This is a genomic window from Paenibacillus senegalensis JC66, assembly GCF_000285515.1.
Classification (GTDB): domain Bacteria; phylum Bacillota; class Bacilli; order Paenibacillales; family NBRC-103111; genus Paenibacillus_L; species Paenibacillus_L senegalensis.
This window is the reverse complement of the sequence record NZ_HE610957.1, coordinates 1,073,155-1,303,840: the sequence shown is the minus strand read 5'-3', so window position 1 is coordinate 1,303,840 and position 230,686 is coordinate 1,073,155. Positions and strand designations below refer to the sequence as shown.

The 230,686-nt window shown below is 48.9% G+C and carries 190 protein-coding genes, 3 pseudogenes and 2 other annotated features (1 of these 195 cut by a window edge); of the genes and pseudogenes, 161 read left to right on the top strand and 32 right to left on the bottom strand.

Annotated elements, in window-relative coordinates:
* From PSHG_RS06110 to rpmA, 17 genes are all read left to right on the top strand, one after another.
* Positions 1–59, top strand: partial view of a bifunctional folylpolyglutamate synthase/dihydrofolate synthase gene (locus PSHG_RS06110; RefSeq protein WP_010270866.1) — the 3' portion only. It extends 1,315 nt beyond the left edge of the window; the window shows 59 of its 1,374 coding nt (coding positions 1,316–1,374); its start codon lies beyond the left edge, outside the window; the stop codon is at positions 57–59.
* A 184-nt stretch (positions 60–243) separates the two neighbouring features.
* A complete protein-coding gene (locus tag PSHG_RS06105) occupies positions 244–1,623 on the top strand; it encodes a hypothetical protein (RefSeq protein WP_010270865.1) in 1,380 nt (459 codons plus the stop codon).
* A gap of 536 nt (positions 1,624–2,159) precedes the next feature.
* Positions 2,160–2,339 carry a DUF4321 domain-containing protein gene (locus PSHG_RS06100; protein WP_081505090.1) on the top strand — a complete coding sequence of 60 codons (180 nt, stop codon included), beginning with the start codon at positions 2,160–2,162 and terminating at the stop codon, positions 2,337–2,339.
* A gap of 36 nt (positions 2,340–2,375) precedes the next feature.
* Positions 2,376–2,969, top strand: a complete 594-nt coding sequence (locus PSHG_RS06095; protein ID WP_010270862.1) for a Maf family protein — start codon at positions 2,376–2,378, stop codon at positions 2,967–2,969.
* 24 nt (positions 2,970–2,993) lie between these two features.
* The gene (gene radC, locus PSHG_RS06090; RefSeq protein ID WP_010270861.1) at positions 2,994–3,680 is read left to right on the top strand and encodes a RadC family protein; all 687 of its coding nucleotides are present in this window, start codon (positions 2,994–2,996) and stop codon (positions 3,678–3,680) included.
* 45 nt (positions 3,681–3,725) lie between these two features.
* Positions 3,726–4,760: a rod shape-determining protein gene (locus PSHG_RS06085; RefSeq protein ID WP_010270859.1), complete on the top strand. Its 1,035-nt coding sequence runs from the start codon at positions 3,726–3,728 to the stop codon at positions 4,758–4,760.
* A gap of 27 nt (positions 4,761–4,787) precedes the next feature.
* Positions 4,788–5,660, top strand: a complete 873-nt coding sequence (mreC, locus tag PSHG_RS06080) for a rod shape-determining protein MreC (RefSeq protein ID WP_010270858.1) — start codon at positions 4,788–4,790, stop codon at positions 5,658–5,660.
* Complete coding sequence (gene mreD / locus PSHG_RS06075) at positions 5,660–6,190, top strand: rod shape-determining protein MreD (RefSeq protein WP_010270855.1); 531 nt, start codon at positions 5,660–5,662, stop codon at positions 6,188–6,190. Before mreC ends, mreD begins: the two co-directional genes overlap by 1 nt.
* Positions 6,191–6,256: 66 nt before the next feature.
* On the top strand, positions 6,257–6,919 hold the full coding sequence (minC, locus tag PSHG_RS06070; protein ID WP_010270851.1) for a septum site-determining protein MinC: 663 nt from the start codon (positions 6,257–6,259) through the stop codon (positions 6,917–6,919).
* Between the two features lie 23 nt (positions 6,920–6,942).
* Positions 6,943–7,740: a septum site-determining protein MinD gene (gene minD / locus PSHG_RS06065; RefSeq protein ID WP_010270848.1), complete on the top strand. Its 798-nt coding sequence runs from the start codon at positions 6,943–6,945 to the stop codon at positions 7,738–7,740.
* 6 nt (positions 7,741–7,746) lie between these two features.
* Positions 7,747–8,913, top strand: coding sequence for an FtsW/RodA/SpoVE family cell cycle protein (locus tag PSHG_RS06060; RefSeq protein WP_010270846.1), 1,167 nt, complete (start codon positions 7,747–7,749; stop codon positions 8,911–8,913).
* A 183-nt stretch (positions 8,914–9,096) separates the two neighbouring features.
* On the top strand, positions 9,097–10,032 hold the full coding sequence (locus PSHG_RS06055; protein WP_010270844.1) for a M23 family metallopeptidase: 936 nt from the start codon (positions 9,097–9,099) through the stop codon (positions 10,030–10,032).
* A complete protein-coding gene (locus PSHG_RS06050; protein WP_010270842.1) occupies positions 10,025–10,906 on the top strand; it encodes a M50 family metallopeptidase in 882 nt (293 codons plus the stop codon). The genes PSHG_RS06055 and PSHG_RS06050 overlap by 8 nt, the downstream gene beginning before the upstream one ends.
* A 123-nt stretch (positions 10,907–11,029) precedes the next feature.
* Positions 11,030–12,253, top strand: coding sequence for an Rne/Rng family ribonuclease (locus tag PSHG_RS06045; RefSeq protein ID WP_235782029.1), 1,224 nt, complete (start codon positions 11,030–11,032; stop codon positions 12,251–12,253).
* A 72-nt stretch (positions 12,254–12,325) separates the two neighbouring features.
* Positions 12,326–12,417, top strand: a sequence feature (ribosomal protein L21 leader region).
* A gap of 13 nt (positions 12,418–12,430) precedes the next feature.
* Positions 12,431–12,742, top strand: a complete 312-nt coding sequence (gene rplU / locus PSHG_RS06040) for a 50S ribosomal protein L21 (protein ID WP_010270837.1) — start codon at positions 12,431–12,433, stop codon at positions 12,740–12,742.
* A gap of 12 nt (positions 12,743–12,754) precedes the next feature.
* Positions 12,755–13,102 carry a ribosomal-processing cysteine protease Prp gene (locus PSHG_RS06035; RefSeq protein ID WP_010270834.1) on the top strand — a complete coding sequence of 116 codons (348 nt, stop codon included), beginning with the start codon at positions 12,755–12,757 and terminating at the stop codon, positions 13,100–13,102.
* Between the two features lies 1 nt (position 13,103).
* Positions 13,104–13,415, top strand: a complete 312-nt coding sequence (gene rpmA / locus PSHG_RS06030) for a 50S ribosomal protein L27 (protein WP_010270830.1) — start codon at positions 13,104–13,106, stop codon at positions 13,413–13,415.
* A 177-nt stretch (positions 13,416–13,592) separates the two neighbouring features.
* On the opposite strand, the gene PSHG_RS06025 is transcribed toward rpmA, so the two are convergent.
* Positions 13,593–14,474, bottom strand: a complete 882-nt coding sequence (locus tag PSHG_RS06025; protein ID WP_235782013.1) for a D-psicose 3-epimerase — start codon at positions 14,472–14,474, stop codon at positions 13,593–13,595.
* Between the two features lie 288 nt (positions 14,475–14,762).
* Here PSHG_RS06025 and PSHG_RS06020 point away from each other — a divergent pair, with 288 nt between their 5' ends.
* From PSHG_RS06020 to PSHG_RS05975, 10 genes are all read left to right on the top strand, one after another.
* Entirely contained in the window at positions 14,763–15,521 is a 759-nt protein-coding gene (locus PSHG_RS06020; RefSeq protein ID WP_187373795.1) for a GntR family transcriptional regulator, read from the top strand.
* Between the two features lie 66 nt (positions 15,522–15,587).
* The gene (gene xylB / locus PSHG_RS06015; RefSeq protein ID WP_010270821.1) at positions 15,588–17,108 is read left to right on the top strand and encodes a xylulokinase; all 1,521 of its coding nucleotides are present in this window, start codon (positions 15,588–15,590) and stop codon (positions 17,106–17,108) included.
* A 112-nt stretch (positions 17,109–17,220) separates the two neighbouring features.
* The gene (locus PSHG_RS06010; protein ID WP_010270819.1) at positions 17,221–18,708 is read left to right on the top strand and encodes a xylulokinase; all 1,488 of its coding nucleotides are present in this window, start codon (positions 17,221–17,223) and stop codon (positions 18,706–18,708) included.
* Between the two features lie 28 nt (positions 18,709–18,736).
* Entirely contained in the window at positions 18,737–19,786 is a 1,050-nt protein-coding gene (locus tag PSHG_RS06005) for a galactitol-1-phosphate 5-dehydrogenase (protein ID WP_010270818.1), read from the top strand.
* 109 nt (positions 19,787–19,895) lie between these two features.
* A complete protein-coding gene (locus tag PSHG_RS06000; RefSeq protein ID WP_010270816.1) occupies positions 19,896–20,672 on the top strand; it encodes a glucose 1-dehydrogenase in 777 nt (258 codons plus the stop codon).
* Positions 20,673–20,948: 276 nt separating this feature from the next.
* Positions 20,949–22,019, top strand: a complete 1,071-nt coding sequence (locus tag PSHG_RS05995; RefSeq protein WP_010270813.1) for a substrate-binding domain-containing protein — start codon at positions 20,949–20,951, stop codon at positions 22,017–22,019.
* A gap of 159 nt (positions 22,020–22,178) precedes the next feature.
* On the top strand, positions 22,179–23,669 hold the full coding sequence (locus PSHG_RS05990) for a sugar ABC transporter ATP-binding protein (RefSeq protein WP_010270809.1): 1,491 nt from the start codon (positions 22,179–22,181) through the stop codon (positions 23,667–23,669).
* 6 nt (positions 23,670–23,675) lie between these two features.
* Positions 23,676–24,635 carry an ABC transporter permease gene (locus PSHG_RS05985; RefSeq protein WP_010270805.1) on the top strand — a complete coding sequence of 320 codons (960 nt, stop codon included), beginning with the start codon at positions 23,676–23,678 and terminating at the stop codon, positions 24,633–24,635.
* 40 nt (positions 24,636–24,675) lie between these two features.
* Entirely contained in the window at positions 24,676–25,707 is a 1,032-nt protein-coding gene (locus PSHG_RS05980; protein WP_010270801.1) for a zinc-dependent alcohol dehydrogenase, read from the top strand.
* A gap of 110 nt (positions 25,708–25,817) precedes the next feature.
* Positions 25,818–26,837, top strand: coding sequence for a zinc-dependent alcohol dehydrogenase (locus PSHG_RS05975; protein ID WP_010270799.1), 1,020 nt, complete (start codon positions 25,818–25,820; stop codon positions 26,835–26,837).
* A 164-nt stretch (positions 26,838–27,001) separates the two neighbouring features.
* On the opposite strand, the gene PSHG_RS05970 is transcribed toward PSHG_RS05975, so the two are convergent.
* The 5 genes from PSHG_RS05970 to PSHG_RS05950 all read right to left on the bottom strand — a co-directional run bounded on the left by PSHG_RS05970 (position 27,002) and on the right by PSHG_RS05950 (position 31,360).
* Positions 27,002–27,580, bottom strand: coding sequence for a glucose-6-phosphate isomerase (locus PSHG_RS05970; protein ID WP_010270797.1), 579 nt, complete (start codon positions 27,578–27,580; stop codon positions 27,002–27,004).
* Between the two features lie 13 nt (positions 27,581–27,593).
* Positions 27,594–28,535 (bottom strand): shikimate dehydrogenase family protein, encoded by a 942-nt coding sequence (locus tag PSHG_RS05965; RefSeq protein WP_010270795.1) that lies wholly within the window; start codon positions 28,533–28,535, stop codon positions 27,594–27,596.
* A 49-nt stretch (positions 28,536–28,584) separates the two neighbouring features.
* A complete protein-coding gene (locus PSHG_RS05960) occupies positions 28,585–29,571 on the bottom strand; it encodes a phosphotriesterase family protein (RefSeq protein ID WP_010270793.1) in 987 nt (328 codons plus the stop codon).
* Positions 29,568–30,524 carry a phosphoglycerate dehydrogenase gene (locus tag PSHG_RS05955; RefSeq protein WP_010270790.1) on the bottom strand — a complete coding sequence of 319 codons (957 nt, stop codon included), beginning with the start codon at positions 30,522–30,524 and terminating at the stop codon, positions 29,568–29,570. The genes PSHG_RS05960 and PSHG_RS05955 overlap by 4 nt, the downstream gene beginning before the upstream one ends.
* An 86-nt stretch (positions 30,525–30,610) precedes the next feature.
* Entirely contained in the window at positions 30,611–31,360 is a 750-nt protein-coding gene (locus tag PSHG_RS05950; RefSeq protein WP_010270787.1) for a GntR family transcriptional regulator, read from the bottom strand.
* 315 nt (positions 31,361–31,675) lie between these two features.
* On the opposite strand from PSHG_RS05950, the gene PSHG_RS29180 reads away from it, so the two are divergent.
* The 19 genes from PSHG_RS29180 (at position 31,676) to PSHG_RS05860 (ending at position 51,224) form a co-directional block, all read left to right on the top strand.
* The gene (locus PSHG_RS29180; RefSeq protein WP_010270784.1) at positions 31,676–32,401 is read left to right on the top strand and encodes a Spo0B domain-containing protein; all 726 of its coding nucleotides are present in this window, start codon (positions 31,676–31,678) and stop codon (positions 32,399–32,401) included.
* A 14-nt stretch (positions 32,402–32,415) separates the two neighbouring features.
* Positions 32,416–33,720 (top strand): GTPase ObgE, encoded by a 1,305-nt coding sequence (gene obgE / locus PSHG_RS05940; RefSeq protein WP_010270783.1) that lies wholly within the window; start codon positions 32,416–32,418, stop codon positions 33,718–33,720.
* 209 nt (positions 33,721–33,929) lie between these two features.
* Positions 33,930–34,376 carry an ACT domain-containing protein gene (locus tag PSHG_RS05935; RefSeq protein ID WP_042121475.1) on the top strand — a complete coding sequence of 149 codons (447 nt, stop codon included), beginning with the start codon at positions 33,930–33,932 and terminating at the stop codon, positions 34,374–34,376.
* Between the two features lie 32 nt (positions 34,377–34,408).
* Positions 34,409–35,695: a homoserine dehydrogenase gene (locus PSHG_RS05930; protein ID WP_010270779.1), complete on the top strand. Its 1,287-nt coding sequence runs from the start codon at positions 34,409–34,411 to the stop codon at positions 35,693–35,695.
* A 60-nt stretch (positions 35,696–35,755) separates the two neighbouring features.
* Entirely contained in the window at positions 35,756–36,817 is a 1,062-nt protein-coding gene (thrC, locus tag PSHG_RS05925; protein WP_010270778.1) for a threonine synthase, read from the top strand.
* Between the two features lie 20 nt (positions 36,818–36,837).
* A complete protein-coding gene (thrB, locus tag PSHG_RS05920) occupies positions 36,838–37,803 on the top strand; it encodes a homoserine kinase (protein ID WP_042121473.1) in 966 nt (321 codons plus the stop codon).
* A 162-nt stretch (positions 37,804–37,965) separates the two neighbouring features.
* On the top strand, positions 37,966–38,841 hold the full coding sequence (pheA, locus tag PSHG_RS05915) for a prephenate dehydratase (RefSeq protein ID WP_010270773.1): 876 nt from the start codon (positions 37,966–37,968) through the stop codon (positions 38,839–38,841).
* A gap of 6 nt (positions 38,842–38,847) precedes the next feature.
* Positions 38,848–39,726 (top strand): branched-chain-amino-acid transaminase, encoded by an 879-nt coding sequence (gene ilvE / locus PSHG_RS05910; RefSeq protein WP_010270771.1) that lies wholly within the window; start codon positions 38,848–38,850, stop codon positions 39,724–39,726.
* 258 nt (positions 39,727–39,984) lie between these two features.
* Positions 39,985–42,180, top strand: a complete 2,196-nt coding sequence (locus PSHG_RS31390) for a LysM peptidoglycan-binding domain-containing protein (RefSeq protein ID WP_010270769.1) — start codon at positions 39,985–39,987, stop codon at positions 42,178–42,180.
* Positions 42,181–42,267: 87 nt separating this feature from the next.
* A complete protein-coding gene (locus PSHG_RS05900; protein ID WP_010270766.1) occupies positions 42,268–42,963 on the top strand; it encodes a BofC C-terminal domain-containing protein in 696 nt (231 codons plus the stop codon).
* Between the two features lie 174 nt (positions 42,964–43,137).
* Complete coding sequence (ruvC, locus tag PSHG_RS05895; protein ID WP_010270764.1) at positions 43,138–43,641, top strand: crossover junction endodeoxyribonuclease RuvC; 504 nt, start codon at positions 43,138–43,140, stop codon at positions 43,639–43,641.
* Positions 43,638–44,258, top strand: coding sequence for a Holliday junction branch migration protein RuvA (gene ruvA / locus PSHG_RS05890; protein WP_010270761.1), 621 nt, complete (start codon positions 43,638–43,640; stop codon positions 44,256–44,258). The genes ruvC and ruvA overlap by 4 nt, the downstream gene beginning before the upstream one ends.
* Before the next feature lie 30 nt (positions 44,259–44,288).
* Positions 44,289–45,296 (top strand): Holliday junction branch migration DNA helicase RuvB, encoded by a 1,008-nt coding sequence (ruvB, locus tag PSHG_RS05885; RefSeq protein ID WP_010270758.1) that lies wholly within the window; start codon positions 44,289–44,291, stop codon positions 45,294–45,296.
* 282 nt (positions 45,297–45,578) lie between these two features.
* Complete coding sequence (locus tag PSHG_RS26680; protein ID WP_010270756.1) at positions 45,579–47,666, top strand: SpoIID/LytB domain-containing protein; 2,088 nt, start codon at positions 45,579–45,581, stop codon at positions 47,664–47,666.
* Positions 47,667–47,672: 6 nt separating this feature from the next.
* A complete protein-coding gene (gene queA / locus PSHG_RS05875) occupies positions 47,673–48,815 on the top strand; it encodes a tRNA preQ1(34) S-adenosylmethionine ribosyltransferase-isomerase QueA (protein WP_010270752.1) in 1,143 nt (380 codons plus the stop codon).
* Positions 48,796–49,932 carry a tRNA guanosine(34) transglycosylase Tgt gene (gene tgt / locus PSHG_RS05870; protein ID WP_010270749.1) on the top strand — a complete coding sequence of 379 codons (1,137 nt, stop codon included), beginning with the start codon at positions 48,796–48,798 and terminating at the stop codon, positions 49,930–49,932. The genes queA and tgt overlap by 20 nt, the downstream gene beginning before the upstream one ends.
* Positions 49,933–50,004: 72 nt before the next feature.
* Complete coding sequence (yajC, locus tag PSHG_RS05865) at positions 50,005–50,316, top strand: preprotein translocase subunit YajC (protein WP_010270746.1); 312 nt, start codon at positions 50,005–50,007, stop codon at positions 50,314–50,316.
* Between the two features lie 321 nt (positions 50,317–50,637).
* On the top strand, positions 50,638–50,811 hold the full coding sequence (locus PSHG_RS31955; RefSeq protein WP_081505061.1) for a matrixin family metalloprotease: 174 nt from the start codon (positions 50,638–50,640) through the stop codon (positions 50,809–50,811).
* A 65-nt stretch (positions 50,812–50,876) separates the two neighbouring features.
* Positions 50,877–51,224, top strand: coding sequence for a hypothetical protein (locus PSHG_RS05860; protein ID WP_010270742.1), 348 nt, complete (start codon positions 50,877–50,879; stop codon positions 51,222–51,224).
* 96 nt (positions 51,225–51,320) lie between these two features.
* On the opposite strand, the gene PSHG_RS05855 is transcribed toward PSHG_RS05860, so the two are convergent.
* On the bottom strand, positions 51,321–51,710 hold the full coding sequence (locus PSHG_RS05855; RefSeq protein ID WP_010270738.1) for a TIGR04086 family membrane protein: 390 nt from the start codon (positions 51,708–51,710) through the stop codon (positions 51,321–51,323).
* A gap of 187 nt (positions 51,711–51,897) precedes the next feature.
* On the opposite strand from PSHG_RS05855, the gene PSHG_RS05850 reads away from it, so the two are divergent.
* On the top strand, positions 51,898–52,803 hold the full coding sequence (locus tag PSHG_RS05850) for a DUF421 domain-containing protein (RefSeq protein ID WP_010270733.1): 906 nt from the start codon (positions 51,898–51,900) through the stop codon (positions 52,801–52,803).
* Positions 52,804–52,882: 79 nt separating this feature from the next.
* Here the strand turns inward: PSHG_RS05850 and spoVB are convergent, their stop codons facing one another.
* Positions 52,883–54,445 carry a stage V sporulation protein B gene (gene spoVB, locus PSHG_RS05845; RefSeq protein WP_010270730.1) on the bottom strand — a complete coding sequence of 521 codons (1,563 nt, stop codon included), beginning with the start codon at positions 54,443–54,445 and terminating at the stop codon, positions 52,883–52,885.
* 222 nt (positions 54,446–54,667) lie between these two features.
* Here spoVB and PSHG_RS31825 point away from each other — a divergent pair, with 222 nt between their 5' ends.
* The 7 genes and pseudogenes from PSHG_RS31825 to PSHG_RS31950 all read left to right on the top strand — a co-directional run.
* Positions 54,668–55,162 (top strand): post-transcriptional regulator, encoded by a 495-nt coding sequence (locus PSHG_RS31825; RefSeq protein ID WP_010270726.1) that lies wholly within the window; start codon positions 54,668–54,670, stop codon positions 55,160–55,162.
* A gap of 137 nt (positions 55,163–55,299) precedes the next feature.
* Entirely contained in the window at positions 55,300–56,529 is a 1,230-nt protein-coding gene (gene secD, locus PSHG_RS29855; RefSeq protein ID WP_010270724.1) for a protein translocase subunit SecD, read from the top strand.
* Positions 56,519–57,433, top strand: a complete 915-nt coding sequence (gene secF, locus PSHG_RS29850; RefSeq protein WP_010270721.1) for a protein translocase subunit SecF — start codon at positions 56,519–56,521, stop codon at positions 57,431–57,433. Before secD ends, secF begins: the two co-directional genes overlap by 11 nt.
* Before the next feature lie 90 nt (positions 57,434–57,523).
* A complete protein-coding gene (locus PSHG_RS05830) occupies positions 57,524–58,471 on the top strand; it encodes a cation diffusion facilitator family transporter (RefSeq protein ID WP_010270718.1) in 948 nt (315 codons plus the stop codon).
* 81 nt (positions 58,472–58,552) lie between these two features.
* Positions 58,553–60,988 (top strand): single-stranded-DNA-specific exonuclease RecJ, encoded by a 2,436-nt coding sequence (gene recJ, locus PSHG_RS05825; protein ID WP_010270714.1) that lies wholly within the window; start codon positions 58,553–58,555, stop codon positions 60,986–60,988.
* Between the two features lie 19 nt (positions 60,989–61,007).
* Positions 61,008–61,520 carry an adenine phosphoribosyltransferase gene (locus tag PSHG_RS05820; protein ID WP_010270710.1) on the top strand — a complete coding sequence of 171 codons (513 nt, stop codon included), beginning with the start codon at positions 61,008–61,010 and terminating at the stop codon, positions 61,518–61,520.
* 1,012 nt (positions 61,521–62,532) lie between these two features.
* Positions 62,533–62,601: pseudogene (locus tag PSHG_RS31950) on the top strand (hypothetical protein); the annotation flags it as partial.
* A gap of 296 nt (positions 62,602–62,897) precedes the next feature.
* On the opposite strand, the gene uraA reads toward PSHG_RS31950, so the two are convergent.
* Positions 62,898–64,169, bottom strand: coding sequence for a uracil permease (gene uraA, locus PSHG_RS05810; RefSeq protein ID WP_010270704.1), 1,272 nt, complete (start codon positions 64,167–64,169; stop codon positions 62,898–62,900).
* A gap of 180 nt (positions 64,170–64,349) precedes the next feature.
* Between uraA and PSHG_RS05805 the strand changes: the two genes are divergently transcribed.
* The 5 genes from PSHG_RS05805 to PSHG_RS05780 all read left to right on the top strand — a co-directional run bounded on the left by PSHG_RS05805 (position 64,350) and on the right by PSHG_RS05780 (position 73,544).
* The gene (locus tag PSHG_RS05805; protein WP_010270702.1) at positions 64,350–66,527 is read left to right on the top strand and encodes a RelA/SpoT family protein; all 2,178 of its coding nucleotides are present in this window, start codon (positions 64,350–64,352) and stop codon (positions 66,525–66,527) included.
* A 75-nt stretch (positions 66,528–66,602) separates the two neighbouring features.
* Entirely contained in the window at positions 66,603–67,049 is a 447-nt protein-coding gene (dtd, locus tag PSHG_RS05800) for a D-aminoacyl-tRNA deacylase (protein ID WP_010270700.1), read from the top strand.
* Positions 67,050–67,435: 386 nt separating this feature from the next.
* The gene (locus PSHG_RS05790; RefSeq protein ID WP_010270699.1) at positions 67,436–68,983 is read left to right on the top strand and encodes a coproporphyrinogen III oxidase; all 1,548 of its coding nucleotides are present in this window, start codon (positions 67,436–67,438) and stop codon (positions 68,981–68,983) included.
* Positions 68,984–69,219: 236 nt separating this feature from the next.
* A complete protein-coding gene (locus PSHG_RS05785; protein WP_010270697.1) occupies positions 69,220–71,160 on the top strand; it encodes an FAD-dependent oxidoreductase in 1,941 nt (646 codons plus the stop codon).
* A 422-nt stretch (positions 71,161–71,582) separates the two neighbouring features.
* A complete protein-coding gene (locus tag PSHG_RS05780) occupies positions 71,583–73,544 on the top strand; it encodes an FAD-dependent oxidoreductase (RefSeq protein ID WP_010270694.1) in 1,962 nt (653 codons plus the stop codon).
* Positions 73,545–73,878: 334 nt separating this feature from the next.
* Here PSHG_RS05780 and PSHG_RS30405 read toward each other — a convergent pair whose 3' ends face one another.
* The gene (locus tag PSHG_RS30405) at positions 73,879–74,133 is read right to left on the bottom strand and encodes a hypothetical protein (protein WP_148497650.1); all 255 of its coding nucleotides are present in this window, start codon (positions 74,131–74,133) and stop codon (positions 73,879–73,881) included.
* Between the two features lie 307 nt (positions 74,134–74,440).
* Here PSHG_RS30405 and PSHG_RS30400 point away from each other — a divergent pair, with 307 nt between their 5' ends.
* From PSHG_RS30400 to PSHG_RS05760, 5 genes are all read left to right on the top strand, one after another.
* The gene (locus PSHG_RS30400; RefSeq protein WP_148497648.1) at positions 74,441–74,713 is read left to right on the top strand and encodes a hypothetical protein; all 273 of its coding nucleotides are present in this window, start codon (positions 74,441–74,443) and stop codon (positions 74,711–74,713) included.
* 16 nt (positions 74,714–74,729) lie between these two features.
* The gene (hisS, locus tag PSHG_RS05775; protein WP_010270693.1) at positions 74,730–75,977 is read left to right on the top strand and encodes a histidine--tRNA ligase; all 1,248 of its coding nucleotides are present in this window, start codon (positions 74,730–74,732) and stop codon (positions 75,975–75,977) included.
* Between the two features lie 174 nt (positions 75,978–76,151).
* Positions 76,152–77,927, top strand: a complete 1,776-nt coding sequence (aspS, locus tag PSHG_RS05770) for an aspartate--tRNA ligase (RefSeq protein ID WP_010270687.1) — start codon at positions 76,152–76,154, stop codon at positions 77,925–77,927.
* 33 nt (positions 77,928–77,960) lie between these two features.
* Entirely contained in the window at positions 77,961–78,713 is a 753-nt protein-coding gene (locus tag PSHG_RS05765) for a tRNA threonylcarbamoyladenosine dehydratase (RefSeq protein ID WP_010270685.1), read from the top strand.
* A 240-nt stretch (positions 78,714–78,953) separates the two neighbouring features.
* Positions 78,954–80,267 (top strand): replication-associated recombination protein A, encoded by a 1,314-nt coding sequence (locus tag PSHG_RS05760; RefSeq protein WP_010270683.1) that lies wholly within the window; start codon positions 78,954–78,956, stop codon positions 80,265–80,267.
* A gap of 69 nt (positions 80,268–80,336) precedes the next feature.
* On the opposite strand, the gene mnmA is transcribed toward PSHG_RS05760, so the two are convergent.
* A complete protein-coding gene (gene mnmA / locus PSHG_RS05755) occupies positions 80,337–81,470 on the bottom strand; it encodes a tRNA 2-thiouridine(34) synthase MnmA (protein ID WP_010270682.1) in 1,134 nt (377 codons plus the stop codon).
* 358 nt (positions 81,471–81,828) lie between these two features.
* On the opposite strand from mnmA, the gene cymR reads away from it, so the two are divergent.
* The 16 genes from cymR (at position 81,829) to PSHG_RS05665 (ending at position 99,183) form a co-directional block, all read left to right on the top strand.
* Positions 81,829–82,248, top strand: a complete 420-nt coding sequence (cymR, locus tag PSHG_RS05750; protein WP_010270679.1) for a cysteine metabolism transcriptional regulator CymR — start codon at positions 81,829–81,831, stop codon at positions 82,246–82,248.
* A gap of 152 nt (positions 82,249–82,400) precedes the next feature.
* Entirely contained in the window at positions 82,401–83,555 is a 1,155-nt protein-coding gene (locus PSHG_RS05745; protein ID WP_010270677.1) for a cysteine desulfurase family protein, read from the top strand.
* Between the two features lie 450 nt (positions 83,556–84,005).
* The gene (locus PSHG_RS05740) at positions 84,006–84,206 is read left to right on the top strand and encodes a hypothetical protein (RefSeq protein WP_010270673.1); all 201 of its coding nucleotides are present in this window, start codon (positions 84,006–84,008) and stop codon (positions 84,204–84,206) included.
* Between the two features lie 201 nt (positions 84,207–84,407).
* Positions 84,408–85,487, top strand: a complete 1,080-nt coding sequence (locus PSHG_RS05735; RefSeq protein ID WP_010270670.1) for an AI-2E family transporter — start codon at positions 84,408–84,410, stop codon at positions 85,485–85,487.
* Between the two features lie 444 nt (positions 85,488–85,931).
* Positions 85,932–88,559, top strand: a complete 2,628-nt coding sequence (gene alaS, locus PSHG_RS05730) for an alanine--tRNA ligase (RefSeq protein ID WP_010270667.1) — start codon at positions 85,932–85,934, stop codon at positions 88,557–88,559.
* Positions 88,560–88,742: 183 nt separating this feature from the next.
* Positions 88,743–89,009 carry an IreB family regulatory phosphoprotein gene (locus PSHG_RS05725; protein WP_010270663.1) on the top strand — a complete coding sequence of 89 codons (267 nt, stop codon included), beginning with the start codon at positions 88,743–88,745 and terminating at the stop codon, positions 89,007–89,009.
* Positions 89,010–89,084: 75 nt separating this feature from the next.
* Positions 89,085–89,501 (top strand): Holliday junction resolvase RuvX, encoded by a 417-nt coding sequence (gene ruvX, locus PSHG_RS05720; RefSeq protein WP_010270660.1) that lies wholly within the window; start codon positions 89,085–89,087, stop codon positions 89,499–89,501.
* Between the two features lie 10 nt (positions 89,502–89,511).
* Complete coding sequence (locus PSHG_RS05715; protein ID WP_010270657.1) at positions 89,512–89,823, top strand: DUF1292 domain-containing protein; 312 nt, start codon at positions 89,512–89,514, stop codon at positions 89,821–89,823.
* Positions 89,824–90,129: a DUF1292 domain-containing protein gene (locus tag PSHG_RS05710; RefSeq protein ID WP_010270655.1), complete on the top strand. Its 306-nt coding sequence runs from the start codon at positions 89,824–89,826 to the stop codon at positions 90,127–90,129.
* Between the two features lie 151 nt (positions 90,130–90,280).
* Positions 90,281–91,378 (top strand): endolytic transglycosylase MltG, encoded by a 1,098-nt coding sequence (mltG, locus tag PSHG_RS05705; protein ID WP_010270651.1) that lies wholly within the window; start codon positions 90,281–90,283, stop codon positions 91,376–91,378.
* Between the two features lie 62 nt (positions 91,379–91,440).
* A complete protein-coding gene (locus PSHG_RS05700; RefSeq protein ID WP_010270649.1) occupies positions 91,441–92,385 on the top strand; it encodes a peptidase U32 family protein in 945 nt (314 codons plus the stop codon).
* Between the two features lie 91 nt (positions 92,386–92,476).
* Entirely contained in the window at positions 92,477–93,730 is a 1,254-nt protein-coding gene (locus tag PSHG_RS05695) for a peptidase U32 family protein (RefSeq protein WP_010270647.1), read from the top strand.
* A gap of 278 nt (positions 93,731–94,008) precedes the next feature.
* On the top strand, positions 94,009–96,111 hold the full coding sequence (locus PSHG_RS05685; protein ID WP_010270640.1) for a methyl-accepting chemotaxis protein: 2,103 nt from the start codon (positions 94,009–94,011) through the stop codon (positions 96,109–96,111).
* 879 nt (positions 96,112–96,990) lie between these two features.
* A complete protein-coding gene (locus tag PSHG_RS05675) occupies positions 96,991–97,797 on the top strand; it encodes a sensor histidine kinase (protein ID WP_010270638.1) in 807 nt (268 codons plus the stop codon).
* On the top strand, positions 97,794–98,462 hold the full coding sequence (locus PSHG_RS05670) for a response regulator (RefSeq protein ID WP_010270637.1): 669 nt from the start codon (positions 97,794–97,796) through the stop codon (positions 98,460–98,462). Before PSHG_RS05675 ends, PSHG_RS05670 begins: the two co-directional genes overlap by 4 nt.
* 73 nt (positions 98,463–98,535) lie before the next feature.
* Positions 98,536–99,183: a YcnI family copper-binding membrane protein gene (locus PSHG_RS05665; RefSeq protein ID WP_010270636.1), complete on the top strand. Its 648-nt coding sequence runs from the start codon at positions 98,536–98,538 to the stop codon at positions 99,181–99,183.
* A 141-nt stretch (positions 99,184–99,324) separates the two neighbouring features.
* Here the strand turns inward: PSHG_RS05665 and PSHG_RS05660 are convergent, their stop codons facing one another.
* Entirely contained in the window at positions 99,325–100,023 is a 699-nt protein-coding gene (locus PSHG_RS05660) for a polysaccharide deacetylase family protein (RefSeq protein ID WP_042121461.1), read from the bottom strand.
* Positions 100,024–100,338: 315 nt separating this feature from the next.
* Between PSHG_RS05660 and PSHG_RS26670 the strand changes: the two genes are divergently transcribed.
* The 7 genes from PSHG_RS26670 (at position 100,339) to ant(6) (ending at position 107,165) form a co-directional block, all read left to right on the top strand.
* Positions 100,339–101,538: a hypothetical protein gene (locus PSHG_RS26670; protein WP_010270633.1), complete on the top strand. Its 1,200-nt coding sequence runs from the start codon at positions 100,339–100,341 to the stop codon at positions 101,536–101,538.
* A gap of 3 nt (positions 101,539–101,541) precedes the next feature.
* Positions 101,542–102,384 carry a divergent polysaccharide deacetylase family protein gene (locus tag PSHG_RS05650; RefSeq protein WP_010270632.1) on the top strand — a complete coding sequence of 281 codons (843 nt, stop codon included), beginning with the start codon at positions 101,542–101,544 and terminating at the stop codon, positions 102,382–102,384.
* Between the two features lie 134 nt (positions 102,385–102,518).
* Positions 102,519–102,947: a universal stress protein gene (locus PSHG_RS05645; RefSeq protein WP_010270630.1), complete on the top strand. Its 429-nt coding sequence runs from the start codon at positions 102,519–102,521 to the stop codon at positions 102,945–102,947.
* 135 nt (positions 102,948–103,082) lie between these two features.
* A complete protein-coding gene (locus tag PSHG_RS30395) occupies positions 103,083–103,223 on the top strand; it encodes a hypothetical protein (protein WP_157213427.1) in 141 nt (46 codons plus the stop codon).
* Between the two features lie 179 nt (positions 103,224–103,402).
* Positions 103,403–104,821: an NAD-dependent malic enzyme gene (locus PSHG_RS05635; RefSeq protein WP_010270628.1), complete on the top strand. Its 1,419-nt coding sequence runs from the start codon at positions 103,403–103,405 to the stop codon at positions 104,819–104,821.
* Positions 104,822–105,010: 189 nt separating this feature from the next.
* Positions 105,011–106,255 carry a CapA family protein gene (locus PSHG_RS05630; RefSeq protein ID WP_010270627.1) on the top strand — a complete coding sequence of 415 codons (1,245 nt, stop codon included), beginning with the start codon at positions 105,011–105,013 and terminating at the stop codon, positions 106,253–106,255.
* Positions 106,256–106,274: 19 nt separating this feature from the next.
* Complete coding sequence (gene ant(6), locus PSHG_RS05625; protein ID WP_010270625.1) at positions 106,275–107,165, top strand: aminoglycoside 6-adenylyltransferase; 891 nt, start codon at positions 106,275–106,277, stop codon at positions 107,163–107,165.
* A gap of 127 nt (positions 107,166–107,292) precedes the next feature.
* Here ant(6) and PSHG_RS05620 read toward each other — a convergent pair whose 3' ends face one another.
* From PSHG_RS05620 to PSHG_RS05610, 3 genes are all read right to left on the bottom strand, one after another.
* Positions 107,293–108,234 carry a metal ABC transporter substrate-binding protein gene (locus PSHG_RS05620; protein WP_010270623.1) on the bottom strand — a complete coding sequence of 314 codons (942 nt, stop codon included), beginning with the start codon at positions 108,232–108,234 and terminating at the stop codon, positions 107,293–107,295.
* A 90-nt stretch (positions 108,235–108,324) separates the two neighbouring features.
* Positions 108,325–109,200, bottom strand: a complete 876-nt coding sequence (locus tag PSHG_RS05615; RefSeq protein WP_010270622.1) for a metal ABC transporter permease — start codon at positions 109,198–109,200, stop codon at positions 108,325–108,327.
* On the bottom strand, positions 109,200–109,943 hold the full coding sequence (locus PSHG_RS05610; RefSeq protein ID WP_010270621.1) for a metal ABC transporter ATP-binding protein: 744 nt from the start codon (positions 109,941–109,943) through the stop codon (positions 109,200–109,202). The genes PSHG_RS05615 and PSHG_RS05610 overlap by 1 nt, the downstream gene beginning before the upstream one ends.
* Positions 109,944–110,398: 455 nt before the next feature.
* Here PSHG_RS05610 and PSHG_RS05605 point away from each other — a divergent pair, with 455 nt between their 5' ends.
* Positions 110,399–110,914 (top strand): hypothetical protein, encoded by a 516-nt coding sequence (locus PSHG_RS05605; RefSeq protein ID WP_010270619.1) that lies wholly within the window; start codon positions 110,399–110,401, stop codon positions 110,912–110,914.
* Positions 110,915–110,978: 64 nt separating this feature from the next.
* Here PSHG_RS05605 and PSHG_RS26665 read toward each other — a convergent pair whose 3' ends face one another.
* Positions 110,979–112,349, bottom strand: a complete 1,371-nt coding sequence (locus tag PSHG_RS26665) for a hemolysin family protein (RefSeq protein WP_010270617.1) — start codon at positions 112,347–112,349, stop codon at positions 110,979–110,981.
* A 257-nt stretch (positions 112,350–112,606) separates the two neighbouring features.
* Between PSHG_RS26665 and PSHG_RS05595 the strand changes: the two genes are divergently transcribed.
* The 3 genes from PSHG_RS05595 (at position 112,607) to PSHG_RS05585 (ending at position 117,244) form a co-directional block, all read left to right on the top strand.
* Positions 112,607–113,380 (top strand): DUF1836 domain-containing protein, encoded by a 774-nt coding sequence (locus PSHG_RS05595; RefSeq protein WP_010270614.1) that lies wholly within the window; start codon positions 112,607–112,609, stop codon positions 113,378–113,380.
* 88 nt (positions 113,381–113,468) lie between these two features.
* Complete coding sequence (locus PSHG_RS05590) at positions 113,469–116,291, top strand: ATP-binding protein (protein ID WP_010270606.1); 2,823 nt, start codon at positions 113,469–113,471, stop codon at positions 116,289–116,291.
* A gap of 89 nt (positions 116,292–116,380) precedes the next feature.
* Positions 116,381–117,244, top strand: coding sequence for a sugar phosphate isomerase/epimerase family protein (locus tag PSHG_RS05585; protein WP_010270603.1), 864 nt, complete (start codon positions 116,381–116,383; stop codon positions 117,242–117,244).
* Between the two features lie 351 nt (positions 117,245–117,595).
* Here PSHG_RS05585 and PSHG_RS05580 read toward each other — a convergent pair whose 3' ends face one another.
* Both PSHG_RS05580 and PSHG_RS05575 read right to left on the bottom strand, forming a co-directional pair.
* Entirely contained in the window at positions 117,596–117,892 is a 297-nt protein-coding gene (locus PSHG_RS05580) for a hypothetical protein (RefSeq protein ID WP_010270601.1), read from the bottom strand.
* 169 nt (positions 117,893–118,061) lie between these two features.
* Positions 118,062–118,367 carry a hypothetical protein gene (locus PSHG_RS05575; protein ID WP_010270599.1) on the bottom strand — a complete coding sequence of 102 codons (306 nt, stop codon included), beginning with the start codon at positions 118,365–118,367 and terminating at the stop codon, positions 118,062–118,064.
* A 228-nt stretch (positions 118,368–118,595) separates the two neighbouring features.
* On the opposite strand from PSHG_RS05575, the gene PSHG_RS05570 reads away from it, so the two are divergent.
* From PSHG_RS05570 to PSHG_RS05560, 3 genes are all read left to right on the top strand, one after another.
* The gene (locus PSHG_RS05570) at positions 118,596–119,570 is read left to right on the top strand and encodes a YpdA family putative bacillithiol disulfide reductase (RefSeq protein ID WP_010270597.1); all 975 of its coding nucleotides are present in this window, start codon (positions 118,596–118,598) and stop codon (positions 119,568–119,570) included.
* 280 nt (positions 119,571–119,850) lie between these two features.
* Positions 119,851–122,988, top strand: a complete 3,138-nt coding sequence (locus PSHG_RS26660) for an FIMAH domain-containing protein (RefSeq protein WP_010270595.1) — start codon at positions 119,851–119,853, stop codon at positions 122,986–122,988.
* Positions 122,989–123,213: 225 nt separating this feature from the next.
* Positions 123,214–124,824, top strand: coding sequence for a response regulator (locus PSHG_RS05560; protein WP_010270593.1), 1,611 nt, complete (start codon positions 123,214–123,216; stop codon positions 124,822–124,824).
* A gap of 30 nt (positions 124,825–124,854) precedes the next feature.
* On the opposite strand, the gene PSHG_RS05555 is transcribed toward PSHG_RS05560, so the two are convergent.
* From PSHG_RS05555 to PSHG_RS05545, 3 genes are all read right to left on the bottom strand, one after another.
* Positions 124,855–125,847: a lipoate--protein ligase gene (locus PSHG_RS05555; protein WP_010270591.1), complete on the bottom strand. Its 993-nt coding sequence runs from the start codon at positions 125,845–125,847 to the stop codon at positions 124,855–124,857.
* An 81-nt stretch (positions 125,848–125,928) separates the two neighbouring features.
* On the bottom strand, positions 125,929–127,068 hold the full coding sequence (locus PSHG_RS05550; RefSeq protein WP_010270590.1) for a GNAT family N-acetyltransferase: 1,140 nt from the start codon (positions 127,066–127,068) through the stop codon (positions 125,929–125,931).
* Between the two features lie 42 nt (positions 127,069–127,110).
* Positions 127,111–128,679, bottom strand: a complete 1,569-nt coding sequence (locus PSHG_RS05545) for an FAD-dependent oxidoreductase (protein ID WP_010270587.1) — start codon at positions 128,677–128,679, stop codon at positions 127,111–127,113.
* A gap of 524 nt (positions 128,680–129,203) precedes the next feature.
* Here PSHG_RS05545 and PSHG_RS05540 point away from each other — a divergent pair.
* Together PSHG_RS05540 and PSHG_RS05535 are read left to right on the top strand one after the other, a co-directional pair.
* Positions 129,204–130,730, top strand: coding sequence for an extracellular solute-binding protein (locus tag PSHG_RS05540; RefSeq protein ID WP_010270585.1), 1,527 nt, complete (start codon positions 129,204–129,206; stop codon positions 130,728–130,730).
* A gap of 6 nt (positions 130,731–130,736) precedes the next feature.
* Positions 130,737–132,578, top strand: coding sequence for a cache domain-containing sensor histidine kinase (locus PSHG_RS05535; RefSeq protein ID WP_010270582.1), 1,842 nt, complete (start codon positions 130,737–130,739; stop codon positions 132,576–132,578).
* Positions 132,579–132,597: 19 nt separating this feature from the next.
* Here the strand turns inward: PSHG_RS05535 and PSHG_RS26655 are convergent, their stop codons facing one another.
* A complete protein-coding gene (locus PSHG_RS26655; RefSeq protein ID WP_010270580.1) occupies positions 132,598–133,626 on the bottom strand; it encodes a CapA family protein in 1,029 nt (342 codons plus the stop codon).
* Positions 133,627–133,791: 165 nt separating this feature from the next.
* Between PSHG_RS26655 and PSHG_RS05525 the strand changes: the two genes are divergently transcribed.
* The 16 genes and pseudogenes from PSHG_RS05525 to PSHG_RS05445 all read left to right on the top strand — a co-directional run bounded on the left by PSHG_RS05525 (position 133,792) and on the right by PSHG_RS05445 (position 154,237).
* Positions 133,792–134,055: a YciI family protein gene (locus PSHG_RS05525; RefSeq protein ID WP_010270576.1), complete on the top strand. Its 264-nt coding sequence runs from the start codon at positions 133,792–133,794 to the stop codon at positions 134,053–134,055.
* Positions 134,052–135,008, top strand: a complete 957-nt coding sequence (locus PSHG_RS05520; RefSeq protein WP_010270574.1) for a D-2-hydroxyacid dehydrogenase — start codon at positions 134,052–134,054, stop codon at positions 135,006–135,008. Before PSHG_RS05525 ends, PSHG_RS05520 begins: the two co-directional genes overlap by 4 nt.
* Positions 135,009–135,435: 427 nt before the next feature.
* Positions 135,436–137,259: a cache domain-containing sensor histidine kinase gene (locus PSHG_RS05515; protein ID WP_235782011.1), complete on the top strand. Its 1,824-nt coding sequence runs from the start codon at positions 135,436–135,438 to the stop codon at positions 137,257–137,259.
* Entirely contained in the window at positions 137,237–138,070 is an 834-nt protein-coding gene (locus tag PSHG_RS05510) for a response regulator transcription factor (protein WP_010270568.1), read from the top strand. Before PSHG_RS05515 ends, PSHG_RS05510 begins: the two co-directional genes overlap by 23 nt.
* Before the next feature lie 308 nt (positions 138,071–138,378).
* Positions 138,379–139,503 carry an ABC transporter substrate-binding protein gene (locus PSHG_RS05505; protein ID WP_010270565.1) on the top strand — a complete coding sequence of 375 codons (1,125 nt, stop codon included), beginning with the start codon at positions 138,379–138,381 and terminating at the stop codon, positions 139,501–139,503.
* A 313-nt stretch (positions 139,504–139,816) separates the two neighbouring features.
* Positions 139,817–140,944 (top strand): ABC transporter ATP-binding protein, encoded by a 1,128-nt coding sequence (locus tag PSHG_RS05500; protein WP_010270561.1) that lies wholly within the window; start codon positions 139,817–139,819, stop codon positions 140,942–140,944.
* A complete protein-coding gene (locus PSHG_RS05495; protein ID WP_010270558.1) occupies positions 140,904–142,592 on the top strand; it encodes an ABC transporter permease in 1,689 nt (562 codons plus the stop codon). The genes PSHG_RS05500 and PSHG_RS05495 overlap by 41 nt, the downstream gene beginning before the upstream one ends.
* A 184-nt stretch (positions 142,593–142,776) precedes the next feature.
* On the top strand, positions 142,777–144,030 hold the full coding sequence (locus tag PSHG_RS05490) for an ABC transporter substrate-binding protein (RefSeq protein WP_026021197.1): 1,254 nt from the start codon (positions 142,777–142,779) through the stop codon (positions 144,028–144,030).
* Positions 144,031–144,822: 792 nt separating this feature from the next.
* Positions 144,823–145,041 (top strand): annotated as a pseudogene (locus tag PSHG_RS31945) (transposase); the annotation flags it as partial.
* Between the two features lie 280 nt (positions 145,042–145,321).
* Positions 145,322–146,650, top strand: coding sequence for an ABC transporter substrate-binding protein (locus tag PSHG_RS05475; RefSeq protein WP_010270547.1), 1,329 nt, complete (start codon positions 145,322–145,324; stop codon positions 146,648–146,650).
* A gap of 103 nt (positions 146,651–146,753) precedes the next feature.
* Positions 146,754–147,635: a carbohydrate ABC transporter permease gene (locus PSHG_RS05470; RefSeq protein ID WP_010270544.1), complete on the top strand. Its 882-nt coding sequence runs from the start codon at positions 146,754–146,756 to the stop codon at positions 147,633–147,635.
* Positions 147,632–148,450 carry a carbohydrate ABC transporter permease gene (locus PSHG_RS05465; protein ID WP_010270542.1) on the top strand — a complete coding sequence of 273 codons (819 nt, stop codon included), beginning with the start codon at positions 147,632–147,634 and terminating at the stop codon, positions 148,448–148,450. Before PSHG_RS05470 ends, PSHG_RS05465 begins: the two co-directional genes overlap by 4 nt.
* A 49-nt stretch (positions 148,451–148,499) precedes the next feature.
* The gene (locus PSHG_RS05460; protein ID WP_010270538.1) at positions 148,500–150,254 is read left to right on the top strand and encodes a sensor histidine kinase; all 1,755 of its coding nucleotides are present in this window, start codon (positions 148,500–148,502) and stop codon (positions 150,252–150,254) included.
* Complete coding sequence (locus PSHG_RS05455) at positions 150,232–151,845, top strand: response regulator transcription factor (RefSeq protein WP_010270532.1); 1,614 nt, start codon at positions 150,232–150,234, stop codon at positions 151,843–151,845. Before PSHG_RS05460 ends, PSHG_RS05455 begins: the two co-directional genes overlap by 23 nt.
* Before the next feature lie 18 nt (positions 151,846–151,863).
* On the top strand, positions 151,864–152,991 hold the full coding sequence (locus PSHG_RS05450; RefSeq protein WP_235782010.1) for an alanine racemase: 1,128 nt from the start codon (positions 151,864–151,866) through the stop codon (positions 152,989–152,991).
* Positions 152,992–153,064: 73 nt separating this feature from the next.
* A complete protein-coding gene (locus PSHG_RS05445; RefSeq protein WP_010270527.1) occupies positions 153,065–154,237 on the top strand; it encodes a M20 family metallopeptidase in 1,173 nt (390 codons plus the stop codon).
* A gap of 30 nt (positions 154,238–154,267) precedes the next feature.
* Here the strand turns inward: PSHG_RS05445 and sigK are convergent, their stop codons facing one another.
* The 3 genes from sigK to PSHG_RS05430 all read right to left on the bottom strand — a co-directional run bounded on the left by sigK (position 154,268) and on the right by PSHG_RS05430 (position 157,111).
* The gene (gene sigK, locus PSHG_RS05440; protein ID WP_010270524.1) at positions 154,268–154,969 is read right to left on the bottom strand and encodes an RNA polymerase sporulation sigma factor SigK; all 702 of its coding nucleotides are present in this window, start codon (positions 154,967–154,969) and stop codon (positions 154,268–154,270) included.
* Between the two features lie 328 nt (positions 154,970–155,297).
* Positions 155,298–156,557 carry a glucuronate isomerase gene (locus tag PSHG_RS05435; protein ID WP_010270522.1) on the bottom strand — a complete coding sequence of 420 codons (1,260 nt, stop codon included), beginning with the start codon at positions 156,555–156,557 and terminating at the stop codon, positions 155,298–155,300.
* 347 nt (positions 156,558–156,904) lie between these two features.
* On the bottom strand, positions 156,905–157,111 hold the full coding sequence (locus PSHG_RS05430) for a DUF1657 domain-containing protein (protein WP_010270519.1): 207 nt from the start codon (positions 157,109–157,111) through the stop codon (positions 156,905–156,907).
* Between the two features lie 194 nt (positions 157,112–157,305).
* On the opposite strand from PSHG_RS05430, the gene PSHG_RS05425 reads away from it, so the two are divergent.
* The 17 genes from PSHG_RS05425 (at position 157,306) to leuS (ending at position 174,946) form a co-directional block, all read left to right on the top strand.
* On the top strand, positions 157,306–158,118 hold the full coding sequence (locus PSHG_RS05425; protein WP_042121447.1) for a DUF421 domain-containing protein: 813 nt from the start codon (positions 157,306–157,308) through the stop codon (positions 158,116–158,118).
* Positions 158,119–158,139: 21 nt separating this feature from the next.
* A complete protein-coding gene (gene spoVAC, locus PSHG_RS05420; protein WP_010270512.1) occupies positions 158,140–158,622 on the top strand; it encodes a stage V sporulation protein AC in 483 nt (160 codons plus the stop codon).
* 1 nt (position 158,623) lies between these two features.
* Entirely contained in the window at positions 158,624–159,640 is a 1,017-nt protein-coding gene (gene spoVAD / locus PSHG_RS05415) for a stage V sporulation protein AD (RefSeq protein WP_010270507.1), read from the top strand.
* Between the two features lie 3 nt (positions 159,641–159,643).
* Entirely contained in the window at positions 159,644–160,000 is a 357-nt protein-coding gene (gene spoVAE / locus PSHG_RS05410; RefSeq protein WP_010270505.1) for a stage V sporulation protein AE, read from the top strand.
* A 1,223-nt stretch (positions 160,001–161,223) separates the two neighbouring features.
* Positions 161,224–162,183: an AAA family ATPase gene (locus tag PSHG_RS05405; RefSeq protein ID WP_010270501.1), complete on the top strand. Its 960-nt coding sequence runs from the start codon at positions 161,224–161,226 to the stop codon at positions 162,181–162,183.
* 7 nt (positions 162,184–162,190) lie between these two features.
* Positions 162,191–163,426 (top strand): DUF58 domain-containing protein, encoded by a 1,236-nt coding sequence (locus PSHG_RS05400; protein WP_010270499.1) that lies wholly within the window; start codon positions 162,191–162,193, stop codon positions 163,424–163,426.
* Positions 163,423–165,684, top strand: coding sequence for a transglutaminase TgpA family protein (locus PSHG_RS26650; protein WP_010270496.1), 2,262 nt, complete (start codon positions 163,423–163,425; stop codon positions 165,682–165,684). The genes PSHG_RS05400 and PSHG_RS26650 overlap by 4 nt, the downstream gene beginning before the upstream one ends.
* A 105-nt stretch (positions 165,685–165,789) precedes the next feature.
* Positions 165,790–166,284 (top strand): YqeG family HAD IIIA-type phosphatase, encoded by a 495-nt coding sequence (locus tag PSHG_RS05390; RefSeq protein ID WP_010270492.1) that lies wholly within the window; start codon positions 165,790–165,792, stop codon positions 166,282–166,284.
* 26 nt (positions 166,285–166,310) lie between these two features.
* Positions 166,311–167,420, top strand: a complete 1,110-nt coding sequence (gene yqeH, locus PSHG_RS05385) for a ribosome biogenesis GTPase YqeH (protein WP_010270490.1) — start codon at positions 166,311–166,313, stop codon at positions 167,418–167,420.
* A 40-nt stretch (positions 167,421–167,460) separates the two neighbouring features.
* Positions 167,461–168,339 carry a shikimate dehydrogenase gene (locus PSHG_RS05380; RefSeq protein WP_010270487.1) on the top strand — a complete coding sequence of 293 codons (879 nt, stop codon included), beginning with the start codon at positions 167,461–167,463 and terminating at the stop codon, positions 168,337–168,339.
* A 72-nt stretch (positions 168,340–168,411) separates the two neighbouring features.
* A complete protein-coding gene (yhbY, locus tag PSHG_RS05375; protein WP_010270484.1) occupies positions 168,412–168,702 on the top strand; it encodes a ribosome assembly RNA-binding protein YhbY in 291 nt (96 codons plus the stop codon).
* 72 nt (positions 168,703–168,774) lie between these two features.
* Positions 168,775–169,362: a nicotinate-nucleotide adenylyltransferase gene (locus tag PSHG_RS05370; RefSeq protein WP_010270481.1), complete on the top strand. Its 588-nt coding sequence runs from the start codon at positions 168,775–168,777 to the stop codon at positions 169,360–169,362.
* Positions 169,352–169,927, top strand: coding sequence for a bis(5'-nucleosyl)-tetraphosphatase (symmetrical) YqeK (gene yqeK, locus PSHG_RS05365; protein WP_010270479.1), 576 nt, complete (start codon positions 169,352–169,354; stop codon positions 169,925–169,927). The genes PSHG_RS05370 and yqeK overlap by 11 nt, the downstream gene beginning before the upstream one ends.
* A 31-nt stretch (positions 169,928–169,958) precedes the next feature.
* Entirely contained in the window at positions 169,959–170,297 is a 339-nt protein-coding gene (rsfS, locus tag PSHG_RS05360; RefSeq protein WP_010270475.1) for a ribosome silencing factor, read from the top strand.
* Positions 170,294–171,199, top strand: a complete 906-nt coding sequence (locus tag PSHG_RS05355; protein ID WP_010270471.1) for a CvfB family protein — start codon at positions 170,294–170,296, stop codon at positions 171,197–171,199. The genes rsfS and PSHG_RS05355 overlap by 4 nt, the downstream gene beginning before the upstream one ends.
* 26 nt (positions 171,200–171,225) lie before the next feature.
* Positions 171,226–172,020: a class I SAM-dependent DNA methyltransferase gene (locus PSHG_RS05350; RefSeq protein ID WP_010270469.1), complete on the top strand. Its 795-nt coding sequence runs from the start codon at positions 171,226–171,228 to the stop codon at positions 172,018–172,020.
* 104 nt (positions 172,021–172,124) lie between these two features.
* Positions 172,125–172,406 (top strand) — a binding site (T-box leader).
* Between the two features lie 89 nt (positions 172,407–172,495).
* On the top strand, positions 172,496–174,946 hold the full coding sequence (leuS, locus tag PSHG_RS05340) for a leucine--tRNA ligase (protein WP_010270467.1): 2,451 nt from the start codon (positions 172,496–172,498) through the stop codon (positions 174,944–174,946).
* A 5-nt stretch (positions 174,947–174,951) separates the two neighbouring features.
* On the opposite strand, the gene comER is transcribed toward leuS, so the two are convergent.
* Positions 174,952–175,773 carry a late competence protein ComER gene (gene comER / locus PSHG_RS05335; RefSeq protein WP_010270466.1) on the bottom strand — a complete coding sequence of 274 codons (822 nt, stop codon included), beginning with the start codon at positions 175,771–175,773 and terminating at the stop codon, positions 174,952–174,954.
* A 319-nt stretch (positions 175,774–176,092) separates the two neighbouring features.
* On the opposite strand from comER, the gene PSHG_RS29170 reads away from it, so the two are divergent.
* From PSHG_RS29170 to PSHG_RS05315, 4 genes are all read left to right on the top strand, one after another.
* Positions 176,093–176,626 carry a helix-hairpin-helix domain-containing protein gene (locus tag PSHG_RS29170; protein WP_010270464.1) on the top strand — a complete coding sequence of 178 codons (534 nt, stop codon included), beginning with the start codon at positions 176,093–176,095 and terminating at the stop codon, positions 176,624–176,626.
* Between the two features lie 112 nt (positions 176,627–176,738).
* Positions 176,739–178,031, top strand: a complete 1,293-nt coding sequence (locus PSHG_RS05325; RefSeq protein ID WP_010270463.1) for a homocysteine synthase — start codon at positions 176,739–176,741, stop codon at positions 178,029–178,031.
* A 12-nt stretch (positions 178,032–178,043) separates the two neighbouring features.
* Entirely contained in the window at positions 178,044–178,556 is a 513-nt protein-coding gene (locus PSHG_RS05320) for a deoxycytidylate deaminase (RefSeq protein WP_010270460.1), read from the top strand.
* Between the two features lie 109 nt (positions 178,557–178,665).
* Positions 178,666–181,209, top strand: coding sequence for a ComEC/Rec2 family competence protein (locus PSHG_RS05315; RefSeq protein ID WP_010270457.1), 2,544 nt, complete (start codon positions 178,666–178,668; stop codon positions 181,207–181,209).
* Between the two features lie 17 nt (positions 181,210–181,226).
* Here PSHG_RS05315 and PSHG_RS26640 read toward each other — a convergent pair whose 3' ends face one another.
* Positions 181,227–183,500 carry a helix-turn-helix domain-containing protein gene (locus PSHG_RS26640; RefSeq protein ID WP_010270454.1) on the bottom strand — a complete coding sequence of 758 codons (2,274 nt, stop codon included), beginning with the start codon at positions 183,498–183,500 and terminating at the stop codon, positions 181,227–181,229.
* A 528-nt stretch (positions 183,501–184,028) separates the two neighbouring features.
* Between PSHG_RS26640 and PSHG_RS05305 the strand changes: the two genes are divergently transcribed.
* On the top strand, positions 184,029–185,681 hold the full coding sequence (locus PSHG_RS05305) for an extracellular solute-binding protein (RefSeq protein WP_010270451.1): 1,653 nt from the start codon (positions 184,029–184,031) through the stop codon (positions 185,679–185,681).
* A gap of 201 nt (positions 185,682–185,882) precedes the next feature.
* Here the strand turns inward: PSHG_RS05305 and PSHG_RS05300 are convergent, their stop codons facing one another.
* On the bottom strand, positions 185,883–186,791 hold the full coding sequence (locus PSHG_RS05300; RefSeq protein WP_010270449.1) for a fumarylacetoacetate hydrolase family protein: 909 nt from the start codon (positions 186,789–186,791) through the stop codon (positions 185,883–185,885).
* 389 nt (positions 186,792–187,180) lie between these two features.
* On the opposite strand from PSHG_RS05300, the gene PSHG_RS05295 reads away from it, so the two are divergent.
* The 3 genes from PSHG_RS05295 to holA all read left to right on the top strand — a co-directional run bounded on the left by PSHG_RS05295 (position 187,181) and on the right by holA (position 190,212).
* On the top strand, positions 187,181–187,729 hold the full coding sequence (locus tag PSHG_RS05295) for an RNA polymerase sigma factor (protein ID WP_010270444.1): 549 nt from the start codon (positions 187,181–187,183) through the stop codon (positions 187,727–187,729).
* A gap of 23 nt (positions 187,730–187,752) precedes the next feature.
* Entirely contained in the window at positions 187,753–188,955 is a 1,203-nt protein-coding gene (locus PSHG_RS05290; protein ID WP_148497643.1) for an ICP22 family protein, read from the top strand.
* Positions 188,956–189,192: 237 nt separating this feature from the next.
* The gene (gene holA / locus PSHG_RS05280) at positions 189,193–190,212 is read left to right on the top strand and encodes a DNA polymerase III subunit delta (RefSeq protein ID WP_010270439.1); all 1,020 of its coding nucleotides are present in this window, start codon (positions 189,193–189,195) and stop codon (positions 190,210–190,212) included.
* Positions 190,213–190,319: 107 nt separating this feature from the next.
* On the opposite strand, the gene rpsT is transcribed toward holA, so the two are convergent.
* Entirely contained in the window at positions 190,320–190,592 is a 273-nt protein-coding gene (gene rpsT / locus PSHG_RS05275) for a 30S ribosomal protein S20 (protein WP_010270437.1), read from the bottom strand.
* A 185-nt stretch (positions 190,593–190,777) separates the two neighbouring features.
* Between rpsT and gpr the strand changes: the two genes are divergently transcribed.
* The 18 genes and pseudogenes from gpr (at position 190,778) to deoC (ending at position 210,464) form a co-directional block, all read left to right on the top strand.
* Entirely contained in the window at positions 190,778–191,764 is a 987-nt protein-coding gene (gene gpr / locus PSHG_RS05270; RefSeq protein ID WP_010270435.1) for a GPR endopeptidase, read from the top strand.
* A gap of 223 nt (positions 191,765–191,987) precedes the next feature.
* The gene (locus tag PSHG_RS05265) at positions 191,988–192,761 is read left to right on the top strand and encodes an HAD family hydrolase (RefSeq protein ID WP_010270432.1); all 774 of its coding nucleotides are present in this window, start codon (positions 191,988–191,990) and stop codon (positions 192,759–192,761) included.
* A gap of 108 nt (positions 192,762–192,869) precedes the next feature.
* On the top strand, positions 192,870–194,069 hold the full coding sequence (gene spoIIP, locus PSHG_RS05260; RefSeq protein WP_010270429.1) for a stage II sporulation protein P: 1,200 nt from the start codon (positions 192,870–192,872) through the stop codon (positions 194,067–194,069).
* Between the two features lie 2 nt (positions 194,070–194,071).
* Positions 194,072–194,509, top strand: a complete 438-nt coding sequence (locus PSHG_RS05255) for a hypothetical protein (RefSeq protein ID WP_010270425.1) — start codon at positions 194,072–194,074, stop codon at positions 194,507–194,509.
* A gap of 48 nt (positions 194,510–194,557) precedes the next feature.
* Positions 194,558–196,372 carry a translation elongation factor 4 gene (lepA, locus tag PSHG_RS05250; RefSeq protein ID WP_010270421.1) on the top strand — a complete coding sequence of 605 codons (1,815 nt, stop codon included), beginning with the start codon at positions 194,558–194,560 and terminating at the stop codon, positions 196,370–196,372.
* 125 nt (positions 196,373–196,497) lie between these two features.
* Entirely contained in the window at positions 196,498–197,670 is a 1,173-nt protein-coding gene (hemW, locus tag PSHG_RS05245; RefSeq protein WP_010270418.1) for a radical SAM family heme chaperone HemW, read from the top strand.
* 125 nt (positions 197,671–197,795) lie between these two features.
* Positions 197,796–198,263, top strand: coding sequence for an N-acetyltransferase (locus PSHG_RS05240; protein WP_010270415.1), 468 nt, complete (start codon positions 197,796–197,798; stop codon positions 198,261–198,263).
* A 139-nt stretch (positions 198,264–198,402) separates the two neighbouring features.
* Complete coding sequence (hrcA, locus tag PSHG_RS05235; protein WP_010270414.1) at positions 198,403–199,428, top strand: heat-inducible transcriptional repressor HrcA; 1,026 nt, start codon at positions 198,403–198,405, stop codon at positions 199,426–199,428.
* A gap of 50 nt (positions 199,429–199,478) precedes the next feature.
* Positions 199,479–201,023, top strand: a complete 1,545-nt coding sequence (locus PSHG_RS05230; protein WP_010270410.1) for a TCP-1/cpn60 chaperonin family protein — start codon at positions 199,479–199,481, stop codon at positions 201,021–201,023.
* Positions 201,024–201,090: 67 nt separating this feature from the next.
* A complete protein-coding gene (gene grpE / locus PSHG_RS05225) occupies positions 201,091–201,720 on the top strand; it encodes a nucleotide exchange factor GrpE (RefSeq protein WP_010270409.1) in 630 nt (209 codons plus the stop codon).
* 91 nt (positions 201,721–201,811) lie between these two features.
* A complete protein-coding gene (dnaK, locus tag PSHG_RS05220; protein WP_010270406.1) occupies positions 201,812–203,656 on the top strand; it encodes a molecular chaperone DnaK in 1,845 nt (614 codons plus the stop codon).
* Positions 203,657–203,743: 87 nt separating this feature from the next.
* Positions 203,744–204,862 (top strand): molecular chaperone DnaJ, encoded by a 1,119-nt coding sequence (dnaJ, locus tag PSHG_RS05215; protein WP_010270403.1) that lies wholly within the window; start codon positions 203,744–203,746, stop codon positions 204,860–204,862.
* Positions 204,863–205,123: 261 nt separating this feature from the next.
* Positions 205,124–206,092: a 50S ribosomal protein L11 methyltransferase gene (prmA, locus tag PSHG_RS05210; RefSeq protein WP_010270399.1), complete on the top strand. Its 969-nt coding sequence runs from the start codon at positions 205,124–205,126 to the stop codon at positions 206,090–206,092.
* Positions 206,093–206,107: 15 nt separating this feature from the next.
* Positions 206,108–206,779 carry a site-2 protease family protein gene (locus tag PSHG_RS05205; protein ID WP_010270397.1) on the top strand — a complete coding sequence of 224 codons (672 nt, stop codon included), beginning with the start codon at positions 206,108–206,110 and terminating at the stop codon, positions 206,777–206,779.
* Between the two features lie 154 nt (positions 206,780–206,933).
* Positions 206,934–207,701, top strand: a complete 768-nt coding sequence (locus tag PSHG_RS05200; RefSeq protein ID WP_010270394.1) for a 16S rRNA (uracil(1498)-N(3))-methyltransferase — start codon at positions 206,934–206,936, stop codon at positions 207,699–207,701.
* Position 207,702: 1 nt separating this feature from the next.
* Positions 207,703–209,042: pseudogene (gene mtaB, locus PSHG_RS26635) on the top strand (tRNA (N(6)-L-threonylcarbamoyladenosine(37)-C(2))-methylthiotransferase MtaB).
* 311 nt (positions 209,043–209,353) lie between these two features.
* Positions 209,354–209,782: an NUDIX hydrolase gene (locus PSHG_RS05190; protein ID WP_010270392.1), complete on the top strand. Its 429-nt coding sequence runs from the start codon at positions 209,354–209,356 to the stop codon at positions 209,780–209,782.
* A 1-nt stretch (position 209,783) separates the two neighbouring features.
* Positions 209,784–210,464, top strand: a complete 681-nt coding sequence (gene deoC / locus PSHG_RS05185; protein WP_010270389.1) for a deoxyribose-phosphate aldolase — start codon at positions 209,784–209,786, stop codon at positions 210,462–210,464.
* A gap of 85 nt (positions 210,465–210,549) precedes the next feature.
* On the opposite strand, the gene PSHG_RS26630 is transcribed toward deoC, so the two are convergent.
* Positions 210,550–211,440: a Na/Pi cotransporter family protein gene (locus PSHG_RS26630; protein ID WP_010270386.1), complete on the bottom strand. Its 891-nt coding sequence runs from the start codon at positions 211,438–211,440 to the stop codon at positions 210,550–210,552.
* Positions 211,441–211,597: 157 nt separating this feature from the next.
* Between PSHG_RS26630 and PSHG_RS05175 the strand changes: the two genes are divergently transcribed.
* The 5 genes from PSHG_RS05175 to PSHG_RS05155 all read left to right on the top strand — a co-directional run bounded on the left by PSHG_RS05175 (position 211,598) and on the right by PSHG_RS05155 (position 225,687).
* Positions 211,598–212,968, top strand: a complete 1,371-nt coding sequence (locus PSHG_RS05175; protein WP_010270385.1) for a class I SAM-dependent rRNA methyltransferase — start codon at positions 211,598–211,600, stop codon at positions 212,966–212,968.
* Between the two features lie 397 nt (positions 212,969–213,365).
* Entirely contained in the window at positions 213,366–216,983 is a 3,618-nt protein-coding gene (locus PSHG_RS05170; RefSeq protein ID WP_042121436.1) for a PD-(D/E)XK nuclease family protein, read from the top strand.
* Positions 216,984–217,037: 54 nt separating this feature from the next.
* A complete protein-coding gene (gene addA, locus PSHG_RS05165; RefSeq protein ID WP_010270380.1) occupies positions 217,038–221,042 on the top strand; it encodes a helicase-exonuclease AddAB subunit AddA in 4,005 nt (1,334 codons plus the stop codon).
* Positions 221,039–222,229, top strand: a complete 1,191-nt coding sequence (locus PSHG_RS05160) for an exonuclease SbcCD subunit D (protein ID WP_010270378.1) — start codon at positions 221,039–221,041, stop codon at positions 222,227–222,229. The genes addA and PSHG_RS05160 overlap by 4 nt, the downstream gene beginning before the upstream one ends.
* On the top strand, positions 222,226–225,687 hold the full coding sequence (locus PSHG_RS05155) for an AAA family ATPase (RefSeq protein WP_010270376.1): 3,462 nt from the start codon (positions 222,226–222,228) through the stop codon (positions 225,685–225,687). Before PSHG_RS05160 ends, PSHG_RS05155 begins: the two co-directional genes overlap by 4 nt.
* Here PSHG_RS05155 and PSHG_RS26625 read toward each other — a convergent pair.
* Both PSHG_RS26625 and PSHG_RS05145 read right to left on the bottom strand, forming a co-directional pair.
* Positions 225,669–227,453: a putative bifunctional diguanylate cyclase/phosphodiesterase gene (locus tag PSHG_RS26625; protein WP_010270374.1), complete on the bottom strand. Its 1,785-nt coding sequence runs from the start codon at positions 227,451–227,453 to the stop codon at positions 225,669–225,671. The two genes, PSHG_RS05155 and PSHG_RS26625, sit on opposite strands and share 19 nt — an antisense overlap.
* 220 nt (positions 227,454–227,673) lie before the next feature.
* Positions 227,674–229,587 carry an FAD-dependent oxidoreductase gene (locus tag PSHG_RS05145; RefSeq protein ID WP_042121431.1) on the bottom strand — a complete coding sequence of 638 codons (1,914 nt, stop codon included), beginning with the start codon at positions 229,585–229,587 and terminating at the stop codon, positions 227,674–227,676.
* A 289-nt stretch (positions 229,588–229,876) separates the two neighbouring features.
* On the opposite strand from PSHG_RS05145, the gene PSHG_RS05140 reads away from it, so the two are divergent.
* Positions 229,877–230,224: a histidine triad nucleotide-binding protein gene (locus PSHG_RS05140; RefSeq protein WP_010270371.1), complete on the top strand. Its 348-nt coding sequence runs from the start codon at positions 229,877–229,879 to the stop codon at positions 230,222–230,224.
* The last annotated feature ends 462 nt before the right edge of the window (positions 230,225–230,686 follow it).

Genomic DNA, 230,686 nt, shown 5'->3' with positions numbered 1-230,686 from the left:
TGATCTCCGATGTGCGGGCAAGGCTGGGAGGCCAAGCACAAAACGAGAAGGGCTGGTAATCAAGCCTTACTGCTGATTAAAAAGCAGAATCTACAATTCAATCATTTCGAGAGCCAACAAGCTGCAGGTAGAATGACCTTCTTGACCTGCAGCTTGTTTGATGTTTTTCTCATGGAACTCTCTCATATTTGCCCGAGGCTTGTCATAGACTAGCAGTATTAACGGGACAAGGGGAGAAATCCAATGAGCAAAGCGAGACTGACGTACCGTTTTGACAACGGCCGCGATCCTGCGAATAAACCTTCGGGCCAGCAGCCTGAAATCATCCCTCTTCAAAAGGAAGAGTATAAAGTTATGGACTCTGGACCGGAGCTGAATCAGTTTACGACTCATTACGGGGAATGGAAAAGCCCGTTCGATGAGGAGACGGAAAAAATTGAGAAGCTGATTAGAGAGAGTGCCGGGACCCGCTCCCATAAGCAGCAGCATCAACAGCCCCACCAACAGCCTCCGGCCAAAGCGACTGCCGCTTCGTTTGCTTCCTCCAATCTGGAAGCTGAGCAGGAGCGTTTGAATGCGGCTAGCTACGAGATGGATGAGCGGGATTATGAATATGACTATTCTCCTGGTTACTCTCATGATCCCCCTCCTCCTCCGAGAATGGAAAGGGCAGCGGCGGAGGATTATAACGGTTATAAGGCGGCCTCCTACTCGAGCGGGAACCGCCAGCCAGTAGTCGATGGTTCAGCCCGCTATGTCAGATACTCCAAGACACCATGGCTAAAAGTAGGAGCCGCTGTGGCGGGTGCGGTTGCAACCGGCGTGCTGCTGGGCTTGCTGGTGCTTTCCCTGTTCAACAGTGACCAGCTGCCACCGGCCTCTGACCAGCGGGTAACGGAAGGCAGCATGCCAGTAGGCACACCTGTTGAAGGCGGCTCTGATCAGGGAGACACGGCGAATCCGGGAGCCGCACCGGCAGCTGCCGGAGACGGGGTGCAGGTGCAAATTCCGGCCAAAACCTATACGATTCTGCAGAATGGCGGGTTTTCTCAGGCTGAAGGAGCGGAAACTGCTGTAAAGGAACTGCTGGACAAGGGGCTTGCCGGCGTTCGGGAGGACCTTGATAAACATTATGTTTATGCAGGAATTGCCGCAGACCGGACTGCAGCTGCCAGCCTCAGCTTGCCGCTGCAAAACCAGCAGGTGGAAATTTATGTGAAAACTTATACCCTGCCGGCCGTTCCCTCCATTCGCTGGGAAGGGAATACGGAAACGCTGCTGACCTATCTGGCACAGTCGGATCAGCTGGTGCAAATCATTAGCGGGATGACGGCCGTGCATCTGGAAGGAACCGCATTAACGCCAATGGAAGAAGCGAGCCTGCAAACCTTGAAGGAAAAGCATGAGGCCTGGACTGCCAGCGCGGCAGCAGTCAATAGCGAAGCGCCGGATGAAATCAAGCCGATTTTGCAAAAGCTCGACACGGCGATGAATACAGCAAAGCAATCCATTGACGAATACCGGCGCAATCCTTCGGCAGCGATGCTGTGGCAGGCGCAAACGAGCCTGCTGCAATTCGTGCTTGCAGAGAAGGAGCTGCTGCAAATGATCGAGGCGAGTTGAGTATTGGGATGAACGAATCTATTTCATAAATTGGATTTCCTTCTTATGAAATGGAGTCGGATTAAGAAAAAATAAGAAACAAACGGATTTAAGCGAAGGAAGCCGCGGCAGGCTTCCTTTTTTGCTTGAAAATAGAGGGGTTGCCGAAACGTTAGCGAGTAGAAACAGCCGCTTTCCATGTTGGAGAAGAGAACAGGTAAATCTGGTTATTTTCTATTAAAGATGTTACAGTAATAGGTAGGCAAAATCCCCTCAACTGCGCAGCTGCCATACCCACAAAGCTGCCGGCTGTTCCTCATAATTTTATAGTGAGGAATCGGTTTTGCAATTGACAACAGAGCAAGCATTTTGCATAATTCGAATTCATTTGCACGCAGTAACAAGATAAGGAAAGTGCAGAGCCGCTTTGGCTTATATCTTGTTTGTATAAATAGCTCAACTGGGATTTATGCAAAATGCAGAGGTAACCAACGGATGAAAAAAATACCGTTACATTAATTTTATTTGTGCTCATAGGCATTATTTTTGGCGCAATTATGACTCAACTGTTGGCTCAAGTGCAAGCACTCCACTTTTTAACCCGGTCAGCGGACATCATCTGGCAGCCGAAAGCCGATCTTCAGGTTGTTAAATATGATTTCTCAATCGAGATCAAACTAAATCTGATTAGCTTAGTGGCCATCATCGCAGCCATCTGGATACACCGCAAATTGTAATCAATACTACGGATAACGTCACGGAGGATGAATGCCTTGAACTCATTAGAATCTCCGCGGATTGTATTAGCGTCTTCATCCCCCCGCAGACAGGAACTGCTGAAGCTTCTGCAGGTTCCGTTTGAAATAAAGGTTAGCGGGGCTGATGAAACCTATGACCCCGGCTGGGAACCTGGCACAATAGTGGAGGCACTTGCAGCAAGAAAAGCACGGTCCGTCTCGGACAAGCTGGGAAAGGTGGACCAGGTGATTATCGGGTCCGACACTTTGGTGGTCTGTGAGGGACAAGTGCTCGGCAAGCCCTTGGACCGCGAAGATGCGTTCCATATGCTGAAGCTGCTTGCCGGCAATCGTCACGAAGTGTATACCGGCGTTGCCTGCCTGCAGCAAATTACAGGCAGTCTATCGGTCCGTCATCGGGTTACGTCTGTTAACATGAAGCCTTTGGACGATGCCCGCATAGAGCGTTACATAGAAACCGGCGAGCCGGACGATAAGGCGGGCGCCTATGCCATTCAAGGATTGGGAGCGGCCTTTATTGACTCGATTGAAGGCTGTTATTTTAATGTGGTCGGTTTGCCGCTGAGCCTGCTGGCAGATATGCTGGCATCCTACGGAATTGAAGTATAGCTATAGCAGTAAAAAGGAGGACACATGGAATCTTATCTTTCATTGCATGAGATTCCCCAAGAGGACAGACCAAGAGAGCGTATGCAGCGATTTGGGGCGCAGGTGTTAAGCAATTCGGAACTGTTGGCGATCCTGCTCAGGACGGGTTCATATCAAGAGTCGGCCGTTACGCTGGCTCAACGATTACTCAGTGAAGCAGGCTCCTTACACGGACTTGTAGGCATGAGTGTGGAACAGTTAACACAACTGAAAGGAATTGGCTTAGCAAAAGCGTTGCAGGTCAAAGCAGGTATTGAGCTTGGAAGACGATTGGCCGCCTCATCGCAAGAAGCGAAGGTGCAGATTCGTAGTCCCCGGGATGTGTTTTCCCTTTTAAGCGAAGAAATGAGATATTTGCAGAAAGAGCACTTCGTCTGTTTGTTTCTGAATACGAAGAATCATGTGCTGGCCAGAGAAACTCTATCCATCGGAAGCTTGAACGCCTCGATTGTCCATCCGCGGGAAGTGTTTCATGCAGCAATTCGGCGCAGCAGCGCATCGATTATCTGTGTTCATAATCACCCGAGCGGAGATCCCTCGCCAAGCCCGGAAGACATTGAGGTTACAGCCCGATTGGCTGATGCGGGAAGGATTGTCGGCATAGAAGTGCTTGATCATATCATAATTGGAGACAATAAGTATTGCAGTTTGAAGGAAAAAGGCCATATGTAATATAATGAATAAATGCAGTTGAATCGCTAGAAGGGAGTACTAACTATGTTTGGTGGATTTTCAAAAGACTTGGGTATCGATCTGGGCACTGCCAATACCCTTGTGTATGTCAAAGGCAAAGGAATTGTCGTCAGAGAGCCCTCGGTGGTAGCTCTGCGTGTGGATACAAAAACAATTGAAGCAGTCGGTGAAAATGCGAAAAAAATGATCGGACGCACACCAGGAAATATTCGAGCCGTACGTCCTATGAAAGACGGCGTCATTGCCGACTTTGAAACTACAGCTACGATGATTAAATATTTTATCCGCCAAGCACAAAAACAAAAAAGCTTGTTTCAGCGTCATCCAAGCGTAATGGTTTGCGTTCCCTCGGGAATTACCGCAGTGGAGAAAAGAGCAGTGGAGGACGCAACCAAGCAGGCCGGAGCGCGGGAAGCATTTACGATTGAGGAGCCTTTCGCCGCGGCTATCGGGGCCGATCTTCCGGTATGGGAGCCCACCGGCAGTATGGTAGTTGATATTGGCGGCGGGACGACGGAAGTTGCGGTCATTTCTTTGGGCGGGATTGTAACCAGCCGCTCGATCCGGATTGCCGGAGATGAAATGGATGAAGCGATTACCCAATATATTAAGAAAATGTACAATCTAATGATTGGTGAACGAACTTCTGAAACGATGAAAATTGAAGTCGGATCAGCTATGCCTATGGAAAAAGTGGAGACTATCGAGATCCGCGGACGCGATCTGGTCAGCGGGCTGCCTAAGACGATGACCGTCACCTCCGATGAAATTGCGGAAGCACTCTCGGATACGGTGACCAGCATCGTGGATGCAGTTAAAATTACACTTGAAAAATGTCCTCCCGAGCTGGCAGCCGATATTATGGATAGAGGCATTGTACTAACCGGCGGCGGCGGATTGCTGCGCAATCTGGACAAGCTTTTGTCAAGAGAAACGGGAATGCCTGTTATGGTTGCTGAGAATCCGCTGGATTGTGTAGCTATCGGTACGGGCAGAGCGCTCGATAATATTCATCTGTTCAAGTCCAAGGCAACGGCCGGGGGAAGAGCTAGGAGGTAAAACGATAAAGCAGAAGGTGGAACCGTTTTGTTTAAATTGCTGGGAAACAAGAAAATTGTCGTGCTTTTGATTTCCTTAATTGTTTTCGTAGCTTTGATGGGGCTTACCATGATGAGAACGGGAATGACCACGCCGGAGAAAATGATTAAGGACACCGTCGCCTGGACCCAGGGGCTTTTCTACAGACCCGCTCAATCGATAGCGGGTTTCTTTAAGGATATTCGGGATTTGAGAGACTTATATGAGGAAAACAGGGTGTTGAAGGCGACTCTTTCTAATTACGCCAAGGACACAATGAAATTAAACAAGCTTGAATCCGAGAATAAAAATTTGAAGGAGCTGCTCGAATTTACGGAAAGACAGAAAAGCCTGGATAATTACAAGTATCATGTCGCCCAGGTGCTTTCTATCAGCCCGGATCCTTATAACGGGCGGATCAACATTAACCTTGGCTCCCGTGACGGAATTAAAGAGAACATGGCGGTGATTTCAGTAGAAGGCCTCGTTGGCCGCGTAGATACCGTGTCTGAGCTGTCCGCCAGTGTTCAGCTGTTAACCGAATTGGATGCGACGAATAACGAATCAAAGGCGATCTCAGCTACAGTTAAAGGGAAAGAAAGGTCGTTCGGCATTATTCAAAGCTACGATCCGGCTACGCAAAACCTGATTATGACGAATATCGAACAAACGGATGAGCTTGAAGTCGGGGATACGATTATAACCTCAGGCATGGGGTTGGTATTTCCCAAGGGCATTGAAATCGGCACGGTTGTGGCCAAGGAGGATGGCGATTTTGGCATTAACTACGTTGCTCAGGTAAAGCCTGTGGCCACATTCCGCCATCTTAGTGAACTGCTCGTAGTGGAAGTGCCTGACGCCCAGGATACGGAGATAAATTAATGCTGGGAAGAAACGGATTAACACTGCTCTTGTTGCTGTTGTTTGTGCTGGAAGGCTCTGTGATTAAATGGCTGCTGCCGCTGTCCTGGCAGGAGCAGGTCATGATCAGCCCGCATCTAACCCTAGTGGCTATTATGCTTATAAGTATATATGACAGCAGAAGAATCGGACTCCTATATGGTCTCTGCTTTGGCCTGCTTCATGATATTGTGTACTACGGTCCAATGATCGGACCTTACTGTCTAGGTATGGGGATAGTCAGCTATTTATGCGGTGTCCCGAAATTTCGCTACGGAATCGGTTTGTTTATCTCCTTGTTTCTGATTGCCGCAGGGAACCTGCTGTTCGAATGGATCCTCTACGGTATTTATCAAGTCACCCAGGTCCGGCCGCTCGATATGCATTGGGCTTTTCTTCATTTAATGCTTCCCAGCCTGTTCATGAATGCTTTGTTTGCCCTCATTCTATATGTTCCTATGCGGAGGCTGCTGGATAAGCTTCGCAAAATGGAGAAGTCGTCCAAGGAATAATTTGCCTTAAGGGCAGGAAAAACGGACGAACAAGCCGAAATGTATGAGCAGGAGGGATATAGGGACATGTCCGTTGTTAAGCATCATGTGACGATAAAAGGAGTAAAGGACGGCCTGGTGTTCATCCTGGATGATACATGCCGACTTACGGATGTATTGCAGGAATTGCAGCACAAGTTGGAAAAAACCCACCAGCGGATTTTGTCCGGTCCTGTTGTTGGAGTCACAATTAAGCTGGGGACCCGTAGGCTGAATCAGGCCGAGAAGGACCAGATCTCTGAACTGATTATGAAGCGCGGCAATTTAAAGATTCATGCATTTGAATCTGAAGCGGCAGAGCCCATGCTGCCCTTGCCAGCTTTGCCAGATGGTATTAAAATTTTAACCGGAATGGTGCGTTCCGGACAGACTGTCAGGCATGAGGGCGACCTGCTGCTGCTGGGAGATATTAATCCCGGCGGATCGGTTCTCTGCACAGGCGATATTTATATTATGGGGTCTTTGCGCGGGATGGCTCATGCTGGCAGTGACGGCAATGAACAATCGGTCATTGCCGCCTCTCATATGAGACCGACCCAGCTAAGAATTGCCGGTGTATACAGCCGTCCTCCAGATGAGTGGGGAATTGATGAAGCCTTTATGGAATTTGCTTACATAAAAAACGGAATGATGGAAATTGACAAAATTCATCAGATCCAGCGCATTCGCCCTGATCTGGGCAAAGATTAAGGTGGAGGAAATGGAGTGAGATCATGGGAGAAGCAATCGTTATCACTTCGGGTAAAGGTGGAGTGGGCAAAACGACGACTTCCGCTAATTTGGGAACAGCCCTTGCCCTGCAGGGCAAAAAGGTTTGCATGGTCGATACCGACATAGGACTCCGCAACCTCGATGTTGTTATGGGGCTGGAGAACCGTATTGTATATGATTTGGTTGACGTCGCACACGGCCGCTGCCGGCTTAATCAAGCCTTGATCAAAGATAAAAGGTTTGAAGACCTGCATTTGCTGCCAGCCGCGCAAACCAAAGATAAGGATGCGGTTACGCCGGATACTATCCGGAACATTGTTCTGGAATTGAAGAAAGAATTCGAGTTTGTCATAATTGACTGCCCCGCAGGGATCGAGCAGGGCTTCAAAAACGCCGTAGCCGGTGCGGATAAAGCGATCGTTGTAACGACCCCTGAGAATGCAGCCGTGAGAGATGCTGATCGTATTATAGGACTCCTGGAGAAGGAGCAGCAGATTGAATCACCTAAGCTGGTCATTAACCGGATCAAAGCCAGTATGATCAAAAAAGGCGAGATGCTCGATATTGATGAGATTTGCTCGGTTCTTGCCATCGATCTGCTAGGCGTCGTGCCGGATGATGAGCTGGTTATTAAGGCGGCGAACAGCGGAGAGCCTACGGTTATGAATCCCGCTTCCCGGGCAGCATTGGCCTATCGGAATATCGCTCGTCGTATAATGGGGGATACTGTGCCTTTAATGGCTCTAGAGGAAAAGCCGAGCTTTTTCAAAAAAATGAAGCAATTTTTCGGAGTGGGATAATCGGCCGTGCTGAACAAACTAAAAAGATTCGATTGGTCGATCGTCCTGCTTCTTCTGATTTTCATGGGCATCAGCACCCTCTTAATTTACAGTGCCACGGTAAGTGTCCCCAAATACACAAATCTTAATTTGCATATCCGCAATATCCAATTTTATATTCTGGGACTCGCTCTCTTTTTTCTGATCTCATTCGTTGACTACCGTAAAGTCATGAAGCTGTCCTGGTATATATATGGAGTGGGAATACTCCTTTTGCTGGGCTTGTTCAAGTGGGGGGTAAAACTGGAGGGCGCTGTTGGCTGGTATCAGCTTCCCTTTTTCAACTTCCAACCGGCGGAAGTGATGAAGTTCGCCCTCATTCTAATTATTGCCTGGTATTTGAAGCAGCGGAATGGGGAGCCTCTCAGGCTGGTGCAGGACGTTTTTCCGATAAGCATTCTGGTATTCGTTCCATTTGTTCTAGTGCTGATGCAGCCGGACTTGGGAAATGCAGTGATTTATCTGGTTATCATGCTGGGAATGCTATGGATCGGCAATATCCGCCTCTCCCACGTGCTGATTGGACTAACTATCGTCACAGTGGTTGCCAGTGTTTCCTTGTTCTTTTACAAGCAATATCATGAAGAGATTGAGGATTATTTGAAAGCTCAGAATAAAGGTCACTGGGTACAGCGGATTGATACGTTCTTGTATCCGGAGGAAGTTGATGATGACAAGAGCTTTCACCTCAATCGCGCCAAAATAGCGATCGGCTCAGGCCGATTGCTGGGAGACGGATATTTGCAGGGGGACTCGATTCATAACAACCTGGTGCCTGTTGCCTACACCGACACCATTTTTGCGGTCGTGGCCGAGGAATTTGGTTTTGTCGGCGGAGCGACACTGCTCATGCTGCTGTTTACCTTCCTGTACCGCATGATCTTGATCGCTCTGCAATCGGAGGATTTAAGGGGAGCCTATATCGTCATAGGGATTGTTTCCATGTACGTGTTCCAAATCTTCCAGAACATCGGCATGTGGTTCGGGCTGCTGCCTGTAACAGGCATTACCCTGCCGTTCATCAGTTATGGCGGAACATCGCTGCTCATTAATATGATATCTATTGCTATTGTTATGAGTGTCCGCCTTCATCAGGAGGAGGAAGAAGAGGAGGAGCTGCCTGCGCTTGGGTAAATACCGGGTAAACATTTCTTCCACATAGGTCTCAAGTCTAAGCCAATCCACGGCAAGCGGATTGGCTTTTTTCTTGTGGGATAGCAGGTTGTCTTGGGTTAGCGAACAAGTTCATAAACCCGTCCACCCCGACATAGGATTGAAGTATAAGTTTATTTATACAAGCCTTACCGGGAGGGATCGATGTTGAACGTAAAAGCCAATATTCGCCAGCGAAGACAGGAGCGAATCCGCACTCTTCAACGGTACAGCACGGGGACGGTCATTTCAGCTGAACATCGGAATCCCGGGCCCGAAATCCATAGACTTGCGGCTAATCAAGATCAAGAAATGGAACAGCTGGACAATCAGTCAGGGAAATGGGAGGAGAAGATGCAGGATCCTGAATTTGTCTGGAGGCTCAAAGAAAAGCAGTTGTTTGCAGCAAGCAGCGGGCCCGGGAGCTCCTATCCCCCTTTAGCCTCCGCTTCTCTGGACCCATTTGAGAATGAGCGTCCCCCGTCCCCCATCCTCAGACGGTTTATTCTCCGCTGCTTGTTGAGTGGGGCAGCTTTTCTTATGCTGCTGGGCGTATTTCAGCTTAACCACCCTGCCGCCGATCCGGTGCGTCTATGGGTGGAGCGAGCTTTAACCGAGGAGATCAATTTCGCACCGGTAGCTGCTTGGTATGAATCGAAGTTCGGCGGGTCGCCAGCTTTTCTTCCTGCGTTCCGTGGCAAAAAAGGACAGGAAACCGAGAAGGTGCATTCCGCAGGGATCGGCCATTTTGCCGTTCCGGTTAGAGGGGATGTTGTTAAGGCCTTCAGTGTGAACAGCCCTTGGCTGGAGGTGAAGACCAGTGAAGATGCTCCCGTACTCAGTATGGCATCGGGGAGAGTGACGTTCTCGGGATATTTGGAGGAGACAGGATATACTCTCGTGATCGAGCATGCCGGGGGCTTGTCTTCGGTGTATGGGTATTTAAAGGAAAACCGGTGGCAGGCTAACGATTGGATTGAGAGCGGTGAAATTATAGGCCATACCCAGCCTATGTCAGCTAAATGGGCGAATACGCTGTACTTTGCTGTGAAAACCGAGGATGATGTGCTAGACCCGGCGGAAGTGGTCGCCTTTGATTAAACTGTCCGGCACGGTCTATCGCTTTCACCCTTTGTTCGTCATTCTTATGGTGCTTTCCCTTCTGACCGGATATCTGCTTGAATTAATTACGCTTTTTGGAATCGTGCTGATTCATGAAATGGGGCATGTCTATGCTGCGAAAACCTTTGGTTGGAGGGTGACGGAGGTTCGCTTGCTGCCAATTGGCGGAGTGGCCGTCGTAGAAGAAGCGGGGAACGTACCCGTTTATCAGGAAATCTGGGTGACGCTGGCCGGCCCGCTGCAAAACGCTTGGATGGTCCTGCTTTCTTTGCTCATGCTTGCGGTGGGCTGGGGGGAAGAGGAGTGGTGGAATTATTTTTTGCAAGCTAATCTATTGGTCGGGGCCTTTAATTTGCTGCCGATTCTTCCTTTGGATGGAGGCAAGCTGCTGCAGTCGTTTTTGAGCTGCGGAGTCAGCTATCATCGTACGTTGGCCGTAACGACTCAGGTTAGCTTGTGGATGAGCGCACTATTGATAGCCGCCGCGTTGTTCCCATGGTACGGGACAGGCATTCAGCTTAATCTGCTGCTGATCGGGGCGTTCCTGCTTTACTCCAATTGGTATCATTACCGTCACCTGCCCTTTTACTATTTGCGCTTCCTCATGAGCAGGCGTGCCCGCTTTGCAGCTGCTCAGGGTGAACAACAGTTAGACAAGGGAGAGCCGCTGCTCGTTTCTCGACGCCACAGAATAGCGGAGGTGCTGAAGATGTTTCACAGGGAAAAATACCATTGGATTTATGTCGTAAGCGATCAGGGGAAGGTCCAGTACATTCTTCCGGAGCAAAGGTTGATTGATTATTTTTTCAACGGCCATAAAACGAACGGTGCGGTATCTGATCTCATTGTGTAAAATAAGGACAGAGCTTGTTTAATAGAACACTGTTGGATTGGCTCAAACACGACAATGGGGGATGAATGGACATTGTATGATAGGATGTCGGACGCGGCTCAAGAAGGTGTCCGTTTGAAACAAGTGTTTATGCAGTGCCGCAGCGGCAGACATGAGGTTGCTATTGTGGAGGCCGGCCATCTTGTGGAATGGTTTACGGAAATACCCGATGAATCACAAAAAGCCGGCAATCTGTATAAAGGCCGAGTTGTGAATGTGGTGCCTGGACTGCAGGCTGCCTTCGTTGATATAGGGCTTGAGAAAAATGCGTATTTGTATTTGGACGATGTGTTGCCTGCTCATCTGGATAAGCAGCAAATGGCTAAGCCTCCTATCCAAAGCCTGCTGCGGGAAGGACAAACGGTCATTGTACAAATGAAAAAGGAGGCAACAGGAACAAAGGGAGCCAAGGTCACCACCCATATTACGCTTCCTGGACGCTGGACCGTGTTTTTGCCCAATGCCGGGTATGTGGCCGTATCGCGGAAGATTGAGGATGAAGAGGAACGAAACCGCCTGACGGCTATCGGTGAAGCGGTCCGGCAAGAAGAAGACGGGCTGATCATGCGAACGGTTGCCGCCGGAATGGCAGAAGACGTGCTGAAAAACGATTTTATTTGGCTCAAAAGAGTGTGGGATGACCTCCTTGGCCGGGCGGCGGAAATGAAAGCCCCCAGTCTTTTGTACCATGATCTTGATTTTTTATCCCGAGTCATTCGCGATCAGTTTACAGATGAAGTGACGGAGTGGATGGTGGAGGATCATTCTTTGTTAGATCGGATTCGGACAGAGCTTTCCGTTGTGGCTCCTGGTCTTATTGACCGTGTTAAGGCGTACCAAGGGGAAGAGCCGCTGTTTCAGCGCTATGGCCTTCATGCGCAGCGGGAGACGATGTACAGGAGAAAGCAATGGCTGCCGAGCGGCGGTTATTTAATCATAGATCCGACGGAGGCTTTAACGGTCATTGATGTTAATTCAGGCAAGTATACCGTTGAGGACGATTTGGAAACGACCGCTTTTTTAACGAATATGGAGGCGGCCCAGCATATTGCCCGGCTGATTCGGCTGAGAGATCTGGGAGGAATTATTCTTACCGATTTTATCGATATGAAGGAAGAGAGTCATATTCAGCAGGTGGAAAATGAGCTCGCTAAAGGCATCTATCCGGATCGAACCCATACTCACTTGGTAGGTTGGACCCGGCTTCAGCTCTATGAAATGACGCGGCAAAAAACACGCCCATCCAATTACGGGGCTAGTACCGAGCTTTGTTCCTGCTGCGGGAGAAAAATGGGTTTTTCCGGGTAAAGCTAACCGTAAGACGGTATAGTTGCTTTCAGTATCGATCTGTGCTAGAATAGTTCAGGTATGTTGCTTCATGACATGCTGTAACCGCGCATACCGGGTTGGAAGAGCAGAGGAGCCTCCGGCTTAATCTGCCACCTGGCATAATGGCGAGTCTGAGACATGGGAGGTGCATCCAGGATGTATGCAATTATTGAAACAGGCGGCAAGCAGTACAAGGTTCAGGAAGGCGATGTTGTTTTCGTTGAGAAGCTGAATCTTAACGAAGGCGATGAGGTGACTTTTGACCGCGTTCTTCTAGTTTCCGGAGATAAAGGAACTTCTATCGGTTCTCCGGTTGTTGAAGGGGCTACGGTAACAGCCAAGGTTGAAAAACAAGGCAAGTCCCGCAAGATCATCGTTTACAAATACAAAGCCAAGAAGAACTATCGCCGTAAGCAAGGACATCGTCAGCCTTACACTAAAGTTGTCATTGGCAAAATCAATGCCTAATGAGTGGATCGTATGATTCGCGTCAACATATATCGCAGTACAGGGGATAATACTATTCGTTCCTTCTCAGTGGAAGGACACGCCGATTTTGACGAGCATGGCAAAGACATTGTATGTGCCGGTGTCTCAGCGGTAACAATCGGTACGATGAACGCCATTGAGAAGCTTATCGGGATTATTCCGCAAGCAGAAGTAAAGAACGGCCTGCTGCGGGCCCGGTTTACCGACCGTTTGCCAGCGGAAACCGAAGAGAAGATCCAGCTGCTGCTGGAGGCGATGGTTGTCACTCTGCAATCTATTGAACAATCGTACAGCACCTATATACAAATTCACTTTCATAAGCAAAGGAGGGAAAACTAACATGTTGAACATGAACCTTCAGTTATTCGCATCGAAGAAAGGGGTCGGTTCCACAAAGAACGGTCGTGACAGTATTGCTAAGCGCCTTGGCGTTAAGCGTGCGGACGGTCAAACGGTAACCGCTGGAAGCATTCTGGTGCGCCAACGTGGAACGAAGATCCACCCTGGGAACAACGTAGGTATTGGTTCGGATGATACACTGTTTGCTAAAGTCGAAGGCGTTGTGAAGTTCGAGCGCTGGGGACGCGACCGGAAGAAAGTAAGTGTTTATCCGGCCACGGACGCTCCTGTAGCGGCAGCTGTTCAGAAATAACTTGAATACCATTATTTTATGAAGCAGTCCAATACGCTTCAGACCAATCGCTTTAACCTGCTCGAGGTTAGCGGTGTGGTTTGAGGCGTATTTTTATATTAAAAAACTGAAGAATCGGGAACTATGAAGAGGGGACTTCTCCGGCTAAGGTTCCGGTCAGTCCCCATTCTCCCGCCATTACGGCGTTGATTTCAAAAAGGTTTGTTTAACAAATTCAAGCGATTCTTTAATATCGGCATCTAATTTTGCCTCATCCGCATTGTCGGATAAATCTCTCCAGACTTTAATGTCTGAGCCTACAATTCCCCCTGGACGAACAAAAGGCTCCATCACAACACAGCCATCGTATTGGATGTCACGCAGGGCTTGGCCTATTTCAGACCAAGGCATATGGCCTTTGCCGGGAACCTTGCGATTGCACTCTCCGATATGAAAATGCCCCAAATAGTCACCAGTATAGCGAATGGCGTCACCAAGATAATCTTCTTCAATATTCATATGGAAGCTGTCTAACATGACTTTGACGTTCGGTTTGTTGACAGCCTTGACATAGTCCACCGCTTCCTTCGCATCATTAACTAAAAATTGCTCAAACCGGTTTAAGGACTCCACCAGCAAGGTAATATCATATTGGGCGGCATAATCAGCCAGCTCCTGCATACTTTTGATGCTTTGCTTCCGCACGGCCGGCTTATTGATGGGGGCGGAATAATCAACTGGCCAGTAGGAATAGATCGTACCGCCAATCGCCTTGATTCCGGCCTTATGAAGGGCGTCCAATATTTTTTTCATAAAGGCAATGCCATCTTGACGCACACTCTCGTTCTCGGAAGAAACATCAAATTGTTTAGGCAGACCGATACCGGCGGTTAGAGTGATCGCATAGTTCTCCGCTTCAGATTTTAGGGCAGACAAAGCATCGTCAGACATATTAACGATCCCCGCAGCACCTACTTCCAGCACATCAAAGCCGAGGTCCGCCACTTTTTTTACATATTTCAAGTAATCGGTATCCCAGCTTTGCTCCCAATAGGCAAAATATGTTCCAAATTTCATCATTAACTCCTCCAAACTATAGTAGAGACTAGGGTGAAACGGCTTTCAAAATTAATAGGGACATAATTGTATTGCTAGATTTTCTATGTTACTATATAGTGACAATATAATATTGAGATGTCTCATTAAATAATAAGAAGTTATGAAGTCATCTGTCAAGGCAGGAAGATCATTATTTTCGAAAATAGCAGGGCAAGTTACAATAAGAATGGGGGCCAAAGTCTAAGGATAAGGTATAATTACCGGTGTGGCTTTATATAAAGCCCTACTATTACTGGAAACGAAGGAATGATGATATTGAAGAATTTGCAACTGGATAAGTCTGTGCCCATACCTTTATATTTTCAGCTAAAGGAACTCATTCTATCAGAAATTAAAGAGGGACGTTATAAGATTGGAAGCATGATCCCAACGGAAAATGAGCTGAGCCTCATGTTCCAGATTAGCCGTACGACAGTTAGGCAAGCGATTACAGAGCTGGTCCAGGAAGGCTGGCTGTATCGTGTGAAGAGCAAGGGCACCTTTGTAGCAAAGCCGAAAATTGAACAAAGTTTTATTCAGGCTCTAGGTTCTTTTAATGATCAAATCGCCCAGTTAGGCAGAACACCGCATACGGAGCTGCTCGATTTTGATGTGCTGGAAGCCCCCGACTATGTGGCTAATGAACTTAATCTGCAGCCGAAGGATAAAGTCATTTACATTCATCGGCAACGGTTTGCGGATGAAGAGCCCATTGTCATGGTCAAGACGTATCTTCCATACGAGAAATGCCGATTTGTTTTGGAGCATGATCTGTCCAAGGAATCCTTGTATCCGGTCTTGGCTTCACATGACGACACTCAAATCTATAAGATCCGTCGTTTTATCGAAGCGGTAGATGCACAAGATTATGATATAAAGCATCTGAATATTAGCAGGGGACAGGCAATCCAGCAGTTTATTTCTACTGGCTTCAACATGTACGACGTGCCGATAGAATACTCTTTAGCCAGATATCGAGGGGATCGAAACCGGTTCGAGGTTACCATATCCGCGAATCAAAATGGCTAATCCAAATAATCAATATCATCGAGATTAAAACTTAAGGTATATGAATGGAATTTGGAGTGTGAGAGCATGACTAAATATATATTGGCCCATGATATAGGCACGTCGGGAAATAAGGCAACATTATTTTCTGAAGACGGCAAGCTGATCGGAAGTCATGTCGTATCTTATGATACGGATTATTTCAACGGCACTTGGGCTGAGCAGGATGCGGAGGACTGGTGGAAGGCCGTATGCCTCACAAGCAAGAAATTAATCAGCTCTTTGGGCATTAATCCTCAAGATATTGCTGTTGTCAGTTTCAGCGGGCAAATGATGGGCTGCCTATGTGTGGATAGAAAGGGCAACCCTTTGCGGAAAGCGATTATTTGGGCTGATCAACGGGCTCAAGAGCAGGTCGCCCAAATTGAAAATCATATCAGTCAAAAAGATTTTTATCATATTGTAGGCCATCGCAATACAGCCTCTTACGGCATTCAAAAATTGATGTGGGTTCGGGATCATGAGCCGGACATTTACGAGCAAACTTATAAAACCTTGAATGCCAAAGATTTTATCGTAGCTCGTTTGACTGGGAATTTTTATACGGATTATTCAGATGGCAACAGCAACGGATGTTTCGATTTGGCGAATTTGCAGTGGTCGGAAGAAATTATTACCTATGCCGGGATAGATCCGGATAAGCTGCCTGAGTTAAAGCCTTCCACCTTCGTGGCCGGAGAGGTTACAAGGGAAGCGGCTGAAGCGACTGGATTAGCCGCAGGAACACCGGTTGTACTTGGCGGCGGGGATGGGGTTACGGCAAGTGTTGGAGCAGGATCGATAAGTCCGGGGAAAACCTACTGCTCCATAGGAACATCTGCTTGGGTTACAACTGCCGCAGAAAAACCGATTTTCGATGATGAGATGCGTACGGTTACTTGGGCGCACATCGTTCCTGGCTTGTATGCCCCGAACGGGACGATGCAAACGGCTGGCGGAGCCTACCAATGGCTGAAGAATACGATAGGCCAATATGAAATGCATCAGGCGGAAGAAAGCGGCCGATCAGCTTATGATTATATGAACGCCCAAATTGAACAATCTCCCGTAGGCTCAAATGGACTCATCTTCCTCCCGTATCTTCTTGGAGAAAGGGCTCCCAGGTGGGATGCTGATGCCAAAGGCGCCTTTATCGGACTGAAATCGGAGAATCAACGGGGAGATCTGATCAGGAGTGTCCTGGAAGGCGTAACTATGAATCTCTCCATCATTTTGGAAATACTCCGCAAACAAGTAAGCATTGAGGAAATGATTGTGATCGGCGGTGGTGCAAAAGGCGCCGTGTGGCGGCAAATGATGGCGGATATTTACAACGCCAAGGTTATGGTTCCCAATTTGCTGGAAGAGGCAAGCTCTATGGGAGCAGCTGTTACAGGCGGCGTCGGTGTAGGCTTGTATAAGGATTTTAATGTCATTCATCAGTTTCTGGACATTAATCATACGCATGTGCCGAACCCGGAAGCGGTTTCCGCTTATCAGCCGGTTAAGGAGCTATTCGACGAGTGCTACTTTGCGCTGAAAGATGTTTTTGCAAAAATGGCTAAGTAAAATTGCTTCGAGTGAAGCATGAAAATGTCAGCCTTATTGGAAATAGACAAGATGAAGCTGCTCAGCAAGTGCTGGAAAAGCAAATTAGTCAAGGATGAAAGAGGCCATCGAAATGGAAAACCTGCTGCTAGGAATTGATATAGGAACCTCTGCCTGCAAAATTGCTGTCTTTAATAAAAGAGGAGAGGTAATTTCCCAATCCAGTCAAGAATACAACCTTTACTATCCAAATGCAGGCTGGGTGGAGCAGAATCCGGAGGAATGGTGGGAGGGTGTTTGCCTGGGGATCAAGGATTGCCTGGCAAAAGGCGAAATAAACCCGTCACAAATTACCGGAATCGGAATTGCCGGTCAAGGCTGGTCGGCCATACCTGTAGATAGAGAAGGCAATTGTTTAGCGAATACACCGATTTGGATGGATACGCGTGCAAAGGATATTGCCGCACGTGTCATCAGCGAAGTTGGGGCCGACAACATCTTCGAGGTGGCCGGCAACGCTTTTTTGCCTGCGTACACAACACCCAAGTTGATATGGTTCAAGGAAACGATGCCTGAAATTTATAATAACACGTATACCTTTTTACAGAGCAATAGTTATATAGGGATGAAGCTTACCGGTGTTATGGCATCGGATAAATGTCAAAACTATGGCTTGCATTTTTATAACACCAAAACCTGTACCTATGACGAAGCGCTTGCCAAAGCGATGGGGCTGTCTCTGGATAAGGTGCCGGAAACGATTTACCAATGCCATGACATTATCGGGACCGTCACGAAAGAGGCTGCGGAAATGACCTCCTTGGTGGAAGGAATACCGGTTGTTGCCGGTGGATTGGATGCGGCTTGCGGCACGTTGGGAGCCGGTGTCCATCTTCCCAAGCAAACCCAGATTCAAGGTGGACAGGCAGGGGGGATCAGCATTTGCGAGGATCAGCCGATAGCCCATCCGCAATTGATATTCGGCCCTCATGTCGTGCCGGATTTGTGGCTGCTTCAAGCAGGAACCGTTGGCGGGGGAGGCGTTCTGCGGTGGTTCAAGCAGCAGCTGGGAGAAGGCAAATCCTTCGACGAATTAACCGCTTTAGCAGGAGAAGTTCCGCCTGGAGCGGACGGTGTTCTGTTTCTGCCTTATATGGCAGGGGAACGCTGTCCGATCTGGAATCCGGATGCGAAGGCGGTGTTTTACGGGCTCGGCTTCGATAAGACAAAGGGACACATGATCCGTGCAGCTATGGAAGGCGTTGTGTTTTCCGTTCAGCATAACTTAAAGGTCGCGGAAGAAGCTGGAGTTAACATTCATGAGCTGGATTTCAGGGCGATGGGCGGAGCGGCCAACAGCCGGTTGTGGGTACAAATGTATGCAGATGTAACAGGATGCAAAATTACGGTCCCCGCATCAGATACAGCCACCACATTGGGAGCAGCGCTTTTGGCAGGGGTTGGTGTCGGCATGTACGACAGCTTTGAAGAAGCAGTTGCTGAAACAGTCAGCATAACGAGAGCTCAAGAACCGGACATGGAGAACCATGCAATTTATCAAGCTTCTATGAAACGGTACTTGGAACTATATGAACAGTTAAAACATACTTTCAGCAATTGATTGGGCTGGGTAAGGAGTGGATGCAGCAATGAAAGCAGGAGTACTGCACGCTAGAGAGGATTTGCGCTTTGAAGAAATTCCAACGCCCTCTCCTGAAGCGGGACAAGTATTGATTAAAGTAAAATATACCGGCATATGCGGTTCTGACCTCCCAAGGGTAAATGGAGATGCGTCTCATTATTACCCTAATGTTCTGGGTCACGAATTCTCCGGTGTTGTGTGCGAAATCGGGGAAGGGGTAGAAAGCTTGAAAGTAGGCGATAAGGTGGCGGGTGTTCCGCTCATTCCCTGCTTCAAATGTGAGGACTGCCAGAAGGGCGATTATGCTCTTTGCAAGCATTACAGCTTTATAGGTTCGAGACAATTTGGCAGTTTTGCCGAGTATGTCGTTGTGCCGGAAAAAAATGCTGTCAAGTTTGACGATTCCATCAGCTTTGAGCACGGGGCTTTCTTTGAACCGATAACGGTTGCTCTACACGGGTTGAACCGCCTGGATTATAAGGCTGGAGGAACGGTGGCTATATTAGGTGGGGGAACCATCGGTCTGTTTACCATGCAGTGGGCCAAAATCTTCGGAGCAGCCAAGGTAGTCGTATTTGATATTAGCGATGAACGGCTAGCTCTTGCGAAAAAATTTGGAGCTGATGAATGTGTTAATACTATGAAAGATGGCTTCATTGACCTGGCCAAATCATTTACTGGCGGCAGAGGGTTTGATTATGTTTACGAAACGGCCGGAAGCACGGCGACTATGAAAATGTCGTTTGAATTGGCAGCCAATAAAGGGGGAGTTTGTTTAATTGGTACCCCAACCAAGGAAATCTCCTTCACGGTAGAAGAGTGGGAACATCTCAACCGCAAGGAATTCTGCCTGACCGGCTCATGGATGTCGTACAGTGCGGACTTCCCGGGCAAGGAGTGGGAGCAAACTGCCCATTATATCAAAACCGGAGAGTTTAAGCTTGACGATTCCTTTATTTTCAAAAAAGTTCCTTTGAGTGAAATCGCAGATGCGTTTAACATGTTCAAAACACCTGGACTTGTAAAAGCTAAGATTCTGATCGACAGCGAAAAGTAAGCTAATCTTTGTTAAACAGAAGGAAAACCAGGAAAAAGGCGTTTGCAAACTAAATTTTGACTATGAATGTCATTACAATACAATATTGTGATTAAGGAGAATGGGATTTATGGATACTCTCAAAAAGTTGTTTTCCCTGGAAGGCAAGGTCGTTCTTATTACCGGAGGAGCGCAAGGAATAGGAAAAGCGGTTGCCGAGCATATTGCGGCGGTTGGGGCTGATATTGTTATCCTCGATCAGCAGGCGGAAAAGGCGCAGGCTGCCGCCGAGTCGATAGCCAGTGAGTACAACCGCCGGGCTATTGCGATCGGGGCTGATGTGACCAAGCCGGAGGAGGTTGCCGCTGCTATCGAACAAGCCGATGCGGCGATGGGAAAACTCGATTTATTGTTCAATAATGCAGGGATCGTCATTCAAAAGCCGGTCGTCGATTTAACACCGGACGAATGGCTGAAAGTTATCAATGTTAATTTGAACGGTGTATTCTTTGTGGCGCAGGCATTCGGAAGATATTTGATTGCCCGCAACAAGCAAGGCGCCATCGTTAACACGGCTTCTATGTCCGGAACCATTGTGAATTATCCGCAGCTGCAGGCTTCCTACAACACTTCCAAGGCTGGAGTTGTACAATTGACGAAATCCCTGGCTGTTGAATGGGCGGAAAAAGGAATTAGAGTAAACTGTATAAGTCCGGGTTATATCTTTACAGAGCTAACCTCCTTCGTGAGACAGGATTGGCAGGATTTGTGGAAGGAGCTAACCCCCATTAAACGTATGGGCAAACCGGAAGAACTGGCGGGCGCCGTCATTTATCTGCTTTCAGATTCGGCTTCCTTTGCTACCGGAACCGAATTAATTATAGACGGCGGATTTACCATTGTGTAAGAGGGACTGAGGCGTGGAGCTTATGCGAGGAAGCATTTCAAATAGCAGGCATTGTATTTGATCTGCCCGCAGCACCTGCGACACGCCGGCTTTCTCTCACTTTGGAGGGGGTGAGTCTGGCCATTCTGAGAGAAATTTACCAAAGGTTAATCATAATATAACAATATTTTTAGGTTGAAACCGCTAACAAGATATTGTATACTTACAATGCATGTAACATTGTAATGTCATGACAATACTTTGTATCGAAAAAGTAAAATTAAAGGGGAGTTGGAAATGAAGAAAAAAGGTTTTTTAGCACTCATAATAGGATTGGTTGCAGTCATGATTGTAGCTGGATGCGGCTCTTCTTCACCTTCCGGCGGGAATGAAGCATCGGGGGATAAGAAATTCAAGGTTGGCTTTGCTATCAAGACTCAGGATTCTCCTTACTTTGTTTCGTTGGTCGAAGCGGTTCAGGAGCTCGCTAAAGCAGAAGGCTGGAGCATTACGGTGCTTGATGCCAATGGAAGTACTTCCAAAGAAGCTGAGAATATGGAAACCTTCATTGCTCAAGGAATGGATTTGATCTTCCTCGATAGCGTTGAACCGGATGCAGCGGTGCCAAGCATTAATAAAGCTGCTGAAGCAGGTATCGGTGTAATTAACCTGGACAGTGGTGTAGGCGAAGGAGCTAAGGATATTACAACCGTTTATTCCGATAACAAACAAAACGGAAGATTGGTTGGACTGGCTTATGCCGAGAAAATGGGCGACCAGGAGATTAAAGCGATTGTCCTGAGCGGTGCGAAAGGGAACGTAGCCGGTACGGAAAGAAGAACAGGACTGTTTGCAGGGATTATTGAAGGAAAAACCGGAGTTTCGGAAGAAGAAGCTTGGGAATTGGCAGAAGCTTTTGACAGTGAATTGCTTTCCAGAGGTAAAGCAACGAATGAAGAAGCGAAATTCACCGTTGCCGGACAAGGCTGGGGAGCTTGGACAGAAGAGCAAGGCCTGACAGCGGCAGAGGATTTGGTTACGGCCAATCGCGATTTGACAACAGTATTGGGTGAGAACGATCAAATGCTGTTTGGAGCGATGACAGCACTTGAGAATGCCGGTATTGAAGGTGTCGACATTGTGGCGGCAGCTGATGGAGCCAAAGCTGCGTACGACCTGATCAAAGAAGGGAAGTACTTTGCCACAGGTGAAAACAGTCCATACAAGGTTGCCCAGCTGGGAGTTCAAATTGCGAAAGAAATTTTGGTAGACGGCAAGGATATGTGGAGCTATGAGGATATCACCTTAACCGAGCCGGCAGCTGTAACTATTGACAACGTAGACGAATACTACGAGTTTGGTTTCTAATAACTTAATAGAGAAGCTGAATGGATTAGATAATAGAGCCGTTGAGTCAGCATTAAGAAAGAATCCTCCTTTTGACGAAAGAGGAGGATTTTTTCTTCCGCAATCTCATTGCATTAGGCTGGCGCCTGGATTACGGCTGATAGAAAGGGGAGACAGAATATGCGGGATGATTATATTATCGAAATGAATAATATATCTAAACATTTTGGCGGCGTTAAAGCGCTGACGGATGTTTCCCTTAAAGTGAGGAAGGGAGAAATACATGCTCTGATAGGCGAGAATGGCGCTGGAAAATCTACCTTGATGAAAATCCTCGCCGGAGCTTATCAGAAAGATGATGGCCAGATTTTAATTGATGGTGAAGAAGCGAAAATCACTTCGCCTAAAAGTGTTATTAATCTTGGAGTCTCCGTTATTTATCAGGAATTCATGCTGGCGCCTGATCTGACGGTAGCCGAAAATATTTTTATCGACAGACTGGCTGAATCCGGCTTGTTTATCAACTGGAAGCATCTGAAAAAGAGAGCCAAGGAGCAGTTGGTGAAGCTGGGATTCGAGGATATCGACCCGGAGGCCAAGGTAGGAAGCCTGAGTGTTGCCTATCAGCAAATCGTTGAAATCGCCAAATGTCTGGAGAGGAACTCCAAGGTGCTGGTATTTGACGAGCCGACAGCGGTTCTTACCTTTACGGAGACTCGTAAGCTGCTCTCCATTATTAAGAATTTGAAAGAAAATGGCGTCAGCATTATTTATATTTCTCACCGTCTGGAGGAATTGCTGGAGATTAGCGATCATATCACCGTTTTGAAGGACGGAGGCTATGTAGGCACGGTACCTACAGCATCCATCAATAAAGAAGAATTGGTACAGATGATGGTTGGCCGGGAGATCACTCAATTGTTCCCTGATCGGAATGCTGAAATAGGCGAAGAAATACTAAGGGTTGAAAACTTAAGCGCAGGTGACCTGGTAAAAGATGTTAGCTTTACGGTGAAAAAAGGTGAAGTTGTAGGCTTTAGCGGACTCGTAGGATCAGGCAGAACCGAAGCAATGAGAGCTATTTTTGGCGCGGATAAAAGGAAATCCGGAAAAGTTATTTTTTATGGAAAAGAAGTTAACTTTAAAGATCCTAAAGAAGCCATCCAGCATGGATTTGGCCTTCTTCCCGAAGATAGAAAAAAACAGGGCTTGCTGCTGGAACAATCCATCAGGATGAACACCACGCTAGCATCCATGTTTAAAATAAAAAAAGCCGGCACGATCAATCATCAAAAAGAAAAACAGTATGTGAAGGAATTATTGGCAAGCATTGCAACAAAATACGGCTCCATGGAAGACAACGCCAGCAGCCTCAGCGGCGGAAATCAACAAAAAATTGCGCTGGCCAAATGGTTGTCGGCCGACTGCAAGTGCATTGTGTTTGACGAGCCTACGCGGGGCGTAGACGTAGGGGCGAAAACAGAAATTTACAAGATTATAAACAAGCTTGCGGAACAAGGAGTGGGCGTTATCGTCATCTCCTCCGAAATGGCAGAAATCATCGGTTTGTGCGATCGTGCCCTAGTTATGCGGCAAGGCTCCATAGTTGGAGAGGTGGGCAAAACCGAGCTGACCGAAAACAATCTTATCAAACTGGCAATGGGGGTATGAGGAATCATGACTAGCGCTATAAAAAGATTTAATTGGAAACAATTCATCATAGATAACAATACTTATATCATTTTAGCACTTCTAGTAATTGTCAGTGCTCTTCTTTCTGATACTTTCTTAACATCAATGAATATTCGCAACATCTTGCTTCAGCAGGCAGGGCCGATTTTAGTAGCGATTGGCATGCTGTTCGTCATCCTCACAGGCGGAATTGACTTGTCCGTTGGTTCGGTCATGGCAGTCGGAGCAACGGTATCCGCCATATTAATCAGCGATTTTGGCATGAATTTTGCTCCCGCTATTGTTCTTGCTGTACTGATAGGGATTATTTTCGGAGTCTTCACGGGTATATTAGTAGCTTATGCCGGTATACAGGGGTTTGTCGCCTCATTGGCTACGATGACCATTGCCAGGGGTGCCTCTTTTGTGATTACCGAGGGAAGACCGGTTAAATTGGCGCCGGGAACTTTGGATACACTTGTGAGCAAATCTTATTTTTTCCCTATTATTATTATTGCCGTAGTGTTAATTATTGCTTTTGCTTTAGTGCAAAAATATACCGCATGGGGACGAATTGTTATTGCGATCGGCAGTAACCAAACCGCTGTCCAGCTTGCCGGTATCCGCACCAAAAGATACGTCATGTCGGCTTACGCCGTATCCGCCGCATTGGCCGCTTTAGCAGGCGTGTTTATCGCTGCGAGGTCTTCAACCGGAAGTGCCACCATCGGGATGGGACAAGAGCTGGATGCAATTGCAGCATGCGTTATTGGAGGGGCGAGTCTTGCAGGAGGTAAAGGCTTTGTTGTCAAAGCCGTTGCAGGCGGATTGATTCTAGGAATTATCGGCAACATTATGAACTTGATGGCCATTCCGTCTTACCCGCAGGATATTATTAAAGGCTTCATCATTATAGCGGCTGTATTCCTGCAAATTCTTACTAATAAATCGGAAAAAACGATCTAATCTTTATACCAAGCCAGCATTTTAGGAAAGGTTGGGGCTTATGAGAACATTAGTAGTGGACGCTAATGGCCAGTTACAGGTTAAACAAATCCCGATCCCGAAATACAGCTCCAAGCAAGCCCTAGTCAAAATGATCAGCTGCGGGATATGCGGCACGGATTCTACGATTATCAAATTGGGCTTTAAAGGAATCCCCATGGAAAACTACCCTCTTATGCTCGGGCATGAGGGGGTAGGCCGGGTTGTGGAGGTCGGCTCTGAAGTCACAAGCTTCAAGGTAGGCGATGTCGTCCTGCTTCCGTTCAACGATGCTGATAAAGAGCTTTATGGCTCATTAGGCTCGGCCTGGGGCGCCTTCAGTGAATACGGAGTTATTCATGACAAGGCTGCATACCCGGAAGGCCAGGTGCCGGATGCCGCTTACGCGCAGCAGATCGTTCCGGACGATATTGACCCGGTGGATGCGGCTATGCTTGTAACGCTGCGGGAAGTGTACAGCAGCATTACCTATTTTAATGTGGGCAGGGACGATAGTATTGTCGTCTTTGGCAGCGGTCCTGTCGCCGTTACCTTCATCAAATTGATGAGTCTGATGGGAATCAAATCGATTATCGGTGTGGCCAGAAGCGAAGCGAAGAAAAATCTTCTTTTGCAAAATGGAGCGAAGGCGGCTTTTAACAGCAGGGAATGTGACGTTACCCAGGCGATCCGTACGCTGTATCCGGATGGTGTCAACTATGTTCTAGATGCGGTAGGGTCTACGGAGATTATGAATCATGCGATGGAACTGCTGGCCGATCGCGGTGAAATTCTTTGTTATGGTGTTCCAAGCCATAACCGGATGCAGCTGGATTGGAGCAAGGCTCCTTATAATTGGAAAATTAATTTTCAGCAGATGCCTTACAAGCATGAGGAAGCAGAAGCCTTGGAGCGGATCCTGCAATGGATAAGAGCCGGTGAGATTAACCTGAAGGACTTCATTTCGGATTATTTTAAGTTTGACCATATATTGGAGGCTTTTGACAAGTACAACAATCATCAAATTCCGAAGAAGGCGATTATCACTTATTAAGCTGGCAGAAAGTCAACACCGGTTCTATATAAGGAGAACTAACAGGGGTTAGCTGATCTTACCGGATGTTGCCTTCAGCTTTACAGAATTCATGAGGGGAGAGCAGACAAATGATCCAAGCCATTATGACCGAACCCGGTAAAATCGAATTTAACGATGTGCCCGTTCCAGAGGTGAAAGCCAATCAGATCAAGATTAAAATGAAAAGCATAGGGGTATGCGGATCCGATATTCATGTTAATCACGGGAAGCATCCATATACGAGTTATCCTGTCGTGCAGGGGCATGAGGTTTCCGCCCAGGTAGTCGAGGTTGGCTCTGAAGTAACTAATGTTAAAGTCGGGGACAAAGTTACCATTCAGCCCCAAGTTGTATGCGGGGAGTGTTTCCCTTGCACCCATGGTTTGTACAATGACTGTGAAGAACTGAAAGTCATGGGATTTCAAACGACAGGGATGGCCAGTGAATATTTTGTGGTAGATGCCGATAAAGCTTTGGCGCTTCCTGATGATATGAGCTGGGAGCATGGAGCCTTGATCGAGCCGCTCGCTGTCGCCGTGCATGCGGTAAGACGCGCAGGAGAGATAAAAGGGAAGAAGATTGTAGTACTGGGCGGTGGTCCGATCGGCAATCTGGTTGCACAGACAGCAAAAGCGATGGGAGCGGGCGATGTGCTTATCTCCGAACTAAGCCCTTACCGTCTTGAAGTGGCGCGGAAATGCGGAATTAAGACAGTTGATGCCCGGAATGAGAGCTTGCCGGAAGCAATTATATCCCATTATGGCAAGGATCGGGCGGACTATATCTTTGAGTGTATCGGGATTACCGCTACAATCAACCAAGCGATCGATTATGCGAGAAAAGGCAGCACGATTGTCGTTGTCGGTGTATTTGGCGATATGGCGACCGTCAATATGGGGTACGTACAGGATCACGAACTATCCCTCCTGGGCAGTGCCATGTATAGAGAAGAAGATTTTATCGAAGCTATCCAGCTTGTTAGGGAAGGATTAATCGATTTCGATACGCTGATCACTCATCGGGTAAAATTCAGAGACTATAAAGAAGCTTATGACATTATTGATCAGCAGAAGGACAAAGCGATGAAGGTTATGATTGAAATGGAGTAATAGGAACACCTTAAAAAGTCAACACCCAAGGATGCTGTAAAACATTCTTGGGTGTTTTATTTTGATAACTTTATTTGGAAGAGGGCCTATTAGACGGTATCTTTAGTATCTTTAATTTCAGTGCATTTTACTGCGATAATGGATGATGGAATGCTGTGCCGTTTTTATTCCGTCCACTTCGGATTATCGATGATTTCAGGCTTTCCGTCTTTTTCAACAACAAGCTTGCGGTAGCCTTTCGTTTCAATCGTGCCGTAGTCATGCCCGGCATCCGCCCGGAAGGCATAGAACGTCACAAGAGGCTCATCGCCGAGATTGATGCTGCGATGGGCATAGCGCGGCGGTACATAGACCGCCTGGCCCGGTGCAAAATATTGAATGTCCCAATCGCCTTCGGGATTTTCCATCAGCATGGCGCCATTGCCGCTTAAGCAATAGTAGACTTCGCCGGTCTCCAAAATGGTGTGGAAATGGCCTTTAGTCATATAGTATTCATTTCCTACTTTGCCTGGATAGACAATGCTGGTTCCGAATAGCAGGTTGCCCGGCGTTTCCGGCAGATCCAGCTCATAAAATTCATAAACGAGCGGATCGCCCGCTTGGATCGCGGCTTCAAAAGCTGCGTCATCTGCGTACATTCCCTTCATTTTGGAAAGTGTACGCTTTGTAGATTCCTTCGATTGGGACAAGCCTGTTGCCAGATTAAAATCGAGAGTAAACGGTTTTACGGTGTTTTCAGTCATAGATAGTCTCTCCTTATCTCATGTTATTGGAAATTTGTTCAATGCGGTCAAATACGGCTCCGGTAATGTCAATGTGGAAAACTTCGGCAACGACCTGTGTCCAGCCATGTATGAAGTAAATCCAGCCATCCTCAACATGAAGGCTCTTTGCTTGCTGCTGGCGAAGGGCCTGATGCATGAAATCGAGCTCTCCGCGGTAATTAAGCTCCCAGACAAGACTCTTTTCCGGGAAGCTTCCATTGTCCGTTAAAGGCGATCCGGGGCGGTCTTTTCCTAATCCGGTAGCGTTGATGATCAAGGAATGCGGTTTGATTCCGGCAAGCAGGGCATCGTTTTGGGCAGGCTCCGGTGTCAGATGGTACTCGGCGTTAACATCGGGATTAATTTCCTTCACGATCCGCTCAATCTCATCAAGGCGTGGTTGGCTGCGGTTAGCGACCACTACTTTGGACGGAATGTTCTCACCGTTTTTCGGATTCAGCAGGTAAGAACAAATCGCAATGGCGCTGCCGCCAGCCCCGATAACGAACAGTTCTCCGCCGTGGTCCTTCCAATAATTTTCCGGTATAAAAGCTTCCATAGCGAGGCCGCTGGAAATCGGGTCTTTTGCATAGCCTTCAAGCTTGCCGTCTTTTTTGGAAATAGAAGAAAGCTCGCCAAACATAGTGGCATAAGGGTCAAGGTAATCAAAGAGATCTTTGGCAGCATGATAGAGGTCAATCTTGTGGGTGGTAACCAGAGCCCCTAACGATAATTCATCCTCTTTAATAAAGTTCACGACATCCCGGTACACTTGGGGATCAGCATGAATGTCGATATCGATTCCTTTCAGTACCGCATTTTTCAGTCCTAATGCTTCTGCCCACAGAGGGAACAGCTTCATGATCGAGGATTTCGTGGTCGTGACGCCAATGAAATACATGGTCGGTTGGGTTGCTTTTTCAGGCAATTTCATAGGAATGTCTCCTCTCCATTTCTTTTCATTTTGCTTGGGATAACCTAGTTTACTTTCTTCTGCTGAAGGCTTTGGCCGGGTTGTCGTACATCATCTTGCGAATTATGGCTTGGGTTACGCCTCCTTGTTCAAGCTTTGGCAGGAATGTTCTGGCCATATAGTCGAGCCCGAGCTCCCCGCCGTAGCTTTTTAAACGTTTACGAGTCGTATCGAGAGAAAGCAGAAGTTGATTCTCGTACCCTGCCTCTATCAGCTTGAGAATGAGCTCAATCTCCTCTTCATCGGAATGGTACTTAAACCGGCCGATAGTATCGAGCTCTAGATATACGCCTGTGCTCGCTACATGGAGCATATAGTCGGCATTCTCCATTTCCCGGTCCAGGTGGCAGAGGATCAGCTGGTCAGGCTCAAGGCCAAAATCGGTATACAGCTTGATCTGATCAAGAGCTGCCCGCCCCATTTCCGTGTGACTCATGATCGGTGCTTTGGCGGCGATGGCCGCCTGGGCCGCCGCTTTGAAAAGCCGGTAATAGCGTCCTCCCACCCCTTGGAAATCAGATGCGGTTTTGATGATGCCCGCTTTCGCCGGGATTTGATCCTGAGGCCAGGCCTCCTCACCGTCGGCATACATACCTTGCTGCAGCTCATCGATAAATAATTGGGTTAGCTCATCGACATCCGCCGAATGAATCCAATGGTCTTCAGGATAGAAAACGAGCTTGTGGAAGCCGGTTGAGGCGACAATTTGCACGCCGGTCTCCCGGGAAGCGGCTGCCAGCCACCGGCTGTGGCGTCCGCTTCCCACCGGCTGGGCTTCCACAATCGTGGAGCCGCCGACCTCCTGAAATAACCTCAGCTCTTGAATCGTTTTGTCATAATCATCAATTTGCAGGGCGGGATCGATTTTGGCGGATTGCCCCTTCTTCAAGAACAGATGCTCATGACTGTGGCAGAAGCCCATCTGTTCAGGCGTTATAGGGCCGGTTACCGTGACGATTGCTTGGCTGGAGCGAATATTTGCGTCTGCTTGGGTCATTGTGAATCATCCTTTTGCGATAGCATGCTGAGCAGATTTTCGGTGGAAACGATGGCCATTCGCTCCACGGCTTCATGGGTGTAAGCACCGATGTGAGGCGTTAATATAAAGTTAGGCAGCGCCACTAACGGATCCCCTTGCTGTGGAGGCTCGGATGAGTAGACGTCTTGTGCGGCCGCCGCAATTTTGTTATGGGCGAGGGCGTCATACAGGGCGGCCTCATCCACCAACTCTCCACGCGACGTATTGATGAGCACGGCTGTCGGCTTCATCCAGCTCAGCGTTTGAGCATTGATAAGGCCTTTAGTATCCTCGGTAGCCGGCAGGTGAAGAGAGAGAATATCGGATTGTCTCAGTACTTCCTCTAAGCTTTCTTCTCTTTTCACGTTGTAGGTGTCAAGGAAGGCCTGATCTTTAAAATAAGGGTCGTAGATGGTAACCTTCATTCCAAGCCCAACCGCCCGCTTGGCCACTTCCTTTCCGATTTGTCCTCCGCCGATTACGCCCGCGTTTTTATTCGTCAATTCGAAACCGATTGTGCGCTCCCAGCCGTAGGCTTTAACGCCAGAGGCAACCGCCGGGATATGCCTGGCGCTGGCAAACATAAGGGCAATCGCATGCTCGGCAACTGAAATCGAATTAGTGCCTACCGCATTTTGCACCAGAATCCCCAGCTCTTCCGCTCTCTTGAGGTCGATATTATCCATGCCGACCCCGTATTTGGAAATGGCGCGCAGGGATTTGCATTGCTCAAGTACGTGAGAGGGAAGCGGGTCTACTCCGATAATAATGCCGACCACGTTGTCTTGCGCAGCCGCGATAATTTCCTCCTCGGTCATCGTTCTGCCATAATTGTTTTCAATAATCTCATAGCCATGCTCATGCAGCAGCTTATGCGCTTTCAACTTGTAGTTTTTGAATGATTTGGGCGTAATCAATACTTTTTCTGCCATGGCATCCTCATCTCCATCTTTATCGTTATAGTTTAATCAATCTACATACCAATGTCATTATGTCTTTACATTTAAAAATAAAAAATTTATCGGTTCATTTCAAAGGTAAAGGTATTGCGGTCCCCTCTATATTTGGCCAGGGAATATTCAATCGGTTTTCCGTTTGACAAGAAGGTTGTGCTTTTGATGAATTGAATCGGCGCTCCCTGCGGAACATTCAGCAGCTGAGACTCATAATCACCTGCCAATACCGCCTCCAGGTTTCGGATGGCTCTAGTAATTTTCAACGATAATTCAGCTTCAATTACTTCGTAAAGAGACTCCTGCTCCAAATTTCTCTCCAGAAGAAAGCGGCATTCTGTGTAAGGCAGAAAGGTATCAACAATGACTATGGGATCGTCATTGGCATAGCGCAATCTTTGCAATCTGATCACGGTTGATCCTTCCGTCAAATGCAATGCGTCGCTGATGGATTTATCGCTTTTAACCGCCGCCATGCTTAGAACCCTTGTTGACGGAGTGAGCCCCTTCTTCTTAATTTCATTGTTGAAGCTATCCAGGACTTGCAGAAATTCCTGCTGAATTTTTGGTCGGGAAACGAAGGTGCCTTTAGCTTTAATGCGATAAAGAAAGCCTTCCACAACCAGCTCATTGATAGCCTGCCTAACAGTTGGCCTGCTGATTTTAAAATGAGCGCTGAGCTCCTGTTCTGTTGGAATCGGCACATCCAGGTTATCGTGGGTGTTCATAATATACTCCAGCAGAATTTCCTTCAACTGATAGTAAAGGGGAGTAGGAATCTTTTTATTTAATGCCTTATCAAACAAGGTGGACATGACTCGGCTTATCACTCCTGTCACTCTAAATGTAATGACATAAGAACATTTAGGACAATACCATCATAAATCTTCTACATTTCCTTGTCAATGTCTTTATTGCTTTAGCGCTGGCGGGACAAAACTGTTGCAGATTCATCTAAATTAAGTTGATGCTCGTGACATGAGTTATTCAATCGGTTGCCATGCCTATGCCCGCTGTGTTAAAAGGGTTCTTATCAAAATATACCATTATATGCTTGCATGGGATGGAGTAAAGGGATGGTAACATGTTATACTGGAAAAATCGGAACGAATCTAGAGGTGGGAAAGCGGATGAACCGGATACGAGGTGTTCAGGCTTTAGCGGGGTTTATTTTTATCGCTGCCTTATTGATGCTGGTTGGATTTGATTTTGCGGCCTACATCAAGATATTCCTGGGTGCTCTGCTGTTGGCCGGCGCATACGGCCTTTTGCTCCTGGATCGCAGGCGGCACAGAGAACTTAGCCATTCTTTATTGGTTCAAACGATCAACCACCACCGTCATGACTGGATGAACGACTTTCAAGTGCTGCTCGGCTTACTGAAGTTGAAGAAATACGACAGTATGCAGCCTTATATGGATAAAATAAAAGCAAAGCTTCATCAGGAAAGCTGCCTGTCCAAATTAGGCGTGCCTTCCTTAATTGCTTATTTGATGTCCTTTCGGACAACCGCCCGGCCTTTTGTACTGGAAGTAGCGGTTGAGCAGGAGATGAACTTGCGCCAGCTGCCGATTGATTCAGAGAAGGTGTCCAAGCTGCTGCGCAATACGGTGGAAACGTTTAGCCAATGCGCTGTCCCTCCGGACGGGGAACCTAACATTCTCAGCCTTGAGCTGGATAAGGAAGACGAGACGCTGCTGCTTGATTTTGTATATGAAGGACATTATAAAAAGGACAAGCTGCAACAGGCCCTGGAGAAGATGGAGAAGGACTCCAAACGCTGGGGATCGCTTGAGCAGCATCTGGGAGAAGAGAAAGCGGTTCTAACACTGCGACTTCCTCTGGAGGAAAAATGAGGTGAGGATCTGTCATGTTTGTAGATAAAGCCAAGATTTATGTAAAAGCAGGGGATGGGGGCGACGGGATCGTTGCTTTCCGCCGTGAGAAATATGTACCGGAAGGCGGTCCGGCAGGTGGTGACGGAGGACGCGGCGGCGATGTAATTTTCCGCGTAGATGAAGGCCTGAGGACGCTTATGGATTTCCGTTACAAGCGGCATTTCAAGGCGCAGCCGGGCGTTAAAGGAAGAAACAAGTCCATGCACGGAGCCAATGCGGAGCCGTTGATTGTACGGGTTCCCCCGGGGACGGTGGTCATTGATGATGACACACAAGAGATCATTGCCGATCTAGTTCATCATAATCAGGAAGTGGTAGTTGCTAAGGGAGGACGAGGAGGACGAGGCAACACCCGATTTGTCACTGCCAGCAATACCGCGCCCGAAATCTCCGAGAATGGAGAGGAAGGTCAGGAGCGCTGGGTCGTGCTCGAGCTTAAGGTGATGGCCGATGTAGGTCTGGTCGGGTTCCCCAGTGTAGGAAAGTCTACGCTGTTATCTGTCGTTTCGGCTGCCCGCCCCAAAATCGCCGATTATCATTTCACTACGCTGACTCCTAATCTGGGGGTTGTCGATGCTGGCGAAGGGCGGAGCTTTGTGATGGCTGACCTGCCGGGATTGATTGAAGGCGCCCATACAGGGGTAGGCCTGGGTCACGAATTTCTTCGTCATGTGGAACGAACAAGGGTCATTGTCCACGTTGTCGATATGTCGGCTGGCGAAGGCCGGGATCCCTACGACGACTGGCTTAAAATAAATGAAGAGGTTCGCTTGTACAATGCCAAGCTGGAAAACCGGCCACAGCTGGTAGTCGCCAATAAAATGGATATGCCGCAAGCTGAAGAGAATTTGCAGGAATTCCGGACAAAGCTCAAGGACAATCATGGGATTGAAAAGGTGTATCCGATCTCCGCGGCTGCCCACCAGGGAGTTCAAGAGCTGGTGTACGCCATTGCCGACCAGCTGGACCAGCTTCCGGAAGAGCTTACTGTTGAAGAGGTGGCTGCTGTTGAAGAACGAAAAATTTACCGTTACGAAACGAATAAAGAAGAAAATGATTTTACTATCCACAGAGAGAACGATATTTTTGTCGTGGAAAGCGCCTCAATAGAAAAGCTGATGAAAAGGACGAATTTTGGTTCCCACGATGCTGTGCTGCGCTTCGGCCGGATTTTGCGCAAGATGGGAGTGGACCAGGAGCTTCGCAAGCGCGGAGCAACAGATGGCCAAACGATTCGCATAGGCGATTTCGAATTTGAATTTGTTGAGAGAGAATAAGCTGGTTTGCGGTGTGCTTCCAGCCAAAGCCTCGGCATAATGCGGATAACCATGGTGCATATAGATAGAAGTCCATCTCTTGAGGGGTGGCTTCTTTTGATTCTTAATAAAGGAAAAGCGAATAGCCTATTGTCAGGATAAGCACCTTTCGGTATAATGTCCACTATAAGGAAACAATAGTCTTTTTGGGGAGGACGAAAGGTGTGTCCATGATCGAAAACAAGCAGTCTTTTTACTTGGTCCATGAACAGATTTTGCCCGAAGCCCTTCTCAAAACCATTCAGGCGAAAGAGCTGCTGGCCAAAGGATCGGTAAAAACGATACACGAGGCCGTTGAAGCCGTAGGACTGAGCCGCAGCGCCTTTTACAAGTACAAAGACGGGATATTTCCGCTGAACAAGATGGATAAGGAAAGAATTATTACAATATCCATGAACCTGGATCATCGTTCCGGTATCCTCTCTAAAGTGCTGGCACTAATAGCCGATCTGGAAGGGAACGTGCTTACGATCCATCAAACCATTCCTCTGCAGGGCATGGCGAACGTGGTCGTTTCTGTAGATATTGCACGGATGGCTAAGCCTGTCGATCATCTGACGGAAAGCTTGCGCGAGACCGATGGTGTTCACAAGGCGATCATTATTGGGCAAGGATAGAGTTTACTATTAGGGTTGGGGGTCAGGCATAGATGAAGCCGATAAAAGTAGGATTGCTCGGTTTGGGAACAGTAGGAACCGGCGTGGTGAGAATTATCCAGAATCACCAGGAAGATTTGGTTATGCAAACAGGTTCTCCCATAGAAATCACTAAAATATTAGTAAAAAATGCTGGCAAAAGCCGCAACATCGATGTGTCTTCTGCACAATTAACAGAGGATGCATGGGACATCATTAACGATGGTGAAATTGATGTCATAGTGGAAGTAATGGGGGGAATAGAGCCCACCAAAACTTACATTTTGGAGGCGCTCGCCAGAGGGAAGCACATTGTGACGGCCAATAAAGATTTAATGGCTCTACACGGCCAGGAAATTATGGCGCACGCCGCCCGCAAAAATTGCGATGTTTTTTACGAGGCCAGTGTGGCCGGCGGGATTCCCATCATCCGCACGATTCGGGAAGGCTTCGCTTCTGATCGTATTACGAAAATCATGGGAATTGTGAATGGGACAACAAACTATATTTTAACGAAAATGTGCCAGGAAGGCGCCGATTATCCGGAAGTGCTTAAGGAAGCCCAGGCACTTGGCTACGCGGAAGCAGATCCGACGTCCGATGTGGAAGGCTTGGATGCCGCCCGCAAAATGGCGATACTCGCAACGCTTGGCTTCAATGTCGAGGTCGCTCTAGACGATGTGAGCGTGCAAGGAATCAGCTCCATCTCGAGCGATGACATTACGTACAGCCAGCGGCTCGGTTATGAACTGAAGCTGCTTGGAATCGCCGAACGGGACAATGATTCCATCAGTGTGACGGTTCAGCCTACGCTGATCAAGAAAGGGCATCCTCTGGCTTCAGTTAACGGAGTTTTTAACGCTGTCTATGTATATGGTGAAGCGGTCGGTGAAACGATGTTTTACGGCCCTGGAGCGGGAGAGCTGCCTACTGCGACATCGGTAGTTGCAGATTTGGTCGCAGTAAGCAAAAATACCAATTTGGGAGTAAACGGCCGCAGGGTTACGGCTCCGTACAAGCAGAAGAAATTAAAAACCGATGAAGAAGTGGCATACAAGAACTTTATTTTACTGCATGTCAGTGACGAGCCGGGTGTTTTGGCCAACATTGCCCAGGTGTTTTCCCAGCATCAGGTGAGCCTGCAGTCGGTGCTGCAGCAGCCGAATCCGAATAATCCCGATGCGGAAATTATAATTATTACTCACGAAGCTAACCAGGCGAGCATGAAGAAGGTGCTTAACGAGTTTACAACTTTGGACGATGTCCGTCGGGTGGTTAGTGTTTATCGGGTTGAAGACTAGGGAATGGAACAAACGCCTTTGTTCGCAAACTATTTTTTATAGGTTAGGAGCTATCCAACAATGAGATATTTAGGACTGCTAGACAAGTATAAAGCTTATTTGCCGGTAACGGACGCCACACCGAAGCTTACCCTTCACGAAGGCAACACGCCGCTGATCCATGCAGATCGTCTGTCAGAAGAGCTGGATCTGGACATATACTTCAAATATGAAGGCTTGAATCCTACCGGATCGTTCAAGGACCGGGGAATGGTTATGGCCGTGGCTAAAGCGATGGAGGAAGGCAGCCAGACGATTATGTGCGCCTCCACAGGCAATACGTCAGCGGCTGCCGCAGCCTATGCGGCCAGAGGTCAGTTAAATTGCATTGTATTGATTCCGAACAACAATATCGCTCTCGGAAAATTAGCGCAGGCTATGATCTATGGAGCTAAAGTAATCGCTATTGAAGGCAACTTTGACCGGGCATTGGAAATTGTCCGGGAAATTACCGCCAAACACCCGATTACGCTGGTGAACTCGGTTAATCCATATCGGCTGGAAGGACAAAAAACAGCGGCATTTGAAGTATGTGACCAGCTAGGCAAAGCACCGGATTATTTGGCTATTCCTGTCGGCAATGCGGGTAATATTACCGCCTATTGGAAAGGCTTCAAGGAATATCGCGACAAAGGCGTTACCACTTCGCTTCCGCGTATGATTGGCTTTGAAGCGGAGGGGGCGATGGCAATCGTCAAGGGAGAGCCGATTCCCAACCCGGAAACAGTTGCTACCGCGATTAGAATCGGAAATCCTGCAACGTGGGACGGAGCGGTGAATGCAGCTAATGAATCGGGCGGACAAATCAACTATGTCACAGATGAGCAAATTCTTCACGCTTATCGTACGATCGCCAGTAAAGAAGGCGTATTCGCCGAGCCGGCTTCCGCCGCATCGATTGCCGGTGTGATGAAGCTGAAGCAAGAAGGGGTTTTCAAAGGCGGAGAAACCGTAGTCTGTGTGTTAACCGGGAACGGGCTGAAGGATCCCAACAATGCGATCGACAACGTGCAGGCTAAGCCTCTTGTAGTGAAAGACAGCGAACAGGCCGTGATGGAAGCTATACAGAAATTGGAAGCTTAACGGGGGCGATGGGAGACCAGATGAAAAACGTCAAGATTCGTGTCCAAGTTCCCGCAAGTACGGCGAACCTGGGGCCCGGGTTCGACTGTCTTGGCATGGCTTTGGATTTATATGCGTGGATAGATATGAAGCCTGCAGAGCAAACTGTCATTCAGCTCTACGGAGAGCAGATGAAGCAGGTTGCCGCTGATAAATCAAACTTGATCTACAAGGCGGCCCAGATGGTGTTTCAAGAAGCGGGGGCACATTGCCCGGAGCTGGAAATTGCCGCGTATAGCGATATTCCTTTGACCAGAGGCCTCGGCAGCAGTGCATCGGCGATTATCGGCGCGATGACCGCTGCCAACCAGCTGCTCGAAGCTCCGCTGCCTGAAGACAAGCTGTTTCAGATGGCCAGCGCAATGGAGAAGCACCCGGATAATGTTGGTGCTTCCTTGTTTGGCGGCATCATTGTAGCATTCTGGGATGGCGTTCTGGCCAAGCATATCCGGTTGGAGCCATTAGACCGCCTTGAGGTGCTTGTAGTCATTCCGGAGTTCCATCTCGCCACAGAGAAAGCGAGAAACATACTGCCTGAAGAAGTGTCCATGAAGGATGCTGTCTTCAATGTCGGCCATTCATCTCTTCTTGCTGCTGCTTTGGCTGAGGGGCGCTATGATTTGATTCCCTATGCGATGAAGGATGTGCTTCATCAGCCTTACCGGGCATCGCTCATCCCGGGGATGGCCAAGATTCTGGAGCAGGCCGGTCAGTATGGGGCGCTGGGTACAGCATTAAGCGGTGCCGGCCCGACTCTGCTTACTCTGGTAGATTCGCAAAGCACTCGCAAACCGGAATTGGAGCAGTTCCTGATCTCTACACTTAAAGAAGAGAACCTGAAAGCATCGACATTATGGCTTAAACCGGCCAAGCAAGGAGTTCGGGCATGGGTATGTGAAGCCAACGAGCCTCCATTGTACGAAATCAATCAATCCGCCAATATCTAAAAAGCAGACTGCCGCGGCAAAGGTTTTATGATATAGTACTAGATAATTGCAGATGAATTCGGCCGGTCGTGATCTCGTTAACATTTACTACCTGAGAAAGCTGGTGTCATAGGTGAAAAGAAGTACGAAGAGCAGTTCGGATGCAGGAGGAGGGGTAGCTAAATGGCCAGAGTAGCGTTCCTCGGGCCCGCGGGGACTGTCTCCCAGGAATCCGCTGTCTATTTCTTCAATGGACAGACGCACGACTTTATTCCGTATCCTTTCATAGCCGACGTCTTTAAAGCTACGGCAGCGGGGGAAACGGATTACAGCGTGGTGCCTATAGAGAATACAATAGAAGGCTCTGTAAAAATTCATGTAGACCAGCTGGTTCAGTATTCCGAGCTGCCGATTCAAGCGGAATGGATCTATCCGTCCATGCAGAATTTAATCGGCTACCGGAGTGAGGAGAGCGGCAGCCCGCTCTCGCACGTGAAGACGATTCTTTCCATAGATGTTGCTGTAGCGCAATGTCTGGCCTATCTCGGAGAACACTTACCCGGTGTCAAATTCGAATATGTCAGCAGCACGGCAGAGGGGGTTAGAAGAGTCAAGGAGGAGCAGAACCCGACATTGGCTGCTATCGGCACCAGGTTGGCTGCGCAATTATACGATTTGGATATACTTGCAAGCAATATTACGGATCACCAAAATAACTTTACCCGGTTTATATTGGTGGGGCCCCGCCCTCCGCAGCGGAGCCGAAAGCCGGAGCACTATAAGACGACACTTTTGGTTACCTTGCCGGAGGATTTTCCCGGAGCCCTGCATCAAGTATTGGCTGCCTTCGCATGGCGAAAAATTAACTTGACCAAAATTGAATCCAGACCGACCAAGCTGAAGCTCGGCAGTTATTATTTTTACATTGATGCTGCTGAATCGATAGATTCGGTGCTGCTGCCGGCCGCTTTGAGTGAAATAGAAGCGCTCGGCTGTCAAGTCAAAGTACTGGGTTCTTATCCAAGCTATACATTTGAGAAGACCAATCTGGAGGTGTAGCATTTAATGGAGCAAACGATTTTTTTAAACGGAAAATATGTCAAAAAGGAAGAAGCGCTTGTTTCCGTATACGATCACGGATTTTTGTACGGTGATGGTATATTTGAAGGGATTCGTGTATATAACGGCAATATTTTCAAGTGCAAGGAGCACCTGGATCGGCTGTATGACTCCGCTAAATCCATTATGCTGAATATTCCGCTTACTTATCAGGAGATGGAGGAAGCTCTTGCCGAAACCGTTCGCAAAAACGGACTAAGGGACGGGTACATACGTCTAGTGGTGTCCCGCGGACCAGGGGACCTTGGCCTTGATCCGCAGAGGGCTCCCCGGGCCAATGTCATTATCATTGTGGAACAGCTTTCCATCTACCCGGAAGAAGCCTATTTGAACGGTTTGAAGACGGTATCGGTTTCTACCCGCCGGAATGTGCCGGATGCTCTTAATCCGAAGATCAAGTCACTTAACTATTTGAACAATATTCTTGTAAAAATTCAGGCCAACCTTGCAGGCGTCGGTGAAGCCATCATGCTGAATTCCCAAGGCTATGTGGCTGAAGGCTCCTCGGATAACATCTTTATCGTCAAGCGTGGAGTTGTCTATACACCTCCTTGCTATTGCGGTGCGCTAGAAGGAATTACCCGAGCGGCAATCATGGAGCTGTGTGAAAAGCTAGGCTATCCTTTGAAGGAAGAGCCGTTTACGCTCCATGACGTTTATGTAGCCGATGAAGTATTCTTTACCGGAACAGCGGCTGAAGTCATCGCTGTGCGTGAAGTGGATGCGAGAATTATTGGCGGAGGCAAGGCCGGCCCGATTACAACCCAGTTGCTAAAGGCCTTCCGTGAAATGGTGGAAGTAGATGGTTTGAAGGTTTATGACTAAATAAATAGTTGCTGCCGCAGCCCTGGAGGGATAAGCCCTTCAGGGCTTTCTTTTGTAAAAAAAGGAGATTTTTTAGCCTAAAGGATGTCAAAAGCCTATTTACTGCATAGAATGTATTGTCATTTCTGGGCACGGCTAGTGCCGGGGGCCTCGCCAGAATAAATAATCCTAACTGTGGGAGCTACCGGATTTCTTATTGCAAGCATCCGGCACTGGGCCAACACGGCTTGCTCCGTAATAAACAAGGAGGTTTTAGGCTTGAGAATCCATATCGTCAAGAAAGGTGATACTCTCTATCAGCTGTCCAAGAAATACAATGTACCTTTGGATAAGCTGATTGAGATGAACCCGCAAATCGCAGATCCCGACAAGCTGGATATTGGCATGAAAGTGAAAGTACCTTCAACGAGTGATTTATCGCCGGTTCCTGTTGACGCCATCGCCCATAAGCATGTGGTTAAACAGGGAGACACTCTTTGGAAGCTTTCCAAACAATGGGGGATTCCGCTGCAAACGATGATTGACGCGAATCCACAGCTCAAGAATCCAAGCATTTTAATGACCGGGCAAGTCATCAACATCCCTAAAGTAAACGAACAGGGTCAGATGATGCACACTTCTTCTTTAGCAGCAAACGTACAGCAGCAAAATGTGCCTCCGCACAAAAAAGATACGGCGCCGATGCCAGAAATGATTTCGGCTCAAGAAGTTGAGGAGAATGTGCAGCCGCTGCAAGAGGAAGTAGTGGAAGAAATTAAGGAAGAGCTTAAGGAAATCAAGGAAGAAAAGATGCCGGAAAAGATTGAGCACGAGCTGAAAGATTTCGGTAAATCCCTTCAACAAAATTTAGAAGAGGGGATTGTTGAGAACATCAAGGAAAACATTCAGGAGCAAGCCAAACAATCTGTGGAGAAGAGTGTTGCCATGAATGAGAATTTGCCAGTATTGCCTGAGATGCAGGCCGCTCCCAAAGAATTGAGTCAAAGCGTCAAGCCCCTGGCTGCAGGCAAGGAGCAGCATACCAGCTCAAGCGCGGCCAGCTATACCGAGCATCCTTTTGAGCAGTACAATGTGCCCGCAACTCAAGCTTATTCTGCTTATCCGAATATGCAATGGGCTCCTCAACCGCAAGTATATTCTCAACAGCAAGTATATTCGTCCAATGTGTCTCCAATGACAGCGAACACATCGATGTATGCAATGAATATGCAAGCACCGGCTAAGAAAAAAGACGATTGCGGCTGCGGTGGGGGCAAGGCCGCTCATCATAAGAGTCCGGGAATGGCAGTACCTTATAGCCAGGGGGGTTACCCTGGACTGGGAGCGTGGACGGATGCCAGCGCCAATGCCTATCCTTCCTTGACTCAGCCTTATTCTGGGGGATGGAGCAACACAGCGGCTAATACATGGATGCCGGAATCCTATGCTGCTGGGTGGGAGAGTGCCAATAGTCAGGCTAATGTGAGCAGCTCTGCGCTCGGCAACATCAGCCCGGGCAGCTTTGCACCATATGCGAACCAGGGAGCAGTGCCATATGCGAACCAGGGAGCAGTGCCATACGCGAACCAGGGAGCAGTGCCCTACGCGAACCAAGGAGCAGTGCCCTACGCGAACCAGGGAGCAGTGCCATACGCGAACCAGGGAGCAGTGCCATATGCGAACCAGGGAGCAGTGCCATATGCGAACCAGGGAGCAGTGCCATATGCGAACCAGGGGGCAGTGCCATATGCGAACCAGGGAGCTATGTTTTATGGTATGGAGCCCTGGCCGGGCGCCCTGCAAGCCCCTGTGAATGCAATGAACATGGCAGCAGGCATGAATACATCTTCCCATTCTTCTTATGCGCCATATTCCGTCAACGCAGCGGCAAATACCCATCTCTCGGGGGGAATGGAAGCAGCTAACGTATCCGGTGAAAAAGCAAAGATCCATCTTTCCGGTACTGCTAATACAGCAGCAAACACTCAGGCAAACAGCCAGCTTAGCCCGATGACTCATGTATCCGGCTTCGGTGGAACGGCAGCGTATGCTAACAGCGCCAACTGGGGGGCGCAACCGGTTATTCCTTACAGTACGCCGATTGGTGGGGAATGGGGGCAATGGAGTCAATGGAGTCAGGCGAATACTGCAGCTAGTCAAGCCAATGTGAATGCAGCAGCCGCTAATAGCTGGGCTAATCCTGCCCCTGGTACTGTCTTCCCGAATGTTCACCAGAACTGGAATCAAAGTGAGTCAAAAGGCGGCAAAGGGCGGGAGGAGGAATTCTCCTTTGCCGACTCCGGTGAGGAAACGGAGGAAGCTCCTGCAACAAACAAAAAGGCAGGCACTAGAAGCAGTAAAAAGAAAACGAAAAACACAGGTAAAAAAACGGGGAAGGCCACCCTGCACTCCGCCAATTCCCGGAGCCGCTCTTCCCGCCGTTCTGAGCGGAACAATCCTTGGATTAACTACTAATCCGAATTAGCTACTAATTGGAGAGATTAACGTATATTCCCTTCTGATCTGGATAAACTAAAAAAAATTCAGAAGAAGGGGATCACGGTGAACATTTCTTTTTCAAGTCTGATGAAGCAGCTCAAGAAGCTACTCAAACAGCAAAAGAAACGTTGGATCTCGCTGGCGGTAATTTTGCTAGTGGCCTCAGCCAGTGTTGCGGCAACGGCCATGTATCTTCACAATGGAATAACTACCGCAGAGGAAGATTTGGCAGTATGGCTGTCTGCTGAGCAAGCGGCACTGGTTCAAGGCCGTTCTCCTGAAGGGGACGGAAATCAGAATCAGACGATTATCGAAACGATTCAAGCTAACGCGCAGTCGATGGACGTTTACTACCAAAGGAATTTCGTATGCGGTGAGGAGCTTGAGCACATCGGGATGCTGACGCCTGAGGAGATCAAGCAGCTAAGCGAGAAAAACCCGCTTGCGGTCATCACGGTAAATGAGCTGGAGCAGCTGTATTTTACCGAAACGGTGAATGACCTTTCCCAGCAGTGTAAAGAAAATGCTTATTTTGGCTTGGATAAGGACGGCAACTTATCCTTGTTTGAAGGACTGCCTGCAGAAGAACAAATCATTAGAACCTTTTTTCAGCTCAACGTCCAGCATTTAAAAAGCAGTTTGCCAAGTGAAACGCTCAATCAGCTGTATGAGGGAATACGGATTATGGATGTAGAAGATTATCACAGTGTGCTTTCCACATTTAGCGATTTTGCTGTACTGGGTGGAAGAATGGAATAGCTGATAACGGGCAAGTCTGACGGCTTTACAGGTTAACTTAAAACAAATGTGAGAAAAGGAATGGAAAACGGAAGCCTCTGTTTTTCATTCCTTTTTGCTGTTCGTCAAGCTCGGCAATATCTGTTATAATGCTAAGGAATACATATGTTCGCTTAATGATGGGAGAGAATTGCATTGCGGGTGATGGGTATTGATCCGGGGATAGCGATCGTCGGATTCGGTTTTATTGACAAGCAGGGGAGCAAGCTGGTGCCGGTTCAGTATGGCAGCATTCAGACGGAAGCCCATACCGATCCGGCTGTAAGACTTAAGCAGGTCTATGAGGCAACTAACGAATTAATTGATAAATATAAGCCGCAAGCGGTGGCGATAGAGAAGCTGTTCTTCAATCGGAATGTCACTACAGCCTTTGCAGTCGGGCAGGCCAGAGGAGTCATTATGCTGGCAGCTGTACAGCATGGCCTTTCAATTGCTGAATATACGCCTCTGCAGGTGAAACAAGCGGTTGTCGGCTACGGTAAGGCGGAGAAGAAGCAGGTTCAGCAGATGGTCAAGATGTTCTTGAACCTGTCAGCTGTGCCGAAGCCGGATGACGTTGCAGATGCTCTGGCGGTTGCTATTTGCCATGCTCATTCCTATGTGCTGGCACATAAAGTAGGCGGGGGTCATAATCAATGATAGATTTTTTAAAAGGGCAGGCCGTCCACGTGGAACCTGATTATATAGTGATGGAGGTTGGCGGAATAGGGTATCGGGTATTCTGTGCAAACCCCTATGCTTTTGCAGTAAACTCCGGAGAGATCGTTACGGTTTACATTCATCATCATGTCAGGGAGGATGCCATCTTGCTGTATGGCTTTAAGTCCAGAGAGGAGCAGGCATTGTTCCGGCATTTGCTTAACGTGAACGGCATAGGACCGCGGGTAGCTCTCGGTATTTTATCGGCAGGACATCCCGAGGCGGTAATCAGCGCTATTCAGCGCGATGATCTGGGATTTCTGACAAAGCTGCCGGGTATCGGCAAGAAAACGGCCCAGCGTATTCTGCTCGATCTTAAAGACAAGCTCGGTGATTTGTCCGAGCGGTCCCAATGGGAAGACGGGGCTGTGCCAACGCTGGTTCAGGAGGGCGATTCGCAGACGAACCTGTCCGAAGCCAAGCAGGCATTGCTTGTCCTGGGCTACTCTGAAGGTGAGATTGAACGGGTGTGGCCTGCGGTCAGCAAGCAGTGCTCGCCGTCGGATTCACCCGATACGATTGTAAAAAAAGCGCTGCAGGCTTTGCTTAAGGTGTAGTGCCCATAGGTCCGGAGAAGGAGGTAAGCAATGGAAGACAGAATAATATCGGCGAATTTAATGATGGAGGACGAAAAGGTGGAGTTCAGCTTGCGTCCCCGCTATTTATCCGAGTACATTGGCCAGTCTCAGGTAAAGGAAAACCTGAAAATTTATATAGAAGCGGCCAAGCAGCGTAAGGAAGCGCTGGATCATGTACTGCTGTATGGGCCCCCGGGACTTGGCAAGACGACGCTATCGACCATCATTGCCAACGAACTTGGCGTTAACATCCGGACCACCTCGGGTCCGGCCATAGAGCGTCCAGGTGATTTGGCTGCGATCCTAACCAATCTGCAGGAAGGCGATGTGCTGTTCATCGATGAAATCCACCGTCTCCATCGCACGGTGGAAGAGGTGCTGTATCCAGCGATGGAGGATTTTGCCCTGGACATTATTATTGGCAAAGGGCCGAGCGCCCGTTCCGTAAGGCTGGATCTTCCTTCATTCACTTTAATCGGAGCCACTACGCGGGCCGGCTTGCTGTCGGCTCCTCTCCGCGACCGGTTTGGCGTAGTCAGTCGGCTGGAATTTTACACGATTGATGAGCTGGCTTATATCGTTACCCGTGCAGCTGAGATTCTTGAGGTAGGCATCGTCGGGGATGCCTCTCTGGAAATCGGCATGCGCTCACGGGGAACGCCCAGAATCGCCAATCGGCTGCTAAAAAGGGTAAGAGATTACGCCCAGGTCAAGGGAGACGGAATCATTACTAAGGAGATTGCCGAGGCGGCTCTGCAGCTATTGCAGGTAGACCCTTTAGGTCTCGATGAAATCGACCATAAGATGCTGCATTCGATTATATCCAGCTTCAAGGGCGGTCCTGTCGGGCTGGATACGATTGCAGCTACCATTGGAGAAGAGAGCCAAACAATAGAAGACGTCTACGAGCCTTATTTAATGCAGATCGGTTTTCTGCAAAGAACACCTAGAGGGAGGATGGTGACCGCTTCCGCCTACCGCCACCTTGGGATGGAGCCGCCCGAATCTGCCTCCTGATGCCTGGCCCTGACCGGGGCGGGTATTTTATTCAATAGGAAAAGCGGCCAGCTGTAGAACCGGTCAGCAACTTTTTCCAGCATGCTGAGTCTAACTAATTGATAGTTACAATACCATTCCACTTAAGCGGCGGGGTGGCTTGGACGATGCACAGGCTGCTTATGTGCTAGTCTACCAGCATTGATCTGCGCTAACGCTCATCCTGGTCGCAGAGTGACAGCAAACGGTAGGCAAAGCTTCTAGCTTGAGATTAAGTCACAGAACAATGCAAAGGAGAATTCTATGCGGTGGGCAACTAAACAACAAAGACCGATCGGGATGTATACAGTGATAGCTGTTTTGCTATGGACAAGCTTCATGATGTTCTGTCAGCAGAGCGCTTCCGCCTCTACCAGGCTGGACAAGATTAGAGTAGCTTTATACATAGAATCAGAAAATTACAAGTCTACCGTTCCGACCATAACCCTGTCAGCACAGCAGCCTATAAACGGCTCATTGCGAAAGGCTTCCGGCGACTCCCTCTGGTGGACGAGCTCACAGGGAAATCAGGTGAAGGCAAGTCTGGACGAATATTTCGCTATTCTTTCAGAGAATACCAGCTACAGTACGGTAAAAGGCTGGCATGATCAATTGCTGAATGCCAAGCATCCTGTACAAATCCATGCGGTTGAGCGGGGAGCGGGGCGCACTTATCAGCTCGTAATTGGGCCATACGCTGATCTAGCCGCCGCCCAGACTCAGGCTCAGGCAGCAGTGAAAGCAGTGCCATCCGCGAGTGGAGGAAGTCCGGTTATACAAGGGCCGTTTCGCATTCAAGCGGGGTCTTACTCGACAGCGGAGGAAGCGCGTTCCCAGTTAACGGCTATCCAGCAAAATGGGATCGCAGCTGATTTAGTGTATCATGAGAATACGTCCGGAAGCTTGGTATTCTCCGTATGGGCAGGAGCGTCCGCTTCACAGGAAAATCTGAATCAAGTGATCAGTCAGTTGGGACAAGCCTTCCCTCAGTTAAACCTGACTCCGGTTGATACGTCAAAGCCCTACCTTGTTGAGAGGCTGGATTATTCCGCCGGGGAACAGTCGCCAGTTTCATACTTGCTGCTTAGCGGGAACGGTGACAAGCTGGTATTAGCTGCCGGAGAGAGCAAGCTGACCGTCGAGCAAAAATCTGGCCGCACCTATCGCGGGATGATGGAGCTGGGCCAATACAATGGTAAGCTGGCGCTCATTAACGAAGTGCCTTTTGAGGAGTATCTTTATTCGGTCGTTAGTGCTGAGATGGGAACAGGCTGGCCTATTGAGGCTTTAAAAGCTCAAGCGGTGGCAGCCAGAAGCTATGCCTTGGAGCGCGGCCTCCGTTACGGAATCGCGCATGTAACCGACAGCACACTGGATCAGGCCTATGACGGGGTAGAGTACGATGATGTCATTCAAGCGGTTGAAGCAACCCGTGGCGAAGTATTAACGGATGGAAGCAAGGTCATCAGCCCGCTATACTCCTCGAATGCCGGAGGGCAAACTGCGGAACCGGAGGAGGTATGGGGCAACCCTTCTTCCGTGTACAGCAGTGTCAGCAGCCCGGATGAAGCCGCGGCAAAAGGCAAGCTGGCATGGTACCGGGTATGGTTATCTTCCGGGAAAGCCGGTTATGTACGTTCCGATCTCTTAACAGAGGTATCGCAAAAAAATAGAGCGGGATTGCCCTACTACGAAGCTAAAGAAGCTTCTGTCAATGTGCGAGCCTTCCCGGATGCCAACAGAGCCGAGGCCGTGGCCAAGCTAGACTTGGGAGAACGGGTCGTTGTTTTTGGCGAAGTGATGGAAAACACAGCCTATGAGTGGATCAGAGGGACCTATAAAGCCTCTGAGCTGCAGCAGATGATGAATAGAAGCTCAGGTCAAGCTGTTTCCGGTCCTGTCTACTCGCTGGAGGTTGCCGAACGGGGGCCTTCCGGACGCGTCACCAGCCTCAAAGCAAACGGGAAGGCAGTGGATATACGTTATCCGGATGCTATTCGTACGCTGCTTGGCAGCCTGCCTAGTACTCTGTTTGAAATTGAAGAGACGGGAAGGTATACTATTATAGGGGCCGATGGAGCCACCCGCTCCTATCCCGAATCCGCTCTGCAGCTGCATGCAGTTGACAGCAGCGGCACATCGCAAATCCGTGAGGATCACTTGTTTATTATGGATGGCTCGGGAGAAGTCCGACTGGCTACACAGGAGCCCGCCTTTGTATTTCATGGCAAAGGCTTCGGCCATGGTCTCGGTATGTCCCAGTGGGGGGCGCGCGGCCTTGCGGAACAGGGATATTCCTATGAGGAGATACTGAAGCACTACTTCCAGGGTGCAACTCTTGTTAAGGACTGAAACAGAATGCAGGTTGAACAATTTGATTACCATTTGCCGGAGGAGCTTATAGCCCAGACCCCGCTAGCGAATCGCACGGAGTCGAGGTTAATGACTCTAGATAAGCATACAGGAAAGACAGAGCACCATTCGTTTTCTTACTTAAAAACATTATTGAAAGCCGGGGATTTACTCGTGGTTAATGATACGCGGGTAATTCCAGCCCGGCTTTTTGGCGTAAAAGCCGATACCCGGGCGAAGGCTGAAGTACTGCTCTTGAAATCGCTCGGAGAGGATCGCTGGGAGGCGCTCCTGCGACCGGCGAAGCGGTTTAAAACCGGCTCTGTGATTGTATTTGGTGAAGCAGACGGCAGTCCGCTTTTAACCGCGCAGGTTGAAGAGGAGGGCGAGATGGGCAGCCGCATTCTGCGGTTCTCTTATAAAGGCATATTCAATGAACTGTTGGACCGGCTCGGAGAGATGCCGCTCCCCCCGTATATTAAGGAGCAGCTTCCAGATAAGGAATGGTATCAGACAGTATATGCCAAGAATGAGGGGTCAGCCGCTGCGCCTACGGCGGGGCTTCATTTCACTACACAGTTTCTGGAGGAGCTGCAGCAGCAGGGTATCCGATTGGCTACCGTTACACTGCACGTTGGATTGGGAACGTTTCGCCCGGTATCCGTGGACAATGTTGAAGAGCATCGAATGCATGAAGAATACTATCACGTCCCTGAAGAGACAGCGCAAGCCATTAACGAAACAAGGAAGCGCGGAGGACGTGTAGTTGCTGTAGGCACGACTACAGCACGTACGCTGGAAACGGCGGCGAGACATGCTCTAAAGAACGAAATAAAACCGCAAACAGCGGGTTCCTTGAACCTGAAGGAAGAGAATCCATCCGATTCTCTTACTATTACCGCCTGTGAAGGCTGGACGAGTATTTTTCTGTACCCGGGGGTTCCCTTTCTTCTAGTGGATGCTCTGCTCACCAATTTTCATCTGCCGAAGTCCACGCTGTTAATGCTGATTAGTGCAATGGCAGGCAGGGAAGCCGTGCTTTCAGCCTATGAGGAAGCCGTAAAATTAAAGTATCGCTTTTTCAGCTTCGGGGACGCTATGTTTATATATGGACAAAAGGATGATGGAAATGGCTGCAGTAACCTATGAATTAATCAAAACTTGCAAACAAACCGGAGCGAGGTTAGGACGTGTCCATACACCGCATGGTACGATCGAAACTCCCGCCTTTATGCCTGTTGGGACCCAGGCAACGGTCAAGACGATGAGTCCGGAAGAGCTCAAGCAAATGGACGCCCATATTATTTTAAGCAACACCTATCATCTTTTCCTCCGGCCTGGACACGAAATTGTTAAGCGGGCCGGCGGGCTGCATACTTTTATGAACTGGGACCGGCCGATTCTGACCGACAGCGGAGGGTTCCAGGTATTCAGTCTTAGCGATATCCGCAAAATCAGCGAAGAGGGAGTGGAATTCCGCTCTCATTTGAACGGGGATAAGCTGTTTCTGTCGCCTGAGAAAGCGATGGAAATTCAGAATGCATTAGGTTCGGATATTATGATGGCCTTCGATGAATGCGCTCCTTATCCCGCTGATCACGCCTATGTGAAAAAATCGCTGGAGAGAACCACTCGTTGGGCAGAGCGCTGTCTGAAAAGTCATGCACGGCCTGACGAGCAGGCATTGTTCGGAATTATTCAGGGAGGCATGTACGAAGATTTGCGCAAACAAAGCGCTGCTGAGTTGACTTCACTCGATTTTCCGGGGTATGCTATTGGTGGGCTTAGTGTAGGAGAGCCCAAGCCTTTAATGTATGAAGTATTAGATTATACAGTTCCACTAATGCCAGCAGCCAAGCCCCGTTATTTGATGGGTGTGGGTTCACCGGATGCGCTGGTTGAAGGGGCTATGCGCGGAGTCGATATGTTCGACTGTGTACTGCCTACCCGGATTGCCCGTAATGGAACGGTGATGACCAGCTCCGGCAGACTTGTCGTTCGCAATGCCAAGCATGCCGAAGATTTTTCACCACTAGATCCGGAATGCGGCTGTTACACCTGCAGGAACTATTCCAAAGCCTATATCCGTCATTTGCTGAAAGCGGATGAAACGTTCGGCATTCGGCTAACGACATACCATAACCTTCACTTTTTGCTGGAGCTTATGCGTAAAGTCAGACAAGCTATTGCTGAGGATCGGCTGCGTGATTTCCGCGATGAATTTTTTGAACAGTATGGTTTGGATGAGAATTCCAGAGGGTTTTAGAAGTAAGGTTTCAGGCGGTTGTCCAGGTCGTTTTTCTTTTCCTATATTCATTAGAAAGGGGTGAAAATAAAAATGACTTATTTGGCAGAAGGTGCTGGAGCTTCTCCGAGCGGCTTGGATTTATTAATTTCTTTATGGCCTATCGGATTGATGTTTCTTGTTCTGTATTTCTTGCTTATCCGTCCTCAGCAGAAGAGACAAAAAACCCGCAACGCGATGCTGAATGCTTTGAAGAAGGGCGACAAAGTCGTCACGATTGGCGGTCTGCACGGGACGATTGTAGAAATTACAGATGATATTGTTGTATTGAGGGTAAACGACGCTTCCAAAATGACTTTCGAACGCTCTGCGGTAAACAGCGTGGTTTCTTCACAGGATGCATAAGTAAGCGGTTGACGCTGTTTAATGCGTCCACCGGATACATAGGCTGAAAAATGCGTAACGGATCTCTTGATAGTTCAAGAGATCCGTTTTTTTTGTTTGTGTAAATAACTGTGGACATGACATGAAAATTTGAAAATAGTAGTAAAGCTCTATCACTATAGTTATAAAGTGCTATTTATGTATATTTTTATGAAATTTATGGTTGAATATGGTAGGGAAGATATATGAAAACCGAAAGAAAACAAAGGAGGTGCTTCATTGGTCGACACTGATAAATAGAGTTGTTGTAGAAGTGCACTTGTTAGTGGTAATACGTTTTATATGGATTCCATGTCGTGGACCGATAAGCAAGGTGTGTTTGCACATGAAATTGGGCATGCTCTAGGTCTAGACCATGTTAATGATACTAAACAAGTTATGAGTACAGCTCTAACTGGGCGTGAAGTATATCTTCCTGGAAGCGATGACATTGCTGGAGCAAACTACTTATATTAAGTTAGGAGGAATTAATTTACAATGCTCAAAAAAGGAACTATTTTGTTTGTTAGGATTGGTGTATTATGTATGTTTGTGTTGTTGGAAATAATGATCCCAATCGTTCAACATCCCCTAATCATGAGGGGAGTGCGGATTGGAACGCTGCTTTTATCATTTGGGATGATGAAACGTATGTTATCAATAGAAGTGATACGGAGGTTGAATATGTAGATGAGATAGAGGGGCAAATAGGAGCTGTTGAAACATATTCAGACGAAGAGGGCGCCGTACCCTATCCCTATCCGAATAAGCACTCGAATTATCTTGAAGAAGGAAACAAACTGTACAAGATCAGGAACATAGAGATAACAGAAGCCATCGCCGCAGAATATGGTGACCAATATATCAAAGCCAAGCGACAAGAATTGTAGTGTCTATGAAATTGTTCCCGCACTACATTTATGGTTAGCGAAAGCTTTGTAGTAAAGGAAGACGGGGGTTACAGCTCTTCCGTCTTCCTTTTTTAGTTATTTTTTCATGTTCACTCCGACTACTCCGCCCAGCGCCCCAAGGAAAAAAGCCGCCACTACAAAAGCAAGCATATTCCAGTCCAAGCCTTTGTCAAAGCCGAGAAAACCGATTACAAAAACAATCACGCTGTAAATGAGTCCAAATAATCCACCGTAATACCAGCCTTTTTCTTCAGCCTTTTTTCCGGCGATCCATCCCCCCAGCAAGAGCGAGAGAGAATGAATGAGGTAAGCGTAGGCAGAAAGCGCATCTTCATTTTGGCTGGTCAGCAAAAGGATGAGGGAGGTAATTACAGCCGCTATGCTCATGACTATAAAAGCGTAAAAAAGGCCGGCCAGAATCGGGGACTGGATGCTAACGCTTCTTACCTTATCTTTAAATTCCACTTTTGCATCTTCCTCCTTCCTTGCAATAAATAAAACTTGAGCTATAACCATTGTATGGGCAAGCTGTGGGGAATAGTACAAGATCCGGGAGCGATTGCCAACAATTCTCTGGCGCTAAACTGAATGGACCCAGGGGTAGCAGGCCAGAATACCAATGAGTTCACAGGATGGAGAAGGAGGATGCGTTTTGGAGGCATGGTCTCTTGTTTTTCGAACCGTATTCGTCTATTTGATCGTTTACCTCGTAATAAGGATCATGGGCAAACGGGAAGTGGGGAAGCTTTCGATCTTTGATCTCGTTATTTCCATTATTATTGCGGAGATTGCGGTGTTTGTTATCGAGGATCTTAACAAGCCGTTAGCGGAAGGGGTTATACCGATAGCGACACTGGTTATTATCCAAATTGGCATCGCGTATATCTCTTTGAAAAGTCAGCGAATCCGCCAGCTGTTAGAGGGCTCTCCGAGCTATATTATTCGCCATGGCAAGCTGGACCGGGAAGAGATGAGGAAGCAGCGTTATAACCTGGATGATTTAATGCTGCAATTAAGACAAAGCCGGGTTACCAACATTGCCGATGTGGAGTTTGCGATTTTGGAAACGACAGGCAAGCTGACGGTGATTGAAAAACGTCCGGATCAAGAGAACGGACAGCATATTGATAGGCAGTCCCATGATCCGGCCAGCTCCTTTAACATCGCGAGCGAGCAAGAGCCTGAGCAGCCGACCGCTGGAGATGGGGCAGCGCAGAAACAGGGACTGGCACCCGTGCAAAAGACCGCCAAGAAAGACCAGCATAAGCCGTCATTATTAATACCCGGTCTGCACAAGGGCCGGAAAACGGCTGACAGCACAGAGGAGTTTGCCAGCGAACTGAGCGAACTGACTCTCGCCAAGAATAAAATCCGTTATGAAGGGCTGCCGCTTCCGCTCATCATGGATGGAAAAGTTCAGGATCATAATTTAGATAAACTGGGCAAAACCCGGTTCTGGCTGAAAAATGAAATTCATGCGCGCGGCGCTCAAGATTTTAAAGAAGTGTTCTTCTGCTCCATTGACCACAAGGGAAGAATTTATTTGGATAAACAGTAACAACGAACGGATAAATCCAAACCGGCTTGTACGGCCAATGATTTATCCGTTTTTTGCATGGGCATGCTGCGGGCCCGGTCTACGTTTTTTTTCTGAACCAGGGAATTCTTCTCAGATCATCCCGGTCGACCATACGGAACATGAAGATGCAGACGATGTAGATGGCCATTCCGAGAATTAGAGAATAGGCAAACCGGGCAAAGGATGGAGTGATCCAATCGGCCTGGATAACGGCATAGGTGCCAAAGCCGGTAATGATCATGGCCACGATAACCTTGAAGAAGTCAGCGCTGTTCATGGAAAACTTGATCAATCGCGAAACGCTGGTCCAGTTAAGAAAAGCTACGAGGATGATATGAACGTTGATGGCCATAATCGCTCCCAAAATGCCAAACTCCGGGTTGGAGGCAAGCACATAAATAAGAGCGAGCTTGATAACGGAGCCAATCAGGGTGTTTCGAAGAGCGATACCCGGTCGGTTCAAGGCCTGCAGCGCGGCTTCCAAAGGAGCCTTCATATAAATAAAAAGCGCAATCGGGGCAAGCATTTTCAGCATAGAGCTGATTTCTGGCTGATTGTACAAGTAAAGACAGATCGGGTCAGCAAGCACGTACATTAATACGGCAAAAGGAGCTCCGCTGACCAGCGCCAGACGCAGCGATTGATGAAGCCGCATATGAATGGTCCGCATATCATTGCGGGCAGCAGCTTCTGACAAAGACGGGATTAGAGAAGCCGATAGGGAAGAGGTAAGCACGCTTGGCAAAAATATGATCGGCAGAATCATTCCCTGCAGCGCTCCAAATTGGGATGTCGCTACAGCGGTGGCAACTCCGGCCGCAGCCAGGCTTTGTACAATGAGTATCGATTCCAGAAACGAAGAGGAGGAGCCTACCAGCCGGCTTCCCGTTACCGGGATAGAAATAGTGAGCAGGCTTTTCAGCGCGCTTTTTCTTCCCTCGCTTTCAGAGCCGATTTTTGCTTTCTGATAAATGTTGTAAGTTTTCCGGTTGCGGACATATTGCAGAAGGAGAATGGCCAATCCTGCCAGTTCACCAATGAGCACCCCGACCATGACGCCTGCCGCAGCATATTCAAGGCCATAGGGCAGCAGCAGATAAGCAAAAATCAGCATCGTGATGATCCGGACAACGGTTTCGGCTATTTGGGACACTGCGGTCGGGATCATATTTTGGCGTCCTTGAAAATACCCGCGGAACACTGAGGAGATGCCAACAATCGGTATGATCGGGCTCATACATAGAAAAGTGTAGTATACTCGTGAATCCGTAAATAAATAAGAGGTGATCCAAGGTGCGCCAACAATACACAAGGCCATCAGGAGCAAACTAATGCAAGTTGTTAGCGCAAGGGAAACGCGAAGGATTCTGCGCGCTTTTTTCTCATTCCCTTGAGATTCCGATTCGGCGACGAGCTTGGCAATAGCAAGTGGAATGCCGCCGGTGGAAATGGTGAGAATGACTCCCAAAAAAGGCCATCCCATCTGATAGAGGCCCACTCCTTCGGCGCCTATTGCGCGCGGCAGTGTAATACGCGGCAGGAACCCGAGGAGGCGGTTGATGATTCCGGCAGCCAGAAGAATCATAGTGCCTTGAATAAACGTTTGTTTGTGTTTGTTCACTGATTTTCCCCTCTTCCTGTAACCGGAGGTTGTCTAGTTCAGTCTATGCTGGACCTGTCCAAGCTCATGCTAGTTATTTAGGAAGGGGCACGGGAAGCAGGAAAAGCCGCCCTGTCCGGAGAATAATAGAAAACGATATAAGCTGAACTTAAAAGGGTGCGCTTTATTATTCGATGAAGATTAGATCAATCTATACAGCAATAGAGAGGGCAGGTGAATAGGATGAGCGACAGTTCCAAGAGTAAACGGGAACAACTGCCTATGACTTCGGAAGGCACAGCCATCGATCCTGAGCTTAGCCGGCAATTGCAGGAAGCCAAATCGATTCTCGATGATATCCAGCAGCAAGCAGGGGAAACGGAAGGGGCAGCCGAACAAAAACAAACCTACAGCAGAGAGAAGGATCAAATCTCATGGAAGGAGCAGGCTCCCACCAGGGAACATTCCTTGGAAACCACACCGATAGCGGAGCAGGGCCACGCAAACCTGGAATGGATTGAGGCAGCGGAGCGGCTGTGCATAATGAAGGCGGAGGAATTTGCCATGTTGGGTTATACTCATGTTACAGCGGACGAGATTTGGGAATGTGTGCGCTCTCGTTATAGAAAGACAGGTCCGCCGGCTTTGCACCAATTGGTGAACGATATTTTGACGTTAAAAGTTCCAGATTTTATGAATTGGATGACAATGCAGGCTTATAAGGGGGCTTCTTTGTAAAATTTCCTCCCTCCCAAGCTTTCTGTCTTGCCGCAGCCTGCCAATCGACAACATTTCTCCAGGTTATGAAAATTGACTCGAAAATTGCTGGTTAGTATAATGGGAATATTGCAAGATGGAAGGGAGACTCTCAGTTTATGAATGGCAGAAAAATGGCTGTGTTTGTTTTGCTTGTTGTACTGATGCTTGGCCTCGTCGGTATAACAACCCCCTCATTGCTCAGCCAAGTGCGCCTGGGACTTGATTTGCGGGGCGGGTTTGAAATATTGTATGTAGCCACGCCAATCGGCGATGGAGAGGTGACTCAGGATGCGCTAAGAGAAACCTCGCGGAATTTGCGCGATAGGGTGGATAAAGAAGGGATCGCCGAGCCGGAGATTACCCCAGAGGGGAATGACCGGATCCGGGTTAGGATTGCCGGCGTAACCGATGAAGCTAAGATTCGGGAGATGCTGCAGACGCCAGCTGTTCTCACCTTCCGCGCACCGGATGGAACCGTGATGCTGGACGGTAACGATTTCACGCCAGGAGGCGCCAGTGTCCAATACGAGAACGGAATTAATCCGATTGTGTCCATCTCGTTGAAGGATTCCAACAAATTCGCGGACGTCACTCGGCAGCTTATTGGACAAACCTTAAGCATTTACCTTGATGATGAGATGGTATCGAATCCAGGTGTTGATCAAGTAATAAATAGTGATAAAGCGATTATTAGAGGATCATTTACTTATGAGGAAGCACGCAATTTGGCTGATACGATAAATCTGGGAGCATTGCCGCTAAACTTAACGGAGAAATATACCCAGAGTGTTGGCGCCACACTTGGTCAGCTTTCATTGGAGCAAACTGTTACAGCAGGTCTTGTGGCCTTTGTCCTCATTCTTGCCTTTATGATTGCGTATTACCGGGTTCCTGGTATTATTGCCTCTATTACTATCGTGGTCTTTACCTGGCTGCTCATTCTGGTCTATGTTTGGATGAATGCGACCTTGACTCTGCCCGGCATTGCCGCTTTTGTACTTGGGGTCGGGATGGCTGTCGATGCGAATATCATCACCTATGAAAGAATCAAGGAAGAACTGCGGAACGGTAAGAGTGTACTATCTTCTTTCCGGGCCGGCTCTAAATCTTCGTTACGGACCATTATGGACGCGAACTTAACCACCATTTTGGCTGGCGGTGTTCTCTACTTTCTTGGTACAGGTGCGATTCAAGGGTTTGCCTTAACTCTTGTTTTAAGTATTATCATCAGCATTTTGACGAACGTGTACCTGTCTCGTCTCCTGCTTGGCTTGCTGATCCGTACAAATGCGGTCGGGAAGAAGTCTTACTACGGAGTAAAGGAGGCGGAAGTTCGTGCGCTTTAATCACAACATCAGCTTGGTGAAGCACCGCAACAAAATTTTCATTATCGCCATTATTTTAACATTGATCGGAGTCGCATCACTAAGCTTGTTTGGACTAAACCGCGGGGTTGACTTCAAATCCGGAACCTCGCTCGATATTATGTCTGCTGTACCTGTTGAGCGTGAGCAGGTTGACAAGATTTTCGCGGAGCTTGGTTATGATATAGCTCCGACTGTAGGAGAAACGATGGTTTCCGCACGTTTTGACCGCGTTTTGAACCAGGATGAAGTGGTTGAAATCGTTACGGCCTTCGAAGAAGTCTACGGTCAGGGCAACATCACGCGTGAAGAAAATACGGTAGATATTGAACTGGCGAGAGAATTGGCGATGAAGGGGATTTATACCGTTCTCATTGCCAGCGTCGGGATAGCCCTATATGTCAGTGTTCGCTTCGAGTGGCGCTTTGCTCTAGCTTCTATCGTCGGTTTATTGCATGCTGCTTTCATTGTTATCACCTTGTTCTCCATTTTCCGCTGGGAAGTGAACCTGCCGTTTATTGCTGCGATGTTGACGGTTGTCGGCTATGCGATCAATGATACGATTGTCGTCTTTGACCGAATTCGCGATAACTTACGCTTCGCCAAGATTAAATCGTTGCAGGATTTGGAAAATCTTGTTAACCGCAGTCTGTGGGAATCGATGGCCCGTTCCATTAATACTGGAATCACAGTGTTGTTTGCGGCGGTTGCTCTCTTGATATTTGGAAGTGAAACAATTCGTTATTTCTCTCTAGCTATAACGCTCGGGCTAATATTAGGGATCTACGCCACTTTATTTATAGCAAGTCCGCTATGGCTGGTGCTTAAACATAAATGGCCGGGAAATACCGTTAAGAAGCAGCCTGTGCCCGCTAAAGAGCAATAAAAGGAGATTAAGCCGCGTGATCATTCCGCGGTTTTTATCTTACTTGTGGATGAGGCACGGCATCCATTCGGTATCGCTGGGGGTGACGCTATGTCCATTCATTCTATACAAAAGGCAGAGCGTGCGGCTTTGTTCCATATTACAGGTTATCTGCTGTTAGCAGGCATTAAAATCTTATTTGCGTATCTATCCGGCAGCTTCGCTCTTTGCAGCTACGGAGTGCTCACAGCAGCAATCGGCTTACGGCAATTGTCTATGCTTTTAAGGCTGCGGGAAGAAACCCCGCGATTGAAGCAAATCTCTATCCAGGGAAGCCGGAAGTATTTTTTACTGGCTGTTGGTGTGTCCGCTCTTCTGCTTGTAGCCGGAATTGAGTTCATCATAACCATATTTAAACAGCTGCATTCCATAGGGGCAGAGACAATGCCTGCGGAGGCTTTAGGATGGTTAGCAGCTGCGATTTTGTTGACAGAGGCCTTGCGCTGGTATCAATCCAAGTCCCGAGCTGCTTTGTTTCCGCAGATGAACAAAATGTTGTCCAAAGAGCGCATCTCCAGCCGGATGGCGTCCTTGTCCGTCCTCATCGGAATAGGAGGGGCTTGGCTCGGTGCCCAGCTTGGCTGGAAGGCTATGGCCTATGCGGATGCTGCTGGAGCTGCTCTCATCTCCCTGCTGGTGGTCCGCGCGGGCTACCTCATTCTGCTGGAGTCGAGAGTTCGCGTCATGGGTGAGGTTCTGGAGCCGGAAGATAAAGCTGACTTGATACGCAACGTACAGAGAGTTAAAGGGGTCATTGCCGTGGACGGAATTACCCTCCACGAGCAGGGATATTTCATATTGGTAGATATCAAAATCAGCGTGAACCCGTCCATTTCCGTGCAGGATGGCCAGGAAATTGCCAAGATGGTCAAGCATCATCTGCTGAAGAGGTTCATGCATATTTCGGATGTTCTCGTTTCCGTCCAGCCCTACGACGGGGGCTATCCTTATAGTAGACAAGATAATCGGGATTCGGGACAGCTCCCGATTGTTCATTAAGAATCTATTGGCGGTTTAATAATAGGGTACAGGTAGTACCGATCAAGGTTTCTATTAGAGGAAAGGGGCAGGTGGTCTGCAATGCTTGCACCTAAAGCAAGGTGGATTATTCATGAAACTCGCAAGCAGCATATTGAAGCATTAACGAGTCAGCTGGGCATTTCTCCACTGCTAGCCGGTTTATTGGTTGCCAGAGGCTTGACGGATGCTCAAGATGCCGAACGTTTTTTAAATGCGGGAATCGCGCATCTGGAGAATCCTTTTCTCATGGACGGGATGGAGCTGGCCGTTCAGCGTATTCGTCAAGCCTTGGATCGGGGTCAGAAAATTAGAATTTATGGTGATTACGATGCTGACGGCATCAGCAGCACTTCCCTGATGATTGCCTTGATGAAGCGGCTTGAGGCAAATTTTGACTACTACATACCACACAGGGTCCGCGAGGGGTATGGTCTGAACCGGGACGCCTTGGATCACGCTGTAACTAACGGCGTTGAACTGTTGATCACAGTCGATACCGGCATCAGTGCTTATCCAGAAATCGAATATGCCAACTCGATCGGTTTGGATACCATCATTACTGATCACCATGAGCCGCCGGAGGTTCTGCCCCCGGCGTTAGCTATTCTCAACCCGAAAAAACCGGGCTGTCCGTATCCATGCAAGCATCTGGCTGGGGTGGGCGTTGCCTTCAAGCTAGCCCAGGCACTGCTTGGCGGATGCCCTGAAGAGCTGCTCGAGTTTGTAGCGCTGGGTACGATTGCCGATTTGATGCCGCTTACCGGGGAAAACCGGCCGCTGGTCAAGCTCGGTCTGGAAAGGCTGCGCTCTACAGCGAACCGGGGCTTCCTCGCTTTAATGGATGCTTCGGGGGTAAAGAAGGAGGAAGTCAGCTCAGGGCATGTCGGCTTTTCCCTGGCGCCGAGAATAAACGCAAGCGGGCGCCTGGAAAGTGCTGACTTAGCAGTACGCCTCTTGACTACGGAGGATCCGGATGAGGCCCGCGAGCTTGCCCTGCATCTGGATATTCTCAATAAAGAGCGGCAGGCTATTGTCGAGACGATAACTACGGAAGCCATAACCCAAGTCCAGGCGGATAAAGAAGCCGAGGCTGGACTTGCACGGGTTCTGATCGCTGCCGAGGCGGATTGGAATGTGGGGGTAATCGGCATTGTTGCATCTAAGCTGCTGGAAACCTATTACCGCCCGGCCTTCGTTTTTGGCATAGACCCGCAAACGGGCATAGCCAAAGGCTCAGCCAGGTCGATCCCCGGCTTTGATCTGTATAAGGCGCTTACCGAGTGCTCCGATCTGCTGGATCATTATGGCGGGCATCAGGGGGCTGCCGGCATGTCGCTTCACAGGGAGAAGCTGCCCGAGCTGAAAAGCCGGCTGCTCAGCCTGGCCAATGAGTGGCTGCAGGAACGAGACTTAATCCCCGTTGTAGAAGCCGATATAGTATGCGGCCTGGAAGAGGCAACGCTTGAGAGCATCGCCCAATTGGATCGGCTGGCGCCATTCGGAGCAGGAAATCCGTCACCCAAGGTAATACTGGAGAAGCTTGTGCTCGCTGATAAGAAACTGATGGGCAGAGACAAGCAGCACCTTAAATTAACGTTAGGCGCGGACCCGGCCGCTGCTATGCCAAGAAATATTGAGGCAATTGGCTTCGGTCAAAGCCGGTTGTATGATTGGATGGCTTCCGGGGCGAAGGTGGATGTTCTCGGGGAGCTTTCGATCAATGAATGGAATGGAAGCCGCAAGCCCCAGTTGATTTTGCGCGATGTGCGAATCACCGAGCCTCAATTTTTCGATTGGCGGGGTATGGGACACCGCATGATTAAGGAGCTGCAAACGGTATGCAGCCCGGTTGAAGATGCACCCCCGATACGGGATGCCGCAGCTGGGGTCCTGGTATTCTCCGATCAGGAGGCGGAAGAGCTGCCGGACTATTTAAGGCAATCCAGCTCGATATGGCAGGTGACTTCCGCTGGACAATTGTTGGCTATACATAATCCGGCCAGTGAAGAGTTTGCCCAGGTTACAGATCTGATCATTTGGACGCTTCCTCCGCAGCCGCAAAGATTGGAGCAAGCGTTGAAGCAGGCCCACAGGACGCAGCGAATTTATGCGGTTTGGGACGGGACGAAGAACGATGGGCCGATTTTCTCTACACTGCCCGGCAGGGAAAAGTTTAAGCAGGTGTACGGAGCGATGGTGCAGCAAAATAAGGATGCGCTGGAAAAGGATGCTTTTGTGCATTATGTGGCAAGGAAATCGGGGTTGCCCCCGAGCTCGATTCAGTTTATCATGAAAGTGTTTGAAGAGCTTTCCTTTGTGGAACTGGATGGAACCGGCTATCGATGCGTTCCTTCTCCGCCTAAGCGGGAGCTAAGCGAATCGCCGTCTTACCGGATGCAATTGGAATACAAGCTGGCGGAAGATTTATTTCTATACTCATCCGTCAAGGAGCTGTCTCATTGGATTATATCCAGACTTCCTGTCAGACTAAATTAATAAGTAACGGAGGACCCTAATGAATTTCAAAGAACATATCCGCGTCATTCCGGACTTCCCACAGCCGGGCATTCGATTTAAAGATATCACGACACTGCTTAAGCAGGGCGGGGTTTACCATGAAGCGATCGATGCGTTGAAGGAAAGAGTGAGCCATCTGGAGATTGACTATATTGCCGGTCCGGAGGCCAGGGGCTTTGTCATCGGCGCTCCGTTGGCCTACGCGCTGGGCGTTGGCTTCATCCCAATTCGCAAGAGCGGCAAGCTCCCCGGAGAATGTGTAGAAGCGGATTACGATCTGGAATACGGCAAAGATAAGCTAGCCATGCATAAAGACGCTATCCAGCCCGGCGACCGGGTCCTCATTGCTGATGATTTGCTTGCTACAGGCGGTACGCTGGCTACAACGATTGAGCTGATTCGTAAGCTGGGAGGGGAAGTGGTAGGAGCTGCTTTTTTGATCGAGCTGTCCTATCTTGACGGTCGCAGCAAGCTGGGCAATGTAGAAGCATACTCGCTTATGGAATACTAAGAAGACCCTGAGATTCGCATTGTTCATAAAACGCGGTAAATATAGAAGCAAAGGCTGTCCGAAAAGAAGCTTTCTTGTGCGACACCTTAAAAAGTCAACGGGGCAGTCCAAAAAGTGGCCGTTCAGCCCGATAGCTAGAATAAGCAGCCCCTAAGCAGCGGACCCGTGGCCAGCGGACACGAGGCGAATTGTACGCGAAAAACCGCATATATTCGCTGCAGTAGCGGGTGAGGCGAATTGTATGCGAGTGTATGCGAAAGTGTATGCGAGAGTGTATGCGAAAACAGTCATGCCATTGAATTCTCAGGCACAAGCGCAGCATGAAAATAGCCAAAGCTGGCCGGGGTTGGAGAGCTGCGCGGGCATGTTGCCTGCGTTTTGTACGAAATGTCGTACAAATGCATGGAGTTGAAGGGCGAATACCGGTGATTTGTATGAAACGTCGTACAAATTCAGGGGATTGAAGCACAATTACCCAAGATTTGTATGACAAATCGTACAAATGCGGGGGTTTCAGGAGGTGCAGCCAGTATTTTAGATAAAATTTCGTAGCAAGTTATGGGATTAAGGCCGATACCCGAGATTGCTATCATGCGGGGAGTATACGCGGGGGTTATTTTCACAGCAAAACCCAGCATCCATCAGCGACCTACAGATACGCGCTGCTTCATTCCACATATGGAGTGTTTGGCCGCATCTTCGTTACCCATGCCTAAATCCGTGATTGCCGATGCGGGCTATGGCAGTGAGGAAAACTACTTGTATGCGGCGGGCGAAGAAAAACAGCCGCGATTTGATTTTCTCATCCCCTACGGCAACTATTTGAAGAAGAAAACCCGACGATACCAGAAGGACATCCAGCATGCCTCCAACTTGACGTATGAAGACCAGGATGATCGCTTTGTTTGCCCGAATGGCCGTAACGTTCGCTTCAAGAAATACCAGACGAAAAAGATGGCTTCTGGCCTAGAGCAAAGCTTCAAAATCTATCTGCGATCTATGCTCGGCGTAAGTGGAGGTAGAGAGCGTGTTCGGTCACCTCAAGGGCAGCCGGTCGTTCCGACGGTTCTCTTTACGGGGGCTGAACAAGGTTCACGTCGAGTTTGGGATTGTGGCATTAGCCCACAATCTATTGAAAGTGGCAGGTATCCGCCTGACTACTTTCCGGGAAAATAGACAAACAAAAAAATGGACGGAAAACATTACGGTTTTCCGTCCATTTATTTTGGGGACTTATTGGACAGCCCCTTGCTTTTTTCTTCAGCCTATAGAGCATATAAAGATTTCAGGGCCCCCGCTAACCCCCGCTAAGCACCACCTGAATAAGCTGCGAAGTGAAAGTGCACTTTGTGGGGTTATCTCTAATGGTTTGGTCTCTTACTCATTGTCATTCGTCAGCTTAAATGCGGTTAGCAGACGAAGAAGCAAGCTTAGTACAATAGCAACGACGGTAGCCAAGGCCATGCCTTTTAATTCAAAGCTGCCCCATGAGAATGTGGTTCCGCTGATTCCGATAACCAGAACAACGGTGGTCAAAATAATATTGGTCGGTTTCGCGTAATCCACTTTTGCTTCGACCAGCATCCGTATGCCGGAAGCGGCGATAACACCGAACAAGAGCAGGGAAACGCCGCCCATAACGGGGTCAGGAATCGTCATGATGACAGCAGATATTTTGCCGAAGAAAGAAAGAACGACAGCAATCACTGCGGCTCCGCCAATGACCCATACCGAGTACACCCGGGTTAAGGCAAGGACGCCAATGTTCTCTCCATAGGTCGTATTAGGAGTGGAGCCAACAAATCCGGACAAAATGGTGGAAAGTCCATTTCCGAGCAGCGAGCGGTCCAAGCCGGGTTCCTTGGTCAGATCTTTGCCTACGATATTGCCGGTTACAATCAGATGGCCGACATGCTCGGCAATAACGACAAGGGAAGCGGGAACAATGATCAAAATGCTGGCCAAATCCCATTGAGGCGTATAGAAGGTGGGCATGTCCAGGACATTGGCCTCTATAACCTTAGTGAATTCAACCAGCCCCAGTCTCCACGCTGCAAAGTAGCCGACAAAAATGGATACGAGTATAGGGATGATTTTCAAAAAGCCGCGAAATACTACCGTTCCTAAAACCGCAACGCCCAGCGTGATTAACGAGACGGTTACCGCTTTAGGATCAGGGCTCCACGTCTCGGATTCACCCGCGTCGGGAATGAATCCGGCTAATTTCGCTGCGACCGGTACGAGCTCCAATCCAATTAACGCAACGATTGCGCCCATAGCTGCAGGAGGAAAGACGACGTGGATCCAGCCTGTACCTGCCATTCGGATGATTAAGGCGACCAGGGAAAAAATAACCCCCGTGACGATAAAGCCGCCAAGCGCCATTTCATAATTGCCCCCGCTCAGCACGACAAAAACCGGGGAAAGAAAAGCGAAGCTCGAGCCAAGATATGCTGGAATCTGGCCTTTGCAAAGAATCAGGTAAAGCAAGGTGCCTATCCCATTCATCAGCAGAATGGTAGCCGGATCGACTCCGAACAGGATCGGTACGAGGACAGTGGAGCCGAACATGGCGAATAAATGCTGCAAGCTTAAAGGCAAGCTTTTAAGTAGTGGTGGACGCTCGTCCACGCCGATAGTTTTCTGCAAAGCGTTTCCTCCTTACACGATTTTAAATCCAGGAGATATCTTACTATATAGTTTGTCTTTTTGAAAAGAAAAATGTTGGCGAATCGCTGCTGAAAGGCCGAGTTTGCGGCGATTCTTGACGGGAGCCCGGCAGAAGCGCATAATGAATAAAAATGGACATAAGCGAGAAAGGGTTTGGGAATGGGGATTGAGCACTTACTGGAGAAGGCATCAACCTATCTGAAGGAGAAGGACCTTAACAAAATCAAAGAGGCTTACGAATTTGCGGAGAAGGCCCATCATGGACAAGTGCGGAAGTCCGGGGAGCCGTATATTCTGCATCCGTTAGCCGTTGCTGATATCGTAGTGAACATGCAGATGGATGTGACATCAGTCATCGCTGCTCTGCTTCATGATGTCGTGGAAGACACTACGGTTTCTCTGGATACCTTAAAAGAACATTTTGGCGAAACCTGCGCTATGCTCGTGGATGGATTAACGAAGCTCGAGAAAATCAAATTCAAATCGAAGCAGGAGCAGCAAAACGAAAACTACCGGAAAATGTTTGTTGCTATGGCACAAGATATCCGCGTAATTCTGATAAAGCTTGCCGACCGGCTGCACAATATGCGTACTTTGAAATATCAGTCGGAGGAAAGCCAGCGTCGGATTGCGGATGAAACCCTGGAGATCTTTTGTCCAATTGCCCATCGTCTTGGTATTTCCGCAATAAAATGGGAAATGGAAGATATTGCTCTGCGCTACTTGAATCCGCAGAAGTATTACCGCATTGCGAACTTAATGCAGAAGAAGCGGACCGAGCGCGAGCAGTATATTAAGGACGTCATCATTAAGATTAAGGAAAAAGTATCCGAAATGGGCATCGAGAGCGATATATCGGGTCGTCCCAAACATATATACAGCATTTATAAGAAAATGACGGCACGCGGAAAGCAGTTTAACGAGATCTATGATTTGCTGGCGATCCGGGTCATCGTGGACAATATCAAGGATTGTTACGCTACCCTTGGCATCATTCATACATTGTGGAAGCCTATGCCCGGAAGATTCAAGGACTACATTGCCATGCCCAAAACCAATATGTACCAGTCTTTGCATACGACTGTGATCGGCCCTAAAGGGGAGCCGCTGGAAGTGCAGATTCGCACCTGGGAAATGCACCGGACTTCGGAATACGGAATCGCGGCACACTGGGCGTATAAGGAAGGCAGCGCGGTGCCTTCCGGCTCTTTCATGGAAAAGATGAACTGGTTCCGGGAAATTCTTGAGCTGCAAAACGAAGCCAAAGACGCGTCCGAATTTATGGAATCGTTGAAGATGGACTTTTTTAGCGATCTCGTTTTTGTGTTTACGCCTAAAGGCGAAGTAATCGAGCTGCCAGCTGGCTCGGTGCCGCTTGATTTCGCTTACCGCATTCATACGGAGGTTGGAAACCGGACGATCGGAGCGAAGGTAAACGGGCGGATTGTTCCGCTGGATCATAAGCTCAATAATGGAGACATTGTTGAAATATTGACATCCAAGCATTCCTACGGACCAAGCCAGGACTGGTTGAAAATCGCCCAGTCCTCCCATACCCGCAACAAAATCAAGCAGTGGTTCAAGAAGGAAAAGCGGGAAGAAAACGTGGCCAAGGGAAGAGACGCTGTGGAACGGGAGCTGAAGCGCCTTGGTCTTGACCCGGCGGCTTGGATGAGCGATGACAAGCTGCTCGAGGTAGCCGGCAAGTACAACTTCAACGATATTGAAGACATGCTGTCTGCTATCGGATTTGGTGGCATTACTGCAGCCCAGATCGTCACGCGCCTTACTGAGAAGCTGCGCAAGGAATCAGCGGAGCAGAACTACCAGCTCAGCAGTGAGGTGAAGGAGGTCAAGTCGTCACCGGAGAAGAAAAGCCGCCCCACTCATGGCGTTCGGGTCAAAGGGGTGGACAACCTTCTGGTGCGGTTTGCCCGCTGCTGCAATCCGGTTCCAGGGGATGAGATTATCGGCTATATTACCCGCGGCCGCGGGGTTTCGGTGCACCGTGCGGACTGCACGAATATTCCCGATACAGAGGGAGAAGAGGGCAACCGCGTAATCGAAATCGAGTGGGCTGATTCGGTGGAAGCCAACTACAGTGTCGAGATTGAAATTACCGGACATGATCGTTACGGATTGCTCAATGAAGTGCTGCAAGCCGTATCGGAGAGCAAGACAGTCATCTCTGCCGTTTCCGGGCGCTCTGATAAAAACAAGCTGGCGCAAATTCATATGACCATCCTTATTCGCAACACAGACCATCTGCATTCCGTTGTCGAGAAGATCAAGCGGCTGCAGGATGTCTACTCCGTGCAGCGGATTATGCAGGCATAGGCGGTTTGAGCTGCCCTTTGCGGCTGTTGCGCCTAACCTGGCAGCAGGAATGGAAGGAAAGAGGGGCATGACTTAATGAAAGTAGTATTGCAAAGAAGCAAAGCGGCCAAGGTGGAGGTAGAGAGCAGGATTGTCGGGCAAATTGACCATGGGCTCGTGCTTCTGGTTGGAATTACACATGAGGATACGGAACGGGATGCTCTCTATTTGGCGGACAAGATTAGCGGCCTGCGTATCTTTGAGGATGAAACGGGCAAAATGAATCGCTCTGTACTGGATACAGGCGGACAAATCTTGTCGGTATCCCAGTTTACTCTTTATGGTGATTGCCGTAAGGGGAAAAGGCCCAGCTTTACAGAGGCTGCCAGACCCGAGCCGGCCAAGGCGCTTTACGAGCAATTTAATCAATACCTGGCGGACAAAGGGCTAGCGGTAGAGAGCGGAATATTCGGTGCCATGATGGAGGTCTCCCTGGTCAATGACGGTCCGGTTACTCTAATTCTGGATAGTCGGCAGAGCTGACGGTGATCGGGTGAGTCGTTCATAATCCCGGGGGAAAAGGGGGAAGCTACTCCAAACAAACACAACCGGTAAAACGGGAGGTTATCGCCCTTGCGCCAATCGATCATGGAGCAAGCCGTTCAAGGAGTACTTCAATGCATTCCTCCATCTGGCAGAATAGAATGCCGTCTGTTTCAAGAAATGCAGGAATGGCCGGAAAGGAAGGGCCAAGGACATGAGCCGTCAGCGATAAAGTGGACCTATAAAAGTCCTGGTCGCTCATAACAATTGCTTATAAATGCAATTCGGGAAAGAACCGGAGTAAACGAGCCCCGGTTCTTTCTTCTGTATACATCTTATGTTACACTTTAATCTGAACTAGTCCTGCAGGGCAGGAGCGCACGGAGGTGCCGTGGTTGAAAGCAGCCATTACGCGAATTGGATTTGATGATTTTTCAACAGAGATTGTTAATGTAATCAGACTTTTTTATGAACAACCAACAATTGAGTGGGGCGATGCTGCCGACGCTGATTGGGCTATGACGATGGAAGCCTATGAAGGAGAGCCGGAGCGCGAGGCTTCCTGCAAGGTTCGTTTGGCGATGATGGATGGAAGCGGCAGCTGGAATTACTCGCACAGCCAGCTTCTCGTCGGGGAAGGGGAATCCCGGCGCGGAGCTTTTAAGCGCGTAATCCTCTATGCTCTTCTGCAGGTGCTTAGGGAATCAACAGGAATGGAACAGCCCTGGGGAATCCTAACCGGTGTGCGTCCAACCAAATTAATGCATAATTTGCTTAAAGAGCATGGAATGGAGACCAGTCAGCAAATTTTGCGCGAGCAGTACTTGGTTACCGAGCCCAAAGTCGCCTTGCTGTCCGAGATCGCAGAGCGGCAGCTGAAAGTAATACCTGACTTTTTCGCGCTGGATAAGGAAGTCAGCATTTATATTGGCATTCCTTTTTGCCCGACAAAGTGTGCGTACTGCACCTTTCCCGCTTATGATATTCGCGGTAATAATGGCTCGGTCGACGGATTTTTGCAAGGACTGCATTATGAAATCCGCGAGACAGGCCGTTGGCTGAAGCAGGCCGGACTAGGCGTAACGACCATTTATTGGGGAGGAGGAACACCGACCAGCATAGAGGCCGAAGAGATGGACTCGCTTTTCCAAACCATGCAGGAGGCTTTCCCTGCCTTGGACAAGGTGCGTGAGTTGACTGTAGAGGCTGGAAGGCCGGATACGATTACCCCGGCCAAGCTCGCTGTGATGAGGAAATGGAAGGTTGATCGGATAAGCATCAACCCGCAAAGCTTCACCCAGTCAACCCTGGATACTATCGGGCGCCACCATACTGTGAAAGAAACCGTGGAGAAATTCATGCTCTCCCGGGAAATGGGGCTGGATAATATCAACATGGATTTGATTATTGGCCTGCCAAATGAAGGGGTCGAACAATTCAATCACACGCTGGAGCAAACGGCGAAGCTGCTGCCTGAATCGTTAACCGTACATACGCTGTCATTCAAAAGGGCGTCAAAAATGACCAAAAACCGCGGGGAATATGAGGTTGCGGAGCGGGATGAAATTAGAGAGATGATGATCCTGGCCGAGCAATTCACCGAACGTCACGGCTACAAGCCTTACTATCTCTATAGGCAGAAAAACATCCTGGGCAATCTCGAGAATGTCGGCTATTCACTGGAAAACAGGGAAAGCCTGTACAATATTCTTATGATGGAGGAGCGTCAATCGATTATTGGGCTTGGCTGCGGAGCTGTTAGCAAAATAGTGTTTCACGGAGAAGAACAAGGTGAAGTCAGCAAAATAGAACGTTTCCCGAATCCAAAGGAACCGTCAGCTTACATTGAAAATTACCGTTCTTATGTAGACAAGAAGCTGCAGATGCTGGATCAGGCTTATTGTTCTGCAAAGCTTTCCAGTGTAATGGAATAGAGCGCCTCTCGTGCTAGGCTAGTTTTATCTAATACTGGCTAAGGACGGAGTGCATAATTTATTTTCGGCTCAAGCAAACTGGTTTGCTCAGTATTTTGCATAAATCCAGTGGAGGTATGTCAGGCAGGATATAGATCAATTCGGTTTTCCCTTGACTATATTTTGTTGCCTGCGGATAGTAACCCGAGTTATGCAAGGTATTTGCATTTTTATTTTTGTATATATGGAGGGACTTCATGGCAAGGAACAAATGGCTGGTTTTAATTGTCACCGTCTCTGTTCTGCTGTTTGCAGGCGGAGGCTGGATGCTGTACAAGGCGATTTACGGCGGCGGAGGACCAACGTCAACCCCGGAAGCCCAGGAGCTGCAAAAGGTAGAATATTTGGACCGGGCGGAAGAAGAATATGACGTTATAGTGGTGGGAACCGATCCTGAAGGTATTGCCGCAGCAATATCAGCAGCCAGGAACGGCTTGAAAACTCTTTTGATTGACGGGCATGACCGTGAAATTTTAGGCGGTTTGATGACACTTGGCTGGCTAAACACAATTGATTTGAATTATGATGCAGACAAAAAGGCAACGTTGCCAGGGGGCCGGCACGGAGTTTTGAACGAAGGGATTTTCTCCGAGTGGTACGATATGGTTGAAGGAGATTCCTTTGACGTAACGACGGCGGCCAACGCCTTCAACGAGCTGGTGAGTGCCGAAGACAATATTGATCTTGTGCTGATGGCTCAGGAAATTGAGCCATTAATGGCGGAGGGTACGGAAGAACCGGCGATCGAAGGAATCCGCGTTGTGCATGAGGATGGAACTCCTCAATCGGTAAGAGCTAAGGCAGTAATTGATGCTACCCAGGATGCGGATTTTGCTTATGCAGCTGGCGTACAATTTACGCTTGGGCGGGAAGATCTGGGCGACACGGTATCGCAAATGGCGGTAACATTAGTATTCCGTTTGGTAAATGCCGATGAAGAGTTCTGGCAGGCGATCACCAAACGTCTTGCTGATCTGAATGATCCTAACTATGGAACTACTACGATGTCAGCGTGGGGCTTTAACGAGATGCAGGAATATCCGCCGCAAAATGCGGAGCGGCTGCGGATGAGGGGATTGAACATCGGGCGTCAGAACGATGAGTCGATTCTGATCAATGCGCTGCAAATTTTTGGCGTTGACCCTTATGATCCTGCCTCTAAAGCCGAGGCCAAGGAAATAGCTGAAGCGGAGCTGAAGCATATACTGAAGTATATGAAGGAGCTCTATCCTGAGTTTGCACCACTGGAGCTCGGCGGAACCGCGCCGGAGCTGTATGTACGTGAGAGTCGCCATATGAAGGGAATGTACCGCCTGACGATCCTTGATCTGCTGGAGAACAAAGATCAATGGGATCGCATTGGCTTTGGCTCGTATCCCGTTGATATCCAACGGACGAGTCCAAGTGATTACGGTGCTGTCGTTATGAACCCGGTCAAATATGCGATTCCGTTCCGCAGCATCGTGCCTCTGCACGTAGATAATCTGCTTGTTGTCGGAAAAGCATCCAGCTACGATACACTGCCTCACGGAAGCGCCCGCGTTATTCCAACCGGAATGGCTACTGCGCAATCGGCTGGTGCGGCCGCGAGAGTAGCGATCGAAGAAGGTTTGACCTTCCGGGAAATGGCGGAGTCTCGTGAAGCGATCAAGAAGCTTCAGGATTTGATTAACGATCAGGGGATGGATGTACAGCCTTACACACCGAAGATACAGCCCTATATGGAACATCCGGCGTATCCTGGTCTAAAAGTTGCGGTTTATCTCGGAATGGCAACCGGCGGCTATGACAACAACTTCTATCTGGATGATGAGAGCAATTCGCAGCGGTTTGTCAATCAAGTGAATTTAGCCAAGCGGGTCTATCCGGAAGCGTTCAAATCGGATCCTTCACAAGCCATTGCTAACATGCAGGAACCCGCTTCCCAGCCGCTGACGCTGCAGCAGGCCAGCCTGACGATCGCCTACGCTGTCGGCTTAGAGGCTGCACCTGAAGAGGCGCAGGCTGAATTAATAAATGCGGGTCTGCTGCGTCAAGAAACGGTTGATTTTATTGAAGATCAGAACCAGCTGACCAATGGAGAATCTTATATGATTTTTAAAGACGTGCTGGAAAGATTGGTTGGCGTTAGATTTTAATCTATTACTGTGCTTTTCCCAATATCATCAACACCCTTTGCTTGGCTAGCAGAGGGTGTTTCTTTTTGTTTGCTTCCTGCTCTTACAATAACTCGCCCCCGATTAGCTTTTTCTCTGTGAATCAACTGATTGGCATAAAAAGTTACCGCTAATACCGGGTTATTCGTCTTCGAGTAGACTCCGTTCTAAGCTTTTTTTACCACATCAGAAAGCAAAAGGATTTCAAAAACCCGAAAACCTGCTTTCTGATTGGCATAAAAAGTTACCGCTAATACCGGGTTATTCGACTTAGAGCAGGCTTCGTTCTAAGCTTTTTTTATGGGTTTGTTTAAGTTTTCTTAAGTATTCCTTTATTTAGCTTTTAAGAGCTGCGGGTATAGTTATTGATGTCGACAAACATAGAGATATTGGAGGAAACCGATTTGCGCAGTAAACATACACTATTAATCGTTCTATTAGCTGTCTTCTTGGGATGCGGGGGAGGGTGGCTGTATTTTAAAGCCCAGCAGAATGCGGGGCCTTCTGCACCGGAATCCCCCCCTTCTTCTGCCCGCCAGCCGCAGCAGCTGGAACAAGTGGAATACCTTTCAGAGGCCAAGGAGCAATATGATGTCATTGTAGTCGGAACAGATCCCGAAGGGATTGCTGCCGCACTCTCTGCATCACGCAATGGACTTAACACATTGCTGGTCGATGGTTATGACCGGGAAATTCTCGGCGGTCTGATGACCCTCGGCTGGCTGAACACGATCGATATGAACTATGACGAGGAGAAGAAAGGTTCTGGCGGATCCCGGAAGCCGGTACTTAATGAGGGAATTTTTTCGGAATGGTATGCGATGGTTGAAGGAGACTCGTTTGATGTGACTACGGCGGCCAACGCTTTTTATAAACTGGTCAAGGAAGAGGAGAATTTGGATCTGCTGCTCAAGGCTCAATCTATAGAGCCTATTGTCTCGACAGATGATCAAGACGGGAAAGCTGTGGAAGGTGTTACGCTTAAGCTTGCTGATGGAAGAGAGCAAACCGTCAAGGCGAGCTACGTGATTGACGCAACGCAGGATGGAGATATCGGCTATGCCGCAGGCGTTCCTTTTACCGTAGGAAGAGAGGATTTGGGCGATGTGGAATCGCGTATGGCGGTTACTCTCGTGTTCCGTTTGAAAAATGCGGATGATCAATTTTGGAAAAAGGTCGAAAAAAGACTTGCGGCCGATGGTGATCCCAACACAGGAACGACAGAAATGTCAGCCTGGGGATTTGGAGAAATGCAGAAATATCCCGCGGTTAATAAAGAGCGTGTGAAAATGCGCGGACTGAACATCGGTCGGCAAAATGACGACACGATATTGATTAATGCGCTGCAAATTTTCGGAGTTGACCCATTTGATCCGAAATCGAAAGAAGAAGCTTTTCAAATCGGCAAAGACGAGCTGCCTAACATCCTGAAGCATATGCAGGACCTTTATCCGGAATTTGCTGACCTAGAGCTGGATGCTACAGCACCGGAGCTGTATGTAAGAGAAAGCCGTCATATGGTGGGCATGTATCGCTTGTCCATTGTTGATGTGCTGGAAAATAAAGACCATTGGGACCGGATCGGCTTCGGCTCATATCCGGTAGACATACAGCGAACCAGTCCTGAAGATAATGGGGCGGTAGTGCTGAACCCGGTCAAATATGCGATTCCGTTCCGCAGCATCGTGCCGCTTGAAGTAGACAATCTGCTGGTTGTCGGCAAAGCGGCGAGCTACGATACGCTTCCCCACGGAAGCGCCAGAGTTATTCCTACGGGTATGGGCACTGCTGAATCGGCTGGGGCCGCAGCCAAGGTAGCGATGGAGAAGAACATGACGTTCCGCCAGCTCGCCGAGTCGGAGGAAGCCATTGCCCTGTTGCAGGAGAGGATCAACAACCAAGGTATGGACGTCCAGCCGTATACGCCCAAAACGTTAGCCTATATGAAGCATCCAGCTTATCCGGGACTTAAGGCTGCCGTATACATGGCGTTGACCGTTGGCGGTTATGACAACAACTTTGCGCTGGATGATATTTCGAATCCGCAGCGTCTTGTTAACCAGTTGAATTTGAGCAGCAAAGTGTTTCCCGACACTTTTGTGACGAATCCATCATCCGCTGTATCAGGCATCAACAATCCGGCGGAGCAAGCTCTAACCCTGGAGCAGGCCTGTCTAACGATTGTCAAGGCGCTTGGCCTGCAGATGAATATTAGTGCGGATGAGGCTCAGGCAGAGCTGGTGGAAAGAGACTTGATTGCAGCTGAAGCATTCGAGAGCATTAAAAATAGCAAGAAGCTGACGAACGGTGATGTATTCATGCTGCTTTACAGCATTTTGGACAAGCAGGGGGAAATTGATTTTTAACTCAATAAAACAGACAGCTTCAGCTTACGACGATGAAGTTGTTTATGAAATGATTTTATTTCCCCCATGTAATCAAACTGTAATATAACGATCATCGTTTCGTAATTTTGCTTGGCTATACTTAGAACTGACCCCTTTTGTAATAGATAATATTTAACGGCCTACAAACTTTGTGTTGTAGGTTTTTTTCTGCATTCAGCTGATAATCGAGCAAAAACCTTGACATCTGCCGGGGGCCGCGTTACAATCTATTTTATTCCACAGCATGTTTGCATTCCTTATTCGTGTTCGTGCTGTAATTTATTAGGTTTAGTTTTAAACAAGCTGGTACATACTAGCGTACAATAAGCAAATCCTGCAGATGGGAAAGAGTAATCCGACCCCACCTCGTCAGAGAAAGGAAGCCTTGGGCTGGAAGCTTCCTAGAGGATGATTGGACGAAAGACCTCCCGGAGGACAGCTGGTGAACATCGTGATTCCATTCGGAATGGACGTCATTAGCCAGCATGCGTATGTCGGGCGTTAACCGAGTCAAGTGCGGAAGCAGAAGCAGCAGCTGTTCATGCAAACGATGGACGCGTAACTGCAAGGTAGGTAACTGCTCCGAATGTGGGTGGTACCACGGGAGATTGTAAACAATCCCTCGTCCCAGGCTTAAGGCCGGGACGGGGGTTTTTTTATATTTTACCTCATGTTCTCAGTACCCTTGCGAACTGTAACGCTCGCAGTGGTCCTTATTTGGACAAAATCAGGGGGATATACATTCTAACGCTTGCTATCGTCCATATTTTGCTAAAATCGCGATTTTTCTGCCTTGTTGTCACAAATAAGAGCGAGGAGGCGAGGAGAAGAGTTAGAAATAAAACCCTCGCCTTTATTGCCAAATAAGAGCGAGGGTGAGCGTTAGCGTAAGTCATCCTGGAAAACACCCTAGTGAACATCTCAGGCCTGTCTCACAGGACCGCCCGCAGGACACCAGAGCCTGCCTCGTAGAGCACTCAGAGAACGGCCCGGAGAACAACTCGGATCATCCGGAGAACAACTCGGATCATCCGGAGAACAACTCGGAGAACATCATCCCGATTCACAAAGTAATGAGCGGTATGGTGCTGCATCTCCGGCAGTGTCTCGTCACAAATCTAGATCAAAAGGAAACAGGGGTTAATTAATAAGGAGGGAACGGACATGGCGTTTCAAAAGCCGAAAGGCACACAGGATTTACTGCCTGGAACGATAGAGAAATGGCAGTATCTCGAACAAGTGGCAAGAGATCTATGCCGCAGGTACAATTTCAAGGAGATTCGCACGCCTATCTTTGAGTATACGGAGCTTTTCCAACGCGGAGTCGGCGAAACGACCGATATTGTAGAGAAGGAAATGTATACGTTCGAGGATAAAGGGAAAAGAAGTATCACCCTGAGGCCGGAAGGTACGGCGGGCATAGCCCGGGCTTATGTGGAAAATAAGCTGTACAGCGATCCTGACGTCACCAAGCTATACTATATTGGTCCCATGTTCCGGTATGAGCAGCCGCAAGCGGGACGGTACCGGCAGCTTCACCAATTCGGGGTGGAGGCTTTTGGCTCGGAGGACCCGGCCTTGGATGCAGAGATTATTGCGCTGGGCTACAGCTTCTACCAGGAAGTAGGCATCCGCGGGGTGACGGTGGAGATCAATTCCGTGGCCACACCGCAAATTCGCGCTCAATTCCGCGAGCAGCTCATTGCCTACCTTCAGCCGATGAAGGAAGAGCTGTGCAAGGATTGCCAGAGCCGGCTGGAGCGAAACCCGCTCCGTGTGCTCGATTGCAAAATTGATTCCCATCGCTTTGGCGATGCTCCCAGTCTGCTTGATCATTTGGATGATTATGCAGCGAAGCATTTTGAGGCGGTTAAAGCCGCTTTGCACGAGATGGAGATTCCGTTTGTCGTTAACCCGAGGATGGTGCGAGGCCTTGACTACTACACTTACACGGCTTTCGAATACAAGGCTGCCGGAATCGGAGCGATCGATACGATTGGCGGCGGAGGCCGCTATAGCGGGCTGGTCCGGGATATTGGCGGTGGTGATCAATCGGGGGTTGGCCTTGGACTGGGGCTGGAGCGGACTCTGCTGCTGCTTGAAACGCAGGAGGTTGAGCTTTCACTTTCTGCACCGCTTGATGTTTATCTGATCCCGATGGGCGAAGAGGCGGAGAAGAAAGCTGTCAGCTTGCTGCATCAGCTGCGTTCACAAGGCATTGCCGCCGAGAAAGATTACATGGGCCGTAAGATGAAAGCTCAATTCAAGGCAGCTGACCGCGCTTTAGCCCGTTACGCAGCGATTATAGGAGAGGATGAGCTGAACAACGGCGTGGTCGCTTTAAAGGAAATGGCTACCGGCGAGCAGCAGTCAGTACCGTTTGATCAGCTGGCGATAAAGCTCAAACAATAACGGCAGTTATTTTGCCTCATTCGAGAGACTAAGCCCTCAGCGCTTAGAGGCTCAGCTCTTTGCCCTTAGAGGCTCAGCCCTTTGCACTTAGAAGTAAGGTCTTTTCCGTTTTCGAGGTTCATTCATACTCGTTCTGTTATTTTAAATCGATTCAAGGAGGAAGCAGCAATGGCAATGTTAAAAACGCATCACTGCGGAAAACTGAGCAAGGAGCATGTAGGGGAAACGGTTATTCTTAACGGTTGGGTACAAAGACGCCGTGACTTAGGGGGGGTTCTGTTCATAGACTTGCGCGATCGTACGGGAATCGTACAGATTGTCTTCAACCCTGATTTCTCAGGAGAAGCATTGCAGATCGGTGATCGCTCCCGGAATGAGTATGTGCTCGCCGTTAAAGGGAAAGTCGTCGAAAGAGATGAAGAGACCAAAAATCCGAACCTGGCTACCGGTGAGATTGAAGTTCAAATTACAGAAATTGAAATAATCAATGCAGCGAAGAACCCGCCGTTTTTTATTGAAGACGGTATTGAGATCGATGAAAGCCTTCGCTTGAAATATCGCTACCTGGATCTTCGCCGTCCAGAAATGCAAAATACGCTGCGACTGCGCTCAAAAGCGGCCAAAATTTTCCGCGATTTCCTCGATGAGAAAGAGTTTATCGAGGTGGAGACTCCTATTTTGACGAAAAGCACGCCGGAGGGCGCGCGCGATTATTTGGTGCCGAGCCGGGTGCATCCGGGTGAATTTTTCGCGCTGCCGCAATCTCCGCAAATTTTCAAGCAGCTTCTCATGGTCGGCGGACTGGAACGCTATTATCAGATAGCCCGCTGCTTCCGTGACGAGGACCTGCGTGCCGACCGCCAGCCGGAGTTTACCCAGGTGGACATTGAGACGTCATTTATTTCCGAGCAAGAGCTGCACGATATGATGGAAGAGCTGATGGTCAAGCTGTTTAAAGAAACCGTCGGCGTGGACATTCCCCGCCCGTTCCAGCGTTTGACTTATGCGGATGCTATCGGCAAATACGGCTCGGATAAGCCGGATTTACGCTTTGGGCTAGAGCTGGTTGACGTCACCGATATCGTCAAGGACAGCGGCGTAAAGGTATTCTCAACTGTAGCCTCCAAGGGTGGCTTGGTAAAAGCTCTGAATGCCAAAGGCTGTGCTTCCTGGAGCCGCAAGGAGCTGGATGACCTGCAGCCGTTTGCCGTCCGTTATGGCGGGAAAGGTATGGCCTGGATTCAGGTGAAGGATGGAGAATGGAAAGGGCCTATCGTCAAATTTTTTAGCGAAGAGGAAAAAGCGGCGTTAACCGAGAAATTACAGGTGGAAGAAGGGGATCTGCTAGTCTTCTCCGCCGATACGCCGAAGGTCGTGGCTGATGTACTGGGCAACCTGCGTTTGAAGCTCGGTAAAGACCTGGGACTAATCGATGAAAAAGCATACAAGTTTGCTTGGGTCGTGGACTTCCCGCTTCTTGGCTACGATGAGGATGAAAAGCGTTATGTCGCAGAGCATCATCCGTTCACGCGTCCGAAGGAAGAAGATATTCCTCTATTTGACACGGATCCGGGTAAAATCCGCGCTCAGGCCTACGACCTTGTTCTGAACGGGTACGAGGTGGGCGGCGGCTCCATGCGGATTTACCAAAGAGAGGTGCAAGAGAAGATGTTCGCGGCTCTCGGCTTTTCACCTGAGGAAGCCAAAGAGAAGTTTGGTTTCCTGTTAGAGGCATTCGAATATGGAACTCCTCCGCACGGCGGAATCGCCTTTGGCTTTGACCGTCTGGTCATGCTGCTGGCAGGACGCAGCAATCTGCGTGAAACGATTGCCTTCCCTAAAACGGCAAGCGCCACATGTCTGCTAACCGATGCCCCGGGAACAGTCGATCAGCAGCAGCTGGAGCAGTTGTCGATTCGCGTGGCTATGAAGCAGCCGTCGGGCAAATAGCAGCCAATCTGGACGAAGGGGGTACAATCATTTATGCTTAACCAGTTTTCCAGAACAGAGCTTGCCATCGGACCGGAAGGCATTGACGTTATGAAGGGCAGCACGGTTGCCGTGCTGGGAGTCGGCGGTGTCGGCTCATTCGCGGTAGAGGCGCTTGCCCGGACAGGTGTTGGGCGGATCATAATGATCGATAAAGATGTCGTGGATATTACGAACGTGAATCGCCAGCTGCACGCTCTGCTCTCTACGGTGGGCAAGCCGAAGGCCGAATTGATGAGGGAGCGGATCAAGGACATTAATCCCGAATGCGATGCGGTAGCCTTGAAAATGTTTTATAACGAAGAGACGTATGAACAGCTATTCGCTTACCCGCTCGATTATGTGATCGATGCCTCGGACACGATCAGCTACAAGATTCATTTGATCAAGGAGTGTCTCAAACGCGATATCCCCTTGATTTCCAGCATGGGAGCGGCTAATAAGATGGACCCGACCCGTTTTCAGGTAGCGGATATTTCCAGGACGACGATGGATCCAATTGCCCGTGTAATTCGCCAGAAGCTGCGTAAGGAAGGGATCCGCAAAGGGGTCAAGGTGGTTTTTTCGACCGAAGAGCCGACGAAGCCGCGTCAGGATGTTACCAAGCAAATCGTGCCTGACAATGCGCCCGAGATCCGCAAGGCGAAGCAGCCGCCAGCGAGCAACGCTTTTGTGCCGCCAGTAGCCGGACTGATTATGGTTAGTGTGGCCGTTAAAGACCTGTTAGCCAAAGCAGGAATCGAGTAGCCTCCCAACCTGATTTCATTCGCGGGAATCAAGCGGCATCCTTACCCGATTTCAAATCATGGTATAATAGAGCATGTCCCTTCCTGAATTTCAAGGGAGGGCATGCTTTTTTGCTGAACCTCTATTATTTTCAAGCTTAGCATATGCGTAATACTCTTAGGTACAGGGTAACTGCAATAGTATTTTTTCCTGATCATTCAAAAAAATTTTACCTGATTAACTAATGGAGGGAAGCTAGCGATGGATTTATTTTCGTTTTCTTCTTCGGCTTCCGAGAAACGATTGCTTGCGGACCGAATGAGGCCGCGGGACTTATCGGAATATATAGGACAAGAGCATCTTGTGGGGGAAGGAAAAATGCTGCGCCGGGCGATTGAGGCCGATCAGGTGACATCGCTGCTGTTGTACGGTCCCCCGGGAACCGGAAAAACAACACTGGCGCATATTATCGCCAATCAATCCCAAGGGGAGTTTGTCCGGCTAAACGCGGTAGACGCCTCGGTCAAGGACGTACGCGAGGTTATTGACCGCGCACGGGACCAGAAGGCGATGTACGGGACGAAGACGATTCTTTTTCTCGATGAGGTGCACCGCTTTAATACGGCAAGACAAGACGCGCTGCTTCCTTCAGTAGAGGAGGGCACGATTATTTTTATCGGGGCAACAACCGAGAACCCTTATCATCATGTGAATGGTGCTCTGCTGTCGCGTTCTACCTTGTTTCAATTGAAGCCGTTAACCGAGGAGCACTCTTTGATTGCTCTTCGGAGGGCACTGGCTGATGAGGAGCGGGGATTGGGCAGTTTACCGCTTGCAGCTGATGAGGAAGCTTTGCTGCACATTGCCCATGTAGCTAACGGGGATATCCGCCGGGCGCTGCAGGCTTTAGAACTGGCTGCCCTCACCACGCCGCCGGCGGCAGACGGAAACATTCATATCACGCTTGAAGTAGCGGAGGAATCTATTCGCCACCCTACCGTCAAGGCGGATAAATCAACGCAGTATGATGTGCTGTCCGCTTTTCATAAGAGCATCCGCGGCTCCAGCGATGCGGCGCTGTTCTGGTTTATTTATGCGGTGGAGAAGCTGGGCATGGATCCGATGGTGTTCCTGCGCCGTTTGATCGTGGCTTGCAGCGAGGATATCGGACTGGCCAATCCCCAGGCGATGATTCAAGCAGTTACAGCTATGGACGCTTATCACAAAATCGGCTGGCCGGAATCGAAGTATGGTATCGCGCAAGCCATCTTGTTTGCAGTCGAGAGCCCGAAATCGAATTCGCTTCCGCTTGCGCTTGGCCGTGTAGAGGAAGCATTGCAGCGCTTTTCTTCGGCTGCAGTTCCGCTGCATCTGAGGGATGCTCATTACAGCGGGGCACAAAAACTGGGGCATCAAGGCTACAAATATCCGCATGATTATCCTAATCATTATGTGGAGCAGCAGTATTTGCCGGACGAGCTAACGGGGCAGATTTTCTTTGAAGCAAACGAGCAGGGGATGGAAGAGAAGATGCGAATGAATCAGCAAAAAAGAAACCGCAGCCGGGTCCGGTAGGGACCAGCTGCGGTTATCCTCGCGGAGCGCACTTATCCGAGTCTTGCTTGACTGTGAAAAAAATACAGCTTAGCGTGCGGGCTCTCCTGCTTCCAAATGGGGAATGGGGGAGAGCGATTCGACCGTATCTATCGTTCCCCCGCCAATGCACTCTTCGCCTTGATAAAAAACAACGGCTTGTCCGGGAGTGATAGCCCTTTGCTCGCGGGCAAAATCGACCCGGACTTTATCTGCGGCGAGCTCGGTTACGGTAACCTCCTGATCCGGCTGACGGTAACGGAACTTGGCCGTACAATGCAAAGTGCGGCCAGGCGATTGACCGCTAATCCAGTTCACTCCGGTAGCCATCAGCGAAGTAGAATACAGGCTTGGGTGATCCCCCTGTACTACATAAAGAATGTTGTTTCTCAAATCCTTGCCGGCAACAAACCACGGTTCGCCGGTTCCGGAGCCGCCAATTCCAAGTCCTTGCCTTTGGCCAAGCGTATAATACATTAGTCCGTCATGGCGTCCTTTTAGCTCACCGTCCAGTGTTCTCATTTCCCCGGGCTGGGCGGGCAGATAATGGCTCAGAAATTCCTTGAAATCCCGTTCGCCGATAAAACAGACGCCGGTGCTGTCTTTTTTCCTCGCAGTCGGCAGGCCGGCTTTCTCGGCAATCGCCCGGACTTCCGGCTTCGGCAAATGCCCGATAGGAAACATTGTTTTGGACAGTTGGCTCTGGTTCAAAGCGTTGAGGAAGTAGGTCTGATCCTTGTTCGAATCGACTCCGCGCAGCAGTCGGTAGCTTCCGTCCCGCTCGGCAACTTGAGCGTAATGGCCTGTTGCGATATAATCGGCCCCGAGCTCCATTGCTTTGCGCATAAAATCGCCAAACTTGATTTCGCGGTTGCACATGACATCCGGATTAGGGGTGCGGCCGCGCCGATATTCGTCAAGAAAATAGGCAAATACTTTGTCATAATAAGCTTTTTCGAAATTGACGGTATAGTAAGGGATACCGATATGGGAACAGACCCTGCGCACGTCTTCCGCATCTTCTTCAGCGGAGCAGTGGCCGAATTCATCCGTATCGTCCCAATTTTTCATGAAAATCCCGATTACCTCGTAGCCCTGTTCTTTGAGCAGTAGTGCGGCAACAGAGGAATCCACTCCGCCTGACATGCCAAGAACGACCCGGGTGTTATGGGCTGGCTTGCTCATCATTAATCCCCCCGCTTTGCTTTCGGTTATCCCTTTATTCTACCACATTTTTATCCTTTTCAAGCAAATCGGTTTTGCCGCAAATGAATTCATGGATCTGTCAAGGAATCACTTTCAGGCTTTACAATTCTGTGTTAACATATAGTAATATAGACAATTAGGATTTTTGCTGAGATCATCTGCTTTTTTGCCTGGCGAGCGGTACATTTTCCGGGACATTCTATCGTTTTGTGAATTGGGGTTCGTGAAGTCTTTCGATTACGCCGTAGCAGACTTATAGCCGCTATTGATTTTGGCAATACTAGATGGTACATCCTACAAGTAATAATTACTATATTTAAATAACGAGGTGCTTTTTTTGAAGATTTCAACTAAAGGGCGTTATGGACTAACCATTATGATGGAGCTTGCTATCCGTTTTGGAGAAGGCCCTACTTCCCTTAAAAGCATTGCAGAAAAACATCAGCTCTCCGAGCATTATTTGGAGCAGTTGATCGCTCCGCTGCGAAATGCGGGATTGGTGAAGAGTGTAAGAGGAGCTTATGGTGGATATATTTTAAGCCGGCCTGCCGAAGAAATCACCGCTGGGGATATTATTCGGGTGCTGGAGGGGCCGATCAGCCCGGTCGATTTTACCGAGGAGGATGATCCTGCGAAGAGAGATTTGTGGATTCGCATTCGTGACAGCATCGCCGGAGTTTTGGACTCGACCACACTATCTCAGCTGATTTCCTACTCGGATCCAGGGACATCCGACAGCTACATGTTTTATATTTAAGCATTTCGCAGTCATTCTATTTCATCCTTAAGCGGCAGCGGGAGATAGGATCAATTAAACTTGCCCTATATCTTGTCAAAAGCTAGGCTGGAGTACCGGTGCCAAATGCTGATTGATATTAATTTACGAAGGATATCAGGAGATTTAATCCAATGAATAGAATCTACTTGGATCATGCGGCTGCTTCCCCGCTGCGGCGTGATGTTCTGGAGGATATGATGCCTTATTTGACTGAGGTGCATGGCAATCCTTCCAGCGTTCACGCATTCGGCCGGGAAGCCCATCGCGCTTTGAACGGGGCGAGGGAGCAAATTGCGGCAATACTTAACTGTACACCGCGAGAGTTAATATGGACATCGGGCGGAACGGAAAGCGACAACCTGGCGCTATTTGGTGTAACCGGCAGTCTGGTTGGAAACGAGCCGCCCCCCCATATTATTACTTCACAGATTGAGCACCACGCTATTTTGCATGCCTGCAGTGAGCTGGAACAACATGGAATCCAGGTCAGCTACGTTCCTGTTAACCGCTATGGACAGGTCGATCTGCAGGATATTGAACGCGCTATTCGGCCGGGCACGGTTCTTATTTCTATTATGTACGCGAATAACGAAGTAGGCACGATTCAGCCGATTTTCGAGATTGGCGAGCTTGCCCGCTCCAAAGGCATTGCTTTTCATGTTGATGCCGTGCAGGCCGCTGGTCACCTAAGCCTGGATCTTGCGCGTTTGCCCGTTGATCTCATGAGCTTCTCCGCGCATAAGCTCGGGGGGCCGAAAGGAATCGGCCTGCTGTATTGCTCATCCAGGATCAGGCTTCACCCCCGACTGTTCGGAGGGTCACAGGAGCGCAAACGCCGTGCAGGGACAGAGAACGTTGCTTTTGCTGTAGGCTTTGCCTCTGCACTTCAAAGAGCTGTACGGCACGAAAGCGAAAATAATAACCATGCATTTCAGCTGCGACAGGCAATGCTTGAAATTTGGACCAACGAACTATCCTCCTCGGGATTTGTCATAAATGGCCATCCACAAGATAAGCTACTCCACATCCTTAATGTCAGTTTTCCAGGTGTTTCAACCGAAACCTTGCTCATGAATCTGGATTTAGAAGGAATCGCTGCTGCTAGTGGTTCAGCCTGCACGTCCGGGGCTTTGGAGCCCTCTCATGTGCTGAAGGCCATGAACCTGCCGGCCGAGCAGCTGCAATCAGCAGTTCGCTTCAGCTTTGGACCTGATACAACGCTGGAAGAGGTTCGTACAGCCGCTGCAAAAACTGCAACCATCGTCCAGCGTCTACGTACAACATAGAATAGTCGTCTGCAGTATGAAGAAAGGCATGCTGGTTCACACTGGCAGGCCCCTCCCGGAGGCAGGCTGCTGAGATAAGTCACAATTTATATTTCAACAATGAATCGTTCAACTATATAAAGCCAGGTATAGCTTTCAATCAAATGTGAAACACTGGAAATAACGGGAACGAGGATCGTTCGAACGAGGAAGAAGCTTTTACGCAACAGGCCGGCTTGCTCGTCCGATCTGCTGTTGTAACTCTTTTAAAAAAATTTTTGCTTGCTAGGTTTATGCTGTTTCAATTTTGGATAAATGACTAGTAGGATTTAATGGATGCGGTAGGTTTAGCGAACGATGCGAGGAGGCCGGAATTCCCCCTATTTCCTTAGTGAAAAATTGTGGAATAAGGTAACCTGGTGCCTGTAAATCCGAACGATCCAAAATGATATTAAGGAATAGGGTGAGAACATGCTGAGATGTCCAAATTGCAATTCAAAAGATATTGGTAAAATTGGTTCCCATCAGTTTTATTGCTGGGGCTGCTTTATTGAATTAACGGTTAACGGAGAGAAGATGTCAGTCTATCAGGTTGAAGAAGACGGTACATTAAGCTCATTAGACGATCTCTTTTTCGAAGAGGAATGCCAAGACCAGGTTCAAATCAATTAGAGCAAAGGGATTCATCCGGTTTTTCATGAGGCGGTTACTACCCAAGGAGCCCCCTGATGGAAAGCCGGATGTTTTTAATTTAAAGGCGCTATATCCTGCTGCAGGTTCGAAGATAAAGAATAAAACAGGAGCGGGCAAAGCCATACTAACCAAAACATGTTTACGATCATGCTTTGATTAGTATCATCCGGAGGATTGATCATGAAGCCATTTTACCAGAGCCGCTGGTTTGGCCTTGCCGCCTATGTGTTAATCGGCTTGAGCATAGCCTATATGCTCCTGCTTAATAAGCCTATACTTCTCTGGATCTATCGCTTTCTGCGTACTGTGCTTACTCCTTTCATTGTTGCACTGATCATTTCCTATGTGCTGAATCCGGTTGTGAACCGGCTAACCAGCCGCAAAATGCCGCGAACGGTAGCTATTTTATTAATTTATGCCGTATTTCTGCTTATTCTCGGAGTGCTGCTCGTTAATCTTATTCCAATCGTGGAGGCGCAGATGATGGAATTAAATGAGCACATACCGAAAATGACAGCAAAAGCGGAAACGATGGTCACTTCTTTAAGTGATCATCCCTTGCTGCCAGAAGGGGTTCGCCAAGGAATCGAGCAGTCGTTAAGTCGTCTGCAGAATTCTCTGTCTACCGCCATATCCCAGTATATCGATCGAATTGGAAATACGCTTAGCATGCTCCTGGTTGCCTTCATCATTCCGTTTTTGGCATTCTACATTTTGAAAGACTTCAAGCTAATTGAGAAAAGCGTAATCACGTTTGTTCCCGCAAGCCACCGTAAATCCATCATAAGGATGCTGCTCGATATGGACCGGGCGCTAGGTCAGTACATACGCGGCCAGCTGCTGGTTGCAGTCATCGTCGGTGCTCTGGCTTATATTGGGTATTGGCTGATCGGCATGCCTTATGCGCTGCTGCTGGCAGGAATTGTATCCATATTTAATATCGTTCCTTATATCGGCCCGTTCTTTGGAGCAGCGCCTGCCATCCTGATGGCCGCCACAGTTTCCTGGAAGATGGTGCTGTATGTGGTGATTGTCAATACCATTGTGCAAATTTTAGAGGGCAATGTGGTCTCTCCTCAAGTTGTAGGCAGAACGCTTCACATGCATCCCTTAACTATTATATTGGCCTTGCTGATTGGCGGGGAATTAGCGGGCATAGTCGGGCTCATTCTGGCCGTTCCGTGCCTGGCAGTGCTGAAGGTCATTTTCCAGCATGTGCGGCAGTATTACTTGAGAAGAAAGCGGTTTGCTCTTAAGTAACCCTTTGGCTCTGCCGGGGGATGGACAGACAGCCCACAAGGAGCGCCATTTCTTGACATTCCCCGGAACAAACAGCTATAATGTGGTGCATAAAGGGGAATTGAACATCGGATTAAAGCGAGGACGAATTCTATTCATCAGAGCCCACCGTCAGAGAGAAGGTTCCTGTACACCAAGCTGTGCGGGCTGGAAGAACCTTTCGGTTGAAGAATGGTGAAAGCTGTTTTCGGAGCGCGGATGAACTCCGCCGGTTGAGAGCCGTTATCTCTCTTTCGAGGAGATTGCTTTACAGGCAATAACCAGGGTGGTACCGCGATATCTATCGTCCCTGTCATTCAGGGGCGATTTTTGTTGTCCGGCTTTTTCTCATGATCGCCGGTTTAGGCCTGAGAATCCAATGTTTACAATAGCATTTTGCATAATTATTGTAGGAGGAATGTAGTAATGAAAGCTAGTGAAATCCGTCGGAAGTGGCTTGACTTTTTTGCTTCCAAAGGTCATAAGATTGAGCCGAGCTCATCTCTGGTTCCGCATAACGATCCGTCATTGCTATGGATTAATGCCGGAATGGCGCCGTTGAAGCCGTATTTTGATGGCCGGGTAAAGCCCGATAATCCGAGAATTGCCAACGCGCAAAAATGTATCCGCACCAATGATATTGAGGTGGTAGGCAAAACAAGACGCCACCATACCATGTTTGAAATGCTGGGGAATTTCTCAATAGGAGATTATTTCAAGGAAGAAGCAATCACTTGGGCCTGGGAGTTCTTAACCGGCAAAGAGTGGATCGGGTTTGACCCTGACCGTTTGTCGGTCACGGTGTATAAGGAAGACGATGAGGCTTACCGTCTGTGGAGTGAGAAAATAGGCATTCCGAAAGAGCGCATTTATCAGCTGGGGGATGACAATTTTTGGGACATTGGCGAAGGGCCTTGCGGACCGTGTACCGAGATCTTTTATGACAGGGGAGACGCTTATGGCGATTTGAATGATCCCGAGTGCTGGCCGGGCGGAGAAAATGAACGTTTTCTAGAAGTATGGAACCTCGTATTCTCCCAATTCAACCACAACAAGGATGGTTCCTATACGCCGCTGCCCAATAAAAACATCGATACGGGAGCCGGCCTTGAAAGGTTTGCCTCGATTTTGCAAAATGTGGATTCAAACTTTGATACGGATTTGTTCGTCCCTATTATTGAGAGAATTTGCTCCATTACAGGCGTTGCCTATAAAAGCAGCCAAGAGCAGGATGTCGCCATCAAGGTCATCGCTGATCATATCCGTACGGTTGTATTTGCCGTAGGTGATGGGGTGCTGCCTTCTAACGAAGGGAGAGGCTACATTATCCGCAGACTGCTGCGGAGAGCAGTTCGATACGGCAAGGTTCTTGGCATGGACAAACCATTTCTCCATGAATTGACCGCAGTTGTAGCCAAGGTGATGGGAGATTACTATACCGAGGTTGCTGAGAAGCAGGAATTTATCGCCAAAGTCATTCGCACGGAAGAAGAACGTTTCTACGAAACGCTGAGTGACGGTCTGGCGATCCTGTCCGCAATGGTCGAGCAGGCCAAAAGTGCAGGCAAGCATGAAATCAGCGGTTCTGATGCTTTCAAGCTGTACGATACCTACGGTTTCCCGTTCGACTTGACCGAGGACTTCGCCAAAGAGCAGGGACTTACGGTGGATCAGGACGGGTTCGACAAGGCGATGCAGGAGCAGCGAAATAGAGCTCGCGCAGCCAGACAGGATACCGAAAGCATGAAGGTTCAGGGGGGGCCGCTGTCAGAATTGACGGTTAAAAGTGAGTTTGTTGGATATAATGAGTTGGTAACTACTGCTAAGGTCGTCGCCCTCTTTGCGGAAGGAGAGGCGGCCGAACAGTGCGGGGAAGGTCAGCGGTGTCAGGTAGTTTTGGACCGGACTCCCTTCTACGCAGAATCCGGCGGTCAAGTCAGCGATACAGGAGAGCTGATCGGCGGCGGTGTGAAAGCGGCAGTGGAAGAGGTTAGCAAAGCCCCTAACGGACAGCATGTACTGCTCGTACTCATTACCGAGGGCACTTTAAAGCTGAATGATAATGTGGAAGCTGCGGTTGATAGAATTAAGCGCCAGGATATAATCAAAAATCATACGGCCACCCATCTGCTGCACCGCGCATTAAAGGATGTATTGGGAGATCATGTCAACCAAGCTGGCTCTCTGGTCGCTCCGGAGCGACTAAGATTTGATTTTTCACACTTTGGTGCGATTAGCGAAGAGGAACTGCAGGATATCGAATATAGGGTTAATCAGCAAATATGGAATCGGACGATGCTCGATATTTCTTCCATGCCCATTGATGAAGCGAAGGCTATGGGGGCAATGGCCCTGTTCGGAGAAAAATATGGTGAAGTTGTCCGTGTTGTGCGTATCGGCGATTACAGCATTGAGCTGTGTGGCGGCTGCCATGTAGACAGTACATCCGAAATAGGGCTGTTCAAACTGCTTGGCGAGAGCGGGATTGGTTCAGGTATTCGCCGGATTGAGGCGGTGACTGGACGTCATGCGTTCCGCTATGCTGATCAGCAGCTCGATTTGTTGAAGCAGACCGCTGCACTATTGAAAACTAACTTAGCTGAGGTGCCCCGCCGGGTAGAAGGTCTAATGCAGCAATTGCGTGAAGCCGGCCGCGAGAATGAATCTTTGCGTTCGAAGCTGAGTCATTACGAAGCGGGCAGCTTAACAGGGCAAATTCAAGATATTAACGGTATATCGGTACTGGCTGCCAAGGTTGAAGTCTCGGGTATGGAAGCACTGCGCAGCATGGTGGATGAACTGAAAAACAAATTGGAATCAGGTATAATTGTCCTAGGGGCTCCAAGTGAGGAAAAAGTGAATCTGGTTGCCGCGGTAAGCAAAGATCTGGTTGGCCGCGGGTTACATGCCGGACAGCTGATCAAGGAGGCTGCTGCCATTTGCGGCGGTGGAGGCGGTGGCCGCCCCGACATGGCGCAAGCGGGCGGTAAGGATGCTTCCAAGCTGGATGAAGCTCTAAATCGCGTTCTGGAGCGAGTTAAAGAAACGGTTTAGTCCCCACGTGCCGGACCTGGAATTCCGTCTGAAAATGGAAACGACAGGAAAATCGAGAGAAATTTTGGTCGTTTTAGAGGGATTTTCAGCTTTCGTATCGAATAGTACATGTGGGTATCCCGCAGCAGATCATCCTTTCGAAGATAAGCTTTGCGCGGGCAAAGCTTTCAGGAGGTGTGTTCATTGAGTTCCATGGACAAAACGATGAAATTTGATGTCAGGGGAGACGGCGAAGAAGCATCGGCTGAAGAGGTACTGACTACGGTTTATGATGCTTTGCAGGAGAAGGGCTACAATCCCATTAACCAGATTGTCGGCTATTTGCTCTCGGGCGATCCGGCGTATATTCCCAGACATAACAATGCACGCAGTTTGATTCGCAAGCGGGAACGGGATGAGCTGATAGAGGAATTGGTCCGTTCTTATCTTAAAGATAAGAATAAACGATAAGGATAGCCGCTATATTCCAGACCAAAGCCTTTCTTTCCCCGCCGAATAATGCGAGAATAGGGGAATACACTGTTTATGAGACTGATGGGACTGGATTATGGAGATAAAACGATTGGTGTAGCGATCAGTGATGAACTCGGCTGGACGGCGCAAGGCGTGGAAACGATCCGCCGGACGAACAGGAAGGCCGATATGAAGCGGCTTGGCGAGTTAATCCGGGAACATCAAGTGGAAGAAATCGTCGTGGGTCTTCCCAAGAACATGAACGGAACAATTGGTCCCCGCGGGGAGCTTAGTATGGAATTTGCCGAACAATTGCAAAATACATTTAAGCTGCCCGTTCACCTTTGGGATGAAAGGCTGACCAGCATAGCCGCGGAACGCACTCTGCTCGAAGCGGATGTCAGCCGGAAGAAGCGGAAGCAGGTTATCGACAAGATGGCTGCGATGCTTATTTTACAAGGTTATATGGACTCTAAAAAAAGAAGGTGAGGTTTTTACTATGGCGAACGATGAATTGAACTTGGACGAACCGGAAATTATCTACATTCCAGACGAAGAAGGTAACGAAGAAGAATTTGAAGTTATCATGAAGTTCGAGGTGGACGGCTCGGACAAAAAGTATATGATGGTCGTTCCCGTGGAAACCGAGGACGAAGAGTCGGATGAAGTCTATGCGTTTCGTTACGAGGAAGAAGAAGACGATCTCAAGCTATACACCATTGATGATGAGGATGAATGGAATATCGTTGAAGAAACCTTCAATACACTAATGGCCGAGCTGCTCGAGCATCCTGAGGAAGAGGGTCAATAAGTGCATTATTATCAAGGCAAAGACGCACGTCCGATTGACGTTCTTAAGCAAGCTTTCGGCGAAGAGATTGATCTCATTGACGGAAACCGCGAAGCCACTTACACCTTGCTGGCTGAGTTTGCACTAGGGACACAGGGATACGCGGTGCTAGCGCCCCAGCACAACGAACACGAGGAAGAGCTTGCGATCTTTCGAGTAGTTAGGAATGAGCAAGGGGAGCCGCAGCTAGAATCGATTGAAGATGAGGAAGAGTGGGAGAACGTTTCCGAGGTTTACGATGAGATAACCTGGAATTCGGAGGACTAGCACAGGACGGTTCATGCAGTGGATCAATCCTGCACAATATGCTAGGATAAGAGCGGCGCCCAGTCGCTCTTTTTCCTTGTTATTGCACAAGGATCAGTGCATAAGCGTAATGAGCAGCTGGTAGAGATAGAAAGCAAAGGAGGTTACGCCTATGTCTAAGGAATGGATAGAGGATCGCGGGTCCGTCCCCCGGCCTAAGCGAAGAGGACTCAAAATATTTCTTGCTCTTATTGTCTTATTACTAATATTGGTGGCAGCCGCTGCAGGCTATGGCTATTACCTGTTTCAGCCGATGCCTGCATCAGAAGAGGCGGTACAAATTGAAATTGCTCCCGGTTCCGGCTCCATGCGTATTGCTGAGCAGCTAGAGGATAACGGAATAATTCGCAACAGCTGGATGTTTATCGGCTATTTGCGCCTGAATGAACAAGGGAACCGTTTTATGGCCGGACAGTATGAAATGTTTCCCGGGATGACCTATGACGAAATTATAAACAAGCTGAACAGCGGGGATACGATTGCAGAAGAAACGCTCCGTTTTACGATAGCGGAGGGTTTGACGATTGAGCAGATAGCCCAAAGACTCAGCGAAGAACTGGGATTCGACGAGAATGCTTTTCTCGACCTGGCCAACAAGCCGGAGCTGTTCGAGTCACGCTGGTTAGATGACCTTCCGGATCTTCCCGAGATGAAATACCGTCTCGAAGGTTATCTGTTTCCCGAAACGTATGAAATGAAGCTGGATAGCAATCCGGAGGATATATTCCGCAGAATGATTAACGAGTGGGACCGCAAGCTTGCCCAGCTTCCGCCCGATTGGGAGCAGAAAATGGCAGATAAGAATCTGGATTTTCACCAATTGGTGACCATCGCTTCTTTGATTGAAAGAGAAGTTACGGTAGTTGAGGAACGGCCGCTGGTAGCAGGGGTCATCTTTAACCGGCTCGATATTGAAATGCCTTTGCAGCTTGACGCGAGTGTGCAATATTCGTTGGAGGAGCCTAAGGAACGTTTGTTTCATGCTGATTTACTTGTGGACAGCCCTTATAATACGTATCAGAATGCCGGCCTTCCTCCGGGACCGATCGCCGTGCCAAGTCTATCTTCAATTGAAGCTGTGTTATATCCGGAGGAATCTAAATACTTATTTTACGTGACAAAAAAGGATGGCTCCCAAACACATCTGTTTGCGGAGACATATGAGGAGCATTTAAAAAATATCCAGCTCAGCCAAGGCAATGCCAATTAGCCGTTTTGATTGCGGTAAAGGTTGGAATTTAGAAATCAAGCTGATGGATGGGGGAAGAAGCAATGGCAATAAAAAAGCCGGAGCTGCTCGTAACAGCGGGCTCTTTGGAGGAAATTCGCGCCTATATTAAAGCGGGCGCAACGGCCGTTCAAATAGGGGAAGCCCGCTATGGCATGAGGCTCCCGGGAGACATCACACGGGGACAGCTCAAGGAAGCCGTGCAGCTGGCTCATGATCTTGGTGGCAAATTGTATATAGTCGCAAACAATATTATGTCCAACGAGGTTCTGGATGAACTCCCTGACTATTTGCGGTCCGTGCAGGATAGCGGAGCGGACGCTTTGGTCTTCGGCGACCCTGCTGTTTTGATTTCCATGAAGCAGGCAGGAGTTCAACTCCCTCTGCACTGGAATCCGGAGATGACGGCGACTAATTACGCAACAGCCAATTATTGGGCCTCCAAAGGTGCTGTTCGTTTCGTTCTGGCGAGAGAGCTTAACGAGCAGGAGATTCACGAAATCAAAGCGAATACAGCCATGGAAGTTGAGCTTCAGGTGCACGGAATGACGAATATTTTTCATTCTAAACGGCGGATGGTCAGCGCCTATCAGGGGCATTTAGGAGCCGACAAGGAAGGCGAGTCGGAAGGCAAGTATGGCGTAGACAAGCAAATGATACTGATTGAAGCCGAAAGACAGGAAGAAAAGTATCCGGTCTACGAGGATGTCAACGGAACGCATATCATGAGCTCGGACGATTTATGCCTGCTGGAAATTGCGCATGAGCTGATCGATATTGGAATTGACAGCTTCAAAGTAGAGAGCTTTATGAAATCACGCGAGTATGTCGAAGCGGTGCTTCGCATTTACCGGATGGCTATCGATGCTTACAGCGACAACCCGTCAGACTATGAATGCCGTGAGGAATGGCTGGAAGCCTTGCAGGAGATTCAGCCGAAAGATCGCGAATTGTCATTCGGCTTTATGTTTAAAGAACAAGTTTACTGAATGTCCGGAGTGACCGCAGCGGCAACCTTTATGTAGTGTAGTTAAACAGTCAGACTTGACGAACGAACGGAATCCAAAAGAGGTGATCTCAATGAGCGTTGCTGCCGAAAGCAGCAAATTAACAGGGAAGAAAGCGTTAAAGCGTCCGGAATTGCTCGCACCCGCAGGCAACTTGGAAAAGTTGAAATTTGCGGTGCATTACGGAGCTGACGCTGTATATATTGGAGGACAACGCTACGGGCTGCGCTCTAATGCAGACAACTTCACTTTGGAGCAGATGCGTGAAGGGGTAGAATTTGCAAACCGATATGGCGCCAAGGTGTTTGTAGCGACTAATATATACGCCCATAATGAAGACATCGGGGGATTGGAGGATTATCTCCATTCTTTGCAGGAGGTCGGCATTGCGGCTATCATTGTTGCTGACCCGGTCATTATCGAAGCCTGCAAACGCGCGGCGCCTCAGCTGGAAATTCATTTAAGCACCCAGCAATCCACAATGAACTGGCAGGCGGTTCAGTTCTGGAAAGAAGAAGGGATTCATCGGGTAGTCCTCGCTAGGGAAGCCAGTATGCGTGAAATATTGGAAATAAAAAATAAAGTGGATATCGAAATTGAAGCGTTCATTCATGGGGCGATGTGCAGTTCATACTCAGGGCGCTGCGTGCTATCCAATCACTTTACCGACCGTGATTCCAATCGTGGAGGCTGCTGCCAATCCTGCCGCTGGAAATACGACCTGTTTGCGGGAGAGGAAGAACTCCCCTTGTTCCAGACGGGGGATGATCCTTTTACGATGGGCTCTAAAGATTTATGCATGATCGAGCATATCCCTGAGCTTATTGAATCTGGAGTAGAGAGCTTCAAAATCGAAGGCCGAATGAAAAGCATCCACTATGTCGCTACTGTCGTTAATGTTTATCGCCAGGCTATTGACGCATATCTGGCGGATCCTGAAGGCTATGAATTGCAGCCAGAATGGCTGGAAGAAATTCAAAAGGCGGCGAATCGGCCGTTGAATACAGGATTTTTCTTTTCCACTCCCGGGAAAGCCGAACACATCTATGGACCGGAGGATAAAGCGGTGCCTTATGATTTTGCCGGTCTAGTGATAGGATACGACGAAAAGGCCCGGAAAGCGCTGGTGGAACAGAGAAATCATTTTAAACCCGGACAAGAGATAGAGTTTATTGGGCCAAAGGGAACGGCCTTTAAGCAAAAGGTGGGGCGCCTATTGGATGAGCAGGGTGAAGAATTAAGCGCAGCCCGTCACCCCTTGCAAAAAATCTGGCTCGAAGTTGAACAGCCTGTTCAACCATTTGACATGATGAGATTGAAAAAATGATCCTAAGGGCACATGCCCGGATAGGCTGGAAGACTCACGAAAGCCGGCCCTCTATAGTATCCATACCGGACAAAAAACACCTGACCGTTGCCCCAGATATTGATCCGGGTGAGCGGAATGGTGTTTTTTTATTTGATTTAACAAGGCTTCGCAAGCTTTTCCTAATAGATGAAGCCCGCATGCCGGGTTTCTCCAAAATATTGAAAAAAGTACTAAACTTCACGAGCTGAAATGTCGAATATATAGTCATTAAGACTTATATAGGATGGTGGCTTTCGTTGAAGTTTTCAAAGTGGAGACCTAAAAATTTATTTTCCAAATCCGAAAAGACTGGCGGGGTTTCTAAGAAAGACGGGAAAACCTTTGTCCTGCGAAACCCATTGGGGGCAGTAGGACTAAAATTGTTGCTTATTTTCTTTTTCAGTATTTTAATACCAGTTATTGCATTAGGAACGATCTCCTATCAGGTTTCCAAAAGTGTGGTTGAGAGCAAAGTAGCCCAGGCTGATGAACAGACTATTCATCAGGCTACGGAAAAAATGGATGTGGTTTTTCAAAACTTACAGGATATCACTACCCAGTTTTACGCGGATACCGAGTTTCTGCGGAACTTGGCCCAGTTGAACTCCAGCTTTGAAGGCTACAACCGTTACGAGCTGTTGAACCGAATACAAGGCAGACTAAATACATTTACCAATGCCAATCAGAATTTGCAGGGTCTGTATCTATTGCCGACAGGTGACCGGGATTTGGTCTATAGCGGATACAGTACTACAGTGGATAGCTCCTATAAAGAAGCGGAATGGTATGAAACTGCAATTGCCAGCGGGGGTTCTCCGGTTTGGCTGCCAACCAGGGTAGAGGGCTATGTCTCAGACGAGCCGGTATTTGGAGTCGCCCGGTTGCTGGACAGCCACTATGTGCTCCTGATGGAGGTACGGCCTTCACTTCTGATTAATAACCTGGGGATGCTTGGTGAAGGACGTGAAGGCTCCCAGATCGTTATGGTGGATCAAAACAACAGGCTGGTTTTCTCCCGAGAGTCCACGGATTACGGGCAGGAATATGAAATTAACATTCTTGACGATACAGAAGCTTTTAGAAATGCTTCCTCCACCATCATGGATGTTAACGGCGTAGACAATTTAGTAGTTTACAAGCGGATGAGTATGACGGGATGGCCGATTATGATGTTATCCCCTATGCAGGACTTGATTGCGGAAACCAGCACCATTTCCATGGTTATGATCATTATTATTTCAGTGGCTGTTGTTATTGCCCTTTTGATCGGATTTTACTTTCTGAAAACGATCGGCAGACCGTTAATGCAGCTTAGGAATTTGATGGGGCAAGGGGAAAAGGGCGACCTGACAGTTCGTATGAACTTCAAAAGCCGGGACGAAATCGGGCAAGTGTCTATCAGCTTTAACCGGATGATGGAACAAATTACGCGGCTTGTCCAGCAAACTAACCAATCGGCTGCTGAGGTGCTGGAGACGGCTGGCGTGCTGCTTCATTCTTCTAAGCAAACGGCGACTTCGGCCAAGGAAATTGCGATAGCTACAGAGGAAATAGCTAATGGAGCTTCCAGCTTGGCTATTGAAGCAGAGAAAGGGAATGAATTGACACAAGGAATCGGCTTGCAGATGAAACAGGTCGTAACGGCGAATGTCGAGATGGGCTCTGCTGCGGCTGATGTACATCAAGCCAGCTCCCAGGGCACGGCCTATATGGGTCAATTAATCGAAAAGACGAATGCAACGGAAGAAAAGACCCGGTCTATGGTTGAAAAGGTGGATAAGCTGAAAGAAAGCACAGGCTCAATCCGTAAAATCTTGGATGTGCTGCAAAACTTGACGAAGCAAACGAATATTCTGTCATTGAATGCAACTATTGAGGCTGCGCGTGCGGGTGCGGCGGGCAAAGGATTTATGGTCGTGGCCGATGAGATTCGTAAGCTCGCTGACCAATCGAAGCAATCGATCGAAGTGGTTGGTCAAATAACAGAGACAATTCAACAGGAAATTGAGGAGACCGTGTCGGTTTTGTCTGAGGCATACCCGCTCTTCCAGGAACAGATCATGTCGGTAAAAGAAGCAGACGTTATCTTCAAAAAGGTCCAGGAGCATATGGGAGGGTTCGTTGAACAGCTGACAGCCGTTACGGATTCCATTCAAACCTTGGAAGAATCGCAAATGACACTTCATGAAGCGATGTCCAATGTCAGCGCGGTTTCGCAGCAATCCTCCGCAACCTCTGAAGAGGTCGCTTCTCTTAGCACGGAGCAGCTTAGTGTCAGCGACGGTTTAGTGCAGCTGTCGGAGAAGCTGGAGCGTTTGTCAAACTCATTGAAGGAAACGTTATCCAAATTTACAGTTTAAGCTTTAGAGCCCATCAGTCCCATCAGCCCCCATGTGAGCCAAACACTGCTCGCTGGGGGCTAGTATTTTGCCCCTCGAGAAGCCCACTCTGAAGCTCATTGTGGAGCCATAGTGGAGGTCCAATGGGAGCCATGGTGGAAGCTTATTGTGGAGCCATGGTGGAGTCATTGTGGAGGACCAATGTGGAGCCATGGTGGAGGAGGCCAACTCCAACATGAAAATAGCCAAGTTTTGGCAGGGTCTCGAGTCCTTGTTGCCTGCGCTTTATACGAAATGTCGTACAAATGCATGGGGTTGAAGTGCGAATACCGGAGGGTTGTATGAACCGTCGTACAAATGCAGGGGGTTTAAGGCCAACGACCAGCGATTTGTATGAGAAATCGTACAAATTCATGCGATTTAGGTGTGATTACCGGAGATTTGTATGACAAATCGTTCAAATGCAGGTCTTTAAGCTATTAAGGTGATGCAGCCAGTGTTTCAGACGAGTTGTGCCAGAACCGGAGCAGGCATGCCTGTTTTCGTAGCAAGTTATGTGGAGTGAGGTATGATTACCCGAGATTGCTATCATGCAGGCATTTTATTTTCATAGAACAAAGTCATGTCTTTTCCAGTCGATGTTAACTTTAATAGAAAGACGGAGCACTGGTTTCTCCAGAATGACTATGCATCTCCGGCGATTGTCGCCACTTATCAGACTATCAGTCTGCAGCCTGGCTCCCAAAAGCGGAAGCAGGCTTTTTTAACAGTGATACGCCGCTAAAGCTAGGCATAAAAACCCGGCCCATTTGCTTTAAATGGTTGTTTTTCTATAATAGTAGTAGGGAAGCAGCATAAATTCGCAGAGATTATGCCTAGGCAAGAAGGGGTTAGCGAGAGGTGAAGTATACATTATTCAAATGGTTTACAATTTTGTTGCCCACTTTTATCATAGGTGGCTTCGAGTACGTCCGGCATGAATTTTTGTTGGAAAGTCTGAGTATGGAGGCAGGCAATGCCTACATTACGATTTTGACTCTTATCTCCTTTTATCTGTTTGCAACCTGGATGTTCGGGCGAATCGAAAGTACGAATAACCGGCTGGCCAAGGAGCAGGCGAAACGTGCTGTATATGAGGAACGGGAGCGGCTTGCTGCTGAGCTTCATGACAATATTGCACAAACTTTATTTTTTTTGCAGGTTAAGTTGAACAAGGGACAAACCGAGGATGCGAAATCGATGATTTCGGATATCAATCACGACCTCAGACAAGCTATTTTTAATTTGCGCTCATTGCCCGAGGAAGGCGCGGATCTGGAGGAAAGGCTGCTTAAATGGCTGGAAGAATGGAGCATGATTTCAGGAGTAGAATTGGACACCCGCATATCCTTAGACGGGCATCGTTTTACTTCTGCCGAGGAAGTGCTGCTGTTCGGTATTATTCAAGAAGGCTTTACGAATATTCGCAAGCATGCTCAAGCCAATAATGCGAGCTTGCATTTGCTTGCGCAAAAAGAAGGCTGGGTGCTGAAGATTATGGATGATGGCATCGGCCCGATCGGGCATGAGGGGCAAGCTGACCATTATGGGCTTACGATGATGAAGCAGAGAGCCCAGCAGTTGGGCGCTCATTTTCAATGGAATAAGCGGCAAAAAGGCGGTACAGAAATTATTGTGGCCTGCCGAAAGGAGGGAGCACTTCAATGACTGCATACCGCGTATTAATTGTTGATGATCATCCTTTGGCGCGTGAAGCGGTTCGTGTGCTGCTGGAGGATGACCCCGCATTCGAGATCATCGGGCAGGCTTCCAATGGTCAGGAAGCTGTAGAGCAATGCAGCAGGCTGAAGCCCAATGTGGTGTTAATGGATATTCAAATGCCGGTTATGGGAGGGCTTGAGGCCACTCGAAGAATTAAGGCGGACAATCCGCATATTAAGGTTGTCATTTTGAGCGTTTCGGATGCGCCTGCGGATTTGTTTACCGCTATTCAATTCGGAGCTCAGGGCTATCTGCTGAAAAATATGAATCCTGCCGATTGGATCGATTATTTGCATGCTCTGCTGAATGAAGATGCGGATATGGGAAAAAAAATGGCTGCCAGGCTTTTATACCATTTTCAGCCGATGCAGGAATCAGTCAGCCCGCAGCCCGATTTGTTGACCGGACGTGAAAAAGAAATCTTGGCTTGTATCGCCGAAGGCCTAACCAACCGCCAAATTGCGGATAAACTCATTATCTCCGAAAATACGGTTAAAAATCACGTAAAAAATGTGCTGGACAAGCTTGAGCTCGGAAACCGGGTGCAATTGGCCGCTTATGCGGTCAGTCATCGGATCTTGTTAGCAGAAGATAGCCCGAAAGGGTCATAGTCCAATGGAATGATATACGTTACTCTGTTTAGTGGGGCTTGTCTCTAAAACAAGAGGAACGAAATGAGGGGTTATGTTGAAACGTTGGACAATACTGACAGGTATGCTTCTAGCCGCATTGATGCTCGCTTCTACCGCCTATGCTCATGTAACGGTGAATCCGGCTCAATCGACGCAGGGTAGTTACGAGGTGTTTACTGTGCGTGTCCCATCTGAGCAAGAAGGGTTCACGACAAAGGTAGAGGTTCGGATTGAAGATGGAGTGGAAATTTCCCGGGTTGAACCGAAGCCAGGCTGGATTCATGAAATGGAAAGTGATGCAAACGGCAAGGTGACCTCTGTCTCCTGGACGGCCGAAGGGGATGGATTGGCGAAAACCGAGTTCACCGAATTCCGTATGCAGGGGCGGGTCGGCGAGGAGACGACCTCCATTACCTGGCGGGCCTATCAGACCTACTCAGATGGATCTGTAGCCGAATGGACTGGCGGTGAAGGGTCGGATATGCCAGCTTCCGTCACGCTCGTTCAGCCGCGGCCAGAGGGGGCGGGAACCGACAGCCATGGGCATGTCATCGTTCCAAGTGATGCGGAGTCCGCTTCGGGTGAGAAGCAGGCTGCTCCTGCTGCATCGAACTGGTCCATCTACTTGTCGATTGCCGCTTTGATAATCGCCATTGCCGCGCTGGCTCTTGCGTTAGGACGGGGAAGGGCGAGCAAATAAGGATGTCAACTGCAAAAATTGAAACAATCACCGCTTTCCTCTAAAGGATGACGGTGATTGTTTTTATTTACAGCTCCAGGAGAGCACTTGGCCATAATTTTCTTAGTTAGCCGTTCCGAGCAATGGTTTAAAAGCCCCAATTTACTCATTATGGACGGAGCGGGAATGTTGGAAAGTCAACAGCTCGGATACGGTGACAAAACGGAAGCCCCTCTCATGAAGAATAGGCAAAATTTCCTTCAAGGCTTCTACCGTTTGCCTGGAGCCATTGACATGATCATGAAAAAGCACAATATCTCCGTTCTGCGCATTATTGACCACTTTATTGACTATCCTTTTAACCCCTGGTGATTTCCAATCATTCGTATCCTGGTGCCACGACCATAGAACTGTTAAATATCCGGATTTTTTTGATTCTGAGACGAGGGACTCATTATAAAATCCCCCCGGCGGCCGAAACAGTGCGGGTCGATCACCGGTAATTTTACGCAATATTTCATCGGTACGCTTAATCTCGGCTTCTATGACAGAGGGCGGTGTTGTTTTCTTGAAATAAGGATGGCTGTAAGTATGATTGGCCAGCTCATGCCCCTCTTTGGCTTCGCGGAGGATGATTTCCGGATACATCTCTGCACGATACCCGACAACAAAAAAAGTGGCTTTCGCCCCGTATTGGTTAAGCAAATCTAGAATTTCACCTGTAGTTTGCGGGTTAGGGCCATCATCGAAGGTCAAAGCGATCACCTTTTGCTCCGTAGGTACCTCCCAAATAATTTCCCCGCGGGCCTCGTAGTAACTTCTATCCTTGCTTTCCTGGTATTGTGAAACAGGCTGTTTCATCGTCCCCGTTCGGGCGGCAGAGGAAGGTGAATCGTTCCATGGCACAATCAGAGCGGCACCAATAGCGCATGCTGAGAGCAGACGGCTTAGATGAATGTTCATAATAGGACGCCTCCGCAAGCATTAGTTTTTCTTTTTTCTTAGATTAGGATGGCTTGCCAGGTGCAAAAACATGCTCTCTCCTAAGCCAAGTATATATTACCAAGGACTTGACTAATAAATAATGACGGGTTGTTCAAAATGTAAATGAGCACTTTATTGGGGACTTGGAAAAATTATGGAGGAAGAGAAGTTTATAGCGAAAGGAGAGCAGAAATGGGGCTTCTTCAATCTTGTTGCCATTTATTATTAGGTACATTGCTGGCTCTAATGGGGATTTCGGGAGTTTTTCAGCCAAGCCTGCCGTTATCCCTTAGCCAGGAGGAGCAGCAGAATAAAATTACTTTGTTAATTCAAAGCTCACCTGAGGCAGAGCTGCAGACCCATCTGGAAATCCATTCGCCCGAGCTTGCAGAAGCGATTGTAGAAAATGAAAGGCAGCCTCTGGATTCCATCCCTATGACTGACCGAAGCATTCAGCTGGTAAGGAATGGGAGGACATTTGTTATGGAGCTGGACGAAGCGGGAAACGTGTATGACCGAAGGACCCGGAAGCAGGTCTTGCTGTCTGAAGAACAGAAGGCGGAACTGGCTGGCTACGGGGAGCTCTTAGCCCACAATCATTACGGAAGCCTGCTCAGCTGGAATGAGGCCGACCGGCTTTTGCCCGTGAACAAGAAATTTACCGTGCTGGAGCTGGAAACGGGGAAATCTTTTGAGGTGCAGAGAAGGGCAGGCAGCGATCATGCAGACGTGCAGCCGCTAACGGCAAAGGATACAGCTATTATGAAGGAGATTTATGACGGAGAATGGAGCTGGAAAAGAAAGGCGATACTGGTTCAATCGGATAAGGGCTGGCTTGCCGCCTCGATGCATGGAATGCCTCATGGGGGGGACGGAATTCCGGGAAACAAGTTTAACGGCCACTTTTGCATTCATTTTCTTAACAGCATTACCCACAAGTCCAACCATAAAGATCCGGGCCATCAGCTTATGGTTCATAAAGCCGCAGGAGAAGTCAAGACCTATCTGCGGAGCTTAAACCCTTATGAGTTGGTGGACAGCTGGATCGCTGCTGCACATTTGCAGCAAATACCAATTATGGGATACTTCTTCGGAGATGAGTATGAGGGCGAATGGAACAACATGGTCGATGAAGTGCAGTTGATTCGCTCTATCCGCAGAACGGGAAGCTTTCCAGAGCTGCCCGATCCGGATATGGAGAAGGATAAGACGGACATGAAGCTGACAGTGGAAACAGGAATTCAAATGTCAGGGGGTAAATTAATTAACCGCAAATTGGACTTTTATTTGAGCCTTCATGACGGTTCTTGGCATATTAGCCGAATAGAAGGATTAGGTAAAGATTTGGATAAAAAAGATGAAATTGGGGTAAGTGCGCACAAAGGAGAATAGAACATGGACAACAGAGTCAAGCGGAAATATAAAGCCGGCGGAATCGTACTCATAATCGTTTTTATTCTTTCATTTTGTTTGCAAGCTCCCGCGAGCGAAGCGGCCAAACCAGCCGTGAAAAGAGAGCCTGCCCAGCCTAAAACTGCAGCTGTCGTGATAGATGATTTGGGCAATAATATGAAAGGTACAGAGGACATATTGGCCCTCCCTTTTAAGGTCACCGTTGCCGTGATGCCTTTCCTCCCTTCCAGTAAGGAAGACGCTGAAGCGGCTCACCGTGCCGGTCATGATGTTATTGTCCATCTGCCGATGGAGCCTTTATCCGGAAGGAGCAGCTGGCTGGGCGAGGGAGCGATTATGGTTGGCCTTGACGATGAGGAGATTCGCAAAAGAGTCCATGCAGCCCTGGATGATATTCCTCACGCCATCGGGATCAACAATCATATGGGATCAAAGGCTACAGCTGATGAACGGGTGATGAGAATTGTGCTTGAGGTATGCCGGGAGCGCGGTGTATTTTACCTGGACAGCCATACGAATTACCGCAGTGTAGTTGGTCAGCTGGCTGAGGAGCTGGGAGTTCCTTCCTTGGACAATCAGCTGTTTATAGACGATGTTCATACCAAACGGCATATGAAGCGGCAAATGCGCCTTCTGTCCAAACAGGCTGATCAGTTCGATTATGCAATTGCTATCGGTCACGTCGGCGGCGGCGGCAAAATGGTTGCGGAAGTGTTAAAGCAGTGGTCAGAGGATGGAGGCAAGGATATCCGGCTGGTCGGTCTGTCCACGCTATTTGCCGAGCAGTTTCCGCTGGAGCCTTTTTCCTACAGTTTCTTGCCATAATTGCCCATTAAAGTTGCCGTAATAAAAAGTGTAGTTCAAAGCATGTTCACAACATTATCGCTTTTTTTGGTTTCTTCGGCGATTCGTAAGGGTTAAAATAAGGTAAACAGATATCACGAATGGAGTGATCCCAGATGGCATTTAGCAAAGTTCTCGTTGCATTTGACGGTTCGGAATTGTCCACTAAGGCTTTAAACACCGCATTAGCTTATTGTCGGGAAAACCAAGCACAGCTTGAGGTGCTTCATGTCGTTAATTTCCAAAATTTTGTTGTTGGCGAAGCGATGGTCGCCTTTCCCGTTCCTTTGCAAAAGGAGATTCAAGACAATGCGGAGAAGCTGATGGCGAAGGCCGAAGCGCAAATGGAGGGCTTGCCGGGCTCCCGGGTCGTTTTAAGACAGGGATCACCTGCCGCTGCTATACTTGACCATGCCGAAGAGAATCAGTGCGACTTGATTATAATTGGAAGTCGCGGGTTTGGCGCCTTTCGCAGCTTTATGCTCGGCAGCGTGAGCAACCATGTTGTGCAAAACTCTCAGATTCCGGTTCTCGTCATCAAATAATTTCGCGATTAATGCAGAGGGTTACTCTCTCTGGCGCGTAACTCATCAGGGTAATAAGTTTGAACATTTGGTGACAGCTACAATCTCCAGGGCTTTTGCGGGACGGAAAGTGCTACAATAAAGGCGTCTGTCTGTATGGCTTGGAATGAAGGAGATGGCGCGAGCATGATTGGAGTCACTTTATTTATTTCTTTTATCTGTATTGCGGTTATTTCAGGACTTACTTTCTGGGTTACCAAACTTGCCTATTCGCGAAAGTGGGATGACCCTGAATAAGCTTGAGAAAGGCAACCGACCTGAATATTTATGCATATTTAAACAACTCCGCCTTGCAATCAGGCGGTTTTTGTTTTATAAAGGAACAAAGTGGCGTTAGTTAGCAGGATGTCCTGCTAACCGGAGCGTAAAGTTAATTGCCTGATGATAAGTGAAAAAGAATACGGGGGGGAAGAACTTTGAGCAGAGGAGCAAGCGCCAGCACAAGTGTCGTTTTACGTCTAGAGATTGATAAAGGACAGGCCACATTCGGCCAAATTGCTACGGCAATCGGGGAAGCCGGCGGAGATATTATCGCTGTCGACGTGACCCGGGCCGGGAAGGAAACGACTACACGCGATATCACGGTCCAATTAATGGATGCCTCCATGACCGATGCTATGGTCAAATCCGTCGGGAGCCTATCCGGTGTTAAAGTTATTAACGTTTCTGACTCAACTTTTTTGCTTCATCTCGGCGGTAAGATTGAAGTGACCCCCAAAGTACCAATTAAAAACCGCGATGATCTGTCTCGTGTTTATACACCGGGGGTCGCCCGGGTATCGATGGCTATACACGAGAAGCCTTCACGGGCTCATAACTTGACTATCAAGCGCAATACCGTAGCTGTCGTTTCTGACGGCTCGGCTGTGCTTGGACTCGGCAACATAGGTCCGCTGGCTGCTATGCCGGTTATGGAAGGGAAGGCGATGCTGTTTAAACAGCTTGCCGGCGTTGATGCTTTTCCGGTATGTCTGGATACACAGGATACGGAAGAAATTATTCGTACCGTTAAGGCAATTGCACCCGCATTTGGCGGCATTAATCTGGAGGATATTTCAGCGCCGCGCTGTTTCGAAATCGAGCAAAGGCTCGCGGAAGAGCTCGATATTCCGGTATTCCATGATGATCAGCACGGCACTGCAGTAGTGCTGTTGGCCGGACTGCTGAATGCGTTAAAGCTTGTGGGCAAGTCCATTTCCGAGTGTAAAATAGTGCTCTGCGGGATTGGTGCCGCGGGAATGGCCTGCAGCAAAATTCTGCTGGCTGCCGGCGCCGTCAATGTCATAGGGGTAGATCGGGAAGGCGCGCTTGTGGCCGGCAAGAGCTACCCTCATGCCGAATGGGAATGGTATGCGGCCAACACCAACCCTAACCGTGAGGAAGGGAGCCTGAGCGACGTCATTGAAGGTGCGGATGTCTTCATCGGTGTATCAGGACCAGGTGTTCTTAAGCAGGAGGATGTCAAGAAGATGGCCAAGGACGCGATTGTATTTGCCATGGCTAATCCGACGCCGGAAATAGCACCGGAGGAAGCTGAAGGCTATGTTCGAGTCATGGCTACCGGACGTTCTGACTACCCGAATCAAATCAACAATGTGTTATGCTTCCCTGGATTGTTTAAGGGGGTGCTGGAATGCCGTTCTTCCAAAATAACAGAAGGAATGAAACTGGCGGCTGCGAGAGCGATTGCGTCAGTCGTAAGTGACGCCGAGCTAAATGAGCTGTATATCATTCCTAGTGTGTTTAATCAGAGCGCCGCAGAAAAGGTCAGAGAAGCAGTCATCGACGCAGCCTATGAGGACGGGGTGGCCCGCAGAAAAGACTTTAGAGACTAGTGCTGCAGATATAGATCAACACGGTTTTCGAGTTTGCCTATCTCTTGCTGCCACATGTTAATGCAATCGAGCTTATGATGCAATAGGCTCGCATAAAAGCGAAGCCGGCGAGTGCCATTCTAGGCCGGCCAGTTTTGTACCACGGATATTGGTTTAACGAGTGGCTGGACGGGCTCGTTTCTAGGAGGCATGATGGAAGTTAGAAAGTATATTTTCATGGCAGGTTTGCTTGGATGTCTCCTTTTCTCAGGCGGCTGTTTATCTTCGCCTTTCGGAATAGATCATTCGGCTTCAGAGGTTGCCCCGTCCGCTAGCAGCGGGAACGGGCAGCCGATCCAAGGGGACCCGACCCCCGCAAGTTCGGCTCCATCCCCTACCCCTGAGCCGATCATGGAGCAAGTGACGGAGGCGACATTCGCCGCAGTCGGCGATGTGCTTATTCATCGCTCGCTGTATTATGACGCTGAGACAGAGGAAGGATATGATTTCTACCCGATGTTTGCGCTTGTTGAACCTTATTTGTCTGGGGCAGATTTGGCCATGGCGAATCAGGAATCAATCATCGGAGGAGTCGACTTAGGGTTGTCCGATTATCCCAGGTTCAATAGTCCGTTTGAGGTAGGGACTACTTTGAAGGATATCGGGATTGATGCCGTTACTATGGCCAATAACCATACCTTGGACAGAGGAAAACAGGCGGTGCTTAACGCGATCGAACATTGGGATGCCATCGGCATGATTTATACGGGAGCTTACCGCTCTGCGGAGGACCGCGACCAGCTGCGGGTGGTGGAACGAAACGGCATTTCATTTGCCTTGCTTGGGTATACCTACGGTACGAATGGAATTCCCGTGCCCGAAGGCAAGGAGTACTTGGTCAATTTGATCGATTTGGAGCGAATGGCAGCGGATATTGAAAATGCCTGTGAGCACGCTGATGTCGTTGTTGTCCAGCTTCACTTCGGAAATGAATATGAACGTATGCCGAGCCCAAGCCAGAGAGAAATGGTCGAGCAGTTAGCGGCTGCAGGAGCGGATCTGATCATCGGTCATCATCCGCACGTGCTTCAGCCGTTTGAATGGATTGAACGGGACGATGGAAGGCGGACATTCGTTGCTTATTCGTTGGGCAATTTTATTTCCGGGCAAGAGGGCGTGTACAGAGAGATAGCAGGAATTGTTCAGCTTGATGTAAAAAAACGGATGCTGGGAGACGAGATAACGATAGAATTAAGTAATCCGTCTTTTTTGCCCACCTGGACTCACAAAAGAAATTGGCGGGATTACCGGATTATCCCGCTCGATCAAGTGACTGATCAGCAGCTTTCGGGTGCGGCTCAATACTATAACGAAATTGCAGACCACATCCGGCAATGGATGCCGGAATTGCAGCTGATAGAGAGCTATTCACCGGATCATTTGGATTCCGATTGAACGGAGGAGGGGGATTATTGTGAGAAGTGAGCAAGAAATGATGGATTTGCTCCTAGGCTTCGCCAGGGGCGATGAGCGGATTCGGCTGGTCACTCTGGAAGGTTCACGCACGAACCCAAATATTCCTCCCGATAGCTTCCAGGATTACGACATTTCTTACTTTGTAACGGATATGGCCTCTTTTAAGAAGGACGATGCCTGGCTTGAACCTTTCGGCCGAAGGCTAATGATGCAAAAACCTGAGGCTATGGAGCTGTTTGAGCCGGAATTAGGAAATTGGTTTTCTTATCTTATGCTGTTTGAGGATGGAAGCAAGGTTGATCTGACGCTCATTCCTATAGAAGAGACAGAATTTTATTTTACTCGCAACGATGGTTTGGTCAAGGTGCTGCTGGATAAAGACAGGCTAATCCCCCATGAGGTTGTGGCTACCGACAGCCAGTACTGGATCCGGAAACCGACGGCTGGGGAATTCGACGATTGCTGTAACGAGTTTTGGATGGTGTCCACTTACGTGGTAAAAGGATTAGCCAGACAAGAAATCTTGTTTGCGATCGATCATTTAAACGAAATCGCACGGCCTAATCTGTTAAGGATGATGGCTTGGCAAATCGGATTCACTCATGGATATACGTTCAGTTTAGGGAAAAACTACAAATTTTTGCAGCGCTATCTTCCCCAGAATGATTGGAACACCTTGCTGTCGACTTATGCGGTTAACAGCTGCGAAGCCGTGTGGGAGTCTTTATTCACTTGTTATCAATTGTTCAGAAGCTGCTCGAGAACTTTGGCGCAAAACCTTGGTTACCCTTATCCGCATTACGATGAAGCAATTACCCGATATACCGATTTCATATATAAGTCAGCAATGACGAACAGATTTTCCAATAATGCCGGCCAAACTTCCTGATGGACAAGGATGAAGGATCTGCTTTAGCCGCCAAATATTTCCCGGTAAATAATGTATAAAAAACGCAGATGAGTAGAATGATTGTTGTTCTACCCATCTGCGTTTTTGAAAGGTTGGCAGCAGGACTTTACTGCAGCCCCTTAACAATAGTGTCAATATTATGCTTCATCATGGAGAGATAAGTGTCGCCAACTTCACCTGGAGAAGCCAGTGAGTCCGTGAAGACAGTTCCTACTATAGGAATACCGGTCTCATTGGAAACCATCTCCATGCTGCGCCGATCAACGCTGGTCTCTACGAACAAGCCCTTCACATTCCTCTGCTTAAGGTTATCAACAATGGCCTGTACCTGTTCAGGTGTTCCTTCACTTTCAGCATTGATTTCCCAAATATACCCGGATTCAATTCCGTATGCCTCGCTAAAATATTTGAAGGCCCCTTCACTGGTAACGAGGTATCGCTGATCCTCGGGGATGTTCCGGATTTCGGCCACTGCATTCTCATGAAGCTGTTCCAGCTCCTTCAGGTAAGCCTCTGCGTTGCTTTGGTAATCTTCAGCATGATCCGGGTCTATCGCTGAGAGTGCATCTCTGACATTAGCCGCATAGATCATTCCGTTGCGTAAATCGAGCCAGGCATGGGGGTCCATTTCTCCTTCATTACCTTTGTCAGTTAAAAACTTGACCTTTACCCCTTCACTGATTTGAAAGACGGGGGCGGAATCGCCGGTTTTGCCAGCGGTCGCCAGAAGCTTTTCAAACCACGAGTTTCCTGCCTCCAAATTAAGGCCATTGAAAAAAACGGCATCCGCATCAGCGGTATTTCTGACATCCGCTGGCAGAGGGTCGTATTCGTGAGGGTTAGCCCCATAAGGAACCAAGCTGATAACTTCTACATGATCTCCTCCCACGTTCATAACGATGTCATACAAGATAGAGTAAGTAGTAACCACCTTAAGCTTCTCTTCGTCGCCAAACCCTGCCCGGGGAGCGCTGTTATCTGCACATCCCGCAGCAGTTATCATAAAGATGGACATAGCCAAGGCGATGCCCCATTTTTTCCAGTTCATGATTAAAGCTTCACTCCTTTGTCCTAATCTGGAACCCAAGCTGGGACTCTATAGTTTACTAACAGATGCTTAAAGCTCCAGGTTATCATGCTATTGATCCAGCACCTGCATGTTTACCCGGGCTTTTTGCTGCTTGGATCTCCATTTCTTCAAGAGCATTCCGTGCTTCGGAGAGAAAATAAAAGCAAGAAAGAACAGGGCTGTTGAAGCGACAACGATTGTAGCGCCTGAGGCCAGATTATAGGTATAGCTGAAATAAAGACCGATAATGGATGCTGCTGCCCCCAGCATGGCGGAGAGCCAGAGCATGATGCTTAACCGATCGGTAAGCAAATAGGCTGTAGCTGCTGGAGTGATAAGCATGGCTACGACGAGGATAATGCCGACCGTTTGCAGAGACGCCACGGTTACCATGGTGAGCAGGGTCATCAGGAAATAGTGAATCCACTTAATGGGCAGCCCATAAGCGGCTGACATTGTGGCATCAAAGGTGCTGACCAGCAGTTCTTTATAAAATAAATAGATACAGCAGATCACGATAAAGCCAATGATGAGGGTAAACCACATTTCCGAAGCGTTCACGACCAGTACATTTCCGAACAAAATATGGTACAGATCAGTACTCGTTCTCATCATAGTGATCAGAATAATTCCGAGTGCGAAGGCGAAGGTAAACATAATTCCGATCGAGGTATCGTTCTTAATCCGGCTGTTCTGGCTGACAAAGCCGATGCCGATTGCCGTTAACACACCGGTCAATACAGCTCCGACAAAGAAGTTAATGCCGAGCATATAGGAAATAGCGACTCCGGGCAAAACGGCGTGGGAGATTGCATCCCCCATCAGGGCCATTCCGCGCAAAATAATGTAACACCCAATGACTCCGCAGATGATTCCCACCATCATGGAGGTGAACAATGCCTTCTGCATGAATCCATAATTGAACAATGCATGAATGAAATCCATCAGACGCTCACCCCTAACTCCTTCAGGAAAGAAAATTCTCCGCTGTAGGCTTTGGCTAAAACTTCAGGACGGAACACCTCTCTAGCTTCTCCAAAGGAAACGAGCTCCCGATTAATCAAGATCAGCTGATTAAAGTAATCCGTTGCCTTGCTTAAATCGTGATGAACCACAACGATCGTCTTGCCGCTGTCCTTCTGCTGTTTCAAGATGCTGACAATCGTTTCCTCGCTGGCAGCGTCCACTCCAACGAATGGCTCATCAAGAAAAAAGATATCCGGTTGTTGCGCCAAGGCCCGAGCGAGGAATACGCGCTGCTGCTGGCCGCCGGAAAGCTCGCCGATTTGCCTGTGGGACAATGCATCCATCCCGACTTCCCGCAGGCAATGCAACGCCCATTCTTTATGTGACTTTTTAGGCTTTCGGAACCAGCCGAGACCCGGGTATGTTCCAAGCACAACGGTATCCAGTACAGAAATGGGAAAATTCCAATCAATGTCGTTACGCTGAGGCACGTAGGCAATCCGCTTGCGAATAGCTTTAATGGATTGATCAAAAAACGATATTTCCCCGCGATCTCTCGGGACGAGATCAAGCAATGCCTTTAATAAAGTCGATTTGCCGGCGCCATTAGGACCTATAATACCTACCAGATTGCCAGGATAGAGAGAGAAGCTTACATTCCGCACCGCTTCGTTACCATAATACGAGACGTGCAAATTTTGCACAGATACTGCAGAGCTCATTTAAGGTTCCCTCCTTTACACAGTACTAAGCATTTATCAGTATATAATGGGACAAATAATTTGTTTCCTCCCACACTTTTTTCGAACAGGAATATTAAATGCCTTGACCCAAAAAAGTTTCCCTTGAGCAAAATTTTATAACCATCCCGCCTTTTTGTCAAGATCTATGTTTGGCAGCATTCATTAACTTAAGGAAGAAAGCGCTCTGCGCAAATTTTACAATCTCTTGACGAAGCTATACATTTGACAAAAGCTGTACTACAATTTGGAAGGGGAAGAGGGAGTCCAAGCTTTCCGAAGGAAAGCAACTTCGGGAGCATATGCTAACAGCGATCGGAGGTCCCCTCATTCCCCGCAGTGATTTCCTCCTTTGTTGTCAACCACTAGTTTAAGTTTTGAGCCGAAATTCTTGATGGAAAAATTAGCGATCAGCTGATCGTAAGGGAGGTCCCGAATTGAAGGTCAGGCGTTCTATTATTTTATTCATATTTATCCTGATGCTCGGCGGCAATTCCTTAGTTGCGGCGGAGGAAGAGGAGCAGGGAATCTTTATCTCGCGAGTTTCTTTTGGCAATGTGCACGTTAATCAATCTACAACCTACAGCGTGCAGGTAATTGATCGTTCCATATCGCCAGATGAAGACATTAATCATTTGCCGCCTGTGGATGCAGAGGTAACGGTTTCCATGAAATTAGGAAACCATATACTGGCACAGACGCTGGAGCGAACGGATCAGGGGTATCAAGGCACGATAGCGTTCCCGGAGGAAGGGGATTGGACTGTTGTAGTAAGAGCCAGCGGTCTGAATGATTTTGCGGGTTATGAAGATGAAGTGGAAATGAGCCTGAAGGTCCAGCCTCAGGATCGTACATTGTCCTTCGTTTGGGGAGTGGCTATGGTCATTTTGGCTGCCGGCATTATTTATCTTATGCTTAGAATCAGAAGCTTGATGAAACAGGGGAAGAAGTAGCCCCATAAATAAGCCAGCCTGCCGGGCAGCGGTCGAATCCGCTCCCGCCAGGCTGATTGTGCTTTTATTTCAGTTTACCCAGCCGGTCCTTCAGCCTGTTTCTTGATTCTTGAGCGGCCGGAGGCTCCGTGAGACTGTCAGCAACCGGATCTGCATTCCTGATTTCAATTTTGCGGATCCGGTGCTTTTCCTTTTCCAGCACCGTAAACTGTAATTGCTCGAACTGAAGCGTGCTGCCCTTGCGGATCTCCGGGTTTTGCCCATAGAGCCACCCGCCAATAGTATCCATTTCTTCACTCTCAATGATGACGTTGAACAACTCGTTGATATGGTGCAGAGATACTTTACCGTCGATAATGTAATGCCCATCGGCAATTTTCTCGACTTCCCTTTTTTCCTGGGCATCGAACTCATCCCGAATATCTCCCACAATTTCCTCTAAAATATCTTCAATGGAAACCATACCGGAGGTTCCGCCGTATTCATCCACCAGAATGGCAATATGGGCCCGTTTGTGCTGCATTTTTTTCAGCAGGGTTTTGACAGGTGTTGATTCCGGTACCGAGAGAACAGGCAGCATGACTTGCTCAAGACTCAATTCCGGATTGTCATCGAATCGAAGAAAGAACTGCTTGGTATTGACCATACCGATGATGGTATCTTTGTTTTCTCGGATTAATGGGAAGCGGGTGTACTGCTCCTCTTTCATAATTTTCAGGTTTTTATCCAAGGGATCTTCAATATCCAGACATATCATATCGGTTCTTGGCACCATAATCTCTCTTGCCAGAAGATCGTCAAAGGCGAAGATGCGGCTTACATAGCCAAACTCCGTTTGATTGATTTTCCCGCTTTTGTAGCTGTCAGACAAAATAATCCGCAATTCCTCTTCCGAGTGGGCCTCCTCATGTTCCTTGGCAGGACGAAGGCCGAACAAGCGTACTAATTTGTTAGCTGAACCGTTCAACAGCCAAATAAAAGGATACATAATATGGTAGAACCAAATAATCGGTCGGGCCAGCAGCACAGTCACGGCCTCCGCCTTTTGGATAGCTAAAGTTTTCGGAGCCAGCTCACCCAAAACGACGTGCAGGTAAGTGACGATTAAAAAAGCAATTAAAAATGACAGCAGGGAGACCAATTGGTCGGGAATCGCCAAGGAAGCAAATATAGGATGCAGCAGTACCTCTACAGTCGGCTCACCCAGCCACCCCAAGCCTAAAGCAGTAATTGTAATTCCCAATTGGCACGCGGATAAATAACCATCCAAATTCCCCGTAACCTTTTGAACAGCAAGTGCGTTTTTAGCCCCTTCCATCACCATTTGGTCGACCCGGCTGGGACGTACCTTAATGATGGCAAACTCCGTTGCGACGAAAAAGGCAGTTAGAACTAGTAGGACAATAAACAAAAAAATACTTAAGCCAGTGGACATCTCAATCTCCTCTACGTTAAGAGTGTATTTGCATGAACGCTCAAATTTCAGGTTCATATGAACTTATTATATCCTGCTTGACTGAAACGGGCAAAGTGCATAATAACCTGTTTATGACTATTTACACCATATAATGAACATTGAAATCATATCCCGCGCATATTTCTGCCGATTGCTGTTCATTTGACAAGCTTGACAAGTAATCTTAAGATAAGTTCATAAGAACTTCAACTTCGGAGAAAGGGGCGGCTGTTACAGTGCAAACCTTTTTTTTGACCCGGAACCAGATGGCTTCTCTGCTGCTATCGCTGCAAGGAAAAAGCGGAAAAACTCCCCTATCTATATTACAGGAGGCTTGGGCAAAATCCCGTGAGACGGATATTTTGCACGGTAAAACATTCGGTGCTTTTCTATCCACCTCGCTGCCGCCAATATTTGAAAAATTGATCAAGGCAGGGGGGAGCGATAACGGGCTTTCCCTTAATGAAATAGTTTCTCTGGGCAACCAAATTGAATATACGAATTTTTCCATTACTTCCGTGCAAAATTGGGTGAAAAGAGATATTAAGTCTTTGTTAGGTTCTCCTCATATGGGCAAGAAATATTCCATAGAACAAGCCGCTATTTTGTTTATCGTTGAAGATTTGAAATCGACCTTGGACTTTGATTCGATCCGCAAGCTGCTTCATCTTGTTTTCAATGATCCTCAGAATCTGCATGACGATTGGATCAGTCCGGTGCAGCTGTATTCCGCATATTCTGCCCTATATGAGGATATTGATCAAAATGATGACCAAGTCCTTGATGTTCATGGCCACTATGCCGGTAATCGAAATCATGATCACATTATGGAACACATCATGAAAAGCAAGGCGGATGGCTATGTACACACATTGGATCATTTGAATAAGGAGCAGCAGGAGACCGTCAGCCGTATTCTGGTCGTTGCTTTGGTATCCGCACAAACCTGTTATTTCCAGGCTCTGGCCAAACGATTCCTGAACGCGTCTTTGTTTCTGCACGATCTGTAAACATCTTACACTGCTTGCAGATGAATTTGAATGAACCAAATTAAAGAGTAAAATTTCAACTGTGCAATTCCCGGGAGGATAAGGAGACATGGGATTTCGGAAGAAGCAGTATTTAGGATTTGGTCTTGTTTTGTTTCTGATGTTGGCTATGGTTATCGTTGTGATGGGGATGCTGACAATGATACGCAGCAATGTGACGGAAATTGTTGACGACCGTTATCAAAAAGTTAAGATGGTCACGGACTTTCGCAATGAGTTTACAAGGATGGATTATGAGCTTGCTGCGGTTGCTGCTCAAGGCTCGATATCGTCGCAGAACGCTGAATTGATAAATCAATTGCGAAACGCATCGCTTGCTCATCTCTCATCACTGGAATCCGTTATCAATTCAGAACAGGGCCGGCTGACTTATTCTACTCTACAGGCTGATCTGAACCATTACCTGGCCACAATGGATCAGCTGGTCAACGACCTGCAATCAGGCACCCCGGCAGCAGTTGAGCAGCTGCATGCCCAGTCCCAGCTGCTGCGCCAGGATGTTATACTGGGGATGGAACAGTTTAAAGCTATGCAGGAAGACTTGATGCAGCAGGCGCTGGATCGCTCAATTGAAGTATTTAACTGGATTATTACGGTAGTTGTTGGGACCTCGCTCATCTGTTTGCTGGCCGGCCTGTGGATATCCTCTTGGGTTATTCAGAGCACCTCGAGAAGCATTCAAAAAATAACGAGTGTCATGGGATCTATCGATGTCCAAAAGCAAGAGGAATTTCCCCGTATTCCAGTGGAAACCGAGGATGAGATTGGCTCCATCTCCGCCGCCTATAACTCGATGGCCGAATCTTTGGAGAAGCACAGCGAACGTGAAAAGGAGTACATCGAAAAAATTGAGAGGCAAAATTGGGTCAAAACGAGAGTGGCTGAAACGGCCACTATGTATCAAGGCATGTCTGATTTGCAAACGCTTGGCCGAACGTTTATCAGCACCATTTCCGAGATGCTTGGCGCCCACTATGCTGTGTTTTATCTAATGGAGAACAATCAGGGAGAGAGCCGTCTTACTAAACTGGCTTCTTTTGCCGCAACTCATGAGAAGGTCGGAAAGGAAAGCATTGCCCTTGGGGAAGGTCTGGTAGGACAATGTGCGCTGGAAAAGCGGCAGTTTGTGCTAAACGACGTGCCCCGGAATTATGTTGAAATTCAGTCGGGCCTCGGTCAGGCGGCACCAGCCTGCATCGTTATCGTTCCCGTCATCTATGAAGGGGCTGTAGAAGCCGTCATAGAGCTGGCTGGACTTGCGCCATTTACGGAGCTGCAGATGAATTTACTGCATGAGGTATTGGCTCCTCTTGGTATAACTATTGATAATCTGCATGGAAGAATGGAAGTTGAGCGTCTGCTGCGCGAGTCACAGGTCATGACTGAAGAGCTTCAGACGCAGGCGGAAGAGCTGCAATCGCAGTCGGAAGAACTGCAAATGCAGACAGAGGAGATGAAAATTACAAACGAACAGCTTGAGGAGCAGAACCAGCTGGCGGAACAAAAAACTATGGAGCTGGAGAAGATGAAGGCCGAGCTCGAAAAGCATGCTCAACAGCTTCAGCAGAGTTCGCGTTACAAATCCGAGTTTTTGGCTAATATGTCTCATGAATTAAGAACCCCGCTCAACAGCATGCTGATTCTGTCACAGATGCTTTTCGAAAACCGGAAAGGACATCTTTCCGCAGAAGAACAGGAATACGCCCGTGTTATCCATTCCGCGGGGAACGATCTGCTTAATCTGATTAATGATATTTTGGATTTGTCCAAGATAGAGTCCGGTAAGGTGGAGCTTTTTGTTAGCGAGGTTAGCCTGCAGGCGCTGCTGGAATCGGTAGATCGCACCTTCTCGCAGCTTGCTCTTAATAAGCAAATCCGTTTTAATGTTCAGTATGATCCTAACTTACAGCCCATGATAGCTACAGACGAGCAGCGTTTAACCCAAATTATCAACAACCTGCTTTCGAATGCATTTAAGTTTACAGAAAGCGGCTCAGTTACCCTTTCAGCCCGTACAGTCGGAACTAAAAACATTGGCGGGAAGGTACAAGAGGGAGTGGTCGCGTTCTCGGTTACGGATACTGGGATTGGAATTCCAGCGGATAAGCAGCAGCTTATTTTTGAAGCATTTCAGCAGGCGGATGGGGCCACAAGCCGCAAATATGGGGGAACCGGCCTTGGGCTGTCCATTTGCCGGCAATTCGCCGAACTGATGGGAGGAACGATTGAGCTGCAGAGCGAGGAAGGCAAGGGAAGCACCTTTACTTTATATATTCCCTGCCTGCTCGATAAGCAAGCGGGGGAGAGGGAAGTCATGCACGGCAAGCTGGAGGCGTCCGCAGCGAGCGGGCAGCTTGACAGCATCGGTCATGAGCCTGAAGCTCCGGTTTCCTCGGGATATGCGCCGCATCCATATCGGAACGACTCGACAGGTGCTGTATGGGATCGTCCCGGTGATGAACAGCGAAGGAATCGGGAGCTAGAAGTCGATGCACAGTTTGCGGGCAAAAAAGTGTTGATCGTTGATGATGATATACGTAACGTGTTTGCCTTGACAACCGCTTTGGAAAATCAGCAGATGGAAGTAGCTGTAGCAAATAATGGCCGTGAAGCACTGCAGGCGCTGGAGGATAATCCTGATTTTGATCTCGTTCTTATGGATATTATGATGCCTGAGATGGACGGTTTCGAAACGATGCGGATTCTTCGCAGCAAGAAGCGCTTTGCCGAGCTTCCAGTCATTGCTTTAACGGCTAAGGCTATGAAGAGCGATCGCGAAAAATGCCTGGAGGCCGGGGCTTCGGATTATATCAGCAAGCCCCTGCACATGGATCAGCTGTTCTCCTTGATGCGCGTATGGTTGGCCAAATGAAATCCAAAAATATGAATTCTATAGGTGTCTCCCCAATCATCCGTTATAATAAAGAGGGGACATCGTTATATTAAGGAGGCAGCTATTATATGAAGATTGGTCTGAGTACTTACAGTTTGAGCCGGTTAATTAAATCAGGAGAAATGACGGTGCTTGATGCTATTCAGTGGATTGGAGATTATGGTGCTGATCATGTAGAAATTGTACCGGTGGGCTTTGACCTGCTGGAAAATCCGGAATTAATTGATAAGATTCGCCGCAAGGCGGATGACACGGGGTTGGAAATCTCCAATTATGCGGTAGGAGCCAACTTTATTCAAGAAAGCGAGGAACTGTTCCAGGAGCAGGTAGAGCGCTTGAAGCGGCAGGTAGATGTGGCTAACGGCTTAGGCGTTAAGCTGATGAGACATGATGTAGCGTCCCGGCCAATCCCCGAAACGTCTATTGCCCAATTTGAGAAGGACCTGGAAATTATGGTCAGAGGCGTCCGTGAGGTTGCTGATTATGCGAAGCAGTTCGGAATCACGACCAGCGTGGAAAATCACGGTTTCTTTGTACAGGCAAGCGATCGCGTTCAGCGTTTAATCCATGCAGTGGATCGGGAAAATTTCAAAACGACTCTCGATATCGGAAATTTCATGTGTGTAGACGAAGACTCGGTTGTAGCAGTCAAGAAAAATTTGCCTTATGCCTCAATGGTTCATCTGAAAGACTTTTACTTAAGACCCGCACATCGGAATCCGGGCGAAGGCTGGTTCCAAAGTGCCGGAGGGAACTATTTGCGCGGGGCTATTGTCGGGCAGGGAGATATCGACATGGTCGCGGTTATCAGTGCTATCAAAGCATCTGGCTATGACGGTTATCTGTCCATCGAGTTTGAAGGACTGGAAGATCCGCGTACCGGCTCCAAGATCGGAATGGATAATGTGAAAAGAATCTGGAGTGAAGTATAACCTTAGCTTCGAAGAACATTTAACAAAGGGCTGTCCAGGCCAACCAGAAATTCCTGGTTGGTCCAATAATACGAAAGTTCATTTTCTCGTAAAATGCACCGATATTAAAGGACCGTTTAATAGGTCCACTGCCATGTCAAGGTGTCAAAAAAACACCCAAGAATGTTGATTTACCGCATTCTTGGGTGTTAACTTTTTAAGGTGCCGCTACTATAACGCTGCTTTTCTTCAAAACAGCAGCACAAAAAGCTGGACGGAAGGCGTTTTTCCGTCCATTTATATTGGGGGCTAATTGGACAGCCCCGTTTACAGCTGTTTCATATATCGCATTACGAACACGAGGTAACAGTGTTAAGGTTTAGGTTTATTTAGCTGAATGTAATACTCGTGCGCGGCTTTTTCAGCTTCTTCCACAGTAGCCTGCGGAAATGATATAAACAACGTTTCGCCAGCTGCGGAATCACGCTTTTGGTCCGCTGCGGAATCATGCTTTCGGTCCAATGAGGAGCTTGTACCGGCTGGGCCGGTTTCAGGATTTTGGCGCGATAAGATGATTTTACCGATATAGCTGTCGTCAGCATCACGGCGGACCACATGCAGCACATAGTCCGGATGACTTAATGGTTTGGTCGTTACAGTCATGTCCATAAGTATTTCGTTCCTTTCCGGCTCGTCCCGGTTTTATTTTCATTGTAGCAAATTTGCCGGGCGGCGGAAAGCCAGTGCAGGACGGTTTTGCCCGCCGAGAAAAAAACACGCCGCGGGTAGGCAGACGTGTTGGAAACGAGGCTGGCGAATAGAAAAGGCCTTTCCCTTGTTAAAAGAATCCGGGATATCCGAACCCTCCTCCGTAAGGTCCGTATCCGCCAAAACCGTAAGGACTATAGCCATAAGGGCCATAACCGCCATAAGCATATGGCGCTGTACCGATAGCCAGCAGGTCGAAGAGCACGAGAGGAATGATCGCTTTCGTTTTTACTTTCCCTTTGCCGCTCTGTACATAGAGGCGATTTCCTTTGATTTGCACCAGTTTTCCGCTAACCCGGGCTCCGTCTTTTTTTACGGCATATATCTTTTGGCCCAGCAGCTTTTGAACTTGCTGTCTGGAAATGGGTTGTTTCATTTTTCCACCTCCTTAATGAGCAAAGGACAGAAGACTTGTACCATGTCTTCATCTTTCGACTGACCTTTACATACGATTATTTTATGTGAGGCAGCCTGTATTGGCTTGGATGCTTGCCACATCATCGCTGTTTTGGGCTATAATAGAGACTAAACCTGAACAACGAATACTTGTTTGCGAATGACAGGAATAAGAGACTACACCGGTTGCGGCAAAGAGGGGAAGAAAATGGAGCACATCATCATCATTGGAGCGGGTCCCTGCGGGCTTTCTGCCGCCGTGGAGCTGAAAAGGCGCGGCTTTGATCCGCTGATCATCGAAAAGGGCGCGATAGTCGAATCGATCTACCGTTACCCGACATTTTTGCATTTTCATAGTACGCCTGAACGATTGGAAATAGGGGATGTTCCCTTTACTACGCCTAATGAAAAGCCTACTCGCCTGGAAGGCCTGACTTACTACCGGATGGTCGCTCAGCGTGAAAAGATAAGAATACATCTGTACGAAACGGTAACAAGCGTCCGTAAGGTTGAAGGGCTGTTCCAACTGGAGACGACAGATCGGTTCGGTGAAGTCAAATCCTACGAGTCCAGAGCGGTTATTGTAGCGACCGGGTATTTTGATCAGCCTAACCGCCTTAATGTACCCGGGGAAGACCTGCCGCATGTATCCCATTACTTTCAGGAAGCTCATCCGTATGCGGGCTTGAAGGTCGTTGTAGTTGGCGGCAATAACTCTGCAGTAGACGCCGCCCTTGAATTGGAGCGGGTAGGAGCTGATGTTACTGTAGTATATCGCGGAGAAGTGCTGTCGCCTTATGTCAAATCGTGGGTGAAGCCTTTGTTTGAGAGCTCGATTGACAAAGGAAATATTGAGATGCATTTTTCTACACAGATAACGAAAATTACAGAACGCACCGTACACCTGGTTACAAGAGAGCGGGAGTGGTCGCTAGCCGCGGATTTTGTGCTCGCTTTGACGGGATTCCGTCCGGACCGTGTGCTGCTCCAGAGCTCAGGAGTGCAAGTAAATGAAGAAACTGGCGCCCCTGCGCATGACCCGGAAACTTTTGAAACGAATGTGCCTAACCTGTTTATTGCCGGGGTTATTGCGGCGGGCAGCCGGGCGAATGAAATTTTTATTGAAAATGGGCGTTTTCACGGCAAGGCGATAGCCGATGTGCTGACTAAGCGTTGGAATTGAAAGCAGAGAAATAGCAGGAGCACCTGTAAGAAATAGCTATTTTGCAGATCATCTGGATGGAGCCCCCACCTGCCGATAGGCAGGTTTATTTGTTTATGAGCGCCAAATGTCCATCAAAGGATACAGAAAATGGTCATAAAAGTACCGGAAAAAGTAATGAGCCTCCTCTACAATCTCTTAAATAGAACGTCCTATAATAAGCATGAAGAAATGTTCAAGCTGCATAGATAAAAAGATTTCCGGCCTGAACAAGTTCTATTTCTTGGAGGAAGGTGAAAAGATGAGGCGGATTGTGAAAAGCTTGATGCTCGGCTGCATGCTGCTAGTGCTGCTGCCAGCTGCAGTATGGGGTATGGAAGCTGAACCTGAACTGAGAGTAGACCAGTCACCAACTACTACCGTATTCGCTGAACAGTTTCTCGTTAGCGGACAGGTGGAGCCTTTTGATCCTGAACAAGAGTATAGTGTCACTGTAAATGGAGTGCAGATTGATCTGCGCGAGGACGGCTCATTTGAACATGAGGTCGTGCTGACCGAAGGGATGAATGAATTGCTGGTAACGCTGAGGACCGCTGCAGCAACGATAGACAGCCAGCTTCTGATGGTGAACTACGTTATTCCCGCTGAAAATGAAGATTACATAGAAGTGGAAGCGGCGCCTGTGGATATCACCATTATTGTCGAAGGCCCACGGATGCAAATCAACCATATTGATACGAACCTGGAAGGAACGACGAACTTTTTGGCTCTGTACACTACAGAATACGGCTCCCGCATTACCGTTCCGAGAACAGCAGTTGCCGTTCAGATAGACAGCCAAAATCGGGTGCTTACCGTTGTCAATCCGTCTGTAAACGGCAACCCTCCTAACTGGACAGGGCCAACCGATTTGGACATCCCGGAAGGCGGCTTTGTATTGTTCGCGAACGATGACAGCTGGGCAAACCGGCCTTACAAGCAGTATTTGGCCAAAAATTTCAAAGTCGGGGATGTTATTAAGCTGCGCAAAAACGGAGAAGTCATTCCAGTCACGGAATTGATGACCGGGACGGGGCCAAGAGCCCGTTTGAATTTGAATCCGGACACATTTACCACAGTTATCGAACCTGTCATGGAAGTGTCCGGTACGGTGGATAACCGCGAGGAAGGACAAAGCTATACGGTTATGTTGAACGACCAGCTTACAGCTGTGCAGCCTGACGGTACGTTTCAAGCGGCCTATCCGGTACAGCCGGGTGTCAATTATATTGATGTGGAACTGAGCAAAAACGGAGAAGAACAGGATGTGAAATCGCTTGTCGTCTACTATAAAAGCGAGCAGGAAGATGAGAAGAAAATTTTCCTCTGGGTAGATCAGGGCGCTAACGCGATCAAATTCCAAACAAGCGACAGCGTTCGCGATATGCTGGAAAAAGCCCGGGATGCCGGTATAACCGATGTTGTGCTGGATGTGAAAGGGGTGGAAGGGTTCGCATCCTACAAGCGGAATGATTTGACTGGGCGGCCCTATATAAGCGAGATGACTTCGCCAACCCGCGCCGGTTCGAATCCCGATTTGGATTTATTGGAGCTGTTCATTGAGCACGGGCATGACCTCGGTTTGAAAATTCATGCAGCATTCAATGTATTTGCGGAAGGCTCCATCGCCCATAACGAGTTCGGCGTGCTGAACGATCATTTGGATTGGGAGGAGCAAATCTACCGCGCAGAGGATAACGGCCAAATCCTAAGGCTAAGGGAAAGCGCTTATGGAAAGAGCGGAGCTCTTGTAGTTTTTGTAAACCCGGCCAATGACGAGGTACGCGATTACCAGCTGCGCGGCTTCGAAGAAGTCATAAAAAACTACAATGTCGATGGAGTTTTGCTCGACAGAGGACGGTACGATAACTATTTCGCTGATTTCAGCGATGTGTCCAGAGCCAAGTTTGAAGATTTCCTGGCGGAGCGCGGGAAGGAACTGGTTAATTGGCCGGAAGACGTCTTTACCTATAACGCCAACGGAACGCGGGTAGACGGACCGTTAATTCTGGAGTGGTGGGAATTCCGATCTGCAGTAATCAAATCATTTACAGCCGAAGTCAAGGAGCTAGTAGACCGATATGAGCGGGAGACGGGCAGGGAAATTTTGACCTCTGCTTATGTAGGCTCCTGGTTCGATACGTATTACTTGAACGGCGTCCATTGGGGAAGCACCGAGTTTCGTTACGATCCCCGTCTGGGCTTTACCGACGAGGATGTATATACCGATGGATATTATGAAACAGGCTATGCGGAAAATTTGGACTTTTTGCAAATTGGAACTTATCAGACAACAGCCAGTGAAATTAAGAAATACATTACGATAGGCAATATCGTCACGAATGGCGAGCTTCCTCTGTATTCGTCTATGGCGATGAACAATGTGCAGGAGCCTGTGCTGCAAAGAGAAGTATTCCAGGCCGGCTTACGGAATTCAAGCGGGTTGATGCTGTTTGACTATTCCCAGGTCAATTGGCCGATTGTAAAGGCTTCCATTAACGACTATGAATATGTCAAAGACTATCAGGTAGGCATTAGCATTCCCGGCCATCCCGATGAGTTCCGGGAAGCTGACTTCTATAATGCGAACCGCAACGAAGACAATCTGAACGTATATACGAATGCCTTCGGATTAACTACAGGCGGAAATTCTTACGGCGTCGAAGCGGTGGTTGACGCTAGCGGAAAAGTGACTCATGTTGCCAACAAGACACAGGCGATCAATTGGAACTGGAACAACCGGGAAAACAACAACAGTGTCATCCCGCAAGGAGGAATTGTCATCTCCGCGATGGATGCCTCCGGAGTACGCGAGCGCAGACAGTTTGTAGCGCGTACTTACAGTGTGGGGGATGATGTAAGATCCGCTGTGTTGAGAGGCTATCTGGATTATGCCGGCCGCGTTGTTCATTCATCAGAGCTTGTCTTGGAAGGCTCTGTAGAAGTGCTGGGTACGGGGAAGGCGGAAGTGCGATTTAACGGCGAAGCTGCCGAAGTAGCCGCTAATGGGGATTACAGCGGCACCATATCGTTAACGCCCGGTGCCAACGATATCGAAATTGCAGTCTATGTAGATGGGATAAGAACGAATGCCGTCACCGTAACGGTTACTTATGAAGAAGAGCCTGGCCAGCAACCCGCTACGGTAGAGGAACGGATTGCTTACCATGCCGAAGCAGGGGATCTCAATCCGGTATTAGCCGATCAATTGAACTACCGCATGATGATTATCCGCTTGCTAATTGAACAGCAGCAAATCGATACCGCAATCACTTATTTGGATGATTTCATCCGCTATATCAGCGATCCGTCGGTTAGACAGCAAGGGCTTATTGCTGATTCCGCACATGGAGCATTGGTTGAAGCAGCGGAGCAGCTTATTGATGAGCTGCAGGATTGACAAAACAAAAAGACAGCGTCACGGCTTGTGCCGTGGCGCTGTTCATTGACCTTATGCCCGGCACGGCAATCCCCGGCAAATACAGGCTGAAAATCGGTTAACAGGATGCGGGAGAGGAGATATCACTATCAACGAGAATAACATTAGTAGACACCTGGAAGGGAGGGGAAAAAATGCAGCCGAGCTGCGGAATCGTTCTGTAGACACGAAAAGGAGGTTAGAGTAATGAATTTGATGATCGTCGAGGATGAAGCCAGGCTGCGCAACAGTCTGGCGAATAATATTCCTTGGGAGGAAAACGGCATTGAGCTGGTAGGCTTGGCAGCTAACGGCGAGGAGGCCTTGCTTTTGTTTGACCGTAAAAAACCGGACGTCCTGCTGCTGGACATCCAAATGCCGGAAATGGATGGCCTAACGCTGGCCCGCAAAATTTTAGAAAAAGATCCGTATATTAAGTGCATCGTCTTAAGCGGCCACGATAATTTTGCTTTTGCCCAGTCTGCACTGGAGCTTGGCGTATGTAAATACCTGTTAAAGCCGGCTGGAGATACTGAAATTTTGGATGCAGTACTGCAAGCCGCGGAGATGATTCGGCGAGAGATGGAGTCCCGTCACAACCAGCTTCAGCTGCAGCACAAATGGAGTCAGCATTTGCCGCATATTCAAGAGATGTTTTTGCAAAATTGGCTGTATGGAAAATATGCGGATTGGGAAATTGTTGAAAAAAGCAAGGATGTACACATCAATCTTGCTGAGAAGGAGCATTATGCGGTGGCGGTTGTTGAGATGGACCCGCTTTCGGAAACGAATGCCCGCTTTAAAGCGCAAGACGCGCCTCTGCTTAACTTTTCCCTGAAAAGTATAAGCAAGGAGTTTCTGGAGCGGCAAACGGCCTGGGTATGTTCGGATGCTTCTGATTCCACCGTCCTCGTATTTGCCTCCCCGTCCGATCAATCGGACCAGGAGTTTGCTTTGCATCTCCACACGCTAGTCGGCAAGCTTTTATTTATTGTGAAGGAATGTCTGAAGGTTACAGCGAGTGCGGGCATCAGCAGCACGACGACCCAGAAGGAGGCGGTTGCCAAGCTGTACCGGCAGGCGAGAATGGCACTGCAGGAAAGGATTGTGTATGGTCATGACCTGGTTATTCCGTACCGGGAAGAAACCGACCGCAAAGCATCTATGGCTCTGGAACCGACTTTTGAGAAGGAGCTGGAAATTGCTCTGGAAACCGGAGATGAAGAGAGAGTCGTTGAGGCGCTCCGGCAAATATGGCATAAAGGGCTCGCACAGGCCGGTTCCTTGGAAGAAATTCGCGAGCACAAGCTTTATTTAAGCAGTTTATTTGTCCGTTTGATTCATCAGCAGGGCTGGACCGTGCAGGAAGTTGCGGGGGATGCCGGGGATTACTTCTATGAGCCGCATTTGCTTGTCACCAAGGAACAAATCAATCAATGGATGCACAGGGTTACGCAAAGCTACTTAGCCTATCAGCAAAAACAGAGGAAGACTACGAGCCACAAGCTGGTGCGGGAAATCCTGCAATTGGTGGAAAAGGAGATGGATCAAGAGCTTTCGCTGCATATGGTCGCAGACCGCATGTTTGTCAATTCCTCTTATCTCAGCCGCTTGTTCAAACAAGAGATGGGCCAATCCTTTTCTTCGTATGTGCTGGAGAGAAAGATGGAGAGTGCCAAAAGGCATTTGCTGGACGGCGCCAAAGTGTATGACGCCGCCAGAATGGCCGGATATCGGGATGTGAGCTATTTTACGCGGGTATTTCGCAAATATTGGGGAGTAACTCCCGGCGAAATTAAAGGGAGCTCGTTAGGATAGCGGCTGACTGTACTCGTATCATGGTTTATTTTACTCAAAAAAGAGGGAGAGCAGAGAAGGAGTGTCCAGCCGCCCAATATAGCTGGGGGCTCCTTTTTCGTTAAGCACACCGGAGACCGCCTCTTTATCGTAGGGAACTCCGATCAGGGCTTCCTCCAGCTCGGAAATCTCGTGCTGGCCGAGAAAGTCGCCGTACAGTTTGGCTTGTTTAATTTTGCCTTCCTCGATGTTCAAGCGAACCTCCACCGTCCCAACCCCGTCAAAGCGGCGCGACTGCTTAAAATTCGCTTTGGGGGATTTGCCGTAATTCCAGTCCCAGCTGCTGTACCGGGTTTTCGCTAATTCGTGTACCTGCGCCCAGTCATTCTCAGTTAATGGATACTTCACAATGTCTTTGCCCTCAAATATAGATTCCAGCAACTGTTGCCGGAATTGCTCGATAGTCATTGGCTCCGGCAAATAATCTGCAATGTTGGCGACCCGGCTGCGAATCGACTTTATTCCTTTGGAACGCATTTTTTCGGAGTTGGCTTTCAGAGCGGAAACAATATGCTCCACTTCCGACTGGAATAATAACGTTCCGTGACTAAACATGCGTCCTTTGCTGGAGTATTGGGCATTGCCCGAAATTTTCCGTTCGCCGATTTGCAGGTCATTCCTGCCTGTCAAATTAGCTTCAACCCCCATCTTTTTGAGGGCTTTGACTACTGGCTCAGTAAACTTGCGGAAATTTTGAAACGACTTGCCGTCATCATTCGTGATGAAGCTGAAGTTAAGATTTCCGAGATCATGATAGACGGCACCGCCGCCAGACAGCCTGCGAACAACGTGAATATGGTTTGCCTGCACATAATCGGCGTTGATTTCTTCGGCCGTATTCTGGTTTTTTCCAATAATGATGGATGGTTCGTTAATATAAAAAAGCAGGTAGTCGTCATCTGTGGGCAGCTGCTTCAGCGCATACTCTTCGAGAGCCAAATTGATGCGGGGATCGGTAATGCCCTGATTGTCAATAAACTGCATAGTTTCCCTCCTCCGGAAGATATCGTCTTTCACTATAAGTATGGGCCGATAAAGGAATTTCCTTCATCGGCCCGCTCTAGTTTATACATAATTAAGTCCGGCATCATAAGGAAGCGGAAGCGGAAATAAAGTTTTCAGCGCTTCTGTAAGCTCCGGTTCATCAAGCTCCGGATGGCCGGGATCAAATAACAGAGAGATAAATTCCGTTACGGTAAGCGTGCAGGATTTATCCTTAAATGTAACGCCGATGGCGTCTTCTCCCTCCCGGGCAAAAGCCAGGGAAGCGAATGCTGAGGCATCTTTGGCTTGCAGGTAAGGGGCAAGCTGTTCCAGCAGACGTTCCGGAGAAGCGACCAATACGGTTCCGGTTGCTTTCTTCTGCTCGACAGGCAGTCCTTGAAGAGCTAGGGCCAGCTTCTGCTCATGCCATGGTACAGGGATGAGCAGCTTGTCTAGTGTATAAGTATCGGCTGCAAAGTTCAGCAATGCCGGCATACAAGCCGCATCGCCTGCCCATTCAATCAAGAGAGGCGGACGTTTAGGTGCTGCGGCCGCAGGTACGCCGACTACCGCAAAGGTGACGATCTGACCGTCTTTCTCAGCTACGACAACCTTATGCTTAAGCTTGACGCAGCTGCTGAAAGCTTCGCAGTGAATTAATTGAGCCAGTTCAGACAAATTATGATCAAAGCGTACCTCACGGTTAGATGCCAAGGCGTGCAGCTGGAACCAATCGGTCGATTGCCATTCACGCAGCTGGGCTCCTTGGGGAAGCTGCCCCGTCTGGAAGGAAACTCCGTTGCCGCGGTCCCATTGATAATATTCGACCTGGCCATAGGTTCTGCAGCCGGCGCGAGTATAAAGCGAGCGTGCTCCCGACACAAGCAGCAGCGAAGCACCGGCCTGGCCGATTTGCTGCAGCACCGCATCAAGCAGTTCGCTGGCAATTCCTTTTCCCCGGTAATTCTCGTCTGTGCAGACTGAACCGAGGGAATAGACCCTAAGGCTGGCAGGGCCCAGGCGGATTATCGTAGGGACGAGTCCCATAAAAGCAACCATTTTGCCATTATCGAACGCACCGAAGGATTGGCCAAGCGATTCCGAGAATACACCCGGGAATGCTTGCTGCATCGATACCTGTTCATGGTCGCGGAAGATCGAATCAGACAGCCGTGCCGCTTCGTCAAGCTCGGCCTTAGTAAGTAAACAGCGGATTTCCATAGGTCAGCCTCCTCAGGTGGTAATAAAGCGATCCAACTAATATTATACTGCGGAGGTAACCGGCCAGGCTAGCTCAATTCCTTCGGCAGCAAGCACTTTTTGAAACTCTTCAAGCAAATCCTTGCGCTCCCGCACTTCTTTAGGCTGAACTCCCTGGGTCAAGCAGAAAGCAGCAAGATAACCGGCCGCTTCACCTATATTCCATTCTACCGGATGCAGACGATAACAACCGTTAGTAATATGGGTTACCCCGATATTTTTACAAGCTGCAAGCAAATTGTTTACCCTAACAGGCAGCAGGCTGCCGAGCGGAATTTGGAATGGCAGGCTGGACACGTCAATATAATGTCTTTGTCCTGTGCTCGGATGCAGGTCGATTCGGTAACAGCCAATTCCGACCGAATCCGGGTATTCTTCGGCTTTATCCCGCAGATCAGAGCTCAGGTGCTGTTCCAGTACAGTGAACTCGGCTTTGATTCTTCTCGATTCGCGGATGTAAGGATACATGGCAAGACCATCCTCGGTTCCGCATACATCGGGCCGGAGTCTCAGCCCCGGATACCCGGCTTTGCCATCAGGCCGCGGCGCTTCGGTTTGCAGCCAATACAGGTAGCTCAAACTGAGTTGCTTGGCATTGTGCAGATGCTTGTTTTTCTCCTCTTCCGGCACATCGATAATCGGTCCCAGCCAATAATCATTGGCAGGCCAGTTAACAAGAGTAATATCGCTGGTAAAGGCACCCTCGGCAAAATGGGTTTTATCCAAGATCCGCCGGTAAGTCCATAAAGAGAAATTGCTTCCGCCCGGGAATAAATCGTAAGTGACCGGCTCGAGCGTATGCGGACGAACTCCGGTCATGCTCAGCTGTTTATCAGGCCAGAAGTCTGCCTGGTATTCCTTCCAAAAATCATACTGCTCCGGCTTGCTGATTGTGTAATCTTCATCCGGATGATAATCCATTGCAAAACAATGGGTAAATGATTGCATATCCATCGGGTCGGCATCTCCATCCAATGCATGAGGCTCGCCCGTTTCGTTCTTCGATTCGGAGCCGGTAACATATTCGACCTTGGCCAGAGGGAGGATATCCCCGCATTCAGTAGCGTCCAGGAAGTAAGGCGAAGTAAGCGTGACGCGATCGCCCGTATCCAGAGACTTAACGGTAACCGAACGGACAGAGTCTCCGTCTGTCTCTGCACTTTCCGCCTGAAAGCGTGAAAGAATGGTCAGGCGGCCGCTATGTACATAGGGAGCCAGCATTTGGGTAAGCACAGCTAATGCAGCACGAGGCTCGTGACTAATCCGGCTGACGGAAGCTGTTCCCGGATTCCAATCCTTGATCGACCGGGCCTTGGCCGTCATAGGGAAATGGTTTCTGTAGTAGTTGCGTACTCCATCGCGAAATTGTCTATAGCTGCGGGTGCAGCCAAAGGATTCAATCCATGGGTGCTCATCAGGAGGGACAGCTTGTGAAGTCAGTTGTCCGCCAATCCATAAAGTTTCCTCAGTCATGATTACGGATTTGCCCATCTTGGCAGCAGCTAAAGCTGCAGCACATCCGCCCGTACCTCCACCCAATATAACGATGTCAGCATGAAATTCTCTGTTCATTCCAGCTCCTCCTTATTCCTTTCAAAGCTTGTACTTCAGCATGCTTGCATAAATCCAGGATTTCCTCACCATCCAGCAAGATCGAATTTATACAAAACGCTTACTTTTCTATTGTAATCTAATACGCCGATAAGCAACATGAAAATTTATGACTATTTCTAGTAAATCGATAGCTTTTCGCCAGCCAATCCTTGGATCTATCAGGGAATATCGGCATCGCAATATTTTTTTATGAATGGTATGCGGGGAGGATATTCGCATTATTGGAGTGATTGCTCCACGGTTAGCGAAAAAGAAATTTAGCAAACCGCTAAATTCCATCTTGACGGTAAAACGATTCATCTGCAATGCTGAATGCAGGATCAATCATGATCGTTATTGCTTGGAGTCACCTTAATGTCATGAGAGTACCAATGGAAGCAATCAGAGTCGTCTATCCTGCTGTTAAGTTTTTATCTACACTTTAATTTAGCGGCAATGGTTGGACCGGTCTCTCGGATTTTAAAAGGCAAGGGGATGTGAGAATGGCGGTATACCCTGTCCGATTTGTGTTCGGTCTGGCTGTATGGGGGGGACTGGTTCTGCTGACAACATCCTGTTGGTGGGATGCAGTCAAACGTCCGGCATCACCGCATGAGGCCGGTGAGGATCAATCCAATCAGCTTCACATTGTCATTAACAGCATGGGTCTCAGCTTTCCGGAGGGCTTCGATGAGAATAACAACCCTTATCTTGATTATATTGAGAAGCATACCGGACTTGAGATCATGGTCACCCTCCCTCCACTGGAAGGCTATACAGATAAGCTTAATCTGATCATGTCCTCTGGGCAGCTTCCTGATATGATCAATACGTCTGATACGGCCTTATTCGCCAATTATGTTAAGCAGAATTTGCTTATGCCTTTGGATGATTATTTGGAAGAGTACGGTCCCGAATTAAAGCGCCTGATTCCGGAGGAAGCATGGAGCCAAGTGCGGGTGGACGGCAAAATATATGCGGTGCCGAGCTTGAACGAGGTACAGGGAACCGAGCTGATCTATGCCCGTAAGGATTGGCTGGACCGCCTGCAGCTGGACATTCCGACGACCCTGGAGGAATATGTAGACGTCATGCGTGCCTTTGCCGAACAAGATCCGGACGGCAATGGGCTGGACGATACGTTCGGTTTGTCCGTAACGGAGAATCTCGGCCGCACAGCTCCGTTTTTTGGCGCTTTTGGTACGCAAAAGGACGCCTGGTATGAAAGGGACGGCGTTCTCGTATATTCCGGAATTTTGCCTGAAACACGGCAAGCACTGGAATTTTTATCGCGTTTATACAAAGAAGGCTTGCTTGATCCGCAATTTCCGCTTAACAAGCAGAGGAACCTGGAAGACAAGGTGATCGATGGCAGGGTAGGCCTATATTCCGCCGCTTGGTTTGACACGCGAAACCCGATCGAAAAAAACGTTCGCCAAGACCCGCAGGCGCAGTGGATACCGCTGCCCTATCCGGTCGGTCCGGGCGGTCACTCCGGTACCTATTCCACCTCTCTTGTCCGCACCTATAATATCGTTCCTGCCGCCAGCACTAATCCCGCCGGGGTCATCCGGCTGCTCAATTTTATTGCCGGAGAAGGGCAGCTTACCTTGAAACTGGGGTTTGAGAATGAAGTATGGTCGATGGACAACGGCCGCATGGTAAGTGATTTTCAAGAACATAACCGTCAGCAGTACCGCGGGATTTACGGGGCGCTCGCTGATGTGATCAATCCTGAGATCGGGAAAGCGCGATTGGACTCCCTGGGAGAGCATTTCCGCTTATGGGATAATATTCAAATGATTCATCAGCACTTAATCCGCAACCAGTTCGAAGCCGCACCCACTCCGGCTATGGGCAAGTACAATGCCAAGCTGCGCAAAATGCAGGATGAAACCTTCATTAAGATCGTTGTCGGCACTTATCCGCTGGACAAGTTTGATGAGTTTGTCGAATGGTGGAGGGCAGAGGGAGGGGATGAAATAACCGCCGAGGTAAACGAATGGTACCGCGCTAAAGTGGAGGAATGATGCAGTATGCTTAGGCTGGTAAAAGCATTGCACAGTCGTTTTACCCAGCACATTCAGGTGCGTTTGACATGGTATTTCCTGCTGATCCTGCTTCCCTTGGTACTGGTCAGCTTGTTTACCAACGAACGCTCTCAGCAGATTCTGAAGAAAGAGGCTGGGGAGAGGACAAGAGGAGCGCTGCTTGCCGCAGTGGAATACATTGATCTGACTATGCAAACCGTAGATGAGCTTTCGATCCTGCTAGCTACTGACCGGAATTTAATCCAACTGCTGGAAAAAACCGAGGAGGAGCTGACTCCCCAGTCGATCGTTGATTTTAGTATGATGATGCGGGAAATTACGAATGTTACGTTTATTAATCATAAAGTATCGCGGATTTCTATCCTGCACACGCCCTCTGAGATGATGATCATGACGGATTACGGGGGCAAGAAGATCGAAAATGCCAGAGACCACGAAATCATTCAAAAAGCGATAGATGCGGGCGGGGGGAAAATTTACTACATTCCGGATGGAAGCGATTCCATTGATTCCTTGGGAGGCACCTTTGAGGAGGATTACATTTATTTGCTGCGAATGATTGATATTTATAACTACACTGATGATAAACAGCCTAACATTTTGATTCTATCCGTTAAAAAAGATACTTTGATCGAGCTTACGATTCCGCTGCTGCCGTCCAAAAATGCTGATATTTATCTTTACTCAAGTGATAATCAATTAGTTGCGGGGACGGGAAAGGCTGATTTTGTCCCGGACTGGGACGGAAACAGCGAAGAAATTGAGATCGCCAATCTGCGAGAATATGACGAAGCGATGTTTACCGTTCGCGCCAAATCGAGATTTTCCAACTGGTCGCTGCTATTGGTTCAGCCTGAGAAGGAACTGTACGAGAAAAACAAACAACTGGAGATGTCTACGTATATTATTATCGGAATCAGCGTCCTGCTGGCGCTTTGGATTTCATGGGCATTGTTCCGGCATATCTCTGCCCCTTTAGCCAACCTGATCTACGGAATGAAGCAAATACGTCTGGGCAACTTTGATGTCCGCTTGTCCAATCAACGTAAAGACGAGCTCGGCTACCTTGTTGATTCCTTCAACAGGATGATATCTGACCAGAAGCATCTGATCCAGGATCACTACGAGCAGCAGCTGCGGCTGTCACAGACAGAATTGAAATTTCTCCAGTCGCAGATCAATCCGCATTTTCTTTACAATACTCTGGACACGATCTACTGGACGGCGAAAAATTATGAAGCCAGTGAAATAAGTGAGATGGTGTTGAATCTGTCCAAGTTTTTCCGCCTGAGCCTGAATAAAGGACAGGACACCTTTTCTATCGCGGAAACGGCAGAGCATTTAAATTATTATTTGCGGGTTCAGCAGCTGAGGTTTCTGGATCATTTTTCGGTTGAATACCAGATCGCTGAGGAATGCCGGCCGGTTCATATTCACAAGCTGCTTCTCCAGCCGCTCGTAGAGAACGCGCTGCTCCACGGCCTGGAGAAGAAACAAGGGGAGGGTCGCCTGCTTATTGCCGCGGAGCTGGAGGAGGGTTTTCTTCAACTGAAAGTAGAGGATGACGGGGCAGGAATAGATGAGGAGAAGCTTGCGTACATCCAAAAAGAACTGAAATCATCGGGAGGACGTGCCGATCTGCTGACCCGGAATCCGGTACAGGATTTGTTCGGGCTGCGCAATGTGCTCACTCGTGTCCAGCTCTACTACGGGAAGGAAGCCGACTTGCAAATTTACAGTAAACTAGGCGAGGGGACCACCGTCATTCTGCGGCTTCCCATAGAGCAGGATAAGACCGGGCAAGTACGGGTCAAACGATCGGCCTAGTCCCCTTCTTCATCCTTCCTCAGAGGGAAGAACGGGGGCCGATGATCGAGAGTGTGGTATCGAGGATATGCTCCATGAGCTTTCTTTCTTCGGGTTCGAAAGCGTCATTCTCATCCTGCAGCGCATCCTCAAGCGGCAGCACCTGATAGCGCTTTGCTTCCCCGGAGCTTGATTTGTGCACCCAGGTCGGGACGGGTTTGACCTGCTTGATAACGACTCTCCCGTCCTTTATTTGCTGCAGCTGAACCAGCAGGATAACGCCCGCCATAGTATGCGGGTTTTTCTTCAGCCGTGAAGAAATCAGGCTGCCCAAAGAATACACGGCCAACTTGCCATTGCTATTCCAGACAACCGGCTGAACAACGTGGGGATGTGAGCCGAGCACCAGATCAGCACCCCATTTCATGAGCTTGCGCGCCCAGCGTCTTTGCCCTTGAGTAGGAATATGGCTGTACTCCGGGCCATGATGCAGAGCGACAATGCAGAAGTCGGCCTTGCGCCTTAGAGCGTACAAGTCCCGGCGAATGTGCTGCAGGTTCATGCGGTTAACCATCCACGGATACGGGCATGCAATGCTATTGGTGCCTCTTGTGTAGGAGAGGATGCCAATGCGAATCCCCTTGACAGTAACGATAACCGGCCCCCCGCCCCCGGATGGATGACGTTTGGCATTGGTTCCTGTATGTTTTATCCCGTGCTTGTCGAGTACCCGGAGCGTTCGCCGCAAGCCTGAAACTCCCCGGTCCAGGCAGTGATTGTTGGCTGTAGTGAGCACATGGAGGCCGGCTTTGCGCAGCGCCGATGCCAATTCATCGGGGCAATTAAATTGCGGGTAGCGGTTGGCCGGATTCCGTCTGAGATAGTGCTCCTCTCTGCCAGCAAGTGTCACTTCCAGGTTGGCAATGGTGAGGTCCGCCTGCTGTAAATAGGGGACAATTGGGGCAAGCAGCGCGTGAAAGGAGTAGGCATCCTTGTCCTCTAGCCGTGCTGACTGAATGATCGGTTCGCGTACGAGCAGATCTCCGGTTAAGGCGAGCTGAATGTTCAACGGGCATGCTCCTTTCCTAATGGATTACCACATTGTATTCCACAACAGCCCGAACCGTTTGCCTTTAGTTTTGGAGTTCGGGGATATTTAGCGTATAATGAAAGGGGTTTCTATAGTTGCCGCAGGCTTCTATTTCCGATGCAATTCATTCAGGAGGGATCTTATATGAGTTATTTTGCTGTATTTTTGCCTATGCTGAGTTCAAAGAAGAGTGAGGAGCACCGCCAGGCGCATCTCGATTTTTTGGCGGAACAGGAGCGTGAAGGCCGGGTGTTTGCCAAGGGGCCATTCCTCGATGGAAGCGGGGGACTGGTCATTTATAAAGGGGAGTCGGTAGAGGAAATTCAAAGAATCGTAATTCAGGATCCTTATGTAAAAGTCGGCGCCCGCGGCTATGAAATTCATGAATGGGCGATGAAAACGGTATGAAAATTGTCGTCCTGGACGGCTATACGTTAAACCCCGGAGACATCAGCTGGTCTCCTTTGGAGGCTCTTGGCTCTTTAACGGTCTACGACCGCACGGATGAAGAGCAGATTGTCGAACGGGTAGACGGAGCCGAAGTGATTTTTACGAATAAAACGCCGCTTAATGCCGCTGTCCTAAAACGTCTTACCGGGCTGAAATATATCGGAGTGCTGGCCACGGGCTACGATGTGGTAGACATTGCAGAGGCCAAGCGCCAAGGTATCGTTGTGACTAATATTCCTGAATACGGTACATATTCCACTGCACAGATGACGATTGCGCTGCTGCTGGAGCTGTGCCATCGTGCCGGCAGCCACAGTGATTCTGTGCGCAGGGGAGATTGGGCCAGCTATCCGCATTTCTGCTACTGGAATTCCACTCTGGTCGAGCTGTACGGTAAAACGATGGGCATTATCGGATCGGGAAGAATCGGCAGACGAGTCGCCAGCATTGCACGTGCTCTTGGCATGAGGACGATCGGCACAAGCCGTTCAGCGGAGCCCGGTACTGAGAGGGATGGCATTGAAATCGTGAGCCATGACCAGCTTCTGCAGACCTCGGATGTGATCAGCCTGCATTGTCCGCTCACGGCCGAAACCGAGGGAATGATGAATCGGGAGGCGTTCCAGCAGATGAAACGCTCGGCGTTTCTAATTAATACGGCGAGAGGAAAGCTGGTGGTCGAGCAGGACTTGGCGGATGCGCTGAATGAAGGCAGTATTGCCGGGGCTGCTGTGGATGTGCTCGCTAGCGAGCCTCCCGATCCTGCCAACCCTCTATTAACGGCGGATCGCTGCATTGTTACGCCTCATATAGCTTGGGCAACCACGGAAGCCAGATCACGCTTGATGACTATGGCTGCCGACAATCTTGCCGCTTTTTTGCAGGGCGAAAGCAAGAACAGGGTAAATTAACCCAGTTTTATCCACGAGAACCTATTGCCAACCATCGAGTCCCCGGGTGTGCTGTTAACCCGGGGATTTGTTTACCCTAATTAAAAATATAAGTTTCCTTGCTTGGCGGAAAGAGCAAATTCTAATTGCGCATAAAACCTAATTGATAAACAGGTTATGCTTCCGAAGTAGTTTTGCTGGCGCAAGCCTTGGAGATCGCTCGTCTTCGAAAGACCTCGCTAGAGGTTTTTTCAAGTTTTTTTGCAATCGGTGCCTGATCGTCCCGTGCTCCTGAAATTGGCACGGGGAGCGTTTTCCATTGTCGGATCGCGGAGGATGCATTATAGTAATGGTGATTCGAAGTAATGGTGATTGCGATAATAATGATGAGTTCGCAAGCAATGGCGATTCGACAAAAAAGGTTTCATCAAGCAAGGAGGGGGCGCAGGTGAGCCGCTTTATCCAGTGGGCCGTCAACATGAAGCTGCAGAACAAGCTGATTGTTCTGTTTCTGCTGCTCTGCTTTATCCCCTTGACTATGCTCGGCACATTTTCCTATTATCGTTCATCGGAGGTTATCCAGCAAAAGGTTTATCAGACCGTTCTGGAGAACCTGTCTCAAGTGAATTACGGGCTGAATTATTTTATGAGCGATATCGAGCAGCTGTCCATGTACATCTACAGTAATCAGGATATTCAGGACGTTCTCGCAAAGCCTGAGGAGCGCAGCTTGCTGGAGAAGCATGAGGACAGTAAAACCATCAGCAATGTGCTTGATGCTTTCCTGGGATTTAAAAGCTGGGATATTCAAATTTATCTCCTTGGCTTAAATGGCGACCGATACTTTACTGGCGATCTGCTGCCTACAGCCTATTCCAGCTTTAATCCCAACTGGGGGTTGTTCCGCAAAGCGGGACTAGCCGATGGGAACATCGCCTGGGACACCCAGTACACCATCAAAAAGACAGATGATTATGGGGCGGTCATCAGCTTGGGGAGGCTTATTAAGAATATAGAAACCAATGAGCCGCTTGGCTATCTTGTTATTGATGTTATGGAGCCGGCTCTTGCCGATAAATATAATAAGGCACAGGTATATCCGGGAGGACAGGTGCTGTTGTTGGACAGGGGAGGCTATATCGTATCCAGCACCCCATCCAAGCAGGAAGTCGGCACCCGTCTGGAAGATGGCTTTTTATCCAGTGTTCTCGGCGGAACTAAGGGGTATTTCCGCTGGAATGATCCTAACGGGGTGCAGTTTATGGTCGTATATGACACATCGGAAACGACGGGCTTTAAAATGGTTAACAAAATACCGGTAGCGGCTATTACGAAGGATAGTCAAAGCATACGAAATCTGACCTTAATCGTTATTGCTCTGGAAGTCATCGTATTCTTTATTATCGCTTTTCTGCTTTCCCGGACGCTGACCCGGCCTATACGCAAGCTGAAGGCGCTGATGAGCCGCGTGGAGGAAGGTAACTTGAACGTCACCTTTCCAGCGCGCAGCGAGGACGAGATTGGCCAGCTGGGCCAGAGCTTTAATAATATGCTGCGGCAAATCAAGCTGCTGATCAATGAGGTTTATGAGAAGCAGCTACGGGTTCAAGAAGCGGAATTGAAAGCGGTTCACGCCCAGTTCAACCCCCACTTTCTATACAACGCGCTTGATTCCATCAATTGGATGGCTCGCATTCACAAGCTGGATGATATTAGCCGTACAGCTGTGTCATTGGGAGAATTGCTCAGATTCAGCATCAGCAAGGACGGGGTGTTTATCCGGGTGGAGGAGGATATTAGACAGATCCAAAACTATCTGAACATCCAGCAGATGCGTTACCGGGACAAGTTTAGCGTATCGATTGATATTCAGCCTGAAATCAAGCGACTGTACACATTAAAGCTGCTTTTGCAGCCGGTTATCGAGAACGCGGTCACCCATGGGTTAGAGATGAAGCTTGGTCAAGGGAAGCTAATGATTCAAGGGATGTTAATTGGTGATAAGATCCGATTTACAATCGAAGATGATGGAATCGGAATGGATATCAGAACAGTTGAACAGATTTTACGGGGGGAATACCATTCCGTCCATCACAAAAATACGGGAATCGGATTGGAAAACGTAAGAAAAAGACTGATGCTCTATTTTAAAGAACATTCCTCTTTTCGGGTAGAGAGCGCTCCGGGGGTGGGGACTAAGGTCATCATCGAGCTCCCGGTCATCGAGGAAGTGAAGGAGGGCGAGAGCAATGTATCGTATCATCATAGCTGATGACGAATATATGATCCGGGAAGGAATCAAAACCACACTGCCCTGGGATGAGCTGGGCTGCGAGGTTGTCGGAGAAGCAGCCGATGGGTTGTCCGCCTGGGAACTCATCGAGTCCGCTGCTCCTGATATTGTGCTCACTGATATTCGCATGCCGGGAATGAACGGACTGGATTTGGCTTCTCAGGTAGCCAAGCACTACCCGCAGGTCAGAATTATTTTTTTGACGGGCTTTAACGAATTTGAGTATGCTCGCCAAGCTGTTAAGCTGGGAGCGTTTGACTATGTTTTGAAACCGACAAATCCGGAGGAATTGGTGAGAACGCTGGAAAGCGCCAAGCTGGAAATGGATAAGGAAAGAAGCTTGATGAATCACCTTAGAGAGCTGGAACAGCAGGTGCTGCAGTTGACACAGGAAGCAGAGGATCAGGACCCGGACTTGGACTCGGACCGGGTTACTGTCGTTAAAGATAAGTATGATTTTTATAAAATCGATGATTTTCTGGAGGAGCATTATGCTGAGGAGATTTCCCTTCAGGAGGTGGCGTCTCTGCTGCATATGAGCGAGGGGCATTTTTGCCGATTATTTAAAAAGCAGACCGGCAGGAATTTTCTCGAGCATTTAACTCAATTTCGCATCGATAAGGCAAAGCCGCTGCTCGCCGATCTGCGCTTGAAAATGTACGAGGTGGCTGAGAAAGTCGGCTACAGGGATTCCCGCTACTTTAGTCAAATCTTCCGTAAGGTGACAGGAGAAACGCCAACGGATTACCGAAAAAAAATGATTAAAGCCGAGGGTGAAACCATTTCATAAAGTCACCTGGAAGCGTTTAACTGGTAAAAACAGGCGAAATATATGCGGAAAACCGCATAGAAGGTTTATCGGTCTTAGTCCTAAATTCCAAGGGACTAAGGCCGTTTAATTTTTCTGGATTGATCTCGATTCGCCGCGTTATTATCCGCTATAGTAACACCAATTGAACTATGCATGGGAAGCTTATCAAACTTGGGACAGGTACTTATTTCACCTCAACCTGCTGGAATGGGGCATTTTGGAAGATCAATATTTTAAACATTTTACACAAGAATGTCACATTGAAAGCGCTTCAGGATGGATTTATAGTGAATGAAGAAACAGGTTATCATAATGGAATTGGAAAGGGGATTAACACACAAATGAGAAACAGCAAATGGCTTTCCGTGTTTCTAATCGTCTTGAGTACCGCTTTGGTGCTTGCGGGATGCGGTGGTTCAAATGGGGGTTCTTCCACTGGGGGCAGTCCTAGTGAAACTGAAGGCAGCAGCGGGGGTGCCAAAAAAGGCAGGCTAACCGTCTATTCACCCAATGCAGCAGAAGTGAATAACCCGATTGTTAAAGAGTTTCAAGATCGCACCGGCATTGAAGTTCAATTAATCTCCGGGGGTACGGGAGAAATGCTGAAAAGGGTTCAAGCTGAAGCAGGCAACCCGCTGGGCGATGTATTCTGGGCCGGTGGTGCTGATTCGCTGGAAGCTTATAAAGACTATTTCGAGCCTTACCGCACTTCCGAATACGACAATCTTGTTCCTGAATATGTGGGCAGCGGCGATTATTGGACGCCTTTTGCAGCATTGCCCATGGTCATCATGTATAACAAAGACTTAGTGGATGAAGCCGATGCACCGAAGAGCTGGGAGGATTTGCTGGATGAGAAGTGGAAGGGCAAAATTGCTTTTGTAGACCCTGCTAAATCAGGCTCTTCCTACACTCAGCTGGTTACCATGCTGACGGCTTTCGGCAAAGAGGATGAGGGCGGCTGGGACTATGTTCGTAAGCTGATCGAGAACATTGACGGGAAGCTGCTTCCGTCTTCCAGTATGGTTTACAAAGGTGTTGCAGATAAGGAGTTTCCTGTAGGAGTTACACTTGAAGAGGCTGCTCTGCGATATGTTGAAGGCGGCGCGCCTGTTGGTATCATGTACCCCGAAGAAGGAACCTCAGCCGTACCGGATGGCGCAGCCATTATTAAAGACGCTAAAAATATGGAAGAGGCAAAAATGTTTATCGATTTTCTCGTGGGCACCGATGTTCAGCCTATGATTCAGACCGAATTCAACCGCCGTTCTGTACGGAAGGATGCGGCGCCAATTGAAGGAATTCCGGCTATTGAGGACATCAAGCTGGTCGATTACGACTTTGACTGGTCCGCTTCTCACAAGGACGAATTGATTTCCAAGTTCACTCGAATCATAACTGGCCAGGAATAATAAATTGCGGCACAGGTCAGGGATAATAGACTGGTGGAACTGATCAGAAATAGTAAATTAGCCTGAACTGGCCGGGTATAACAGATGGCGGATTGCGCCGGATATAGGAACGAAGAAACTGCGAAGTAATTGTTAGTTAGCTGGACAGGCGTCTTGAGGGCGGTTTGAAGTTACAGGCTGACCTGGAAGGCGCCTTGTCTATATTCAAAAGTCAGGATCAAGATCAAATGATCAGCAGAAGCTCAAGATTATAGCTGAAGATCAAATGATCACTGAAGCTCAAGATTAGGAATGACAGTTAGGAGGCTGCATCGTGCAAACGGTAAGATTTGATCATGTAACCAAGTATTTCGGAACAACGAAGGCCGTAAATGATGTGCACTTCACTATCGAATCCGGTGAGTTTTTTACACTGCTGGGACCTAGCGGATGCGGCAAAACGACGCTTTTACGGACCATTGCAGGCTTTTATCAGCAGGAAGAAGGAGATATCTGGTTTGGGAATCAGAAAATCAACACGGTGCCTACCTACAAAAGAAATATCGGGATGGTATTTCAAAATTATGCGATTTTCCCGCATTTGACTGTTTTTGATAATGTGGCCTACGGTCTTCGCGCCCGCAAGGTGGATAAAAAGGAAATTGAACGAAGAGTGATGGAAGCGCTCGAAATGGTGGAACTCGGCCATTTGCGTGACCGGATTCCGTCTAATATGAGCGGCGGCCAGCAGCAGCGGATCGCACTGGCAAGAGCGATTGTTATTCGCCCGGGTTTGCTGTTGATGGATGAGCCCTTATCCAACCTGGATGCCAAGCTGAGAATCAAGATGCGTTCGGACATCCGTATGCTGCAAAAAGAATTGAACATTACGACGGTCTATGTCACTCATGATCAGGAGGAGGCACTGGCTGTTTCCGACCGTATTGCTGTCATGAGCGACGGAATCATTCAACAGATTGACACGCCGCAAAATATTTACTCCTTCCCGGAAAACCGTTTTGTGGCCAACTTTATCGGCACCTCGAACTTTATTGAAGCGCCGGTATCCCAGTACGACAAGGCTTCGGGGCAAGCTGCACTTCGTTTGGCTGGAACCGATCTGCCGGTAACGTTGAAGCGCGGGGTACCAAGCTCTGTCATAATTTCCATGCGGCCTGAACGGATAGGGCTGTACGATGTCCAGTCGGGACAGGGTCAGCTGGTAGGGGAAATTTCTGATGTTACGTTCCTGGGTGAAAAAGTTAGCTACAGCATCAAGCTGAAGGACGGCACAATCATTCATGCTCAAGAGCATTCGATTGAGCCCGGTGATCTCAAGCAGCTGCATCAAAAAGTAGCTGTGGACCTTAACCTGAAAAAAGCAGTCATCTTTGATTCCACAGGGCAGGAGGTGCTTTCCGGTGGGGCAAACCGTGACAACGCCAGGGCAGGATCTGCGTAAGCGGCTTACATTCCGCAAATGGGATTTTTGGACTTTTGTCATTCTTGGCGGCTATATCTTTTTCTTCATGTTTGTGATCTATCCGCTGTTTAGTCTGTTTATTTCCAGTATCTTTAATGCGGAAGGCCAGCTTTCGCTGCAAACCTATTATGACTTTTTCCGTTTAAAATATTTCCGCGGCGCTTTATTAAACAGCTTTATGGTTGCGGGGCTGGCTACCGTTTTTGCTATTTTGATCGGTGTGCCTCTGGCCTATATTACAACCCGTTACAACATCCGTTTTAAAGGATTAATTAACATTCTTGTTATCATGTCTTTGCTGTCTCCGCCTTTCATCGGAGCCTATTCTTGGATTTTAATGCTTGGTAACAACGGATTTATTACCCGGTTTCTGAATGACATCGGAATCCCTTTCGGTTCCGTTTATGGATGGAAAGGTATTGTGTTTGTATTTACTCTGCAATTCTATCCACATATTTATTTGTATGTTTCGGGTGCTTTAAAAACGATCGACACCTCTTTGGAAGAAGCGGCGGAGAGCTTGGGACGTTCCAGCTTCCGCAGAATGCTGAGCATCACCCTGCCTCTGATTTTTCCAACGTTATCCGCAGGGGCGTTAATGGTGTTCATGGCTTCCTTCGCTGACTTCGGTACGCCGATGCTGCTCGGACAAGGCTATAAAGTACTGCCGATTTTGGCGTATGAGCAGTTTATCAGTGAGATGGGCGGAAACCCGGCAATGGCCAGTACGTTAAGTGTACTGCTTATTCTATGTTCCACCGCCATTTTATTTATGCAGCGTTATTTTGTATCGAGAAAAAATTATGCCATGTCCGGCATGCGCACACCTAAAGTGGTTCAATTGCGCAAAGGCCCCCGTTTTTTGTTGACGCTGGGTGCGCTCATGGTGGTATCGATTTCGATGATTCCCCAGCTTACCGTTATCACGACATCGTTTATCAAAACGAACGGGCCGGTATTCCAAAAAGGCTTCAGCCTCGACAGCTACCGGGAGGTGCTGTATCGGGTGCCCAAAGCTATCTTTAATACGTATACCTTCTCCTTAATTGCAATTGTTATTATGATTGTCGGCGGTATGATGCTCGCATACGTACTCGTACGCCGCAGATCGAATTGGACCGCGACGCTTGACGGGCTGATTATGATCCCTTATGTCATGCCGGGCACGGTGCTCGGGATCAGCTTGATTCTGGCCTTTAACAAGGCGCCGCTCGTATTGACCGGAACCTGGGTTATCTTGGTTATCGCCTATGTGGTCAGGAAGCTGCCGTATACGATACGCTCGAGCACGGCCATCCTGCAAGGTTTGGACCGCGGGGTGGAGGAAGCCTCGATCAGTTTAGGAGTTCCCCCGCTAAAAACGTTCTTTAAAACGACCGGCAGGCTAATGATTCCGGGCGTATTGTCAGGGGCTATCCTTAGCTGGGTAACGACGATTAACGAGCTCAGCTCCACACTTGTTTTGTATTATGGAGCAACGGCTACAATTTCGGTAACCATCTATAGCGAGGTCTTTACCTCCAATTATGGAACGGGAGCTGCGCTCGCTTCGATCTTGACGGTTTCGACCCTGTTGTCGCTGTTAATTGCCAACAAGCTCACGGGAGGCAAGGATCTGAAAGTATAGCGGCCAGGCAGGGCCATAGGCATTAGATTCCAAGTGTAATCGCGAAATTGAAGCAACACGAGCAGAGTGGGGATAAAAGCCCCGCTCTGCTCGTGCGTTCACTTCAAAATGTATCGAAAATGTATACAGGCTGGGCGGATTGACCTACTATAAAGGGAGCGCACATTGTACAAGGGGAGCATGGATGATGACTTTACCAAAAAAAATAATGACCTCCGTTTTGTTAGCTGCAGTCTTTTTGCTCGGAGTTGGCGTCTGGGTCTTGTCCATGTCCAGGAACGCAGTTCCCCAGGAATCCGCTCCCGTTATTTCAATCGAAGGCTGGGTATACACGCCTATCTATGTGGAATGGATAAACGAATTTGAAAGCAAGCATCCCGAATACCATATTGAAGTGAGGACGTTCCGTTCTCCTGAACAGCTGTTTGATGAATTGAATGCGGCAATATCGGCCAACGCCGCGCCGCAGTTTGCTGAGGTGAGCGGCATGTACGGAATTCCGCAGCTTGCCGACAGCGGAATGCTGCTTGATCTCACCCGGCATTTTACAGAGGAGCTTTGGGGGCAGCTGCATCCTGCCTTGGTCTCATCGTTTGCTTATCAGGAAGGACAATGGGCAATGCCCTTAGGCGGCGAAGTTCCTGTTGTGTATTATAACTTGAATTTGCTCGAGCTGGCGGGGATTGAGGAAACAGCCATTAAAGACTCGGCCGGAATGCTGCAGGCCGCTTCAAAGCTGACCCTTTCGCCCAGGGGAAATGCTTCAAGCGAAAAATGGGGTCTGGCGGTCGATAGAGAGGTGCCCTGGTATTTGATCAATTGGGCTAATTCTTATAACGGCTCCGCCCTTTCAGACGCAAGATGGGAGAAGGCTATTCTGTTGTGGCATGAGCTCGTTTTTGGCGAGCAGCAGGTTATGAAGCGGCTCCAGCACCATCTGGCTGCGAGCGACTTTGTTAATGGCCAGGTCGCTATGCTGATCAGCTCTTCGGGCAAGCTGCCTATGCTGAGTCAATACATTGGGGGCAAATTCAGCTTCGCTTGGCAGCCCCTTCCTTTGCTTGGTGAACCCCAACAGGCCAGGTATACAGCGAATGCAAAAGGGATGGCGCTGCTTCCTTCCCAGCCTGACAAAGTGGAGGCTGCCAAACAGCTGCTGGCTTTTCTGATGGAATCTGAGGCCCAGGGAGACTTGCTGCAGTCGGGAGGACAGCTGCCTGCCCATGAAGCTTTCCTGGCCGAATTTGCCGATGGCGGGCTGTCACCGATGTCAGAAACGCTGCTTTCCGTAAGAGACCGCTTGCGGCAGGCCCCCCCGGACAGCTCGCAGCTGATGCTCTGGCATCGGCTGATGGAAATCAGTGAACAGGTAGAGCTGAATGAGGAGCTGGATATCAAACAGCAAGTCCGCAGTCTGCTGCGATTGTCTAGCGAATAGTGACCAAAGGGACGGTCCTGACAGTCTATTTTCCCATATGGCGCCGCAATTAAAGGGGCTGTCCGAAAAGTGGCCGTTCAGCCCGATAGCTAGAATAAGCAAACCCCAAGCAGCTAACCCGAGGCCAGCGGCCCCCAGGCGAAATGTCTGCGAAAGTGTATGTGAAAATTGTATGCGAAATTGTGTGCGAAAGCGTATGTGAAAGTGTATGCGAAATTGTGTGCGAAAGCGTATGTGAAAGCGTATGTGAAAGTGTATGCGAAAACAGTCATGCCATTGAATTCTCAGCCACAACTCCGGCATGAAACTAGCCAAGGTTGGCGAGGTTCGCGGGGTTCGAGGACTGCGCGGGCTTGTTGCCTGCGTTTTGTACCGTTTTGTACGAAATGTCGTACAAACGCATGGGGTTGACGGGCGATTCCCGGAGATTTGTATGAAACGTCGTACAAATGCAGGGGATTGAAGGGTAATTACCCAAGATTTGTATGACAAATCGTACAAATGCAGGGGATTGAAGGGCGATTACCCGAGATTTGTATGACAAATCGTACAAATGCAGGCTTTAAGCTATTAAGGAACTGCAGCCAATGTTCTAGACGAATTTTCGTACAAGTTATGTGATTTGAGGTACGATTACCGGAGAGTGCTCATCATGCGGGGCGTTTTATTAACCCGACGATAGACGATACAAGAAGGACATCCGGCACGCTTCCAACTGGACGTATGAAGAGCAGGAGGATCGCTTTGTTTGCCCAAAAGAGCCCTTGAGGATGAAGAGAAGAGGATGAAGAGAAGTCTGCGATCTATGCTCGGCGTAAAGTGGAGGTAGAGAGCGTGTTTGGTCACCTCAAGGGCAAGCGGTCCTTCCGACGGTTCCCTTGGAGGCTGAACAAGGTTCACGATGAGTTTGGGATTGTGGCATTAGCCCACAATCTATTGAAAGTGGCAGCTATCCGCCTTGACTGCTTTCCGGGAAAACAGACAAACAAAAAAATGGACGGAAAACATTAAGGTTTTCCGTCCATTTATTTTGGGGACTTATTGGACAGCCCCTTGCTTATTTTAGATATACAGGCTGAACTACCCTCTTTTCGACAGCCTTTCTTTGACTAGTAGTAAACAAAATTACGCTCCGTCAGCAATATTATTTTTCATTAAATGCTCGTTATCGTTCTTGAATGTCCGTTATTTAACCCTATTGCCCGATCCTATACTCTAGATGTAACGGGTGCGGATGTGAAAATTGACGGCAAGTCCCGTAATCCATCCTATTAGTGGGGAGGTCAATAAAATGATAGTAAGAACAAAAAGTTGGACAAAAGCGGCTCTCACTGCCATATTGACGACCAGTCTGCTGAGTGCTTGCGGAGGTGGGGAGCAGCCAGGCTCTGGCGGCGCTACAACAGGTGAAGCCGATAAGCCGTTTCAGGGCAAGAAGCTTTCTATCGCTACAGCAAATCATCCCTGGGGTGACGCGATTAAGGAGCTGATCCCGAAATTTGAGGAAGAGACAGGAATGAAGGTCGATGTCCAAAGCTACTTTGAAGACCAATTGTCGCAGAAGCTGACTGTTCAGTTTACATCCGGGTCTTCCACTCCCGATGTGTTTATGTATAGTCCTTTGCAGCATGCCAAGCAGTTCTACAATAACGGCTGGCTTCAGCCGCTTGATGAATACGTCGACCGTAATCCGGAATATGATTTCGAAGACTTCTCTAAAGCTTCAGTCAGTACGAACAGGGTGGATGGAAAGCTGGTCGGCATCCCGACCATTACGGAGCAGCATATTTTATACTACCGCAAAGACTTGCTCGAAGAGGCAAACCTTGCTGTGCCTAAGACGATGGACGAGCTATTGGCAGCTGCTCGTGAGCTGCATGACCCGGCCAACGAAATTTACGGCTTTGCCGCACGCGGGCAGCGCTCCGCACTCGTATCCCAGATTTCATCCTTTATGTACTCCGAGGGCGGGGAATTTATGCGTGACGGCAAGGCGATTCTAAATTCGCCGGAATCGATAAAAGGCATGGACACATACGCAACGCTTCTCAGGGACTACGGTCCGCCGGGCGTATTGAATATGTCCTGGCCGCAAGCAATCGGTGTGTTCGCTCAAGGTCAGGCTGCTTTCTTCGCCGATGTTAACTCCATCTATCTCAACGCAGCTGACCCGGAGAAATCGACAATCGCCGATCAGATCGGATATGCCGTGTTCCCGGCCGGTGACGCAGGGTCCCAGCCGTTCAATATCGCTTCATGGGGCATAGCGATGAACGCCAAGTCTGCTGACAAAGACGCTGCGTGGGCGTTCATCGAATGGGCAACGAGCAAGGAGATTATGCTGGAAACGCAGAAGCTGGGGAATCCGGGATCACGCTTGTCGGTTTGGGAAAGCCCGGAAGGTACAGTAGCTTTTCCCCAGGAATTGGCTGAGGTAACAATGGAAACCCAAAAAGGAGGGGTAGACCATTCTCTGCCCCAGGTTAATGCGGTAGGCGAAGCACGTGATATTATCGGAACTATCGTACAGCGCGCAATCAGCGGTGAAGATATTCAAGAGGCGGCAGAGCAAGCCAATCAAGAATTCCAGGCTTTAATCGATAATGAAGCTGGTCAATAAGAGGCTGGCGGTAAAGGGATGCGTCCGTAGACGCGTCCCTTACTAGAACCATCCCGAATTAATAAGAATTTATTTGGGACTAACTAAGAAAGGGGGGGCATTCTTGCGAACAAACTGGTTTGACCGCCATCAAAAGTGGATTTATACCATGCCGGCTGTACTATTCGTCCTTCTTATGATGCTATTCCCGATTCTCTATACCGTTCGAATCAGTTTCTTTGAATGGAGCATGTCCTCGACAACTCCTCCCAAGTGGGTGGGACTGGATAATTATACAGCTCTGCTCGCGGACGGCCGTTTCTGGGTGACGGTAAAACAAACCTTTGTGTTCACTTTTGGGGCTCTTATCGTGCAGACGGTACTCGGTGTAGCAATTGCTCTCCTGCTTCACCGCGAATTTTATGGTAAGAATCTGGTCAAAACTATTTTTTTACTGCCGATGGTTGCCACCCCTGTTGCGATGGGCCTGGTATGGCTTCTAATCTACGAACCCAGTATTGGCGCGGCGAATACGCTGCTAAAGATGCTGGGACTGAGCCCTCAGCTCTGGATTGCTTCTCCAGCACAGGTTATGCCGTCACTGATTCTTATAGACGTTTGGATGTGGACTCCCATGATCTCTTTAATTGTCATGGCCGGGCTGGCCACACTGCCAACGGAGCCATATGAGGCAGCTGACGTCGATGGAGCCACTACTTGGCAGAAGTTTTGGAGCGTGACTCTGCCGCTTCTGAGGCCAACCATCATTGTGGCGGTTATGCTGCGCCTGATCGATGTATTAAAGACTTTTGACATCATCTATGCGACTACGCAAGGCGGGCCCAACATGAAATCCGAGACCCTTAATATTTATGGCTACACGCTCGGCTTCCAGTACTTCAAGCTGGGTATGGCTTCATCCCTGCTTGTCATCTTTTTTGCAATTGTGATGGCCCTTACTTTGTTCATGATCTACGTGCGCAAACGTCTGGAGGTGTCCTCGTGAAGCGGAAAAAACAGATTAAATCGCTCATTCTGGGCGTGCTTACCTTCGTGGTCGTAATCGGCTTCGCTTTTCCTTTTCTCTGGATGCTGCTGGCTTCTTTCAAGACCCAGGCCCAGATCATGTCGACAGATCATTTCTTTCTTTTTAAGCCTACCGGGCAAAATTATGCCAATGTGTTTAGCGAATATGACTTTTTGAAATTCATCTTAAACAGCTTTATTGTGGCCGCAGGCTCGACGATAGGCTCGCTTCTTCTCGGTTTGCCTGCCGCTTATGCGATTGCCCGCTTCCGGCTGCAGGGACTCGGTCTTGTTATTTTGATCGCACGGATTATTCCGGGAATCACTTTTTTAATTCCGTGGTTCATTCTGTTCTCCCAATTAGGAATGGTTGACACGTATAGCTCGCTTATTTTGAGCCATATGCTCGTTGGACTCCCCTTTATCATTTGGGTAATGATTTCTTTCTTTGAAGGGCTGCCAACGGAAATTGAACAGTCCGGCCTGATCGACGGATGCACACCCACACAAGTGTTTCTAAAAATTGTGCTTCCGATCTCCGGCCCGGGAATTATTACTTCGTCTTTATTGTCCTTCATCTTCTCTTGGAATAATTTCATGTTCTCTATTATTTTGGCAGGGGACAAGACAAGGACGCTTCCCGTTGCGGTATTTAACTTTATGTCGTACTCGGAAATAAATTGGGGAGCTCTCATGGCCGCGGCCTGCATCATTACACTACCGGTTCTAATTATTGCCTTAGTAGCCCAGCGCTTCATTGTAAGCGGTCTTGCAGCCGGGGCAGTGAAGGGCTAAACTACTTGTACAACCAAGAGTTTATGCCTTTCGTGAAGGGGCTGCAGCTATGTCCAGAAAACCTACTATATTTTCCAAAATGATTGTGATTCTCGTGCTGCTGCTTGTGCCGGTGATGATCTTGTATAGTTATACGAACCGGGTAAGCGTCCAAGTTGTTGAGGATGAAATCCAGGCGAACAGCCTGGGGCAGCTGTCATTTTTCCTGCAGCAGTTTGATGCGACGATCGAGCAGCTTGCTATGTATACGGTAATCTTGAGCGCTGACCCGCATATACGAAAATTGATGGACCAAAACGAAAGCGTTTCCTATGATCATCTGCGTGAACAATACCGGATTAACAAAAAACTGAGTCTGCAGAGCGTCTCCAGTTCATGGTTAAACGAAATTACATTGTATCTCCCCAAACAGCATATTATGCTGTCATCCAATATGTACAAGGATTACGATCCGCAAGGCGACGTTGAGAAATTCGCACTCCGTCAGGGATGGATTTATGATATTCAGCCGCAGGGCTATTCCCAGATGCCCGGAGCCCGATTCGTACGGCAGATTTCGGAACCATACAGCGCAACCTCCGTGGACCAGGTTGCAGCCATGATTCAAGTTGCTTTTCCCGTTACGAACATTTCCAACATGCTGGAGAAGGTCAAATGGGAGGGGAGAAGTGACCCGTTCTTATTCAGCCAGGAATTCGGAACAATAGGCAGCACCTCGATGGATACGGCAGCCGTCACGGAGGTGGTGGCTGTTTTGAAGGAAAGGCCGCTTGGGGAAAGCGGAAATCTCATAGCAGATATAAGCATGGGACAGGTAGCCGTGTTCTATGTAAAATCTCAGCAGCTTGGCTGGTATTTGGTAGATTACGCCCCGGTGGAGAGTATTCTGCAGCCGATACACCGGACGAAAGCGTTTTTTTACGTAACGATTGCTTCTTTGCTGGCAGTTGGCGTGATTGCAGCTTATCTGCTTTACCGTAATGTGCAGAAGCCTATCCGTAACCTTCTGCGGGGGGTGCAGATGCTGAAGAAGGGGAACTTGTCGGCACGGATCGAGAACTATCCCGGCAATGAATTCGATTTTTTATTTCTCCGCTTCAATGATATGGCTGCCGAAATCCAGGATCTGGTGGAGCGTGTGTACGTAGAGAAAATCAGGAGCCATGAAGCAACACTGAAGCAGCTTCAGGCACAGATCAACCCTCATTTTTTGTATAACAGCTTGTTCTTTATTATCAATACTGCGAAGATGAAGGATACCTCGGCTGTAGCGGCCATGGCACAAAATTTGGCCGAGTATTACCGTTATACAACGAGAATGGATGATAATCCGGCTACTCTTCGTGAGGAGCTGCAGCTTGTCAAGAGCTATTTGGAAATCCACAACCTTCGGCTAGGCCGTCTTCGCTATGAGATTGACGTTCCCCATCAGATGCTGGAGCTTTCTCTGCCGCGTTTGCTGCTACAGCCAATCGTAGAGAACGCTATCGTGCATGGTATCGAGAAAAAAAGGGGTGACGGTCTCATCCGGGTAAGCGGATACATGCTTGAAGGCCGGAATATGCTGATGGTCGAAGATAACGGTGCGGGCCTCTCTTTTGAAACCATGCTTAGGCTTGAACAGAAATTGCGGCTGCCTCTAAAGGATCAGACGGGCTGCGGAATATGGAATGTTCATCAGAGACTACAGTATCTGTTCGGTCCGGACTCCGGCCTGCAATTGTCGGTGAGCCCGCTTGGAGGCTTGCGAGTCACCATGATTTGGGAGGAGGATTCAGCCTATGGCGTCATTACTAATAGTTGATGATGAAAGACACATAACCGACAGGCTGGCTGGCTTTGTCCCATGGGACCAGTGCGGGGTATCAGCGGTGTATAAAGCTTACTCTGCCGAGGAAGCACTGGACGTTATGGAGTCTTGTTCAGTTGATATCGTGCTGACTGATATCCGTATGCCAGGCATGTCGGGCCTTGAGCTGTCCGAACAAATCCGTCGCCGCTGGCGGAAAACAAAGTGCATCCTGCTATCCGGCCATGCGGAGTTCGAATATGCAAAGGAAGCGATTCGTCACGGTGCGGTCAGCTATCTGCTCAAGCCTGTCAAGGATGAGGAGCTGCTGGAGGCGGTCGGACAGGTCAGAAAGGAATTGGAAGAGGAATGGCGGGCTATCGTATCCCAGGAGAGAATTGCCCAGACCGTCAGAGAGAACTTGCCCCAGATGAGAGGAAATTTGCTTGGAGAGCTGCTGCTTGGCAAACGGTATGGGGCATCGGAGCTTCGCGACAAGCTGGCTATGCTGTCGGTTCCCGGTTTTTACGAGCAGCCTTTTGCGCTGATGCTGGTCAGACTGGACCAGCCCTTTCATACGTATGACCCGCAGAGCCTTGCGCTTGTCGAATATGCGGTCGGCAATATAGCTGAAGAATTGTTCTTACCTGATTACGAGCTTTGGCATGGCAAGGATGTGCATGGCTATCTTGTCTTTTTAATTAGGGATATATTTTTGGACAATCCGCAAAGCTCTTCATATCGCGCAGCATTGGAGAGCAAGGCAGGACAGTTGAAAGAGGCCATCCGCAGCTATTTGCGGGGGGCGGTTACCATACTGATCAGCAGGCCAGGCTGCTTTCCTGATGATCTGCAGTACACTTATACCAGGACGCTATCGGCGCTCAGGAGGAGGATAGGCGATGTGCCGGATTTGATCCTGACCGTTGCCGATGCCTCTACAGGGGAAGAGGAATCGGGCACCCTATCCTCGCTTTATGAGCTGCCCTCGCTTGTCCATTTGCTTGAGGCAGGGCACTGGCTGCAAGCCAGGGACCGTCTTTCCCGCATAGCCGCAGAGCTGCAGACGGAAGGGCATTTGCTGGAAGCGTATTTTGCCATCGCCTCCGCTGCATCATCCTATGCCCACAAGAATGGCAAGCAGCTGGTTGATTTGATCGGCCCAGGGCATGAGAAGCTGGCCCTCGGAATGCCTTTTCGCAATGCCCAGCAGCTGCTGGACTGGTCATTGGAGCTGTTGGACAAGCTGAGCAGCGAAGTGGAGACGGACAAACGCGATTCCCGTTCGAAGCTCATTGCAGACGTCCAGCAGTTTGTGGAGCAGCATCTGGATGAGGATGTTTCGCTCACGGCTATCGCTCGGCACGTCTACCTCCATCCGGTCTATATATCCAAAATCTACAAGCTGGAGACAGGAGAGAACATATCGGATTATGTCTATCGGGTCCGGATGGAGAAGGCGGTGCGCCTGCTCCTGGATACTACGGATAAAATATACGAGATTGCCGCCTGCCTCGGTTATCAGCGGGCTCATTCTTTTATTCATGTGTTTAAGAAGCATACCGGTTTGACTCCCCAAGAGTATCGGGATCAATACGGCCTATAACAGGAAAGGAGCTTGAAAATGATGCAATCTAATCCATTCCATCACCCGCGGCAGATGGACTCCAATCCGCCCACGCCATATGCTTTTGTGAACCTGGAGACAGCGGAGCGGAATATCGCGGCTATGGCGGAGAAGCTGGCTGAGTATGGCATCAGCCATCGGCCGCATATCAAGACACATAAATCACTGGAAATGGCCCGCAGGCAGCTCTCTGCGGGAGCGATAGGCATAACTGCTGCCAAGCTGTCTGAAGCCGAAGTGTTCGCTGATGGGGGGATAGACGATATCCTCGTTGCCTTTGCCATTGTTGGCGAGGGCAACCTGCAGCGTCTGGAGCGTCTTCACCGGCGAATCCGCATCACAGTAACGGTTGACAGTTGGGAAGCAGCCTGTGGACTGTCAGCTGTTGGGGAAAGATCGGGCAAGCCGGTACGTGTTCTGATTGAACTGGACGGAGGCCTGCATCGCGGAGGGAGACAGCCCGGCGCTGATATCGTACAGTTCGCAAGCCGTATTCGTGAGCTTCCGGGGATCGAGATCATCGGAATTATGGCTTACTTTGGACTCATCTACAGAAATCAGACTAAAAGTGCTCTAGTTGCAGCGCTCAAGGAAGAGTCCAGAATGATAAAAAGTGTAATCGCTGATCTGCGTGCTGCCGGCATTGAGATACAGACGGTCAGCTCCGGATCGACACCCGCATCCAAGCTTTGTGAGCATGTGGAAGGTGTAACGGAAGTGCGTGCCGGGAATTACTTGTATAACGATGTATCTGCGATCGATATGGGGCTTGCGGAGCCGGAGGATTGCGCGCTGCGCGTGATGGCGACTGTTGTAAGCATCCCGCTGCCGGGCATGGCTACTATTGATGCAGGCACAAAGGCATTAACGAGCGACCGCTCCCATCATAGCGACGGCTGCGGAATTATCGTTGGCATGCCTGAAGTGAAGATTGCCGCATTGAATGAAGAACATGGAATGCTTCGATATGATCCGGAGAAGATCAAGTTGACGATAGGGGAGCAACTCGAGATTATTCCGAACCATTCCTGTGTCATTCCGAATTTGAACGATTTCATTTATGCGAAACGCGGAGGAGAAATCATCGGCCGTATTATGACGGATGCCCGCGGCTGCAGCTATTAATTCGGCTTGGAACGGACTTGACTGGAAGGTTGCATGTAATGCCCTGTTAAAAAGAAAGGGGAGCACCATTGGAATGATAACTGCAAATAGAATCAATGAAGCTCGAACTACGGAGATCATACGCGATCTGGTTCAGATCCCGAGCGTTAATCCAAGCTTTGAGGGCGGCGTTCCAGAACGGGCAATAGCCGAATACGTCGAACGTTTTTTGCGAAGGCTCGGCCTTGCGACAGAACGCCGGGAGGTTCAGCCTGACCGCCCTAATGTTATCGCTATGCTCCCGGGGGCACGTAATGATTTGCCCGGTTTGCTTCTGGAAGCCCATATGGACACGGTCCAGACAACCAATATGACGATTGAGCCTCTTGCGGCAGCAATCGTAGACGGGCGGCTTTACGGACGCGGAGCCTGTGATACTAAAGCTTCTTTGGCGGCGATGCTGGCCGCTGTAGAGTGGTGTGTGCTTAATGGCGTCAAACCGCCGGTACCCGTTTATTTAGCAGCTACAGTGGATGAAGAGGTCCATTATACGGGTATACTCGATCTGCTTCAGCTCTCTGGGAAATTTGCTGCTGCGATTGTTGGGGAGCCTACCGAATTGCAGGCAGTCATTGCGCATAAAGGGGTTGTCCGGTGCGAAATCGAGACGGTCGGTGTGGCTGCCCATTCCTCCAAGCCGGGTGAAGGTGTCAGCGCCATTGAAGCGATGGTTCAGGTTATTACTTATTTCAAGGAAGTCATCAAACCGCGACTGCTTGCTTCTCCACACCCGCTAGTAGGGCCAGGCTCGCTGAGCGTGACGGAAATTGCCGGCGGCGTCGCTCCTAATACAATTCCGGACCGCTGCCGCATCAAGATCGACCGCCGGACAATTCCGGGTGAGAACAGCGAACAGGTATGGGCCGACCTCCGTGATGAACTGAGCGCTCTGAAGCTGCAGGATGAGCGGGCCAGTGTTATCGTGCACGATCCTTTCGTTCTCGACTATACACTGGATACCCCTGCAGACAGTGCCATTGTCCGGCAGCTGACCAGCGCGGCATCCCGAAGGATCGGGGAGGTGCAAATACTCGGTGTGCCATATGGAACAAATGCCAGCAAGCTAGCGCTTGCTGGCATCCCGGCAGTCGTATTCGGCCCCGGCTCGATTCACCAGGCTCATACCCATGATGAATGGGTCGATTTGCAACAGGTAGCCCAGGCTGCAGAAATTTTGCTGGATACACTGCTTGCTTACCACTCCTAACTATCATGTTCAGTTTAACCGCATCAGCGGTCAACGCTTAACTTTATAAAACTCGTGATACAGCTTCATTAATGCCCTTTTTTCAATTCGCGACACATACGAGCGGGAAATCCCGAGCTCCTTGGCGATTTCTCGCTGAGTTCTTTCATCCCCGCCCAGCTCCAAGCCGAACCTGCCGCGGATGACCTCCTGCTCGCGTTCGTCTAATATATCGAGATGGTGATAGATTTTGCTTTTTTCAATCTTTAGCTGAACCTTGTCTGCAACATCATCGGCCTCTGTCCCGAGAATATCGATTAGCGTGATTTCGTTGCCTTCCTTATCCGTTCCAATCGGATCGTGCAGGGAGACGTCTTTTCTCGTTTTTTTCAATGATCGCAGATGCATGAGAATCTCATTTTCTATACAGCGGGCCGCAAAAGTGGCCAGCTTGGTGCCCTTGTCAGGAGAAAAGCTTTCGATGGCTTTGATTAAGCCGATAGTTCCTATGGAAATCAGATCTTCCAGATCTTCCCCGGTATTGTCGAACTTTTTAACAATATGGGCGACGAGACGCAGGTTGTGCTCAATAAGTAGATTGCGGGAATGCTGATCTCCTTGGGCCATTTGTTGCAGATGCTTCATTTCATCCTCTTCGGCGAGAGGCTGGGGAAAAGCGTTGTTTTTGACATAGGACACGAGAAGCATCAATTCTTTGACGAATAGGGCTATTGCCGTAAACAGGCCCGGCATGCAGTCACCTCCTAAAGCGTTAGCAAAACCAGCTTCCTGACAGCTCATAACAGCGAATAATTTATTGTATGTGGGCCTTTGCCTAACCGTGCCTGTACGTACAGAAAATAGGAAAGGAAATCCGTTTGGCCTGGCCTAGAAATAGGAAGAATGCTGTGGAAGTGATTCATGCGCCACGATGGAACAGGAGGATGGTTTTGAAGGAGGGAAATGGTAGAAAGTTACTGTTCCTCATGAACGGTATAGGCAGTTTAGACTGTGAAATTAAAGACATATTAAAAAAAACCGGCCCTCCTTCCTGTCAGAAAGAGTGGCCAGTTTTTTGCGCTTATTGGGGTTCCGGGCGTCCGATGAACTTCCAGAACGTTCCGCCCAGCAGATCTTCGACATCCTGGCGGATTTCTTCTTCTTCCAACCGCCAGCCTGCCTGGAATAAATCCGTATATTTGTCGCACAGTACTTTGGCGATAATTTGGCGTGAATGATCCCATTTATAGAGCAGCTGGTCAAGAATCCGGCAATCGGAATGCTGGGGAATGACGCTCCCTCCAAGCAGTTCAAGACGCATTCGGGTAATTTCTTCAATCAGGCTGGGGTTGTTCAAAAACCACCAGCAGCCAAATACGAGCATATTGCGGTTTTTTCTTGCGGTGACAGCGAGCTCATGTTGATTCTCCCGTGAAAGCATTGTAACTAAAAATTTATTGTCCGGGTTTTGACTAACAATGCGCTCTACAGCGCCGATATCGCTTTTGCCTACGCTGTCGCCGGCAGATTTGAGCGAAGGATTTACCTGCCGTTTTACGCCGATCATCATAGCGAAGGGCAGTCCGGTTTCCCTGGTTACGGGAAGGATGCACTCGTTGATTAAGCGGCTGCGGACAGACTCTTCCGGGTAGGCAAAATCGTCAGGCAGCGAGACGGCCAGATACAAGGGATCCATCCGCTTGATCCAGTCGTGCAGGAATTGCTTGATTTCACTGATGGTCTGCGAAGTCAGTTCTTCTTCAACAGGATAGCCCTGATCCTTAAGCTTGGACCAGCTTGAACTCCACTGGTTAAGCAGCGGATCAATACGCAGGGCGGCAAGGAAACGCGGGTCGCGAGGGGCTTCCTCCATCCAGCAGGCGCGCTCGTAATCATCCAGCGGGTCGTTGGTCATCACAACGCTCTTCACCTTGGAGAGCTCAAATATATGATCAATATAGTCCTTGGTATTCTGCGATCGGAAATAAGCCCGGTATTGTTCCAAATCTCTTTGCGACAGGTCGAGACCGAGGCGATTCAATACAGTTACCACCCCGCGGCAGGCTTCGCTGTACGGGGTATTCTCTATAAATAATGTATTCCAGATCAGATCAGCCTGTTCTTTCTTAGACATATTCCAAAACTTATCGTAGGAAAGTTCTGGGAGAAAGCGGAATGTTTCAGCAATTAAATAATGATAAGTTAATAATTCATCGATACCCCAAAGCAACAATTCCCCGAACGATTCTGCAAACAGGTGAGTATGTATGTCTGTGACTGGGCATGTGTTTACCGTTTCCTTTACAAACGCTTCCAATTCTTGCTGACTGCGAATAGTCATTGCATGTTTCCCCCTTCCGATTGATTCTATTATACATTATTTAGGACGGGTGGGCATATATCCCTGCCACAGTATTAGGCATATTCATACTCTGAAGTATGGAGGATTAGGGAAAAAGCGCTGAAATACATCTATCTGCAAAAAGAAAGGAATTTCAGAATGACTAAAGAATGGGAAACGATCTTGATCCTTGTCTTGTTTGTGCTGTTGGCGCTAATTATTTTTTGGTTCATTTAAGCATTAGGGGAGCATCCCGACTTAAAAGCAAACAGCCGGCACAGCTTGGAATAGCTGCTGCCGGCTGTTTACGTAAGCGGCTTGATTATCAGGCTATTGGAATATATAGATTAGAAGCCTTTATATTGGGGCTCCTCATTTTCCAGCTCCTGTACCCGCACGCTCAGCTGGTCAACCACTTGCTGAGTCGTTCTGGAAGCATCTTCAAACAACTGCTTGGCTTGTTGATTTTCGGTGCTTAAGGCAAATTGCTCCAAGCTGGCTTGAGCGCTTTTTAAAGAGGCCAAACAAGTTTTAACTTGAGACGCTACGGTCATCGCAAAACACCTCCCAGTTTTGAATTAAATTTCCATCTTACTATTTGCCGAACGGTTCTTTTTCATACCCAAAATAGAGCATTCATAACAAATCATCGTTTAGCAAATAATGAGGGAAGGTTGTATGGAAAGGGGGGGCTATACAAGTGCCGGGACTATGGGGGGTCATCATCCGAGCAACTGGTGCGGTAATCATGCTGTTTGTGCTCACCCGGATATTAGGCAAAAGACAAATATCTCAGCTAACCTTCTTCGAATATATAACAGGTATTGCATTAGGGGATTTGGCAGGGACCTTGTCCACGGACCTTGAGGCTAATTACCTTCACGGGGTGGCTTCGTTGCTGGTGTGGTTTGCTCTTCCTTTTGGAATGGAGCTGCTTACATTGAAAAGCATTCGTCTAAGACGTCTGCTGGATGGACAGAGCACTGCCCTTATTCAGGAAGGCAAGATTCTTGAAGATAACTTGAAGAAAGAACGGTTTACTGCGGACGAGCTGCTTGAGCAGCTTCGCACCAAAAGCATCTTCAGGGTGGCTGATGTTGAATTCGCTACGCTGGAGCCAAATGGAGAGCTGAGCGTGCTGCTGAAGGAAGAACATCAGCCGCTTACTCCGAAACATATGGGCATTCAAGTACCACCAGCAAATAATCCCCAGACTGTAATCATTGACGGGGAAATTTTGGACGAGCCCTTATCTAAAATTGGGCTGAACCGGGGATGGCTTCATACCGAGCTGGAAAAGCAGGGTGTCGCCCAGCAAAATGTGTTTCTCGCACAGGTGGACAATATGAAGCAATTATATGTGGATGTGTACAGCGACGAATTGAAAATTCCAACCCCGCAAAATAAAGAGCTGCTGCATGCTCTGTTGAAAAAATGCCAGGCAGATTTGGAGCTTTTTGCCCTGCAATGTACACAAGCGGAAGCGAAGGAAATGTACACTGATGCAGCCGGAAGCATACAGCGGGTGCTCGACAGCATTACGTACTTGTTGAAACGTTAATAATTTTTTCAGGAGGACAATATGGCTAACAAACAGAAAAAAACAGTGACTCCCACCATGCAGCAGTACCAGGAACTGGCCAAAAAAAATGAGCCAAAACGGCCAGTATGGAGCAACTGCGTGAAAGCATTTTTAGTAGGTGGCCTTATTTGCGTATTGGGACAAGCTCTCATGTTCATGTTTCAAAAATATTTCGGCTTTACCGAGAAAACCGCAGGGAATCCGACTGTTGCCGTGCTTATCCTAATTGCGGTCATTTTGACAAGTTTGGGCTGGTACGACAAGCTTGCCCAATGGGCTGGAGCAGGCAGCGCGGTTCCCGTTACCGGATTTGCCAACTCCATGAGCTCGGCGGCTATTGAGCACAGAAGCGAGGGGCTGGTGCTTGGGGTAGGCGGAAATATGTTTAAGCTGGCTGGATCCGTAATTGTATACGGGACGGTGGCCGCTTTTTTCATAGGGCTTTTGCATATTTTATTTGTCGGTCAGGGAGGAGGGCAATAACATGCTCAAAGGGTACCAGAGCTGGTCTTTTGAGAAGAAACCCGTCATCCTCGGCACGGCTACTGTCGTAGGGCCTGAGGAAGGAAAAGGTCCGCTCGGAGATGAATTTGACATCGTTCATGGCGACCTTACGCTGGAGCAGGATTCCTGGGAAAAGTCTGAACGCAAATTAATGGAGCAAGCTGCGGAGCTTGCGGTTAAGCACGCCGGAATTCAAAAGGAATCGCTTAACTTTTATGTTGGCGGAGATCTAATGAACCAAATTATTAGCAGCAGCTTTGCTGCCCGGACATTGGGGGTTCCCTACGTAGGGATGTTCGGAGCCTGTTCTACCTCTATGGAGACCTTGGCAACGGCAGCTATGCTGGTTAACAGCGGTAGTGCCCATTATGCATTGGCCGGAACCTGCAGCCACAATTGCACAGTGGAGAAACAGTTTCGTTATCCGACTGAATACGGCTCGCAAAAACCTCCTACTGCCCAGTATACGGTAACGGGAGCAGGGGCGGCTGTCATTTCATCGCGCGGTAAGGGGCCTGTCGTGTCGCGAGCTACCATTGGCCGTGTCATGGACATGGGGATCAAAGACCCATTCAATATGGGAGCCGCCATGGCCCCGGCAGCTGTAGATACGATTCAGGCACACTTGAGGGATTTCCAGATTCAGCCGGGTGAATATGACCTGATAGTTACCGGCGACCTGGCCACGGTAGGCTATTCCATCGCATGCGAATTGCTGGAAAAGCACAAGGTACCTATGCAGCAAACCCAGTTTAAGGATTGCGGCTTAATGATCTACGACTTGGAAAAGCAGCAGGTGCAAGCCGGGGCTAGCGGCTGCGGCTGCTCGGCTGTCGTTACCTACGGCCACTTGCTTAAAAAGGTGATCAATGGCGAATTCAACAAAATATTAGTGGTGGCTACCGGAGCTCTGCTCTCTCCACTGTCATATCAGCAAGGGGAGTCGATTCCTTGTATTGCCCATGCAGTAGCTATCGAAAGCGGAAAGGGGGCTTAGCGAATGTGGCTTCAGTTTTTGTGGGCTTTTCTGGTTGGCGGGGCTATTTGTGTATTGGGCCAGCTATTGCTTGATGTCGGTAAGCTTACGCCGGCTCATACGATGAGTACCCTTGTCGTCCTCGGGGCTATTGTCGATGGTCTGGGCTGGTACGATCCTCTTATCCGTTTTGCGGGAGCGGGAGCGACGGTGCCGATAACCAGTTTCGGTAATTCTCTGGTCCATGGGGCAATTCAAGAGATCGACCAGAACGGTTGGATTGGAATTGTAACCGGGATATTTGAAGTAACGAGCGCAGGGATCTCTTCGGCGATTATCTTTTCTTTCCTGGCGGCACTTCTATTTAAACCGAAGGGTTAGAAAGGAATGGACTAACCGGTGATTATTGGCAAGTAAGGGGTTGTCTAATGAAGTCCTCAAAAAACTTGGGTCCCTCCGAGTTGGTCCAGACTAGGGTCAGGCTGAGTCGGTCTAGCCTAAGGTCAGGCAGGTCGGTCCAGCCTGGGTTAAAGGCTGAAGTGGCCGAGCCTGGGGTGAGGCCGATGGTCCAATGGTCCCGATTACGGAAATTGGAGTTGGTTTACTGGTCCGCAAATTGAGGTAGGGGAATTGAAGCGGGTGCTGTCCTGAAAGTCAGTGAAAATTGACGACTGGGCGCCCTGCTTTTGTTGTATAACCAAAGTGAGGTGACGACTTAGGTCCGAGCTTTTCAAGAGTGAGATGTTCAATGCGGGAGGGAGGAACCCTCCGATCGCTGTTAAAGATTGATTTCTTGACAACCACTTTAAAGAAGGACGGTTTTGATGCATAATCTAACGGCTGCAACGGAGCAGTATACTATGCAAAAGGGAATTTCTCTAGAAGTGTGGTGAGAAAGTAGTCACGCGAGGACTGCCATGAGTTTTGCCATAAGTCCTTCCACGAGGACTGCCATGAGTTTTGCCACAAGTCCCTTCCGCGAGGTCTGCCCCGACTGCCATGAGCCCATTTGTACGATTCTTTATACAACTAAAGGCGTTTTTCTTACATTTTGGTGAGTTTGTACGATTCTTCATACAAAATTCCATATTTTCCATGCTTCCAGCGTCATTTTGTATGACGTTTCATACAAATCCCCGCAATTCCACGCACTTTCCAAGTTCTTTGTATGACGTATCGTACAAATTCCCGCGCTGATTTTCATGCAGGAGTTGTTGTGCCTGGATTTTCAATGGCATGACTCTTTTCGTATAAAATGTAAGTATGCAACCTTTTTCAGCGCTCCTCTAGGGATTGTGAGAAAAACAGTTGCCAAGCGAAAGCTTGCTCCTCCCTCAAACCCGACAGTAACAAGCAGGCCCGGACGATTCTCGCTCTGGAGATGCATACCCCGCGAACCATTTGGCATCCTTTTTACGGATTCCTCCGTTCTCTATTCATAGAATTGCTAGTAATCATATTTTTTCGACTATTTTGGTTTTAGCTTGGTACAGAACGTATACTTAGGGTATTAATTCTAGTAAAATGAAAGATAAGCGGCTATCTTCGGCCTATCAGGGGCTTTTACAGGAGTTATCCGTTTGGAGACCGAAGGAGGAATGTGCATGGAGAGTACACGCAATGAACAGATGCAAATTATCCAACAGCTAAGGGCCAATCTCAGGTCCTGTATATTAGGAAAAGATAATGAAATCGAGCTCATACTCACTGCACTGCTGGCCGAGGGTCACGTACTGCTGGAAGACGTGCCCGGCACAGGAAAGACGGTATTGATCAAGGCGCTAGCCCGATCCATTCAAGGCCAATTCCGGAGAATCCAGTGCAACCCCGATTTATTACCCACTGATATTACGGGTGTTTCTATATTCCATCCGAAAGAAGAGACGTTTTTATTTCGCCCCGGTCCGGTGATGACGAATATCCTCTTGACCGATGAAATTAACCGCGCTACAACGAAAACCCAGTCTGCACTTTTGGAAGCTATGGAAGAAAAACACATTACAGTAGATGGGGAATGCTATGACTTGCCCCGGCCTTTTCTTTTGCTGGCCACTCAAAATCCGATAGATTTTGAAGGCACATATTTGCTGCCGGAGGCTCAGCTTGACCGATTTATGCTGAAATTCAGCTTAGGCTACCCGGATGAACAGGTTGAGCTGCAGATGGTCGCGCAGCAGAGCAAGGAGCATCCGCTGGACCGGATGAGACCGGTAACCGATGTCCAGCAAATCGTTGAGCTGCAGCAAAGTGCCAAAGATATGCACATCGATGAGGCGGTGGTGCATTATGGCGTGCAAATAGCGCGGCAGACGCGCGAGCACAAGTCTGTATTTCTGGGAGCGAGCCCCCGCGCAACTTTGGCGCTGATTCAAGCAGCCAAGGCCTATGCTTTCTTAAATGAGCGGGATTATGTTATTCCCGATGATCTGAAATATTTGGCGCCTTATGTGCTTGGACATCGTATTCTGCTGCAATCGGAAGCTAGAATGGAGGGTCAAACGGTCCAGTCTGTGCTGCAAGCCATACTTCAGCAAGTAAGAGTGCCGGTGCGATTGGAGAAGTGATCGATTAATGAATAACTATTACCCAAGCTCTAGTCAACGCTCCTCCAGTTTTACGTTTCGTTTGGGAGCGGTGATGACCTGCTTTTTCTCCGCTTTATTTTTTTTCTTATTTCAGGGCGGCAAACTGGCATTTATGCTATTTATTATCGTCTTGGTGCTTACTTTGTATTTATTTCTGGGACGGTGGAGCGGTATCCGCAAGGCAAAGGGCATTCGCAAGCTGCAGCTGGATGCGGATCAGCAGCTGGAGGCGGGCTCAACGGTAAATGTCGAGGTCGCGATTCAAATTCCGGGATTCTGGCCGATTCCCTATGTGTTTATGAAAGACCGTCTTGTCCGCCGCAATGGCAAGGGAGAGCAGCTCTTTGAGACTTCGCTGGTACCCGATTGGGGACGCCGCGGCGGAATGGAGTATAAGACTGCTCCTTTACGCAGAGGAATTTATAATTTCGAAACGACGGAATGCGCTACGGAAGATATATTTGGTTTGTTCGAGCATAAAGGTTATGTGGATATGCCTTATACGATCAAGGTCTACCCGCAGAAAGCAGCTATTCGCGAATGGAAGCAGCTGCACCAGATGTATAAAGGCACTCATTTTCATTCTGCTACCTCGAGAGCTGTCAGAGAAACGACGCAAATTAATGGAGTGAGAGAATACAATTACGGGGATCGTCTATCCCGTATTCATTGGAATGCGACTGCCCGAACCGGGACTTTGAAATCGAAGGAATTTGAGAAGGAATCGCTGCCGAAGACAGTGCTTTTACTAGATAACTCGAGGAAGGGCTACACGCGGGACGATGATTTTGAACTGGCAGTATCAACCGCTGCATCCTTGCTCGATTATGGAAGCAAAAACGGGCTGGCCCTGGGGATGCTGACACACTCGTTTTATGAGCCGAGCACGAATCCTTGGAATCACAAGCAGATGATGGAGCACCTGGTACAGCTCGAGTGCAACGCGGAGCATGCCCTGTACCCATGGATGAATGAACATTCCAGGGTGCTTTCGCCAGGCACATTCGTAGCCTTGATTACTTCCCGGCATGGACCGGAGATCTCGCGGATACTTTCCTTGCTGAAGCAAAGACAGCTTAATCCTTGCCATATTTGGGTCAATACCAAGCAAGCAAAAGATGCCGAGTCATGGATAGACCATCTGCATGCCCTTGGTATTATGGTGTATTCAGTGCGCAATTTGCAAGAGCTGCCTTATGTGCTGGGAGGGACCATGCGATGAGAAATCTTCCATTGAACTCCGTTGCGGTGAATACCAGGCAGCCGCTCATTTCACGTTTGGTATTTGTCCATTGGTCTCGTGTTCTGACCCTGTTCTTTACTGGTTTATTCTTATTTCAAATCGTGCAATGGATAATGAAAGAGCCCTACATCTGGCTTCCGGAAACAGCCCAATATATTCAAGTCACACTTGTCTTAGTATTTTTTATGGAGCTGTTGTTTTACCGGCTTGGTGCTTTCCGCTTTCCTCTTCAGGGCATCGCAGTCATGCTGTATACGGCATCAGTGGTGGAATATGCAGCTCCAAGCCGGATTCCCGGAGTGGAGATAACGATGTTCGACCGGATAGCCGAGTGGTTTCAATTGCTGCATCCCTTTATCTGGTTCACCATGTCTGCCTGGCTCATCTATTTGTTTGCTCAATGGTGGCTGCAGGTCCGATGGAGAATATTTATTGCGATGGTGTTGACCGTTCTGGTGATGGCCTTTAGGGATTCGTTCAGTCCGATTGTATTATGGGGACAAGTGGCCGTTGTCATTTTATGCGGGTTGTGCCTGTTAATCATTCAGCATTTAATGAATGTAAAGCGCAGAAATCCCATTGGCTGGTCTTATCTGGCAGATTACCCTGCGTCCCTTGCTTTTCCTATCGTGCTGCTGCTATTTGTGGCGATCGTACCCAGTATGTTTGCGCCCAACATCGGCAATCTGTTGACAGACCCCTACACGCTATGGAAAACATGGAGGGGAGAGCCGGTTAATTTCAGCAGCAACGGACAGAATTCTTTTCAGTTAGAACTAGACTCATCCTCCGGATACAGCCGTAATGATGAAATGCTGGGCGGCGGCTTTAACTTTGACTACAGTCCGGTCATGAGCGTCCAAACCTCTCACCGCAGCTACTGGAGAGGAGAGACCCGCTCTCTATACACCGGAAACGGCTGGGAGAAGAGCAATGCAGAACGGCAGAGTCCGCTAAGGCCTGTGGACATTGAGGCTCCGCTCTATCAGGACTCCCGCTTTAATATGGAGAACCGCAAGACCATAGAGGTAACGCAGACGATCACGATGCTTAACGAGCAATCCTATCCGATACTGTTCGGGGCCCATGCCATGGTGGAACTGAGCGCGCTCCCTGAAGGCCTCGACGGGGATCGGGTTCTTTGGTCTCCGCGCTCGGCTGAATTACTCTGGAGCGAGCGGGGCGGTACCTACCCGAGCACTTATACTGTTATTTCGGAGATACCGGTCAATAGCGAGGACGAGCTAAGACAGGCGCCTCCCGCAGATCCGAATGCTTTTGCAGATTATTTGCAGCTGCCCGATACTTTGCCTGAACGGGTAAGGGAGCTGGCAAGGGAAATTACGGCAGAGGCAAGCACCCCTTATGATCAGGCCAAAGCTTTGGAGCAGTATCTGCAGTTTAATTATTCCTACACAAATACTCCGAATGATAACGGAACGGATGATATGGACTTTGTTGACCGGTTTCTGTTTGAAATAGAAGAAGGGTACTGTGATTATTTTTCCACAGCGATGACGGTCATGGCGCGTACGCTTGATCTTCCCGCCCGCTGGGTCAAAGGTTTTTCTACCGGTTCTCCGCAGCTGTATGATCCGGAGATGATACCTTATGAGGAGCTCGGGTTCGAAGTGATGGAGGCAGGAGTGTACAATGTTCTTAATTCGAACGCTCATTCCTGGGTTGAAGTTTACTTTGAAGGCTACGGCTGGATTCCGTTCGAGCCTACTTCCGGCTTCATCATTCCTGTCCACCAAGAGGAGAGTGATGCTGGAGTTCTTCCGCAAACGGATCCTCCGGAAACAACGCTTCCTGAGCCGCAATCTCCTGCAGCTGAGGAAGGCGGGGCCCGCACTTGGCTGAGTGTTGCGGCTATGATCGCCGGGCTTCTGGTGTTAGCCGGATTGCTTCTGTGGGTATATAAGCCCAGCCGTATGAAGCTGAAAGCCCTGCTGACAAGTGAAAAATCGTATCGCAATTTTAATGAAATGATTATAATGGAATATCATCGCCTGATCCGGATGCTGCAGAAAAAAGGACAGGTTGTTCATGAGCATGAAACCGCGAGAGAAACGATTCAGCGCTGGATGCAGTCCAATCACGGACTCAGCCAGGATTTGCAGCAATTCCTTCTATTATTTGAGAAAGCTAAGTATGGAAAATCTGCCATTACGGAGGAAGAATCGATTCGAGCGGCAAGCATTATCCAGAAAATTAGAGAGAGCACAACGTCATAGGACCTTTCAGCGGCCGGAGTCTTTCGGGATTCCGGCTGTTTTTGCAAAAAAAGAGAAGTATGGTATAGTTTTTTCATAAGAAATGGTACTTTCGAGGTGAACTGGTTGATTAATAAATTAATTCCTGACCTTCAGGTCGATACGATTTATGACATTGTTTTAGCAGACCTGTGGAAAGAAGGGATCCGGGGTATTATTACTGATCTCGATAACACCCTTGTAGGCGCGAAGGTTCCGCTTGCCACTCCGGAATTAATCCAATGGCTGAAACATTTGCAATCACTGGGCTTTAAGGTCGTTATCGTTTCCAACAATAATGAATCCAGAGTCGGAAATTTTGCCAGGCCGCTCAATATTCCGTTTATTCATCGTGCCCGCAAACCGGCTAACCAGGCATTCCATCGTGCCATGAGCATAATGGAGCTGAAAACCGAGCATGTAGCCGTAATCGGTGACCAGATGCTGACGGATGTGCTTGGCGGGAACCGGATGGGGCTGTTTACAATCCTAGTCAAGCCGATATCCTTAATGGACGAGGGCTTTTTCACGAGAATTAATCGTAAAGTAGAAAAAGCGGCCCGTGTATTTATTAAGAAATAGAACGGTTGATAACGCAGGAGGAATTTATGGAAGAAGAACTTCAATGTGAAGGCTGCGGCGTCCATTTGCAAATGGATGATCCGAGTGCTCTCGGTTATGTTCCTGAGCAGGCTTTGTTAAAAATACCGGTAATTTGCCAAAGATGCTTCCGTATAAAGCATTATAATGAAATGACTTCAGAAACCCCTAATCAGGATGATTTTTTAAGAATGCTCGGGCATATCGCCCATACCCGCAGTCTGGTCATCCATATCATAGATGTTTTTGATTTTGAAGGGAGCTTGATTTCCGGCTTGCAGCGGTTTATCGGCAGCAATCCGGTTTTGCTCGTTGTCAATAAAATGGACCTGCTCCCCAAGGTGACCAACTGGAACAAGGTCGTCAATTGGGTGCAGAAACAGGCTAAGGATAACGGCCTTAAGGTTGCTGATGTGGCGCTATGCAGTGCGAAGAAAGGAATCGGGTTTGACACCTTGCTGAAAAAGCTTGACTCTTTGCGGCAAGGACGGGATGTTTATGTGGTGGGAGCGACCAATGCCGGTAAATCCACACTTATTAACCGTTTAATTAAGGATTACAGTGATCTGGAATCAGAGCTAACGACATCCCATTACCCTGGAACAACCTTGAACATGGTGCGGATTCCGCTGGATGATGGCAAAGCGATTATCGATACACCGGGAATTGTATACAAGCATAGACTTTCCGAGGTTGTTCCGAAGCCGCTGTTGTCCACCTTGCTCCCGGATAAGCCAATCAAGCCTGTCGTTTATCAGTTGAATGAGAAGCAGACTTTATTTTTTGGCAGCCTGGTTCGGTTTGATTTTGCCCGTGGGGAACGCCAGTCCTTCACCTGCTATACATCTAACCGCATTCCGGTTCATCGGACCAAGCTCGAACGGGCCGATGAGCTTTATGCTCAGCATAAAGGAGAGATGCTGGCACCGCCAACCTTGGATCAGCTGGAGCATATTCCCCACTGGACGAGAGTTCCCGTTTCGATCCGGAAGGGGCAGGAGGCGGAAATTTTAATTTCCGGACTCGGCTGGATCAAAGCAAATGGAACGCAAGGAGCAGAAGTGGTGATTCACGCGCCGGAAGGGACTAAAATCGCGGTGCGCAAATCATTAATTTAATTTGGGCTATTGGATGAATTCGGAGAATGGAGGGGATTAGGTGAGCCATGCAGGCAGCAAACTAACTATTGATACGGCTACGGTGATGTACGGAGTATTCGGGGATCCAATCGCTCATTCCAAGTCGCCGTTAATGCTGAACCGGGCATTCGCGGAAAAGGGATTGAACGCGGCCTATGCCGCTTTTCATATTAAACCAGGCACTTTGCGTGATGCTGTAAACGGGATAAGAGCTTTAGGCTTTCGCGGGGTCAATGTCACTATTCCCCATAAGCTGGAGGTTATGGATTATTTGGATCATGTAGATGAGCATGCCTTGGCTATTGGTGCAGTGAATACCATCGTCAACCGGGACGGCAAGCTTACCGGTTATAACACGGATGGAATTGGCTATGTACGCTCATTAAAAGAAGAAGCTCATTTTGCACCAAAGGGCAAAACGGTCGTACTCGTCGGTGCAGGCGGCGCGGCCAAAGGAATAGGATACGCTTTAATTCAAGAGGGGGTAAAAAAGCTGATCATTGCTAATCGGACACCTGACAAGGCATACGATTTAGCGAAGGATTTGCAAGCCTGGACGGAGACTGAAGGGATTCCTCTTACCGAAATCGGTTCGTATCTGGAGGATTCCGAACTGGTTGTGCATACTACCCGTGTAGGGATGCATCCTCATATCCATGACATTCCTTTCTCGCCGCAGCACATTCATAACCAGCTGCTGGTCAGTGATATTGTTTATAATCCCCTGGACACGCGGCTGTTGAGCGAGGCCCGATTGCGGGGGGCAAAAACTCATGGCGGCTTAGGGATGTTCGTTTATCAAGGGGCTTATGCTTTCGAATACTGGACTGGCCTCGCTGCCCCGGTCGAAGCAATGCGCGAAGCGGTAGAAGCCTCCTTTGCTGCCAACAACCCATAAATGCAAAATAGCTGTGCTTTTTTGGATAGGCCTGATAAATAAGTTCATAATTTAAGAATTGAGGAACCTATGATGCTGACGAATAAACAAAAGAAATTTTTGCGTTCCTTAGCGCACTCCTTAAACCCGATTTTTCAGGTTGGCAAGGGCGGAGTCAATGAGGCGATGATCACCTCAATTAGTGAGGCGCTGGAAGTGCGCGAACTGATTAAAATTTCCGTGCTGAACAATTGCATGGAAGACAAGCACGACATTGCCGCTCAGCTTTCCGAAGGGACCGGCGCAGAGGTGGTCCAGGTAATAGGCAACATTATTGTATTGTACAAGCAATCGAAGGAGCAGCCAAAGATTGAGCTGCCCTAATTAAGGTTAATCCTTCATAAGGAATCGATAAAGCAAGCTTTCTTCTTTTGTAAGAGAGGTGTTAAGTAAACAGTGAAGATTGGAATTATGGGCGGGACGTTTGATCCGATTCATAATGGACATCTGCTTGCAGCAGAGACGGCCAGAGAACAGGCCGGTCTTGACGAGGTATGGTTCATGCCTGCCAATGTGCCTCCGCATAAAGCCAATGCGCCGAAGGCCACGGCGGAGCAGCGGTTATTCATGGTGGAGGAGGCAATCGCCAGCCATGATGCTTTCAAAGCTAAGGACATAGAGCTTGCCCGCGGGGGAACCTCCTATACGACAGACACGGTTGAAAAATTGCGTAATCAATACCCGGATTACAACTTTTACTACATTATCGGTGCAGATATGGTAATGTATTTGCCTAACTGGAACCGGATTGAACAATTGGTTTCTATGATCGGGTTCATTGGCGTTACGCGCGCTGGCTATGGGATTGACCTGAACAGCCTGCCCGAGCCAATACGAAAGCAGGTTCAATTATGCGAGATGCCCAATATGGAGCTATCATCAACGGATATCCGGGAAAGAAGACGGCACGGAAAAGACATTCGTTACCGCGTTCCTGATTCTGTCAGAACGTATATAGGGGAGAATCGGCTATATGAAGCTTGAGCAGTTGATAAAACTGGTACGCGAGCAAATGCCAGAGAAGCGCTGGCAGCACACCGTCGGGGTGATGGCTTCAGCCGTCCAATTGGCAGACCGTTACGGAGCTGATCGCAGTGAAGCGGAGCTGGCTGCTCTGCTGCACGATTATTGCAAGTACTGGCCGATTGAACGGCAACGCGAGGCGGTTGAGGCCGGCGGGGTTTTAACCGAAGTACTCGAATATGACAAACCTTTGTGGCACGCTCCTGCGGCCGCGGCTGTGGCAGCGAACGATCTGAGGATCACTAATACCGCCGTTATCGATGCGATCCGATACCATACGACTGGCCGGGAAAAGATGACACTGCTCGATAAAATCATTTGTCTTGCTGACTACATCGAACCGGGAAGAGATTTCCCCGACGTAAACGGCATACGGAATTTGGCTGAGCATAGTCTGGAGCAGGCGTTAATTGCGGGTTTCGATTCTACAATTCAGCATCTGCTTAAGCAGGGGCAGCAAATTTTTCCTTTGATGATTTCGGCCAGGAATTGTTTGATTGACGAACTGAAAGGAAGGCTACACTAAGACAAGAAAGGCTAATAAGGGGGATGGATGAATGAGCGAACCGCTGCTTTCACTTGTATTTGATGCAGTTGAAGAAAAAAAAGGAATGGATCCGATTGTACTGGATATCCGGGGAATTTCATTAATTGCGGACTATTTCGTTATTTGTCATGGTAATTCGGAAACCCAGGTGCAATCTATTGTTAACGAGATCCGCAAACAAGCGGATAAACATAAGTACAGAATTAAAGGGATTGAAGGTCTGGACAAATCGAGATGGGTGCTGATTGATTTGGGAGATGTCGTCGTTCATGTCTTTCATCGGGAGGACCGAGAATACTACAACATCGAACGATTATGGTCTGACGCGAAAGTGGTTGAAAAGGTATGACGATGTATGCCGGAGAAATCCAGTCGCTGGAAATAGCTAGGGAGGTATCTCCTTACGGTTATTTTCTGACTGATGGAGAGCGGGATGTGCTTCTGCCTTATGGAGAAACGGATGGCGAAGTACGTCCGGGGCAATATGTGGACGTTTTTTTATACCATGATACACAGGACCGCTTAACCGCGACTATGAAACAGCCGCTTCTGCGATGGGGAGAGACCGGGCTTCTCGAGGTAGCGGATATTCATCCGCGATATGGAAGCTTTTTGGAAATGGGCATCGGTCGCCAAGTGCTGCTTCCTTTTCGCGAGCAGCCTGACGGCGAGGACTATCGTCCGCAGGTGGGTGACAAGGTATACGCCGTGCTGGACCGGGACCGTCAGGGAAGATTGATAGCCAAGCTGGCCGGAGAGGAGCAGCTGGCCAAGCGCTGTTTTCGCGCTCCGGAATCGTGGAAAAATGAATGGAAAACAGCGATTATCTATAACACTCTGCAAATCGGAAGCTTTGCCGTTGTCGATGGCGGCGTGCTTGGCTTCGGCTGCCTCGGGTTTATTCATGCAAGTGAGCGGCCGCGGCCGCTCAGAGTCGGTGAGCAGGTTCAAGTCCGAATCACTCATGTGCGGGAAGATGGCAGAGTCAATCTGTCGTTGAAGCAGCCGAAGCAGGTTAGCCAAATTGAGGATGCGGACCGTATCCTGGCTTTTTTGCAGGAACGGCCAAACGGAGCCATGCCTTACTCGGATCAAACTCCGGCGGATATCATTATGGCTAAATTTCAAATCAGCAAGTCTGCCTTTAAAAGAGCATTGGGCAAACTGATGAAAGAAGGAAAAATTGAGCAAAAAGATAATTGGACTTATTTAGTTCAAGCTTCCGTCCAAGATCAGACGGAAGAAAATTAGCAGTTACGAAAGGAGCGCTCTTGAATATGGCTTATGAGCGTTTCGCGTATATTTATGATCGGCTAATGCAGGACATGCCTTATGACGCGTGGCTCCGCTTTATGGAGGAAGCCTGGGGCCGCTGGGGAAGACCGCAGACCATCGTCGAGCTCGGCTGCGGCACCGGCAATTTAACGATTCCTCTGGCCCAGCGGGGCCTGCATATTACTGGCATTGACCTGTCAGAGGAAATGCTTGCTGTTGCGATGAGCAAGAGCGATACCGCAGCACTTAACAGCTCAGATTCAATTAACTGGATTCATCAGGATATGTGCGAATGGGTGCTGCCTGCTCCGGTGGATGCCGTTATTTCGTTTTGCGACAGCCTGAATTATTTGCTGGAAGAATCGGATGTCCGTCAAGTGCTGCACAGCACTTATCAGGGGCTGAAGAGCGGCGGCCTGTTTATGTTTGATGTACATACGGAGACAAGATTTCGTACCTATGCACTAGAGCAGCCTTATATTCTGGATGAAGAGGAGATCGCCTACCTGTGGTCCATCGATTGGGAGGAAGAGGATGGTATTCTTACCCACGATCTTGCGATCTTCATTAAGGAATCTATGGAAACCTCTCCTAACCGACCGCTAATCAGCAATAACAATACTTTATACCGGCGGATTGATGAAACTCAGCAGCAGCGCGCCTATCCTTTGGAATGGTGGAACGAGCAGTTAACGCAATCCGGATTTGCTTTACTCGGGTGCTTTGCCGATTTTTCTTTTGCGCCTGCAGATGAGGATACTGACAGAGCTTTTTTTGTTGCCCAAAAAACAGAATAACTTGCGCCAATAGCAGCTTCGGCTTGACAAGAGTTATGGTTTTTTCTATAATTTCTCTTATTCGGGAAGTGCTGAATGCACGAGCAACTCTTAAGCTAATATAGTGATTGGCTGTGAAGAGGAGTAGTAATTTGAAGAAGCGTCTTTTGATCCAGAGAGCCGGGAATGCTGGAAACCGGTGGCGCGGAGCAGATGAACTCACCTTGGAGCCGGAAGGATGAACCCCATTCTATAGGGCACTGGCTGCATCTTGCCCAGAACCTATGGCTGGCGGATAGTCCGACCGTTGTCCCGCGTTAAGGGATAAGGAAGTGAACGAAACCTCGGGTAACTACTGGTTTCGTTAATCAGGGTGGTACCACGGGAATAATCCTCTCGTCCCTAGCGTTAAGCGGGGCGGGAGGTTTTTTTGTTCATGGGGAGTAAATTTGTTGGAGTTTGCACTTAAACTGCAATTGTCTAGGAGGAATGGAAGATGACGGAGTCCAATATCAGACACCAATATGATCCGCTCAGCATTGAGCCGAAATGGCAAAAGTACTGGGAGGACCATAAAACGTTTAAAACGAGCGAAACCGAAGGGAAGCCTAAATTTTACGCTTTGGATATGTTCCCGTATCCTTCAGGGGCGGGACTGCATGTTGGCCATCCTGAAGGCTATACGGCAACAGACATCGTATCCCGCTACAAGCGGATGAAAGGGTATGATGTGCTCCATCCGATGGGATGGGACGCCTTCGGCTTGCCTGCAGAGCAGCATGCGCTGGATACCGGGCAGCATCCGAAGGATATTACTTTCAAAAATATTGACAATTTCCGCAGACAGATTAAGTCATTAGGGTTTTCCTATGATTGGGATCGTGAGCTGAGCACTACGGATCCGGATTATTATAAATGGACGCAATGGATTTTTATTCAGCTTTACAAGCGTGGACTTGCGTATATGGCCGAAGTGCCGGTGAACTGGTGTCCGGCTTTGGGCACAGTTCTCGCTAACGAAGAAGTTATTGACGGCAAAAGTGAACGCGGGGGGCATCCGGTCATCCGCAAGCCGATGCGCCAGTGGATATTGAAAATTACCGCTTATGCAGAGAGGCTCTTGGAGGATCTTGAAGAGCTGGATTGGGCTGAAAGCATCAAGGATATGCAGCGCAACTGGATCGGCAAATCGACCGGTGCGGAGGTTCGTTTTGTTATTGACGGTCACGAGGGCAAGGAACTGGTTGTGTTCACTACTCGCCCGGATACTCTGTTCGGCTCCACTTACTGCGTGCTTGCTCCGGAGCATGAGCTTGTGGACTTGATTACGACCGCAGAGCAGGCCGAAGCTGTCCGCGATTATCAGGATAAGGCAGCTCGCAAAAGTGACCTGGAAAGAACCGATCTGGCGAAGGAGAAAACCGGCGTGTTTACCGGAGCCTATGCGATCAATCCGGTCAATGGCGAGAAGCTTCCTATCTGGATTGCGGATTATGTGCTGGCCGGTTATGGTACTGGAGCCATTATGGCCGTTCCCGGGCATGACCAGCGAGACTACGAGTTCGCCAAGCAGTTCAACCTGCCGATTATTGAAGTGATTGAAGGCGGAGACCTGAGCCAGGAAGCGTACACCGGCGATGGCAGGCATATTCATTCCGGGCTGCTTGATGGGATGAACAATGAAGAGGCAATCGCGGCTATGGTCACCTGGCTGGAGGAGAATGGCAAGGGACAGGGGAAAGTGACCTATCGCTTGCGCGACTGGCTGTTCAGCCGCCAAAGGTATTGGGGTGAGCCGATTCCCATTCTGCATCTGGAGGACGGGTCCATGAAGCCGGTGCCGGAGGATCAGCTGCCGCTGCTGCTGCCTGATGTGGAGCAAATTACGCCTTCAGGAACTGGCGAGTCTCCCTTGGCTGCCGTAGAGGACTGGGTTAACACGGTTGACCCGGAAACCGGGTTGAAGGCGAGACGTGAAACAAACACCATGCCGCAGTGGGCGGGAAGCTGCTGGTACTATCTGCGTTTTATCGATCCCCACAATAGCGAAGAGCTCTGCTCGATGGAAAAGCAGAAGCATTGGATGCCGGTCGATCTCTATATCGGGGGTGCCGAGCATGCGGTCCTGCATTTGCTGTACGCCAGATTCTGGCATAAAGTGCTGTATGATATAGGTGTGGTGTCCACTAAGGAACCGTTCCATAAGCTTGTCAACCAAGGAATGATTCTGGGAGAAAACAACGAGAAAATGAGCAAGTCCCGCGGCAACGTGATCAACCCGGATGACATCGTCGGTCGTTACGGTGCGGATACACTGAGAATGTACGAGATGTTTATGGGCCCTCTAGAGGCGACTAAGCCGTGGAATGAGAATGGGGTAGAGGGCGTTTATCGCTTCCTTAATCGGGTTTGGCGGTTGTTCATTGGTGACGATGGCCAGCTGAGCAGCAAAATTGTTTCGGAAGAGGATAAGGTAAGTGATGCCTTTAAACGCACCTGGCACAAATCGATCAAAAAAGTTACAGAAGATTACGAAGCCTTGCGGTTTAACACCGTGATCAGCCAATTGATGATCTTTGTTAACGATGCATACAAAACAGAGGTGCTGCCGCTCAAGGCGATGAAGCATTTTGTCCAGCTGCTGTCACCGATTGCTCCGCATTTAGCGGAGGAATTATGGGAACGTCTTGGGCACAAAGACACCACCATCAGCTATGAGCCATGGCCTGAATATGATGAGGCTTGGACGGTTGAAAACGAAGTGGAGATTGTTATCCAGATCAATGGAAAAATTATCGAGAGAACGTCCGTGTCCAAAGACTTGAGTCGCGAGGAGCTGGAAGCAGCAGCCTTGGCACTGCCGAAGGTGCAAGAAGCGATAGCTGGCAAAGCGGTTAGAAAAGTGATTGCTGTACCGGGCAAACTTGTCAACATTGTCGCCAACTGACAGCTTCAAGTACTCCACTGCGCGGTAACTTTAGTCACTTCTGTTGTAAACTTATGATGAGTCATTTGGAAGAGCTGATTGAATTTCCCGGTCAGCTCTTTCTCTATGATTTTGAGTCCTTCGGCAGTGATCCCTCCGGGAACGGTCACTCGTTGGCGGAGCTGCTCTGGTGTGAAGCCTCCCTCGGTCAGCAGCTTCCCTGTTCCGAGCAGCATTCTGGATGCCAGGGTGCAAGCCTGCTCATAATCAATTCCTGTCTCCTCAACGGCAGCATGAGCGAATTGCTCCAATAGATAGGCGAAGAAGGCAGGGCCGCAGCTGCTCAAATCAGAACAAACTCTCACGTGTGTTTCACTTATCTCAATAGGCTCGCTGATCCGGCGGATCAGCTGCTCGATACGCTCCCGATCTCCGGAGCTGATTCGGCTTCCATATACACAGAGCATAGCGCCGTCCAGCATATAATTCGTTATGCTGGGGATCAATTTGGCAACTCGGCAAGGCAGCCGGCTCTCCAGTTGCTGGATCATGACCGGGCTCGTAATGGAGATGACATACTGATCGGGATGGATATAAGGCTGAATATCATTAATTACATTAAAAATATCCATAGGCCGGACGCACAGAAAAATCAGCTCGCTCTCCAGCGCCACCTCGCGATTTGATGGTACTGCCCTCAAGCCGGGATAACGCTCTGCGAGTTGTGCAACTTTAGCAGGGTTTCGGTTGCTAGCTGTAATTTCCTGAGGCAGCAGGGCATCGGATTTAATAAATGACTCGATCAGCAGACTGCCCATGCTTCCCGTACCTATAAAGCCTGTATTCATACGGTCCCCTCCCTTTCTATTCACATTGTGATGCAAACTTTTATAATATATATGCCGGTATTTTTAAGGAATGCCCATAACCTGGGAGTAAAACGAGATTGGTTAGTGCGGCCCGGCTGCTTCAGTGCATGCTCCTTCCCCTGGCCATTAAACAGCTTGCCGCTGGGTCAGGCTAATGTTATACTGGAAATATTAAGAGGTACGGAAGAACCGACCTGTCCATTCTCTAAATATTCGCGGCGAATATTTAAAGACATCTGGCAGGGCGGTTTTTGTGCTGCTGACTATTAACTTTATTTTTATGAAGGAGAGATAACGTATGCTGGACTGGCTCTGGAGCTATCGTAAGCAGGTCATTTTTTTGCTGGTTAGCCTTGCCATGATCATGATAATTCTCGGATTGCGAGGCGCAGATAAAGAGGAGCTGCAGCCGTTTGCAGCTATGAACGCGGTACTTGCAGAAGCGATACGGCCGGAGAATGAACCCCCTGCAGTGCCTTCACCGGGGACGGAGCTCCGTAATAAGGCTGAGCTGTCAGACTCGCCACAAGCGGCAGCACCTACCAAAGAATCAGCTCCTATACCTGGATCCGCCGAGGAGGAGTCACCTGTTATAACGGTTACAGAAGATTCCTCTGGCCAAGCGGCCGACAGCTCATGGTTAATTAATATTAATACTGCCTCGGTGTCGGAATTGACTCAGTTGGCAGGCATTGGCCCGTCCAAGGCAAGCGCAATTGTAGACTATCGCATCAGCCAGGGAGTTTTTCAACAAATAGATGACATTATGAAAGTAAAAGGAATCGGTCTTAAAACATTTGAAAAGTTTAAGCACCAGATTACAGTCAACTAAAAAACCAAGTAATCTTATACGAAATTAATAAATCTTTTTGCATTTTAGCTTTTCAATTGACAAGATTTGTGACATTATTAATGTAGTTCTGCATATAAGGAGGAAATTATAAATGTCGGAAGAGCGCCTTTTGGGATTGGAAACTTTGGCTGTCCATGCCGGACAGGAGATTGACCCGACGACAATGTCGCGTGCAGTGCCTATTTATCAAACGACCTCATATGGATTTAAAGATACTGACCATGCTGCCAACCTGTTTGGACTGCAGGAGTTTGGCAATATCTACACACGGATTATGAATCCGACAACGGATGTGTTTGAAAAAAGAATCGCCGCATTGGAAGGCGGAGTCGGTGCTCTCGCTACCGGATCCGGACAAGCTGCCATTACATTCTCGATTCTGAATATTGCCGGCGCGGGAGATGAAATCGTTTCATCCGCAAGCTTGTATGGTGGAACTTATAATTTGTTCTCGATCACGCTGCCTAAGATCGGAATTAAAGTGAAGTTCGTCGATCCCTCTGATCCGGACAATTTCCGTAAAGCGATTACCGATAAAACAAAAGCCATATTTGCCGAAACAATTGGCAACCCTAAGGGTGACATTCTTGATATTGAAGCCGTTGCCGCAGTCGCCCATGAGAACGGAATTCCATTAATTGTTGACAATACTTTCCCTAGTCCATACTTGCTGCGTCCAATCGAGCATGGCGCCGACATCGTTATTCACTCGGCCACCAAGTTTATCGGAGGTCATGGCACAGCGATCGGTGGAGTTATTGTCGATGGCGGCAAGTTTGACTGGGCAGCCAGCGGTAAATTCCCTGGTTTGACAGAACCGGATCCCAGCTATCACGGCATTGTATATACCCAAGCAGTAGGGCCTATCGCTTATATAATCAAAGCACGCGTGCAGCTTATGCGTGACATGGGAGCTTCTATTTCTCCGTTTAACTCCTTTTTACTGCTGCAAGGCTTGGAGACGCTGCACTTGCGGATGGAGCGCCACAGCTCCAACGCATTGAAAGTTGCGCAATACTTGGAGAAGCATGATGCCGTTATCCATGTCAATTATCCGGGGCTGGAGAGCCATCCATCGTACGCGCTGGCTCAGAAATATTTGCCTAAGGGGCAGGGAGCGATTCTTACCTTTGAAATCAAAGGCGGCGTAGAAGCCGGAAGAAAGGTCATTAATAACGTGAAGCTGCTCTCGCATTTGGCCAATGTCGGCGATTCCAAATCATTGATCATTCACCCGGCGAGCACTACTCACCAGCAGCTCTCCGAAGAGGAGCTCATTTCCGCTGGCGTTGAACCGGGAATGATCCGCTTATCCATCGGAACGGAAACGATTGATGATATTATTCATGATTTAGACCAGGCTATCAAACTCAGCCAAAGCTAGGAGATGACTTACATGGGCACTCGCAAGGATTGGGATACTTACTTCATGGATATTGCTTATATGGCTGCAACCAGATCTCAATGCCCCCGCAGGCATGTGGGTGCCGTATTAGTTCAGGGAAAGAAGCTGCTGGGAACAGCTTACAACGGTGCTCCTATGGGTGTTGCCGATTGCTCTGAGGCGGGATGTATGATCGTGGAGCAAATAGAATTGGTTAGCACGCCTGAAGGAGACCAGATGGTGCGCAAGGAAAGATGTATCCGTACGATTCACGCGGAACAAAACTTGCTGCTGTTTACCGATCGCATTGATCGGGAGGGTTCAACTGTTTACGTAACCGATCAGCCTTGTTGGACATGCTCCAATATGCTTGCTAACAGTGGGATCAAAGAAATTGTTTATCATCGTTCTTATCCGAAAGACCATAAGAAAGTTTCGGTATTGATGGAGGCAAGAGGGATTGTTTTAAGAACATTGGAAGGCTATGAGCCCCCGCCGAATACAATCATGACAGTCAAGGATTAATCCATATAACACAATACAATTGAGGAAGAACCTCTTATCACCTATTAAGGGATAATGAGGTTCTTTTTTTGATTCCATGTATAGATTGTGAAAGAAAGGAAAGTGTGAGGTGTTCGACCGACCGATCGTTTGCGCAGCGGTACTGTGGGTTATTGGTGCAGGCTTAGCCTTTTCTATCGGGCCGCTCGGGATTCCGTGGATAGTTTGCTTGGTGGCTGTTGGGCTTGCGGGCTTTTGCTGGAGCCGATCTTCAAAAAAGCTCAAGCTGCTGGCCTGTTTGCTGCTTGTTATGGTCTCCCTCGGCTACAATCAATGGTATGATGGACGCAATATTACAGCTATTCATGAGGAGTGGCATGAAAGTGAAGTTGAAGTAAGCGGTGTCATTAAGTCAACCGTGAAAGTGGACGGAGATCAGGTCTCGTTTACGTTAGACGTTAATTCCTTGTCTCATCCAATGTTATCGGAGATTGTTAGTTTGGAAGAGAGCATACAAGTATTTGTACGTTTAAGTGATCCGGGCGAGAAGGAACAAGCATCGAAGTGGGAACGCGGCGACCATGCCAAGCTGTCCGGGATGCTACGTAAACCGGCCGCGGCGCGCAACTTTGGAGCCTTTGATTATCGCGCCTATCTTTATTACCAGCATATTCATTGGCAATTGTCAGTCAGCGGAGGCAGCAGTGTTAAGGTCAAATCGGTTCCGCGCAAACCTTGGGTGGCCGTGCTGCATTATAACGACCGCTTACGGGAGCGGCTGGGAGCTGTGCTGGATCGGGCGTTTCCCGGGGAGCAGGCTGGGTTTATGAAAGGGATGCTCGTTGGCGTCCGTTCTGATCTGGACCCTGAACAATTTAAACAGTTTTCGCAGCTGGGCTTGACTCACATTTTAGCTATTTCCGGACTTCACGTTGGTATTTTTGTCAGCATTATTTTAGCGGTTAGCCGCCTGTCAGGAATGACTCGGGAGTCAGGCATTCTGCTGGCCATGCTGCTGCTTCCTCTATATATTCTTGTAACAGGATCGGCCCCGTCTGTTATGCGTGCAGGGATTATGGCCTTGATTGGGCTGCATTTGTTCCGAAAAAGGCGGCTAAAGGACAGCTTGAACTTGGTCTGTCTCATCGGATTAGGGATGTTAATCTGGAATCCGTACTATCTTGTGAATATTAGCTTTCAAATGTCTTTTATAGTGACAATTGGCCTTATTCTTGGCGTTCCGAGATTCAATCGCCTGCTTCCGCAGCGATTCGGAGCGGTGACAGCGGCCTTTAGTGTGACAATGGTGGCCCAATTCGCTTCCTTTCCCCTATCCATCTATTATTTTAATCAATTCTCGCTTTTGTCCTGGCTGGCCAATTTTGTCATCATACCGATTTATAGTGCTGCGGTAATCCCATTGGGAACGGCCGTCCTGATTTTGGGCAGCGTGTCGGCTCCATTAGCCGCTTTGCCGGCCTGGCTGGCCAATTGGCTTAACCGCTTCAGCTTTTGGCTTGTGGACTGGCTGAGTGGCTGGGACGTTTTTCATTTAATATTTCCAACGCCGGCAATCTGGTGGATAGTAAGCTATTACGGTTTATGCGGTTTAGGACTGCATCTGTCAGTACACGCCAAGGAGCGGAGGATCGAAGCCCTCTCGGCTCCAGCTGCCGCCTTCGGATATAGGGGAGCGGATCCTCTGCCGGGTTGGCGGGCGGTATCGGCAGTAGGTGCTGTCTTTCTGCTTCTGCTTTTCCATGGGTACGAGCCTAATTGGTGGCAGCGCACAGGCTCGGTTTATTTTATGGATGTAGGTCAAGGAGATGCTATTTATATAAGAACGCCTAATGGCAAGCATATGCTGATTGATGGGGGAGGCACCTTTCATTTCAGGCGAGAGGGTGAGGAGTGGAAAGAAAGAGCAAGCCCTTATGAGGTCGGTGAAAAAGCTGTTGTACCACTGCTTAAAAAAAGAGGTGTCCATCATATTGACTGGTTAATCATAACTCACGCTGATTTTGATCACATTGGAGGGCTTCAGGCAGTATTGGAGCACATTCCGGTAAAGCATATATTGTTTAATGGGACATGGAAAGATAATGAAACCTCCCGCCAATTGATTCAGACAGCATTGAAAAAAATGATACCATTATTTGCGGTCCATAAAGATCAATCTTTACGAATTGATCGTCATACTGTTCTGCATTTTCTGTATCCTGCTCCTTTATCTCCGTCTGCTTCAGTTTGGGAGGATAGCCAGAATGATCGTTCGCTAGTATTTCTAATGGAAATGCACCAGGCCAGATTGCTGTTTTCTGGAGACATTGAAAAGCCCGGCGAGGCCGATATTCTTTACAGCTTCAAGGAAGGTTCTGCTGATCAGGATAGCGAAACGTTTCAAGCGAATATCACAAATTTAATTCCGGTAGATGTCCTGAAGGTTGCCCATCATGGAAGCAAAACGTCTACAACAGAAGAATGGCTGGCTTATTGGAAGCCTGTCCATGCGATGATTTCAGCAGGTGTGAATAATCGGTATGGCCATCCCTCCGCGGAAGTGACATCAAGAATCGAGGAATTTGGCGCATCCCTTTACCGGACTGATCTGCAGGGGGAAATCTGGATGCAGATTCACCGTAAAGGCTATCGCATCCAGACGGTTGATCCCTGATCTGAATTCTGGCTGTCTTACTCCGGAATTTCTGGAGAAGAAGTTACTTGCTGTTTACGATATTCGCTAGGAGAGACACCGGTCCATTTTTTAAACATTCGGTTAAAAGAAGTAACATTGCGGTAACCGATATCGCGGCTAATCTCCACTATTGGCTTATCACTTTTTGTAAGCAGTTCTTTTGCTTTATTCATACGAATGCCATTCAAATGATCAATAAAGTTCGTTCCGGTCTTTTCCTTAATATAGACTGATAAATAGGCGCTGGACAAGTTTAATTTATCAGCTAGCATCTCAAGCGATACTTCTTCATGGTATCGGGTGGAAAGCCAATCCATGACGAAGTCGATTATCGGATCTTTCCCGCTTTTTTTATTGCGGGCAATCTCCGCGGCGGCTTCAAGAAAAGCCTGAAAGAATTTCTTATATTGACCAACGGTAAACAAACGGGGAATTTGCCGGCTTAATTGCTCCAGCGTTTGACCGTTCTCATCGCTTTCATCCGGCTTGAGCAGCGTAATAGTTTTGGATACAATGCCCTCAGCCAGTTGCCGATACTGAAATGCGGCTGCTTCCTTATGCTCCATCTGCTCCAGAAGACGGCTGATCATTTTAAAGCAAACCAGGTCATGCCCTTCCAGAAGGTGATTGTAAAACTCTTCCTCCTGTGCGGAAGTAAAATAAACGGTGCGGGATACCTGCCGCGCCTCATAGATCAGTTGTGTTTCCGAATGCAGTGGAGCCTGTCTCAGCTTGGCGAGCACATCCTCATAAGCTTTGTTAAAATAAGAGGAATCCGGATAGGTGGCGCTCACAGTTATGTTGGCCTGACAAAACGACTTGTCCCGATCTAGAATCGTTTTCAGCAGTTCCAATAGCTTCTCAATTTGTCCGGCAGCGACTGGGCCGTTCACAACCGATAAAATCTGGTCTTTTTCAAGCTGAAACGTATGCGATCCGGGAAAGTAATCGGACACAAGCAGGTTAATATGCTCCCGAATGTAATTGATCGCTTGTGTGGATTGGATCTCAAGCTCTTGAAACGCATCATCATGGAAATTCAACTGATACATAATAATAGTGAACTTTTCGTCACTTGCTATAAATTGCTTCCATTCCTGAATGTCGGAATTAATCATTTTTAGCTTGCTAATATACCCGTAGCTGGTTAAGAACGATTGATTGTTTAACAATTCCTCTTGAATCTTCTTTTTCTCATCGAACAGGGTTCCAATTTTTTGCCCGACTAAAGAAAATTCATGAATATTGCTGTTAAATTCCCCCGGCTTTTCCTCCAGAATGGATGAAATCATCTTTTTTACTGGGGAGTGAATTTTTTGACTGAGCCAATACGAAACGGCCATGCCTATGATGATGGTGACCAGCAAAATCAGCACTAGCGTCCAGTTCAGCTTTTGCATTTGCAGGGCAATATGAGAATAAGGCACAATGGAAATATAAGTCCATCCGCTCGACTGATCCTTGCGAGTGAAATAATAATAGTCTCCAAGCAAGGAATTCTGGGTGCCGGTTAACAGCTCCTCCAATGGAAGATCGCTGTGCTCAGGTATAGAGTTATAGAGCATTCGGCTGTTTTCATCCAGAATGATGAGTTGTCCGTTACCTTGAGCATGCTCCCCCAGGAACGAAAGCATAAGCTGCCGCATGTCCAAGAAGGCGATTACTTGATAATTGCTGTCAGGGCGTTTGTACACGACAGGAAGCAGCGTTTTGCTGCCTGATTCTCCTGCGAGCTTAAAGGAAAACTCAGCTGATGGCAGGATAGTAAAGCTATCATCGGTATCAAACAGGGCTCTCCAAAAGTCATGTGGATATTCCGATGACGAATAAAATTGTACGAATTGATGCTGTGAGGAGCTTCCCCCTTCTTTATCGAGGACGTAATCCGAGCTGTTAAAATGCACAAGCAGATTATCCAGATGGTTATGCGGATTATAGGCATTAGTCCGCAAGGTCCTCATGAACTTGGTAGCCAGCAAATAATCAACTTCCCGCGAATCCATACGGGTCAACTGTCTGTTGTAAGCAATCAGATTGGGATTATTATGCAAATCGAACACGAGGGATCGAATAGTGGTAAAATGATTACGGTACCGGTCCACCGCGTTGTCCAGAATCAGGCGGTTATATTGAATAATTTCATTTTGGATCGTAGATTTCAAATATGTGAATGAAAAAAGGGTAAAGGCTGACAGCAAAATAATAACAATTAGAAAACTGGAAAAAATTCGGGTAAATAACGATTTGCCTTTAACCTTGAACCAATTCAAAGAAAGTCAACCTCCCCATGCACGATAACAGTACAACCTTGAAGATATGGAGCAGGCCCCATTTTTCATGACGTTACCCGTTAGAGAACGGTTACGCCCGGTCAATTATACTCTTCTCTAGCAGCTTGAGCAACAATTTATTAGCTGAATGAAATCGCTAATTCTAATTTTACCTGTCTGCTTCAAGCCTTGCCAGAGGCGTCATTTTTCTTTTCCTTACCTTCTTATCCTTATTTTATCCTATATAAAAAAGAGATAAGTAGCTAAAAAAGTGTCTACTACTAATTTCCTGACACCTGAGGTAATATTGCTCTTGCGCAGGGAACTATTAACTGGCGCGCCAACCTCGACCTGGATGCTGTATGAAAGGTTCAGCGGACATTCACCTACAAGGCACCCGAAGCAGGCAAGTCGAGTTGAGAGGTCGGCATTATAATGGTTCCCGCTGCAAATATGGCGAGTCTAAGGTAAGAGTAAGAGAAAATCAGTTTGAACAGGCAACAGAATAAAGGGGAGGTTTTAAAAAACATGCAATGGAAAAAATGGACATCTGTAGCCTTGACGGCGACGCTGTCTGCTTCTATGCTTGCTGCCTGTGGCGGCGGCAATAATGGAAGCGGTAGCAATGGAGGAGCGTCGGGCAATGAACAAGGCGGCGCCTCTAGCGAAGCACCCGCTAATCTGAACAAAACCGGGATGCCGATTGTCAATGAACCGATCAATATGACTTTCTTTACCGGTAAATCGGGGACAAATGGCAACAATTTTGAAGAAACGCATGTTTGGAAAACTTATCAGGAAATGTCGAATATTAATGTGACTTTTGATTTAGTGCCTTTTGAGAACTTGACCGAAAAACGCAATTTGACGTTGGCAAGTGGCGAGTATCCGGATGGATTTTACTCATCCCGTCTGACCTCGGCTGATATTGCGAAGTATGGGGCTCAGGGTGTTTTTCTTGAGCTTGATGATCTAATTGATGAATATGCTCCTAACTTCAAGGCTTTAATGGAGAAGTATCCAATGCTCCGCAAGGGGTTGACCATGCCTGACGGGCATATCTATTCTTTTCCTTCCTTCTATGACCCTAATTTCCCATCTATGTTGATTGGAACGCCGTTATGGGTTAACAAAGACTGGCTGGATCAATTAGGTATGGAAGAACCGACAACGATAGAAGAGTTTTACAATTATTTAGTAGCCGTTAAAGAAACCGATTTGAACGGGAATGGGCTTAACGATGAAATTCCATACAGCGGCACAGGCATCGGCGGATTAATTGATCAGCTTAAAGGCGCATGGGGACTCGGTAACCGCGGCTTGGCGCATAAATATGTAGATATTGACCCGGAAACGAATGAGCCCCGTTTCTTCCGCATCACCCCGGAATATAAAGAGGTGCTGGAATTTGTTCACAAATTGTATAGTGAAGGCCTATTAGACGAAGAAATCTTCACCATTAAAAGCAGTGCGCTATATGTAAAAGGGCAGGAGGGACTGCTCGGTTCAACTATTGTACCTAATCCAAAAACATTGATGAATCAGGAAAACTTTATTGGATTGGGCGCGCTTGAAGGCCCTCATGGAGATAAACTGTATTCTCATGTAAAAGCGCCTTTAGTACACGTTGGTGCTTTCGTGCTGACTCATAAGAACGAGCATCCGGAAGCTGCGATTAGATGGATGGACCATTTCTTTGGTGAGGAAGGTGCCTTGTTCTACTTTATGGGTGAGGAAGGCGTCACTTACACGAAGAATGAAGACGGCACACTTGAATTTACAGAAGAAATCACTAACAACCCGAACGGATTGACTCAAGACCAGGCATTGGCCAAATATGTAACCTGGCTGGGCGGCAGCTATCCTGGCTACGTACAAGAGCATTACTTCAAAGGCTCTGAGAGCTTGCCGGAATCTATTGCCGCTGGGGAGAAGGCCAAGCCTCACATGATTGAAGAAATTTGGAACGGCTTTAACTATACGGAAGAAGAGACCGATTTCATGTCTTCCGTAGGTAAGGACATTCAAGACTATGTCACGGAGATGGAAGCCAAGTTTGTTAACGGATCTGCCTCGTTTGCAGAATGGGATTCCTACATCAGCAACATCGAAAGAATGGGATTAGACCGCTACATGGACGTGTACACAACAGCGTATGAGCGTTACAATCAAGCGGAATAATTTCATAGAACCCTTATGATGATCGGGCACTATCCGATTAAGTTTAAGGGATAATAAAGGCAAAACCCGCGGTACGGTTTATAACCGATGCCCGCGGGTTTCTTTTGTATTAGCACTTGCTTCTAACTCTCATTGGCGTTAATTGCAGCACTGCCAAAAACCGTGAGATAATCGAGGAAGGTTTGCCTGCCTGATTCCCAACTAGACTTGTTCCTGAACCATTTTGTTGGTCAGCCGTCCTAATTTCTCAATCTCGATAGTGACTTCATCACCGTCTGCGAGGTAGACCTGCTGTTCTTTTGGATATCCCATTACAACACCTTCGGGAGTTCCGGTAAGAATGATATCACCCGGTACAAGTGTCATATGCTTGGAGATGTAGCTGACGATCTCATCACAGTGGAAGATCATGTCCGATGTGTTGGAGTTCTGCCTTTCTTCTCCATTGACGAAGCATTTAATGCTGAGATCGTTCGGATTGCCTACCTCATCGGCTGTTACCAGATACGGTCCGAGAGGGCTGAAGCCGTCGCAAGTTTTGCCAAGCAGCCATTGCGGGGTGCGCAGCTGCAGATCTCTTGCCGACAAATCGTTTACGTTGCAGTAACCGTATACATAAGAAAGAGCCTCTTCCTTGCTGACGTCTTTTGCTTTTTTTCCAATAACAATGACCAATTCAGCTTCGTAATCGACTTTGCTGCTCACCTTGGGCAGGGTAACCTCACTGCCATGGCCGGTCAGGGTGTTATTGAACTTGTTGAACAGAATAGGATATTCCGGAATAGGAGAATTGGTTTCTTCAGCATGCTTGCGGTAGTTCAAACCTACACAAATAATTTTGTTCGGATGGGTAACACAAGGACCGTATTCAATCTCGGCTTCATCCAACAAGCAGCTGCGATAGGAGTCGCTTGCCGACAGATCTGCAAGCAGCTGTTCAAGCGCCTTGGTGCCTGCTTCTCCTTGCTCAATCGCTTCCATAACCGAAGTGGGCACTCCGGCAGTGGAAGAACCGGCATGAGCCAACGCTTTCTCCACATCAACGATACCTTCTGTGGTTTTTACGCCTAGCCCTAATTCTGCATTCTTTTTAAAGGTAACCAGTTTCATTGTGAGGGACCTCCAGAACATAAAAATGATAGCTATGTAGGGCAGATAAAACGATTAAACGGGTAGCTCAATCGTAACATGGCCTGTCCCCTGCGGTCAATTTATGATTGCCAAAACAGCTTCCCCTATCTTCTGCACATAACTGGATAGCGCCCGGGCAAAAACAGGAATAGGTTGGTGATAGGCCTAGGACGATAAATCTGGTATGCTATTGACTATGCCGGGCCTATTTCAATAGAAGCATTAGAGGTATATTATAGAAGGAGCTAATTGAGGATTGGACTTCATAGAGGTCTGTGCTAAATACTGGAATAAATTATAAATGAGTATATCGCAACATTTTGCGGCGTCCTGCCGTCTATAAGGTTGCAAGAGAGGGGGAGCTAAGTTTGGTAGCGCCCGAATTGATTCGAGCTGCCCAAGCGGGCGATCGCGACGCCATCATTACCCTTTTGCGCGAAATCGAGACCCATGTTTATCGAACGGCTTATTACATGCTTGGCAATGAAGAAGATGCGTTGGATGCTTCCCAGGAAGCTATGATTCGCATCTATACGAAAATTCATACCTACGAAGAAAAAGCATTGTTCAAAACTTGGGTACAACGTATTGTGACGAATATTTGTATTGATAAATTCCGCAAAAAGAAGCCTTCTGTGTCCATTGATGAACACGAAATGGTATTTGAGTCCGGCGAAAATGTAGAAGAAAGAGTTATGGCGGCTTACATTGCGGAGGATATTCATGAAGCGATTAATAAGCTTCCTGACCATCATCGCTCGGTTGTTGTCCTGCGCTATCTTCAGCAGTTCTCCTATAATGAAATAGCTGAGAGCCTGGATTTGCCCATTAACACGGTGAAATCTTATTTGTTTAGGGCCAGGAAACAATTGCAAAGTTATCTTCAAGACTATCAGAAGGGTGGTGTTCGGGGATGAAATGCCCAGAGGTGGAAGAGCTAATGCAGAGACATCTGGACTCCGACCTGGAAGAGCAGGAAGAAGACCTGTTGCTTGGCCATATTCGGGACTGCCCCGATTGTGCCGCTATGTATGAAAGATTGATTCGTCTATCCGAGGATTTGACGGCACTGCCATCAGTAAGTCCTCCTGTCAATATTGTCGATTCCATTATGCCGCGTCTGGATGGGCTGGCATTTCCTGCATCTGACAAGCCATCTGTTCAAGCGGTAGCTCCGTCCATTATTAAAGATCAAAATGAAAGCGAGATGTCAGCGCCATTGCGCAGACCGAGAAAAAAATATATTTGGACTGCATTAAGTGGAGTGGCTGCCGCCGGCCTAGCCATTGGGCTGTTTATCTTTGATTTGGACGGACCCGTAACACGGCATGCTGAGCTTAAGGATTCCCATGCCCCTGAGACTTCTTCATCTATGGTTCAGGACAAAAATACGGCACCCGACGGGAATGAAGCGGGGGCAGCTGCTGACGGTGATCCGGAATCCGCAGGTGAGCCGATGGGCTCTATCCTCGAAGAATCCGGAGAGCTGGCGGAGACTGCCACTGACGGTGAGGCCTCTCTCTTGGAACGGAATCTGACGGAAGACCCAGGCCCGCCAACGGGTGACGGCGAGGTACAGCCTGAGGAACTCCAAGTGCGTGATCAAGCTGGCCCTGCGGCGGGGGATGCGGTAGCGGAAGAAATCCACAAAGAGCAGGTTCCGCCAGAACCAGAACAGCCGGTAACCGAAATGGCTCCTAATGAAGACACGCCAGTTACCGAGGCGGGGGAAGTACCGCAGACTGAGGAAGCAGAGGCACCGGAATCCTCTCCGGAAGACCAGGAAGTTGGCATAGCGGCCGGCGAGCCGGTAAGTGGAGCGGAAAAGCAAGAATCTGGTTCGGAGACTCCGGCAGATTTGTCCGATCCGCAATATCGCTCCCCGGAGGTTGTTTATGAAAGGCTGTTGTCACCGGGTAACGATTTATTTGCCTATGTCAATGAGCAGCGGGTTCTGATCAGCTCCAGCGATGGAGAGGTGCGCTTCGCGTCTCAATATAAATGGCAGCCTGAAGACAAAGTCCGATTTGTGGCATGGCTGAATGAACAGGAGCTCCTGTATCAGGTAACTAAGGAGTCGGGGGAGACCATTCAATACAAGGTCGATGTAAAAGAGCAAACGGAAACGGAAATAGCCTATTAGTCACGAATATTGGCACATACATTAATGAAGCTACTTATACTATATTAAAGGTAAAAGCGCGAATACTACCGGTTCTGACGTCGTTGACCGTCCCGGATGCAGGTTTCTAGAGCCTGCGCCCAGGATGTTTATATAAAATGATGAAAGTGCTGGGACGACAAAGGGAAGATGACAAAATCGTTAAAGATTTTGACGTCCTCCCTTTGTTGCTGTTATGATTGACATGAGGTGGACGAGATGGAGCTAAGAAAGGCAGTGCAAGAGCTGAATCAGGACAAGGTTAGGCCTTTGTATGTTTGTTACGGCCTGGAGTCCTTCAGAAAATCTGAATTTATATCCTTCCTGACTGACAAGCTTGTTCAGCCTGAAGAACGGGAATTCGCCGTCAGCCGCTATGATCTTGCAGAAACTTCGGTGGAACAGGTTCTGGAGGATGTGGAGACGAGCCCTTTTCTCGTATCGCGTAAGCTGGTGATAGCCTCTAATGCGCTGTTTTTGACCGGAGCGAAAGACACGGGCAAGGTCAGCCACAACCTTGACCACCTGCTGACCTATTTGAAACAGCCTGTTGACACATGTGTCTTTGTTCTTTCCGTGGAAGCCGATAAATTGGATGAACGGAAGAAAATAGTCAAGCAGTTAAAACAGCAGGATTGCCTGCTTCCTTTTCCTGTCTTGTCAGCAGAGGAATTGAATGATTGGGTAGTTAGACGTGCGCGAAGCCACCAATTTTCGTTTGCTGAAGGGGTAGCAGACCACCTTATCCTTTGTGCGGGTACCAACCTGCATAGTCTGGCCTCAGAAATTCAGAAACTATCCATTTACATAGGGATTGATGGTGTCGTTAGCAAGGACATTATTGATAGGCTGGTCGTTCGGACGACAGAACAAAATGTGTTTATTCTTATTGATTACATGGTACGGCGGCAGATTGACCAAGCGCTCTCGACACTTACTGAGCTGGCCAAGCAAAAAGAGGAGCCGATCAAGCTGCTGGCTTTGATGGCGAGACAATTTCGAATGATTATCCAGGTTAAGGAAAGCACGCAGACCGGCTATTCCTACCAGCAAATAGCGAGCGCTATCGGTGCCCATCCCTATGCGGTAAAAATAGCTGCGGAGCAAGGAAAGCTATACGAAACCCGGCGATTATTGCAAATTCTATCCCGGCTGGCTGATTTGGATTACCAGATGAAGAGCGGGCAGATAGACAAATGGCTGGGCCTGGAACTTCTGCTTCTGGATGCGGCGGCTTAATAGAGGGAAACCGGAAAGATGATCGCAACGCTTGAAAGTTTTATCAGGGAAAAGCAAAAAACACGAAGCTTCTTTGAAAAGAAAGCCTCGTGTTTTTAATTATTACTTTAAGCTTGAGCACTTAATTGATTGAGCTTTTTTGCCATACGGGATTTTTTGCGGTTAGCCGCATTTTTATGAATCAGGCCTTTGCTGGCTGCTTTGTCTAACTTTTTGATGGCAGCATGCAGTGCTTCTTGAGCGGATTGAGTGTTACTGCTGTCCGCAGCTTGATCAAAAGCTTTAACGGCTGTACGGAGAGCGGACTTTTGGGAAGCATTCTGCAAACGGCGCTTTTCCGAAGTTTTTACCCGTTTAATTGCCGATTTAATGTTTGGCATTGCGTTCACCTCCTACTACCAGAAAACCAGATCGTTCATGATGAATCGCCGGTTCATTCAAGTTTCTTGACAACTTTAAACATTCTATCATGCCATATAGCAAAAAGCAATAGCTGCATAAGAAGGAGGATTTACTCACACAATAAAATGATGAATTGGACTTTCATGCAGAGGGGCAATGAAGAATGGATCTGAGTCAATATACCGTCAGAACAGACCTGGCACTGGAGGCCAAGGAACTGGCATCCAAAAGCACCATTCCCGGAATCGAAATCGAAACTGAAAATGATAAAGGGATCAAGCTTACGCGAATGGCGGTTGAGCATAATGAAGCAGGGCAGCAAATCGGCAAATTGCCGGGGTATTATTTGACAATTGAGGTGCCACAGCTGCGCAATAAGGACACAACACTGCAAAATCGTGTAACGACCAAATTCGCTAAGGAGTTTGCCGCTTTTTTAGCGAAGACAGGCGTGGGACCTGACGACAAAGTGCTGATCATCGGCTTAGGTAACTGGAATGTAACACCTGACGCTTTAGGTCCTCTTGTCGTCGAGAACATCATGGTCACCCGTCACTACTTTGAGCTGGTGGAGGAGCAGGTAAGTCCCGGCTATCGGCAGGTCAGTGCTGTAGCTCCAGGCGTTCTGGGGATTACAGGTATTGAAAGCAGTGAAATAGTTCAAGGCATTGTGGAAAAAACGCGCCCGGATTTGATCATTGCGGTTGACGCTTTGGCGTCTATGGCGCTGGAGCGGGTGAATACGACTATTCAAGTTGCGGATACGGGCATACATCCAGGCTCGGGAATCGGCAATAAAAGAAAAGGACTAACGAAGGAAATTCTCGGTGTTCCCGTCATAGCAATAGGCGTGCCCACTGTAGTCTATGCTTCAACTATCGTAAATAACAGTATTGATATGATGGCAGAACACTTTAAAAAACTGACAAACGGCACCGACCACATTCTTGGCATGCTGGATGGAATGCAGGAGCAGGAGCGGCTGCAGCTGGTCAAGGAAGTACTGGAGCCGGTAGGTCATAACCTGCTTGTCACTCCAAAGGAAATCGATGAATTCATCGAGGATATCGCCAATATTATCGCCAGTGGTTTGAACGCTGCGCTGCATGAAGCAGTGAATATGGACAATGTGGCCGCCTATACTCATTAATGAGGAGAAGGTTATAACGAAAATACGGATTGCTTTGGCAAGGTGTGGGCTGACCCGCCTTGCCTTCTCGGATTATTCAGCATGAAGTGTATGTAATGCAGAAAAATTCTTTTTAGTACGGGCGGTTGGCTGTCAGGGCTATGGCTGAGGGTCATTTTTTGCTATAGTTTTAGGAGGATCGAGTAATCGGTTCAGGAGAATACAATTTGCAAGGAGCATCCTCATGACACCACAAATTTTACTATTTGATATGGATGACACACTGATCCATTGCAATAAATACTTTCAACGGATCATTGACCGCTTTAGCGAGCAAATGAGTGAATGGTTTTCGGCAGAAGGCCTGGATTCCGAAGCAGTCAAAGCGAAGCAGCTGGAGATTGATATTGAAGGGGTCACTAGAAAAGGCTTCGTGGAGAATCATTTTCCCGAATCCTTGGTCGATACTTACCGGTATTTTTGCGACTACTACGGCACTCCGCAGCATTCAGCCCGCATCGACGGGCTGTTCCGTTTGGGGCGCACCGTCTATGATATGAAGGTAGAGCCCTACCCATATATGCAAGAAACGCTGCAGAACCTTACTCGTGACGGGCATGAGCTGTATCTGTATACCGGCGGGGTCCCATCCATCCAGCAGGATAAAATTGCAGCTGCTGGTCTCGAGACGTTCTTTGAAGATAGAATATTTATTCGTCAGCATAAAAATACGGAGGCGCTTCAGCAAATTTTGCAGGACACCGGTTTTGACCGCAGCCGAACATGGATGATAGGCAATTCGATGCGGACCGATGTGCTTCCCGCCTTGGAAAACGGGATTCATTCGATTTATTTGCCTGCGCAGCTGGAATGGCAGTTCAACGTGGTCGAAATCAAAGTTAAGCCGGCGGGCGCATATTTGCAGTTAAGCTCATTGCGTGAGCTGCAGCCGGCAATTAGAAGCTATACTCAGCAGTTGGAAGATTCAGCCAAGCCTGTGCAATCTGGAAACAATTAATAGGAATAAGTTCAGTTGGACTTGTTCCTGGTTCTATCTTTGAGTCCTCCCTCATAGATTGCTAGTAGATAGAAACCTATTCTACTAATCACGATCGGAGGAACAAAGATGAAGCTCACAGGCTTTACTATGGACCTGAGCCGGATAAGAAGATCAACTCATAACATGAGAACATGGATCAAGCTGTTCCTCATGCTGATGATCGTCACACTGCTGTTTTTTGTTATTTTAGGGATCGGGGGCTATGCTCAAAGCAAGCTGAGAGGCTCTACCTTCTCTTCTATGAAAGGAATTGCGGCCTCGGTGCCTAGCAATTTTTTTGTCGATTTGATTGGCTTGGAAGTACCGCAGCTGGTTGACGAGAGAGAATCTACCTTTTCGGGTGATCATGTCTTTTCCTTCGTGTTCAGGCTCCTGACTGATATTAACCCGAACGACCCCAAAACGTTAATGGCCAGAGAAGTGCCCGGGATGGGTCAGGCCAGTGCCGTTCCGCTAAAAGGCACTAACCAGTCGGAGCCGCCGCAAGATTATGGTCCGGGCAAGGATGGGGCTCCCGTTCCAACCGGATCGCCCGGGGAAGTTGAGGCAACGCCAACGCCCTCCCCGACACCCTCGCCTCCGCCGGAAACCCCTTCAACAGACGGGAAAAAGGTGGTGCTGGTTTACCATACTCATTATGAGGAATCGTGGGTGCCGGAGCTGGACATTACAGAGGCGGATAAAGCTTACGATCCAGAGGTCAATATTACGCTTGTAGGGCAGCGGCTTGTCGACAGACTGGAGGAGCTTGGAGTAGGAGCGGTCAAGTACAGTCCCGTATACAAGGAAACCCAGCCTGATTACAACTGGTATCGTTCCTATAAGTATTCGCGAGAAACGGTCAAGGAGGCATTTGCCGCTCACCCCGACATCGATTTTGTGTTCGATATTCACAGGGATTCACTGCCGAGAGATCGGACGACGGTAACGATTGACGGTGTAGACTACGCCCAAATTTATTTCATCATCGGACAGAAAAACCCCAACTGGGAAGAAAATGAGCAATTCGCGGCAAAAATTCATGAAAAGCTGGAAGAAAGAGCGCCCGGCCTTTCCAAAGGGATTTGGGGTAAATCCGCGCATCAGGGAGACGCTGAATATAACCAGTCCCTATCTTCCAATAATGTGCTGGTAGAAATGGGCGGACCGTTTAACACCTTGGAAGAGAGCTACCGGACTGCAGATTTGTTTGCCGAGGTGGTGGCAGAGCTGTATTGGGAAGCGGAAAAAGTCGATGCCGCGCCGGCAGATGCCGCGGGTGATTGATAATGTTCCGCTCTATGCTGCTCCGTTTGTTCCTGCTAGTATTAGTGTTTATCGGCGGACTGCTCACCGGAATCGAGCTGATGAATGAGATAGGCCGCTCTCCCGCAGCCGCTTCCAGTGAAAAGCTGAACGCGACAATCACACCGTCTCCCGGAGGCGCTGAACCGGAAGTTTCCGGTGGAGCTGCAGCTCCGGCCACGAGCCAAACAGGCGGCTCACCGGGAGATGAAAGCGCGAATTCCCCGGAAAAGAAAGCTGAACAGTCCCTGGACAAAGACTCAACAGCCTCAGGTCTGCAACAATTCCGCCCGGAGCCTGGCCTGCATATTCAAGAATCGCTGATTAATAAGGTGCTGAGAAAAACAGGGGAGGCTATCCACCTTTTGGCTGATGGAGTTGTTAAGGTGATAGCAGCTCTGCTGGACGGGGTATCGGGTTAACTGCTATAATGAAAAGTACTGTACATTTGATGCTCTTTGGGGGTAAGCATGACGGATATTCGAGCCAGACAACAAAAGATTAGAAACTTTTCGATTATAGCCCATATCGATCATGGCAAATCAACGCTAGCTGATCGGATCTTGGAGTTTACCGGGGCCTTGACTTCCAGAGAAATGCAGGAACAAGTGCTTGACCAGATGGATCTCGAGCGGGAGCGCGGGATTACGATCAAGCTGCAGGCTGTGAGATTGTTATACCGGGCAAAGGACGGCAATGAGTATATATTGAATTTGATTGACACTCCGGGGCACGTCGATTTTACTTATGAGGTTTCCCGCAGCCTTGCCGCATGCGAGGGGGCTTTGCTTGTCGTTGATGCTGCTCAAGGCATCGAGGCGCAGACGATGGCGAATGTGTATTTGGCCTTGGACAATGACCTGGAAATTCTTCCTGTCATTAATAAGATTGATCTGCCAAGCGCGGAACCGGATCGGGTGAAGCAGGAAATTGAGGATGTAATCGGCCTGGATGCAAGCGATGCAGTGCTCGCCTCTGCCAAAGCAGGAATCGGCATCGAGGAGATTCTGGAACAGGTCGTTAGCAAGGTGCCGGCTCCGCAAGGCGATCCGGACGAACCGTTGAAAGCTCTTATTTTCGATTCCCACTACGATCCATATAAAGGGGTTATCGTGTATGTGAGAGTTGTGGACGGGTCGATCAAGGCCGGTTCCAAAATCCGTTTCATGGCCACTGGCAAAACCTTCGAGGTAATCGAAGTAGGAGCCTTTATGCCGCGGATGTCCATTATTGACGAATTGCATGTCGGGGATGTAGGCTTCGTAGTTGCCGGTATCAAAAACGTCAAAGACACCCGTGTCGGCGATACGATAACCGATGCTAAAAAACCGACAGCGGAACCATTGCCGGGCTACCGTAAGATTAACCCGATGGTATTTTGCGGCTTGTACCCGATCGAATCATCGGACTATGATGACCTTCGCGAAGCTTTGGAGCGTCTGGAGCTTAATGATGCTTCCCTGCGCTATGAGCCTGAGACCTCTTCTGCGCTAGGCTTCGGTTTCCGCTGCGGATTTCTTGGACTGCTCCATATGGAGATCATCCAGGAGAGGATAGAGCGTGAATTTAACATTCCGTTAATTACGACAGCTCCAAGCGTTATTTTCAAAGTGAAGCTGACCAACGGCGATGTGCTGGAAATCGACAATCCTTCCAACTATCCGGAACAGGGCAAAATCGATTCGGTAGAAGAGCCTTATGTCAAGGCATCAATTATCGTGCCGAATGATTTTGTCGGTGCTATTATGGAGCTTTGCCAAAGCAAGCGCGGCGAATTTATTAATATGGAGTATCTGGATACGAACCGGGTCACGCTGACTTATGATATTCCGCTCTCCGAAATTGTGTACGATTTCTTTGACCGTTTGAAATCAACGACAAAGGGTTACGCCTCCTTCGATTATGAGATGTCCGGATACCGGGTCTCCAACCTGGTCAAAATGGACATTTTGCTGAACGGGGAGCAGGTGGATGCTCTATCGTTTATTGTCCACCGTGAACGCGCCTATAATCGTGGACGGCAAATTTGCGAGAAGCTGAAGACCTTAATTCCTCGGCAAATGTTTGAGGTTCCGATTCAAGCGGCTATCGGGCAAAAAATATTATCCAGAGAGACAGTCAAGGCAATGCGTAAAAATGTGCTTGCCAAATGCTACGGCGGTGATATATCACGCAAACGCAAGCTTTTGGAAAAGCAAAAAGAAGGTAAGAAGAGAATGAAGCAGGTGGGCAATGTGGAAGTGCCTCAGGAAGCTTTTATGGCGGTACTGAGGCTGGATGACTAGTTCCGCGTGCCTGCCAAGAAGCTTGGAGTAAACACTTACGCGGATAGAAGCAACGTATTTACGCTATGGCAGGAAGCCTTTGGCTTTCTGCTTTTTTCTTACCACACTAGAAAGGAGGTCTCCCCATGGACAAGCATACCGGCAATCTTTCCGGCTCTCCCCGAGCGGTATATATTCACATTCCTTTCTGCACCAATAAATGCTACTATTGTGATTTTAATTCTTATGTGCTTAAGGGCCAGCCGGTCCAGGACTATTTGGATGCTTTGGAGCGGGAGATGGAGGCGACCGTCAGGCTTGCTCCGCCATCCCGGATTGAAACGGTTTTTGTCGGAGGCGGGACCCCAACGGTTCTGACTCCAGAGCAAATGGAGCAGTTTGTGAAATTGGTCAATACGTATTTCGCCGACCGAGCGGAAGCGTTTGAGTTTACGATGGAGGCTAATCCGGGAACGACGGATATGGATAAGCTGTCTGTCATGAAGCAAGGAGGAGTGAACCGGCTAAGCTTCGGGGTACAAACCTTTGACCCGGTGCTGTTAAGGAAGATTGGCCGTATTCATACGGTCGATGAAGTCTATCAGAGCATTGAAAATGCCCACAAGCTGAGCTTCGATAATGTATCAATAGATTTGATGCTGGGGCTTCCCAATCAGACACTAGCCCAGGTGGAGGCTTCTCTGGATGCGGCGCTGGCCTTGAATCTCCAGCATTATTCCATCTATTCGTTAAAGGTAGAAGAGAATACTCTGTTTCACGATTTGTATGAAAAAAACGAGCTGCCGCTGCCTGAAGAAGAAGCTGAATTGGGGATGTATCTGTTGACGATGGAGAAGCTGGCGGCAAACGGCTATCATCAGTATGAAATCAGCAATTTTGCCCTTCCTGGCAAAGAAAGCCGTCATAATATGATGTATTGGCGCAATCAGAGCTATTACGGATTAGGAGCAGGGGCTCACGGTTACAGGCAGCGGGTACGCCACGTCAACATTAAGAGTATTCAGCCTTATATTGACGCCACCCTGAGCGGTCTGCCGATTGCCGAGCAATTTACGGTAAGCCGGGAGGAAGCGATGGAGGACTTTATGATGGTAGGATTGCGGATGCTCGCCGGAATTGCCAAGGATGATTTTATTCGTGAATTCGGCACCGACGTAGATGAAGTCTTTGGCAGCATCATCAGCCGTTTGGAGCAGAAAGGACTGCTTGCCGTGGAAGGCGGCCGGGTGAGATTATCGCAAAAAGGAATTGTTCTGGGCAACGAAGTGTTCGGAGAATTTATTGGCAGTTTGTCTTGAACATCATTGCATAATATTGTATATTTATACAATATTGCTTTCATTTTTATCAGTTTAATTTTAACATATGGGCATTCGCCCAATTATTAATTGATGATATCAGTCATTACGTGGCGGTGAACTCATTGACTATAATTTGCAGAAAAGCAAACGAGCAGGATTTGGATGGGCTGTATGAGCTGATTAAGGATTATGCCGAGCAAGGAATCATGCTCCCCCGTTCCAGAGAAATGCTCGTTTATTCCATAGATACGTTTGTCGTAGCGGTCGATGACGAGAGCGGGCAGCTGGTCGGCTGCGGCTCCTTGTGCAAGCTTGGAGAGGAATTGGTGGAAATCCGTTCCTTAGGCGTACAGCCTCAATGCAAGGGCCTTGGAATCGGCAGAAAGCTGGTGGAATTCCTTGTAGAGGAAGCCAGACAGCAGCAAATACCGAAAGTGATGGCCTTGACCTATGAGGTTGCCTTTTTTGAAAAAATGGGCTTTCATGTCGTCCCTAAAGAGATTTTTCCAGAGAAGGTTTGGAAAGATTGCATTCATTGCAAAAAACAACATTGCTGTGACGAAATTGCCGTACTCCAGCGCTTGGATTAACTTGACAACTGGCGGTGGAGTCTGGTATTTTTGTAATATGATTTAGCACTCGAAGCAAGTGAGTGCTAACGATCGTTGGCAAAGCTTAGTGAAATCAATGAAATTCATTTCAAACGATAACTTCTGGGGGTGGAAGACTATGCTGTCAGAGCGTCAAAGAATGATCTTAAATGCTATTGTTGACGATTATATTCGTTCCGCCGAGCCCGTAGGTTCCAGAAGCATATCGAAGCGGGGAGATGTCGCATTCAGTCCGGCTACGATCCGTAACGAAATGTCTGACTTGGAAGAAATGGGTTTTCTTGAACAGCCGCATACATCAGCCGGGCGCATTCCTTCTCATAAGGGATACCGCTATTATGTAGACCATTTAGTTAATTATGAGACCTTATCGACTCATGAATTGAATGCGATGAAGGTTTTTTTTGCTGATAAATTACAGGAAATGGAACAGGTATTCCAGCATGCTGCGGCTATTTTGTCTAATTTGACCAATTACACTTCTATCATATTGGGACCGGAAGTGTTCAGTACGACGCTGAAAAGAATGCAGATCATTCCACTTGATGAGCGCAGCGGCGTGGCGATTTTTGTTACTAACACAGGGCATGTGGAAAATAAAATTGTCGATATTCCGGAAGGGATGTCCATTGGTGATATTGAGAAGGCGGTCAATCTTTTAAATGCCAAGCTGGCCAATGTTCCTTTATATCAATTAAAGTCTAAGCTGTACAGCAAGGTTGGGGAAGAGCTCAATAAATATGTCGATCATTATGAAGAAATGGTCAGCCTGCTGGAGTCTGCGCTTGATCATGAGGAGCATGACCGTGTTTATCTGAGCGGAGCCACGAATATGCTGATGCAGCCGGAGTTCAAGGATGTTGACAAGGTTAAGCTTATTCTGGATACGCTTGGCGAGACTCCGGCAGTCGTGCAAATGCTTGCTGCTTCGCCGGAAGGGATCCAGGTGAAGATCGGCAGCGAGAACTCAATTGAAGCGATCAATAACTGCAGCCTGATTACAGCCAGCTACTCCATAGACGGACAGTGCCTCGGAACCGTAGGCATTCTTGGACCGACGCGAATGGAATATGGCCGGGTCATCCGCATATTGGATCATCTGTCCAAAGATATGGCGGTCGTTCTTGCCAAATGGTACAAATAATAGAAGAAGTGGCTTAATTCTTTGCATTCATGCAGAAAGGATCTAGTATCATGAGTCAGATCAATTCAAGCCAAAGCGATGGCGATGAACGGTATTCCGCATTAATTAACAATGCAGCCGCGGTAAGAGCGATCTGTTCGGCAGTGGAGGGCACCCTTGGTCCCAAAGGACTGGATACAATGCTTGTCAGCGAACTGGGGGATGTCCTCATTACGAATGACGGGGCTACCATTCTGGAGCAAATGGATGTGACCCATCCGGCAGCCAAGCTGGTTGTGCAGGTAGCCCGTTCTCAGCAGCGACATGTAGGTGATGGTACGACAACCGCGACTGTGCTGGCAGGGGCGATGGTAGCTGAAGGTCTGTCCGAGGTGTCCCGTGGTGTGCCTGTGGCTAAGGTCGTAGCCGGCATTCAGGAGGGCATAGGGCAGGCTGTTCAATTTATGCGCTCCCGTTCCCGGCCGGTGCTCGGCGCTGATGATCCTATGCTGTACCGGATTGCTTATGTGGCAGGGAGGGAAAATCGGGAGCTGGCCGACCAGATTATCGAGGCTATGAACATTGTTGGCCAGGAAACATTGGGAAGTGAGCAGTTTCGTTTTTCCGAATCTGTCATTACAGCAGATGGCGGCAGCAGCGAAGTATGGCCCGGTATTCTGTTGAATAAGCAGCCATCGATGTTTTTACCGGTCAAGGACCTGCTATCTGCGAAAATTTTAGTGCTGCAGGATGCTTTGGAGCCGGAGCAAATGGAAGAAGAGGCGCTCACGACCGAAATGGGATATAAAGCCTACAGCGAGCGTAAAGAAAAATTCCTCCAGCAGCTGGAGCAGCTTTCCGCCTTGAACGTTGGTTTAATTGCTGTTGACAGGGGGGCGCATGCCGAAGCGGAGCAATTTTGCGCTGACCGCGGTATTTTGCTCTTAACCCGGGTTCCAAGAAATGATTTGCTTAAGCTGTCTCGCTATACGGGTGCCAGACCGCTGCGCAGAAGCGGTTTGAATAAATCACCTGAAGATTTGGTGGCATCATTGGGGTTTGCCGGGCAAATCAGGTATGATGAACGAATCCAGAAGGTGAAAGTAGGCGAAGGCGCGGGGCAGCCTGCCGTTACGATCGTGGTGGGCGGCACAACCAAAGAGGTTGTTAGCGAACGGGCACGAATTGCCAAAGATGCTGCCTCCGCAGTGCAAGCTGCTATTCGCAGCGGTTATGTAGCCGGTGGAGGAGCGATAGAAATCGCCGCCGCCCGGGAACTGGACCGTTATGGCGAGACGGTTAGAGGGATGGAAGGCTTTGGAATCTCCGCTGTTGCCCGTGCGCTGCGCAAGCCGATGGCTCAGATAGTGACCAATGCCGGCTTCAACCCGTTGGAAAAAGTCGAACAGGTCAAGGCCGTTCAGCTGGAATCCGATACCGACTCAATTGCCGTTGATTGCGATACAGGTCAATTAATGGATTGCTTTAAATCCGAAGTGGTCGATCCGACCTATGTCAAAATTCAGGCCATTCAAGCGGCAGGAGAAGTGGCCAGTGCTGTCTTGCGTATTCATACAGTGGTTAAAATGAAAAAAGGGTATTCCGCTGACGAGTGAGACAATTATGGCTTCGACTGGCAATCGAACTATAGATACGGTACGCTATTAAGGAGGTGAACCATTCGTGAGTAAACAAGAGAAGAATCAAGCAGAAGCTATGGAAGAATTGGATCAGACGACTGGTGAGGAAGCTATCCAAGAAGAAAATACAGGTTCCGCCGACAATTCTGCCTATGAGCAGCAGGCCGGGGAGCAGTCTGCAGCTACTGACCAAGAACAAGCGGATGAGGAGGCTTCCAAGGAGGCCGGGGAGATTGCCAAGCTTCGTCAGGAAGCCGAGGACAATTATAACCGTTACTTGAGGGTTCAAGCCGACTTTGACAACTTCCGCCGCCGTTCGCGCCAGGAGAAGGAAGAGTTTGCCAAGTACGCATCCATGAAAGTGATTGAGCAGCTGCTGCCAATTGTTGATAATTTTGAGCGCGCGATGGAATCCAGCAAGGAGAGCCGAGATTTCGATGCCCTGGTTAAAGGACTGGAAATGGTCTTCCGCCAGTTGGATCAAGTGTTCAAGCAGGAAGGCCTGGAGCCGATTCAGGCTGTAGGGGAGCCGTTTAACCCGGAGTTTCATCAGGCGATCATGCAGGTGGAGTCTGACGAATACGAAGAAGGAATTGTTGTTGAAGAGATTCAGAAAGGCTACAAGCTTAAAGATAAGGTTGTGCGTCCTTCTATGGTCAAGGTAAGCATGTAATAGGCCGCGATAGCAAGGGACCCGCACATAAATGTACTGAAAAGTGTAACTAGATAGATGCAGGTCATTTTACTGAGGAGGTAGGAAGTTTATGAGTAAAGTTATTGGGATTGACTTAGGAACCACGAATTCCTGCGTAGCAGTAATGGAAGGCGGCGAAGCCGTTGTTATTCCAAATGCCGAAGGAAACCGCACGACTCCATCCGTAGTCGGCTTCAAGAAGGATGGAGAAAGAATTGTCGGAGAGAGCGCCAAACGCCAGGCGATCACCAACCCGGATCGTACGGTTGCTTCTATTAAACGGCATATGGGAACGAACCATAAGGAGCAAATCGGCGATAAAGAATATACGGCTCCCGAGATTTCGGCGATGATTCTGCAGAAGCTGAAGGCCGACGCGGAAGCTTATCTTGGTTCCACCGTAACTCAAGCGGTTATTACGGTTCCGGCTTATTTCAATGACAGTCAACGCCAAGCGACTAAGGATGCAGGTAAAATCGCCGGTCTGGAAGTGCTGCGTATTGTCAACGAGCCTACAGCTGCTGCATTAGCTTATGGTTTGGAGAAGGAAGAAGAAATCATTCTGGTCTATGACCTTGGGGGCGGAACGTTCGACGTTTCCATTCTTGAGCTCGGTGACGGTACGTTTGAAGTTCGTGCCACTAGCGGAGACAACCAGCTTGGTGGAGATGACTTTGACCAAGCGATTATCGATTACCTGGTAGCTGAATTCAAAAAGGAACAAGGTATTGATCTCAGCAAGGATAAAGCTGCCGTTCAACGTTTGAAGGACGCTGCGGAAAAAGCGAAGAAGGAACTTTCCGGTGTGCTGACAACGACGATTTCCTTGCCGTTTATTACGATGGCGGATGGAGTGCCTCAGCATTTGGAGATGAATCTGACCCGTGCCAAATTCGAGGAGCTGACTGCTGACCTGGTTGAACGCACACTCGGTCCAACTCGTCAAGCGTTAAGCGATGCCGGGCTGTCTGCAGGAGAAATTAATAAAGTTGTCCTTGTTGGGGGCTCCACGAGAATTCCTGCTGTCCAGGAAGCAATCAAGAAACTGATCGGCAAAGATCCGCATAAAGGGGTTAATCCGGACGAAGTTGTTGCTTTGGGCGCTGCCATCCAAGCGGGTGTATTGACCGGAGACGTCAAAGATGTCGTTCTTCTCGACGTGACCCCGCTGTCCCTCGGTATAGAAACCGCGGGCGGCGTGTTCACTAAGATGATCGACCGCAACACTACAATTCCGACCAGCAAATCACAAATATTCAGTACCTATGCGGATAATCAAACGAGCGTAGAAATTCATGTCCTGCAAGGGGAAAGATCGATGGCTGCGGATAACAAAACGCTTGGCCGTTTTATGCTGGGTGACATTCCTCCGGCTCCACGCGGAATTCCGCAAATTGAGGTTACGTTTAACATTGATGCGAACGGAATTGTCAACGTTTCTGCTTTGGATAAAGGCACCGGCAAAAGCCAAAAAATTACGATCACCTCTTCCAGCGGACTTAGCGATGAAGAAATCGACCGTATGATGAAAGATGCGGAAGCCCATGCCGAAGAAGACAGAAAGCGTAAAGAGCTGGTAGAAGTTCGTAACGAAGCCGATCAACTGGTATATACTACAGAGAAGACGATCAAGGATCTGGGTGACAAGGTAGATCAGGCTGAGATCGATAAGGCGAACGAAGCCAAGGACAAAGTGAAAAAAGCGTTGGAAGGCAGCGATATTGACGAAATTAAAAAAGCCGTAGAGGAATTGACTGCTGTGGTGCAGCAGCTGTCCGTCAAGCTGTACGAACAGCAAGCCGCTCAAGGTCAAGCAGAGCAGGGCGCTCAAGAAGGCGAGCCGGCTTCCGCGAAAGGCAAAGAAAATGTAGTTGACGCCGACTACGAAGTCGTAGACGATAAAGACAAAAATTAAACTGGTTAGCACGCTTCAAAAGCGAGGTCAAAGTCAGGGGTGCTTGACTTTGACCTTCCTTTTGCCAGGCTGACAAGGGGTGACACAGTGAGCAAGCGAGATTATTACGAGGTGCTCGGGGTAGGCCGGGACGCCACTCCGGAAGAAATCAAAAAATCGTTTCGTAAATTGGCCCGCCAGTACCATCCCGATGTCAACAAAGAGGCCAATGCGGAAGAAAAATTCAAGGAAGTCAAGGAAGCTTATGATGTGCTGAGCGATCAGCAAAAAAGAGCGACCTACGATCAGTTCGGGCATGTCGATCCTAACCAAGGAATGGGCGGCGGACCCGGCGGCATGGACTTTGGCGGTTTTGGCGACATTTTTGACATGTTCTTTGGCGGTGGCGGCGGAAGACGGAATCCGAATGCTCCGCAGCGTGGCAGCGACCTGCAATATTCGATGACGATCGAATTCAAGGAAGCGATATTCGGGAAAGAAACCGATATTGAAATCCCGCGTACCGAGTCATGTGATACTTGCCATGGATCAGGCGCGAAGCCAGGCACTAAGCCGGAAACCTGCGGAGTATGTAAAGGCTCGGGACAGCAGGAAGTGATTCAGAACACAGCATTCGGCCGCATCGTGAACCGCCGGGTATGTCAAAACTGTAACGGCCAAGGCCAAATCATCCGTGATAAATGCGGAACCTGTCATGGTACGGGGAAAGTCAAAAAACGCAAAAAAATTCACGTCAAAATTCCTGCCGGTGTGGACGAAGGAGCCCAGCTCCGAATTACCGGCGAAGGCGAGCCGGGAACACGGGGAGGTCCTCCAGGCGATCTGTACATCATTATTCGCGTGAAAGCTCATGATTTCTTCGAGAGGGAAGGTGAGGACATTTACTGCGAAATTCCTCTAACCTTTACTCAAGCAGCGCTCGGTGATGAAATTGAAATCCCAACGCTGACTGAAAAAGTGAAGCTCAAAATCCCCGCCGGTACTCAAACGGATACGTACTTTCGTCTTAAAGGCAAAGGAGTGCCGCGGCTTAGGGGCTATGGCCAGGGGGATCAGCATGTGAAGGTGGTCGTGGTGACCCCAACGAATCTGAACGAGGAGCAGAAGGATTTGCTGCGAGAGTTCTCAAGGCTTAGTGGTGAGGAAACCCACGAACAGAACAAGTCCATTTTTGAGCGGATGAAGAAAGCTTTCTTGGGAGACTGAATTGTTCCTAATTTCTATCCACATTACCCATAGGCGGAAGTAGGCACAGCTGCTGCCAGCTTCCGCCTGTTGTGTTATTAATACCTATTACAGGCTGGAAGATTGCGCTTCGATGCTCATCTCTTTGCACGCAGCAGGAAGCCCCACCTTGTGGGGTTATTTGACATGGCGGAAGTTTCACTTGTGCCCGCAATGTAGTACAATAGAATTTAGTTTGTTTTGAAACGGCAGCAAAAGGACGAGGGAAGGCGGAACATAACTATGAAATGGTATGAAGTAACGGTACATAGCACGGAAGAAGCGGTCGAAATGATTTCTCATTTTCTGCATGAGCTTGGTGCGGGAGGGGTATCGATTGAAGAGTCGGGATCATTGAACAGGCCAAGGGATACCTCTTTGGGCCAATGGTACGAGCTGCCCCTGAACGATATCCCGGAAGGCGAAGCGGTGATAAAAGGTTATTTTCCTGAAGGGCAGGACATGGAGCAGTTGCTTAGCCAGCTAAAAACCTCTATTTCCCTGCTCACCGGATTCGGAATTGACATCGGCGCAGCGCAGGTGGAGATGGCGTTGGTCGATGAGGAGGATTGGGCTAACGCATGGAAGCAATATTACAAGCCAATTCAAATCTCAGACCGCTTGACCATTAAGCCGACTTGGGAGCCCTATGATGCAGGTGAGGAAGAAATTGTTCTGGAGCTCGATCCGGGCATGGCTTTCGGCACGGGGACCCACGCGACAACAGCATTATGCTTGAGAACCTTGGATCAATGGATTCAAGGCGGTGAGCGTGTGATCGATGTAGGGACAGGATCAGGAGTATTGGCGATAGCCGCGGCTAAGCTTGGAGCTGAGCATGTGCTGGCGCTTGATCTCGATCCTGTAGCGGTTTCCAGCGCTACGGACAATGCGGCGCTTAATGGGCTGGAAAAGCAAATTACGGTTAAAGAGAGTGACTTGCTAGGGGTCTTGAAGGAACAGCAAAACGGAGCCCCAGGACCATTTAAACTTCCGGTGGATATAGTGGTAGCGAATATTTTGGCGGATATCATTCTTTTATTTGTAAAAGACGTCTATGATGCGCTATCCCCGGGCGGTCTTTATGTAGCATCAGGAATTATTACAGCCAAACAGGATCAAGTTGAAAGGAAGCTGGTGGCCGAAGGCTTTGCTATAGAGCAGATTCAGCATGAGCAGGATTGGGTCGTTATTGTAGCTAGAAAGCAATAGAGTGGAGGTAGAGCTGTGGACAGGTTTCTGGTCTTCCCCTGGGAATATATTCCGTTCGTTTTTCTTGTTTTGTTAATCGCCTTTACTCTGCATGAATTTGCCCATGCCTTTGCAGCTGACAGATTCGGGGACCCGACTCCACGGTCGATGGGAAGAGTTACCCTGAATCCGCGAGTGCATTTAGATGTACTGGGCACGATTTTAATTTTCCTTGTCGGATTCGGGTGGGCGAAGCCGGTGCTGGTTAATCGCGGAAACTTCAAGCATCCTCGCAGGATGAGCATCATCGTTTCACTTGTCGGCCCGCTGTCCAACCTTCTGGTCGCTTTCGTCGGCCTGACATTCGTTTATATGTTCGCTCACTTTGGCTGGCTGGAAGGCATGAATCCTGGTGTTGCTTCAGCCGTGCAAACCTTTTTAAGCCTGTTGGTTTACTTGAATATTATATTATTTTTGTTCAATCTATTACCACTGCCCCCTTTGGACGGGTATCGCATTCTGCAGGAGCTGCTGCCGACCGGTATCCGTATTAAACTGCAGCAATATGAGCAATGGTCGATTTTTCTTTTACTGCTAATCGTTTTTATTCCTCCATTGTATGCTGTTACGCTCGGTCAGGTCTTTGCTCTGCGCGAACCTATTATGGCGGCGATGGGGGCTGTCCTGCAGCTAATCTTCGGTCCTTAAGACCAAGCTGCAAGCTGCTGCTTTAAAGCCGATGGTCTGCATAGGTTTGCAGATGCTGCCGGGCTAGAGGGAATTGTGGCCAGTACTGGCGTTCCCTGCGGAAAAGTTGTATGATGTAGGATGAAATTTGGCAAGAAGGAAGAGAGCTTGAGCGATGCAGCGATATTTTATTCCAACCGAGCAATTCGGTCAACATTCGGTTGTCCTTGCAGGTGACGATGCTTACCATATACAGCGCGTAATGAGGGCGGAACCCGGCACTAAGCTGATCTGCAGCAACGGGATCGACCGCGAGGCCGTGGTCGCCATCACCCATATGACGAAGCAAACCGTAGAGGCAGAGATTGTGGAAGAGCTGCCGATGGAGGCTGAGCCTTCGGTACACGTATGGATAGCGCAAAGCCTTCCCAAGGCCGACAAAATGGAACTGGTCATCCAGAAGGGAACGGAAATCGGCGCAGCCCGATTTATTCCATTTACCTCTGAACGGACGGTTGTGCAATATGATCACAAGAAAGAGATCAAGCGGCTGGAGCGCTGGCGTAAGATCGCCAAGGAAGCCGCTGAGCAGGCGCACCGCAATCGGATTCCGGAGCTATCATCTCCAAGCTCTTGGAAGGAGCTGCTGAGGCTCGGATCACAAGTTGACCTGGCTTTGCTCTGCTATGAAAAACAGCATACCCTTTCGTTCCGGGCACTGCTTGAACAGGCATTAGCAGGGGAAAAAGGCGGAGAGCCATATACGATTCTCATAGCTATTGGTCCTGAGGGAGGCTTTACTCCGGCCGAAGCTGCGGAAGCGGAGCAGGCGGGTTACCGGCCTGTTAGCTTGGGCCGCAGAATATTGCGGACCGAAACCGCGGCTATGGTCGCCTTATCTGCTATTATGTATGCTGCGGGAGAAATGGGAGGAGGGAACTAACATGCCAAGCGTAGCTTTTCACACTTTGGGCTGTAAAGTAAACTTTTATGAAACAGAAGGCATCTGGCAGCTCTTCAAGCAAGAGGGCTATGAGCAGGTAGACTTCGAAAAAAAGCGGATGTCTACTTAATTAATACATGCACAGTAACTAACACCGGGGACAAGAAAAGCCGTCAGGTGATTCGCAGGGCGATTCGTCGCAATCCGGATGCGATTATTGCGGTTACGGGCTGTTATGCCCAGACCTCTCCGGCTGAGGTAGCTGCTATTCCGGGAGTAGATATTGTCGTCGGGACTCAGGACCGGGATAAGCTGCTTCCGTTGATTGATCAATTCCGTGCGGAGCGGCAGCCGATTAATGCGGTACGCAACATTATGAAGACGCGTGAGTTTGAGGAGATGGATGTGCCTGAATTTTCCGACCGCACCCGAGCTTTTTTGAAAATCCAGGAAGGCTGTAACAATTTCTGTACGTTCTGCATCATTCCCTGGTCGAGAGGCCTGCTGCGCAGCCGCAAGCCGGACAGTGTGTTGGCACAAGCCAAGCAACTGGTTGATTCCGGCTATCAGGAAATTGTGCTAACTGGTATTCATACCGGCGGTTACGGCGAAGATCTGGAAGGCTACAGCCTGGCGCGGCTGCTGTGGGATTTGGACAAGGTGGACGGGCTTAAGCGTATCCGTATCAGCTCGATTGAAGCCAGCCAAATCACGGATGAAGTGCTTGATGTGCTGCAGGGTTCAGATAAAATGTGCCGTCATTTTCATGTTCCGCTGCAAGCGGGCAACGATCAAGTGCTTAAGCGAATGAGACGCAAATACACTACCGCTGAGTTTGGGCATAAGATTGAGCGCATTCATCGTATTATGCCGGAAGCAGCAATTACGACTGACGTTATTGTCGGTTTCCCCGGGGAAACCGAGGAGATGTTTCTGAGCGGCTACCGGTTCATGGAGGAAATGAGGTTTGCAGAAATGCACGTGTTCCCTTATTCCAAACGTACCGGAACGCCAGCGGCAAGAATGGAGGATCAGGTTGACGAGGAAGTAAAAAATCACCGGGTGCACAAGCTAATCAAGCTTTCGGAAAGAATGCAGCTTGAATATGCTCGGCCTTTCGTCGGCAAAGTGCTGGAGGTCATTCCAGAGAGAGCTTACAAAGAAGCGCCGGATAGTGGTTTATATACAGGGTATACTGACAATTACCTGCAGGTCGTATTCCAGGGCAGTGAGGATATGATCGGTCAATTAGTCAAGGTCAAAATTACAGAAGCCGGTGTGAATGAGTGCAAGGGTCATTTTGTTAGAGTTTTGACCCGCGATCAGCAGGCAGTCACCTAATTTTGGCCCAAGCAGGTATTTGAATCGGTTTCAGCGGCAAAGCCCCACTATTGTGGGGTTATTTTTACCACATCAGAAAGTGTAAGTTTTCGATATCCGAAAACACGCTTTCTGATTGGCATAAAAAGATACCGCAAGGACCGGGTTATTCATGTTCGAGGGGCTTCGTTAAGAGCTTTTTTTCTCATATAGCGTTATGCGTTTGTTGGGGCTCCCCGTAAAGGATAGGAGCAGGCACGAGAATCGGAACTGCTTGTTAGGTTCTCGCCAGGTTTTTTCACTTCTAAATATTTGCAAAGGGTGAGAGGATCATGATTATATCAGCCGGTGGTGTGGTATACCGTAAAGAAAACGGCGTGCTGCAGATTCAAATGATTCAGGATCGTTACGGAAAAATAACTTTGCCTAAAGGCAAGATGGAGCCTGGGGAAACGGTAGAGCAAACAGCGCTCCGGGAGATCAAAGAGGAGACCGGAATCGTTGGTAAAATTCGCAGGAAGCTGGAAGTGATTTCTTATCAGGTAACAGACCCGGCTACACAGCAGCAGACCGAGAAGCAGGTGCATTACTATTTGGTGGAGGCAGTGGGAGGCAAGCTCGCTCCCCAGGTGGAGGAAATTCGCGGAGTTGAGTGGCTAGAGCCGGAGAAGGCGTGGCTTCAGCAAACCGCAGCGGGTTACGATAACAATCATTCCGTGCTGCGCAAAGCTCTCAGCAATTTTGGAATCGAGGTGAAGTAAGATGGCTCAGGAACTCCATCGTCTGCCCGCTTATATTGACCATACATTGTTGAAGCCTGAAGCCGGCCGCAAAGAGTTCGATCAACTGTGTAAAGAAGCTATGGAGTATGGATTTTATAGTGTTTGCGTGAATAGTGCCTGGGTAGCGTATTGCAGGGAGTTGCTCGCGGGAACCCCGGTGAAAATTAGCGCAGTTTGCGGCTTCCCCTTAGGGGCACAGCTTACTTCCGTCAAAGCCTTCGAAGCGGCTAAGGCGGTAGAGCGGGGGGCGGCGGAAATTGATATGGTCATCAATCTTGGCCTGCTGCTTGACGGGGAGTGGAAAGCGGTAGAAGACGATATCCGGCAGGTGGTGCTAAGCGCCGGAAACGATACAGTGGTTAAGGTCATCCTGGAAACAGGCTTTTTAACCAATCCGCAAAAACAGGCGGCCTGCCAAGCGGCGGAGCAGGCAGGCGCGCATTTTGTGAAAACATCGACGGGCTTTGGTCCTGGCGGGGCAACCGTCGAGGATGTAAAGCTGATGAAGGCGTCAATATCGCCATCCATGCGGGTAAAAGCTTCAGGCGGCATCCGAGATACAGCGGCGGCTATGAGCATGATCGAAGCGGGCGCTGCCCGGCTTGGGACGAGCTCGGGAGTAACTCTTATGCGTGGAAGCCGTAGTGAAGATGCGTATTAGTAGAGCGAAAGAACCGAGGAGCTGCGGATCTGTTTCCGATTACCCCAAGGCGGATAAGCAGCGGAATCCTGGCCGTGAGCGAACATTATTTAATTTTCTTAATGAGCGGCGTATAGCAAAGAGGCAATGCGGCCAAGGAACAGACAATGTTGAATATCGTCTGGGCATGAGCAATCTGTATGGCCGGAGAGTCTGACATTGCTGCTACTATGCTGGTCAGCAAGGAAATGAGCGGATAAAAGGCCAGTGCACCACCAACATTAAGAAGGATATGGGTCCAGGCGACGTAGACGCCAAACCGGCTTCCTCCTATGCTGGCCATTAGAGCGGTCACGCAGGTGCCAATATTGGAGCCGATCGCGATCGCTATGCCTACCTCAACAGTGATGGCCTGCACACTCGCCATAGACATGGCAAGCGTTATCGTTAAAACTCCGCTGTGTACCAGGCCTGATATAATGATGCCGGCCAGCAAGCCCCACAGCAGGCTGGATTGGGATTGCTGGACAAACCAGGCGAACAATCCTCTGGAACGCAGCTCCGGTATGATGGACTGCATGACCTCCATTCCCAGCAGCACACAGGAAAAGCCGATTAAGGCAAGGGCCAGGTTGCGGATGTGATGCAGCCAGGGAGGGTTAAGAGAGCGGGTGGCAGCCGGTATGGCAAGACTCGTCAGCCAAACACTCATTGCAATTATAAACAGGGGAAGCGCATGCTTGGTCAAATTTAAGCTAAGCAGCTCCGTTGTCAAGGTAGTGCCGATATTGGTACCCAGGATGACACCCAGCGTCTGTGAAAACTTCATTAATCCCGCATTCACCAGTCCAATAGTAATGACGGTAATCGCTGTACTGCTTTGAACAGCTGCAGTTATGGCGGCCGATGCAACCATTCCCCGAAAAGGGGTGCGCGTAAACCGCTCCAGCGTCGTCTGCAGATGATTGCCCGCCCATTGATGAAGAGCCTTCTCCATCAATTTCATCCCCATTAAAAAACGGCAAGACCCAGTGTCATCGGAACAAATAAGGTTAACAACATGTCCGGCTTGTCTCCTTTTTACGTAGTCCTTTAACTATATGAGTCAAGCCGGTGAAGCATGATAGAAGTTGTCTAAATACGAGGAGGAACGTATGCCGCAGGTCATTTTAAATAAAACAAGAAAAAAACGTCTGGAGCAAGGCCATGCCTGGATTTACCGTAATGAGCTGGAGCGTGTTGAGGGAGATCCGGAGCCGGGGGCACTTGTCCAGGTGCTAGATCACAGAGGGAAGTATTTGGCGACCGGTTATTACAACCCTCACTCGCAAATAACGGTAAGAGTAATTGCCTATCAGCCAGTGGAAGCGATGGATGAACGTTTTTTTGAAGAGCGGATTCAGGCATGCCTGGACCATCGCTCCCGATTTCTGGAGAATACGGACTCCTATCGTCTTGTATATGGCGAGGCTGATTTCTTGCCTGGCTTAATTGTTGATAAGTTTGCCGATGTGCTGGTGATCCAGCTTCTTACGCTAGGGATGGATCGGTGCAGAGAGGCGATTGTGAGGGCTCTCGTGAAGCTGCTGCAGCCCAAAGCCATATATGAGCGAAGTGACGTTCCGGTGCGCGAGCTGGAGGGCTTGCAGCAGACCGCAGGAGAGCTTTACGGCGAATGTCCGCAGCAGGTCGAGATTATGGAGAACGGAATCCGCTTGCGGGTGGATGTGAAGAATGGGCAAAAGACCGGTTATTTTTTTGACCAGAGGGAAAACCGGGCAAGACTGCGGCCATTGATGCGGGGCTGGGGGAGACGAAGCGGGATAACTCTGCAGCAGCGGGATGAAGATGGTCAGGTGGCAAGCGTGCCGGTCAATGCGAATGGCAAAAAAGTAACTTTCCCCTATTGGGATGGCGCTACCGTTCTGGAATGCTTCGCCCATACCGGCAGCTTTACCCTGCACGCCTGTCATTACGGAGCAAAAAGGGTGACCTGTCTCGATGTTTCCGAGCAAGCTATTGAGCAGGCAAGAGAGAATGTGCTCTTGAACGGATTTGCAGAGAGAGTGGAGTTTGTTGTCGAAGATGCGTTCCATTATCTTCGCAATCAAGTCCGGGCATTGGAAGAAAGAGAACGGCGGGCCTTGGCTTCACGGCAAAAGGTCGATACTTCTATTCCTCTTGAAAATAAAGGGAAAACCTGGGATGTGGTTGTGCTCGATCCGCCTGCCTTTGCCAAATCGAAAAGTGCGATTAAAGGCGCTCTTCGCGGTTACAAAGATATCAACCTGCACGGCATGAAGCTGGTTAATGAAGGAGGATATTTGGTCACGGCCAGCTGTTCATCGCCGGTCAGTCCGGAGATGTTCCTCGACACGATTCAATCTGCGGCTGCCGATGCCGGCAAGCTTCTTCGCTTGATCGAATTCAGGGGCGCAGGCGCAGACCATCCCCGTTTGGCTGCGGCTGAGGAAACTCACTATTTAAAATTCGCTATATTTGAAGTGACCAGCAGGCGCAAGTAACCGCTTGGAGCCCGGGAGACCGGGCAAGCTGATTGCTCGCGGAAATTGCCCTGAGGAAAAATGTACTAGCCCCGCATGGACGAAAACCGTCTATAATGGATTTTGTTAACGGAGTAAGGCGGCCATGTCACTGCCGGGGCTGCAGGCTTTAAGCCGGCGCTCCCCGGGGATACATATAAAGGATACTGATGGAGAAGGACAATCGGGCTGCGGCATGCAGCACGAGTTCATCCATGTTAGAAATGCTGTGCGGCCGCCTGAAAACCAGGCGGTTGTTTTTTTCGCCTTAGGTGCATACAGGGATGGGGATATAAAATCAATAGGAACAAGTGATCTCCCTTTTGCACAGTGGTTATGGTACTATAAATACAAAATCGTTTTGCAAAGGAGGCAGTCTATGCGAAACCGATGGATTCTTGGTCGGGCGGGAAGCGGGAAAAGTGAATATTGTCTTAATGAGATTCGCAAGCGGCTGCTGCACGAGCCGGATGGCCCTCCGCTGCTGCTGATTGTGCCCGAACAGGCGACCTTTCAAGCAGAGCACGCTCTTATCACGACACCTGGGCTGAGCGGCAGCATAAGGGGACAAGTATACAGCTTTCCAAGGCTAGCTTGGCGAATAATGCAGGAATTAGGGGGTACGGCCCGCCTGCCGATTGATGAAACAGGCAAGGTGATGCTGATACAACGTTTATTACATACTCAACGAGAGCATTGGCAGGCATTTGGGTCTGCAGTCGAGAAGCTGGGATTTGCCAAAGAACTGCTGGCTTTATTCAGCGAGTTCAAACGGCAGTGCATCCGTGCTGAGGATTTACAACAGCACTATGATTCGTGCCGTGAGGCGCTTAAGGAGCACACCGCGCTATTAGGCAGCAAATTGGATGACCTCCATAGGCTGTACGCGCAATATGAAGCCGAGTTGGCCAAGCAGTATCTGGATGGGGACGGCTTTTTGGAAATATTGGCTGAACGAGCGGCAGACAGCCGGTGGCTTCGCGACGCACATCTCTGGGTGGACGGATTTTTTGGCTTTACCCCTCTGGAGCGGAGAGTACTGGCCCGATGTATGCTGCACTGCCGCTCTGTATCCATCACTCTTTGTTTGGACAAGCCTTATGATATTGGAGAACAGCCTAATGAATTGGACCTGTTCTACTCCACGGCGATGACTATGGTTCGCGTTCAAGAAGAGGCAATGAAGCTCGGGGTGCCCAAGCCGGAGATCCTTACCTTGCCCGCAGGGAGAGATATGCCCAGGTACCGATCGAATCTTATGCTGGCTCATTTGGAGCAGCAGTACGAAAACCGATACTCTTCGCGGCTGAAAGCTTTTACCCCTCCAGCCGCCCATTCTTCGGCTGGAGCGGAAGCGGCCACCATTCTGCTGCGCCCGGCAGCTAACCGCAAGGCGGAAATAGAGGGGACCGCCAGGCATATGCTTCAGCTTGCGGCACAGGGCGTTCGCTGGCGTGAGATGACGGTTATGGTGCGCGAGCTGGAGAGCTACGGCGATTTAATTGGCAGCGTGTTCGACAATTACGGAATTCCTTTTTTTATCGACCAGAAGAGGGCAGTGCTCCATCATCCGATCGCTGAGTTCATCCGCTCCGCTTTGGAGGTAGTGATTAAGCATTGGAGGTATGATGCGGTTTTCCGCTGTATAAAAACCGACTTTTTCCTGCCATTGGCCGAAACCGAGCAGGAGCAGCCAATCTCTAGTGATAGGAAGGGCAAAGAGAAGGCTGCTGCGTTGATGCAGTCTGATTACAAAGTCACCCGAGACGCGATGGACGAATTGGAAAACTATGTGCTTGCCTATGGGATCAACGGCTCTCGCTGGAAGGAGGAGAGGGCTTGGCAGATGACCGGGAGACTTACGCTTGAGCAAGAAGCGGCTTCATCCCAGCCAGGCTGGAAGGATCTTCAGCTGGCCGCACGCATTGCGGCTGCCCGTCAGCGAGTTATTGAACCGCTCGGCCGTTTTGAACAGGCTTTTCAGAAGGCAGAGACCGTTCGCGAGAGAGCGGAAGCCTTATATCAGCTGCTTGTAGATGTCCAGGCTCCGGAACGATTGGCTCAATGGAATAAGGAATGTGCAGAGCAAGGACGTCCGGAAAAAGCAAGGGAGCATTCCCAGATGTGGGACCTGATAGTCGATTTGCTGGACCAGCTTGTGGAAATGATGGGAGATGAGCCGAGCAAGGCGCAGGTCTTTGCTGATTTGATTGACTCGGGATTGGACAGCATCGCCCTCGGACTCGTCCCGCCATCTCTCGATCAGGTGCTGGTTGGCTCCATTGACAGAACCCGCTCAACACGCGTTCACTACTGCTTTGTGCTGGGGGTGAATGACGGAGTGCTGCCTGCCCGGATTAACAGGGACGGCATCCTTTCAGAAAATGAGAGGGAATGGCTGATCGATTCGGGGTTGAATCTTGCTGATAGCGGGCGCCGCAGACAGCTGGATGAGCAGCTGCTTATCTATTCGGTGCTGTGCGCTCCTTCCAGGCAGCTGTGGCTTAGCTATCCTTTGGCCGATGAGGAGGGACGGTCTCTGCTTCCCTCAGAAATCATCCGCCAAATAAAAGCCATGTTCCCGCAATTAGAAGAGAAGCTGCTGACTTCAGAGCCTGAAAGCTCTCTGCCTTTGGAGGAACAGCTGGATTTTCTGGTGCCGCAGGGACAGGCATTGACCCACTTGACTGTGCAGCTGAAGCAGTGGATGAAAGGCAGCAGGATTTCTGAAATTTGGTGGCTGGCCTACAATCAGCTGCTGCAGGAGCCGGGATGGCGACACAGAGTTGAGTTGATGCTGCAAGCCCTCTTCTTCACCAATAGCGAAGAAAGCCTGGACCCGCAAATTAGCAATCAATTATATGGGGAACGGCTGCAGGCCAGCGTCTCCAGAATGGAAAGGTTCGTCGCGTGTCCCTTCTCCCAATTTGCTTCTCACGGGTTGAGGCTTAAAGAGAGACAAATTTACCGGCTTGAAGCGCCCGATATTGGGCAGCTGTTTCATGCGGCATTAAGCGGCCTGCTGGCGTCACTGCAGCAATCCGGGAACAATTGGAACGATTATCCCCATGAACAGCTAATGAAGATGACATCGGATTTGGTAGACAGCCTGACACCAAGGCTGCAAAGCGAAATTTTACTCAGCTCTTCCCGCTATCGCTATATAGCACGCAAGCTTAAAGGAATCGTTGGCAAGGCTGCAACGATTTTGGCTGAGCATGGCAAGCGGAGTCATTTTGTCCCTATCGGGCTTGAGCTTGGATTCGGACCAGGAGAGCAGCTGCCGCCGCTCTCATTTGAGCTGGCCAACGGCAATCGAATGGATATCGTTGGAAGAATCGACCGCGTAGACAAGGCGGAAAGTGATAAAGGCTTGCTCTTGCGGGTTATTGACTACAAGTCAAGCCGTACCGGGCTCTATTTGCCAGAGCTGTATTACGGACTGTCCTTGCAGATGCTCACTTATCTCGATGTCGTCCTTACCCACTCACAGGCATGGCTGGGCAAGCAGGCGGATCCCGCAGGAGTGCTCTATTTCCATGTGCATAACCCGCTGCTGAAGACGAATCAGCCGCTGACACCTGATGCCGCAGAGAAGGAAGCTATGAAGCGGTTTAAGATGAAAGGTCTCCTGCTGGCTGACGAGGAGACTGTCAAAATGATGGATACACAGCTCAAAAGCGGACACTCCGCGATAGTCCCCGCAGCGCTTAAGGCGGATGGCAGCTTTTACTCATCTGCTTCTGTAGCCACAGGAGAGCAGTGGAACACGCTGCGCAAATTTGTCCGCCGCAAGATTCGGGACATAGGCACGGAGATCACCAGCGGGAATGTGGCGATCACCCCTTATCGCCTGGGGCCAAAGACAGCTTGCGATTTTTGTCCATATAAAGCGGTTTGTCATTTTGACCCTTTGCTGGATGGCAATCAATTCAATAGCTTGAGCCGCAAGAATGAGCGTGAGATTTGGCAGCAGATGGAGTTATGGACGACCTAAAGAAATGTTCGCTTAGTTGGTCAGTTCAAACGATATAACAGGGAGGCGATTGATTTGAATCTGCATGAAATCCCCGAGAAGCCTCAGGGAACCAGCTGGACGAATGAGCAGTGGGAAGCAATCGTGCGCAAGGGGGAGAACATCCTGGTTGCGGCAGCTGCAGGCTCCGGCAAAACCGCAGTGCTTGTCGAACGGATTATCCGCCGTATCTCTGACGAGAAGGATCCCGTTGATGTCGACCGTCTGCTGGTAGCAACATTTACGAACGCTGCAGCTGCAGAGATGAAAATGAGGGTCAGAGAAGCTCTGGAAAAGGCCTTGGCTGCCCAGCCGGATTCCCCTTTTTTGCAAAGACAGCTTGCTTTGCTGCACCGGGCGTCCATCACCACTCTCCATTCCTTTTGCCTGGATGTGATCCGGCGTCATTTTCAGCGAATTGGCCTGGATCCCGGCTTTCGAATAGCGAATGAGACGGAAACAGAGCTGCTGCGGCAGGACGTGCTGGAGGAGTTGTTCGAGGAACGGTATGCATCGGAAGCAGAAGATAGCTGCTTTTGGCAGCTGCTCGACTGGTTCGGGGGAGAACGCAGTGACGAAGCGCTGTTTGCACTGGTGCAGCAGCTTTATGACGCCTCGCGGAGTCATCCGCAGCCAGCGCGCTGGCTGCAAGCTATGGCTCAATTATTCAACGCTGAAAGCAATGAGCCTTCACTTTGGTATGACAGCTTATACCGGGATATTCGACTGGAACTGGAGGGGATTTCGGGACTGCTTCGGGACGCCCTGAAATGGACGCGCCAGCCGGGTGGCCCAGCGCTGTACGAGGATACGCTTCAGGAGGAAGCAGCTATGGTGGAATCTCTGCTGCTCCTGTGCGAGGGGGATTGGACCAGGTTGTATGAAGCTGTTCATGGAGCAGCTTTCGGCAGACTTAAATCAGCGCGCGGGGATCAGTTTGACAAATCGCTGCAGGATAAGGTGAAAAACGCACGGGATAAAGCGAAACAGCGGTTTACGGCTTTGAAGGAGGAGCTCTTTTCCCGTTCACCCGAGCAGTACCGGGAGGAATTGCTGGCCATGTATCCTTTAATGCATGAGCTGGTTTCAATGACCGGGCAGTTTGCGGAGCGTTTTACCGAAACGAAGCAGGCTCGCGGACTGATTGATTTTACAGATTTGGAGCATTACTGCCTGGAAATTTTGGCGGACTCGACGGCTTCGGAGACGCTGGAGCCATCTGCCGCCGCTCTAGAGTATAGAGAGCAATATATCGAAATTTTATTGGATGAATACCAGGATACTAACCTTGTACAGGAAGCTATCATTCAGCTTATTGCTCAGCCTGAGAAAGGCAATCGCTTTATGGTGGGAGATGTAAAGCAAAGCATCTACCGGTTCAGGTTGGCTGAACCCGGCTTGTTTTTAGAGAAATACCGCAACTATGGGGCTAATAATGCTGGTCAGAGGAGGATCGACCTGGCGAGTAATTTCCGCAGCCGCAAACAGGTTGTGCATGGCGTCAACTTTCTGTTCCGGCAGATGATGAAGGAAACGGTGGCGGAAATGGACTACGATGAGAAAGCGGAGCTTGTTTATGGAGCCTCTTATTATGAAGCCGCTGGAGAAGACAAGCCTCTTCCCCTGGAGTGGATGATTATCGACCGTTCGGCCGAGGATTCTTCAACCTTGGCAGCGGCAGCGGCTGCTCAGGAAGAGGACGATAGCGGTATGTCCGAAGAGGGGGGAGTCTCCTTCAGCGAAGAAATTCGCGAGATGGAAACCGCCCAGCTGGAAGCTAGAGCTATAGTCCGTCAAATTCACCATCTGCTCGGCATGGATGGAGGGGAGCCCTTCCGTGTTTACGATAAAAATATGAACGGAATGAGGCCTGTTACCTACCGCGATATCGTTATTTTGCTGCGGGCGACACAGAGCTGGGCCCCTGTTTTTCTTGAAGAATTGAGACAGGCGGGCATTCCCGCCTACGCAGATTTAAACAGCGGGTATTTTTCCGCAGTAGAAGTCGAGATCATGATTGCACTCTTGAGGGTGATAGACAATCCTTACCAGGACATTCCGCTCGCCGGGGTTCTCCGCTCTCCTATTGTCGGACTTTCTGCAGATGAATTAGCACGAATTCGTCTGGTATCTCCGCAAGGAAGCTTCTATGAAGCGGTTAGCCGTTATGTGGAGAAGGCATCGCAGCAGCCTGAGGCCCTGCTATACCAGAAAATTAGCAGATTTTACAATCAGCTTCAGCAATGGAGAACTGCGGCAAGACAGGGCTCGCTTGCTGAGCTGGTATGGAATTTATTCAGGGAAACCGGCTACTACGACTTCGTTGGCGGAATGCCTGGAGGCCTGCAGCGCCAAGCCAACCTGCGCGCCCTTCATGATCGTGCCAGACAATATGAGTCAACTTCCTTGCGCGGGTTGTTCCGCTTCTTGCGATTTATCGAACGGATGCAGGAAAGCGGGGGCGATCTCGGAACGGCTAGGGCGCTGGGCGAACAGGAAGACGTAGTAAGAATCATTTCGATCCATAAGAGCAAGGGCCTGGAATTCCCGGTAGTTTTCCTAGCCGGCATCGGTAAACTGTTTAATCAGCGTGATCTTTATGATTCCTTCCTGATCCATAAGGAGCTTGGTTTTGGACCGGCTTTTATCGATCTCAAGCAGCGTGTGAGCTACCCGACGCTGCCGGCAATGGCAATCAAGAAACGGATGCGCATGGAAATGCTGGCAGAGGAAATGAGGGTGCTGTATGTCGCATTGACTCGTGCACGTGAAAAGCTTTATCTTGTTGGGAGTGTCGCTTCATTGGCCAAGCAGCTGGAGACTTGGGCGGCCACTGAACTGGACTATGAGACGCTGCCTGATCATGTATTGGCCAAAGCAAGAAGCTATCTGGACTGGCTGGGTCCCGCTTTATTTAAGCACCGGGACAGCCAAAGCCTGCGCGAGTCGGCTCATGTCATTACGAAGCTTCCGGACCGCTGGCTGGGGGAGCAATCGCAATGGAATGTGTCTGTTGTTTACCCGGCGATGCTGGCTCAGGAAGCCGCTGCAGCGGAGCAGATGGAGGAAGGGCAGCAGGAAAGGCTGGAATCCTTGCAGCGGCGTCAGCCGGTAGAGCTTGAAGACCCTCTATGGGAAGCCAGGGTAGCGGAGCGAATCCATTGGACTTATCCCTTCGAAGCTGCTGCTCACATGCTGTCCAAAACAACCGTAACCGAGCTGAAGCGGATGAATGAAACCTGGGCTTCAGGAGAACGTGAGGTGGGGCAGGCTCCATTTACAGATGACGCTGCGGTAGGCAGGTCGGGTAAGGAGCAGGAGCTGTTCATCAATTCGCAGAGTCCTTCCCTGGCTTCTATATGGACGCCTCATGAGTCTGGGCGCGGCACTGCGAAAGCATCCGGCCTATTCAGGCGGCCGCGCTTCATTGAACAGCAAAAGCTGAGCGCTGCTGAAAAAGGAACCATTTATCACGCGATACTTCAGCATATTCCATTGGACCGGGCTTGGACCATGGAGCTGCTTGAAGAGCAGCTGAATCGCATGGTCTTGGAGCAAAAAATAACCGAGGAGCAGCTGGCGGATATTGATCCGCAGGTCATTCTCGATTTTATCGGCTCGGAGCTTGGGCAGCGTCTGGCTGGCGCGAAACAGGCTGAGCGGGAGATTCCTTTCACTTACGGACTTGCCGCGTCTGAGGTGTATCCCGTTTCGTTTCGGCAGGAGGAGCGTAGGGAAGACTCCTCGCTGAAAGAGGAGCACGATGCAGATAGGATAGAAACTATACTGGTACAGGGAATTATCGACTGTCTGTTTGAAGAGGAGGACGGCTGGGTGCTTCTGGATTACAAATCCGATCATTTGATCGGCCGGGAACCGGCATCTTGGGCTGAGCGCTATCAGCTTCAGCTGTCTCTATATCGCAGGGCCGTAGAAGAGATTTGGAGGAGACCAGTCAAAGAGGTGCAGCTGGTGTTTTTGAACGGAGGCTGTGCGGTGGATATGAGCGAACTAACTAGCAGGTCAGGAGGGCTACGATGAGAATTTTACATACCGCTGACTGGCATCTCGGGCGCACCCTTGAAGGAAGGAGCCGCCTGCCGGAGCAGGAGCAGTTTCTGGAGGAGCTGGAGGTGATCGTCAAGGATCAAAACATTGACCTTGTGCTAATGGCAGGAGATGTATATGACACGGTGAACCCTCCAGCTTCGGCGGAGACGCTGTTTTATGACAGCATCTCGCGCCTGGCGGACGGAGGACGAAGACAGGTTGTAGCGATTGCGGGTAATCACGATAATCCGGAACGTCTGGCAGCTTCCAGTCCGCTGGCCGCCAAACAAGGCATTACTTTACTAGGTATGCCCGGTAAAGAGCTGCTGACGATCGACTGCCGGCGGACAGGGGAAAGAGTCCAGCTCTATGCTCTGCCTTATCCTTCCGAATCCAGACTTAAAGAGCTGATTATGGAGGAAGCGGATGAAGCGAAGCTTCAGCAGGCTTACTCCGCAAGAATTGCGGGGCTGATTCAGGAGGCCTGCGCCGGGTTTTCACAAGATGCAATCCGTTTGATCATGAGCCACGTATATGTGCTCGGCGGGCAGGATAGCGACTCGGAACGGCCGATCCAAGTAGGAGGAGCCTATACGGTACATGCGAGTGCCTTTGGGCAAATGGCTGACTACGTTGCTTTGGGACATTTGCACCGGCCGCAAGCCATAAAAGCTGATATCCCAATCAGATATTCCGGCTCTCCGCTTGCCTACAGCTTTTCCGAGGCGGGACAGGCCAAATCGGTAACGGTGTTGGACGTTGAGCCCGGCTCGCCTCCGCAAGTGGAAGAAGTGTGGCTGAGCAGCGGCCGGCCATTAGTGCGCTGGAAAGCCGAGCGCGGAATCGCTCAAGTGTATGAATGGCTCGAACAAGGCAGGGAGCTCCAGGCGTGGATCGATCTCGAGCTTCATCTGGAGCAGGCTTTATCGATGGAGGATATTCAGAGATTGCGCAAGCTTCATAGCGGTATTTTGAATATCCGCCCTATTTATGCCAGCGATGATTCGCGGATAGAAGAGTCAGAAACGTCATGGAGGAATACTCCGATAGACGAGGTGTTCCGACGCTTCTATCAGAGACAAACGGGCGGAGCGGAGCCGGAGCCGGAACTGGTTGAACTATTTCTGAGGCTGCTGGAAGAATCGGAAGAACCTGCGCAAAGTGAGGTGGTCGGATGAGGCCCATTTATTTGTCATTGTCAGGCTTGCAAAGCTACCGGGAAAAGCAGGAGGTTGATTTTACCACTTTGTGCGAAGCAGGCGTTTTCGGGATTTTCGGGCCTACCGGAAGCGGAAAGTCTACCATTCTGGATGCGATGACACTGGCTTTATACGGGAAGGTCGAGCGGGCTATGAATGGTACTCAAGGAATTATGAACCATGCGGAAAACACGCTTTCCGTTACATTTGTTTTTCAATTAACGGATAGCTCCGGCGCGCGGAAATACCGTGTGGAAAGACAATTTAAACGGGGAAGTGACCATTCGATTAATAATACCTTGAGCCGCCTGATCGATGAAAGCAGCGGCTCACCTGTTGTTACCGCTGACAAAGTGTCGGAAGTAAACCAGCAGGTTCAGCAAATTCTCGGCCTTACGATGCAGGACTTTACCCGTGCGGTCGTGCTGCCGCAAGGTAAATTCGCCGAGTTTTTGTCCTTGAAGGGAAGCGAGCGACGTCAGATGCTGCAAAGGCTGTTCCGGCTTGAGCGCTACGGTGATTTGTTAAACAGCCGAATCAGCGTGCAGGCCAAAGAAACGGAGATGAGCGCCAAGCAATTGGCTGCCGAGCAGCAAGGTCTTGGGGATGCCTCGCAGGAAGCTGTTAAGGAAGCGCTGCGGCGCTTGAATGAGGCTGAAGAGGCAGCCAGGAAGCGAAGAACCGAGCGTATGGAAGCCGAACGCCAATGGGAGGAGATTAACCAGCGGTACAGCTGGTGGCTGGAGCTGACACGATTAGAACAGGAAAGCGCGAAATTGCATGAGCAGGAAGAACACATTCGCCTCAAGGAAGCGGGCCTGCAGCTGGCGGAGCAGGCTGAAGGCATTGTTCCATTCCTTAAGCAGCTGGAGGATGCTGCGCTCAATAAGGATAAGCAAGCTCTCTTACATAAGCAGTCCGAGCAGGAGCTGCAGCAAGCCAGGCAGGGCCTGGAGCAGGCTGCTGATGCATACGCCAGGGCCAAGGAGCAATTGGCCGCAAGCGAGGCGCCATTGCGGATTAGACTGGAGCATCTGCAGGAAGCGGTGCAGTGGGAGGCGGAATGGAAGCACAAGTATTCCGAGCTGAACGAGCGGATGAGACAGGAGCAGGAGCTGAAGGCCCGGTCTGAGCAGGAAAACGAGCAGCTGCAAAAAGCGCAGGCGACCTTGGCGAAAGCCCACGCCAGACAAGCTGAGCTTAAGGAACGGCAGAAGCAGGTGATCGTGCCGGCTGAGTGGAGAAACCGCCTGCTTGAAGCAGAGAAGCTAAGGGACAAAGAAATGCTGATGCTTGAGCAGGCCGCAGAAAATCGCCACGAGGTCGAAGCAGCTCAGGATGTATTGCGCAATGCCGAGTCTGCTAACCGGCACACTTTGCAGCGGCTGGCAGAAGGACACCGGCTTTTAGAGCAGACCTGGCATCAAGGACAGCAATATTGGCAGCAGCTGCAATTCATTGAGATGGAATGGCAGTCTTGGCATCAAGCGGCAGCGGATTTTTGCCGTCAGATGAATGAGCTGCTGCGAAGGCAAGAACAGGAGAATCTTGCGCACCAGCTGGCTGGGATGGTTAAAGAAGGAGAGCCTTGTCCGGTCTGCGGGTCACTTGAGCACCCAAAGCTTCTGCGCCAGGAGATGAATAATCAAGCATTTCCGGCGGCAGCTTATTTGCGTGAGCTGGAGGCGTCTATAGCAGAAGGAAAGGATGAGCAGGGCGAGCTGCGCCAGTGGAAAACCAGCTATCAGCTTACTCTGGAGGCATTGCCCCTCCAGCTAAGCCCAGCCGCCCGGGATGAAGCTGCTGCTGCAGTGCTTGAGGAACCATCCTCGGCAGCGGCAGGACTGGAGCGGACCCTGAGCGGAGAGGAAGAGAAGCTTGAGCTGCTGGAGGACCATTACAAGAAGCTGCAAAGCCAGTTTGCTGCAAGTCTGACCAAAGGGCGGGCAGTAAAAGAAGCGCTAGCGGAATGGTCCCAACGGGTCAAGCAGCTGGCCTCCAGGCATACCCAGGATGAGCGAGAGCATCGCGAACAGTCGATCAACCTCAAGGCAATCCAGGCCCAAAGCCGTACCGCAACCGACAAGCAGCAAAAAATCGATGCAGCGGCGGCTGAGCTGCGAGCTCTTTGGCAGAAAACATATCCTGAATGGAAGCCCGATGAATTGCCCGAGATTCTTCGGCAATTGAAACATAAAGACCAGGAAGCAGATGATATCCGTCAACGTCTCGATAAGAGCGTGGAGTACATTGAAGATTTGCTGCAGCAGGTTCAATTAAGGCAGCAGCAGGTTATGCAGCTGGACAGGCAGCAGCTGCAGCTCGATATGGAGATCAAGGGGCTGCAGGAAACAGTCAAACAACTCCAGGTCCGAATTCACGAGCGAGTCGGAGACGAACCGGTTGAACAGCAAATCGCAGCGGCAAATCGTCAACTGAATCAGTGGCTCGCAGCGGAGAAGACCTGTTTTGAGCACTGGAAGGAGTGCCAGCTCAAGGTTAGCGAGCTGGACCGCAAGACAGCTTCCCAGGAGCAGCAGCTGAAATCAGCCCTTGAACAGTATGAGGAAGCAGTAAGCCGCTGGCACAGCGCGCTGGAAAGCTCTCCTTTTTCTACTGGAGAAGAGGTAAGACAAGCGGTGCTCTCTCCCGAGGAGCGGGAGCATTGGCAGCAGGAAACCCGGAAGTACCGTGAGCGGCTGGCACGTCTGCAGGAAAAGATGGCAGAATTGACCGAGCTGCTGGGGGGAGCGAGCCTATCCGCCGAATTGTGGGAGGCATATAAGCAAAAAGCAGCGGAAGCCCAGAAAGAGGATGAGCTTGCTCTGACAGTCAAAGCCAAGGCTGAAAGGGACTTGGAGGAAATTACACATAGACATAAGCACTGGCTGGAACTGGAGGAGCAGCGTAAACATACTCAGGTTAAACTATCTTATTTGCAAAAATTACAGAGTGTCTTTCGCGGCAATGCATTTGTTGAGTATATCGCTGAAGAGCAGCTGTCGCAGGTAAGCCGCGCTGCTTCGCAGAGATTAGCCGAGCTTACCCGTCAACGTTATTCTATAGAGCTGGATTCTACGGGTGGGTTTATCATCCGTGATGACGCTAATGGAGGAATCCGCCGACCTGTTGGTTCGTTGTCCGGAGGAGAGACCTTTTTGACTTCATTGGCGCTTGCGCTTGCGCTGTCCGCGCAAGTCCAGCTGAACGGACGTTATCCGCTCGAATTTTTCTTCCTTGACGAGGGGTTCGGAACGTTGGACCCGGAGCTATTGGATACCGTTATCGGTGCATTGGAAAAGCTTCATATTGATAAATTGACGGTAGGGATCATCAGTCACGTTCCTGAGCTTAGAGCCCGGCTTCCCCGTCGGTTAATTGTCAGCCAAGCCGAGCCGGCCGGACAGGGAAGCCGGATTCATTTGGAAGCTTTGTAATATTGCTCATATTCGATCCAATCATTTAATGTTTGGGTACTCATCGGCTTTCCTATCAAGTAGCCCTGGACTTCATTGCACTGAAGCTGCTTTAAATAATCGAGCTGCTCGAGCGTTTCCACACCTTCGGCCGTTACATTCAGCTTTAATGTATGGGCCAAGGCGATAATCGCTTTTACAATGGCGGCATCATCGGAGTTTTTATGAATCCCGCTTATAAAGGATTGATCGATCTTGATTACATCAATGGGGAATTTCTTGAGATAGCTCAAAGATGAATAGCCTGTGCCAAAATCATCAATGGCAATCGTAAGCAGCATCCTCTTCAAATCATTAAGCATTTGCTCAGCGTAGGTCACATCCTGCATAGCGGCGCTCTCCGTCAGTTCCAGTTCAAGATATTCCGGGGAGAGCCGCGTTTCTTTCAGCACGCGCTCAATCATTTGCGGCAAGTCCTTTTGGCGGAATTGCCGAGGGGATAAGTTCACGCTGACCCGGAATGGAGGAAGGCCGATGTCCAACCATCGTTTGCGCTGTGAGCAGGCTTTGTACAGAATCTGCTCGCCTAACGGAATGACAAGCCCGGTATCCTCGGCAAGCGGGATGAAATCCTTGGGAGGAATCATCCCCAGCTCCGGATGATTCCAGCGCGCTAATGCTTCCACACATACGAGCTCGCCTGTATCTGCGTCAATTCTTGGTTGATAATGGACAACGAACTCATCTCTTTCCAGGGCATGCCGCAGCATCGTTTCCATTTGAATCCGCTCGATCCCGCTTGTATTAACGGGCGGGGCATAAAACTGGTATGTGCTGCCCCCATGCTCCTTGGCCCGGTACATGGCAATGTCTGCGTTTTTCATTAAGGTTTCCGTATCCTTGCCATCATCAGGAAATAGAGCGATGCCAATGCTGGTCGTAATAAATACTTCGCGATGCCTAATAGGAATCGACTGTTCCAGGGAGCGGATAATAGATTCCGATACGGCAGCGGCTTCATCCGGATGCTTGATATTTGGCAGCAGCAGAGTGTATTCATCTCCTCCGAGCCGGGCCAGCAAGGCTTGGGGAGGGAGCTCTTCCTTGATTCGCTGGGCTACGGTCATCAGCAGTTCATCGCCTGCGAGGTGGCCCATAGTATCGTTAATGTATTTGAAGCGGTCGAGGTCAAGAAACAATACGGCAATCAGTTTGCGGCTGGCTGACTTTTCCTTAAGAGCTTGATTTAAATATCTTCTAAACAAAAGGCGGTTTGGCAGCATAGTGAGTGGATCAAAGTTAGCCATTTTGTTCAATTTTTCGCTGCTGTAGCCAGCCAGCACCATAAACATCATAACCCCGCAAAGAGTAAACAGGGTGTTCAGCGACCAGAAGCTCGTATGCTGAGTTATATGAAAAAGGCCTAGATGAATGACATGGATCAGACTCAGCAGCAAGGAGGAAAAGATTCCCAGCTCAAAAGCGTAGATAGGTACCAAAAATAGAACAAGCCATGTAACCAGATAATCGCCTTGCCAGTCCGGAAGTGTAAAAATGGCTGCATATAAAATCGAGTCCATAACAAGCGGCAGCCAATACTTTTTTTTGTCGGAATAAAGGCCGCTGGTGAAGAAAGCTTGGTAAATTAATAGAAACGACCACAGCAAAAATAAACAGGCCAGCCAGAGAATGATCGGCTGCCGATAATGGGTCCCGTACAAGCAAAACAAAATAACAGGAATTAATGTATGACCGAGAGAAAAGATTCTCCCGCTTTTATAAAACATCAAAAAACACCCCGTTGCGGTGATCATTTAAGCTAAGTTAGTATTCTACTTTTAGTAGTATAGTATATTTTCCTTTTTCTTACTACGCCAAAAAGCGGAGCGCTTTTACAAAAGATGACAAAAAAACCGTTTCTTCAGCATATGCAAAGAAACGGTTATGTTGATAACTAGCAAAAGTTAACCAGCAGCTGAATGTCGGCGAGTCTTCGCTGCATAGGGATTAAGTGCTGGCAACAAGGGAGCTATCGGCTTTTTTGACTAGCATTCGAGCGACATTCCGGGCGCTGGAAAATGCTCTCTCGGCCAATTCCCCTTTTCCGGTACAGCCGTCGCCGCAGAAATAAAAAGGCATATTTTCGACACGATTCGGCATGAGCTTGTTGCCGGCGATATTTTTAACGCTCGATACCATCGCTTTCTTGGATGCTCGCTTAACTACTTTTTTCTCCTGCCAACCTGGATAATAGCGTTCGAAAAGAGCTTCCATCTGCTTCATTTTCTCATCCAGGTACTTCTTGCGGTCCTCTTCATCGCCGATTTCATCTGTTAAATAAGCAATTCCCTGCAGAAGCTGTCCCCCCTGCGGGACTACAGTATGATCGGTCGCGGAAACATCGCTGATGAACATCTTGTTGTCCATATCGCTAATATAGCTGAACGGACGAGCCACCACTTCGTCAAATCCGATATCGTAAACCAAAACCTCGGTCGGCGTGTTGTTCTCATAATCGGCGAGGAAGGGCTCCCATGCGGTATCCTTGAGCAGCTTCACCACTTGCTGAATCGGCATCGCGAAGATAACTTCATCGAAGGCTTCTTCTCCTTTTTTGGTAGTGAGAACATAACGTTTATTCTCATAGCGAATACTCTCGACCGCTTCCTGCAGCTGAAAGGCCCATCTTCGGGAATTGTCCGCCTTCTGCTTTAATTGATTGGTTATGACAGCCCAGCTGCCCAGGATATAGTTTACCGGGCGGGAGGAAAGAAACAGGTTATGATAATATTCGCTGATTACCGGGCCGGGAACTTTCCGCGCATCTTCCGGGGCGATGAAGAAATTGGAGCAAACCAGATGCTCCCACAGTTCTTTAACATCATCGTCGGCGCTGAAATCAGCCAGGTAATCTCCTAATGTTCTATAGTTTTTAAGCTGATGAATATTGGCCATAATAGCGGTAATTTCTCCGACAAAGCGCATCTTTTGCAAAGGACTTAGCAGATCGGTACTAACGAGATTGGCAAAATCAAGCGGTGCCTTTGAAGTCTGTCCGTTCTTGGAATACAGCACTTTTCGCTTGTCAACCTGCTTGCTGCTGAAGGAAAGCCCGAGCTCCTTCTCCATATCAGACAGCGTGTGACGGTCAATTCCATATACGGCATGGGCTCCATAGTTTAAAGTAAACCCGGATTTCTCATAAGTAAAGGCGCGGCCGCCCAACTGCGGGCTGCGCTCGAAAAGCACTCCTTCAATATGCTCGCATTCCGATAAGTAGGCAGCCGCGGTTAGACCGGCCAAGCCACCTCCAATAATGGCTACTCTCATTTTAGGTTCCTCCTTTGGTTCCGCTGCAATTTGTAATTCTGGTGATGTCGAATCGGAACGGAGTCCGGGCCATACCAGTCTAAGGTTGCTGCTCATTAAAGAAATTAAATCCTCATCCTGGCGGATACACCAGTGCATGATGGTACCGGAATACACGGATGCCAGCAGGCGAGCCTTGTTGGCGTCAGGCAGCCATAGCTGAAGATACTGCTCCAAGCTGCTAGCCGGCTCCTCCATGGAGGAGCTCTGGCCTTCCTTCTGCATGGAGTGAGTAGAGAGATGGCGCACTACCTTACGGTAAGGGTCCAAATTAGACGCCAAGTCTAAAAACAACTGATTGATGTGACCCTCGACAGAAAATACATGAGCCGGTGTTGTCTCTGCCCATTGCCGCATAATATCCAGCTGTTTGCGGTTGATTTCTTGCAGAATGTCCTCTTTGCTGTCAAAGTAATGATAAAAGGTCCCTTTAGAAGTGCCCGTTTGAGCAATAATGTCATCGACCGAGACTTGATCGTACCCTTTTTCTACAAATAGCTGGAGGGCCGTGTCGAGAACGAATTCACGCTTTTTGCGCGTAGCTGCTCTCATCGGTTTCAAGTGGTCCTTCCTCCCCTGAATCGACTTCTTGCCCTTATTATAGACAAAGGAATGTTCACAGTCTATTCAAATTTAGACTTATGGTCTAAAAATGTGGATTAATCCAATTAATCTCCTAATTCCTTTCCAATTATGCCGGAAATTTGCCGTTATTCTTTTATTTTTGCTACAATTATTAAAAGAAATACATAAGCAATTTGCGTATTCCGATTCGTTCACACGCGGTATCAGGCGCAGCAAAGGAACTATGCAAAATGCTAACAAAACGGAGGCGAAATGTATGGACTGCATTTTTTGCAAAATTATTGAGGGGTCCGTCCCTTCCAAGAAGATCTACGAGAATGATAAGGTGCTGGCTTTTCATGATATTCAGCCCGCAGCACCGGTTCATGCATTGATTATTCCGAAGAAGCATATTGAAACGATGAACGATGTAGCTGAAGAGGACCTGTCTCTAATTGGCGACATCCATCAGGCTGCCCAAATTGTAGCCAAAGAGCTGGGGGTAGCCGAAAGCGGCTATCGCTTAATCAACAATTGCGGAAAACATTCTGGACAGATCGTTTTCCATATTCATTATCATTTGTTAGGCGGGGCCCCGCTTGGTCCTCTAAATCCTCAGGCCTGAATAGGGAAGAGCGGCTGTGCTGTCCATTCAGTCCCCATTAGTCCGCCAAATAAGAAGGGGCTGTCCGAAAAGTGGCCGTTCAGCCCGATAGCTAGAATAAGCAACCCCAAGCCGCGGCCCCGTGGCCAGCGGCCTTGAGGTGAAGTGTATGCGAAAAACCGCATACATTCGCTGCAGTAGCGGGGTTCGAGGCGAAGTGTATGCGAAAAACCACATACATTCGCTGCAGTAGCTGGGCTCGAGGTGAAGTGTATGTGAAAAACCGCATACATTCACTGCAGTAGCTGGGCTCGAGGTGAAGTGTATGCGAAAGTGTATGCGAAAACAGTCATGCCATTGAATCTCAGGCACAACTCCAGCATGAAAATAGCCAAGGCTCACGGGGTTCGAGGGCCGCGCAGGCTTGTTGCCTGCGTTTTGTACGAAATATCGTACAATGCATGCGGTTGAAGGGCAATTACC

Coding starts and splice junctions, on each gene's coding strand:
- PSHG_RS05540 (WP_010270585.1), top strand. CDS start 129,204: ATGGCGGTATACCCTGTCCGATTTGTGTTCGGTCTGGCTGTATGGGGG.
- sigK (WP_010270524.1), bottom strand. CDS start 154,969: ATGCCGGGCCTGTTTACGGCAATAGCCCTATTCGTCAAAGAATTGATG.
- PSHG_RS05550 (WP_010270590.1), bottom strand. CDS start 127,068: ATGGAAATCCGCTGTTTACTTACTAAGGCCGAGCTTGACGAAGCGGCA.
- leuS (WP_010270467.1), top strand. CDS start 172,496: ATGACGGAGTCCAATATCAGACACCAATATGATCCGCTCAGCATTGAG.
- PSHG_RS05860 (WP_010270742.1), top strand. CDS start 50,877: ATGTATGTTTGTGTTGTTGGAAATAATGATCCCAATCGTTCAACATCC.
- spoVAC (WP_010270512.1), top strand. CDS start 158,140: ATGGCTAACAAACAGAAAAAAACAGTGACTCCCACCATGCAGCAGTAC.
- PSHG_RS06025 (WP_235782013.1), bottom strand. CDS start 14,474: ATGATGAAATTTGGAACATATTTTGCCTATTGGGAGCAAAGCTGGGAT.
- PSHG_RS05160 (WP_010270378.1), top strand. CDS start 221,039: ATGAGAATTTTACATACCGCTGACTGGCATCTCGGGCGCACCCTTGAA.
- PSHG_RS05230 (WP_010270410.1), top strand. CDS start 199,479: ATGAGTCAGATCAATTCAAGCCAAAGCGATGGCGATGAACGGTATTCC.
- PSHG_RS05590 (WP_010270606.1), top strand. CDS start 113,469: ATGGGATTTCGGAAGAAGCAGTATTTAGGATTTGGTCTTGTTTTGTTT.
- spoVAD (WP_010270507.1), top strand. CDS start 158,624: ATGCTCAAAGGGTACCAGAGCTGGTCTTTTGAGAAGAAACCCGTCATC.
- rpmA (WP_010270830.1), top strand. CDS start 13,104: ATGTTGAACATGAACCTTCAGTTATTCGCATCGAAGAAAGGGGTCGGT.
- PSHG_RS29170 (WP_010270464.1), top strand. CDS start 176,093: ATGCTGGACTGGCTCTGGAGCTATCGTAAGCAGGTCATTTTTTTGCTG.
- PSHG_RS30395 (WP_157213427.1), top strand. CDS start 103,083: ATGGCTTGGAATGAAGGAGATGGCGCGAGCATGATTGGAGTCACTTTA.
- PSHG_RS06100 (WP_081505090.1), top strand. CDS start 2,160: ATGACTCAACTGTTGGCTCAAGTGCAAGCACTCCACTTTTTAACCCGG.
- PSHG_RS05610 (WP_010270621.1), bottom strand. CDS start 109,943: ATGAGCTCTGCAGTATCTGTGCAAAATTTGCACGTCTCGTATTATGGT.
- mreD (WP_010270855.1), top strand. CDS start 5,660: ATGCTGGGAAGAAACGGATTAACACTGCTCTTGTTGCTGTTGTTTGTG.
- PSHG_RS05305 (WP_010270451.1), top strand. CDS start 184,029: ATGCAATGGAAAAAATGGACATCTGTAGCCTTGACGGCGACGCTGTCT.
- PSHG_RS05140 (WP_010270371.1), top strand. CDS start 229,877: ATGGACTGCATTTTTTGCAAAATTATTGAGGGGTCCGTCCCTTCCAAG.
- ilvE (WP_010270771.1), top strand. CDS start 38,848: ATGGAGCAAACGATTTTTTTAAACGGAAAATATGTCAAAAAGGAAGAA.
- yqeK (WP_010270479.1), top strand. CDS start 169,352: ATGAAGCTTGAGCAGTTGATAAAACTGGTACGCGAGCAAATGCCAGAG.
- xylB (WP_010270821.1), top strand. CDS start 15,588: ATGACTAAATATATATTGGCCCATGATATAGGCACGTCGGGAAATAAG.
- PSHG_RS05630 (WP_010270627.1), top strand. CDS start 105,011: ATGATGGAAGTTAGAAAGTATATTTTCATGGCAGGTTTGCTTGGATGT.
- PSHG_RS05990 (WP_010270809.1), top strand. CDS start 22,179: ATGCGGGATGATTATATTATCGAAATGAATAATATATCTAAACATTTT.
- minC (WP_010270851.1), top strand. CDS start 6,257: ATGTCCGTTGTTAAGCATCATGTGACGATAAAAGGAGTAAAGGACGGC.
- pheA (WP_010270773.1), top strand. CDS start 37,966: ATGGCCAGAGTAGCGTTCCTCGGGCCCGCGGGGACTGTCTCCCAGGAA.
- PSHG_RS05930 (WP_010270779.1), top strand. CDS start 34,409: ATGAAGCCGATAAAAGTAGGATTGCTCGGTTTGGGAACAGTAGGAACC.
- dtd (WP_010270700.1), top strand. CDS start 66,603: ATGAAAGTAGTATTGCAAAGAAGCAAAGCGGCCAAGGTGGAGGTAGAG.
- PSHG_RS05575 (WP_010270599.1), bottom strand. CDS start 118,367: ATGAAACAACCCATTTCCAGACAGCAAGTTCAAAAGCTGCTGGGCCAA.
- PSHG_RS05745 (WP_010270677.1), top strand. CDS start 82,401: ATGAATAGAATCTACTTGGATCATGCGGCTGCTTCCCCGCTGCGGCGT.
- mltG (WP_010270651.1), top strand. CDS start 90,281: ATGTCTAAGGAATGGATAGAGGATCGCGGGTCCGTCCCCCGGCCTAAG.
- PSHG_RS05545 (WP_010270587.1), bottom strand. CDS start 128,679: ATGAACAGAGAATTTCATGCTGACATCGTTATATTGGGTGGAGGTACG.
- spoIIP (WP_010270429.1), top strand. CDS start 192,870: ATGAAGCTCACAGGCTTTACTATGGACCTGAGCCGGATAAGAAGATCA.
- PSHG_RS05445 (WP_010270527.1), top strand. CDS start 153,065: ATGATAACTGCAAATAGAATCAATGAAGCTCGAACTACGGAGATCATA.
- PSHG_RS05170 (WP_042121436.1), top strand. CDS start 213,366: ATGCGAAACCGATGGATTCTTGGTCGGGCGGGAAGCGGGAAAAGTGAA.
- ruvB (WP_010270758.1), top strand. CDS start 44,289: ATGGAAGACAGAATAATATCGGCGAATTTAATGATGGAGGACGAAAAG.
- PSHG_RS05255 (WP_010270425.1), top strand. CDS start 194,072: ATGTTCCGCTCTATGCTGCTCCGTTTGTTCCTGCTAGTATTAGTGTTT.
- recJ (WP_010270714.1), top strand. CDS start 58,553: ATGCTTGCACCTAAAGCAAGGTGGATTATTCATGAAACTCGCAAGCAG.
- PSHG_RS06085 (WP_010270859.1), top strand. CDS start 3,726: ATGTTTGGTGGATTTTCAAAAGACTTGGGTATCGATCTGGGCACTGCC.
- PSHG_RS05560 (WP_010270593.1), top strand. CDS start 123,214: ATGAATTTGATGATCGTCGAGGATGAAGCCAGGCTGCGCAACAGTCTG.
- prmA (WP_010270399.1), top strand. CDS start 205,124: ATGAAATGGTATGAAGTAACGGTACATAGCACGGAAGAAGCGGTCGAA.
- aspS (WP_010270687.1), top strand. CDS start 76,152: ATGTTAAAAACGCATCACTGCGGAAAACTGAGCAAGGAGCATGTAGGG.
- PSHG_RS05355 (WP_010270471.1), top strand. CDS start 170,294: ATGACGATGTATGCCGGAGAAATCCAGTCGCTGGAAATAGCTAGGGAG.
- PSHG_RS05200 (WP_010270394.1), top strand. CDS start 206,934: ATGCAGCGATATTTTATTCCAACCGAGCAATTCGGTCAACATTCGGTT.
- PSHG_RS05435 (WP_010270522.1), bottom strand. CDS start 156,557: ATGACTATTCGCAGTCAGCAAGAATTGGAAGCGTTTGTAAAGGAAACG.
- PSHG_RS26650 (WP_010270496.1), top strand. CDS start 163,423: ATGAGAAATCTTCCATTGAACTCCGTTGCGGTGAATACCAGGCAGCCG.
- thrB (WP_042121473.1), top strand. CDS start 36,838: ATGAAAAACGTCAAGATTCGTGTCCAAGTTCCCGCAAGTACGGCGAAC.
- PSHG_RS05645 (WP_010270630.1), top strand. CDS start 102,519: ATGGCATTTAGCAAAGTTCTCGTTGCATTTGACGGTTCGGAATTGTCC.
- PSHG_RS05350 (WP_010270469.1), top strand. CDS start 171,226: ATGGCTTATGAGCGTTTCGCGTATATTTATGATCGGCTAATGCAGGAC.
- hisS (WP_010270693.1), top strand. CDS start 74,730: ATGGCGTTTCAAAAGCCGAAAGGCACACAGGATTTACTGCCTGGAACG.
- PSHG_RS05290 (WP_148497643.1), top strand. CDS start 187,753: ATGCAGAGACATCTGGACTCCGACCTGGAAGAGCAGGAAGAAGACCTG.
- lepA (WP_010270421.1), top strand. CDS start 194,558: ATGACGGATATTCGAGCCAGACAACAAAAGATTAGAAACTTTTCGATT.
- PSHG_RS05765 (WP_010270685.1), top strand. CDS start 77,961: ATGCTTAACCAGTTTTCCAGAACAGAGCTTGCCATCGGACCGGAAGGC.
- obgE (WP_010270783.1), top strand. CDS start 32,416: ATGTTTGTAGATAAAGCCAAGATTTATGTAAAAGCAGGGGATGGGGGC.
- PSHG_RS05820 (WP_010270710.1), top strand. CDS start 61,008: ATGAATTTCAAAGAACATATCCGCGTCATTCCGGACTTCCCACAGCCG.
- PSHG_RS05660 (WP_042121461.1), bottom strand. CDS start 100,023: ATGAAACAGCCTGTTTCACAATACCAGGAAAGCAAGGATAGAAGTTAC.
- PSHG_RS26680 (WP_010270756.1), top strand. CDS start 45,579: ATGCGGTGGGCAACTAAACAACAAAGACCGATCGGGATGTATACAGTG.
- PSHG_RS05585 (WP_010270603.1), top strand. CDS start 116,381: ATGAAGATTGGTCTGAGTACTTACAGTTTGAGCCGGTTAATTAAATCA.
- holA (WP_010270439.1), top strand. CDS start 189,193: ATGGAGCTAAGAAAGGCAGTGCAAGAGCTGAATCAGGACAAGGTTAGG.
- PSHG_RS05970 (WP_010270797.1), bottom strand. CDS start 27,580: ATGACTGAAAACACCGTAAAACCGTTTACTCTCGATTTTAATCTGGCA.
- gpr (WP_010270435.1), top strand. CDS start 190,778: ATGGATCTGAGTCAATATACCGTCAGAACAGACCTGGCACTGGAGGCC.
- PSHG_RS05265 (WP_010270432.1), top strand. CDS start 191,988: ATGACACCACAAATTTTACTATTTGATATGGATGACACACTGATCCAT.
- PSHG_RS05405 (WP_010270501.1), top strand. CDS start 161,224: ATGGAGAGTACACGCAATGAACAGATGCAAATTATCCAACAGCTAAGG.
- PSHG_RS05955 (WP_010270790.1), bottom strand. CDS start 30,524: ATGGCAGAAAAAGTATTGATTACGCCCAAATCATTCAAAAACTACAAG.
- rsfS (WP_010270475.1), top strand. CDS start 169,959: ATGAGCGAACCGCTGCTTTCACTTGTATTTGATGCAGTTGAAGAAAAA.
- PSHG_RS06010 (WP_010270819.1), top strand. CDS start 17,221: ATGGAAAACCTGCTGCTAGGAATTGATATAGGAACCTCTGCCTGCAAA.
- hemW (WP_010270418.1), top strand. CDS start 196,498: ATGGACAAGCATACCGGCAATCTTTCCGGCTCTCCCCGAGCGGTATAT.
- PSHG_RS06020 (WP_187373795.1), top strand. CDS start 14,763: ATGATATTGAAGAATTTGCAACTGGATAAGTCTGTGCCCATACCTTTA.
- PSHG_RS05830 (WP_010270718.1), top strand. CDS start 57,524: ATGTCCATTCATTCTATACAAAAGGCAGAGCGTGCGGCTTTGTTCCAT.
- deoC (WP_010270389.1), top strand. CDS start 209,784: ATGGCTCAGGAACTCCATCGTCTGCCCGCTTATATTGACCATACATTG.
- PSHG_RS05995 (WP_010270813.1), top strand. CDS start 20,949: ATGAAGAAAAAAGGTTTTTTAGCACTCATAATAGGATTGGTTGCAGTC.
- PSHG_RS05400 (WP_010270499.1), top strand. CDS start 162,191: ATGAATAACTATTACCCAAGCTCTAGTCAACGCTCCTCCAGTTTTACG.
- PSHG_RS05805 (WP_010270702.1), top strand. CDS start 64,350: ATGGGGATTGAGCACTTACTGGAGAAGGCATCAACCTATCTGAAGGAG.
- dnaK (WP_010270406.1), top strand. CDS start 201,812: ATGAGTAAAGTTATTGGGATTGACTTAGGAACCACGAATTCCTGCGTA.
- PSHG_RS05475 (WP_010270547.1), top strand. CDS start 145,322: ATGATAGTAAGAACAAAAAGTTGGACAAAAGCGGCTCTCACTGCCATA.
- PSHG_RS26625 (WP_010270374.1), bottom strand. CDS start 227,453: ATGTTTTATAAAAGCGGGAGAATCTTTTCTCTCGGTCATACATTAATT.
- PSHG_RS05735 (WP_010270670.1), top strand. CDS start 84,408: ATGAAGCCATTTTACCAGAGCCGCTGGTTTGGCCTTGCCGCCTATGTG.
- PSHG_RS05425 (WP_042121447.1), top strand. CDS start 157,306: ATGCTGTTTGTGCTCACCCGGATATTAGGCAAAAGACAAATATCTCAG.
- tgt (WP_010270749.1), top strand. CDS start 48,796: ATGGCTGCAGTAACCTATGAATTAATCAAAACTTGCAAACAAACCGGA.
- comER (WP_010270466.1), bottom strand. CDS start 175,773: ATGAATACAGGCTTTATAGGTACGGGAAGCATGGGCAGTCTGCTGATC.
- PSHG_RS05155 (WP_010270376.1), top strand. CDS start 222,226: ATGAGGCCCATTTATTTGTCATTGTCAGGCTTGCAAAGCTACCGGGAA.
- PSHG_RS05980 (WP_010270801.1), top strand. CDS start 24,676: ATGAGAACATTAGTAGTGGACGCTAATGGCCAGTTACAGGTTAAACAA.
- PSHG_RS05510 (WP_010270568.1), top strand. CDS start 137,237: ATGTATCGTATCATCATAGCTGATGACGAATATATGATCCGGGAAGGA.
- spoVAE (WP_010270505.1), top strand. CDS start 159,644: ATGTGGCTTCAGTTTTTGTGGGCTTTTCTGGTTGGCGGGGCTATTTGT.
- PSHG_RS05670 (WP_010270637.1), top strand. CDS start 97,794: ATGACTGCATACCGCGTATTAATTGTTGATGATCATCCTTTGGCGCGT.
- PSHG_RS05740 (WP_010270673.1), top strand. CDS start 84,006: ATGCTGAGATGTCCAAATTGCAATTCAAAAGATATTGGTAAAATTGGT.
- PSHG_RS05555 (WP_010270591.1), bottom strand. CDS start 125,847: ATGCAGTTTATTGACAATCAGGGCATTACCGATCCCCGCATCAATTTG.
- PSHG_RS05455 (WP_010270532.1), top strand. CDS start 150,232: ATGGCGTCATTACTAATAGTTGATGATGAAAGACACATAACCGACAGG.
- PSHG_RS26665 (WP_010270617.1), bottom strand. CDS start 112,349: ATGTCCACTGGCTTAAGTATTTTTTTGTTTATTGTCCTACTAGTTCTA.
- yhbY (WP_010270484.1), top strand. CDS start 168,412: ATGCTGACGAATAAACAAAAGAAATTTTTGCGTTCCTTAGCGCACTCC.
- PSHG_RS05700 (WP_010270649.1), top strand. CDS start 91,441: ATGGCAATAAAAAAGCCGGAGCTGCTCGTAACAGCGGGCTCTTTGGAG.
- rplU (WP_010270837.1), top strand. CDS start 12,431: ATGTATGCAATTATTGAAACAGGCGGCAAGCAGTACAAGGTTCAGGAA.
- secD (WP_010270724.1), top strand. CDS start 55,300: ATGAATGGCAGAAAAATGGCTGTGTTTGTTTTGCTTGTTGTACTGATG.
- PSHG_RS05695 (WP_010270647.1), top strand. CDS start 92,477: ATGAGCGTTGCTGCCGAAAGCAGCAAATTAACAGGGAAGAAAGCGTTA.
- radC (WP_010270861.1), top strand. CDS start 2,994: ATGGAATCTTATCTTTCATTGCATGAGATTCCCCAAGAGGACAGACCA.
- PSHG_RS05460 (WP_010270538.1), top strand. CDS start 148,500: ATGTCCAGAAAACCTACTATATTTTCCAAAATGATTGTGATTCTCGTG.
- yajC (WP_010270746.1), top strand. CDS start 50,005: ATGACTTATTTGGCAGAAGGTGCTGGAGCTTCTCCGAGCGGCTTGGAT.
- queA (WP_010270752.1), top strand. CDS start 47,673: ATGCAGGTTGAACAATTTGATTACCATTTGCCGGAGGAGCTTATAGCC.
- PSHG_RS05145 (WP_042121431.1), bottom strand. CDS start 229,587: ATGAGAGCAGCTACGCGCAAAAAGCGTGAATTCGTTCTCGACACGGCC.
- PSHG_RS06035 (WP_010270834.1), top strand. CDS start 12,755: ATGATTCGCGTCAACATATATCGCAGTACAGGGGATAATACTATTCGT.
- PSHG_RS05535 (WP_010270582.1), top strand. CDS start 130,737: ATGCTTAGGCTGGTAAAAGCATTGCACAGTCGTTTTACCCAGCACATT.
- PSHG_RS05960 (WP_010270793.1), bottom strand. CDS start 29,571: ATGACCCAAGCAGACGCAAATATTCGCTCCAGCCAAGCAATCGTCACG.
- PSHG_RS05450 (WP_235782010.1), top strand. CDS start 151,864: ATGATGCAATCTAATCCATTCCATCACCCGCGGCAGATGGACTCCAAT.
- PSHG_RS06000 (WP_010270816.1), top strand. CDS start 19,896: ATGGATACTCTCAAAAAGTTGTTTTCCCTGGAAGGCAAGGTCGTTCTT.
- PSHG_RS31825 (WP_010270726.1), top strand. CDS start 54,668: ATGAGCGACAGTTCCAAGAGTAAACGGGAACAACTGCCTATGACTTCG.
- PSHG_RS26630 (WP_010270386.1), bottom strand. CDS start 211,440: ATGGAGAAGGCTCTTCATCAATGGGCGGGCAATCATCTGCAGACGACG.
- PSHG_RS05665 (WP_010270636.1), top strand. CDS start 98,536: ATGTTGAAACGTTGGACAATACTGACAGGTATGCTTCTAGCCGCATTG.
- PSHG_RS05190 (WP_010270392.1), top strand. CDS start 209,354: ATGATTATATCAGCCGGTGGTGTGGTATACCGTAAAGAAAACGGCGTG.
- PSHG_RS05760 (WP_010270683.1), top strand. CDS start 78,954: ATGGATTTATTTTCGTTTTCTTCTTCGGCTTCCGAGAAACGATTGCTT.
- PSHG_RS05570 (WP_010270597.1), top strand. CDS start 118,596: ATGGAGCACATCATCATCATTGGAGCGGGTCCCTGCGGGCTTTCTGCC.
- hrcA (WP_010270414.1), top strand. CDS start 198,403: ATGCTGTCAGAGCGTCAAAGAATGATCTTAAATGCTATTGTTGACGAT.
- PSHG_RS05965 (WP_010270795.1), bottom strand. CDS start 28,535: ATGAAATTGCCTGAAAAAGCAACCCAACCGACCATGTATTTCATTGGC.
- yqeH (WP_010270490.1), top strand. CDS start 166,311: ATGGAAGAAGAACTTCAATGTGAAGGCTGCGGCGTCCATTTGCAAATG.
- PSHG_RS05490 (WP_026021197.1), top strand. CDS start 142,777: ATGATGACTTTACCAAAAAAAATAATGACCTCCGTTTTGTTAGCTGCA.
- alaS (WP_010270667.1), top strand. CDS start 85,932: ATGAAAGCTAGTGAAATCCGTCGGAAGTGGCTTGACTTTTTTGCTTCC.
- PSHG_RS05615 (WP_010270622.1), bottom strand. CDS start 109,200: ATGGATTTCATTCATGCATTGTTCAATTATGGATTCATGCAGAAGGCA.
- PSHG_RS26660 (WP_010270595.1), top strand. CDS start 119,851: ATGAGGCGGATTGTGAAAAGCTTGATGCTCGGCTGCATGCTGCTAGTG.
- ruvA (WP_010270761.1), top strand. CDS start 43,638: ATGATAGATTTTTTAAAAGGGCAGGCCGTCCACGTGGAACCTGATTAT.
- PSHG_RS05175 (WP_010270385.1), top strand. CDS start 211,598: ATGCCGCAGGTCATTTTAAATAAAACAAGAAAAAAACGTCTGGAGCAA.
- PSHG_RS05650 (WP_010270632.1), top strand. CDS start 101,542: ATGGACAACAGAGTCAAGCGGAAATATAAAGCCGGCGGAATCGTACTC.
- PSHG_RS06005 (WP_010270818.1), top strand. CDS start 18,737: ATGAAAGCAGGAGTACTGCACGCTAGAGAGGATTTGCGCTTTGAAGAA.
- PSHG_RS05620 (WP_010270623.1), bottom strand. CDS start 108,234: ATGAACTGGAAAAAATGGGGCATCGCCTTGGCTATGTCCATCTTTATG.
- PSHG_RS05300 (WP_010270449.1), bottom strand. CDS start 186,791: ATGAAACTGGTTACCTTTAAAAAGAATGCAGAATTAGGGCTAGGCGTA.
- PSHG_RS05785 (WP_010270697.1), top strand. CDS start 69,220: ATGGCAAGGAACAAATGGCTGGTTTTAATTGTCACCGTCTCTGTTCTG.
- PSHG_RS06105 (WP_010270865.1), top strand. CDS start 244: ATGAGCAAAGCGAGACTGACGTACCGTTTTGACAACGGCCGCGATCCT.
- minD (WP_010270848.1), top strand. CDS start 6,943: ATGGGAGAAGCAATCGTTATCACTTCGGGTAAAGGTGGAGTGGGCAAA.
- PSHG_RS05320 (WP_010270460.1), top strand. CDS start 178,044: ATGGGCACTCGCAAGGATTGGGATACTTACTTCATGGATATTGCTTAT.
- PSHG_RS05935 (WP_042121475.1), top strand. CDS start 33,930: ATGATCGAAAACAAGCAGTCTTTTTACTTGGTCCATGAACAGATTTTG.
- rpsT (WP_010270437.1), bottom strand. CDS start 190,592: ATGCCAAACATTAAATCGGCAATTAAACGGGTAAAAACTTCGGAAAAG.
- PSHG_RS05580 (WP_010270601.1), bottom strand. CDS start 117,892: ATGGACATGACTGTAACGACCAAACCATTAAGTCATCCGGACTATGTG.
- PSHG_RS06055 (WP_010270844.1), top strand. CDS start 9,097: ATGTTGAACGTAAAAGCCAATATTCGCCAGCGAAGACAGGAGCGAATC.
- PSHG_RS05430 (WP_010270519.1), bottom strand. CDS start 157,111: ATGACCGTAGCGTCTCAAGTTAAAACTTGTTTGGCCTCTTTAAAAAGC.
- PSHG_RS31955 (WP_081505061.1), top strand. CDS start 50,638: ATGGATTCCATGTCGTGGACCGATAAGCAAGGTGTGTTTGCACATGAA.
- PSHG_RS29180 (WP_010270784.1), top strand. CDS start 31,676: ATGAACCGGATACGAGGTGTTCAGGCTTTAGCGGGGTTTATTTTTATC.
- PSHG_RS05985 (WP_010270805.1), top strand. CDS start 23,676: ATGACTAGCGCTATAAAAAGATTTAATTGGAAACAATTCATCATAGAT.
- PSHG_RS05975 (WP_010270799.1), top strand. CDS start 25,818: ATGATCCAAGCCATTATGACCGAACCCGGTAAAATCGAATTTAACGAT.
- PSHG_RS26670 (WP_010270633.1), top strand. CDS start 100,339: ATGGGGCTTCTTCAATCTTGTTGCCATTTATTATTAGGTACATTGCTG.
- ruvX (WP_010270660.1), top strand. CDS start 89,085: ATGAGACTGATGGGACTGGATTATGGAGATAAAACGATTGGTGTAGCG.
- mnmA (WP_010270682.1), bottom strand. CDS start 81,470: ATGAGCAAGCCAGCCCATAACACCCGGGTCGTTCTTGGCATGTCAGGC.
- PSHG_RS05715 (WP_010270657.1), top strand. CDS start 89,512: ATGGCGAACGATGAATTGAACTTGGACGAACCGGAAATTATCTACATT.
- thrC (WP_010270778.1), top strand. CDS start 35,756: ATGAGATATTTAGGACTGCTAGACAAGTATAAAGCTTATTTGCCGGTA.
- PSHG_RS05950 (WP_010270787.1), bottom strand. CDS start 31,360: ATGTCCACCTTGTTTGATAAGGCATTAAATAAAAAGATTCCTACTCCC.
- PSHG_RS05520 (WP_010270574.1), top strand. CDS start 134,052: ATGAAAATTGTCGTCCTGGACGGCTATACGTTAAACCCCGGAGACATC.
- PSHG_RS05325 (WP_010270463.1), top strand. CDS start 176,739: ATGTCGGAAGAGCGCCTTTTGGGATTGGAAACTTTGGCTGTCCATGCC.
- PSHG_RS05525 (WP_010270576.1), top strand. CDS start 133,792: ATGAGTTATTTTGCTGTATTTTTGCCTATGCTGAGTTCAAAGAAGAGT.